At 69.9% G+C, this 229,422-nt stretch carries 202 protein-coding genes, 1 tRNA gene and 5 pseudogenes (2 of these 208 only partly in view); 57 read left to right on the top strand and 151 right to left on the bottom strand.

The annotated features are described in order from the left end of the window. Positions 1–425, top strand: partial view of a septation protein SepH gene (gene sepH, locus DY157_RS03230; protein ID WP_115727200.1) — the final stretch only. The gene continues 781 nt to the left of window position 1, outside the view; only the last 425 of its 1,206 coding nucleotides appear in the window; its start codon lies beyond the left edge, outside the window; it ends in the stop codon at positions 423–425. Positions 426–476: 51 nt separating this feature from the next. Here sepH and DY157_RS03225 read toward each other — a convergent pair whose 3' ends face one another. Then, positions 477–1,610, bottom strand: a complete 1,134-nt coding sequence (locus tag DY157_RS03225; RefSeq protein WP_235827051.1) for an alkaline phosphatase family protein — start codon at positions 1,608–1,610, stop codon at positions 477–479. Beyond that, entirely contained in the window at positions 1,603–2,139 is a 537-nt protein-coding gene (locus tag DY157_RS03220) for a DUF5998 family protein (protein ID WP_115727199.1), read from the bottom strand. The genes DY157_RS03225 and DY157_RS03220 overlap by 8 nt, the downstream gene beginning before the upstream one ends. A gap of 69 nt (positions 2,140–2,208) precedes the next feature. Between DY157_RS03220 and DY157_RS03215 the strand changes: the two genes are divergently transcribed. Further along, the gene (locus tag DY157_RS03215; RefSeq protein ID WP_115727904.1) at positions 2,209–4,680 is read left to right on the top strand and encodes a DNA gyrase/topoisomerase IV subunit A; all 2,472 of its coding nucleotides are present in this window, start codon (positions 2,209–2,211) and stop codon (positions 4,678–4,680) included. Positions 4,681–4,693: 13 nt separating this feature from the next. Here the strand turns inward: DY157_RS03215 and DY157_RS03210 are convergent, their stop codons facing one another. The 5 genes from DY157_RS03210 to DY157_RS11305 form a co-directional block, all read right to left on the bottom strand. Further along, positions 4,694–5,740, bottom strand: a complete 1,047-nt coding sequence (locus DY157_RS03210) for an N-acetyltransferase (RefSeq protein ID WP_115727198.1) — start codon at positions 5,738–5,740, stop codon at positions 4,694–4,696. A 36-nt stretch (positions 5,741–5,776) separates the two neighbouring features. Continuing rightward, positions 5,777–6,715, bottom strand: coding sequence for a GNAT family N-acetyltransferase (locus DY157_RS03205; protein WP_235827109.1), 939 nt, complete (start codon positions 6,713–6,715; stop codon positions 5,777–5,779). 226 nt (positions 6,716–6,941) lie between these two features. Beyond that, positions 6,942–9,053, bottom strand: a complete 2,112-nt coding sequence (locus DY157_RS03200) for a DNA gyrase/topoisomerase IV subunit B (protein ID WP_115727196.1) — start codon at positions 9,051–9,053, stop codon at positions 6,942–6,944. A 244-nt stretch (positions 9,054–9,297) separates the two neighbouring features. Further along, positions 9,298–9,753, bottom strand: coding sequence for a hypothetical protein (locus DY157_RS03195; RefSeq protein ID WP_160159430.1), 456 nt, complete (start codon positions 9,751–9,753; stop codon positions 9,298–9,300). A 358-nt stretch (positions 9,754–10,111) separates the two neighbouring features. Next, a complete protein-coding gene (locus tag DY157_RS11305) occupies positions 10,112–10,765 on the bottom strand; it encodes a DUF6318 family protein (RefSeq protein WP_160159429.1) in 654 nt (217 codons plus the stop codon). Between the two features lie 463 nt (positions 10,766–11,228). Between DY157_RS11305 and DY157_RS03190 the strand changes: the two genes are divergently transcribed. Next, on the top strand, positions 11,229–11,450 hold the full coding sequence (locus DY157_RS03190; RefSeq protein WP_115727194.1) for a DUF7455 domain-containing protein: 222 nt from the start codon (positions 11,229–11,231) through the stop codon (positions 11,448–11,450). Positions 11,451–11,552: 102 nt separating this feature from the next. On the opposite strand, the gene smc is transcribed toward DY157_RS03190, so the two are convergent. The 6 genes from smc to DY157_RS03160 form a co-directional block, all read right to left on the bottom strand. After that, positions 11,553–15,089, bottom strand: coding sequence for a chromosome segregation protein SMC (gene smc, locus DY157_RS03185; protein ID WP_115727193.1), 3,537 nt, complete (start codon positions 15,087–15,089; stop codon positions 11,553–11,555). 93 nt (positions 15,090–15,182) lie between these two features. After that, positions 15,183–15,641, bottom strand: a complete 459-nt coding sequence (gene ndk, locus DY157_RS03180) for a nucleoside-diphosphate kinase (protein WP_115727192.1) — start codon at positions 15,639–15,641, stop codon at positions 15,183–15,185. A gap of 129 nt (positions 15,642–15,770) precedes the next feature. Beyond that, complete coding sequence (dhaM, locus tag DY157_RS03175; RefSeq protein WP_407923451.1) at positions 15,771–16,475, bottom strand: dihydroxyacetone kinase phosphoryl donor subunit DhaM; 705 nt, start codon at positions 16,473–16,475, stop codon at positions 15,771–15,773. Further along, positions 16,475–17,107 (bottom strand): dihydroxyacetone kinase subunit DhaL, encoded by a 633-nt coding sequence (gene dhaL / locus DY157_RS03170; RefSeq protein WP_115727191.1) that lies wholly within the window; start codon positions 17,105–17,107, stop codon positions 16,475–16,477. Before dhaL ends, dhaM begins: the two co-directional genes overlap by 1 nt. Positions 17,108–17,115: 8 nt before the next feature. Beyond that, positions 17,116–18,108 carry a dihydroxyacetone kinase subunit DhaK gene (gene dhaK / locus DY157_RS03165; protein WP_115727190.1) on the bottom strand — a complete coding sequence of 331 codons (993 nt, stop codon included), beginning with the start codon at positions 18,106–18,108 and terminating at the stop codon, positions 17,116–17,118. A gap of 93 nt (positions 18,109–18,201) precedes the next feature. After that, a complete protein-coding gene (locus DY157_RS03160; RefSeq protein WP_115727189.1) occupies positions 18,202–19,893 on the bottom strand; it encodes a bifunctional folylpolyglutamate synthase/dihydrofolate synthase in 1,692 nt (563 codons plus the stop codon). A gap of 212 nt (positions 19,894–20,105) precedes the next feature. Here DY157_RS03160 and DY157_RS03155 point away from each other — a divergent pair, with 212 nt between their 5' ends. Next, entirely contained in the window at positions 20,106–21,128 is a 1,023-nt protein-coding gene (locus DY157_RS03155; RefSeq protein WP_115727188.1) for a Fic family protein, read from the top strand. A gap of 190 nt (positions 21,129–21,318) precedes the next feature. On the opposite strand, the gene ileS is transcribed toward DY157_RS03155, so the two are convergent. Continuing rightward, positions 21,319–24,600, bottom strand: coding sequence for an isoleucine--tRNA ligase (gene ileS / locus DY157_RS03150; RefSeq protein ID WP_115727187.1), 3,282 nt, complete (start codon positions 24,598–24,600; stop codon positions 21,319–21,321). A 383-nt stretch (positions 24,601–24,983) separates the two neighbouring features. Here ileS and DY157_RS03145 point away from each other — a divergent pair, with 383 nt between their 5' ends. Continuing rightward, positions 24,984–25,907: an MFS transporter gene (locus DY157_RS03145; RefSeq protein ID WP_235827050.1), complete on the top strand. Its 924-nt coding sequence runs from the start codon at positions 24,984–24,986 to the stop codon at positions 25,905–25,907. Between the two features lies 1 nt (position 25,908). On the opposite strand, the gene DY157_RS03140 is transcribed toward DY157_RS03145, so the two are convergent. Beyond that, positions 25,909–26,796: a CPBP family intramembrane glutamic endopeptidase gene (locus tag DY157_RS03140; protein WP_115727185.1), complete on the bottom strand. Its 888-nt coding sequence runs from the start codon at positions 26,794–26,796 to the stop codon at positions 25,909–25,911. A 172-nt stretch (positions 26,797–26,968) separates the two neighbouring features. On the opposite strand from DY157_RS03140, the gene DY157_RS03135 reads away from it, so the two are divergent. From DY157_RS03135 to arfB, 6 genes are all read left to right on the top strand, one after another. After that, positions 26,969–27,961 (top strand): ABC transporter ATP-binding protein, encoded by a 993-nt coding sequence (locus tag DY157_RS03135; protein ID WP_115727184.1) that lies wholly within the window; start codon positions 26,969–26,971, stop codon positions 27,959–27,961. 27 nt (positions 27,962–27,988) lie between these two features. Further along, entirely contained in the window at positions 27,989–28,780 is a 792-nt protein-coding gene (locus tag DY157_RS03130; RefSeq protein WP_115727183.1) for an ABC transporter permease, read from the top strand. A gap of 34 nt (positions 28,781–28,814) precedes the next feature. Then, positions 28,815–30,083 carry a sensor histidine kinase gene (locus tag DY157_RS03125; protein ID WP_160159428.1) on the top strand — a complete coding sequence of 423 codons (1,269 nt, stop codon included), beginning with the start codon at positions 28,815–28,817 and terminating at the stop codon, positions 30,081–30,083. Positions 30,084–30,136: 53 nt separating this feature from the next. After that, positions 30,137–30,742: a response regulator transcription factor gene (locus tag DY157_RS03120; RefSeq protein WP_235827049.1), complete on the top strand. Its 606-nt coding sequence runs from the start codon at positions 30,137–30,139 to the stop codon at positions 30,740–30,742. A 298-nt stretch (positions 30,743–31,040) separates the two neighbouring features. Further along, positions 31,041–32,333, top strand: a complete 1,293-nt coding sequence (trpB, locus tag DY157_RS03115; RefSeq protein WP_115727180.1) for a tryptophan synthase subunit beta — start codon at positions 31,041–31,043, stop codon at positions 32,331–32,333. Positions 32,334–32,390: 57 nt separating this feature from the next. Then, positions 32,391–32,831, top strand: a complete 441-nt coding sequence (gene arfB / locus DY157_RS03110; RefSeq protein WP_115727179.1) for an alternative ribosome rescue aminoacyl-tRNA hydrolase ArfB — start codon at positions 32,391–32,393, stop codon at positions 32,829–32,831. On the opposite strand, the gene DY157_RS03105 is transcribed toward arfB, so the two are convergent. The 4 genes and pseudogenes from DY157_RS03105 to DY157_RS03090 form a co-directional block, all read right to left on the bottom strand. Then, positions 32,828–33,121, bottom strand: a complete 294-nt coding sequence (locus tag DY157_RS03105; RefSeq protein WP_115727178.1) for a hypothetical protein — start codon at positions 33,119–33,121, stop codon at positions 32,828–32,830. The two genes, arfB and DY157_RS03105, sit on opposite strands and share 4 nt — an antisense overlap. Before the next feature lie 3 nt (positions 33,122–33,124). Next, positions 33,125–33,874, bottom strand: coding sequence for an SDR family oxidoreductase (locus DY157_RS03100; RefSeq protein WP_115727177.1), 750 nt, complete (start codon positions 33,872–33,874; stop codon positions 33,125–33,127). Continuing rightward, the gene (locus DY157_RS03095; RefSeq protein ID WP_115727176.1) at positions 33,871–34,995 is read right to left on the bottom strand and encodes a DUF4349 domain-containing protein; all 1,125 of its coding nucleotides are present in this window, start codon (positions 34,993–34,995) and stop codon (positions 33,871–33,873) included. The genes DY157_RS03100 and DY157_RS03095 overlap by 4 nt, the downstream gene beginning before the upstream one ends. Positions 34,996–35,179: 184 nt before the next feature. After that, positions 35,180–35,599, bottom strand: a pseudogene (locus tag DY157_RS03090) (heterodisulfide reductase-related iron-sulfur binding cluster); the annotation flags it as partial. Positions 35,600–36,232: 633 nt separating this feature from the next. Between DY157_RS03090 and DY157_RS03085 the strand changes: the two are divergent. Beyond that, positions 36,233–38,191: an SHIRT domain-containing protein gene (locus DY157_RS03085; protein WP_268876496.1), complete on the top strand. Its 1,959-nt coding sequence runs from the start codon at positions 36,233–36,235 to the stop codon at positions 38,189–38,191. A gap of 533 nt (positions 38,192–38,724) precedes the next feature. Here DY157_RS03085 and DY157_RS03080 read toward each other — a convergent pair. Together DY157_RS03080 and DY157_RS03075 are read right to left on the bottom strand one after the other, a co-directional pair. Further along, complete coding sequence (locus DY157_RS03080; RefSeq protein ID WP_160159426.1) at positions 38,725–39,855, bottom strand: sensor histidine kinase; 1,131 nt, start codon at positions 39,853–39,855, stop codon at positions 38,725–38,727. Positions 39,856–39,959: 104 nt separating this feature from the next. Continuing rightward, the gene (locus DY157_RS03075) at positions 39,960–40,619 is read right to left on the bottom strand and encodes a response regulator transcription factor (protein WP_115727173.1); all 660 of its coding nucleotides are present in this window, start codon (positions 40,617–40,619) and stop codon (positions 39,960–39,962) included. A gap of 212 nt (positions 40,620–40,831) precedes the next feature. On the opposite strand from DY157_RS03075, the gene DY157_RS03070 reads away from it, so the two are divergent. The 4 genes from DY157_RS03070 to DY157_RS03055 are packed head-to-tail and all read left to right on the top strand — an operon-like array spanning position 40,832 to position 44,350. After that, positions 40,832–41,323, top strand: a complete 492-nt coding sequence (locus DY157_RS03070) for a hypothetical protein (protein ID WP_115727172.1) — start codon at positions 40,832–40,834, stop codon at positions 41,321–41,323. After that, positions 41,320–42,456, top strand: coding sequence for an efflux RND transporter periplasmic adaptor subunit (locus tag DY157_RS03065; RefSeq protein WP_235827048.1), 1,137 nt, complete (start codon positions 41,320–41,322; stop codon positions 42,454–42,456). The genes DY157_RS03070 and DY157_RS03065 overlap by 4 nt, the downstream gene beginning before the upstream one ends. Next, positions 42,453–43,151, top strand: coding sequence for an ABC transporter ATP-binding protein (locus DY157_RS03060; protein ID WP_115727170.1), 699 nt, complete (start codon positions 42,453–42,455; stop codon positions 43,149–43,151). Before DY157_RS03065 ends, DY157_RS03060 begins: the two co-directional genes overlap by 4 nt. Beyond that, positions 43,151–44,350, top strand: coding sequence for an ABC transporter permease (locus DY157_RS03055; protein ID WP_115727169.1), 1,200 nt, complete (start codon positions 43,151–43,153; stop codon positions 44,348–44,350). Before DY157_RS03060 ends, DY157_RS03055 begins: the two co-directional genes overlap by 1 nt. Positions 44,351–44,464: 114 nt before the next feature. On the opposite strand, the gene DY157_RS03050 is transcribed toward DY157_RS03055, so the two are convergent. The 7 genes from DY157_RS03050 to glpA all read right to left on the bottom strand — a co-directional run bounded on the left by DY157_RS03050 (position 44,465) and on the right by glpA (position 51,584). After that, positions 44,465–45,442 (bottom strand): cation diffusion facilitator family transporter, encoded by a 978-nt coding sequence (locus DY157_RS03050; RefSeq protein WP_115727168.1) that lies wholly within the window; start codon positions 45,440–45,442, stop codon positions 44,465–44,467. A gap of 2 nt (positions 45,443–45,444) precedes the next feature. Further along, positions 45,445–45,810 (bottom strand): ArsR/SmtB family transcription factor, encoded by a 366-nt coding sequence (locus DY157_RS03045; protein WP_115727167.1) that lies wholly within the window; start codon positions 45,808–45,810, stop codon positions 45,445–45,447. Then, complete coding sequence (locus DY157_RS11300) at positions 45,807–45,959, bottom strand: hypothetical protein (protein WP_160159425.1); 153 nt, start codon at positions 45,957–45,959, stop codon at positions 45,807–45,809. Before DY157_RS11300 ends, DY157_RS03045 begins: the two co-directional genes overlap by 4 nt. Positions 45,960–45,967: 8 nt before the next feature. Continuing rightward, complete coding sequence (locus DY157_RS03040; protein WP_115727166.1) at positions 45,968–47,059, bottom strand: DUF4349 domain-containing protein; 1,092 nt, start codon at positions 47,057–47,059, stop codon at positions 45,968–45,970. Between the two features lie 186 nt (positions 47,060–47,245). Then, entirely contained in the window at positions 47,246–48,724 is a 1,479-nt protein-coding gene (locus DY157_RS03035; RefSeq protein ID WP_160159424.1) for an anaerobic glycerol-3-phosphate dehydrogenase subunit C, read from the bottom strand. Continuing rightward, positions 48,721–49,971, bottom strand: a complete 1,251-nt coding sequence (gene glpB / locus DY157_RS03030; RefSeq protein WP_115727165.1) for a glycerol-3-phosphate dehydrogenase subunit GlpB — start codon at positions 49,969–49,971, stop codon at positions 48,721–48,723. The genes DY157_RS03035 and glpB overlap by 4 nt, the downstream gene beginning before the upstream one ends. Then, positions 49,968–51,584, bottom strand: coding sequence for an anaerobic glycerol-3-phosphate dehydrogenase subunit GlpA (glpA, locus tag DY157_RS03025; protein ID WP_115727164.1), 1,617 nt, complete (start codon positions 51,582–51,584; stop codon positions 49,968–49,970). The genes glpB and glpA overlap by 4 nt, the downstream gene beginning before the upstream one ends. A gap of 258 nt (positions 51,585–51,842) precedes the next feature. On the opposite strand from glpA, the gene DY157_RS03020 reads away from it, so the two are divergent. Next, positions 51,843–53,846 carry a M13 family metallopeptidase gene (locus DY157_RS03020; protein ID WP_115727163.1) on the top strand — a complete coding sequence of 668 codons (2,004 nt, stop codon included), beginning with the start codon at positions 51,843–51,845 and terminating at the stop codon, positions 53,844–53,846. 144 nt (positions 53,847–53,990) lie between these two features. Beyond that, entirely contained in the window at positions 53,991–56,546 is a 2,556-nt protein-coding gene (gene pepN / locus DY157_RS03015; protein ID WP_115727162.1) for an aminopeptidase N, read from the top strand. Between the two features lie 247 nt (positions 56,547–56,793). Here pepN and DY157_RS03010 read toward each other — a convergent pair whose 3' ends face one another. Beyond that, positions 56,794–57,975 (bottom strand): IS30 family transposase, encoded by a 1,182-nt coding sequence (locus DY157_RS03010; protein WP_160159413.1) that lies wholly within the window; start codon positions 57,973–57,975, stop codon positions 56,794–56,796. Between the two features lie 239 nt (positions 57,976–58,214). Between DY157_RS03010 and DY157_RS11295 the strand changes: the two genes are divergently transcribed. Further along, the gene (locus DY157_RS11295; RefSeq protein WP_160159423.1) at positions 58,215–58,859 is read left to right on the top strand and encodes a DUF6318 family protein; all 645 of its coding nucleotides are present in this window, start codon (positions 58,215–58,217) and stop codon (positions 58,857–58,859) included. 85 nt (positions 58,860–58,944) lie between these two features. Then, positions 58,945–59,667 (top strand): hypothetical protein, encoded by a 723-nt coding sequence (locus DY157_RS03005; protein ID WP_160159422.1) that lies wholly within the window; start codon positions 58,945–58,947, stop codon positions 59,665–59,667. A gap of 237 nt (positions 59,668–59,904) precedes the next feature. Here DY157_RS03005 and DY157_RS03000 read toward each other — a convergent pair whose 3' ends face one another. The 3 genes from DY157_RS03000 to DY157_RS02990 form a co-directional block, all read right to left on the bottom strand. Continuing rightward, a complete protein-coding gene (locus DY157_RS03000; protein ID WP_115727160.1) occupies positions 59,905–60,171 on the bottom strand; it encodes an HPr family phosphocarrier protein in 267 nt (88 codons plus the stop codon). Between the two features lie 283 nt (positions 60,172–60,454). Next, positions 60,455–61,294 (bottom strand): PRD domain-containing protein, encoded by an 840-nt coding sequence (locus DY157_RS02995; protein WP_115727159.1) that lies wholly within the window; start codon positions 61,292–61,294, stop codon positions 60,455–60,457. Between the two features lie 123 nt (positions 61,295–61,417). Continuing rightward, entirely contained in the window at positions 61,418–63,448 is a 2,031-nt protein-coding gene (locus tag DY157_RS02990) for a glucose PTS transporter subunit IIA (RefSeq protein ID WP_115727158.1), read from the bottom strand. Positions 63,449–63,724: 276 nt separating this feature from the next. Between DY157_RS02990 and DY157_RS02985 the strand changes: the two genes are divergently transcribed. Together DY157_RS02985 and DY157_RS02980 are read left to right on the top strand one after the other, a co-directional pair. Further along, the gene (locus tag DY157_RS02985; RefSeq protein WP_160159421.1) at positions 63,725–64,027 is read left to right on the top strand and encodes a hypothetical protein; all 303 of its coding nucleotides are present in this window, start codon (positions 63,725–63,727) and stop codon (positions 64,025–64,027) included. After that, on the top strand, positions 64,024–64,443 hold the full coding sequence (locus DY157_RS02980) for a hypothetical protein (protein WP_115727156.1): 420 nt from the start codon (positions 64,024–64,026) through the stop codon (positions 64,441–64,443). Before DY157_RS02985 ends, DY157_RS02980 begins: the two co-directional genes overlap by 4 nt. A gap of 132 nt (positions 64,444–64,575) precedes the next feature. Here DY157_RS02980 and DY157_RS02975 read toward each other — a convergent pair whose 3' ends face one another. The 6 genes and pseudogenes from DY157_RS02975 to DY157_RS02950 form a co-directional block, all read right to left on the bottom strand. Next, positions 64,576–65,415, bottom strand: coding sequence for an SIR2 family NAD-dependent protein deacylase (locus DY157_RS02975; RefSeq protein WP_115727155.1), 840 nt, complete (start codon positions 65,413–65,415; stop codon positions 64,576–64,578). Between the two features lie 92 nt (positions 65,416–65,507). Then, complete coding sequence (locus tag DY157_RS02970; protein ID WP_115727154.1) at positions 65,508–66,746, bottom strand: MFS transporter; 1,239 nt, start codon at positions 66,744–66,746, stop codon at positions 65,508–65,510. A 154-nt stretch (positions 66,747–66,900) separates the two neighbouring features. Then, entirely contained in the window at positions 66,901–67,101 is a 201-nt protein-coding gene (locus tag DY157_RS11960) for an ATP-binding protein (RefSeq protein ID WP_235827106.1), read from the bottom strand. Continuing rightward, on the bottom strand, positions 67,035–68,126 hold the full coding sequence (locus tag DY157_RS02960; RefSeq protein ID WP_115727152.1) for a sensor histidine kinase: 1,092 nt from the start codon (positions 68,124–68,126) through the stop codon (positions 67,035–67,037). The genes DY157_RS11960 and DY157_RS02960 overlap by 67 nt, the downstream gene beginning before the upstream one ends. Beyond that, positions 68,123–68,781 (bottom strand): annotated as a pseudogene (locus DY157_RS02955) (response regulator transcription factor). Before DY157_RS02955 ends, DY157_RS02960 begins: the two are co-directional and overlap by 4 nt. Before the next feature lie 162 nt (positions 68,782–68,943). Then, positions 68,944–69,141 (bottom strand): hypothetical protein, encoded by a 198-nt coding sequence (locus tag DY157_RS02950; protein ID WP_115727151.1) that lies wholly within the window; start codon positions 69,139–69,141, stop codon positions 68,944–68,946. 33 nt (positions 69,142–69,174) lie between these two features. On the opposite strand from DY157_RS02950, the gene DY157_RS02945 reads away from it, so the two are divergent. The 4 genes from DY157_RS02945 to DY157_RS02930 are packed head-to-tail and all read left to right on the top strand — an operon-like array spanning position 69,175 to position 72,537. After that, positions 69,175–69,480: a hypothetical protein gene (locus DY157_RS02945; RefSeq protein ID WP_115727150.1), complete on the top strand. Its 306-nt coding sequence runs from the start codon at positions 69,175–69,177 to the stop codon at positions 69,478–69,480. Positions 69,481–69,488: 8 nt separating this feature from the next. Continuing rightward, positions 69,489–70,652 (top strand): peptidoglycan-binding protein, encoded by a 1,164-nt coding sequence (locus DY157_RS02940; protein ID WP_115727902.1) that lies wholly within the window; start codon positions 69,489–69,491, stop codon positions 70,650–70,652. Beyond that, positions 70,649–71,341, top strand: coding sequence for an ABC transporter ATP-binding protein (locus DY157_RS02935; protein ID WP_115727149.1), 693 nt, complete (start codon positions 70,649–70,651; stop codon positions 71,339–71,341). The genes DY157_RS02940 and DY157_RS02935 overlap by 4 nt, the downstream gene beginning before the upstream one ends. Beyond that, the gene (locus DY157_RS02930; protein WP_115727148.1) at positions 71,338–72,537 is read left to right on the top strand and encodes an ABC transporter permease; all 1,200 of its coding nucleotides are present in this window, start codon (positions 71,338–71,340) and stop codon (positions 72,535–72,537) included. Before DY157_RS02935 ends, DY157_RS02930 begins: the two co-directional genes overlap by 4 nt. A 240-nt stretch (positions 72,538–72,777) precedes the next feature. Here DY157_RS02930 and DY157_RS02925 read toward each other — a convergent pair whose 3' ends face one another. Then, the gene (locus DY157_RS02925; RefSeq protein WP_115727147.1) at positions 72,778–73,629 is read right to left on the bottom strand and encodes an aldo/keto reductase; all 852 of its coding nucleotides are present in this window, start codon (positions 73,627–73,629) and stop codon (positions 72,778–72,780) included. A 269-nt stretch (positions 73,630–73,898) separates the two neighbouring features. Here DY157_RS02925 and DY157_RS02920 point away from each other — a divergent pair, with 269 nt between their 5' ends. Beyond that, a complete protein-coding gene (locus DY157_RS02920) occupies positions 73,899–75,245 on the top strand; it encodes an alpha-amylase family protein (protein ID WP_115727146.1) in 1,347 nt (448 codons plus the stop codon). Between the two features lie 139 nt (positions 75,246–75,384). Here DY157_RS02920 and DY157_RS02915 read toward each other — a convergent pair whose 3' ends face one another. Further along, positions 75,385–76,179, bottom strand: coding sequence for an alpha/beta hydrolase (locus tag DY157_RS02915; RefSeq protein WP_115727145.1), 795 nt, complete (start codon positions 76,177–76,179; stop codon positions 75,385–75,387). Between the two features lie 200 nt (positions 76,180–76,379). Here DY157_RS02915 and DY157_RS02910 point away from each other — a divergent pair, with 200 nt between their 5' ends. Continuing rightward, positions 76,380–77,375: an asparaginase gene (locus DY157_RS02910; protein WP_115727144.1), complete on the top strand. Its 996-nt coding sequence runs from the start codon at positions 76,380–76,382 to the stop codon at positions 77,373–77,375. Positions 77,376–77,808: 433 nt separating this feature from the next. Here the strand turns inward: DY157_RS02910 and DY157_RS02905 are convergent, their stop codons facing one another. The 16 genes from DY157_RS02905 to DY157_RS02825 form a co-directional block, all read right to left on the bottom strand. Beyond that, the gene (locus tag DY157_RS02905) at positions 77,809–78,012 is read right to left on the bottom strand and encodes a hypothetical protein (RefSeq protein ID WP_218938045.1); all 204 of its coding nucleotides are present in this window, start codon (positions 78,010–78,012) and stop codon (positions 77,809–77,811) included. Continuing rightward, entirely contained in the window at positions 78,009–79,457 is a 1,449-nt protein-coding gene (locus DY157_RS02900) for a glycosyltransferase (protein ID WP_218938044.1), read from the bottom strand. The genes DY157_RS02905 and DY157_RS02900 overlap by 4 nt, the downstream gene beginning before the upstream one ends. Next, positions 79,454–80,935, bottom strand: coding sequence for a putative bifunctional diguanylate cyclase/phosphodiesterase (locus tag DY157_RS02895; protein WP_268876495.1), 1,482 nt, complete (start codon positions 80,933–80,935; stop codon positions 79,454–79,456). The genes DY157_RS02900 and DY157_RS02895 overlap by 4 nt, the downstream gene beginning before the upstream one ends. Before the next feature lie 62 nt (positions 80,936–80,997). Further along, entirely contained in the window at positions 80,998–82,227 is a 1,230-nt protein-coding gene (locus DY157_RS11670) for an MASE1 domain-containing protein (RefSeq protein WP_115727899.1), read from the bottom strand. Positions 82,228–82,520: 293 nt separating this feature from the next. Further along, entirely contained in the window at positions 82,521–83,753 is a 1,233-nt protein-coding gene (locus DY157_RS02880; RefSeq protein WP_235827047.1) for an ATP-binding protein, read from the bottom strand. A 489-nt stretch (positions 83,754–84,242) separates the two neighbouring features. Further along, a complete protein-coding gene (locus DY157_RS02875; protein WP_160159420.1) occupies positions 84,243–84,596 on the bottom strand; it encodes a hypothetical protein in 354 nt (117 codons plus the stop codon). A 273-nt stretch (positions 84,597–84,869) separates the two neighbouring features. Then, positions 84,870–84,942 (bottom strand) — tRNA-Ala (locus DY157_RS02870). A 110-nt stretch (positions 84,943–85,052) separates the two neighbouring features. After that, positions 85,053–85,778 carry a histidine phosphatase family protein gene (locus tag DY157_RS02865; protein ID WP_115727140.1) on the bottom strand — a complete coding sequence of 242 codons (726 nt, stop codon included), beginning with the start codon at positions 85,776–85,778 and terminating at the stop codon, positions 85,053–85,055. Further along, positions 85,775–86,149 carry a ribosome silencing factor gene (rsfS, locus tag DY157_RS02860; RefSeq protein WP_115727139.1) on the bottom strand — a complete coding sequence of 125 codons (375 nt, stop codon included), beginning with the start codon at positions 86,147–86,149 and terminating at the stop codon, positions 85,775–85,777. Before rsfS ends, DY157_RS02865 begins: the two co-directional genes overlap by 4 nt. 24 nt (positions 86,150–86,173) lie before the next feature. Continuing rightward, entirely contained in the window at positions 86,174–86,920 is a 747-nt protein-coding gene (gene nadD / locus DY157_RS02855; RefSeq protein ID WP_268876486.1) for a nicotinate-nucleotide adenylyltransferase, read from the bottom strand. Further along, positions 86,917–88,200: a glutamate-5-semialdehyde dehydrogenase gene (locus DY157_RS02850; RefSeq protein ID WP_115727138.1), complete on the bottom strand. Its 1,284-nt coding sequence runs from the start codon at positions 88,198–88,200 to the stop codon at positions 86,917–86,919. The genes nadD and DY157_RS02850 overlap by 4 nt, the downstream gene beginning before the upstream one ends. 583 nt (positions 88,201–88,783) lie before the next feature. After that, positions 88,784–89,899: a glutamate 5-kinase gene (gene proB / locus DY157_RS02845; RefSeq protein ID WP_115727137.1), complete on the bottom strand. Its 1,116-nt coding sequence runs from the start codon at positions 89,897–89,899 to the stop codon at positions 88,784–88,786. Continuing rightward, positions 89,896–91,431, bottom strand: coding sequence for a GTPase ObgE (gene obgE / locus DY157_RS02840; RefSeq protein ID WP_115727136.1), 1,536 nt, complete (start codon positions 91,429–91,431; stop codon positions 89,896–89,898). The genes proB and obgE overlap by 4 nt, the downstream gene beginning before the upstream one ends. A gap of 171 nt (positions 91,432–91,602) precedes the next feature. Then, on the bottom strand, positions 91,603–91,863 hold the full coding sequence (gene rpmA / locus DY157_RS02835; RefSeq protein ID WP_006681642.1) for a 50S ribosomal protein L27: 261 nt from the start codon (positions 91,861–91,863) through the stop codon (positions 91,603–91,605). Between the two features lie 32 nt (positions 91,864–91,895). Further along, positions 91,896–92,216 (bottom strand): 50S ribosomal protein L21, encoded by a 321-nt coding sequence (gene rplU, locus DY157_RS02830; RefSeq protein ID WP_083879432.1) that lies wholly within the window; start codon positions 92,214–92,216, stop codon positions 91,896–91,898. 204 nt (positions 92,217–92,420) lie between these two features. Further along, positions 92,421–95,174, bottom strand: coding sequence for an Rne/Rng family ribonuclease (locus tag DY157_RS02825; protein ID WP_235827046.1), 2,754 nt, complete (start codon positions 95,172–95,174; stop codon positions 92,421–92,423). A 526-nt stretch (positions 95,175–95,700) separates the two neighbouring features. On the opposite strand from DY157_RS02825, the gene DY157_RS02820 reads away from it, so the two are divergent. The 5 genes from DY157_RS02820 (at position 95,701) to DY157_RS02800 (ending at position 103,773) form a co-directional block, all read left to right on the top strand. Continuing rightward, the gene (locus DY157_RS02820) at positions 95,701–97,245 is read left to right on the top strand and encodes a cytochrome ubiquinol oxidase subunit I (RefSeq protein ID WP_115727134.1); all 1,545 of its coding nucleotides are present in this window, start codon (positions 95,701–95,703) and stop codon (positions 97,243–97,245) included. Between the two features lie 16 nt (positions 97,246–97,261). Next, on the top strand, positions 97,262–98,383 hold the full coding sequence (gene cydB, locus DY157_RS02815; RefSeq protein ID WP_115727133.1) for a cytochrome d ubiquinol oxidase subunit II: 1,122 nt from the start codon (positions 97,262–97,264) through the stop codon (positions 98,381–98,383). 190 nt (positions 98,384–98,573) lie between these two features. Next, entirely contained in the window at positions 98,574–100,388 is a 1,815-nt protein-coding gene (gene cydD / locus DY157_RS02810) for a thiol reductant ABC exporter subunit CydD (protein WP_115727132.1), read from the top strand. Beyond that, on the top strand, positions 100,385–102,139 hold the full coding sequence (gene cydC, locus DY157_RS02805; RefSeq protein ID WP_115727131.1) for a thiol reductant ABC exporter subunit CydC: 1,755 nt from the start codon (positions 100,385–100,387) through the stop codon (positions 102,137–102,139). The genes cydD and cydC overlap by 4 nt, the downstream gene beginning before the upstream one ends. Continuing rightward, a complete protein-coding gene (locus tag DY157_RS02800) occupies positions 102,136–103,773 on the top strand; it encodes a sensor histidine kinase (protein ID WP_115727130.1) in 1,638 nt (545 codons plus the stop codon). The genes cydC and DY157_RS02800 overlap by 4 nt, the downstream gene beginning before the upstream one ends. A gap of 181 nt (positions 103,774–103,954) precedes the next feature. On the opposite strand, the gene DY157_RS02795 is transcribed toward DY157_RS02800, so the two are convergent. The 8 genes from DY157_RS02795 to DY157_RS02760 form a co-directional block, all read right to left on the bottom strand. After that, positions 103,955–104,569, bottom strand: a complete 615-nt coding sequence (locus DY157_RS02795) for a response regulator (protein ID WP_115727896.1) — start codon at positions 104,567–104,569, stop codon at positions 103,955–103,957. 181 nt (positions 104,570–104,750) lie between these two features. Further along, positions 104,751–105,473, bottom strand: coding sequence for a ribonuclease III (gene rnc / locus DY157_RS02790; RefSeq protein ID WP_115727129.1), 723 nt, complete (start codon positions 105,471–105,473; stop codon positions 104,751–104,753). Positions 105,474–105,479: 6 nt separating this feature from the next. Further along, complete coding sequence (locus DY157_RS02785) at positions 105,480–106,043, bottom strand: YceD family protein (RefSeq protein WP_115727128.1); 564 nt, start codon at positions 106,041–106,043, stop codon at positions 105,480–105,482. Beyond that, positions 106,036–106,752: a hypothetical protein gene (locus DY157_RS02780; RefSeq protein ID WP_115727127.1), complete on the bottom strand. Its 717-nt coding sequence runs from the start codon at positions 106,750–106,752 to the stop codon at positions 106,036–106,038. The genes DY157_RS02785 and DY157_RS02780 overlap by 8 nt, the downstream gene beginning before the upstream one ends. Before the next feature lie 43 nt (positions 106,753–106,795). Continuing rightward, positions 106,796–107,266 carry a pantetheine-phosphate adenylyltransferase gene (gene coaD / locus DY157_RS02775; RefSeq protein WP_115727126.1) on the bottom strand — a complete coding sequence of 157 codons (471 nt, stop codon included), beginning with the start codon at positions 107,264–107,266 and terminating at the stop codon, positions 106,796–106,798. A 10-nt stretch (positions 107,267–107,276) separates the two neighbouring features. Further along, positions 107,277–107,846 carry a 16S rRNA (guanine(966)-N(2))-methyltransferase RsmD gene (rsmD, locus tag DY157_RS02770; RefSeq protein WP_115727125.1) on the bottom strand — a complete coding sequence of 190 codons (570 nt, stop codon included), beginning with the start codon at positions 107,844–107,846 and terminating at the stop codon, positions 107,277–107,279. 17 nt (positions 107,847–107,863) lie between these two features. Then, the gene (locus DY157_RS02765) at positions 107,864–110,020 is read right to left on the bottom strand and encodes an ATP-dependent DNA helicase RecG (RefSeq protein ID WP_115727124.1); all 2,157 of its coding nucleotides are present in this window, start codon (positions 110,018–110,020) and stop codon (positions 107,864–107,866) included. After that, a complete protein-coding gene (locus DY157_RS02760) occupies positions 110,017–111,615 on the bottom strand; it encodes a DAK2 domain-containing protein (RefSeq protein WP_235827045.1) in 1,599 nt (532 codons plus the stop codon). The genes DY157_RS02765 and DY157_RS02760 overlap by 4 nt, the downstream gene beginning before the upstream one ends. A 267-nt stretch (positions 111,616–111,882) precedes the next feature. Here DY157_RS02760 and rpmB point away from each other — a divergent pair, with 267 nt between their 5' ends. Next, positions 111,883–112,074, top strand: a complete 192-nt coding sequence (gene rpmB / locus DY157_RS02755) for a 50S ribosomal protein L28 (protein ID WP_115727122.1) — start codon at positions 111,883–111,885, stop codon at positions 112,072–112,074. A 253-nt stretch (positions 112,075–112,327) separates the two neighbouring features. Here the strand turns inward: rpmB and thiL are convergent, their stop codons facing one another. The 12 genes from thiL to hisD all read right to left on the bottom strand — a co-directional run bounded on the left by thiL (position 112,328) and on the right by hisD (position 122,520). Then, a complete protein-coding gene (gene thiL, locus DY157_RS02750; RefSeq protein WP_174232121.1) occupies positions 112,328–113,317 on the bottom strand; it encodes a thiamine-phosphate kinase in 990 nt (329 codons plus the stop codon). Between the two features lie 86 nt (positions 113,318–113,403). Beyond that, positions 113,404–114,261: a TrmH family RNA methyltransferase gene (locus DY157_RS02745; protein ID WP_174232120.1), complete on the bottom strand. Its 858-nt coding sequence runs from the start codon at positions 114,259–114,261 to the stop codon at positions 113,404–113,406. A 4-nt stretch (positions 114,262–114,265) separates the two neighbouring features. Then, on the bottom strand, positions 114,266–114,646 hold the full coding sequence (gene rplT, locus DY157_RS02740; RefSeq protein ID WP_115727121.1) for a 50S ribosomal protein L20: 381 nt from the start codon (positions 114,644–114,646) through the stop codon (positions 114,266–114,268). A gap of 26 nt (positions 114,647–114,672) precedes the next feature. Further along, positions 114,673–114,867, bottom strand: coding sequence for a 50S ribosomal protein L35 (rpmI, locus tag DY157_RS02735; RefSeq protein WP_115727120.1), 195 nt, complete (start codon positions 114,865–114,867; stop codon positions 114,673–114,675). 43 nt (positions 114,868–114,910) lie between these two features. Continuing rightward, a complete protein-coding gene (infC, locus tag DY157_RS02730; RefSeq protein WP_235827044.1) occupies positions 114,911–115,489 on the bottom strand; it encodes a translation initiation factor IF-3 in 579 nt (192 codons plus the stop codon). A gap of 875 nt (positions 115,490–116,364) precedes the next feature. Beyond that, a complete protein-coding gene (locus DY157_RS02725) occupies positions 116,365–117,147 on the bottom strand; it encodes an SseB family protein (protein ID WP_235827043.1) in 783 nt (260 codons plus the stop codon). Next, positions 117,144–117,881, bottom strand: coding sequence for a bifunctional 1-(5-phosphoribosyl)-5-((5-phosphoribosylamino)methylideneamino)imidazole-4-carboxamide isomerase/phosphoribosylanthranilate isomerase PriA (gene priA / locus DY157_RS02720; RefSeq protein ID WP_115727118.1), 738 nt, complete (start codon positions 117,879–117,881; stop codon positions 117,144–117,146). The genes DY157_RS02725 and priA overlap by 4 nt, the downstream gene beginning before the upstream one ends. Before the next feature lie 86 nt (positions 117,882–117,967). Then, positions 117,968–118,603 carry an imidazole glycerol phosphate synthase subunit HisH gene (gene hisH / locus DY157_RS02715; RefSeq protein WP_115727117.1) on the bottom strand — a complete coding sequence of 212 codons (636 nt, stop codon included), beginning with the start codon at positions 118,601–118,603 and terminating at the stop codon, positions 117,968–117,970. A 4-nt stretch (positions 118,604–118,607) separates the two neighbouring features. Beyond that, positions 118,608–119,399, bottom strand: coding sequence for a hypothetical protein (locus DY157_RS02710; protein ID WP_235827042.1), 792 nt, complete (start codon positions 119,397–119,399; stop codon positions 118,608–118,610). A gap of 69 nt (positions 119,400–119,468) precedes the next feature. Beyond that, entirely contained in the window at positions 119,469–120,077 is a 609-nt protein-coding gene (hisB, locus tag DY157_RS02705; protein ID WP_115727116.1) for an imidazoleglycerol-phosphate dehydratase HisB, read from the bottom strand. After that, positions 120,074–121,189 (bottom strand): histidinol-phosphate transaminase, encoded by a 1,116-nt coding sequence (locus DY157_RS02700; protein ID WP_115727115.1) that lies wholly within the window; start codon positions 121,187–121,189, stop codon positions 120,074–120,076. Before DY157_RS02700 ends, hisB begins: the two co-directional genes overlap by 4 nt. Then, positions 121,186–122,520, bottom strand: a complete 1,335-nt coding sequence (hisD, locus tag DY157_RS02695; RefSeq protein WP_115727114.1) for a histidinol dehydrogenase — start codon at positions 122,518–122,520, stop codon at positions 121,186–121,188. The genes DY157_RS02700 and hisD overlap by 4 nt, the downstream gene beginning before the upstream one ends. Positions 122,521–122,605: 85 nt before the next feature. On the opposite strand from hisD, the gene DY157_RS02690 reads away from it, so the two are divergent. From DY157_RS02690 to DY157_RS02680, 3 genes are all read left to right on the top strand, one after another. Next, entirely contained in the window at positions 122,606–122,839 is a 234-nt protein-coding gene (locus DY157_RS02690) for an RNA-binding S4 domain-containing protein (protein WP_115727113.1), read from the top strand. 191 nt (positions 122,840–123,030) lie between these two features. After that, entirely contained in the window at positions 123,031–124,212 is a 1,182-nt protein-coding gene (locus DY157_RS02685; protein ID WP_160159413.1) for an IS30 family transposase, read from the top strand. Between the two features lie 140 nt (positions 124,213–124,352). Beyond that, complete coding sequence (locus DY157_RS02680; protein ID WP_115727112.1) at positions 124,353–125,369, top strand: hypothetical protein; 1,017 nt, start codon at positions 124,353–124,355, stop codon at positions 125,367–125,369. A gap of 226 nt (positions 125,370–125,595) precedes the next feature. Here the strand turns inward: DY157_RS02680 and dnaE are convergent, their stop codons facing one another. The 22 genes from dnaE to dinB form a co-directional block, all read right to left on the bottom strand. Further along, complete coding sequence (dnaE, locus tag DY157_RS02675; protein ID WP_115727891.1) at positions 125,596–129,144, bottom strand: DNA polymerase III subunit alpha; 3,549 nt, start codon at positions 129,142–129,144, stop codon at positions 125,596–125,598. A 272-nt stretch (positions 129,145–129,416) separates the two neighbouring features. Continuing rightward, the gene (locus tag DY157_RS02670; protein ID WP_115727111.1) at positions 129,417–129,872 is read right to left on the bottom strand and encodes a GNAT family N-acetyltransferase; all 456 of its coding nucleotides are present in this window, start codon (positions 129,870–129,872) and stop codon (positions 129,417–129,419) included. Continuing rightward, entirely contained in the window at positions 129,869–130,786 is a 918-nt protein-coding gene (locus DY157_RS02665; RefSeq protein WP_115727110.1) for an RluA family pseudouridine synthase, read from the bottom strand. The genes DY157_RS02670 and DY157_RS02665 overlap by 4 nt, the downstream gene beginning before the upstream one ends. Beyond that, positions 130,783–131,313 (bottom strand): signal peptidase II, encoded by a 531-nt coding sequence (gene lspA, locus DY157_RS02660; RefSeq protein WP_115727109.1) that lies wholly within the window; start codon positions 131,311–131,313, stop codon positions 130,783–130,785. The genes DY157_RS02665 and lspA overlap by 4 nt, the downstream gene beginning before the upstream one ends. A gap of 71 nt (positions 131,314–131,384) precedes the next feature. Then, positions 131,385–132,050 carry a DivIVA domain-containing protein gene (locus DY157_RS02655; RefSeq protein ID WP_115727108.1) on the bottom strand — a complete coding sequence of 222 codons (666 nt, stop codon included), beginning with the start codon at positions 132,048–132,050 and terminating at the stop codon, positions 131,385–131,387. Between the two features lie 209 nt (positions 132,051–132,259). Beyond that, positions 132,260–132,562, bottom strand: a complete 303-nt coding sequence (locus DY157_RS02650) for a YggT family protein (RefSeq protein ID WP_115727107.1) — start codon at positions 132,560–132,562, stop codon at positions 132,260–132,262. A gap of 4 nt (positions 132,563–132,566) precedes the next feature. Beyond that, positions 132,567–133,049, bottom strand: coding sequence for a cell division protein SepF (locus tag DY157_RS02645; RefSeq protein WP_115727106.1), 483 nt, complete (start codon positions 133,047–133,049; stop codon positions 132,567–132,569). Between the two features lie 105 nt (positions 133,050–133,154). Beyond that, positions 133,155–133,916, bottom strand: coding sequence for a polyphenol oxidase family protein (locus DY157_RS02640; protein ID WP_115727105.1), 762 nt, complete (start codon positions 133,914–133,916; stop codon positions 133,155–133,157). A gap of 4 nt (positions 133,917–133,920) precedes the next feature. After that, the gene (gene ftsZ, locus DY157_RS02635; protein ID WP_115727104.1) at positions 133,921–135,186 is read right to left on the bottom strand and encodes a cell division protein FtsZ; all 1,266 of its coding nucleotides are present in this window, start codon (positions 135,184–135,186) and stop codon (positions 133,921–133,923) included. Positions 135,187–135,317: 131 nt separating this feature from the next. Beyond that, entirely contained in the window at positions 135,318–136,418 is a 1,101-nt protein-coding gene (locus DY157_RS02630; protein ID WP_160159419.1) for a cell division protein FtsQ/DivIB, read from the bottom strand. Continuing rightward, on the bottom strand, positions 136,415–137,755 hold the full coding sequence (gene murC, locus DY157_RS02625) for a UDP-N-acetylmuramate--L-alanine ligase (protein WP_235827103.1): 1,341 nt from the start codon (positions 137,753–137,755) through the stop codon (positions 136,415–136,417). Before murC ends, DY157_RS02630 begins: the two co-directional genes overlap by 4 nt. Before the next feature lie 62 nt (positions 137,756–137,817). Beyond that, positions 137,818–138,933: a UDP-N-acetylglucosamine--N-acetylmuramyl-(pentapeptide) pyrophosphoryl-undecaprenol N-acetylglucosamine transferase gene (locus DY157_RS02620; RefSeq protein WP_115727102.1), complete on the bottom strand. Its 1,116-nt coding sequence runs from the start codon at positions 138,931–138,933 to the stop codon at positions 137,818–137,820. Between the two features lie 7 nt (positions 138,934–138,940). Beyond that, positions 138,941–140,224 (bottom strand): FtsW/RodA/SpoVE family cell cycle protein, encoded by a 1,284-nt coding sequence (locus tag DY157_RS02615; RefSeq protein WP_115727101.1) that lies wholly within the window; start codon positions 140,222–140,224, stop codon positions 138,941–138,943. Beyond that, the gene (murD, locus tag DY157_RS02610; RefSeq protein WP_115727100.1) at positions 140,208–141,653 is read right to left on the bottom strand and encodes a UDP-N-acetylmuramoyl-L-alanine--D-glutamate ligase; all 1,446 of its coding nucleotides are present in this window, start codon (positions 141,651–141,653) and stop codon (positions 140,208–140,210) included. The genes DY157_RS02615 and murD overlap by 17 nt, the downstream gene beginning before the upstream one ends. Continuing rightward, positions 141,650–142,735 carry a phospho-N-acetylmuramoyl-pentapeptide-transferase gene (gene mraY, locus DY157_RS02605; protein WP_115727099.1) on the bottom strand — a complete coding sequence of 362 codons (1,086 nt, stop codon included), beginning with the start codon at positions 142,733–142,735 and terminating at the stop codon, positions 141,650–141,652. The genes murD and mraY overlap by 4 nt, the downstream gene beginning before the upstream one ends. Further along, positions 142,732–144,132, bottom strand: coding sequence for a UDP-N-acetylmuramoyl-tripeptide--D-alanyl-D-alanine ligase (locus DY157_RS02600; protein ID WP_115727098.1), 1,401 nt, complete (start codon positions 144,130–144,132; stop codon positions 142,732–142,734). Before DY157_RS02600 ends, mraY begins: the two co-directional genes overlap by 4 nt. A gap of 37 nt (positions 144,133–144,169) precedes the next feature. Continuing rightward, positions 144,170–145,930 (bottom strand): peptidoglycan D,D-transpeptidase FtsI family protein, encoded by a 1,761-nt coding sequence (locus DY157_RS02595; RefSeq protein ID WP_115727097.1) that lies wholly within the window; start codon positions 145,928–145,930, stop codon positions 144,170–144,172. A gap of 14 nt (positions 145,931–145,944) precedes the next feature. Further along, on the bottom strand, positions 145,945–146,337 hold the full coding sequence (locus DY157_RS02590; protein WP_115727096.1) for a hypothetical protein: 393 nt from the start codon (positions 146,335–146,337) through the stop codon (positions 145,945–145,947). Continuing rightward, on the bottom strand, positions 146,334–147,311 hold the full coding sequence (gene rsmH / locus DY157_RS02585; RefSeq protein WP_268876484.1) for a 16S rRNA (cytosine(1402)-N(4))-methyltransferase RsmH: 978 nt from the start codon (positions 147,309–147,311) through the stop codon (positions 146,334–146,336). Before rsmH ends, DY157_RS02590 begins: the two co-directional genes overlap by 4 nt. A 108-nt stretch (positions 147,312–147,419) precedes the next feature. Beyond that, positions 147,420–147,851, bottom strand: coding sequence for a division/cell wall cluster transcriptional repressor MraZ (mraZ, locus tag DY157_RS02580; protein WP_115727094.1), 432 nt, complete (start codon positions 147,849–147,851; stop codon positions 147,420–147,422). A 413-nt stretch (positions 147,852–148,264) separates the two neighbouring features. Beyond that, entirely contained in the window at positions 148,265–148,657 is a 393-nt protein-coding gene (locus DY157_RS02575; protein ID WP_115727093.1) for a DUF3040 domain-containing protein, read from the bottom strand. 45 nt (positions 148,658–148,702) lie between these two features. Continuing rightward, a complete protein-coding gene (dinB, locus tag DY157_RS02570) occupies positions 148,703–149,953 on the bottom strand; it encodes a DNA polymerase IV (RefSeq protein ID WP_115727092.1) in 1,251 nt (416 codons plus the stop codon). A 44-nt stretch (positions 149,954–149,997) separates the two neighbouring features. On the opposite strand from dinB, the pseudogene DY157_RS02565 reads away from it, so the two are divergent. Then, positions 149,998–150,858: pseudogene (locus DY157_RS02565) on the top strand (spermidine synthase); the annotation flags it as partial. 81 nt (positions 150,859–150,939) lie between these two features. Here DY157_RS02565 and DY157_RS02560 read toward each other — a convergent pair. After that, positions 150,940–152,223, bottom strand: a complete 1,284-nt coding sequence (locus DY157_RS02560; protein ID WP_115727090.1) for an MFS transporter — start codon at positions 152,221–152,223, stop codon at positions 150,940–150,942. Further along, positions 152,207–153,424 (bottom strand): PAC2 family protein, encoded by a 1,218-nt coding sequence (locus DY157_RS02555; RefSeq protein ID WP_115727089.1) that lies wholly within the window; start codon positions 153,422–153,424, stop codon positions 152,207–152,209. Before DY157_RS02555 ends, DY157_RS02560 begins: the two co-directional genes overlap by 17 nt. Before the next feature lie 189 nt (positions 153,425–153,613). Here DY157_RS02555 and DY157_RS02550 point away from each other — a divergent pair, with 189 nt between their 5' ends. From DY157_RS02550 to DY157_RS02540, 3 genes are all read left to right on the top strand, one after another. Next, positions 153,614–155,878: a HelD family protein gene (locus DY157_RS02550; protein ID WP_115727088.1), complete on the top strand. Its 2,265-nt coding sequence runs from the start codon at positions 153,614–153,616 to the stop codon at positions 155,876–155,878. Positions 155,879–155,936: 58 nt separating this feature from the next. Further along, on the top strand, positions 155,937–157,142 hold the full coding sequence (gene serA / locus DY157_RS02545) for a phosphoglycerate dehydrogenase (RefSeq protein ID WP_115727087.1): 1,206 nt from the start codon (positions 155,937–155,939) through the stop codon (positions 157,140–157,142). Positions 157,143–157,242: 100 nt separating this feature from the next. Next, entirely contained in the window at positions 157,243–158,985 is a 1,743-nt protein-coding gene (locus tag DY157_RS02540; protein ID WP_115727086.1) for an AMP-binding protein, read from the top strand. 148 nt (positions 158,986–159,133) lie between these two features. Here DY157_RS02540 and nrdR read toward each other — a convergent pair whose 3' ends face one another. Beyond that, the gene (gene nrdR / locus DY157_RS02535; RefSeq protein ID WP_115727085.1) at positions 159,134–159,658 is read right to left on the bottom strand and encodes a transcriptional regulator NrdR; all 525 of its coding nucleotides are present in this window, start codon (positions 159,656–159,658) and stop codon (positions 159,134–159,136) included. Between the two features lie 200 nt (positions 159,659–159,858). Further along, a complete protein-coding gene (locus DY157_RS02530) occupies positions 159,859–160,329 on the bottom strand; it encodes a LysM peptidoglycan-binding domain-containing protein (protein ID WP_115727084.1) in 471 nt (156 codons plus the stop codon). A gap of 188 nt (positions 160,330–160,517) precedes the next feature. Here DY157_RS02530 and lexA point away from each other — a divergent pair. Then, a pseudogene (gene lexA, locus DY157_RS02525) lies at positions 160,518–161,274 on the top strand (transcriptional repressor LexA). A gap of 107 nt (positions 161,275–161,381) precedes the next feature. On the opposite strand, the gene DY157_RS02520 reads toward lexA, so the two are convergent. The 3 genes from DY157_RS02520 to hflX all read right to left on the bottom strand — a co-directional run bounded on the left by DY157_RS02520 (position 161,382) and on the right by hflX (position 165,915). Continuing rightward, complete coding sequence (locus tag DY157_RS02520; protein ID WP_115727083.1) at positions 161,382–162,371, bottom strand: L-lactate dehydrogenase; 990 nt, start codon at positions 162,369–162,371, stop codon at positions 161,382–161,384. Positions 162,372–162,452: 81 nt separating this feature from the next. Continuing rightward, a complete protein-coding gene (locus tag DY157_RS02515) occupies positions 162,453–164,387 on the bottom strand; it encodes an ATP-dependent DNA helicase (RefSeq protein ID WP_115727082.1) in 1,935 nt (644 codons plus the stop codon). Beyond that, positions 164,380–165,915: a GTPase HflX gene (hflX, locus tag DY157_RS02510; RefSeq protein WP_115727081.1), complete on the bottom strand. Its 1,536-nt coding sequence runs from the start codon at positions 165,913–165,915 to the stop codon at positions 164,380–164,382. The genes DY157_RS02515 and hflX overlap by 8 nt, the downstream gene beginning before the upstream one ends. A 119-nt stretch (positions 165,916–166,034) precedes the next feature. Here hflX and DY157_RS02505 point away from each other — a divergent pair, with 119 nt between their 5' ends. After that, positions 166,035–166,652 (top strand): class I SAM-dependent methyltransferase, encoded by a 618-nt coding sequence (locus DY157_RS02505; RefSeq protein ID WP_115727080.1) that lies wholly within the window; start codon positions 166,035–166,037, stop codon positions 166,650–166,652. A 57-nt stretch (positions 166,653–166,709) separates the two neighbouring features. On the opposite strand, the gene dapF is transcribed toward DY157_RS02505, so the two are convergent. Further along, entirely contained in the window at positions 166,710–167,702 is a 993-nt protein-coding gene (gene dapF, locus DY157_RS02500; protein WP_115727079.1) for a diaminopimelate epimerase, read from the bottom strand. A 10-nt stretch (positions 167,703–167,712) separates the two neighbouring features. Beyond that, a complete protein-coding gene (miaA, locus tag DY157_RS02495) occupies positions 167,713–168,810 on the bottom strand; it encodes a tRNA (adenosine(37)-N6)-dimethylallyltransferase MiaA (RefSeq protein WP_115727889.1) in 1,098 nt (365 codons plus the stop codon). On the opposite strand from miaA, the gene DY157_RS02490 reads away from it, so the two are divergent. Next, positions 168,794–169,207, top strand: a complete 414-nt coding sequence (locus DY157_RS02490) for a type III secretion system chaperone family protein (RefSeq protein ID WP_115727078.1) — start codon at positions 168,794–168,796, stop codon at positions 169,205–169,207. The two genes, miaA and DY157_RS02490, sit on opposite strands and share 17 nt — an antisense overlap. A gap of 305 nt (positions 169,208–169,512) precedes the next feature. On the opposite strand, the gene miaB is transcribed toward DY157_RS02490, so the two are convergent. From miaB to DY157_RS02360, 28 genes and pseudogenes are all read right to left on the bottom strand, one after another. Further along, a complete protein-coding gene (miaB, locus tag DY157_RS02485) occupies positions 169,513–171,042 on the bottom strand; it encodes a tRNA (N6-isopentenyl adenosine(37)-C2)-methylthiotransferase MiaB (protein WP_115727077.1) in 1,530 nt (509 codons plus the stop codon). 10 nt (positions 171,043–171,052) lie between these two features. After that, a complete protein-coding gene (locus DY157_RS02480; protein ID WP_115727076.1) occupies positions 171,053–171,547 on the bottom strand; it encodes a CinA family protein in 495 nt (164 codons plus the stop codon). 4 nt (positions 171,548–171,551) lie between these two features. Beyond that, entirely contained in the window at positions 171,552–172,151 is a 600-nt protein-coding gene (locus tag DY157_RS02475) for a regulatory protein RecX (protein ID WP_115727075.1), read from the bottom strand. A 7-nt stretch (positions 172,152–172,158) separates the two neighbouring features. Further along, positions 172,159–173,259 (bottom strand): recombinase RecA, encoded by a 1,101-nt coding sequence (gene recA / locus DY157_RS02470; protein ID WP_115727074.1) that lies wholly within the window; start codon positions 173,257–173,259, stop codon positions 172,159–172,161. A gap of 265 nt (positions 173,260–173,524) precedes the next feature. Next, a complete protein-coding gene (locus DY157_RS02465; protein ID WP_115727073.1) occupies positions 173,525–173,758 on the bottom strand; it encodes a DUF3046 domain-containing protein in 234 nt (77 codons plus the stop codon). 3 nt (positions 173,759–173,761) lie between these two features. After that, positions 173,762–174,103, bottom strand: a complete 342-nt coding sequence (locus DY157_RS02460) for a helix-turn-helix domain-containing protein (protein WP_115727072.1) — start codon at positions 174,101–174,103, stop codon at positions 173,762–173,764. A 168-nt stretch (positions 174,104–174,271) separates the two neighbouring features. Beyond that, on the bottom strand, positions 174,272–174,901 hold the full coding sequence (gene pgsA / locus DY157_RS02455) for a CDP-diacylglycerol--glycerol-3-phosphate 3-phosphatidyltransferase (RefSeq protein ID WP_115727071.1): 630 nt from the start codon (positions 174,899–174,901) through the stop codon (positions 174,272–174,274). A gap of 23 nt (positions 174,902–174,924) precedes the next feature. Then, positions 174,925–177,708 carry an FtsK/SpoIIIE family DNA translocase gene (locus DY157_RS02450; RefSeq protein WP_115727070.1) on the bottom strand — a complete coding sequence of 928 codons (2,784 nt, stop codon included), beginning with the start codon at positions 177,706–177,708 and terminating at the stop codon, positions 174,925–174,927. Positions 177,709–177,813: 105 nt separating this feature from the next. Continuing rightward, complete coding sequence (locus tag DY157_RS02445) at positions 177,814–178,767, bottom strand: PfkB family carbohydrate kinase (RefSeq protein ID WP_174232118.1); 954 nt, start codon at positions 178,765–178,767, stop codon at positions 177,814–177,816. 25 nt (positions 178,768–178,792) lie between these two features. Beyond that, a complete protein-coding gene (locus DY157_RS02440) occupies positions 178,793–180,484 on the bottom strand; it encodes a ribonuclease J (protein WP_115727069.1) in 1,692 nt (563 codons plus the stop codon). 52 nt (positions 180,485–180,536) lie between these two features. Beyond that, positions 180,537–181,433 (bottom strand): 4-hydroxy-tetrahydrodipicolinate synthase, encoded by an 897-nt coding sequence (gene dapA / locus DY157_RS02435; protein ID WP_115727887.1) that lies wholly within the window; start codon positions 181,431–181,433, stop codon positions 180,537–180,539. 335 nt (positions 181,434–181,768) lie between these two features. Next, entirely contained in the window at positions 181,769–182,479 is a 711-nt protein-coding gene (locus DY157_RS02430) for a GNAT family N-acetyltransferase (protein ID WP_235827041.1), read from the bottom strand. A 3-nt stretch (positions 182,480–182,482) separates the two neighbouring features. Then, positions 182,483–183,223: a 4-hydroxy-tetrahydrodipicolinate reductase gene (gene dapB, locus DY157_RS02425; RefSeq protein ID WP_115727068.1), complete on the bottom strand. Its 741-nt coding sequence runs from the start codon at positions 183,221–183,223 to the stop codon at positions 182,483–182,485. 67 nt (positions 183,224–183,290) lie between these two features. Beyond that, positions 183,291–184,610, bottom strand: coding sequence for a M16 family metallopeptidase (locus DY157_RS02420; RefSeq protein WP_115727067.1), 1,320 nt, complete (start codon positions 184,608–184,610; stop codon positions 183,291–183,293). 95 nt (positions 184,611–184,705) lie between these two features. Further along, positions 184,706–185,062: a hypothetical protein gene (locus tag DY157_RS02415; protein ID WP_160159418.1), complete on the bottom strand. Its 357-nt coding sequence runs from the start codon at positions 185,060–185,062 to the stop codon at positions 184,706–184,708. A 48-nt stretch (positions 185,063–185,110) separates the two neighbouring features. After that, positions 185,111–185,788: a hypothetical protein gene (locus DY157_RS11290; protein WP_160159417.1), complete on the bottom strand. Its 678-nt coding sequence runs from the start codon at positions 185,786–185,788 to the stop codon at positions 185,111–185,113. A gap of 231 nt (positions 185,789–186,019) precedes the next feature. Then, positions 186,020–186,691, bottom strand: coding sequence for a response regulator (locus DY157_RS02410; RefSeq protein WP_218938043.1), 672 nt, complete (start codon positions 186,689–186,691; stop codon positions 186,020–186,022). 17 nt (positions 186,692–186,708) lie between these two features. Continuing rightward, on the bottom strand, positions 186,709–187,776 hold the full coding sequence (locus DY157_RS02405) for a sensor histidine kinase (RefSeq protein ID WP_160159415.1): 1,068 nt from the start codon (positions 187,774–187,776) through the stop codon (positions 186,709–186,711). A 652-nt stretch (positions 187,777–188,428) separates the two neighbouring features. Continuing rightward, complete coding sequence (locus DY157_RS02400) at positions 188,429–190,789, bottom strand: polyribonucleotide nucleotidyltransferase (RefSeq protein ID WP_115727063.1); 2,361 nt, start codon at positions 190,787–190,789, stop codon at positions 188,429–188,431. 243 nt (positions 190,790–191,032) lie between these two features. After that, positions 191,033–191,302, bottom strand: coding sequence for a 30S ribosomal protein S15 (gene rpsO / locus DY157_RS02395; protein WP_115727062.1), 270 nt, complete (start codon positions 191,300–191,302; stop codon positions 191,033–191,035). A gap of 277 nt (positions 191,303–191,579) precedes the next feature. Beyond that, positions 191,580–192,569 carry a bifunctional riboflavin kinase/FAD synthetase gene (locus DY157_RS02390; RefSeq protein ID WP_115727061.1) on the bottom strand — a complete coding sequence of 330 codons (990 nt, stop codon included), beginning with the start codon at positions 192,567–192,569 and terminating at the stop codon, positions 191,580–191,582. A gap of 3 nt (positions 192,570–192,572) precedes the next feature. Beyond that, positions 192,573–193,616: a tRNA pseudouridine(55) synthase TruB gene (gene truB, locus DY157_RS02385; RefSeq protein ID WP_115727060.1), complete on the bottom strand. Its 1,044-nt coding sequence runs from the start codon at positions 193,614–193,616 to the stop codon at positions 192,573–192,575. A 2-nt stretch (positions 193,617–193,618) separates the two neighbouring features. Beyond that, on the bottom strand, positions 193,619–194,137 hold the full coding sequence (rbfA, locus tag DY157_RS02380; protein ID WP_115727059.1) for a 30S ribosome-binding factor RbfA: 519 nt from the start codon (positions 194,135–194,137) through the stop codon (positions 193,619–193,621). Positions 194,138–194,387: 250 nt separating this feature from the next. Further along, positions 194,388–196,502: a translation initiation factor IF-2 gene (gene infB, locus DY157_RS02375; protein ID WP_218938042.1), complete on the bottom strand. Its 2,115-nt coding sequence runs from the start codon at positions 196,500–196,502 to the stop codon at positions 194,388–194,390. A 433-nt stretch (positions 196,503–196,935) separates the two neighbouring features. Continuing rightward, a pseudogene (locus DY157_RS11665) lies at positions 196,936–197,028 on the bottom strand (translation initiation factor IF-2 N-terminal domain-containing protein); the annotation flags it as partial. A 107-nt stretch (positions 197,029–197,135) separates the two neighbouring features. After that, on the bottom strand, positions 197,136–197,462 hold the full coding sequence (locus DY157_RS02370; RefSeq protein ID WP_235827040.1) for a YlxR family protein: 327 nt from the start codon (positions 197,460–197,462) through the stop codon (positions 197,136–197,138). A 24-nt stretch (positions 197,463–197,486) separates the two neighbouring features. Then, a complete protein-coding gene (gene nusA, locus DY157_RS02365) occupies positions 197,487–198,533 on the bottom strand; it encodes a transcription termination factor NusA (protein ID WP_115727058.1) in 1,047 nt (348 codons plus the stop codon). A 5-nt stretch (positions 198,534–198,538) separates the two neighbouring features. Then, complete coding sequence (locus DY157_RS02360; RefSeq protein ID WP_235827039.1) at positions 198,539–199,006, bottom strand: ribosome maturation factor RimP; 468 nt, start codon at positions 199,004–199,006, stop codon at positions 198,539–198,541. A 72-nt stretch (positions 199,007–199,078) separates the two neighbouring features. On the opposite strand from DY157_RS02360, the gene DY157_RS02355 reads away from it, so the two are divergent. Then, positions 199,079–200,167 carry a hypothetical protein gene (locus DY157_RS02355; protein ID WP_115727056.1) on the top strand — a complete coding sequence of 363 codons (1,089 nt, stop codon included), beginning with the start codon at positions 199,079–199,081 and terminating at the stop codon, positions 200,165–200,167. A gap of 76 nt (positions 200,168–200,243) precedes the next feature. Further along, on the top strand, positions 200,244–200,729 hold the full coding sequence (locus DY157_RS02350) for a hypothetical protein (protein WP_115727055.1): 486 nt from the start codon (positions 200,244–200,246) through the stop codon (positions 200,727–200,729). Positions 200,730–200,857: 128 nt separating this feature from the next. On the opposite strand, the gene DY157_RS02345 is transcribed toward DY157_RS02350, so the two are convergent. Then, on the bottom strand, positions 200,858–201,337 hold the full coding sequence (locus DY157_RS02345; protein WP_115727054.1) for an S-ribosylhomocysteine lyase: 480 nt from the start codon (positions 201,335–201,337) through the stop codon (positions 200,858–200,860). 1,451 nt (positions 201,338–202,788) lie between these two features. Between DY157_RS02345 and DY157_RS02340 the strand changes: the two genes are divergently transcribed. Genes DY157_RS02340 through DY157_RS02330 form a run of 3 tightly spaced genes read left to right on the top strand, consistent with a single transcriptional unit; the run spans position 202,789 to position 205,669 of the window. After that, positions 202,789–203,907 carry a peptidoglycan-binding protein gene (locus DY157_RS02340; protein WP_160159414.1) on the top strand — a complete coding sequence of 373 codons (1,119 nt, stop codon included), beginning with the start codon at positions 202,789–202,791 and terminating at the stop codon, positions 203,905–203,907. A gap of 2 nt (positions 203,908–203,909) precedes the next feature. Beyond that, positions 203,910–204,563 carry an ABC transporter ATP-binding protein gene (locus DY157_RS02335; RefSeq protein WP_115727052.1) on the top strand — a complete coding sequence of 218 codons (654 nt, stop codon included), beginning with the start codon at positions 203,910–203,912 and terminating at the stop codon, positions 204,561–204,563. Beyond that, positions 204,560–205,669, top strand: a complete 1,110-nt coding sequence (locus DY157_RS02330; protein WP_115727051.1) for an FtsX-like permease family protein — start codon at positions 204,560–204,562, stop codon at positions 205,667–205,669. Before DY157_RS02335 ends, DY157_RS02330 begins: the two co-directional genes overlap by 4 nt. 39 nt (positions 205,670–205,708) lie before the next feature. Here the strand turns inward: DY157_RS02330 and dnaG are convergent, their stop codons facing one another. From dnaG to DY157_RS02315, 3 genes are all read right to left on the bottom strand, one after another. Continuing rightward, entirely contained in the window at positions 205,709–207,670 is a 1,962-nt protein-coding gene (gene dnaG / locus DY157_RS02325) for a DNA primase (protein ID WP_115727050.1), read from the bottom strand. 98 nt (positions 207,671–207,768) lie between these two features. Continuing rightward, the gene (locus tag DY157_RS02320; protein WP_160159413.1) at positions 207,769–208,950 is read right to left on the bottom strand and encodes an IS30 family transposase; all 1,182 of its coding nucleotides are present in this window, start codon (positions 208,948–208,950) and stop codon (positions 207,769–207,771) included. Between the two features lie 153 nt (positions 208,951–209,103). Beyond that, entirely contained in the window at positions 209,104–210,399 is a 1,296-nt protein-coding gene (locus tag DY157_RS02315) for a deoxyguanosinetriphosphate triphosphohydrolase (protein WP_174232116.1), read from the bottom strand. A gap of 63 nt (positions 210,400–210,462) precedes the next feature. Here DY157_RS02315 and DY157_RS02310 point away from each other — a divergent pair, with 63 nt between their 5' ends. Beyond that, positions 210,463–211,608: a hypothetical protein gene (locus tag DY157_RS02310; RefSeq protein WP_160159412.1), complete on the top strand. Its 1,146-nt coding sequence runs from the start codon at positions 210,463–210,465 to the stop codon at positions 211,606–211,608. 26 nt (positions 211,609–211,634) lie between these two features. On the opposite strand, the gene DY157_RS02305 is transcribed toward DY157_RS02310, so the two are convergent. The 6 genes from DY157_RS02305 to DY157_RS11285 all read right to left on the bottom strand — a co-directional run bounded on the left by DY157_RS02305 (position 211,635) and on the right by DY157_RS11285 (position 216,645). Next, the gene (locus DY157_RS02305) at positions 211,635–212,723 is read right to left on the bottom strand and encodes a hypothetical protein (protein ID WP_160159411.1); all 1,089 of its coding nucleotides are present in this window, start codon (positions 212,721–212,723) and stop codon (positions 211,635–211,637) included. Then, positions 212,716–213,426 carry an ABC transporter ATP-binding protein gene (locus DY157_RS02300; protein WP_115727047.1) on the bottom strand — a complete coding sequence of 237 codons (711 nt, stop codon included), beginning with the start codon at positions 213,424–213,426 and terminating at the stop codon, positions 212,716–212,718. The genes DY157_RS02305 and DY157_RS02300 overlap by 8 nt, the downstream gene beginning before the upstream one ends. Continuing rightward, entirely contained in the window at positions 213,417–214,448 is a 1,032-nt protein-coding gene (locus DY157_RS02295) for a peptidoglycan-binding domain-containing protein (RefSeq protein ID WP_115727046.1), read from the bottom strand. Before DY157_RS02295 ends, DY157_RS02300 begins: the two co-directional genes overlap by 10 nt. A 31-nt stretch (positions 214,449–214,479) precedes the next feature. Further along, positions 214,480–215,235 carry a hypothetical protein gene (locus DY157_RS02290; protein ID WP_115727045.1) on the bottom strand — a complete coding sequence of 252 codons (756 nt, stop codon included), beginning with the start codon at positions 215,233–215,235 and terminating at the stop codon, positions 214,480–214,482. A 20-nt stretch (positions 215,236–215,255) separates the two neighbouring features. Continuing rightward, the gene (locus DY157_RS02285; protein WP_115727044.1) at positions 215,256–215,882 is read right to left on the bottom strand and encodes a hypothetical protein; all 627 of its coding nucleotides are present in this window, start codon (positions 215,880–215,882) and stop codon (positions 215,256–215,258) included. A 130-nt stretch (positions 215,883–216,012) separates the two neighbouring features. Beyond that, a complete protein-coding gene (locus tag DY157_RS11285; RefSeq protein ID WP_160159410.1) occupies positions 216,013–216,645 on the bottom strand; it encodes a hypothetical protein in 633 nt (210 codons plus the stop codon). Positions 216,646–217,361: 716 nt separating this feature from the next. Between DY157_RS11285 and DY157_RS02275 the strand changes: the two genes are divergently transcribed. Both DY157_RS02275 and DY157_RS02270 read left to right on the top strand, forming a co-directional pair. Continuing rightward, a complete protein-coding gene (locus DY157_RS02275) occupies positions 217,362–218,495 on the top strand; it encodes a sensor histidine kinase (RefSeq protein ID WP_160159409.1) in 1,134 nt (377 codons plus the stop codon). After that, positions 218,492–219,151: a response regulator gene (locus DY157_RS02270; RefSeq protein WP_115727041.1), complete on the top strand. Its 660-nt coding sequence runs from the start codon at positions 218,492–218,494 to the stop codon at positions 219,149–219,151. Before DY157_RS02275 ends, DY157_RS02270 begins: the two co-directional genes overlap by 4 nt. A 448-nt stretch (positions 219,152–219,599) precedes the next feature. Here the strand turns inward: DY157_RS02270 and aroD are convergent, their stop codons facing one another. Genes aroD through DY157_RS02255 form a run of 3 tightly spaced genes read right to left on the bottom strand, consistent with a single transcriptional unit; the run spans position 219,600 to position 223,077 of the window. Further along, a complete protein-coding gene (gene aroD / locus DY157_RS02265; RefSeq protein ID WP_115727040.1) occupies positions 219,600–220,427 on the bottom strand; it encodes a type I 3-dehydroquinate dehydratase in 828 nt (275 codons plus the stop codon). Between the two features lies 1 nt (position 220,428). Further along, positions 220,429–221,643 carry a tRNA dihydrouridine synthase DusB gene (gene dusB / locus DY157_RS02260; protein ID WP_115727884.1) on the bottom strand — a complete coding sequence of 405 codons (1,215 nt, stop codon included), beginning with the start codon at positions 221,641–221,643 and terminating at the stop codon, positions 220,429–220,431. Between the two features lie 42 nt (positions 221,644–221,685). Then, positions 221,686–223,077, bottom strand: a complete 1,392-nt coding sequence (locus tag DY157_RS02255; RefSeq protein WP_115727039.1) for a glycine--tRNA ligase — start codon at positions 223,075–223,077, stop codon at positions 221,686–221,688. Positions 223,078–223,914: 837 nt separating this feature from the next. Between DY157_RS02255 and DY157_RS02250 the strand changes: the two genes are divergently transcribed. From DY157_RS02250 to DY157_RS02230, 5 genes are read left to right on the top strand one after another with little or no spacing between them, the layout of a single operon-like run. Continuing rightward, positions 223,915–224,913 (top strand): metal ABC transporter solute-binding protein, Zn/Mn family, encoded by a 999-nt coding sequence (locus DY157_RS02250; RefSeq protein WP_115727038.1) that lies wholly within the window; start codon positions 223,915–223,917, stop codon positions 224,911–224,913. Positions 224,914–224,972: 59 nt separating this feature from the next. After that, positions 224,973–225,740 (top strand): metal ABC transporter ATP-binding protein, encoded by a 768-nt coding sequence (locus tag DY157_RS02245; RefSeq protein ID WP_115727883.1) that lies wholly within the window; start codon positions 224,973–224,975, stop codon positions 225,738–225,740. Then, the gene (locus DY157_RS02240; protein ID WP_115727037.1) at positions 225,737–226,660 is read left to right on the top strand and encodes a metal ABC transporter permease; all 924 of its coding nucleotides are present in this window, start codon (positions 225,737–225,739) and stop codon (positions 226,658–226,660) included. Before DY157_RS02245 ends, DY157_RS02240 begins: the two co-directional genes overlap by 4 nt. 53 nt (positions 226,661–226,713) lie before the next feature. After that, positions 226,714–227,106 carry a Fur family transcriptional regulator gene (locus DY157_RS02235; RefSeq protein WP_115727036.1) on the top strand — a complete coding sequence of 131 codons (393 nt, stop codon included), beginning with the start codon at positions 226,714–226,716 and terminating at the stop codon, positions 227,104–227,106. Continuing rightward, complete coding sequence (locus tag DY157_RS02230) at positions 227,103–227,636, top strand: SNARE-associated domain-containing protein (RefSeq protein WP_115727882.1); 534 nt, start codon at positions 227,103–227,105, stop codon at positions 227,634–227,636. The genes DY157_RS02235 and DY157_RS02230 overlap by 4 nt, the downstream gene beginning before the upstream one ends. A gap of 48 nt (positions 227,637–227,684) precedes the next feature. Here DY157_RS02230 and DY157_RS02225 read toward each other — a convergent pair whose 3' ends face one another. The 3 genes in view from DY157_RS02225 to DY157_RS02215 are tightly spaced (each overlapping or abutting the next) and all read right to left on the bottom strand, a layout consistent with a single transcriptional unit that may run on beyond the window. Next, positions 227,685–228,011 (bottom strand): DUF4176 domain-containing protein, encoded by a 327-nt coding sequence (locus DY157_RS02225; RefSeq protein WP_115727035.1) that lies wholly within the window; start codon positions 228,009–228,011, stop codon positions 227,685–227,687. Further along, positions 227,998–228,645 (bottom strand): hypothetical protein, encoded by a 648-nt coding sequence (locus DY157_RS02220; RefSeq protein WP_115727034.1) that lies wholly within the window; start codon positions 228,643–228,645, stop codon positions 227,998–228,000. The genes DY157_RS02225 and DY157_RS02220 overlap by 14 nt, the downstream gene beginning before the upstream one ends. Next, on the bottom strand, positions 228,642–229,422 hold the 3' portion of the coding sequence (locus tag DY157_RS02215) for a hypothetical protein (protein ID WP_115727033.1). 206 nt of this gene lie beyond the right edge of the window; only the last 781 of its 987 coding nucleotides appear in the window; the start codon falls outside the window, past its right edge; it ends in the stop codon at positions 228,642–228,644. Before DY157_RS02215 ends, DY157_RS02220 begins: the two co-directional genes overlap by 4 nt.

The raw sequence follows: 229,422 nt of genomic DNA, 5'->3' as shown, positions 1-229,422 counted from the left end.
ACTCGCTCGCGCACGCGCGGACGAAGGAGGAGCCCGACTCCCCCTCGACGTCGTCGATCCCGCTCGCCCCCGCGGCGCCTCCCGCCGCGAACCACGATCCGGAGGCCGCGGCTGAGCCCGCAGAGCCGGACGCCGACTCCCCCGCCGAGACCGCGTCCCGAACGGCCCCCGCGACCCCGGAGCGACGGGGAGCCGATACGACGTCGAACTGGCTGACCTCGGCGATCTCCTCCCCGACGGCGCCCGCGAAGGCGTCGAAGTCATCGAAGGCGGAGCCCGCCCCGGAGGCGGTCTCCGAGGACGCGGAGTCGCTCCCCGGCCTCGAATCGCTGCCCGCGAAGCCCGCGGAGTCGAAGAAGTCGAAGTCGCGGCGCCGCTCCGTGCCGAGCTGGGACGAGATCGTCTTCGGCGCGAAGCCCCAGTAGTCCGCCTCGACTCCCCGTCGCGAGCCCCGCGCCGTTGCGCCCGGCTCGGATTCAGCTCAACTGAATGACGGGGATCCGCATCTCCTCCGGCGTCAACGATCCGTGGACGCCCGGCATGGAGATCATCTGATCGGATTGGACGCGCGAGTCGACGACTCCGCCGCGCCCGCTCATGAAGACGAGGGCGTCCCCGATCTCGTCGAGCCCGGGCCCGTCCCCGAGGATCGGCGCCGCCTCCTCGGGCGAGAGCACCCAGGCCCCGTCCCCGAGCGCCTCGCGCCAGCGCACGCGGACCTCGTCGCCCCGGCCCGGCTCGGCGTGGACGTGAAGTGCGCGGGTCTCCCCCGCGAGGAGCGCGACGCCCTCTGCGAGGACCGGATCGGAGGCGAGGTCCCGCAGGGCCGATCGGTCGACGTCGACCATTCCGTGGTCGGCGGTGAGGACGGTTCGCACGCCCGTGGGCAGGCGGCGGAGCAGTCGTCCGAGGCCCTCGTCGAAGAGCTCGAGCGCCGAGGTCCACGCCATTGAGTCGACGCCGTGCCCGTGACCGGCGTGGTCGATGTCGCTCCAGTAGAGGTAGACGATCTTCGTGCCCGCGCGCAGTTCGCGCAGCGCCGCCTCGCAGCGGTCGTCCCAGCCCAGCGCGCCGACGTGGCGGGCGCCGCGCAGCGCCGCCCGGGTGAGGCCCGATCGGGCGAAGGAATGGGGCGAGATGACGACGGACTCGACGCCGGAGGCGGCGAGTTCCTCGAAGAGCGTCGGGCGCTCCTGCCACGCCTCGGGCGCGGGCCCGCCCTCGAAGGCGAGGAGGTTCATCGCGCGGCCGGCGTGCGCGACCGAGTAGCCGACCATGCGAGTCGCGCCGGGGAGAGCGCCCGTGCCGAATGCGGTGATCGCCGCGGCGGTCGTCGAGGGCGCGATCGTGTGGATCGATCGGATCTCGGAGCGGAAGGAGCGCAGCGTCGGCGCGTAGCCGAGGTTCGCCATGAGCGGCGCGTACCCGAGTCCGTCGACGAGGATGACGAGGAGCGCGTCGGCGCCCGCCTCGAGGCCGAGCGCGTCGCGGGCGGACGGATCGGCGCAGGGCATCGCATCGACCGTCGCGAGCGCGCCCGAGAGGACGTCGGTGAGGCGCGGGTCGCCCTCGCCCGGGAGGTCCGCCCAGTCGGGAATCGGATCAGCCACGGCTCCTCCTCAGACGCTCCATGAGGACGGCGACGAACTCCTCGGCCTCGGCGAGCGCCTCTTCGCCGTCGGCCGCGGCCGAGACCCGGATGTTGAGGTCGTCGCGGAACGACGTGCCCGAGTAGCCGTGGTCAGCCTCGCAGCGCGGGTCCTCGCACTGGGCGGGCTCGAGCTCTGAGCGCGTGAGGCCTCCGAGGTCGAGCGAGAGCGTGAGCTCGGTCGTCGGCGAGGCGCCTTCGGGCTCGGCGACGACCTCGAGGAGGGAGACGGAGCCGAGGCGCGAGAGCGGGTGGATCGACGTCCCGACGGACGCGGCTCCGTCCTCGAGCTCGTCGACGTGCACCTGGACGAGGACGTCCTCGTCGACGGCGGCGAGCGTGAGGTGGCGGAACATCGCCCCGCGGTCGAAGGCGGCGTCGGTCTGGACGACGGAGGCGAGCGGCTCGGAGCCTCCGAGCGCGCGCCGCAGCGCGGCCTCGACGATCCGAGGGTAGAAGCCGGCGCGATCGATGCGTTCCCACGTGTTCACCCCCTCATTGTGCCCGCGGGCGGCGTGGGAGGCGAAAAGGCCGCGCGATGCCGGTGGATAATGCCGACCATGCCGAAGAAGGACCGCGCCGCACTCCTCCCCGACCAGGACGAGCACATCTCCGAGATCGACGTCTCGGACGAGATGCGGGGCTCCTTCCTCGAGTACGCGGTCTCCGTCATCTACGCGCGCGCCCTGCCGGACGCCCGCGACGGCCTCAAGCCGGTTCAGCGCCGCATCCTCTACCAGATGAACGAGATGGGCCTGCGCCCCGACCGGGGCCACGTGAAGTCCCAGCGCGTCGTCGGCGAGGTCATGGGCAAGCTCCACCCGCACGGCGACTCCGCGATCTACGAGGCCCTCGTCCGCCTCGCGCAGCCCTTCAATCTCCGGCTCCCCCTCGTCGACGGGCACGGCAACTTCGGCTCCCTCGACGACGGGCCCGCCGCGGCGCGCTACACCGAGGCCCGGATGGCGCCCGCCGCCCTCGACCTCGTCACCGGCCTCGACGAGGACACCGTCGACTTCGTCCCGAACTACGACAACCAGTTCATGCAGCCGGAGGTCCTCCCCGCGGCCTTCCCCCAACTCCTCGTCAACGGGGCGTCCGGCATCGCCGTCGGCATGGCGACGAACATCGCGCCCCACAACCTCGCCGAGACCATCGCCGCGTCGATCCACCTCCTCGAGCACCCCGAGGCGACCGTCGCCGACCTCATGCGCTTCGTCCCGGGCCCCGACCTTCCCGAGGGCGGGGTCATCGTCGGGCTCGACGGCGTGAAAGAGGCGTACGAGACCGGCCGCGGAGCCTTCAAGACCCGCGCGAAGGTCGCGGTCGAGCGGGTGACTGCCCGCAAGATGGGCCTCGTCGTCACCGAGCTCCCCTACATGGTCGGCCCGGAGAAGGTCATCGAGAAGATCAAGGAGAACGTCAACGCCGGACGTCTCAAGGGGATCTCCTCGGTCCAGAACCTCACCGACCGCATCCACGGCCTGCGCCTCGTCATCGAGGTGAAGAACGGCTTCAACCCGGAGGCCGTCCTCCAGCAGCTCTATGCGCGCACGCCACTCGAGGACTCCTTCTCCATCAACGCGGTCGCTCTCGTCGACGGCCAGCCGCGCACCCTCGGTCTCAAGGAGATGCTCGAGGTCTTCGTCGCGCACCGCCTCGACGTCACGACCCGGCGCTCGCGCTTCCGCCTCGGAAAGGCGCAGGATCGCCTCCACCTCGTCGAAGGACTCCTCATCGCGGTCCTCGACATCGACGACGTCATCGCGATCATCCGTTCCTCCGACGACGTCGACACGGCGCGCACGCGCCTCATGACCGCCTTCGACCTGTCCGAGATCCAGGCCAACCACATCCTCGAGCTGCGCCTGCGCCGCCTCACGAAGTTCTCCCGCCTCGAGCTCGAGTCCGAGCGCGACGAGCTGCGCGAGCGCATCGCCGAACTCGAGCGGATCCTCGAGGACCCGGTTCTCCTGCGCGGCGTCGTCGTCTCCGAGCTCCGCGAGGTCTCCGCGCGCCTCGGCACTCCGCGCCGCACGCTCCTCCTCTCCTCCGCCGGCGCGGAGGCCGTCTCCGACGCCGGGTCGGCGGCCCTCGCCGCCGCCCTTCCCGCCGTCTCCCGCTCCGGCAAGGGGATGGACCTCCAGATCCCCGACGACCCCTGCGTCGTCGTCCTCTCCGCGGCCGGTTCCCTCGCGCGCGTCGAGGGCGCCGATCCGCTCGAGCCGGGTCCGCGCGCCCAGCACGACGGCTGGATCGCCCAGCTGTCCTCGACGGCGCGCTCGCAGGTCGCGGTCGTCACCGCCGACGGCGTCGCCCACCGGCTCGAGGTCGTCGATCTGCCGGCGCTCCCCCGCTTCGACACGGGCCTCTCGCTCGCTGCGGCGATGCCCGCGACGCTCCTCCTCCACACGGACTCGCCCGCCGTCGGCCTCATGGATCCCGACTCCGAGACCGTCTACGCCATGGGCACCGCCGCCGGCACCGTCAAGCGCCTCAAGCCCGACGCGCTCGCCCGCGACTCCTGGGAGGTGATCTCCCTCGACGAGGGCGACCGCCTCGTCGGATTCGGCCCGTCGACCGAGTCCTCCGACCTCGTGTTCGTCTCCTCGGACGCCCAGCTCCTCCGCACGCCCGCCGACAAGGTCCGCCCCCAGGGCCGCACGGCCTCCGGCATGGCGGGGATGAAGCTCGCGGGCGGCGCCGAGGCGATCGGATTCTGGGTGATCGACGCCGTCGAGGACGCGGTCGTCGTCACCGTCGCCGCAGCGGAGGGCGCGCTCCCGGGCACGGGCCAGACGACCGCGAAGACGACGCCGCTCGGCCTCTACCCGACGAAGGGCCGCGGCGGGCAGGGCGTGCGCGCCCAGCGCTTCCTCCGCGGCGAGGACCGCCTCGATCGCGCGTGGGTGGGAACTCGCCCCGCTCGCGCGGCGTCCGCCGACGGCTCGCCCGTCGAGTTGCCCGCCGAGGACGAGCGCCGCGACGGATCCGGTTCGCCCCTCGTCTTCTCGATCGCCTCGCTCGGCTGACGAGGGCGGGGCCTCAGACCTCCATCGCGTAGAGCCGCGACTGCCCGACCGTGACGAATCCGAGGTAGTCGTAGACGGCGAGCGCCCCGGAGCGGTTCGCGGAGCCGAGGCCCGCGCCGATCCGGTCCATGCCGTCGGCGGCCATCGCGCTCATCGACGCGATGATGAGCGCATCGACCGCGTGGGTGTTGCGGGCGTCCTCGAGGACGCCCATCTGATCGATGTACCCCTCCCGCCAGCCGAGCGCCGCCCAGTCCTGGACGTACTTCGACGCGAGGAGGAACCCGACGACCTTCGGGCGGTCGCCCCGACGGTCAACGACGAGGAACGACCACTCGGGCGCGAAGGCGGTGCGCCCCATGAGCCACTGCTCCTGCGTGAGGGGCGGTCGTCCCCATTCGAGCTCGGAGAGGCGGTTCGACGCGCGCCGCGCCGGCTCCTCCCACTCCGGCCCCCACGGCTCGATCGTCAGGTAGCGCCCGAGGTCGGGGGCCTTCGGCACCTCCGAGAGATCGGCGCGCAACTCGTAGTACGTGCGCGCCCAGTGGAATCCGTGGAGCTGCAGCTGCTCCTCGAGGTCATCCTGCCCGGCCTCGACCTGCATGGCGATCTGCGCCGGCTCGTGGCCGGGAAGGGCGGCGAGCATCTGGCGCGCGGTCCCCTCCTGCCATTCGACGATCGCGCCGCCCAGGCCGATCCTGCGGAACGCCGGGTCGACGCCTCCCTGGCACATGCACTCGATGGAGCCCGGCTGCCGGAGCACGACCTGACCGAAGGCGACCATCCGCCCCTTCGCGATGCCGCGCGTCGCGAAGCCCGCGACGCCGCGCCACGGCCGGTCCTCGCGGAGCATTTCGGCGACCTCGTCGACGCTCGTCCGGTACGGCGGATTGTCCTGCGCCTCCATGCGCGCGATGAGCGTCGACAGCTTGTGGAGGTGCGCCTCCTCGAGCGCCTCCCACACGATCCCGTGGTGGCTCTCGGGAAGGGGCACGCTCACGGGCGCGGAGGCCCGGACGGAGAGGGGGATCTCGCCGGTCGGCGCGTCGAATTCCGCCATCGTCACTCCTTCCTCGCTCGCACTGCTCGAATGCTCTTACTGATCGATCGTGTAGTAGACCTCGGCGGGCCCGTCGACGAAACCCAGGTGCTCGTAGATCGAGTGCGCGTTCGAGGCGTTCGCCGTGTCGACGTCGAGGCCGATGCGGGAGATCCCGCTGGCCGCGGCCGCCGACACCGAGGCGCCGAGCAGAGCCGTCGAGAGCCCGTGGCCGCGATGAGCGGGATCGACGCCGAGAAGATAGACGTAGGCCTCCGTGCGGCCCGTCGCGATCCACCGCTCGACCGGGCGCCCGGTGAGGCAGTAGCCGACCGGCTCGCCCTCCGGCGAGAGGGCGACGAAGGACCACCTCGGGTCGAGGTTCGGCATCGCCTCGTCCCGCCACAGGCCGCGCATCGGCGAGCGGTAGTGCTCGATGAACGCGTCCATGTGGACGTCCCGGATCGCGTCGAGCGGAACCTCCCGCCACCGGACGACCGTGTAGCCGTGCCGCGGCGTCGGCGCCTTCTCCGCGCCCTCGAGCTCCCGGTACATGATCTGGAAGGTCCGCTTCGCGAAGAAGCCCGCCGCGATGTAGAGGCGCCGACGGTCGGTCATGTGGGCGTCGACGAAGTTGTGAATCGACGCGGGGATTTCGGAGGCGGCGCCGAAGGACTCGACGAGCATCTGACGCGCGCGGGCGTCCTGCCAGTAGAGGAGGGCGCGCCCGATGCCCCGCCCGCGCCAATGCGGGTGGATGTAGGCGTTGACGACCGCGTTCGCCGTATCGGGGATCGCGCGGATCACCTTGACGGTGGCGACGGCGCAGATCGTGCGGTCCGCGTCGAGGCCGATGATCGTGTCGACCCAGTGCCGTCCGCGGCGCCCCTCCACCATGTCGGAAACCTGCGCGGGCGTCACGCGATGATGCGTGTCGTCGGAGGCCTCGACCATCCGGATGAGGTCGAAGACGGCCGGCGCGTCGGAGGGGATGATCGAGCGCCACCGCAGACCGAGGTGAACGCCCGGATACGGAACTGAGGCCGGCGGCGCGAGTCGCTCAGCGAGTCCAGTCATGGAATTCATTGTAATTGCCGCCCGGGCCTTTGGTCGCATGCGCCCACTGCGTTCGCCTTCCTCCTCTCGAAGGTGCGCGGCCCCGGCCTCGTCCGCATTCCCCCGCGCGAACCCGCGGCGATGCGACGAGGGGCGCGGGCGCGACTCAGGCGTCGATCCGCTCGCGATCGAGGGCCGACGAGCCCTCGACGATGAAGTCGCGGCGCGGCCCGACGGTCGATCCCATGAGGAGTTCGAAGACCTCCTCGGCCTCGCGCAGGGCTTCCTCGTCGGCGAGCGTGATGCGGCGCAGGGACCGGTGGGCGCGATCCATCGTCGTCTCCGCGAGCTGGTCGGCGTCCATCTCTCCGAGTCCCTTGTACCGCTGGATCGGCTCCTTCCACGTCCGCCCCTGCTTGCGCAGTTGGGCGAGCGTCCTGTGGAGCTCGTCCTCGGAGTACGTGTAGAGGAGTTCGCGCGGCTTGCGCCCGCGCGCCGACACGTCGATGCGGTGAAGCGGGGGGACGGCCGCGTAGATGCGCCCGGCCGCGACCATCGGCCGCATGTACCGGAAGAACAGCGTGAGCAGCAGCGTGCGGATGTGGGCGCCGTCGACATCGGCGTCCGTCATGAGGATGACCTTCCCGTAGCGCGCCGACTCGAGGTCGAAGGTGCGCCCCGATCCGGCGCCGATCACCTGGATGATGTTCGCGCACTCGGCGTTCGCGAGCATGTCCGCGGTCGACGCCTTCTGGACGTTGAGGATCTTGCCGCGGATCGGGAACAGCGCCTGGTACTGGCTGTTGCGCGCCGCCTTCGCCGTGCCGAGCGCCGAATCGCCCTCGACGATGAAGAGCTCGGTCTGCTCGACGTCGTCGAGGCGGCAGTCCGCGAGCTTCGCCGGGAGCGACGAGGTCTCGAGCGCGTTCTTCTTCCGGGAGATCTCCTTGTGGATGCGCGCCGACACGCGCGCCTTCATCTCGCCGACGACCTTCTCCATGAGGAGCGAGGTCTGCTGCTTGTCGTCGCGCTTCGAGGAGGAGAACTTCTTCTGCAGCCAGTCGGAGACGACCCTTGCGACGACGGCGCGGACCTGCGGCGTTCCGAGGACCTCCTTCGTCTGCCCCTCGAACTGCGGCTCGGGGAAGCGGACCGTGACGACGGCGGTGAGGCCCGCCTGGACGTCGTCCTTCTCGGGGCGCCCGTCCTTCGCGCCGACCTTGAGCTTGCGGGAGTTCTTGTCGATCTGGGCGCGCAGGACCTTGAGCACCGCCTGCTCGAAACCGGCGACGTGCGTGCCGCCCTTCGGTGTCGCGATGATGTTGACGAAGGAGCGGACGTCGGTGTCGTAGCCGATCCCCCACCTCAGTGCGCAGTCGACCTCGCAGGTGCGCTCCACCTCGGTCGCGGCGAGGTGCCCGGTCGACGGATCGAGCGCCTGGACCGTCTCGGTGAAGGTATCCGAGCCAGTGATGTGCCACGTGTCGGTGACGGGGCCGTCCCCGGCCACCCAGTTGACGAAGTCGACGACGCCGCCGTCGAAGCGGAAGGACTCGTGGAGCTCCTCCTCGCCGCGCTCGTCCCAGCAGTTGATCGTGAGACCGGGGACGAGGAACGCCGTCTGCCGGGCGCGCGCGAGGAGGGACTCCCAGGAGAAGCCCTCGGTCGAGGGGAAGATCTGGAAGTCCGCCCAGAAGCGGACGCGCGTCCCCGTGACGTTCTTCCTCACCTTGCCGACGGTCTTGAGGCGCGAGGAGTCGGTGAAGGGCGTGAAGGGCGAGTTCGGGGTCCGCTGCTTCGTGTCGTCGAACTCGCCGGGCTCGCCGCGGCGGAAGCACATCTCCCAGGTCTTCGAGTTGCGATCGACCTGGACGTCAAGGCGCGCGGACAGCGCGTTGACGACGGAGGCTCCGACGCCGTGGAGGCCGCCGGACGACGCGTAGGAGCCGCCGCCGAACTTTCCGCCGGCGTGGAGCTTCGTGTAGACGACCTCGACGCCGGACAGGCCGACTCCGGGAACCTCGTCGACCGGGATGCCGCGCCCGTTGTCCGCGACCGAGGCGGAGTGGTCGGGATGGAGGCGCACGTCGATCGTGTCGCAGAACCCCTCGAGCGCCTCGTCGACCGCGTTGTCGATGATCTCCCACAAGCAGTGCATGAGTCCGCGGTGGTCCGTCGAACCGATGTACATGCCGGGGCGCTTGCGCACGGCCTCGAGACCCTCGAGGACCGAGAGGTGCCGCGCGGAGTAGTCGGAGGATGGAGGAGTCACCCGCACATCCTAGGGAAGACCAGGGCTGTTTCCACGCTGCCCCGCCGATGAGGGCCGACCCGCCGCGTGGTCGCGCGCCCGCGCCCTCCCCCTCCGCGTCGAGAGCATCACGTTGCTTCGTCGAGAGCATCACGTTGGTGCGTCGAGGGGATGCGCGCGGCCGGGCTCGTGCGGGCGTGGGGGGTGATTGACGAGGCCGGGACCCCCGGGGTGGTTCGGCGGGAAGACCGGTCCGGGCGGCGGGCGGTGGTCAGTCGGCGACCAAGTCGATGCGAGCCCGGCGCACGTTGAACGGCGCCGACGACTCACTCGTCGTCACCACCCCGTCAACAGTTGCGGTCTCCCCCGTGAAGGGACTGGTCACCGTCCCGGCCCACCTGGTCGTCAACACGACCACCACGCCCTCCTGCTCGGCCGTATACGTGTGAGCCAAGCGCGTGACCGGATACGGGGCCGACGGGTCCGACGTGACCAGCGGCGCGGTGCCGTCCCCGAAATCGTAGGAGAAGCCCGTCGCCTCCAAAGACACGACCACGCGCGTGCCGAACAGGCTCGTCTCCAAGGTCTGGGTGGGGGTGGCGGCGTGGACGAGGCTCGGGATCCCCACGAGCGCGTCTCCTGCGGGTTGGACGGTGAGTCCGGACCCGCCGGCGGTGACGGTGGCGACCGCGTACTCGATGATTTCCGCCGGTGTGGGGACGGGCATGGCGGCCCCGGGTTCTGGAGCACCCGGGGAGGGGTTCGCCATCAACTCCGGGCCATTGGGACCCGGCAACCAGAAGTAGGTCTCGCACTCGGGAACCAACGGATCCCCCACAGCCCACGACACCTCCAAACACCGCAACAACCCCACCTTCGGCGGAGGAGAAGGTTGCGACGAAGGTGCCAAAGAACCGCTCACTGGATTTCGGCCGACCGTCGGGGCATATACCTGTTGAGCCCAACTGCTTACATTGCTTCCGGATGCTACCGAGCCCCAGTCACTGGAATTCCTAGGATCGGCCGCTACAGGACCCGTCGCTGCGAGCCCAAGAAATGTCGCGAGAAGGATGGTACCGGTTGCTCTAGACATTGTTCGTGGCTAACGTGCTCGCACCGTCAATTAACCATGAAGTTCCATTCCAATTGACGAAGAATGCCAATCGAATCGGCACAGTTTCGTCTTCGGAGAGTTGTCTTGCTTCGTACCTGGTTCCACCGATTTGATCAAGAGTCATGGCGACTCCATATGTGTCGGGCTTGGCTAGACCATCTTCAACGAGTTCGATGTGATCGATGCTCTTGACTCGATACAACGTGCCCGACGTCCATCCCCCATTCGAATAGAGCGAATCGACATTCCTGGCCATATCAGCACAGGCTTCGCATTCTTCGGAACTGAAGTTCTTCATGGGTTGGGTGTCGCCGGTGGCCCAGGCGTACTCGGTGAGCGCAAGGAAATGACGTGCGGCGAGTTCGGCTCCTTCCGGGGTGAACTGGAGAGCCGCCGGATTCAACTTCGGCACCGTCGCATTCGTCTCGGGCTGTTGGAGAGTCCCGTCCTCGTTCATCACGTACCCGCCCGACATCCGCACCCGCGCCGACTGAGAGGAGCCGGTCGACGGCAAGGACTGGCCGGAGGCCAACGAAGCATCGGTCGAGCACGCGGCAACGCCGAAGACGGCAGCGGTACAGACCATGAGAAGCGTGGCGCGTCGTCGCGCGGGCCGGTGCGTCATGCCTCACACCGTACGAGACGAACCGGCGAACGCGCCAGGACCCCGGCATCACCTGTGGACACAACACCCACGCACACCGCGACAACACACCCACCCACAGCAACACGCCGAAACGGCGCACCCACATCCCCTCGACGCACCAACGTAATGCTCTCGACGCACCAACGTGATGCTCTCGACGNGGCATCACCTGTGGACACAACACCCACGCACACCGCGACAACACACCCACCCACAGCAACACGCCGAAACGGCGCACCCACATCCCCTCGACGCACCAACGTAATGCTCTCGACGCACCAACGTGATGCTCTCGACGGGGAGAGGGTAATGCCGTCGGCGGGGGTTCGGTAATGCTCTCGGCAAGAGAGAAGGGGGCTCGGGCGAGGAGGGAATTGCGCCAGCGGTGAACATCGGTGGACTCGGCGGGCGCGTGCGCCCGCCGATGGTGTCCAATGGAGCCATGACCGCGATGACTCTCGAACGACCCAGTTCCGTGAACGATGCCGAGCTGACGGCGGCGGACCGCTGCGACCAGTGCGGCGCCCGCGCCTGGGTGCGCGTCACCCTCGAGTCCGGCGGCCGTCTCTTCTTCTGCGCGCACCACGCCTCGGAGCACCTCGCGGCGATCGCGACGCGCGCGGCCGAGATCCTCGACGAACGAAGCCTCCTCCTCGAGGCCTGAGTCCCAAGACCGGCGAAGAACGGGCGGTACCGCGACAGCGGTACCGCCCGTTCCGCGTTCGCGTCCTCCCGCCGGCCCCTCCGACCCGCTGGCCGCTGACGGCTAGCGCGCGAGTCGCTGCGATACGACGCCGGTGACGCCGTCGCGCATGGTAACGCCGTAGAGCGCGTCGGCGATCTCCATCGTCCGCTTCTGGTGCGTGATGACGATGAGCTGCGACTCCTCGCGCAGCTCCGTGAAGATCGTGAGGAGCCTCGACAGGTTGACGTCGTCGAGCGCGGCCTCGACCTCGTCCATGACGTAGAAGGGCGATGGCCGGGCCTTGAAGATCGCGACGAGGAACGCGATCGCCGCGAGGGAGCGCTCGCCGCCGGAGAGGAGCGACATGCGCTTGACCTTCTTGCCGGCCGGGCGCGCCTCGATCTCGATGCCGGTGTCGAGCATCGAGTCGGGATCCGTGAGGACAAGATCCCCCTTGCCGCCGGGAAACAGGACGTCGAAAGTGTGGGCAAACTGCTCGCGCGTGTCGGCGAATGCGGAGGCGAAGGCCTCTTCGACGAGGCGGTCGACGTCGTCGATGATCCGGAGGAGATCGGCCTTCGATTCGCGCAGGTCCCGCACCTGGGAAACGAGGAACTCGTGGCGCTTCGCGAGGGCGTCATGCTCCTCGAGGGCGAGGGGGTTGACGCGGCCGAGCCGATCGAGCTCCTTCGATGCCTTTTCCAGCGCGCGCTCTTGCTCGGAGCGGATGAAGGGATCGGCGTTCGCCTCGATCTCCTCATCGGGTTCGGAGGGGAAGCGCGGAACAAGGGTGTGCGGCCCGAATTCCTCGACGAGGGCGTCAGGCTCGAGCGAGAGATCCTCGAGGGCGCGCCGTTCGAAGTCCTCGACGCGCAGCTGGAGCTGCGTGCGCGCGATCTCGTCGCGCTGGGCGGCACCGGTCGCCTCGGCGTACTCGGCGCGCGCCGTTTCGAGTCGTTTGCGCGCCCCTGAAAGAGCCTCGGCGATGTCGCGGCGCGCCTCCTCGTCGCCGGAGCGCGCGGAGACGGCCTCCTCGAGAGCCTTCGCCGCGGCTTCCACGCCGAGACGGGCATCGCGTTCGAGTTCCTTCGCGGCGTCGAGGGCGCGCAGCCGGCGGGCCTCTCGTTCGGCGTGGCGGCGCCGGTCGTCGCGCTCCTTCGCGGCGGTGGCCCGGAGGTTCCGGGCGCGGGACTGCGCCTGGCGGGAGCGCTCCTCGAGGGCGCGCAGCGCGAGGCGCCCGTTCGTCTCCGCTTCGCGGGCCGCGCGGGCTCCGGTCTGTGCCTTCTCCGCCCGGAGCTTCGCGGCGTCGAGGTCCTCGGACGGCCCGGTCCCGTTCGACTCCTCGAGGCGGGCGGCGGCCTCCGCGACGCGCTCGCGCGCCCATTCGACGTGGTCGACGGCCTTGCGGGCGGTCGACGCGGCGCGCTCGGCTTCGGCCTTCGCGGCCTGCACGGCGGAGTGGAGGCGGGCGGCTTCCTGGGCGGCCTTCGCCTTCTCGGCGTCCTCGGCGCGCAGGGCCCGCAGGGCGTCGTTCGCCCCGCGGATCGCCGCGTCGAGGACCGCGTTCGCTTCGGCGAGCTCGGCGTCGACCTTGAGCGCACGGGAGGCGGCGGCCTCGGCCCGCGCGGCGGCGTCGTCGTGCTGGGAGCGCAAGGCGAGGAGGGAGTCCGTCGGCGTGCCCGAGCCGACGACGGAGGCGCGACGGAGGACGGAACCGGAGCGCGTCGCGGCGACGACGACGCGCTCGTCGGCGAGGGCCTCGCGCGCCGCCTCGAGGTCATCGGCGACGACGGCGCCAGCGAGAAGCTGTGCGAGCGGCGCGGTCAGCGGAGCCTGCGCATCGACGAGGTCGAGGGCCCAGGCCGATCCGGCGGGAGCGGTTCCATCGGGGCGTCCGGCCCCGTCCTTGCCGACCGAGGAGGACACGGCGGACGACACGACCATGCGGATCTGGCCCGCGCCGGACTTCTCGGCGCGCGCGACCTCGCTGGAAGCCGTGTCGAGCGAGTCGACGAGCACGGCGTCCGCGAAGGGCGCGAGGAGGGCGGCGAGCGCGTTCTCGGCGCCCTTGTCCGCGCGGAGAAGGTCCTGCACCGCGCCGAGGACGCCGTCTCTCCCGATGAGGTGAGCGGTGTCATCGTCGCGGACGAGGGATTGAGCGAGGGCGTCGCGGCGCGCCTCCCAGTGGGCGCGGTCGGCGCGCGCCTCGCGCTCGGCGACGAGGAGCTCGTCCACCTTCGCACGAGCGGCGTCGCGCGCGGCGACGGCCCTCTGATGGGCCTCCCCCGCTCCCCCGATCGACTGCTCGGGTTCGGGCGCCTCGGCGAGTGCCGCTTCGGCGGCCTTCGCGCGCTCGTCGGCCTCGGCGGCGGCGCGGGCCGAGCGCTCGGCCTCGTTCTCGGCGGCCTCCAGGCGGGTTCTGGCGCTTCCGACGTCGCCGGTGAGTCGGGCGATCCGCTCGCGATGATCGGCGAGGACCCGGTTGACTCGGGCGAGTTCCAAGGCCGCCTTCTCGTCCTCGGCCTCGGCCTCGTCCTTCTCGCGCACGAGCGCGGTGAGGGCCATCTGCGCGCGGTCGACCTCCTCGAGCAGGCGTCCGTCCTCCTCACCGGCCTCTTTCGCGCGGGCGTCGAGGACGTCGGGATCTTCGCCCTCGGGCGCGGATTCGGCGCGCGAGTGGTGGCGGACGCGCTCCTCGGCGGTCCTCAGGGCGCCGCGCAGCCGCTCGTGGAGCGCGGTGATCTCCTGCCACTGGCGGTTCGCGCGCTCGAGGGCGGGGACGAGGGCGGATTCGCGCTCCTCGAGGGCGCGGATCTCGCCCTGGATCGACTCCATCGCCGTCTCGATCGCGGCGCGCCGCTCGGCGAGTCGCTGGTCGGAGGCCGACTGGGCGGCGAGGCGCTCGCGCGCATTCACGAGGTCGTCGGCGAGGAGGCGCGCCCTCGCGTCGCGCACGCGGGCCTGGATGAGCGAGGCCTTGCGGGCGGTGCGCGCCTGGCGGGCAAGCGGACCGAGTTGACGGTGGATCTCCTGGGTGAGGTCGAGGACGCGGACGAGGTTCGCGTCCATGTCGGCGAGCTTCCGCAGCGCCCGCTCCTTGCGGCGGCGGTGCTTGAGCACTCCGGCGGCCTCTTCGATGAAACCGCGCCGCTCCTCGGGCGTCGCCTGGAGGATCGAGTCGAGGCGGCCCTGCCCGACGATGACGTGCATCTGACGCCCCATGCCGGTGTCGGAGAGGAGCTCTTGGATGTCGAGAAGGCGGGCGGGCGTCCCGTTGATCGCGTACTCAGAGCCACCGCCCCGGAAGAGCGTCCGGGTGATCGTCACCTCGGTGTAGTCGATCGGCAGGACCCCGTCGGAGTTGTCGATCGTAAGGTCCACCTGGGCGCGACCGAGCGCCGGGCGGCCCGAGGTGCCCGCGAAGATGACGTCCGACATGTTCGAGCCGCGGAGCGACTTCGCGCCCTGCTCCCCCATTACCCAGGCGAGGGCGTCGACGACGTTCGACTTCCCCGAACCGTTCGGCCCGACGACGCACGTGATGCCCGGCTCGAGCCGGAGCGTCGTTGCGCTCGCGAACGACTTGAAGCCGCGGAGCGACAGGGTCTTGAGGTGCACGGGCCAAGAATACGTGGAAAGCGGCGCCCGCACGGTGCGGGCGCCGCTTCACGATCGGCCCGGATCGGGGGATTCGCCTCCCCCGGGGGTTCATCAGTCGTGGTAGACGAGCTCCGGGAACCACAAAGCGATCTCGCGCTCGGCCGAGGTCGGGGAATCGGATCCGTGGACGACGTTCTCCACGTGGTTCGAGCCCCAATCGCGCCCGAGGTCGCCGCGGATGGTTCCGGGGGCCGCGAGAGTCGGGTTGGTCGTGCCCATGAGGATCCGCATGCCCTCGATGACCCGGTCTCCTTCGACGACGACGGCGACGAGCGGACCCGAGGCCATGAACTCCACCATCGGCTTGAAGAAGTGCTGCTCGCGGTGCTCGGCGTAGTGCTCCTCGAGGAGCTCCTTCGATGCCTTCTTGATCTTGAGGCCCTTGAGGACGTAGCCCTTCGCCTCGATGCGGCGGAGGACCTCGCCGGTGAGTCCGCGGGCGAACCCGTCGGGCTTGACGAGGACGAGCGTGTGTTCCTTGTTCGAGTCGAGGAGGTCAGGGGTCGGCATCGTCCCACCTTCCAGTAGTAGTGATTTCTTCAGTTCGAATCGCGCCGATCATACGGGACGAAAGTCCGCGACGCGAGCCCGGGAAAGGGGCCCGCGTCCGGGCTGGACGCGGGCCCTTCCGTGGTGCAACTATTCGGCGGATTCGAGGGTGTCGACGACGGCCTTGAGGGCCTCCGCCGCCTCGGGTCCGGAGGCGCGGAGCGTCACGGTCTGCCCTTGCTTGACGCCGAGCGCCATGAGCTCGAGGACCGAGCCGGCGTCGGCGCCGTCGAGGAGGACCTCGGCGTCGAATCCGCCGGCGACCCTCGCGAGGAGGGCGGCCGGGCGGGCATGGAGGCCCGCAGGATCCGCGACGACGGCCGTGGCCACGACCTCGTCATCGCCCGTCGAGGCGGTCGGCTCGGGGTGGAGCGGCGCGGCCGCGGACGCCTCGGGCACCGGGGCGCAGACCCCGCGCGCGGCGGCGACGACCTGCCCGAGGGAGTCCCCGAGCTGGGCGCGCACCGACGCGGCGATCGTCCCCTCGACGACGGGGGCGTCGACGAACACGAGGTGGTCGGGATCGTCGGCGAAGTCGAGCACCGCTTCAACCGTCATGGTCGCCGACCCGAGGTCGGTGAGGATGACGACGCCCGCGCCCTCGTCGCGTCCGACCGACTCGAGCGCGGCCTCGACGGCCGCGTCGATCTTGTCGTAGGACGTGCCGATCCCGCCGTCGTCGGTGCCGCCGGCCGCCTCGAAGCGGACGTCCGGTGCCATCTGGGAGGCGAGTTCGACGACCCCTCGGGCGAGGAGGTCGGAGTGCGAGGCGATGACGAATGCGACGCGCGGCATCAGGCCTCCTCGGCCGCTTCGACGGCCTTGGCGAGGATGATCGACGAGGAGACGGCGCCCGGGTCGAGGTGGCCCTTCGAGCGCTCCCCGAGGTAGGACGCGCGCCCCTTCGTCGCCTGGAGCGGCTCGGTGGCGGCGGCGCCCTCGGAGGCGGCGAGAGCGGCGGCCCTCAGCACCTCGAGTGGCTCGGAGCCGGACTCCGCGGCCGCCTTCGCGGCGTCGGAGGCCGGGCCCCACGCGTCGACCATCGTCTTCTCGCCGCGCTCGGCCTTGCCACGCGCTTGGATGCCCTCGAGGGCGGCGGCGACGAGGGCGGAGGCGCCCACGGCGTCGACGGGCTCGGAGGCGGCGGCCTTCGCAGCGCGGAGGAACGCGGTGCCGTAGAGCGGCCCGGCGGCCCCGCCGACCGTCGACATCAGCGTCTTGGCGACGACCTTGAGGACATCCTGCACGCTCTCGGCGGGCTTCGCCTCAAGAGCGGCGACGACCTGCGTGAATCCTCTGTCGAGATTCTCCCCGTGGTCGCCGTCGCCGATCTGACGGTCGAGGTCGATGAGGTACTCGCGCTGCTCGGCGATCGCCTCGCGCGTGAGCGTCATCCAACGGTTCGCCCATGCGGCGTCCAGTGCCATAGGGGTCCTCACTTCCAGGCCGGTGTGGCCACCGGCGCGTCGAACAGGTCGAGGAGCTCGTCGTCGACGCGCAGGAGCGTCACCGACACGCCCGGCATCTCGAGGCTCGTCACGTAGTTGCCCACCATCGAGCGGGCGATCTCCACGCCGTCGGCCTCGAGCAGCTGCGCGAGGCGGCGGTGGCAGATGTAGAGCTCGGACGAGGGCGTGCCGCCCATGCCGTTGACGAGGGTGATGACGCGCTCGCCGGCCTTGAGGGCGAGGTCGTCGCGGACCTTCGTGTAGAGCTCCTCGATGAGCGCGTCGGCGGGCTCCATCGCGCCGCGGCGGTAGCCGGGCTCGCCGTGGATGCCGATGCCGAGCTCGATCTCGTCGTCGCCGAGCTCGAAGGAGGGCTTGCCGGCGTGCGGGACGGTGCAGGGGCCGAGGGCAAGGCCCATCGACCGCATCTCGGAGTTCACGCGCTCGGCGACGGCGGTGACGGCGTCGAGGTCGTCGCCGCGCTCGGCGGCGGCGCCCGCGAGCTTCTCGACGAAGATCGTGCCGGCGACGCCGCGACGGCCCGCGGTGTAGAGGGAGTCCTCGACGGCGACGTCGTCGTTGACGACGACGGAGCGGACCTCGATTTCCTCCATCTCGGCCATCTCGGCGGCCGTCTCGAAGTTGAGGACGTCACCGGTGTAGTTCTTCACGATGTGGAGGACGCCGGCGCCGTGGTCGGCGGCCTTCGTGGCCTCAAGGATCGGGTCGGGGGTCGGCGAGGTGAAGACGGCGCCGGGGACGGCGGCGTCGAGCATGCCGAGGCCGACAAATCCGGCGTGGAGGGGCTCGTGTCCGGAGCCGCCGCCGGAGATGATGCCGACCTTGCCCTCGGCCTTCGGGGTGGCGCGGGTGACGTAATCGGGGTCGAGGTGGACCTCGACGAGATCGGCGTGGGCGAGGGCGAAGCCCTCCAGGGTTTCCTTGACGACGTTGTGAACGTCGTTGACCAGCTTCTTCATGGTGCCTCCTTGCATCTGGCGAGTGGTCGACTCAGCGCCAATGGTGCCACCTCGACCGCCCGTCCACTACCGGAAACGGCAGATCATCGCGTTCTATGGACGAATGCCTGCAACTTCGAGCATGCGCCCTGCAAGAACGACCGACCCGAAGACGACGACTCCGGCGCGGTCCGCGGGGTCGGTCGTCGCCTCGGCGAGCTCGGCGGCCCGGTCGACGGCCTCGGCGAGGTCGTCGCGCGCCTCGACCCGGTCGGGCCCGAAGACGTCCCGGGCGATCTCCTCGAGCGTTTCGAGGGTCGCGGCCCGCTCCCCCGGCATCGAGGTGACGACGAGCGAGTCGAGCCGCGGCTCCATCTCGGCGAGCACGGATTCGATGTCCTTGTCGCCCATCGCCGAGTAGACGCCGACGACGTGCTTGAAGGGGAACGCGTCCTCGAGCGCGTCGGCGAGGACGCGGGCGCCCGCCGGGTTGTGGGCGGCGTCGACGAGGATCGTCGGAGAGGTGCGGACGACTTGGAGGCGCCCGGGCGAGGTCGCGGCCATCATGCCGCGCTCGACCGTCGCCCCGTCGAGCTCGCGCCCGCCCATGAACGCCTCGACGGCGACGAGGGCGGCGGCGGCGTTGTGGGCCTGGTGCTCGCCGAAGAGCGGGACGAAGACGTCGGCGTAGGTCGCGGCGGGCGTCCGAATCGTGACGAGTTGACCGCCGACCCCCATCTGCCGGTCGAGGACCTCGAAGTCGCGGCCCTCGAGCCGCACGATCGCGTCGACCTCGCGGGCCCGCTCGAGGAGCACGTCGAGTGCCTCTTCGGGCTGGGCGGCGATGACGCAGATCTGCCCGGGCTTGATGATCCCCGCCTTCTCGGTCGCGATCTCGCGGATCGAAGAGCCGAGCCACTTGGTGTGGTCGAGGTCGATCGGCATGATCACGGATACTCCGGCGTCCATCGTGTTCGTCGCGTCCCAGAGGCCGCCCATCCCGACCTCGACGACCGCGGCGTCGACGGGGTGGTCGGCGAAGGCAGCGAAGGCCATGACGGTGAAGACCTCGAAGAAGGAGAGGCGGGGACCGCCCTCGGCGAGCGACTTCTCGTCGATCATCTCGATGTAGGGGGCGACGTCCTCCCACGCCGCGACGAAGCCCTCGCGCGAGATCGGCGCGCCCTCGAGGGAGATCCGCTCGCGCACGTCGATGAGGTGGGGGCTCGTGAATCTGCCGGTGCGCACGCCGAAGGCGGTGAGCATCGCGTCGATCATCCGCGCGGACGAGGTCTTCCCGTTCGTCCCGGTGATGTGGACGGAGGGGTAGGAGTTCTGGGGATCGCCGAGGATGTCGAGGACCGCGCGGACGCGGTCGACGGTCGGGTCGAACTTGTGCTCGGGTGCGCGCGCGACGATCGCGTCGTAGATCGAGGCGACCCGCTCGTCGAGGGCGACGGAGTCGGCGGCGGCCTCGAGGGCCGCGTCGTGTGCGGCTCTCTCCCGCTCGGCGCGGGCCGCAGCGGCGTCCTCGGAGAATTCGTCGTCGACCTCGTCGTCCTCGATCTCGGCGAGAATCGAGGGGTCGGGCCCGAGGAGCAGGGACGACTCGACGAGCGCGCGCAGGGCCGCGGTCCGCTCGTCCTCGGCCTCATCCTCGTCGCTCTGCCCGGTGACGTCCGTCAGGGCGAGCTCGTCGGGAGCGTCAGCCGCCTCGAGGTACGGGAGGAGGTCGGCGGGGATGGCACCGGGCTCGTGGGCGGGCTCGGCGTCGTTCCCGAAGAACGCGGGGTGGTCATTCGCCATGGGGGCCTCCTGATCGACGAGGGCGGGGCGGCGCGTTTTCCCGGCGGGGAAACGGCAGTCGCCCAGTCTACTCGGGCGTGCCCGATCGGGCTCCGCGGGCCGGCGCCCTCCCCGGCGAAGGCGTGCGCTGACGGTCATGCAGTCATGCGCGCGATGATGTTCCATAGAGCATCCGTATGCGCATGTCGGAATACTGTCGGAATAATGTCGGTATGACCTATGAGCCGCCCTTGTCCCTCACCGATGCGATCGTCTCGCTCGTCGCCGAAATCGGCGAGCTCGCCGGCCGCGTCGATGCTCGCGGGCGCCTCGATCGCAGTCCCCGGTTGAGGCGCGAGAATCGCATCCGAACGATCCACTCCTCACTCGCCATCGAGGCGAACACCCTCTCGCTCGTCCAGGTGAGTGCGATTCTCGATGGGAGACGGGTCCTCGCGCCTCCGCGCGATCTTCTCGAGGTGCGCAACGCGATCAATACCTACGAGGCACTCGAGACCTTCGATCCGGTGGCGATCGACGATCTCCTTCGCGCGCACCGGATGCTCATGGGCGGCCTCGTCGACGAAGCGGGTCGCCTGCGGAGTACGAACGTCGGGGTCTTCGACTCCGACCGGCTGATCCACGCGGGCACGCCCGCGAAATACGTCGGTACAGCGATGGCTGACCTTCTCGAGTGGCTGGGCACGACGGCCGCGCACCCGCTCATCTCCTCGTGCGTCTTCCACTACGAATTCGAGTTCATCCACCCCTTCCGGGACGGGAACGGTCGAATGGGCCGGCTCTGGCAGACGGTCGTCCTCGCGCGATGGAATCCCCTCTTCGCCTGGCTTCCCGTCGAGTCGGTCGTGAAGGATCACCAGGAGGACTACTACGCTGCGCTGCGCCGAAGCGACGCCGCCGGGGAGGCGACGACCTTCGTCGAATTCATGCTCTCGATGCTCGCCGCCTCGTTGCGCGAGCTCGTCGACGTCGACGGGTCGGACGAGCCGAACCCAGGGGACGGTGACAGCGCGTCCCGTATCCTCCGTGAGCTTCGCGCGGACCCCTCGATGTCGATGGCGACCCTCGCGACGACAGTCGGCGTGAGCGCGCGCCAGGTCGAACGCGTCATCGCCCGACTGAAGAAGGAGGGTCGTATCCGGCGAATCGGAGCGCGACGCAACGGCCACTGGGTCGTCGAGCCGAACACTCCGGGCCGCCTCGGAAGCGGCGGCCAGTCGCCCCCGCGCGATTGAGCGTCGACTTCGGCGTGCCGTCGGACCCCGTTTGCATTGCGACCGAATTCTCGGGCACGCACGCGCGTCATCGAGGCAAACGAACACCGTATGAAACGGGGCCGGGGCAGTGGATACCGCCCCGGCCCCGGGTTCGACCCGATCCGCCGCTCCGCCCTCGTCGATCGAGGGCGGAGCGGCGGACGATCGCTCAGCGCTTCGCCACGGACACCTCGAGCGTCTCGGCCGGAACGACCGTCACCTCGAGGGCGAGGGTCTCGTGGGCGATCATCTCGCGGTGCGCCTCGACGGCCGCCACGCGCTCGGCGGGAACGCCGAGGGCGAGCGCGATGCGATCGGAGATGTGAAGGCCGGCGTTCTTGCGCTCGTCCTGGACGGCGCGGACGACGTCGCGGGCGTAGCCCTCGGCCTCGAGCTCGGGCGTGAGCGCCGTGTCGAGGACGACGACGGTGCCGTTCGCCATGACGTCGGCGACCTGGCCCTCGACCGCGTCGACGGAGGTCGAGACGGAGAACTGATCGCCGGTGAGGACGACCGGCGCACCGTCGACGAGGACGCCCGGGAACTCGCAGGACGCGCCGTCCTCGGACACGCTCCAGTCCCCCGCCTTCTGCGCCTTGAAGAGCGCGGAGGTGAGCTTGCGGATCGACGGTTCGAAGGCGCGCGGGTTGAGCGCGAGCTCCGTGTTCGCCGTGAGGCCGGACTCGTCGGGCGTGAGGAAGCGGACCTCCTTGACGTTGACCTCGGAGGCGACGAGCGCGCCGAAGGGCGCGAGCGCCGCTGCCTGCTCGGACACGACGGACATGCCGGCGAGGGGCTGGCGGACGCGCAGCTGGTTGACCTTGCGAAGCGCGTGCGCGGTCGAGACGACCTCGCGGACCTCGTCCATGGCGGCGACGAGCGCATCGTCAGCGACCGTGTCGGGCAGGGTCGGGAAATCGACGAGGTGCACGGACTCGCCGCCGGTGAGGCCCTTCCAGATCTCCTCGGCCAGGAGCGGGAGGAGCGGCGCGGCGGTCTCCATGAGGCGCACGAGCGCCGTGTAGAGCGTGTCGAACGCCGCCGCATCCTCGTCCCAGAAGCGCTGACGCTGCGTGCGGACGTACCAGTTCGTCAGGACGTCGAGGTAGTCGCGGACGAGCTCGCACGACTTCGCGATGTCGTAGCAGTCGAGCGCGGCGCGCACGTCGTTCGCCAGGCCCCGCGTATGGGCGAGGAGGTAGCGGTCCATCTCGGGCAGTCCCGCGACGACCGAGGCGTCGGCGAGGTCGAGTTCGTGGGCCTCGTACCCCGCGCCGCCCTTGGCCGCCCCCGCGTACAGGGTGAAGAAGTAGTACGCGTTCCAGATCGGGAGGAGGACCTGGCGGACGGTGTCCCGGATGCCCGCGTCGGTCACCATGAGGTTGCCGCCGCGCACGACGGGCGAGCTCATGAGGAACCAGCGCATCGCGTCCGACCCGTAGGTGTCGAACACGCCGTTGACGTCCGGGTAGTTGCGCAGCGACTTGCTCATCTTGCGGCCGTCGTCGCCGAGGACGATGCCGTGCGAAACGACGGACGTGAACGCGGGGCGGTCGAAGAGCGCCGTCGCGAGGACGTGGAGCGTGTAGAACCAGCCGCGCGTCTGCCCGATGTACTCGACGATGAAATCGCCCGGGTAGTGCGACTCGAACCACTCCTGGTTCTCGAAGGGGTAATGGACCTGCGCGTACGGCATCGAACCGGACTCGAACCAGCAGTCGAATACGTCGGGGATGCGGCGCATCATCGACTTGCCGGTCGGGTCGTCGGGGTTCGGGCGGACGAGCTCGTCGATGTAGGGGCGGTGGAGGTTGTCGACCTTCACGCCGAAGTCGCGCTCGAGCTCTTCGAAGGAGCCGTAGACGTCCTCGCGCGGGTAGCGCGGGTCGTCCGACCGCCACACGGGGATCGGCGAGCCCCAGAAGCGGTTGCGGGAAATCGACCAGTCGCGGGCGCCGGCGAGCCAGTTCCCGAAGATCCCGTCCTTCGTGTGCTCGGGGACCCAGGTGATCTGCTGGTTGAGCTCGACCATGCGGTCGCGGATCGCGGTGACCTTGACGAACCACGAGGACACGGCCTTGTACATGAGCGGCTTGCGGCAGCGCCAGCAGTGCGGGTACGAGTGGACGTACGACTTCTGCTGGACGAGAACGGCGCGGATCGACGGATCGCGGCGGGCCATCGGGCCGGTCTGGTCCCGCAGGTCGACGACGACGGGCTTGTTCGCGTCGAAGATCTGAAGGCCCTCGTAGTCGGAGACCTCGGAGGTGAAGACGCCGCCGTCGTCGACGGGGACGACGGTGCCGATCCCGTACTCCATGCACGTCCACATGTCGTCCTCGCCGAAGGCGGGGGCCTGGTGGACGAGGCCGGTGCCGTCGGTCGTCGTCACGTAGTCGGCGGCGATGATCTGCCAGGCGTTGGGGCCGGGGACGGCGCCCTCGGCGCGGTGCGCCTCATCGTCGAAGTAGTCGTAGATCGGGTGGTAGCGCTTGCCGACGAGGTCGGCGCCGACGTACTCGGCGAGGATCTCGGGGTTCTCGCCGAGTTCCTTCGCGTAGGAGCCGAGGAGGTCCTTCGCGAGGACGACGTTCTCCCCGGCGATCGGCGAGTCGAGGTCGGTGGCGACGCGCACGACGACGTACTCGACCTTCGGACCGACGGCGACGGCGGAGTTCGACGGGAGGGTCCACGGGGTCGTCGTCCAGATGAGGACGAGCTCGGGCTTGACGGCGCCGGGCAGGAGCGGCTCGGTGAGGCGCATGCCGACGGTCACCGTGTTGTCCTGGCGGTCCTGGTAGACCTCGTCGTCCATCTTGAGCTCGTGGTTGCTCAGGGGTGTGCGGTCGTGCCAGCAGTAGGGCAGGACGCGGTAGCCCTGGTAGGCGAGGCCCTTGTCGTAGAGCTGCTTGAACGCCCAGATCACCGACTCCATGTACGTGGGGTCGAGGGTCTTGTAGTCGTTGGAGAAGTCGACCCAGCGCGCCTGGCGCGTGACGTAGTCCTCCCACTCGTTCGTGTAGCGGAGGACCGACTCGCGGCACGCCTCGTTGAACTTCTCGATGCCGAGGCCGCCCTCGCGGGTGATCTCGGTGACGTCGTCGATGCCGAGGAGGCGCTGCGCCTCGAGCTCGGCGGGAAGGCCGTGGGTGTCCCAGCCGAAACGGCGCTCGACACGGTGGCCGAGCATCGTCTGGTAGCGGCCGACGATGTCCTTCACGTAGCCGGTGAGGAGGTGGCCGTAGTGCGGGAGGCCGTTCGCGAAGGGCGGTCCGTCGTAGAAGACGAACTCGTTCTGCCCTCCCTTGCCGGCGGGCCGGGCGTCGATGGACTTCCGGAAGGTGTCATCGGCGGCCCAAAAGGCCAGTGTCTCGCCTTCCATCTGCGGGAAGGACGGGCTCGCGTCCACCTCGGTGTCGCGGTGGCGCGGGTAGAAGCCGTGCTTCGTCATCGTGTCCTCGTCTGTTCGTCTCACAGGGACGAGGACCGGCGACGCCGGGACCCGCGGTACCACCCCGCTTGCCCCTCCCCCTCACGAGGGCGGGGCCGCTTCTTTCATGGGCTGTGTCGGGCCCTCCCGTCCGGTTCTACTGAGTCGCGGTCGCCCGCTCCCGTTCTTCCGGAGACTCCCCGGTGATGCCCTCGGAATCCTCGCCCGTGGGCGGGGAGTCGAGGCCGGATCTTCGTCGCGCCCCACTCTAGCCGACCGCGGCGCACGGGCGCGCACCGGGTCGCGTGCAACGCGACTCATCCGAGGCCCTCGTGCGGACGCCCGGCGCGAGGCGGCCCGCGAACGCGCACACTGGACCCACGCCCCGCGAGCCCCGTTCCCCCTTGACGCGCCTCGCCCTGCCCGTGTTCATCCCCTCGCTCGTGTGGTCGACGGGCTACGGGGCGCTCGATCCCGTGGTGGTCCTCGCGGCTCTCGCGCTCGGGATGTCGCAGTCCTCAGCCTCGGCGCTCGCCGTCTCCTCGAACCTCTGGTCGCTCGCCCGCCAGGCCTACGTCGCCGAGTCGGTGCCGCCGCACTGGCGCGCCCGCGGGATGTCGATGCTCGGCGGAATGCTCCGCCTCGGGAAGATGGTCGGCCCGGGAGCGGGCGCGGCGGCGCTCGACCCGGTGCTCGCGCAGGCGCGGCCCGTGAGGGAGCGCGCGGATCGTCGTTCCGTCCTCCTGCTCGCGACCTGCGTCCTCGTCCTCGCGCTCGTGCGGACGAATCGGCAGGTCGTCATCCCGCTCCTCGGCGCGCACCTCGGCGTGTCGAACGAGCTGATCTCCGCGACCTTCGCGATCTCCACGCTCCTCGACGTCGCGGTCTTCTACCCCTCGGGGCGGATCACCGACCGCTACGGGCGCAGGGCCGCGCTCATTCCGACGCTCCTCGCGATGGGCGTCGGCTTCTGCCTGCTCGCGACCGTCACCTCGACCGCGTGGTTCATCGCGGCCGCCTGCCTCGTCGGCTTCGGGAACGGCCTGGGCGCGGGGATCGTCATGACGATCGGCGCGGATCTCTCCCCCGACGTCGATCGGTCGAAGTTCCTCGGGGTCTGGCAGTCGCTCTCGACGATCGGTACGGTCGTCGGCCCTTTCCTCGTCTCCGCGATCGTCGCCGTGTCGGACGTCGAGTGGGCGACGGCGATCACGAGGATCCTCGGCCTCGCGGGCGCGGCGTGGTCGTGGTTCTGGGTGCCGGTCGCCTACCGGAGGATCGGCATCGACGAGCGGGGCCGGGGGCTGCGCCCTCAGGGGCTCTCCTGACTCAGGCCCGCGCGCGGGGCGTGAGGATGAGTCCGCGCCGCTTTGCGACGATGAGGAGGACGAGCGCGCATGCGAGGCAGACGAAAAGCGCTGTGAGAGATCCCTCGAAGCCCGTGGTTCCGCCGGTGAGCGCGGCAGGCCCGTTAATCGTTGCAGCGAGGAGTCCGTGGTTCTCCGAACCCGTCCCCGACACGTCTGAAGAGAAGATTCCGCCCTGGACGAAATTCCATGCGGCGTGGACGCCCATCACGAGCCACAGCCGCCGAGTGACGACGAAGCATGCTCCGAGAAGGAGCCCAGCCTCGAGACCGATCGCGAGCGCGCCACCGGGGGTCGCTTCCGGGTTCGTCAGGTGCAGGCCCCCAAAGAGCGCGGAGGTAAGGCCGAGCGCCCACCACGTGCCGACACGGTGCTCGAGGACGCGCAAGAGCAGTCCGCGGAAGAGGATCTCCTCAGCGACACCCGCCATGACCGAAATGCCCACGAGGCCGAGGATTGCCGGATTCGGGTTCAACCCGGTCGCTCGGTACGCGCCTGCGAGCGCGGCGACCCCGACGACGATGCCCATGAGGAGGGTGCCGAGTGTGAGGCCCGCGCCGAGCTCGCGCCACGCCCCCGGTGACCTGATCTCGACCGGCGACCGCTTCGCGATGCACCGCATGATGAGGAGATAGCCGCCGACGGCGAGAATCGCCGCGAGGATGCCGCCGACCCCGAGGCCGATATCCCCGCCGATCCTGACGCCGAGGATCCCTCCCAGGAATTCGGCGAGGATGAAACAGCAGAAGCCGACAAGCACTTGCAGGACGGGATGCGCCCCGACCTCGTCGATGGCGTTGAACGCCTCGCTGCTCGTTCGTCCGGGGTTGTGGGTCTCGGAAGTCAACATGGTTGAACCCTCCTACTCTTGCGCGCTTTCACGCGCATGACGTGTCGCAACACAGCCCATGATATTCGTCATCCCCGAGCGGTGAATTCCCTCATGAGGAGCGGTGACTCGGCGCACTACCGGCCGAATCGCACCGCCGGGAGCATGGAGTCATCGAGAGAAGGGAGACGATATGAGCGTCGTCGAAGCGACCGGCATCGAACGGACCTACGGACGGGGGCGCACCGCGTTCCGCGCCGTCGACGGGGTCTCACTGCGGATTGAAAAAGGGGAGCTCGTCGCGCTCCTCGGCGTCAACGGCGCGGGGAAGACCTCCCTCGTCGAGGTCCTCGAAGGACTCGCCGCCCCCTCGGCGGGCGAGGTCCGCGTCTTCGGGCTCGACCCCGTCCGCGACCGCCAGGGGGTCCGCGCCCGCACCGGGATCATGCTCCAGGAGGCGGGCTTCGCCTCCGACCTCACGGTCGCCGAAACCTTGAGGATGTGGGCGGGGACGCTGCCCGCCCCGCGCCCGATCGACGAGGCCCTCGCGCTCACCGACCTCGCCCATCGGGCCTCCGTCCGGGTCGGCGCCCTCTCGGGCGGCGAGCAGCGCCGCCTCGACCTCGCGATGGCGATCCTCGGGCGCCCCGAGCTCCTCTTCCTCGACGAGCCGACGACGGGCCTCGATCCGGCGTCGCGTCGTCGCACCTGGGACCTCGTCGCCGCGATGATCGACGAGGGCGTCTCCATCCTCCTCACGACCCACTACATGGAGGAGGCCGAGCGCCTCGCCGACCGCGTCCTCGTCATGCGCGACGGTCGGATCATCGCCGAGGGCGATGCCCGCTCGCTGGGCGCGGCCCGTCCCTCGCGCATCGAGTTCACCGAGAATCCGGCGCTCGACGACGCGCTCCTCGCTTCTCTTCCGGGCGTTCTCGGGGTCCCCGCGCGTGAGCGCGGCCGCGTCCTCGTCGATACCCGGGACCTCGATGCGACCCTCGCCGCTCTCTTCGCCGAGGCCGCCCGACGCGGCATCCGGATCGATGGGCTCGACGCGCGCGCCGCGGGACTCGAGGACGCCTTCCTCTCTCTCGCCGGCGCTGAAGCCGGCGGGCACAGCTCCCCCGCGGTTCGCCCCGGTTTCCCCATCGATGGTCCCGGCGCGGCCCCCGCGCCCCGAGCTTGATCCGAGCACATCCCCAAGGAGACTCCCATGCCCACCGCCGCCACCCGCATCCTCGCGATCTCGCGCGCCGAGTCGCTCCTCTACCTGCGCCGTCCCGTCCTCCTCGCCCCCGCCCTCGTCATGGGGTCGCTCATGGTCGTCCTCATCGGCCCGATGCTCGGCGACTCGTTGACGGGCCCGGCCTTCGCAGCGTTCCTCGTCGCGATGCTCGCCTCCTGGGCGCTCCTCATGGTCGTCTACCAGAACACGACGACGATCGGCGTCGCGAGGCGCGATGAGGGCGTCTTCCAACGCATGTCGACCGGCATGGCGACGCCCTGGGAGGCCTTCATCGCCGCCTGCGTCCCGTCCGCGTTCATCGCGATCGTCCAGATTCTTCTCGGCGCGCTCGCCGCGCACGTCGTCCTCTTCGAGCTCCCCCTCGTCAACCCGATCCTCCCTCTCCTCGCGATCGGACTCGGAACCGTTCTCCTCGCGGCGCTCGCAGCGTGGACGAGCTCGTGGACGAGCTCGGTCGGAGCCGCGCAGTTCACGACCGCGCCGGTCTTCCTCGGCTTGCTCTTCACCTCCGGGACTCTCTTCAGCTTCGCGTTCCTCCCGGGCCCAGCGCGCCTCGCCCTCGAGTCGACGCCGCTGCACGCGATGAGCGACCTCATCGTCCTCGGCCTCCTCGGCGGGAACGCCGCCGGCGACGTCTCCGGGCTCGGATTCCTCGACACCTGGACGCATGCCGCCCGCCCCCTCGCGATCCTCACGGCGTGGACGCTCGCTGCCGTTCTCCTCGCGCGCGCGACGATGCGCTTCGAGCGGCGCCGCTGACGAGGACGGGGCGGGACCTGCAATGATGGGGAGCATGAGGACCGTGCGCGCGACCGCGACCGCGCCGACGCGGATCGGCGCGGGCACGCGACGCCTGCGCGACTACTCGCTGTGGTCGTTCTACGCGCTCTACGCGCTCTGGCCCCTGGTCCTCGCCGGCGTAGTCGCCGGTCTCGAGCGGATCACGGCGTGGACTCTCGCGACCCTCGCAGTCCAGACGGTCCTCGCCTTCTGCTCCGCCCTCACGCTGCGCGACCTCGTCGACGCGGCGGTCGACGGGCGGCCCGCGCGCACCCGATTCCTTCTCTCCGATCTCGGGCTCTACGCGGCCTCCCTCGTCTTCGCGGTGCTCGGCTTCACCCCGTCCGAGCTCGCGATGTCGCCGGTGACGCTCGCCTTGATCCTGCCGACGCTCGGTCTTCTCTCAGCCTTCCCCGGATGGCGCTCCGCGGCCGCAGGTCTCGTGGGCACGGGACTCGTCGTCGGCGGCACGGGCCTCGCCCACTTCTTGCATCCCGTGCCCGGCGTGAACGTCGGAGCGGTCCTCATCGCGGCGGCGATGCCGACCGCGCTCCTCCTCCTGTTCCTCGTCCCGGCGATGCGCTGGTCGATCTCCGTCCTCGAGTCGGTCGGCTCGCAGGAGCGCCTCGACCTCATGCGCGCCGATCTCGCCGTCGCCGAGGAGCGCCTGCGCATCGCCCGCGATCTCCACGACCTCTTCGGCCGCACGCTCACGGCCGTCGCGCTGAAGTCGGACCTCGCCGCCGAGCTGGCCGAGGCGGAGGGCGCGCCGCGCGCCGCCGCGGAGGCCCGCGCCGTCCAGGAGCTCGCCGATTCGGCCCTCAGGGAGGTGCGCGCGACGCTCGCCGGATACCGCACCCCCGACCTCGGAGCCGAGGTCGCTGGCGCCGCCTCGCTCCTCGCCTCGGCCGGCGTCGGCGTCCGCATCGTCGGCGATCCCTCATCGGTCCCCGACCCGGCCGCGCCCCTCCTCGCCCTCGTCGTCCGCGAAGCCGCGACGAACATCGTGCGCCACTCGCGCGCGACGTCCGCGCTCCTCCGCTTCGAGGTCGTCGACGGGCTCGCCCGCGCGGAGATGACGAACGACGGCGCGCCCGATGCACTCGCGGACTCCGACGGCTCGGGGCTCGCGTCCCTGCGCGCCAGGCTCGAGGACGAGGGCGGGACCCTCGACTGGAGCGCGGGAGCCGGGGGCTTCAGGCTGACCGCGACGGCGCCCGCGGATTCGGGCTCCCACCCGGACGGCGCGGCCCCGGGCGCCGCGCGAGGATCCGCGCGATGATCGGAGCAGACCCCCGCCCCAGGGCCGGGACCGCACGAGGAGAGGAGCCCGCGGTGATCCGCATCGTCATCGCCGACGACGAGACGCTCCTGCGCGACGCCCTCGAGTCGCTCCTCGGGCTCCAACCCGACCTCGAGGTCGTCGGCGTTGCCGCCTCGGGCACCGAGGCGATCGCCCTCATCGAGGCGACTCGCCCCGAGGTCGCGCTCCTCGACCTCCAGATGCCCGGCGCGGACGGGATCGAGATCGTCGAGCGGGTCGCGGCGTCGAGCCCCGACACCCGCTGCCTCATCCTCACGAGCCATGCAAGGCCCGGCTACCTCAAGCGCGCCCTCGAGGCGGGCGCCCGCGGCTTCGTCCCGAAGACGACCTCGGCGAAGGAACTCTCCCGCATCATCCGCCGCCTCGCCGAGGGGCAGCGCTACGTCGACCCCGAGCTCTCCGCCGAGGCCATCGCGGCCGGCGACTCGCCCCTCACGCCCCGCGAGGCCGACGTCCTCGAACTCGCCGCCGAGGGCGCTCCCGTCGACGAGATCGCCGAGCGCGCCTGCCTCTCCCCCGGCACGGTCCGCAACTATCTTTCGAGCGCGATGACGAAGCTCGGCGTTCCGAACAGGCACGCGGCCGTCGAGGCCGCGCGCGAGAAGGGGTGGATCTGATCCCCTGCGCCCACGGGCGCATCCGCGCCGATCGGGAGGAGGCGCCGCCCCGACCTCGTCGATCGCCGAACGCCGAGGACCGGGACACCGCGACGGGACGACCACGATCCGGATGGAGGTGGCGGAGGTCACGCCCGCGCCGCTAGGGTGCGAGGCGTGACGACGATCAGTACCCGCTCCTGGTGGTGGCTCTCCTCTTTGGCGAGCCGCTGATCATCGTCCCCATTTCGCAGCCCGCCAACGTCGGCGGGCTTTTCTGTTGTCGCGCTCGCCGCCGCTCGAACACAAGGAGAACCCCATGACCGACACGACCGCGACGACCGAGCCCGCGGGCGCCGCCCCCACCGCCAACCGACTCCCCACCGGCCCCATCGAGGGTCTCCCCGACGCGACCGTCCGCGACACCTTGCTCCCCGCCTTCTTCGGGCGCTTCGGCGGGCAGGAGGTCCCCGACTTCTTCCTCCCCGCCCTCGACGAGCTCGAGGCCGCCTACGTCGAGGCGATGGCCGACCCGTCCTTCCACGAGGAGCTCGACGAACTGCGCCGGACCTACCTCGGGCGCGCGACCCCGATCTTCGAGTGCCGGAATCTCCCGATCGGCGGCGGCGCGCGCATCGTTCTCAAGCGCGAGGACCTCGCCCACGGCGGCGCCCACAAGGGCAACAACGTCCTCGGGCAGGCGCTCCTCGCCAAGCGCATGGGGAAGAAGCGCCTCATCGCCGAGACCGGCGCCGGCCAGCACGGCACCGCGACCGCGATGGTCGCCGCCCTCATGGGTCTCGAGTGCACGATCTACATGGGCGCCCACGACGTCGCCCGCCAGAAGCCGAACGTCGAGCGCATGGAGCTCATGGGCGCGACCGTCGTCCCCGTCACCCGCGGGTCGGCCGGCCTCAAGGACGCCATCGACGAGGCCCTCGAGGAGTGGTGCACGCGCCTCGCCGACACCTTCTACCTCCTCGGCTCGGCGACCGGCCCCCACCCCTTCCCGACGATCGTCCGCGAGTTCCAATCCGTGATCTCGAAGGAGTCGCGCGCCCAGATGCTCGCCGAGCACGGGCGTCTGCCCGACGCGGTGCTCGCCGCCGTCGGCGGCGGCTCGAACGCGATCGGCGCCTTCGCCCACTACCTCGACGATCCCGAGGTCGAACTCATCGGCGTCGAGCCCGCGGGCAAGGGCCTCGACACCCCCGAGCACGGCGCCCCGATCTGCGCGGGCCGCATCGGCTCGCTCCACGGGATGCGCTCCTTCGTCATGCTCTCCGACGAGGGCGAGGTCCTCCCGTCCCACTCGATCTCCGCCGGACTCGACTACCCCTCGGTCGGGCCCGAGCACGCGATGCTCGCCGAAACGGGCCGCGTCCACTACGTCGGCATCACCGACGAGGAGGCGCTCGACGCCTTCAAGGCGCTCTCCCGCTCCGAGGGGATCATCCCGGCGATGGAGTCCTCGCACGCCGTCGCCCAGGCGCTGAAGATCGCCCGCGAGTTCGTCGAGGCGAACGGCCCGGACGCCGAGGGGCCGCTGCTCCTCGTCAACCTCTCGGGCCGCGGCGACAAGGACATGGAGCAGGTCGCCGACCGTCTGTGAGCACCCGGGGCCGGGCGCCGCTTGTCGGCGCCCGGCCCCACGGCGCACACTGCCAGCATGGAGGATCTGCGCATCGAACCGGGACCGGGCTGCCCGAAGGGACTCGTCGTTCCCGCTTCCGAGCTCGATGAGCGCTTCACGCACTCCTCCGGCCCCGGCGGCCAGGGGGTCAACACCTCGGACTCGCGCGTCCAACTCGCCTTCGACGTCGCCGCGAGCTCTGCCCTCGACGAGCGGCAGCGCGAACGGGCCCTCGCCTCCCTCGCGGGACGGCTCACGGGGACGGTCCTCCTCGTCACCGCCTCCGAGCACCGCTCGCAGTTCGCGAATCGCAAGGCCGCGCGCGAGCGCCTCGCGGCCCTCCTGCGCGCCGCCCTCGCCCCCGAGATCCCCCGGCGCGCGACGAAGCCGACCCGCGCGTCGAAGTACCGGAGGCTCGCCGCCAAGCGGATGCGCTCCGACCTCAAGGCGCAGCGGCGCAGGCCGGGCCTCGACTAGTCGTCCTTCGTCGCCTCGGCGTCGAGATCGGGCATCGGGACGGAGATCGGCGGCGCGCCGGACTCGACCTCGATGGGGAGGATCTTCTCGCGCTCCTTCTCCTCGAGGAAGTACTCGTGGGCGGGGTTGTAGACCCGGTTGAGGGCGTCGAACGCCGCGGCCGCCGACTTCGACTGGCGCTTGCGCCAATAGATCCAGCCGCGTTCCTCGGCCCACAGGCCGATCCGGTCGAGTACGACGATCGCGAGGCCGACGAGGGCCAGGATCGCGAGGATCCTCCAACCGGACACGTCTCAGCCCTTGCGCGCGACCAGTGTGTTCGTCGCCTGCGCGACGGGCCGGACGATCATCGAGTCGATGTTGACGTGCGCGGGCCGCGTGAGCGTCCAGATGATCGCGTCGGCGATGTCCTCGGCGACGAGGGGCTCGGCGACGCCCTCGTACACCTTGTCCGCGGCCTCCTGGGAGCCGAGCCGGTTGAGGGAGAACTCGGGGGTCTTCACCATGCCGGGGGCGATCTCGATGATCCGGACGGGCTCGCCGACGAGCTCCTGGCGCAGCGTGTTCGCGATGATCCGCTCGGCGTGCTTCGCGGCGACGTACCCTCCGCCGCCCGGGTAGGTGTCGTGGCCCGCGGTCGAGGTGAGGAAGACGACGTCGCCCCCGCGCTCGCGCATTCCGGGAAGGAACGCGGTCGTGCAGCGCAGCGCCGTCATGACGTTGCGGTCGTACATCGCGGCCCAGCGCTCGGGGTCGGCGTCGGCGACCCTGTCGACGCCGATGGCGCCTCCGGCGTTGTTGACGAGGGCGTCGACGGGCCCGCCCTCGAGGACCGTCGCCGCCATATCGGCGACCTGGCGCTCGTCGGTGAGGTCGGCGGCGACGTAGGAGCATCCGGTCTCGGCGGCGAGGGCGGCGAGACGCTCCTCGCGCCTGGCGACCGCGACGACGTCCCATCCGAGGGCGCGCAGCCCCCGCACGGTCGCCTCCCCGATTCCGGTCGAGGCTCCGGTGACGACGGCGCGGCGGACGGTCTTGCTCATGGCGTCTCCTCGGGTTGCGGCGCGTCGCCTTCGGACGCGCCCTGCGACCTCAGGGTATGCCCCTGCGCCGCCGGCTCGCTCGGACCTTCCATCGACGAGGGCGGGGCGGCGTCCTCGTCGAGGGGAAGCGGACGGAGGCCGACGTCTTCGGAGGCCCCCGCACCCGCGTCGCCGTCCGCGGGCGCCCGCTTCGGCGTCTTCGGGCCGCGGGCCCGCCTGCCGATCCACCAGGCGAGCGCGACGAGCGGCGCGAAGAGGAGGAGCCACGGGGCGGCCATGATGAGCGCGTATGCGATGCCGGAGATCCCGGCGAGGAACACGCTCCACGAGCGTTCCCAGGCCGAGCCCGAGGCCGCGGGGACGACCGAGGTCGAGCGGAATTCGACGTCGAGCGCCGAATAGGAGACCCGATCCGCGTACCAGGCGCGCTGGGCGTTGAGTCCGTCGAGTTCGGCCTGGCGGTCGGTGAGCTCGCGCTCGGCCTCGATGAGGTCAGCAGTCGTCTCCGCCTTGTCGATGAGGGCCGTGAGGCGTTCGATCGAGGCCTTGAGGGCAGCGATCCGGGCGTCGAGGTCGGCGACCTCCGCGCCGACGTCGCTCGAGGACGTCGACTGCTCGCTCACCCGCCCGAGCGACGCGAGCTTCTCGCGCGTCGCCTCGAAGGTCTCGGCCGGGATCTTGAAGGTCGCCGAGGCGTAGGGCGCGCCCGAATCGGCGACGAGGTTCGTCGAGGCGACCGATCCGTCGGCATCCTCGACGATTCGGCCGGCCTCCTCCATCGTCTTCGCGGGATCGTCGACGTCGAGCCGCATGTACCCGGTGACGATGATCGCCGACGAGTCGTTCGACTGCGCCCGGTCGGCGGCGGCGCTCGTCGATCCTGAGTCCGGGGCTCCGACCGAGGAATCGGACGCGCAGCCCGGACCGACGACCGCGGCCGAGTCGGCGGAGGACTCGCCGACGGCGCTCGATGCGTTCGAGCCTCCCGCGGCGCCGCAGCCCGACAGCCCGAGGGCGAGCGAGAGGGCGAGGGCGGACGCGGCGAGCGCTCCGGCGCCGCGCGAGCGCCCGGACCGCGGGAGGCGAGCTCGGTCAGAATCACGGTGGGGACGGGCGTGCATGGCTCCTCCTCGAGTCGGTTTCCACCAGTGTCCCCGAGAGCGCGGGCGAGGGGAACCGCTTCTGCGCGAATGCTCCCGAATCGGTACGCACAGGAGCGGAACGCGACGGCGCCGGCGGGAGGATTCCCGCCGGCGCCGCGACCTCGTCCCCGTAAGGGGTGAAGAGGGACGAGGATTTCGCCTTTCAGTGCAGTCCGTAGGCCTTGTGAATGAGCCAGATCGGGTGGACGACGTTCGCGCCGGTATCGGTGCGCAGCTGCCAACGGCAGGTCTCCGTGTCACACGCCTCGAGCTCGACGTTCACCTGCTTGATGAAGTCGAAGACCGGCTTGCCGACCGCCTGGGCGATGTCGTACTTCTCCTTCTTCATGCCATAGGTGCCGGCGATGCCGCAGCACGGCTGGTTCGACTCCTTGACCGTGACGCCCGGGATGAGCTCCATGAGTTCGATGGCCGGGAGGCCGAGGCCCTGGGACTTCAGCTGGCAGGGGGCGTGATACGGGATGGTGACGTCGATCCGCTGGAAGTTGAGATCGAGCTCGCCCACCTCATGAAGGTGCATGAGGAACTCGCAGATGTCCCACATGCGCGAGCCGACGTCCGCGTGGGGTCTCCTACACCCGGAGAAAGCCCCTTGCTGAAACACAAGATCTCTGAGCATTCGCGTGGAGTTTCCGTCGCCTCCCTCATTCATCAGCGACGCCACCGCACGACAAGCCGCGTCATTCACGCCGTTGCGCGCGTGACGATGAGTACCAGCCCCGTCACGCCACCTACGCCTACGAGCAGGCGCGCCCGATGCGCAATCGGCAAGCTCAGCGACGTGCTCGAGGCTGAACTCGACGAACACTCCCGGTACATCCACCAGTTCCTCGAGCGCATCCAGCCCGGCGTCCACAATGTGGGCATTGCGGATCGCTTCACTGCGGGTGAACAGGCCCCCACCACGGGGCACCGGCCAGCGAATTTCCTGGTGGCGCAGCACTCCGGTAGCTCAAGGCACCCTGAGAGCTATACTTGTAGCACACCCACTCCCTCGGTTCTCTTCAGGAGCTTAAAACTATGACGCTATCCCCGCTCAAACGCAGGCTCGCCACACTGGCCACGGCGACACTCCTAACCATCAGTCTCGCCCCCACAGGAGTAGCACAAGCCATCGCCCCCCCCCGCAACTAGCCAACTAACAACCACAACTTCGCCCAACACGACCACACCGACGTGGGACAACAAAGGTTACATCGTCGCGGATAACGCGGATGATCTTCAGAACAAGATTGAGGAAGCCAAAGCTCTGGGCATCACTGTTAACGAGACAAACGCCGAGTTGAAAGCAGCGCCAAGCAGCGACGCCGCCACCGCGAAGAGCAAGCTTGAGAGCCTGAATGCCGAACAGATCGCCACACTCGACGATGCGATCGCGAAACAGAAAGAATACAATAAGAAATTTGAAGACGACGTCAATGCCACCATTGTGGCCATGTTCGGGGCAAAAACCGACTGGGACGTCAGCAAACTGAATCTTGGCGAAGATTTAACGAACCTGGCAGTAGTCACACCCGCAGCAGATCCCGAACACCCTTTCTCGCTCGATGAAGCCGGGATGGCTTTGAATGCGAAGGGAAAAATCCACGTCGGCGATAGCTGGACCTTCTACAACGTGCTTCAAGACCCCAAGTCTGGAAAGTGGATCGACCTCAAATTCAAACTGGTGAAGGCAGTTGCGACACCGGAGCCTTATGCGACCAGCAACCATTTCGAGGTCGACGAGATCACCCTTTCAAAGATTGGCCTATTGAACAACAAGGCAGCAGACCTTAGCCTGAATTACGGCGACTACGACATCACGATTCAAGTTGATTTCCTTGCACACGGAACCGTGGACCCCATCAAGATTACCCCCCTACTGGTCTTTGCCGACGTGGATGAGAACCAGGGTGTCCGCATCGAAGAAGAGAAGACCGTCGCAACTCTCCACGGCAATAGACTTGTCGAGGACACCGATCCGCAAAGCGAGTTCTTTGGTAGCGTGAGGAATACCCCTTACTCTCGCGACCTTAATGATGATGGGAAGGACCGCGAATACTGGGCGATCTTTAGGTTGACGGAGACCGATTCCTTCACCTACACGTACTTCGACGGCCCCGGTCGCAGCGTTATTCACAGCATCGGCCCAGGATCTTTAAACTACAAGCACCCACAAAATAAAGAACATGCGACTGCCTCGATCACTCTTTACAAGCAGCACGTGACCCATTCCGTGAATTACCGGATTGTCAATGACGCTCCGCCTGCCGACTCCGTCACGGCCGTGCCCGTAGGACAGGCAGGTCTCGAGCACAATTCTGAAGTGACCATTGCGGAACCTCTGATGACTACGTCGACGCTGAAAGGCGAAGTTGACGGAACCTGGGAATTCAAGGGCTGGTTCACAGATGAATCACTCAAGACCGTCGCAGATGATTTCAAGATCACTCAGGACACGACGATTTATGGGGCCTGGGATTTCACACCCAACGCATACAAGGTGACACACCGTTTCATCTCCGGCACCAAAGGCATCGACCTGCCAGAAGTCCTCACCAAACGGGCACCTGCCGACCAGACGGGCAAGACCAGCGGCACAATCGTTGAACCCGAAACGTTCGATGCCACCGATTACGAAGACGATGTCAACGACGGCATCTGGGTATTCACCGGCTGGGATGAGAATTCAAAGAAGATCAACAAGGGTGACGCGCATTTCATTGGCACGTGGACCTTCACAGCCAACACGTACACGGTGGCGCATGAGTTCATCTCGGGTACTGAGGGCATGAACCTGCCGAAGGATGTCACTGACCTGACTCCGGCTGACCGGGCTGGCGTTCTCAATAAGGCGACTGTCAAGCCTGGCGAGTTCAAGGCTGACCCGGTCAAGGACCCGACCCATGACGGATTCTGGAGCTTCCAGTCGTGGGACAACACGGAACTGACCATCGCCAAGGGTGACGCTAAGTTCACTGGTACCTGGGTGTATGCGGAAATTCCGAAACCCCTCACGCCTGAGGACCCTAAGAAGGTCAGCCTTGCTCGAACCGGTGCGCAGGTCGGTCTCCTTTCGGGTGCTGCCCTGGCTCTGCTTGGCTCCGGTGCTTTCTTGATCTCACAGCGTCGCCAAAGCCGGGCTACCCCTGGTGCACAACATGGCGCTAAGTAGTCCTGGCAACCCCTGACCAGTAGGCTGCTGGTCGCCATTGAGGGTGGTGTGCGCTGATTCAAGCGCACACCACCCTCGTGTTGTATTCGAGGTCAACGCGGCGCGGCTGGTGTGCCGATCGGGGAGCTTGGTTGAAGGGCTGCGGTTCGGGAGTGTGAATGTGAGGGAGGGTGTTGCTGCTTGGGCGGTGTGTGTGTAAAGGTTTCCGCTGTTGCGCCACACCCTGGACGAAGGATGGGCCTTCACGAAGCCCTATCCCTCACAGGTAAGCCACCTCGCGGCCCTGCCCGACTGGATGATCCACTTCCACAAACACCACAGGCCCCACACCACGACTGGAAAGCAACCACCAATCACGAAAACTGAACAACCTCCCCGAACATCGCGCCTAGCCGCGCTCACGCAGAGCTCGCCTTCCTCGCGCCAGGCGAGCATACGGGCGAGTTCAGCGGAGCCAAGTTTGGCGCATACCCGCCCTGCGTGCCAGATTGGAGCGGAGCCGCCATCGTCAGATTGAGGCGGGGCCGTCCTCATCAGGTTGGAGCAGGGCCGCCATCGTCAGATTGGGGCAAGTCCGAAGTCGCCGCCGACATGTCGAAGAATACGAGCATTCCACCCTCTACACGGGGGGTCAGAGTCAGCGTCGCATGATGCGCGTCGGCGATCGTCTGTGTGATGGCCAGTCCCAACCCATGCCCATTGTCGCGCGTCGATGAACGCCCGCTCGCTTTGACGAACGGCTCGACGAATTCGCTCACGCGCGCGGGATCTACGCGAGGGCCGTCATTGCTGACCGACACCCGCGCGGTGTCACCGTGGTGGCCGTAGGAACAGACCGTGATGTCGATCATCCCCCCGTCGACATTATGAACGATCGCATTTCGGACGAGGTTCGACAATGCCTGCCGCAACAGCACATGGTCACCTTCGACCATCATCGACGTCAGGTATGTGCTGACTCTCAAGTTCTTCGCAGCCATCTGCTGCTTCAGCGGAGACAGAGACTCGCGCATGATGCCCGCGAGATCAACAAGCTCACGATTGAGCGTCCCCATCTGTGCGTCTGACAGATCGAGCAAGGCATCAAGGGTCTCGGCGTTCGCCGAATTGACCTGCCGGATCTTGCCCAGAACGTCTCGGAAATCATCAGCGGTCACTTGAGGGTCGCTCAAAGTGACGTCGACGAGGGTTTGAATCGTCGCCAGCGGGGTGCGCAGTTCATGCGACGCATTGGCCGCGAAGCGCCGATGCGTTCCAATGGACGCCTTCACGGATTCCTGCATCGCATCGAAGGCATCCGACAGGTCTCGAATCTCGTCGTGTGGGCCGCCCAATGCAACCGGTTCGTCGAGGTTTCCCTGCGCGACGCGTCGTGCGGCGTCTGCCACGGTCGCCACGGGAGTCAGGACGCGCCCAGCGACGAACCAGCTCACAGCCGCCGACACAAGCGCAAGAATGAGAAGGGCGACGAGCGAGGACGCGAGCAGGGCGTCGAGGAACTCGTTGAAGAGAGTGAGCTGCAGACTGATGTCGAGGACTCCTCCATCACTCGGCGAGCCCAAGGACAGTTGAAATGGGACGAATCTCATGTACGCGTAGACGACCGCGATGAGGCATCCGCCCGACAGAGTCACCAGTCCCGTATAGGTCAAGGTCAGTGACATGCGCAGAGGGAGCCTTCGACTGTGCCGCGCGCCGTCACGCAAGCGCGTTTCATGATGTCCCATCAGCGTCCTTCTCACTCGCGAAGGGCGAATCGACATTCTGCTCATCGTCCGAAGCGATATCCGCGTCCGGGAACGGTTTGAATGACCCAGGGCTCGCCCAAGCGGCGCCTCAGATGCGAGATCGTCACGCGGATCGCATTCGTCAGCGGGTTGGCGTTCTCGTCCCAAGCCTTCTCCAAAAGGGTTTCTCCACTCAGCACTCCCCCGTCAGCCTCCATAAGTACTGCGAGCACGGCGAATTCCTTCGGGCTCAAACGCACGAAGCGACCATCGCGCGTCACTTCGTGCCGGAACGGGTCCAAGCTGACCCCATAGCCTTCGAGAACGGGTTGGCGCGCAGGGGCGATACGACGCTCAAGGGCACGAATTCGGGCGACGAGTTCTGGAAACTCGAAAGGTTTGACGAGGTAGTCGTCCGCCCCCATCTCCAGACCGCTCACCTTATCGTCGAGCGTTCGCGCAGCAGTGAGCATGAGCACACGTGTTCCCGGACACGTCAGGGCCAATTCCTTGCACACATCGTCGCCGTGTACGCCGGGAAGGTCACGGTCGAGGACAACGACGTCGTAGTCCGTCATCGAGATGCGGTCGAGAGCATCCTCGCCATCGTAAACGACATCCACCGCCATCGATTCATGCCTGAGGCCCCGCGCAACGGCGTCGGCGAGGAACACCTCGTCCTCGACCACCAGAACCCTCATACTCCCCCTCTGCGCGTCTCCGTCTCCGCGCCGTTGAACAACCACGCCTCTTCAGAGTATTCCCTCAGTGTTTCGAAAACATAAGCAAAAAGAGCAACACTCTCGCAACACCTCATCGTGTCAAATACTGCCATCGCCGGTTGCCCGGTACAGATTTCGCCTCAGCGATCAACAAGGAATCAACGAGGCATGAGAACAACAAGGAGAATCCGTTGAAGACTCGCAGCAAGCTCGCCACCTCTGCTTCCGCGCTCGCCCTGATGGTCGCATTGGCGGCCTGCTCGTCAGGCCCTCAGTCCTCGCAGCAGTCCTCCGGCTCATCCCCGTCCTCCTCTTCGTCGTCGTCCTCGGCGAGCGCCTCCGAGGACTACACCCTGGCCTTCCGCCAATGCTTGCGCGATTCCGGGATCGACATCCCTGATCCCAAGCCGGACCAGGACGATCAGATCCCCGCCGACATCGACCAGGCCGCTTTCGACAAGGCCCTTCAGAAGTGCACCGACAAGCTCGGTCCCGCACCGGTAACCGATGCGGACGGTTCTGCCGGGGCAGACCTCACGGAGATCGGCATCAAGACGGCAGAGTGCCTGCGCAAGAAGGGCTTCGACGTCCCCGATCCGAAGGCTGGCGAAGGCATCGTCTTCAACAATGTTCCCAAGGAAGAGGTTGAGAAGTGCTTGTCGACGGTTGAGGACATCAAGTGAGCAGTACCACTATGGCGCATGATCAGAAGAACTCCGCGACGCCAGTTGAGCCGCGTCGCTCGAAGAAGAAATGGGCTGTAGCCGCAACGATCGCCTTCCTCGTCCTCGCTGGCAGCGGAGCCGCAATAGGGACCCACTACTACGGGCAGACCCAGGCCGCCGACTCCGAGGCACAGAGCTTCACCGGTTCGACCGAGAAGATCGCCAAGGGCACCCTGTCGGGAGAGACCTCTCTGACCGCGACCCTTTGCTACTCGAATTCGCACGGCGTCGCCTCCGGATTCGACGGCGTCGTCACGTCTTTGCCGAAGCCCGGTGACATCATCGAACAGGGGCAGGAACTCGCAGAAGTCGGCGACGAGCCCTCCTACCTCATGCACGGTTCAACGCCAGCATGGCGCGAGCTGAACATCGACTCGACGAATGGTGAAGACATCCACCAGCTGGAGACAGCGTTGAAGGAGCTGGGGTTCTTCGAGGACGAACCGGATAATCGCTTTGACTGGGTGACCCGCAAGGCGGTCGTCGCTTGGCAGAAGGCGAACGGGCTCACGCAGACCGGCACCATCCCTCTGGGACGCATCGTCTTCGAGCCCCATGACCTGCGAGTCGGCCAGTTGAGCGTCCGTCCCGGTGATCGAACCTCAGTCGGCGCCGAACTGTACAAGGCGACGTCGACCACCCAGACCGTTGAGGCCGAAATCCCCCTCGCGAATCAGTCCCTGGCGACCATTGGTCGCGAGGCGAGCCTTCACCTGCCCGACGGGACGACGACGACCGGGAAGATCGCAACCGTCGGCACACCCACGGATAAGAAATCCTCGGAGTCTTCCGACCAGAAGACCCGCATCATCCCCGTGACGATCACGCCCGATGATCCGGAAAAGACCAGCGCTTTCCAAGAGGCCTCGATCACCATCGGACTGCCGTCCGAGTCGAAGGAGAACGTCCTGCACGTTCCGGTGAGTGCGCTCATCGCCCTGGACTCCAAGACCTTCGGCGTGGAGGTCGTCAATCCGGATGGAACAACGAAGAAGGTCCCCGTGACGACCGGCCTGTTCGCCGCAGGACGCGTCGAGATCAGCGGCGAGGGCATCGCCGAGGGTGATTCAGTGGTGGTGCCGAAGCAGTGAGCGCCATTATCGAATTGGATCAGGTGAAACGCTTGTACGGCGACCCTCCCGTGGCTGCCTGTGCGGGTGTGAACCTGCGCGTCGAGTCCGGCGAGTTCGTCGCGATCGTCGGGCCCTCCGGGTCGGGCAAGTCCACATTGCTCAACCTCATTGGGACTCTCGATCGTCCGTCCTCGGGAGTCGTCAGCATCAACGGCGTTGATGTCTCGACCCTGTCAGACGCCGAATTGTCGGCGCTGCGCGCGCACTCGATCGGCTTCGTGTTCCAGCAGTTCCACCTCGCCGAGGGTTCTTCCGCCCTCGACAATGTGGCCGACGGAATGCTCTACCTCGGGGTTCCTCGATCGGTCCGCCGCCAAAAGGCGCGCGAGGCATTGGAGCGCGTCGGTCTTGCGCACCGTCTCGATCACCGTCCCCACCAGATGTCGGGCGGCGAGCGCCAGCGCGTGGCAATCGCCCGCGCCGTCGTCTCGAACCCGCCTTTGCTCCTGGCAGATGAGCCGACGGGGAATCTTGACTCCCGCTCCGGTGAGTCCATCGTCGAGCTGCTCCACAGTCTGCACGCCGAGGGCACGAGCATCGTCGTCATCACGCACGACAATGATCTGGCGGCCCGCTTGCCGCGTCGTGTCATGATCCGCGACGGACGCATCGTGTCCGATTCGCAGAACGATTCGCTGGAGGAGAGCGCCTGATGTCACGATCCGACACTCGCCTTGCTTCGCACCTGCGCGGTTCCGATGTCGTGCGACTCGCCTCCACTGGAATTCGCGCGCGTCCGACTCGAGCGCTCCTGTCGGCGCTGGGCATCGCCATCGGCATCGCCGCGATGATCGCCGTCATCGGGATCTCTCTATCCTCACGCGCTCAACTCGCCAATCAACTCGATGCGCTGGGGACCAACATGCTGACGGCGACCGCAGGCTCCGACCTCGCCGGTAAGCAAACGAAGTTCTCCGAGGACGCCGTCGGGCGAACACTCCTCATTGACGGAGTCGAGGCGGCATCGTCAACGCAGAAGCTTCCCGCAAATGTCTACCGTTCGTCTCTTTCTAACAAGCAGGCGACCGGCGGCATTGAGGCGCTCGCCGCCGATGAACGCCTCCTCGACGTGGTCGCTGGCGAACTCGATAAGGGCACGTGGCTCAACAAAGCAACGGGTTCGTACCCGACGGCGGTCCTCGGTGCGACGGCCGCCGCGCGCCTTGGAGTGGTCTCCCCCGGATCGCAGATCTGGCTCGGCGACTCGCTCTACACCGTCATTGGCATTCTGAAGCCGGTGGTCCTTGCCCCCGAGCTCGACTCCTCGGCACTCATCGGTCAGGACAATGCTCATTCCGCATTCGGTCAAGACATGCGTCCGACGACCATTTATGAGCGATCCAGTGATGATGCGGTAGCGAAGGTCCGCGAACTCCTCGGACCGACGCTCAATCCACAGGCGCCCACCGCCGTCGAGGTGTCGCGACCCTCGGATGCGCTCGCCGCTAAGAATGCTGCGAATCAGGCGTTCACGACTCTTCTCGCGGGAGTCGGATCCATCGCCCTGCTCGTCGGTGGAATCGGAGTTGCCAACACGATGATCATCTCCGTGCTCGAACGGCGCCGTGAGATCGGTTTGAGGCGAGCACTGGGAGCCAAGCGCACTCACATCCTCATTCAGTTCATCGCCGAAGCCCTGCTCCTCTCGTTCCTCGGCGGAGCACTCGGCTGCGTCATCGGAGTGAGCGTCACCGGTGGAATGTCGTTGGTGAACTCATGGCCCTTCTCACTGCCCGCATGGGTGATCGGGGCCGGTCTCGGCGTGACGGTCGTCATCGGCGCGATTGCTGGCTTGTATCCGGCTATCCGCGCGTCGAAGACCTCCCCGACCGCCGCGCTCAACGCGCAGTAGCCCATAGCGAGCGAATCCCCCTGTGCACACCGCTTTCAACGGTGTGCACAGGGGGATTCGTCGTTCTCCACCGCGTTGTGGCCCAGAGTGCTCCGCCAGGCGCGGGTTTGTTCGTCAGGCGTCCACCGCGCAATGCGGTTCTGCCGCGTGGACGCTGGCGGTCTCCAGCTGGATCGTCGAATGCTCGAAGGCTACGGGAAAGTGTGTGGCCACGCATTCGCGCACTTCCTGGAGGATCGAAAGCGCGTGGGTGGTCTCGAAACAGTTCTCCCCCACGACGACGTGTGCGGAGATGATCGGCAGGCCCGTGCCGATGACGCTGGCGTGCAGGTCGTGGACGTCCTCGACGTGCTCGAGGGCGAGTATGTGTCCTCGCACCTCCTCAAGGTCGACACCGGAGGGAGCGAATTCCATGAGGATGGCCAGCGTCTGGCGGAGGATCGTCAAGGCTCTGGGCACGATGAGGGTGGCTATGAACAGGCCAGCGATCGCATCGGCCCGATCGAAGCCCGTATGACGGATGGCCAGGGCGGCAACGATGACGCCCAGAGATCCGAGGGCATCGTTGAGGACTTCCAGGAACGCAGCCCGCATATTGAGGCTGGCGTCCCGCCCGCCCGACAGCACGGCAACAGAGGCGACATTGGCGATCATCCCGATGACGCCGAAGACGAGCAGTTCCGTCCCCATAATCTCGGGCGGGTCGGCGAGTCGGGCAATACCTTCAACGGCCGTGTAGACGCCGACGACGATGAGCAGAATCGACTGGGCGAGGGCGGCGATCACCTCGATGCGTCTAAGGCCCCAGGTGCGCGCGCCGGTGGCGGGGCGCCGGGCGATGGTGGAGGCGGCCAGGGCGAGGGCCAATCCAGATGCGTCAACAATCGCGTGGGCGGTGTCGGTGAGCAGGGCGAGGGATCCGGTGATCCAGCTGCCCAGCAGCTGGGCGATGACGATGCCACAGGTGATGGCGAAGGCGACGATCAGGCGTGTATGCGAGGCTCCGGCACCGTGAGAATGACCCGCATGAGAGTGTCCGCCATGCGTATGTTCGCCAGAGAGCTTGTCGTGTCCATCGTATTCGTCAGACATGGTCAGTCTCCGTCCGCGTCGTAGTGGGTCTTCGAGTCGAGGACGGCTCCGGACGCTTCGAGTATCCGCTCGGCTACGCCCAAGAGTTCGGCAAGACGAGGCTCGTCGGCCAGGCAGAACCAGGAAGCGCGGCCTTCAGGACGAACGGTGACGAGGCCGCAGTCCTTGAGGCATGCGAGGTGCTTGCTGACGGTCGATTGAGCAAGATGCATGTGGTCGACGAGATCGCGAACCCGGTGTTCACCGGAAGAGAGGTGACGCAGTAGTGCGAGGCGTCCCGGATCCGATAGAGCATGGAAGAGCACGGCCTGAGATTCACTCACCTCGAAGGCGGGTCCACGTGTGGTTTCAAAGTCTTTAATCGTCATAACGCGATCATATCGCTGTTTAGCGATTGTAAGAAGGTCTCATCCTCGCCTACGCCAATCACCTCCCCCGCGATCAAGAAGCGATCGCGTTCCTCGGCGACGCGCACGTAGCTCAGGTCCAACGCAGTGACAATCGGATCGAGGATCAACGCTCAACCTACTCGTTATCCGACGCGGAGGCCGATTCAGAATCAGTCTGATCGCAGGACACACCATCGTCCACAGTCCCAGGATCGTCGAGAGGCGTCGGCGCGAGGCCGACGGCCTGCACGCTCACGGGCGCGGCATCGCCACCGGGTTTCGCAGCGGCGGGCGACACCAACGGGGGCGTAGGGGGAGCAACGGCACGGCGCATCTTACGGCGACGGCACCACCACACCAGGAGCAGGACGACGGGAACGATGACGATCAGCCACGGCAGCAACATGACGAGGAAGAAGAGCACGCCGCCGAGGCCCCTGACGAAGGTGTCCCAGGATTGCTCCCACACCGAGCCCGATGCGCCACCGGTGAGTATGGTGGGCGTGTCGATGTGCAGGTTCAGAGTCGAATAGGACACTTGATCGGCGTACCAGGCGCGCTGAGCATTGAGACCATCAAGCTGGCTCTGGCGCTCAGTGAGTTCGGATTCGGCTTCAATGAGGTCGCTGGTCGTCTCCGCATTCTTCATGAGGTCGGTGAGACGGGCAATTGAAGCCTCGAGCGCCTTGATCCGCGCATCAAGGTCAGCGACCTCTGCGCCGACGTCCTGAGCGTCCATCGTCTGCTTGGTGATCTCGCCGAGGTTTGCGATGTCGGCGACGACGGCGTCGTACCGGTCCGCTTGCACGCGCACCGTCATGACGCCGGATAGGTCGTACTCGTTGGAGTTCAGCGATGAGTACGAGACCTTACCCTTGGCGTCGACGACGATCTTCTTGACGTCGTCCACGGTCTTCTTGGGGTCATCAACCTTGAGGGTCATCTCGCCGGTGACGATGATCTGCTGGTCGATGGAGAGCTGCGAACCGGTACCCTCCGCATCGCTGGCAGTCGTATTGACGCCGGACGCTTTCCCCCAAGCGTCGCCAACAGCATCGCCCTCGGCTGTGACGTCCCCCGGGACAACGGTACTCGTCCCCACCGCAGGCTCAACGATGGAGGCGGAGCGTCCGCTGGCGCATCCGGACAGGACGAGGCCGAGGGCTGCCACACAGGCGAGGAGCCGGATCAATGTCTTCTTGCGGGTCGAGGAGTTCATCGAGTTCATCAGAGATCTCTTCTCTTCAGGACGTCTAATGTCTGCATGATGCCCACAAAGAGTGATCGATCACAAGCTTTGATGAACCTTCGACACCGAATCGGGATCCGATTCCGGCTCTTCTCCCAGAAAGCGACAGCTGGCACCCATCGATCGTCTTTAAGGCGGGATGGGCGTCGGGCGGGCACGGCCTGCTCAGTGCAGTCCGTAGGCCTTGTGGATGAGCCAGATCGGGTGGACGACGTTCGCGCCGGTAGCGGTGCGCAGCTGCCAACGGCAGGTCTCCGTGTCACACGCCGCGAGCTCGACGTTCACCTGCTTGATGAAGTCGAAGACGGGCTTGCCGACCGCCTGGGCAATGTCGTACTTCTCCTTCTTCATGCCATAGGTGCCGGCGATGCCGCAGCACGGCTGGTTCGACTCCTTGACCGTGACGCCCGGTATGAGCTCCATGAGTTCGATGGCCGGGAGGCCGAGCCCCTGGGACTTCAGCTGGCAGGGGGCGTGATACGGGATGGTGACGTCGATCCGCTGGAAGTTGAGATCGAGCTCGCCCACCTCATGAAGGTGCATGAGGAACTCGCAGATGTCCCACATGCGCGAGCCGACGTCCNAGGTGCCGGCGATGCCGCAGCACGGCTGGTTCGACTCCTTGACCGTGACGCCCGGTATGAGCTCCATGAGTTCGATGGCCGGGAGGCCGAGCCCCTGGGACTTCAGCTGGCAGGGGGCGTGATACGGGATGGTGACGTCGATCCGCTGGAAGTTGAGATCGAGCTCGCCCACCTCATGAAGGTGCATGAGGAACTCGCAGATGTCCCACATGCGCGAGCCGACGTCCTTGAGCTCGGGGGTGTCCATCTCGAGGATCTCGTTCGCCTCGTGGCGGAGCATGCCCGCGCAGGAGCCGGACGCCGAGATGATCGGCGCGTTACGGTTCGCCTTGCGCAGGTCCTCGGTGAGCTTCGAGACGTACTTGCGCGACTCGTCATAGAGGCCGTTCGACTGGAGGGCGAGGCCGCAGCAGCCGTGCGGCGGGACGAGGACTTCGTACCCGAGGTGCTCGAGGACCTGGACCGAGTGGATCGAGGTCTCGACCTCGAAGTACTGGCCGGCGCACCCGTGGAAGAAGATCACCTGCCCCTTGGTGCCCGACTGCGGGAGCGGCGTGTGCTTCTTGAACCAGCCCTCGAAGGTCCGGCCCGCGGCGCGCGGCATCGGGGCCGAGCGGTGGACGCCGATGACCTTCTCCATGGCGATGCGGATCGGCTTGACGTCGAGCGCCCAGTTCGCGATCGGGGCGACCGGCGTCATGACGGTGCCGATGAAGCCCGTGCGGCCGATGAGGTGGTCGCGGACCGGGATGCCCTTCTCCTTCTTCATGTCCGTGCGGGCGTGGTGGATCATCTCGGTGACCTTGACGCCCTGTGGGCAGACGAGAGAGCACGTGCCGCACGACGAGCAGTAGTCGATCGACGAGTCGACGATCTGGCCGGCCTTGCGGTAGCGCTCGGCCTGGGGTCCGGAGTACTTCGGGCCGGGGAACAGGTCCGTCACGCGCATGACCGGGCACTGGGTCTCGCAGATCGTGCACTTCACGCAGGCGTCGAGGGTCGAGCGGAGGCCGAAGTCCTCGTCCGTCAGGCTGAGGACGTTCATTTCTTCGATGGTCATGCGAGGCTCCCGAGGATCTGGTCGGCTGCGCGGAGCGCGGAGACGAGGGCGATGCCCTCTCCGGACTTCTCGCGCCAACGGGTGGCGCCGGCGAGGTTGCCGCCGGCGGCGTAGACGTTGGAGTAGACGGGCGCCTTGTCGGCGCCGAGCGGGCGCATCTCGTCGTCGACGTCGAGGCCGGCGAGGAAGACGGGCTGGTCGGATCCCCAGAAGTCGCCGTGGAGGAGCTGGCCCTCCGCGCCGAGGACGGGCAGGCCGAGGATCGCCTCGGTGACTGTCCCGTAGGAATCCATGTCGAGGGCGCCGGATTCGAATCCGCCGCCGGCGAGGACGACGGCCTTCGTCTCGATGCGGGTCGGGCGCCCGGCCGTCTTGATCGTCACGGCCTTGACGACGCCGTCCGCGGCCTCGACGCCGACGACGGGCGAGCCGAGGATGAAGCGCGCCTCGTGCTTGACGAGCTCGGTGAGCGCCTGGTTGAGGCGCATGCCGGGGACCGACGGCGGCTGCATCGGGATCTCGAAGACTTCGTGGCCAAGCCGCTCGGCGATGTCCTTCCAGGCACTCAGATCGTTGAGGCCGAGGACCGCAGGCAGGCCGACGATCTCTCCGTCGCGCAGGTGCGGTGCGATGGCGGCGGCGAACTTCTCGCGCATCGCGGCCCCGTCGAGGGCGCGCGCGTGGTTCGTGCCCGTGGTGTCGATCTCGCCGGGGCGGATCTCGACGTCGACGATGAGCGAGCGGGCCGCGATCGGTGTCCCGTCCGGGCCGTTCTGGCGGGCGAGGTTCTCGGCGATGAGCGTCGGGGAGAAGTCCTTGAGCCGGGAGAGGCCGACGATGCAGTAGGACTTCCCCGCGGCGGGGATCCCGGCGGCCATCGAGGGCTGGTAGAGGCTCGTCGGGCGCAGGGCCCCGACCGAGGTCGGGATGAGGACGTTCTCGGCGGGGTCGCCGACGAGGAGGTCAGGTCCGACGACGTCCTTCAGCCAGTTCGCGGCGGCGGCGACGTCCTCGGGCGCGAAGTGCGCGTAGGGGTGGGTCGGACGGGTCGCGACGTGCTCGGGGATCGCGGCGAGGGGCGCGTCGACGCGCGTCTCGGAGTAGCCGAGGAGGTCGACGGTGCCCTGGGAGAGCTGGAGCCCGCCGATGCCCTTGGTGACGAGCGTGACGCTCGCTCCCCCGCGGGCGAGGCGGAGTGCGGCGGCGAGGCCGGCGAGGCCGGCGCCGATGACGACGGCGTCTCTCATCGGACGTCCTCCTTCACGGATTCGGTGGCGGGTTCGGGTGCGGGCTCCGGTTCGGGGAGGTGCTCCACGTCGAGCGTCCCCTCGTGGATCCAGTTGTCGAGGGCCGTCTGGCGGAGCTGCTTGCCGTACATGATCGGCCACAGGCCGATCCACCTGTTCTTGAGGAAGGTCTTGAACAGGTCGTTCGCCTCGACGGAGTCGATGTGCCCGCGCTCATGGGCGATGCCGGTCGCACGCTGGGAGCAGAAGCCGCCCTGGCAGGGGCCCATGCCGAGTCGGACCTGGCGCCGGACGTCGTCGAGCTGGCCGCCCGGAAGGGCGTCCATCGTCTTCTCGAGCATCTTCCTCGTGACGAGCTCGCACTCGCAGATGATCTGGTCGTGGCTCGGCGAGACGTTGTTGTGCTCGACGCTCTCGAGGCGGTGCCCGATCGTGTAGAGCTTCTGGTCTGCGGCCGCGGGCACGGCCTCGCCTGCCGTTGTGCACTCGCGCTTCTCGCCCATCTCGTCGCACATGATGTCGACGATGCGCTCGGCCATGAGGCGGTAGGTCGTGAGCTTGCCGCCGGCGATGGTGAGCATGCCGGTGACGCCGTCGCGGGCGTTGTGGTCGATGACGCTCATGCCGCGCGCCATGTGGCGCGTGTCGGTGGCGGCGACGCGCGAGTCCTTGACGAGCGGGCGGGCGCCGGCCCAGGCGTGGAGGGCGCGGGACTTGCGGAACCCGGGGACCATGGCCTCGCCGGCGTCGAGCATCTGCTGGACCTGGTCGGCGGGGATCTGGAGCTTGTCGGGGTCGTCGACCTTGAGGTCGGTCGTACCGATGATGCAGACCGGATGGTCGGGGACGATGATGTCGCCGTCGGCGGGCCAGATGCAGCGGTTGAGGACCGTCTGCGTGAGGCGGAAGTTCATCGCGATCATGATGCCGGCGCCGGGGACGACGTCGACGCCGTGGCAGTCGGCGAGGGCCGCGATCTTGCCGGCCCAGGGGCCGCCGCAGTTGAGGACGAAGCGGCACTCGATGCGGGTGTCCTCGCCGGTGCGCAGGTCGTGGACGATGACGGCGCTGATGCGGTCGCCCTCGCGCTCGATCTTCGTCACCTTGTGGTAGGTGAGGATCTCGGCGCCGTAGGCCTCGGCGGAGCGGACGGCGCCCCACACCATCTGCCAGCCGTCGACGGAGCCGTCGAGGACCTCGAAGGCCCTCTTGAGCTTCGGGTCGAGGCGGGGTTCGCGCTTGAGCGCCTCCGCGACGGAGATCTCCTGAGCGGGGACCTTCGCGGCGGCCGCGCGCTCGAGGAATTTGTCCGCGTACTCCTCGTCGTCCTGCGAGGTGACGACGAACAGGCCGCCGGTCGCCTCGACGGCGTTGGAGTTGATGCGCTTGACGATTTCGTTCTCCTCGGCGCACTCGGTCGCCGATTCCGGGTCGGACGCGATGTAGCGCCCGCCGGAGTGGAGGAGCCCGTGGAAGCGCCCCGATGTGCCCTGGGCGATGTCGTATCGCTCGACGAGTACGGTCCTGAACCCGCGCATGGCGACGTCGCGTACGACGCCCGCGCCGGTGGATCCGCCGCCGATGACGACAACGTCGGTGTTGATCGTCTTCACCCTTCGGTCCCTTCGCGTTGCGTGCTGTGGGCGCGGTGATACCGGCCCCTTCGCCTCTCCCATAGTGCCCCGTCGATCCGTGTTTGAGCGTATCGTTCACGCCTTGCGCACATACGTGCAGCGCATCGTCCGAGACTTTCGCCGATTCGCACTCAGAAGCAGGACGAAGGCCCCGTGAGCTGCGTGAATTCCGCACGACTCACGTCACGGAATTCCATCGCGAGGGTGCGACGGTGCGCCTGCCCTAGGGTGGAGCGCATGACCGAACAGATCCGCGCCCGCGTCCTCGATCCCGCGACCGTCGACGAGGCCGTGCGCCCCCAGGACGACTTCTACCGCCACGTCAACGGCACGTGGATCGCCACCCACGAGATCCCCGCCGACCGCCCGATCGACGGCGCCTTCCACGCGCTGCGCGACCTCTCCGAGGAGCGCGGCCGCGCGATCGCCGAGGACGCCGCCGCCGGCCGCCTCGACGACGTCGACGCCGACCTCCTCGCGCGCCTGTGGACCGGCTTCATGGACGAGGAGGCGGTCGAGTCCGCCGGGATCACTCCCCTTTCCGCCGCCCTCGCGCGCATCGACGAGGCCGCGGCCGCCGGCCGCGGGGCCCTCGACCGGTTGAGCGGGGAGTTCATGGCCGCAGGAGTCGGCTCCTTCTTCGGCGTCTACGTCGGCACGCACCCCCACGACTCGAACCGTCGGATCCTCACCGTCGTCCAGTCCGGCATCGGCCTGCCCGACGAGTCCTACTACCGCGAGGACCAGTACGCGCCCATCCGACAGGCCTACGTCGCCCACCTCTCCCGACTCGTCGCCCTCTCCTCCCTCTCGTCCGACTCCGCCGCCGCGGCCTCGTCGCTCATGGCCCTGGAGACCGGCTTCGCAGCCCACCACCGCGACTCCGTGTCGAACCGCAACCCCCTGCTCTCCGACAATCAGGTCCCGTGGGCGGACTTCGTGGCCTCCAACCCCGGATTCGACTGGCGCGGCTGGGCCGAGGGCGTGGGCCTCGACCTCGCCGACGACGCGGTCGTCAACGTCGACCAGCCCGACTTCATCCACGAGGCCGCGGCCCTCTGGGGTGCGACCCCGATCGAGAACCTGGTCCTCTGGCTCAAGACCTCCCTCGTCGACGCGAACGCGGGACTCCTCTCGACGCCCTTCGTCGACGAGAACTTCGACTTCTTCGGCCGCACCCTCTCGGGCACCCAGGAGCTGCGGCCGCGCTGGAAGCGCGCGCTCGGCCTCATCGAATCGGTCGCCGGCGAGTCACTCGGCCGCGTGTGGGTCGCCCGGCACTTCCCGCCCGCCTCGAAGGAGCGGATGGACGCCCTCGTCGCCGGACTCCTGCGCGCCTACGGCGAGGCGATCCGCGCGTCGGAGTGGATGGGCGAGGAGACGAAGAAGCGGGCGCTCGACAAGCTCGCGACCTTCCGACCGAAGATCGGCTACCCGCCGAAGTGGCGCGACATGTCCGGGCTCGAGCTGCCCGAGGGGGCCTCCCTCGTCGACCTCGTGAGCGCCGCCCGCGCCTTCGAGGCCCGACGCGAGTTCGCGAAGCTCCCCGAGCCCGTCGACCGCGACGAGTGGCTGATGACGCCGCAGACCGTCAACGCCTACTACAACCCGCCGCTCAACGAGATCGTCTTCCCCGCGGCGATCCTCCAGCCGCCCTTCTTCGACCCCGAGGCCGACGACGCCGTGAACTTCGGAGCGATCGGCGCCGTCATCGGCCACGAGATCGGCCACGGCTTCGACGACCAGGGCTCGAGGTTCGACGCCGACGGGAACCTCGAGAACTGGTGGGAGGACGCCGACCGCGAGCGCTTCGAAGCGCTGACGAACCGCCTCATCGCCCAGTACGACGCCCTCACCCCGAAGGACCTCGAGGGCGAGGACGCCCCGCACGTCAACGGCGCCCTCACGGTCGGCGAGAACATCGGCGACCTCGGCGGCCTCTCGATCGCGTGGGCCGCATGGGCGAACGCCCTCGCGGAGAACGGCCTCACCCCCGAGACGGCGCCCGAGATCGACGGGCTCACCGGCCCGCAGCGCTTCTTCTCCTCGTGGGCGAGGGCCTGGCGGACCGCCTCGCGCACCGAGTTCGCGCGCCAGATGCTCGCCGTCGACCCGCACTCCCCCGCCGAGTTCCGCTGCAACCAGATCCTCCGGAACATCGACGCCTTCCACGCCGCCTACGGGGTGCACGAGGGCGACGCCATGTTCCTCCCGAAGGGCGAACGCGTCCGCATCTGGTGAGACGCCGCTCCTCGGACGTGTCCCCTTTCACCGTCATCGCGGCGCTTCCGGGCCCCTTCTCGCATGCGAAGGGGCCCGGCGAGTGCGAAAATGCGCAAGACGCTTACCCGCGATTCTCACGATCATCACAGTGAAAGGGGACCCATGCCGGGCCTCAACCTCACCCGCGAAGAGGCCTCCGCGCGCGCGGAGATCCTCGCGGTGCACCACTACGACATCGCCCTCGACCTCACGACGGGCTCCACCGACTTCGGCTCGCGCACGCGCATCGAGTTCGACGCGACCGAAAGATCCTCGACCTTCGCCGACCTCGTCTCGACGAACGTCCGCTCGATCCGCCTCAACGACGAGGAGCTCGGCTCCGGGGTCCATCAGGACCACCGCATCGCCCTCGCGAATCTGCGCGAGCACAACGTCCTCGAGGTCGACGCCGACTGCCAGTACATGCACACGGGCGAGGGCCTCCACCGTTTCACCGACCCGGCCGACTCGAAGGACTACTGCTACTCGCAGTTCGAGGTCCCCGATGCCCGCCGCGTCTACACGACCTTCGAGCAGCCCGACCTCAAGGCGACCTTCACCCTCACGGTGACCGCCCCCGCCGGCTGGAAGGTCTTCTCCAACGCCCCGATGCCCGAGCCCGAGGTCGTGGGCTCCTCGTGGATCTACCGCTTCGCCGAAACCGAGCGCATGTCCACCTACATCACCGCGATCGTCGCCGGCCCCTACGAGGGCGTGACGGACTCGCTCGTCTCGGCCGACGGCCGGACGATCGACCTCGGCGTGTGGTGCCGCTCCTCGCTCCTCGAGCATCTCGACGCCGACCGGATCGTCGACGTCACCCGCAAGGGCTTCGCCTTCTTCGAGAAGCAGTACGGCATCGCCTACCCCTTCACGAAGTACGACCAGATCTTCGTCCCCGAGTACAACGCGGGCGCCATGGAGAACGCGGGCTGCGTGACCTTCCGCGACGCCTACGTCTTCCGCACCCGCCCGACCTCGGCCCAGCTCGAGACGCGCGCGAACACGATCCTCCACGAGCTCGCCCACATGTGGTTCGGCGACCTCGTGACGATGAAGTGGTGGAACGACCTCTGGCTCAACGAATCCTTCGCCGAGTTCATGAGCCACCTCGCCCTCGCCGAGGGCACCGAGTACACCGACGCGTGGACCGGCTTCATGCTCCGCAAGGACTGGGGCCTCAAGCAGGACCAGCTCCCGACGACCCACCCGATCACTGCCGAGATCCGCGACCTCGCCGACGTCGAGGTGAACTTCGACGGCATCACCTACGCGAAGGGCGCCTCGGTCCTCCGCCAGCTCGTCTCCTACGTCGGGCGCGACGCCTTCTTCACGGGCCTCCACGAGTACCTCACCGCCCACTCCTACGCGAACGCCACCCTCGCCGACCTGCTCGGCGAGCTCGAGAAGGCGTCCGGCCGCGACCTCGACGCCTGGTCGAAGGTCTGGCTCGAGGAGGCCGGGGTCACCCTCCTGCGCCCCGAGATCTCGATGAACGAGGACGGGACCGTGCGCGAGCTCGCCGTCCTCCAGGAGGCGTTCTCGCAGGGCTCCTCGCTGCGCCCGCACCGCATGGCCGTCGCCGGATACTCGAAGTCCGAGTCCGGCGAGCTCGTCGCCGACTTCCGCGAGGAACTCGACGTCGACGGCGAGCGGACCGTCGTCCCGTCCGCCTCCGGTCTCAAGCGCTCCGACCTCGTCCTCGTCAACGACGGCGACCTCGCGTACGCGAAGGTCCGCATGGACGCCGAGTCGCTCGCGTTCGCGACGAAGAACATCGGCGCGATCACCGATTCGCTCACCCGCGGCGTCGTCATGGCGTCCGCGTGGGACATGACCCGCGACGGCGAGATGCCGGCGCGCGCCTACCTCGATCTCGCGCTCGCGTCGATCGCCGGCGAGTCGAACATGACGATGCTTCAGCTCGCGCTCCGTCACATCACCGAGGCGTCCCGCACGTTCGTCGCGCCCTCGGCCCGTCCCGCCGCCCTCGAGGAGACTGGGCGGACGCTGCTCCTCCTCGCGCGCGTCGCCGCCGCCGGTTCCGACGCGCAGACGATGCTCGTGCGCGCCGCGGCCTCCGCCGCCACCTCCGCCGACCAGTTCGAGGCGATCCGCCGCCTCTACACCGGCGAGGACACGCTCCAGGGCCTCGACCTCGACTTCGACTGCCGCTGGGCGCTCCTCACCGCGATCGTTCGCGGCGGGCTCGCCGGCGAGGCGGAGATCGCGGCCCTCGAGGCCGAGGACGGCACGATGACCGGCCGCCAGAACGCGGCCGCCGCCCGCGCAGCCGTCCCGTCCGACGAGGTCAAGCGCTCCGTGTTCGACGCCGTCCAGAACGACCAGTCGATCCCCAACGACACCCGCTGGGCGATGGTCTCGGGCTTCTGGGCGCAGGCGCGCACGACCCCCGAGATGTACGTCCCCTTCGTCGGCGAGTACTTCGACTCGCTCGAGCGCGTGTGGAAGGAGAACACCTTCCACACCGCCGAGGACATGGTCACCCTCATGTTCCCGTCGGACATCGCCGGGTACGCCGAGGGCGTCGACCTCGTCGCCGCCTCCGAGAAGTGGATCGCCGAGCACCCGGACGCCTCCGCGGCGCTCGTCCGCATCATCCGTGAGCGCTCGGACGTGGCGCGCCGCCAGCAGGCGGCCCAGGCCGCCGATGCCTGACCGGTCGCGTCAACCGGGTCGGTAGCGTCGATCTGACCGGTCGCGTCAACCGGGTCGGTAGCGTCGATCTGACCGGTAGCGTCGACCTGACCGGTAGCGTCGAGCTGATCGGTAGCTCTAGGGGGCTCGGGCGATTCCTCGCCCGAGCCCCCTTCTCTCTTGCCGAGAGCATTACCGAACCCCCGCCGACGGCATTACCCTCTCCCCGTCGAGAGCATCACGTTGGTGCGCCGAGAGCATGGCGGTTTCAGGCGGTGAGTGCAACGGCGTTGTCGTCGAGTAATTTTTGCATGAGTTCGGCGGGTGTTTTCCAGCCGTGGCGTTTGCGGGGTCGGGTGTTGAGTTGGCGTTCGGCCTCGGCGAATGCTTCTGGGGGATAGTCGTTCAGGTCGGTGCCTTTAGGGAAGTAGTCGCGCAACAGGCCGTTGGTGTTCTCGTTGGACCCGCGCTGCCAGGGCGAATGCGGGTCGGCGAAATACACCTTCGTTTTGGTCCGGCTGGTCAGGTCTTTCGCGTTCGCCATCTCCCCTCCCTGGTCCCACGTGATCGTCTCGCGAAGCGTGAGCGGGAAAGGGCTGATCATGTCGGCGAGCACGTCGATCACACTTGCCGTGTCGTGGCACGCTGGCAGGGGCCGGACGAGCAGGTAGCCCGTGGTGCGTTCCACCAGGGTGATCGCGGCGCTCTTGTTGTTCGCCCCCACGATCAGATCCCCCTCCCAATGGCCCGGAACCTGGCGTCCTTCCACCTCTTGGGGCCGGTCCACGATCCTGGCGCCCTCCACCCACGACTTCCCCTTCGAGCGCGCCAGAGCCAGCGGCGAACGCGCCAGGCGACGCGTGCGCCCCGACCGCAACGCCTTTTCCACCTTGAGCTCTTGACGCAACGCGCCGCGCCCATGCACATACAGGGCCTGATAGATCGTCTCCGGGCTGATCGTCACCCCCCTATTGTCCCCACACGCCCAGGCCCGCGAGATCTGCTCAGGCGACCAGTGCTCGTTAAGCTTGGCGACCACGAAGGCGCGCAGCCGAGGATCCTCCAGCTTGAACGGCTTGGGACGAGCCCGCCTCCCGGCAGCCTCCTCATGAGCGCGTACCGCCCGATACTGGCCGCCCCCACGATCCAACTCCCGCTTCACCGTCGAGGCCGCCACCCCAAGCTCGCGGGCGATCCCCCGCATGCTCATCCCCTGACCGTGCAAGTACTCGATGAGCTGGCGGCCCCCGATCGTCAACCGGGCCCCATGCCCGACCCCGCTGACCAGCCCCTCCACAGGGTCGGCGGGCGCACTGCCCACCCACCCGCCTCGCGAACCCACACGAAACGTCATGCCCCAATCTTTGGCCCACTTGCGGATCGTGCACACCGCGACACCCACCCGCAAATGCACCTGCCTAACCGGCACACCCTCAATCAGCAGATCCAACACCTGGCGGCGAACCGCCTCAGAACAACGAAAACCCACAGCAACCACCCCACACACTCAAGGCGTTGCACTCACCACCTGAAACCGCCCATCACCTTCGCGCGTCGAGGGGATGTGGGTGCGCCGTTTCGGCGTGTTGCTGTGGGTGGGTGTGTTGTCGCGGTGTGCGTGGGTGTTGTGTCCACAGGTGATGCCGGGGTCCTGGCGCGTTCGCCGGTTCGTCTCGTACGGTGTGAGGCATGACGCACCGGCCCGCGCGACGACGCGCCACGCTTCTCATGGTCTGTACCGCTGCCGTCTTCGGCGTTGCCGCGTGCTCGACCGATGCTTCGTTGGCCTCCGGCCAGTCCTTGCCGTCGACCGGCTCCTCTCAGTCGGCGCGGGTGCGGATGTCGGGCGGGTACGTGATGAACGAGGACGGGACTCTCCAACAGCCCGAGACGAATGCGACGGTGCCGAAGTTGAATCCGGCGGCTCTCCAGTTCACCCCGGAAGGAGCCGAACTCGCCGCACGACACTTCGTGTCGGTCCTTGAGTATTCGTGGCTCACCGGAGATACGAACGCCATTGCAACTATCTCAGATTCTTCGTACGAATTCTGCACGTCGACTATTTCACGAATCGACAATACGTACAGAAATCGTGGCTGGATTTCTGGCTTAGAGTACGAAGTCCAAGATGTGCTCAAAGCTGAAGACATCTCCGCTCAATTCCCCGACACATTCGCGGTCACTCTCAAGGTTCATGCATCCGAGTCCACAGGATATGAATCATCCCGATTGATGCAATATCCGGAGTCCAACGAAATACTCTCATTGTTTATTCACTGGAGAGAAGGTCAGTGGTTCGCATCCGGAGGATCGGCGGAAACCAGTGGCTCCTAGGCTTCATTCGTTCGCAGTGGGACTCGCACTCGCATCAATATTGCTCATCGGAAGTCCTCGCACTGCATTGGCCGAGGCGCCAACGATGGGCGGATCCGCCCATGACAGCGTCGTTTCACTCTGGGGTCAACAGTTCTCGACAGCGGACTCGACATCAGGACTGATCACTCCCGTGATTGGCAACATGCCTTCTCCTCCGCCGAAGGTGGGCTTGCTGCGGTGTTTGGAGGTGTCGTGGGCTGTGGGGGATCCGTTGGTTCCCGAGTGCGAGACCTACTTCTGGCTGCCGGGCCCCAATGGCCCGGAGTTGATGGCGAACCCCTCCCCGGGTGCTCCAGAACCCGGGGCCGCCATGCCCGTTCCCACACCGGCGGAAATCATCGAGTACGCGGTCGCTACCGTCACCGCCGGCGGGTCCGGACTCACCGTCCAACCCGCCGGGAACGCGCTCGTGGGGATCCCGAGCCTCGTCCACGCCGCCACCCCCGCCCAAACCTTGGAGACGAGCCTGTTCGGCACGCGCGTGGTCGTGTCTTTGGAGGCGACGGGCTTCTCCTACGATTTCGGGGACGGCACCGCGCCGCTGGTCACGTCGGACCCGTCGGCCCCGTATCCGGTCACGCGCTTGGCTCACACGTATACGGCCGAGCAGGAGGGCGTGGTGGTCGTGTTGACGACCAGGTGGGCGGGGACGGTGACTAGTCCCTTCACGGGGGAGACCGCGACCGTTGACGGGGTGGTGACGACGAGCGAGTCGTCGGCGCCGTTCGATGTGCGCCGGGCCCGCATCGACCTCGTCGCCGACTGAACACGCCCCGCCGCCCGGACAGGTCTTCCCGCCGAACCCACCCGGGGCCCCGGCCTCGTCACCCACCCGCACGCCCACACAACCACAGCCGCCCTCATCCCCTCGACGCACCAACGTGATGCTCTCGACGAAGACGAAGTAGGCGCATGACCTCCCGGGGAGGAGGAACAAGACGCAACGGAGGGCGGGCGAGACCTCGAGGATCCCGCCCGCCCTCTCAGACGCCCGAGAAGCCGTTCATTCCTCGTCGAGGTCGCGCGAGAGGAGCGCGACCAGCGAGTCGAGCAGCTCGCCGGCTCCGTCGTCCTCAGTCGAAAGGACGACCTCGTCCCCGTGCTTGACGCCGAGTGTCATGATCTCGAGGAGCGACGCGGCGTCGGCCTCGTCGTCTCCGAAGGAGATGGTGACGTCGACGCCGGAATCATCGACGGCCTCGGCGAGAATGGCGGCCGGACGCGCGTGCAGCCCGACGCGGGAGGCGATGGCGACGGTGCGAGTGATCATGCGATTTCCTTTCCTTCGAATACCGACGATCGGCATTCAATTCAATGTCCGCCCTCATTCTTCGAGCGGACCATTCTGATTTCTAGAGGTGAATGAGAATCATCGATCGATGATTCATTGACGAGGGCGCACCGGCGCGCCGAGCGAGCGGGAGACTATTGACCGGCGCACGCGGAAGAGATCCCCTCGACGCGAAGAAGTAATGCTTTCGACGGAGCAAGGTAATGCTCTCGGCGGAGGGGCGGGGAGAAGAAGCGGGAGGGGAAGACCGGAGGAGACGCGCCTACTTCGCGGGGGTCGGCTGGGCCAGTCGAGCCAGATGCAACGTGAGGTAGGCGATCTCGTCCTCATTGAGCGCGGTGCCGAGCCGGAGCTCGACGAGCCGCGCGATCGTGCGGGCGCAGTCGTTCTCGGCCGGGTAGGACTCGACGATCGAGCGGACGACGGCGAGCATGTGGTGCGCGAGCTGCTCGTCCTTGCGGATCCTCACGAAGAGGTATCGCAGGTGCGTGATGAAGCGTCCGACGGTGATCGAGGTCGGGTCGAGCTCGATCCCGAGTCCGTTCGCCGCGACGTCGAGGATCTGCTGGATGACGCCGGTCATCGTGTAGGTCCACGAGAGGTCGCCGGTCGCGAAGCCCGCGTTGACGAGGTGGAGTGTGAAGGCGGTGGCCTCGACGTCCGGGAGGGGCACGTCGGCGGAGGCGTTGATCGCGCGGACGAGGGCCCGCGCCTTCGCGTACTCGTCGGGATAGAGTCCGACGACCTCCGAGGTCAGCGGGTATTCGAGGACCTGTCCGACGCGCGCTCGCGCGAGGGCGAAGCCGAGGTGGTCGGCGAGGGCGACGACGAGCGCGGGCGATCCGATCCCCTCGATGCCGGCCGAGGCCATCGCGTCGAGGATCATCTGGACGTGCTCGGGCGGGATCTCGGCGAGGAGCTGGCCCATGTGGTCGGGGTCGCGCCCGTCGGCGGGCACGAAGACCTTGACGATCTTCGACTCGTCGACCCGGGACCCGGGCTTCGCCTGGAATCCGAGGCCGCGCCCGGTGAGGATGACGTCGACCCCGTCGTCGCGCTTGGCGAGCACGACGTTGTTGTTGAACACGCGGAGCAGTTCCATGTCATTCCTCCTTCCCGGGCGCGGCCCGTTCCGTTGTGGTGCGTCGTCGATCGACGAGGGCGCCCGGCTCCGGGCTCGATCGAGGCGAACGGCGCGGGCAGCGACGTCGCCCGCGCCGCGGCCTCAGCGCTGGACGTCGATGACGGGGTCGCCGGCCGCGACCTCGGCCCCGGTGAGGGGCGTGACCGCCGCGAGGGCCTTCGTGTTCGTCACCGTCATCAGGGTAGTCGTCGGGTATCCGGCCTGTTCGACCTTGGCGAGGTCGACCTCGACGAGGACGTCTCCGGCGGCGACCCGCTGCTTCTTCGCGACCCGGACGTCGAACCCGTCGCCGTCCATGGACACCGTGTCGATGCCGACGTGGACGAGGACCTCGACGCCGTCGTCGGTCTTGATGCCGAAGGCGTGACCGGTCTTCGCGACGGTGGCGAGGGTGCCGGCGACGGGCGCGACGATCGTGCCGGAGGTCGGGACGATGGCGACGCCCTTGCCGAGCGCGCCGGAGGCGAAGACCTTGTCGCCCGACTCGTCGAGCGGGAGGACGCGTCCGGGCACGGGGGCGCCGATCGCGGTCGTCGGCTCGCCGCTCTCCTGCTCCGGCGCCTGCGCCCCGGCCTCGTCGATCGAGGAGGAAGCGCCGGCGGCGGACGAGGTCGCGGCGGCGGCCCCTGAGACGGCGGCGAGTTCGGCCTTCTGCTCGGCGGTGCGGTAGTCGAAGATCGCGACGAGGGCGAAGGCGGTGACGAACGCGACGGCGACGGCGATCGCGTACACCCACATCGGCGTGAAGACCGGGATCGTGAGGAGCGAGGTGAAGGCGAAGGCGCCGGTGGTGACGCCGCCGGTCGGCAGGCCGAGGATCGCGATGGTGAGGCCGCCGGCGAAGCAGCCGACGAGCATGAGCGGGTAGATCCGCTTGAAGCGGAGGTGGATGCCGTAGAGGGAGGGCTCGGAGATGCCGCCGAGGAGGCCCGCGGCGAGGGCGCCGGTGGCGGTCTGGCGCATCTGGACGTCCTTTTCGCGCATCGAGAGGAAGAGGACGCCGGCGGTCGCGCCGAAGCAGGCGAAGTTCCACGCGCCCATGGGGCCCTGGATGAAGTCGTAGCCGAGGGTCTGGATGTTGACGAGCATGAGCGCGTTGAGCGGCCAGTGCAGACCGAGCGGCACGAGGAACGGGTAGACCATCGGGATGATGAGCGCGAAGACGAAGGGGGCGTGCGTGTTCATCCAGGCGAGGCCGACGCCGAGGCCGTTGCCGAGCCAGACGCCCATCGGGCCGATGAGGAACGCGGTGACGGGGATCATGACGGCCATCGAGATGAAGGGGACGAAGACCATCTGGAGGTTCGTCGGGATCGCCTTCTTGAGCCCGCGGTAGAGGAGGGCGAGGACGGCGACCATGATGAGCGGGACGAAGACGTTGCCGCCGTAGTCGTTGAGCTGGAGCGGCAGGCCGAAGATGTGGGCCGTGCAGTTCTGCGTCTCGAGGAGCTGGTTCGTCGTGCACGTGAGGTCGGGGAACCGGTCCTTGTTCGACAGGGAGAGGAACTCCGGGGTGAGGAGGGCGCCCATGACGGTCGCGCCGAGCCACGGGTCGACGTCGAGCTTCTTCGCCGCGTTGTAGGCGACCATGATCGGGAGGAAGTAGAAGACCGCGCGCCACAGAGCGTCGACGAACACCCAGGAGGCGGGCTTGTCGGCGGCGCGGAAGTCGACGACGCCGAGGGCGTCGAGGACGGCGGCGAACGCGATGATGAGCGAGGCGCCGAGGAGGACGCCGAGGATCGGGCGGAACGAGTCGGAGAGGTACTCGAAGAAGGAGTCGAGCCAGGCGACCTTGCCGCGCGCCTTCGAGCGGGCGGCGGCCTTGACCTCGGCGTCGGTCATGACGGCTCCGGCGCCCATTCCGGGCAGGGACTGCATGGCGGCGTAGACGCCGGCGACGGCGCCGCCGATGACGACCTGGTAGCGGTCGCCGGACTGCGGGACGGTGCCGAGGACGCCCTCGGTCGCGTCGAGCGCGGCGGCGTCGACCTTGGAGGCGTCGACGAGTTCGAAGCGGAGCCTCGTCGCGCAGTGCGTGAGGCTCGTGATGTTGGCCGGACCGCCGATCCCCTTGAGGACCGCTTCGGCGATCTGCTTGTCGGTGGACATCCCCGTCCATCCTCTCTTCCCGGCTCGTCCGTGAGCCGCTCGTTCCGGTTGGCCGCGGGGCGATCCGCGCAAAGGGCAACAAAAAAGACCCGGGATCACGCACGTGCGTGTTCCCAGGTCTTGCCTCTTCGCGAGTAACAACCCTGCGTCGCCGATCCGGGGACCGGCGTTGGGAATGACTCTACGGCGCGGCGCACGGGCGCGGCAACGACTTCGAGTGTGGGGCTCGTCACCGGAAACCGCTCGGGCGCCGAAGCCGGTCACTACGCTGAAGTCATGGAGGATACGAATCGCTCGGCGGAAACCGGGGCCACTCCGGAGGGTTCCAAGATCCCCGCCGATCCGCCGACGGAGCTCCCCGGCGACCCGCCGCCCGGAGAGGAGCGCGACGCCGGCGACGAGCGCGACAACGCCCGCAGTGGCGACGCTCCTCGCCCCGCACCCGAGGACCCGCACGCCGTCCGCCCCTTCACGCGAAAGTCCGTCCTGCTCCTCACCCTCTTCGGGCTCGGCGTCCCCGCCCTCCTCTTCGGGTTCCTCATGGTCCAATACCTTCTCATCTGGTGGGGGCCGCGATGAAGCGCGGCGAACTCCTCTGGCTCGGCGCACTGTTCTTCCTTCTCTTCGGCTATCAGTACGCCCTCTCCCACGTCGAGGGCCTGCCCCGGCTCATCGACGATGAGAAGGGACTGTCCGGGATCCTCCTCTGGTTCCCCTTCGGCTCCTACCTGTCGGGTCTCATCGGCGCGTATCGCTGGGGCTTCCGGATCTATCGCTGCGTCCTCGTCGGCCTCGTCGCGACGGCGGCCTTCCTCGCAGCGGTTCCGTCGGCCTTCGACCTCACGAGCCCGTCGGACTGGCCGGGCATCGCATTCTACGTCGCGCTCTACACGCTCCCCGCGCTCGTCGGGGAGGTCTTCGGCGCTGTCGTCCGGCACTGGTCGACGCCGTGCCGTCCGCTCATCGACGAGGGCGGGGTGGTACACCGGATCTGACCCGGCGACTGGGTCCGCTTCTTCCGTCTCTCCCCCGCTGCCTTCTCAGGACACGGCCGCGCGGCGCCCGTCCCCTGCGCGCGCCGCGCCGACTTGGCACCAGCTCCTGCACCAGGACTCCGACCCGCGGCGCTACTCCTCCGCGAGCGCGCCGGCGAGGGCGGACAGGGTCTCCGACGTGCCCGCCTCGATCCGGACATCGGCGTACCGGTCGACCTGCGTGCGCCCGCGGTTGACGACGGCGAGCGCCGCGCCGGCCCGCAGGGCCTCCTGGACGACCCACATGCCGGTCGAAACGATGAGGGACGTGCCCGCCACGAGGACGACGCGGGCGCGCGACGCCGCCTCGAGGGCCGGACCGAAGGCGTTCTCGGGCAGTCCTTCGCCGAACATGACGATGCCGGGCTTGAGCGGGCCGCCGCAGATCTCGCAGTGGGCGGGCTCGAAGCGGCAGGCCTGAGCGGCGGCGCGGTCCGCCTCCGGGGTGATCTCAACACGAGCGAGGTCGTCGACGTCCTCGACCCAGGGGTTGAGCGCGCGCAGGCGCGTCGAGAGTTCGGCGCGACTCGTCTCGCGCCCGCACTGGAGGCAGACGACGGTGTCGTAGCGGCCGTGGAGCGCCCAGAGGCGCTGCACTCCGGCGCGCGCGTCGAGTCGGTCGACGTTCTGGGTCGCCACGCCGAGGAGCAGCCCGGCCCGCTCGAGCGCGGCGAGGGCGAGATGCCCGGGAGTCGGCTCGAGGCCGTCGAGCATGCGGTAGGTGGCCTCGTTGCGGTACCAGAGCCAGCGGTACCACGCGGGGTCGGAGACGAACATGTCGAGGTCGATCGGGGGTTTGGGCGTCGACCCGGTCCCCCGGTAGTCGGGCAGGCCCGAGTCGGTCGACATCCCCGCGCCCGCGACGACGAGGACGCGCCCGTCCTTCACGAGTTCGGCGAGCGCGCCGATGTCACCGCCTGCGACGCCGTCCATGGCACTCCCCTCACGCTACGAGCGGGCGCTCCCGCCCGCCCTCTCATCGTCCCACTCGGCGCGCGGGATCGGGCGGAGTCGGAGGAGGGGGTTCAGGCGGAGGCGAGCTCGTCGTCGACGAAGATCGGGGCGGCCGCGCGGTAGCCGATGACGCCCATCGTGAGGGAGACCGCGATGAGGAATCCGAGGACCAGCGGCACGGACCCGGTCGCCTGGAGGACGATGCCGACGACGATCGGCCCCACCGCTGCGACGAGGTACGCGCCCGGCTGGACCATGCCGGAGAGGCGGGCGGTCGTGCCCGCGGTGCGCGAGCGCGCGGGAATCAGCGTGACGCCGAGCGGGAAGGCGAAGCCTCCGAAGCCGAGCAGACAGATCCACAGCCACGCCGCGCCCGGGGCGAGGAGGAGGCCCACGTAGCCCGTCGCGGTGATGATCCCGAAGGCGAGCGCGATGAGGCGCAGGTGCTTCGAGACGTCGACGACCTTCGGCATGACGAGTCCGCCGACGATCGCCCACACGTTGATCACCGCGACCATCGCGCCGGCGCTCGTCCGGTCGACCCCCAGCGAGTCGAGGATGACGGGGAGCTGCCCGAACTGGACGTAGGCGTTGAGGGACTGGAGTCCGAACATCGTCATGAGGGCGACCGCGGTGCGCGACCGGAAGAGAGAGCCCGTGGCGGCGCCGTCGGTCCTCGCGGCCGGAGGCGCGTCACGGCGGACGATGCGCTGAGCGACGCCCCAGGCGATGACGGCGAGGAGGGCGACCGGCGCCCATACGGCGAGGGCGGTCCGCCATCCCGACCCGTCCGGCCCGGCGATCGGAGCGCCGAGGGCGGAGCCGAGCGCCCCGCCGATGGGGAGAAGGGATCCGTAGACCGTGAGGAGGAGGACGGCGCGGCCGGCCTTGTGAAGCTTGATCCACGCGGGGACGATGACGTTCCCGAGGGCGGGGCCCGCGAGCGCGGCGATCGTGAGGAGGAGGAACGCCGCGAAGTTCGAGACGAAGGGGCGCGCCGCGAGGCCGATCGTCGAGACGAGCATGCCGACGGTGATGACCGGGGTGAGTCCGAAGCGGCGCGACGCCGGGACCGCGAGCGCGCCGACGCCGGCGAAGACGAGGCACGGGAGGGCCGAGAGGACGCCGGACGCGATGGCGCCGACCCCGAAGGCGGATTCGACCCCGTCGAGGACCGGCCCGAGCGAGGTCGCGCCCGAGCGCATCGACGGCGAGATCGCGAGCACGGCGACGAGCGCCATGAGCGTCGAGAGCGTGGTGATCGGACGCGCGATCTCCGCGACGGAATCCTCGGTGGTCTCCTCGTTCATTCCTCCACCGTCCCACGCGGTTTTGACATGAGGCAAACTCCGAAAAGACGAATTGCTCACATGGTGCCACAGGTCACCGCGCATTCTGCGCACCGCCCCGACCTCGTCGATCAGCCGCCCAGCGAGCGCGAGACCGGCCGCCGAGCGCGAGCCGCTACGCGAGGGGCGGGAAGCGCAGGCGCGCGACGATGCCGCCGACGGGCCGAGCCTCGAGCGAGAGGGAGCCGCCGTGCGCCTCCATGATCGCGCGCGTGATCGCGAGGCCGAGGCCGTGGCCGCGCCCGCGCGTCAGGGACCGGCCGCGCGCGCGGACGAAGGGCTCGACGAGTAGGGCGAGGCGCTCGGGCGCGACGATCTCCCCGTCGTTGACGACGACGACGCTCGGGCCGTCCCCCGGGTGATCGCGACGCGAATCGCGCCGCCGTGCGCGTTGTGGACGATCGCGTTGCGCAGGAGGTTGGAGATCGCCTGGCGGATGAGGACGGGATTGCCGAGGAGGCGGGCGGGCGTCTCCTCGACGGCGATCCTCAGGCTCTTCTCCTCGGCGAGGGGGCGCAGCGGCGCGAGCGCCTCGGACAGGGCGTCGACGAGGTCGACCTCCTCGTGGCGGATATTCCCGGTCTCCGCGTCGGCGAGGTCGAGGAGCGCGGTCGTCGTCTCGATGGATCCGACGTTCGCGGTGCGGATCTGGCCGAGGACCTCGCGGAAGTCGTCGGTCGTCATCCCGGGGTCCGCGAGCGACACGTCGATGAGGGTCTGGATCGTCGCGAGCGGGGTCCTCAGCTCGTGCGAGGCGTTCGCGGCGAAACGGCGGTGCGCGTCGATCGACGCGCGGACGGAGTCCTGCATCCGGTCGAAGGAGTCGGCGAGTTCGCGGATCTCGTCGTTCGGCCCTCCGAGTGCGACCGGCTCGTCGAGGTTGCCGGCGGAGACGCGCCTCGCGGCGCTCGCGACCGTCGACACCGGACGGAGCACCCGCGCGGCGACGAACCAGCCGAGCGCTGCGGCGATGAGGACGAGCACTACGAGAACCCCGGCGGAAATGGGGAAAAGCGCGTTCGCGAAGTCCTCGGCGATCTCGACGTTGAAGTCCACCTGCGTATCGGAGGAGCCGGCCGCCTGTTCCGAGGGGATCGTGAGGTTGAGGTGGAGCGGCACGAATCGCGTCACGAGATACACGATCGTGATGAGCGCGACCCCGACGACCGCGGTGAGCGCCGCGTAGCTGAGGGCGAGCGTCGCGCGAAGCGGCAGGCGCCGCCTCGGCGCGGGAACGGCAGCGGCGGGGGCGTCGATTTCGCCGCCGTCGTCCGCGGTCGTCCCGCGACCCGTCCGCCCCTCCTCGGGGCCGATCGACGAGGGCGCGGCCGGCGCGCTCATACGGCGATCCTGTAACCGCGGCCCTGGATCGTCTCGATGACGCGGGGCTCGCCGAGCCGCTTGCGCAGGTGGGAGATCGTCACGCGGATCGAGTTCGTCAGCGGATCGGCGTTCTCATCCCAGGCGCGCTCGAGGAGGTCCTCCGCGCTGATCACTCCCCCGCCCGCGGTCATGAGGACGTGAAGGACGGCGAACTCCTTCGGGGAGAGGCGGATGAATCGGCCGTCGCGCGTCACCTCGTGCCGGAACGGGTCGAGGCGGATGCCGGCGGCCTCGAGGACGGGCGGCGCGGCGGGAGTCGAGCGCCGCCGAGGGCCCGCAGGCGCGCGACGAGCTCGGGGAATTCGAAGGGCTTGACGAGGTAGTCGTCGGCGCCGAGCTCGAGCCCGCGCACCTTGTCGTCGAGGCTCGTCGCGGCCGTCAGCATGAGGACGCGCGTATCGGGAGCGTGCTCGGCGAGCTCGACGCACACGTCGTCGCCGTGGACGCCAGGGAGGTCGCGGTCGAGGACGACGACGTCGTAGTCGGTCATGGAGATCCTGTCGAGAGCCTCCTCGCCGTCGTAGGCGACGTCGACGGCCATGGATTCGCGGCGCAAACCCCTGGCGATCGCGTCGGCAAGAATCGTTTCGTCGTCGACGACGAGCACGCGCACGCGCCGCTCCTTCCCGATCGTCCTCAGCGCCGCGCGCCCGGTCGGCGCGCGCGGCCGGACCCCATGGGCCCGGTCCCGCCACTCTACCGAGGCGGGGCGTTGCGGACGCGTAAAGGAAAAGGCCAACGCCCTCGCAACAGGGAGTTCGCGTCACTGGATTCGTCAGTCGGGCCCAGCGCCCGTTCCTCGAACCAGGAGTTCCCCCTTGAAGGCTTCCACTCGCGGGCTCAGCGCCCTCGCCGCCCTCGTCCTCGCCGCATCGCTCGGCGCCTGCTCGCAGACGTCCCCGTCGAAGGCGTCCGGATCGGAGACCCAGTCGGCGTCCGGATCGTCGAGCTCGTCGACGGACTCGCTGGACAAGCAGGTGGACGACTACGCCCTCTCGATCACCCGATGCCTGCGCGGCGCCGGCTTCAACGTGCCCGACCCGGCCCCGGCAAGGACCAGCAGCTCCCCGAGGACGCCGATCCCGAAGCGCTCAAGTCCGTCCTCGACGACTGCATGAAGAAGCTCGGCCCCGGGCCGACCGTGGGCAACGAGCCGAGCGCCGAGGAGCTCACCGAGAGCGGTCTGAAGACCGCGAAGTGCCTGCGGGCCAAGGGATACGACGTCGCCGATCCGAAGGCCGGGCAGGGCGCCGCCTTCGAGGGCGTCCCGAACGAGGCGATCGCCCACTGCCTCGCCGAGACGGAGAAGTGAGGACCGCCATGACCGCTGAGAAGACCACGACCGCCATGGGCGCCGACTCCGCCGACACCGCCTCCTTCGAGGCCGAGCCCCACCACTCGCCGAATCGCCGCAAGCGCGGCTGGATCTTCGCGGCGGGCGCCGCGGGCCTCCTCGCCGTCGCCGGCGCCATCGGCGTCGGAGCGGGACTCGTCCCCTCGGCGCACGCCGAGGAGCCGAAGAGCTACACGGGCGCGACCGACGTCGTGAGCAAGGGCGAACTGTCAGGAGAGACCTCCTTCACGGCGACCCTCAAGTACGCGGACCCGCATCCGATCGCCTCCGGATTCGAGGGCGTCGCGACGGCCCTGCCGAAGCCCGGCGAGACGATCGGCCTCGGCGGCCACCTCAACACGGTCGGCGACGAGCCCTCCTACCTCATGCGCGGATCGGTCCCGGCGTGGCGCGAGCTCTCGCTCGAGTCGACCGATGGAGAGGACGTCCGTCAGCTCGAGCAGTCCCTCAAGGAACTCGGCTTCTTCAACGCCGAGCCGGACGCCCACTTCAACTGGACGACCCACTGGGCGGTCGTCAACTGGCAGAAGTCCGTCGGCCTCGTCCGCAACGGAGTCCTCCCCCTCGGCCGCCTCGTCTTCGAGAACGGCGATCTGCGCGTCGGCTCGTCGAGCGCGCGCGTCGGCAACCGCGTCTCCACCGGTCAGGCCCTCTACACGGCGACCTCGACCTCCCAGGTCGTCGACGCCCAGGTCGGCCTCTCGGATCAGGGGCTCGCCGCCGTCGGCGGCAAGGCGACGCTCCACCTGCCCGACGGCACGACGACGACCGGAACGATCGCGTCGGTCGGCGCGCCCGTCGACAAGACCTCGCAGGGCTCGGGCGACCAGGGGTCGACGACGCGCGTCATCCCGATCCAGGTGACCCCGGACGACGCGAACGCCGTCGCGAAGTGGCAGGAGGCGCAGATCACCCTCGGCCTCGCCTCCGAGAAGAAGGAGGACGTCCTCTCCGTCCCCGTCGGGGCCCTCCTCGCCCTCGACCCGAAGACCTTCGGCGTCGAGATCGTGAAGAAGGACGGGACGACGCAGCGCGTGCCCGTCACCCCGGGCCTCTTCGCCGCCGGCCGCGTCGAGGTGAGCGGCGACGGCGTTCACGAGGGCGACCGGGTGGCGGTGCCCGAGCAATGAGTGTGATCGTCCGCCTCCAGGGAGTGAAGCGCTTCTACGGGGAGCCGCCCGTCGCCGCGTGCCGCGGCGTCGAACTCCAGGTCGACGAGGGCGAGTTCGTCGCGATCGTCGGCCCCTCGGGCTCGGGCAAGTCGACGCTCCTCAACCTCATCGGCACCCTCGACCGCCTGAGCGAGGACACCGTCGAGATCGCCGGAGTCGACGTGTCGACCCTGTCCGACCGGGAGCTCGCGGCGCTCCGCGCCCACTGGATCGGCTTCGTCTTCCAGCAGTTCCACCTGGCCGAGGGCTCCTCCGCCCTCGACAACGTCGCCGACGGGATGCTCTACCTCGGCGTCCCGAGGTCGGAGCGGCGCGAGCGCGCCCGCGTCGCCCTCGAGAGGGTGGGGCTCGCCCACCGACTCGACCACCGGCCGCACCAGATGTCCGGCGGCGAGCGCCAGCGCGTCGCGATCGCGCGAGCGGTCGTTTCCGACCCGCCGCTGTTCCTCGCCGACGAGCCGACCGGCAACCTCGACTCCGCGTCGGGCGAGTCGATCGTCTCCCTCCTCCACGACCTCCACGCCGAAGGGACGAGCATCATCGTCATCACCCACGACAACGAGCTCGCGGCCCGACTCCCCCGCCGAGTGATGATTCGCGACGGCCGGATCGTCTCCGACTCGGCGGATGAGAGGGCGGCCTCGTGAGCTCCACCCGATTCCCCGAGCGCTCCAAGCTCCTCGCCCCCGACGTCGTCAGGCTCGCCTCGACCGGCATCCGCGCGAGGCCCACCCGCGCGCTCCTCTCCGTCCTCGGCATCGCGATCGGCATCGCCGCGATGATCTCCGTCATCGGCATCTCGCTCTCGTCGAAGGCCCAGCTCGCCAACCAGCTCGACGCGCTCGGCACGAACATGCTCACCGTCACCGCGGGCTCCGACCTCGCGGGTCGCGCCTCGAAGTTCCCCGCCGACGCGGTCGGGCGCGCCCGCCTCATCGAGGGCGTCGAGGCGGCGTCCTCGACCGAGGAGCTCAAGGCGAACGTCTACCGCTCGCGCCTCGTCGACAAGCAGGCGACCGGCGGCATCACGGCCCTCGCGGCGGACGAGAAGCTCCTCGACGTCGTCGCCGGAACGCTTCGCACGGGCGCGTGGCTCAACGCGGCCACCGGGAAGTACCCGACGACGGTCCTCGGGGCCACCGCCGCCGAGCGCCTCGGCGTCACCACTCCGGGCACTCAGATCTGGCTCGGCGAGAAGCTCTACACGGTCCTCGGGATCCTCAACCCGACGACGCTCGCGCCCGAGCTCGACTCCGCCGCGCTCATCGGCAAGGAGAACGCCGCGGCGAGCCTCGGCGCGACCGGAGCGCCGACGACCCTGTACGAGCGGAGCGCCGACGCGGCCGTCAACACCGTCCGCGACCTCCTCCCGCCGACGCTCAACCCCGCTTCGCCCTCGTCGGTCAAGGTGTCGCGCCCCTCGGACGCGCTCGCCGCGAAGAACGCGGCCGACAAGGCGTTCACGACGCTCCTCGCGGGCGTCGGCTCGATCGCCCTTCTCGTCGGCGGCATCGGCGTCGCGAACACGATGATCATCTCGGTGCTCGAGCGGCGCCGCGAGATCGGCCTGCGACGAGCGCTGGGCGCCGAGCAGTCCCACATCCTCGTCCAGTTCATCGCGGAGGCCCTCCTCCTCGCCTTCCTCGGCGGCCTGCTCGGCTGCGTCGTCGGGATCGGCGTGACGGGCGCCCTCGCCTGGGCGAACGCGTGGCCCTTCGCGCTCCCGGTCTGGGTGCCGGGCGCGGGCCTCGCAGTGACCGTCCTCATCGGCATGCTCGCCGGCCTCTACCCGGCGATCCGCGCGGCGAGGACTCCCCCGACCGAGGCGCTGAGCGCCCAGTAGTCGGGGCGGGCCGGATTCCACTAGGGGTGGTGGGATCCGGCCCGAAGTCGTCGAATCGCAGGGGTGGTAGCGGCCCGAAGATCCCGCATCGACGGAACAGCACTTTCACCCCATCACCCGCGAAAACGCACACAGTTTCCGATACCGCGAATCGAAGATCCGCGGAATTTCGCGGATCCGATGTCGGGTCCTGGCCGGGTTCAGCCGAAACTGTGTGCGTTTCTGCAGGAAGAAAGGGCTCTACTTGCCCGAGTAGACGGGGAAGATCGAGGAGGCGCCGTAGTCCTTGAGGTCGAGCGCCTTCAGGCGGTCCATGTCCGCGTCGGAGATCTCGAAGTCGAGGTCGAGGTTCGCGCGCATGTGCTCCGGGTTCTCCGTCTTCGGGAGCGGCTGGGTGCCGAGCTGGATCGCGTAGCGCAGGCACAGGCGAGCCGGGCTCACGTCGTACGAGGCCGCGACCTCGGCGAGCTCCGGACTCGAGAGGACTTCGCCGTGCCCGAAGGGCGAGTACGCCTGGACGACGATGCCGCGCCGCGCGCACTCGTCGAGCAGGTCGACGGGCGTGTTGCCCGCGTGGACGAGCAGCTGGTTGACGTGCGGGGTCACCCGCGCCCCCTCGGCGATGGCGTCGAGGTCGGGGACGAGGAAGTTCGAGACGCCGATCGCGCGGAGCTTGCCCGCCTCGAAGGCGTCTTCCAGGGCGCGCCACGCCTCGCGGTTCCCGTCGGAGTAGTCGCCGCCCCGGAAGTCCGACCACGGCTGGGGCGAGTGGATGAGCATGAGGTCGACGTAGTCGAGTCCGAGGCGCTCGAGCGATCCGTCGATGGACGCAACGGCGCCCTCGTAGGTCTTGATCTCGGCGGCGAGCTTCGTCGAGACGAACAGCTCCTCGCGCGGGACGGAGGCGGTGCGGACGCCCTCGCCGACGCCGCGCTCGTTGCCGTAGGCCTGAGCGGTGTCGATCGCGCGGTATCCCGCGTCGACGGCGGCGCGCACGGCGTCGGCGGCGCGATCGTCGTCGATGAACCAGGTGCCGAGCCCGATCGCGGGCATGAGCGCGCCGGTCGACAGGGTGAGCGGCTGAAGAGTCATGGGAGTCTCCTTACTCGTCGGCACGGTGTCGGCCGACGCGGCGAGCCTACGCCGCCCGTCCTGCCGATGCTCCTCGACGGTCGCACGCCGCAGCGCAGTCGAAGCCCGAGGACTTGCCCGGTGCCGCGCCCGTCCGGGCCCGCCCTCCCACCGCTTGGGGCGTCGATCGAGACGAGCGGCGGCCGTAAGTCCTCCCGGGTCGTGCCCGGAGTCGCTAGTGTTGTGGGGATCAGTTGTGCGAAGCAGTCGAGTACGCGAGGAAGAGACCCATGGAATCCTGCGAGCAGGCGATCTGGTGGCACGTCTACCCCCTCGGCGCGTGCGGCGCCCCGATCCGCCCCGGCGAAGGAGCCCCGGGCGAGGGCGCGCCCGGCGAACCCGAGACCGCCGAAGCCTCCCCCTCCGATGGGCCCGCCGCCCCGCCCTCGTCGATCGTCGACGAGACCGCGCCGACCACCGCTGAGCCGCGCCTGCGGCGCCTGCTCGCCTGGCTCGACTACGCGCGCGAGCTCGGCGCGACCGGGCTGCTGCTCGGGCCGGTCTTCCAGTCGACCTCGCACGGGTACGACACGACCGACTACTTCCGCATCGATGAGCGGCTCGGCTCCGAGGCGGACTTCGACGACCTCGTGAGCGCGTGCCGCGAGCGCGGACTGCGCCTGTTCCTCGACGGAGTGTTCTCCCACGTCGGATCGGCCCATCCCCTGCTCGCCCGCGCGCTGGCCGAGGGCCCGGACTCGCCTCAGGGGCGCCTCTTCCACATCGACTGGACGAGCGAGGGCGGCCCGTACCCGTGGTTCTTCGAGGGCCACCCCGACCTCGTCCGCTTCGACCATTCCCACGAGGAGGCCGCCGATTACGTCGCCGAGGTGATGCGCCATTGGCTCGCCCGCGGGATCGACGGGTGGCGGCTCGACGCCGCGTATTCGGTGCCCTCCGACTTCTGGGCGCGGGTCCTGCCGCGCGTGCGCGCCGAATTCCCCGGCGCCTTCTTCCTCGGCGAGGTCATCCACGGCGACTATCCCGCGATCGTCGCCGAAACCGGGATGGACACCGTCACCCAGTACGAGCTGTGGAAGGCGATCTGGTCCTCCCTCAAGGAGAAGAACTTCTTCGAACTCGACTGGACGCTTCAGCGGCACAACGCGTTCCTCGAGTCCTTCACGCCCCAGACCTTCGTCGGCAATCACGACGTCACGCGGATCGCGTCGACGCTCGGGCCCGAGGGCGCGGTTGCGGCGCTCGCGATCCTTCTGACTGTCGGCGGGACGCCGTCGATCTACTACGGGGACGAGCAGGGTTTCACGGGCGTCAAGGCCGATCGGGCGGGCGGCGACGACGAGGTGCGCCCGCCACTCCCCGCGGCTCCGTCTGCTCTCTCGGCTCTCGGCGCGCCCATGTTCGAGGTCCACCGCTCCCTCATCGCCCTGCGCCGCGCGCGCCCGTGGCTGACGACCGCGACCACCGAGGCGCTCGAGCTGACGAACACGACCTACCGGTACCGCGCCTCCGCCCGCGACGGCGCCGTGTCCCTCGAGGTCGTGCTCGACGTCTCCGGTTCCTCGCCGCGGATCGCGATTCACGAGGACGGGGCGGTGATCTGGTACAAGGGGTGATCGGGCGCCCTGCCCCTTCGCGCCGCCTCCCCAGAACACGCGTTTGGCGGCTTTCGTGGTGTTTGGCGGCGCAAAATCGGGCGATTTGGCCCGCCAAACGTCGGGAAACACGCCAAACGCGTGTTGAGTGGTCGGTGGGTCAGAGGGCCCGCAGCGCCTTCACGGTCGCGTCGACGATCTGCGCCTGGGCGTCGACTCGGCTGATCGACGGTGTTCCATCGCCCGGCTGGATCCCGTAGTCGCCGATGAAGGAGTGGATGCCGCCGTCGACGATCGTGACGACCGCGTCGGCGGGCAGGCGCGACGCGGTCTCCACCCGCTTGTCCGAAGTGGCGAGTCCATCGGCGCTCCCCCAGATCGACGCGACCCCGAGGTCGGTGCGGGTGAGCGCCGACGCCGGATACGACGCCCAGAGAACGAGCTCCTCGATGCGCGCATCCGCATCGTCCGTCTGCGAGGCGACGACTCCGCCGAGCGAGTGTCCGCCGATCGCCCACGAGGTCACCTCCGGGTGGGCCGCGATGATCTTTTCGGGCGCGCCCGAGGCGAGGAACCCGATTTCAAGCGGCTGCTTGACGATGACGACGCCGCAGTCGCAGCCCTTCGTGACCTTCGCGAGGAGCGGCACGTACGCGCGCGGATCGACCTTCGCGCCCGGCTGGAAGATGAGCGCCCGGACCTGCTCGCGGTCCAAGTTGAGCGCGATTGCCGTCGACGAGGTCCCCACGCCGATCCCGTCGACCCGCTCGAGCGCCGCGCCCTGCGCGGGAAGGGGCCGCAGCCACGCCGTCGCCGCCGCGAGAAGAAGGACGAGGACGGAGCCGAGCACCGCGAGAACGGGGTGGCGGCGACGCACGGCGGGGCGCGACGCTCGTCGACCGGCGGAGCACGAGTCCGTCGCCTTGGAGAGCGGGTGCGCCTCCGAGTCCGACACCTCGGTGGGCAACGACGCGTCGGCGGGCGACGGCGTCTCTCCCGCGCGGCTCCGGTCGAGCCCGCCGAGACCCGCATCCGGGCGCGCGTTCGCGCCCCTACGATGATCCCAGAATTCTCTCCGGCCCATCCGAGCTCGCCGCCGCGACCTCGTCGATCGACGCGGAGAGGAACGACGGACGCACGAGAAGGAGGCCCCGCATGACGCGCATCGCGGCGATCGGCACGACCGGCGGCACGATCACGATGACCTCGGCGGTGCCCGACGGGCCGGCGACTCCGGCGGTGTCCGGGGAGGACCTCGCGGCCCCGCTCGCGCAGTGGATCGACGACGTCGAGATCCGATCGACGACGCTGTTCACAGTCGGATCGCCGCAGCTCACGGTCGCGAACGTCCGCGAGGTCGTCGACTTCGCGCATCGTGCGGTCGACGAGGGCGCACACGGAGTCGTCATCGTCCAGGGCACCGACACGCTCGAGGAGGTCGCCTACCTGCTCGACCTCGTGTGGGACCGACCGGAGCCCCTCGTCGTCACGGGCGCGATGCGGGCGAGCGACGACGCGGGCGCGGAGGGCCTCGGCAATCTGCTCGCCGCTGTGCGCGTCGCGACGGACGAGCGCATCCGCGGCATGGGCGTCCTCGCGGTCCTCAACGACGAGGCGCACCTCGCCTCGCTCGTCACGAAGATCGACGCGAATTCGCTCGCCGCGTTCAAGTCGGCGTCGTGGGGGCCGGTCGCGAAGTTCGTCGAGGGCCGAGTTGTCTCCGCCTACCGCCCGGCGCGGCGCCTGCCGCCGCTCCCCCTGCCCGACGGGTCGGCGCCGAGGATCCCGATCATCACGGCCGGGCTCGACGACGACGGCGACCTGGTCCGCGCGGCGATCGCGACCCGGCCGCGCGGCATCGTCCTGTCCGCGATGGGGTCGGGGCACGTGCCCGTTCCGATGGCGGACGCCGCTCAGGAGGCGGTCCGCGCCGGCATCCCGGTCGTCTTCGCGTCGCGCACGGGCGGCGGTACGACGACGCGCAACTCCTACGGTTACCCGGGCTCGGAGGTGGATCTCCTCAACCGCGGGCTCATCGGCGCCGGCTGGCTCGATGCGCGCAAGTCGCGGCTCCTTCTGCACCTCCTTGTGGCGGCCGGCGTCTCGATCGACGAGGTCGCGGCCGAATTCTCACTCAGGGGGAGGTACTAGGGGCGCGGTCCGGGTTGGCGGACCCGGACGCCCTTTCTGGGCGCCTGCCCGTCGGGGCCGGAGGGCCTGTTTCGGGTAGTGACGGCACCCCATCTTCATTTGGGGTGCCGTTGGACCGATTGCGGTGGAGTCGGAGGGCGTGTTTCAGGTCGTAACGGCACCCCTTTCCCATTTGGGGCGCCGTTAGAGCAGTTGCGGTGGAGCCGGAGAGCGTGCTTCGGGTAGTAACGGCACCCCTTTCCCATTTGGGGCGCCGTTAGAGCAGTTGCGGTGGAGCCGGAGAGCGTGCTTCGGGTAGTAACGGCACCCCTTTCCCATTTGGGGCGCCATTAGAGCGGTTGCGGTGCCGATGAAGTTGCCCCGCAACGGCTCGATGAGCTCAGCGCGTGAAGAACGCGCCCGAACTGGTCGACGGCACCCCGCGACGAGCCGGCTACTCGACGGCGTCGGGGTGGATCGACCGCGTCTCGGAGCGCTTGTACGGCCGGCGGAACCATGCGCCCGGCCGGACGACCGGAAGGATCTTGAGGATCGCGAGCGTGAGGAAGACGATCGTATTGAGCGCGACGAAGGCGCTGAGCGCGGCGAACCACGGCGTCGTGAGGATCGACTCGGGGAACAGCAGTCCGTGATTCACGGCTTCTCCTCTCGGACGACGGAGCCGTCGGCGGCGACGTGGGTCCACTCGGCCTGCTTGGCGCGCAGGATGTCGAGACAGCCCTTGCAGAAGACGATGTTGAGGTAGGTGGCGTAGATGAGCTCGGGGATGACGAGGACCGCGAGGAATCTCGCCGCCCAGCCGCCCTTCCACGCGGTGACGACTCGTTCGAGGGCGAAGACTCCGCCGACGGCGAGCCAGAAGGGGAACCACACCCACTGGGCGAGCGAGAGCGCCATGATCGCCATCATGACGAAGTAGGCGAGGAGCGCGAGGACCCCGTAGCCGATGCCGAGCTGCTGGGACCAGTAGCGGGAGGTCTGAGGGGTGAGCCCGTAGGTGCCGAGGTTCTCGAGGGCGCCGCGCTGCCAGCGCAGCCGCTGATTCCACAGTGCCTTCCACGTCGTCATGACCTCGGTGACGACGCGGCAGTTCGACGGGGAGATCATGAGGGCGCCGAGCGACTTGAGGGCGATCGTCATCTCGTTGTCCTCGGTGAGCGCGGCGGTGTCGTAGACGTCGCCGGGTGTGCCGGGCAGCAGGCGGCCCCTCTCCTGCGCGACGGTCCGCAGCGCGCGGGCCCGGAAGACGGTGGCGGTGCCGGTGAGGACGAAGACCTTGCCCTGGCGGCGCTCGATGTCGCGGGAGTAACGGGTGTACTCGTTGCGCTGGCAGAGCCCGAGGAGCCCTCCCCCGTCCTCTCCGTAGAAGAGGCCGCCGACGGTCATGAGCGCCCGGTCGGCGGTGAGGCGGCGTCGCGCTTCGGCGAGGAATCCCTGGTCGAGGACGGTGTCGGCGTCCATCACCATGACGCAGTCGTTGTTCCCGAGCGTCGGCAGGAGGCCCGTCAGGCACTGGTTGAGTCCGCCGGCCTTCTTGTGAGTGTTGTCGATGGTCTCGAAGACGTCGACGCCGGCGGCGCGGGCGATCTCGACGGTGCGGTCGGTGCAGTTGTCGGTGACGACGATGATCCGTTCGGGGGCGCCGTCCTGGGCGCACAGCGAGTCGAGGGTCGCCTGGATGCGGTCGGCCTCGTTGTGCGCGGGGACGCAGACGGTGATCGTCACTTCCCCGTCGAAGCGCCCTGCGGTGTCGGCCATGACGACGCGCGGCGCGAGCGGGTTGTCGCCGCGGTCTTCGGCGCGGCGGGCGCGCGTGGCGACGATGTGCTCGACGCCGGTGACGAGTCCGGCGAGGGCGAGCGCGAGTCCGCTCGCTCCGATGAGGAGTCCCCAGCGCGGGACTTCGGGATCCCAGATGTAGTGGAGCGAGCCGGCGACTCCCTCGCGCAGGTCCGGAGTCATTCCCGATCCCGAGAGGACGATTCCGGCGACGAGGACGAGGGCGGCGCCTGCGGCCAGGAGGAGGACCATGACGCCCACGGCGCGGTCCATGCGCGTGCGCTGGTGGAGGGGACTCATCATGTCGTCTCCTGTCGGGCGGGATTGTCGGAACTGTCGGGAAGGTCGGAACTGTCGGAGCTGTCGGGAAGGTCGGAAGCGTCGGAAGCGCCGGACGCTTCGAGAAGAACGGGGCCGTCGGAAAGGTCGGCACGATCCGGGGCGTCTTCGCCGCCCGCGTACCTCCCGAGGAATTCCTCGACCGGCACCGGGTCTCCGACGGCGGCGCCCTGAACGTAGTCGACGCCGAGCTCCCGGGCGGCCCGCCACGCATCGTCGTTCTCGACGTACTCGCCGATCGTCGTCTTCCCGAGGTCGTGGGCGAGCGTCGCAATGGCGGAGACGATGGACCGGTCGGTCGGATCGAGCCCGGCCCGCCGCATGAAGGAGCCGTCGATCTTGACGACGTCGAATTCGAGTCTCTTGACGTAGGTGAAGGGCCCGAAGCCCGCGCCGAAGTCGTCGAGGGAGACGCCGAGCCCCCGCCCGCGCGCCCACCGCGTGAACGCGGCGGCGGCGTCCATGTCGGCGACGGCGGAGGTCTCGGTGACTTCGAGGACCACGGAGCGCGGCCGTAGCGCGGCTTCGGGACCCGCATGACCGAGCGCCTCGTCGAGCGCGGCGCGATAGGCGGGGTGCCCGACGGAGGGGCCGGAGACGTTGACGGAGAGGACGAGGTCGGGGGCGCTTTCGTCGAGCAGGCGACGCACGGCGAGCGCCTCGCGGAACACCCAGGCGTCGACTTCCGGGGCGAGGCCAACGCGTTCGACGACGGGCATGAACTCTCCCGGCGTGAGCGCGGGCCCGCCGTCGTCGAGGCGCAGGAGCGCCTCCGCGGCCCGAATCCGTCCGGTGCGGACGTCCGCGATCGGCTGGAGGTGAAGGACGAGTCCCCCGTCGGCGAGCGCGGATCGGATCCGATCGGCGGCGGCGAGGTCGCGGCCCATGCGCGGCAGCGTCGGGTTCTCCGGATCGACGGCCGCGAGGGAGTTGCGCCCTCCGGCCTTCGCCTCATAGACGAGCATGTCGGCGAGGGCCATGGGCGCGAGGCCCATCCGATCGGCGAGTGCGAGGGTCGCGGCGCCGACGCTTGCGGTGACGCGGCGCTGCTCGCCGGCCATGCGGCTGGTCATCCGGAGTATTTCATCGATGAGGCGCTCCCCGACGCGCTTGGCGAGCGCGAGCGTGACGCCCGGGAGGAGCACGGCGAATTCGTCGCCCCCGAGGCGGGCGGCGATGTCGCCGGGGCGCGTGATAGTGGTGATCGCGCGGGCGACCTCGACGAGGAGTTCGTCGCCGGCGGCGTGGCCGAGCGTGTCGTTGACGTTCTTGAAGTGATCGAGGTCGAGGACGAGGACACCCGCGTCCTCTCCGTCACCGCGTCGACGCTCCTCGAGGGCGGCGAGGGCGTCGGCGAAGCCGGCGCGGTTGCGCAGGCCGGTGAGCGAGTCGTGGCGGGCCCGGAAGGCGAGGTCCTCCTGCGCCCTCGTCCGTTCTTCGATGGCGAGGTGCCGCTCGGTCGCGTCCCCGAAGGAGAGGAGGACCGCGTCGCCGAACTCGGCGCTCAGTGGGTTGGAGCTGACGTCGAAGATCCGTCGCGTCCCGTCGGGGGCGTCGACGGCGACGGGGACGTCGCGGCTCGGGGATCCCGCGAGGGCGATCGCCGAGGGCGCTCCGCCCCGTCGAGGTCGGAGCCGTCGGCCGCCGAGATCCGGGTCGGCAACGACACGCGTCCATCGGCGTCTCGCTCGAGGAATCTGGGGCTCGAGTCGTTGAGCGGTTCGACGCGGCCGTCGCGGTGGACGATGGCGAGCCCGTCGGGGACGGTCCGCGTGACGGTCGCGAGCCGGTCGGCGTCTTGACGCGCGGCGCGCTCGGCCTCGGCGAGACTCTCGGCCTGGCGGCGCACGCGGCTCACGGCCGCGGAGATGACGAGGGACAGCGTCGCGCCGACGAAGACGAAGAGGTGGATGCGGGTCGCGAGACCCTGGCGGCTGAGCCCGACGTCGATCGGCGCGGCGTTCACGACGAGAGCGAGGACGAGGACGACCGCGTCGACGTAGACCGTGTGGAGCATCGCCGCCCACACGGGATAGCGGACCGCGGACCAGAAGAGCGGGATGAGCATCGCGGATAGGAGCGGGATCGTGAGGCGCGGGCTGAAGACGATCGCGCCGAGGACGATCGGGGCGGCGATGGCGGTCGCCGTGAACCATCGGGGCGCGCGGACGGGCTCGATGCGCGAGTCGAGGAGGGCGGCGCCTGTGCCCGCGATGAGGACGATCGCCGCCATGTTCCGGAAGAAGTGGGCGACGGCGTCGTCGGCGTCGAAGGGCTGGGGCGCTCCCCACAGGGCCATGTAGGCGAGGGGAACGGCGGCGGCGGAGGCGACGAAGGCTGCGGTGACGAAGAGGGCGGCCTGCCCGGCGGTTCGCACTGCCCACGGAGGTCGTTCGGGGACGAGGACGAAGGGGGTCCTCCGGTGGAGGAGGTCGAGAACGGCCCTCGACCCGAGGAACACCGTCGCGTTGGAGGCGGCGACCGCGCAGGAGGCGGCCGCGTCGAAGCCTGCACCGAAAGTACTGCTGACGAGGATCGCGGAGCCGAGCGCTTCACTCCGCGAGCGCAGGGTGAGCGCCCAGAGGACCCCGATGCCCGCGGCCGGCCACACGAGAGCGAGTTCCCTTCCGGGCACGGCGAAGAGCTGGGCGGCGAGGACCGCGACGGCGAAGGCGATCGCGAAGAGCGCGGTGCGCGCGAGCGCGCGTCCGTGGGTCTTCCGCCCTTCTGTCATGCGTGAAGCATAGAAGCCGAATCGGCCCCGCGCGCAGCGTCTCTCACCAGCGCATTTACCGGAAAATCACGCGGAAGTCGGCGCCTCTCCCCCCGCTGTCGCGCACGACCATCGCCCCGTAGCCGGGAAGCCGGGCCGTCCGCGGCGGTTCGGCTCCCCGGCCCGCGTCCGCCCGGTAGGCCGTCCGTCCATCGACATCGACGAGGTCGGGGCAGGATGTCGAGTACGGGATGCCGATACCCCCCGCCCTCATGAGCGGGCACACGACTCTCGTCTCTGTCGGCCTCACGGGATCAGCGAGTGAGGGCGGTCAGCGGGACGACGCGCACGCCGTCCGTCCTCGTGAATGCGTATCCACCACCGGTGATGACAAGGCGGATGACATCCGGATGCAGCTTCGGATCGATCTTGGCCGCGAAACGGGTGAGGCTGGCCGCCGCTGCGTCGAGGACCTCCTCGTGCCAGCCCAGCTTGATCTCAATGAGGAGCAGGGGGCCTCCCGGATACTCGATGACGGCATCCACTTCCGCACCCGCGGAGTCCCGGGCGTGACTGACGAGCTGGGCGGAGTACACCCGAAGATCATGGACCACCTGCGACTCGAACAGTTGGCCCGCGTAGCGCAGATCGCGCAATAGGCTCCGGGGGTCCGCTCGAAGAGCTGCGACGGCGAGCGACGGATCCGCGAGATGGCGCTTGCCTTCCTTACGCAGCGACGCTTTCGAACGGAGGTGACTTGACCATGCAGGCTGATCCTCGATGGCGAATACGCGCATGAGGGAGCTGAGATACGAGACCACCGTTTCGCGTGCCAGTCCTGTATCTGCGACCAGCGTCGCGATGGAGGTCTCCGTGGCGACACCGCGAGCGAGCGCGACGAGGAGACGCCGAACCCGCACTGGGTCGTGCCCGATCTCCATGCCCATCGGCAGGTCGACCTCGACGAGGGACGTGAGATAGTCGCGTACCCCCTCGAGGACGGCATCCGTCGATTCGTTGAGAAAGCCGGGCCACCCGCCGCACGTGAGTCGGTCGAGCAGCTCGGGCAAAGTGACCCCCGGATCGCCGGCGGAGACGTCGCTTCCGGCGACGATGTTCGCGAGGCTCACTGCTCCAGTCGAATGCCCCGTCTCGGCGAGGCTCATCGTCGACATTCGAACTCTCGCGAAGCGACCTGCCCCGCTGTGGCGCGCCAGGTCCGCGCTCGGCGCGGCCGACCCGGTGAGAATGAAGAGCCCCTTCGTCTTCTCCCTGTCGACGCGGCGTCGCACGAGGTTCCACAGGGCTGGCTGAAGATGCCATTCATCGAACAGTCTCGGATTCTCTCCATCGAGGATCAGCTCCGGTGCCGTCATCATGAGCTGCGCGACGTTGGGATCTGTATCGACTTCGACGACACTCTGCGCGCACTGAAGCGCGGTCTCCGTCTTCCCGCAGGCCTTGGGCCCCTCGATCACCACGGCACCCGCACGCGCCAGCGCGCGTCTCAGTTGATCATCAGCGATACGACTCCGGTAATCCGCCACATTGAGAGCCTAGAACTAGTTATTTTGGGAGTCAACAACTAGTCAATCTGCGAGTCGTCAGCTCTTGATTTTAGGATCCTGCGGAAGATCCAGTCCGCCTACTTCGCATCGGACAGCGTGACCTTGCCACGATCCAGTTCGAAACTTCGGTTCCAACAGATGTGGAACCTCAGCCGCGAAAGCTTCAGTCCATCAACGCTTGCCAACAATGTCTGTGGCCAGCCCGCCCCTACCATGCGGCGATCGCGGGAGGGCGCAAAGTCGTGGCGGACAAGGTACGGGACGATGAGCGCGACGAGGAGCCCCGCGGACGCGAAGTCGGCGCCGCGGATCGAGAGACTCTCGCCGAGAGAGCGTGCCGATGACGACCGCCAGCGTCCACTCGATCCCCATGAGCGCCGAGATCGTCCCGTACTGGGCGCGCGAGACCCGGTCCGGCGGGATCGGCTGGGAGACGTTCGTCGCGGCCGCAATCATCGTCTGGAAGACTCACCAGAGGGCGAAGAGCATCACGAAGCCGGAGGAGAAGGCCATCGCGGCGAGAGCTGCCTCGCACGTCAGAGCCGAGAGGATGATCCTCGGCGCGCGCGGGCCGAGCCGCGACTTCGTCCGATCGGACATGAAGCCCCACAGGGGGCTCGCGATGAGGCCGAGGACCCCGCCGACCGTCATGATCGAGGCGAGGAGCGCCTCCTTCTCGCCCGAGTTCCACTCGAGGATCTGATTCGCGATGAGCAGCTGCGCGGGCGCCGCCCACGCGATGTTGATCCCCAGGCACATGAGGCCGAAGGACGCGATCCAGCCTCGCGACACCAGTGGCCGGTCGTCAACCGTGCTGCTCATCGTTCCGCCTTCCTCGGCTCCCGTGCTCCTTCCCCTCATCGCGAAGAGGTTCCTTCGAGGGTAACAGGCGAGGTCGGGGCGGGTTGTTGAATAAGGGGAGACAAACAGACTCTTCAATTTGGAGGTCGGCGACTAGTCAATTTGAGAGTCGACTGCTAGTCATGCTGTTAGTCATGAACTCTTGCTTCTGAGTTCTCGGGCCTTCGCAGACCAATCGATACTCGACCGAGGCAACACAAAACCGCGGACCCATCGGATCCGCGGTTCGTTCGGTGGAGCTAGGGGGATTCGAACCCCCGACCTCTTCCATGCCATGGAAGCGCGCTACCAACTGCGCCATAGCCCCGTCTTCAGTTGTTGTCCCCGTTGCGGCGACCCGTTAACTATAGCGGGCACCGGCCCGAATCGCGAAATCGAGAGTCTGTGCCGGTCACCACACATTCGGGACGCCGACGCTCATGCGCCGAGGACATCCTCACGGTGCCCGATGTTGTGGGCCGCGAGCCTCCAGGACACGGGCCCGGAGGCGCCCGAGCCTCCCCCGCCCATGCGGACGAGCTCCGACCAATGGCAGTTGTCGAGGCCCCTCATCTGATCGAACTCCAGGGGGTTGAGCCCGATGAAGGTGAGGAGTCCTCGCGTGACGGCGGAGCCATGGGAGACGACGACGAGGGTCGCGCCCTCATCGGCGGCCTCGGCCGCCGCGATCGCCGCATCCCGCACGCGAATTCCGACGAGGTCGGACCGTTCGATGCCCGCGGCCACGCACTCCCCCGTCTGACGCCATTCTTCGACCTCGTCCTCGTATCGCGAGAGCGCCTCGGGGATCGTCAGCCCCTCGAAGTCGCCGTACGCACGCTCGATGAGGCGATCGTCGACGTTCGGCCCGACGACCTCGGCGCCGGCGGCGCGGAACTCCTCGACGATGATCTCGGCGGTCTCGAAAGCGCGCGACAGCGGCGAGCACACGAGGAACACGCGCCCGGCCGACACGGAGGCGACGTTGACGCCCACCTGCGCCGACGGCGAGAGGACGCGGGAGGCGAGTACCCGGCCCGCATTGCGCGCCTGCTCGCGCCCGTGATCGTTCAAGGGGTGATCGATGACCCCCTGGAAGCGCCGCTCGAGATTGAAGTCCGTCTGACCGTGCCGAACCAGGACGATCCTGCTCGCCCCGCTCATGCGCGCACCAGTTCGCGCGACGACGCGTCCTCGAGGCGCGTGATCGTCCCGTCCGCCCACAGGGACTCCAGACGGTAGTAGTCGCGCTCCTCGTCGATGAGGACATGGACGACGAGGTCCACGTAGTCGATGAGGATCCACCGGTTCCCCGTCCGCCCCTCGATGCGGGCGGGCTCCACCCCGAGCTCGGCGGCGACGCGGTCGAGGATCTCCTCAGCGATCGCGCGCACCTGACGCTCGGTCGGGGCAGAAAGGATGAGGAAGGACTCCGCGATCGCGAGCCTGCCCGCCACGTCCACGAGGACCGGATCGGTCGCCAGCTTGTCTGACGCCGCCTTCGCGGCTACTTCGACCAGATCACGCGTCTCCATGGGCACAGCGGCGACTCCTTAGGGCTAGTCCACGTCCTTGTAAAGATCATACTTGTTGATGTACTGCACCACCCCGTCGGGCACGAGGTACCACACGGGCTTGCCCTCCTCGACGCGCGTCCTGCAGTCCGTCGACGAGATCGCCATCGCGGGGACCTCCACCAGGGACACCGACTCGCGCGGAAGCCCCGACGCGTCGAGCACGTGCCCCGGCCTCGTCACCCCGATGAAGTGCGCCATCGCGAACAGCTTGTCCGAGTCCTTCCACTTGACGATCTGCGCGAGCGCGTCGGCGCCGGTGATGAAGTAGAAGTCCGTGTCCTCGTCGAACTCCTCGCGCAGATCCGTCAGGGTGTCGATCGTGTACGTCGTCCCGCCGCGGTCGATGTCGACGCGCGACACCGTAAACCGCGGGTTCGAAGCCGTTGCGACGACCGTCATGAGGTACCGGTGCTCCGCCGGCGTCACCCGGCGCCCCGCCTTGAAGGGCTGCATCGCCGTCGGCACGAAGATCACCTGGTCGAGATGGAAGACCTCCATCACCTCGGACGCGGCGACGAGGTGCCCGTGGTGGATGGGATCGAAGGTCCCGCCCATGATGCCGATCGATCGACGAGGGCGCCCGGCGGAGAACTCCTTCGCGGCGGAGGTCGTGAAAGCCTCGTCGTGATGGGCGTCCTCGGTGTTAGGCATGTCCGCGGTCGTATCCGCGGGCGTCGGCGCGGCGGCGCCCGCGGCCCCTGCCGATGCCGCGCTCGTCTGCTCCGTCACGGCCGGATCGTCCCTTCGCCCTCGATGATCCACGTCGACGTCGTGAGCTCCGTGAGCCCCATCGGGCCACGCGCGTGGAGCTTCTGGGTGGAGATGCCGATCTCCGCCCCCAGGCCCACCTGGCCGCCGTCCGTGAAGCGCGTCGACGCGTTGATCGCGATCGCCGCCGAATCGAGCTCGGTGCGGAAGCGGTTCGCCGACGCGATCGAGCGCGTGCAGATCGCCTCGGTGTGCCCGGTCGAGTAGCGGCGGATGTGGGCAATCGCCTCGTCGATCGAGGGGACGACGCGCACCGCGAGGTCCATCGACAAGTACTCGGTCTCCCAGTCCTCCTCGGTCGCGGCGACGACCATGTCCGCGTCGATCGACGGGTTCGCCTGCGCGATCGCCATCGACGCCTCGTCGAGGTGGAGCGTCACGCCCGCCGTCGCCAGGCGCGTGAGGGCGGAGGTGAGGAAAGCCTCGGCCTCGTCCTCGTGAACGAGGAGCGTCTCCGCGGCGTTGCACACGCCGACCCGCTGGGTCTTCGCGTTCATGATGATGTTCTCCGCGGCCGCGAGGTCCGCGCCGGCATCGACGTACACATGGCAGTTGCCCGTGCCCGTTTCGATCGTCGGGACGATCGAGTTCTCGACGACCGCGTTGATGAGCCCTGCGCCGCCGCGCGGGATGAGGACGTCGATACCGCCGCGCGCCCGCATCATCGCGGTCGCGCCCGGGCGCCCGAGGTGGTCGACCGTCTGAACGAGGTCGGCGGGGAGCCCCACGGAGACGAGCGCGTCGCGCATGATGCCGATGATCGCCCTATTCGACTCCTCGGCGGCGCTGCCGCCGCGCAGGATCACCGCGTTGCCGGACTTGAGGGCGAGGGTCGCCGCGTCGATCGTCACGTTCGGGCGGGCCTCGTAGATCATGCCGACGACGCCCATAGGGACGCGCACCTGCGTGATGCGCAGGCCGAGTTCGTTGCGGGTCCCGCGGATCACCTCCCCGACCGGGTCGGGCAGGGCCTCGACCTCGCGAACGGCGGAGGCGATCTGCTCGATGCGCGCCTTCGTCAGCGCGAGGCGGTCGAGCAGACCCTCGGACATGCCCTTGTCGCGGCCGCGCTCGCAGTCCTTCGCGTTGGCGGCGAGGATCTCGTCGGCCCGCTCGGTGATCGCCATCGCGATTGCCTCGAGGGCGGAGTTCTTCACGCCGGTCGTCGCCGTCGCGAGCGCGCGCGACGCCTCGCGCGCGGCATCGGTGAGGGCGGAGATATCGGGGATCTGGTCGTCCATTCCGCCATCATGGCACAGCGTTCGCCATTGGGAACGGGGAAGCTCCCATAGCGGCCACTCCCCCGCGCTCTCCGCCCAGCATCCCCGCCGGACCACGAAGTCATCCGCCTTCCCCTGCGAAGTCATCCGTCTTCCCCCACGAAGTCATGCGTCTTCAGCCGCGAAGTCATGCGCCCACGGTCGGGTTCCGACGCCGTCCCTGCAGAAACGCACACAGTTTCGGCTTCGTCGGACGCTCAGTCGGCTCCGCGCCGAAAGAATGGCCAGGTCAGAACCTTGCACCGCGCGGGCCCACGGAGAAACTGTGTGCGTTCTTGCGGGGCGGAGGCCAGTGCCATTGACGGCCTGGAGTCGCGCGCACGCATCCCCTCGACGCGCGAACGTGATGCTCTCGGCAGAATCGGGCACACACCACCGACAATGCGCCCGAAACCGACCCCAACCCCGGCCGTATCGGGCACACACGCCGGAATCGGGCACACACCGCCGACAACGTGCCCAAAACCGTCATCTCAGCGAATAGGAGATCCCCTCGACGGAGCAACGTGATGCTTTCGACAGAGAAAGGTGATGCTCTCGGTGGTTAGAGGAGGGGGGCGAGGTCGTCGCGGTGGACGACGGGGCGCGGGTGCTCCCACCCGGCGAGGCGCAGGTCGGCGGCCGAGGACCCGGCCATCTGCGCGATCGTGTCGGAGTCGTAGGAGACGATGCCGCGGCCGAGCAGGCCGGCGGGCCCCGCGATGTCGACGACCTCGCCGGAGTCGAAGTGCCCCATGACGGCGGTGATCCCGGCTGCGAGCAGCGACTTCTTCCCCTTGGTGATCGCGCGGCTCGCGCCCTCGTCGACGATGAGTTCGCCGCGCGAGGGGGCGGCGTGCGCGATCCACAGGCGTCGCGACGCGGGCCGGACGGAGGACGGCTCGAACCAGGTGCCCGCCTCGCGCCCCTCGAGGACGTCGCCGAGCCGCTCGGCGCTCGTGAGGACGACGCCGATGCCGGAGGACGCGGCCATCGTCGCGGCCTGCACCTTCGTCACCATGCCACCCGAACCGACCTTGGATCCCGCTCCCGTCACGAGGACGGCGTGCAGTTCGTCGGTGGAGGTGACCTCGCGGACGAGTTCGGCGCCGGGGTGCGAGGGCGGGGCCGTGTAGAGGCCGTCGACATCGGTGAGGAGGACGAGGGCGTCGGCCGCGACCATCTGCGCCATGTACGAGGCGAGCCGGTCATTATCGCCGAAGCGGACCTCGCGGGTCGTCACCGCGTCGTTCTCGTTGATGATGGGGACGACGCCGAGGCCGAGGAGCTTGTCGAGGCTCGCGCGCACGTTCGTGTAGTGCTCGCGGCGCATGACGTCCTCGGTCGTGAGGAGAAGCTGCGCGACGTCGAGGTGGTGCGCCTGGAAGGCGGCCTGCCAGCGGGCGACGAGGAGCCCCTGTCCCATGGCGGCGGCCGCCTGCACGCTCGCGAGGTCACGAGGCCGGGACGTGAAGCCGAGCGGGTCGAGCCCCGCGGCCACCGCGCCCGAGGAGACGATGAGGATCTCCTTGCCGGGCTTCCTCCACCGGGCGACGAGCCGGGCGACGGAGTCGATCCGGTTGAGGTCGAGCCCGCCGTCCTCGCGCGTGAGCGAGGACGAGCCGATCTTCACGACGATACGGTCCGCCCGATCCAGGCGGCCGCGCAGCGACTCGCTCACTTGCGACCCTTCGCGTCGGCGTCGGGATCCGTCCAGATCCCCTGCTGGCGCTCGGTCCACAGTTCCTCGCGGGCGGCGGACTTCGCGTCCATCACCTGGTGGTAGACCTCGCGCTTCTCCTTGCGGGTCGGCCTGCTCGACTGGTCGAGGCGCAGGTCGGTCCCTCGGGAGCCGAGGAGCTCGGGCCCGGTGGTGAGGGTCGGCTCCCAGTCGAAGACGATACCGCCGTCGAGGTCGCCGATGACGACCGTATCGCCGGCGAAGGCGCCCGCCTTCATGAGGGCGTCCTCGACGCCGGCGGCGGCGAGCCGGTCGGCGAGGTAGCCGACGGCCTCGTCGTTCGTGAAATCGGTCTGGCGGACCCAGCGCTCGGGCTTGTCGCCGCGGACCTGGTAGACCTCTTCGCCGTCCTTGCGGGTGAGGCGCACGGTGATCTCGTCGCGCGAGCCGACGGCCTTCGGGCGGATGACGGGGCGGGCGGCCTCGCGCTCGGGCAGGGAGGCGCGGTGCTCGAGGACGAGGCGCGCGAGTGTGAAGGAGAGCTCCTTGAGGCCCTCGTGGGTGACGGCGGAGACCTCGTGGATCGGCCAGCCGAACTCCTCGAGGTCGGGGCGGGTGATCTCGGCGAGGTCTCGCCCGTCGGGCACGTCCACCTTGTTGAGGACGATGACGCGGGGGCGCTCCATGAGCGGCACGTAGCCCTCGATCTCCCCGAGGTCGCCCTGGTAGGCGGCGAGCTCCGCCTCGATGGTCTCAAGGTCGGCGACGGGCTCGCGCTCGGACTCGTAGGCGGCGGTGTCGAGCACGTGGACGATGACGCCGCAGCGCTCGATGTGGCGGAGGAAGTCGAGGCCGAGGCCCTTGCCCGCCGAAGCGCCGGGGATGAGGCCGGGAACGTCGGCGATCGTGTAGCGGGTCTCCCCCGCCTGGACGACGCCGAGGTTCGGGATGAGCGTCGTGAAGGGGTAGTCGGCGATCTTCGGGCGCGCCGCCGACATCGCCGCGATGATCGAGGACTTGCCGGCCGAGGGGAAGCCGACGAGGGCGACGTCCGCGACGGACTTCAGCTCGAGGACGACGTCGCGCTCTTCGCCGGGCTCGCCGAGGAGGGCGAATCCGGGCGCCTTGCGGGTCTTCGACGCGAGCGCCGCGTTCCCCAGTCCCCCGCGTCCGCCCTCGGCGACGACGAAGCGCTCGCCGACGCCCGTGAGGTCGGCGAGGAGCTCCCCGGACTTCGTTTTGACGACGGTCCCGTCGGGGACCGGGAGGATGATGTCCGCGCCGTTCTTCCCCTGGCGGAAGTCGCCCATGCCGGCGGTGCCGGAGGCGGCGCGCTGATGGGGCGAGCGGTGGTACGTGAGGAGGGTCGTCACCTGCGGGTCGACCTCGAGGATGACGGATCCGCCGTTGCCGCCGTCGCCGCCGTCGGGGCCGGCGAGCGGCTTGAACTTCTCGCGCTTGATCGACGCGACGCCGTTGCCGCCGTCTCCTCCGGCGGCGTGGATCGTCACGCGGTCGACGAAGTCTGCCATGTCGGTCTCCTCAAGGGGGTGGGGGTGGTGCCGTTGCGCGGCACCGGTTCATCGACGAGGGCGCAGGGGGCGCTCGATCGGAGGGGCTCCGTTCATTCTTCCAGCGGAACGGGCCCGTGATGTGGAAAAGGGCGTCCGGCTAGTGCCGAACGCCCTTCCGCGAGGTCGGTCTCAGGCGGAGACCGGCTCGACGACGTTGACGACCTTGCGGTCGCGCTTCACGCCGAACTCGACCGCGCCCGCGCGGAGCGCGAACAGGGTGTCGTCCTTGCCGCGGCCGACGCCGTCGCCCGGGTGGAAGTGGGTGCCGCGCTGGCGGACGATGATCTCACCGGCGTTGACGAGCTGACCGCCGTAGCGCTTCACTCCGAGGCGCTGAGCGTTCGAGTCGCGGCCGTTGCGGGAGGAGCCGAGGCCCTTCTTGTGTGCCATCAGAAACTACTTTCTGCTCGAATATTCTCAGGTCAGGCGATCTCGGTGATCTTGACGACCGACATCTTCTGGCGGTGGCCCTGGCGCTTGCGGTAGCCCGACTTGTTCTTGTACTTGATGATGGAGATCTTCGGCCCCTTGGCGGAGTCGACGACCTCGGCCTTGACGGTGACCTTGCCCAGCTTGGCAGCGTCGACGGTGATGGCGTCGCCATCCACCAGCATCAGCGGCTGAAGCTCGATGCTGGAGCCGATTTCCTCGGCAAGCTTGTCGACGACGACGACGTCACCGACGGACACCTTTTCCTGCCGGCCGCCAGCCTTGACGATCGCGTAGACCACGTTGGAGCTCATCTCTTCTCGATTCGGAACGGGGACCATCACGTCGTCTCTATCGGACGTGGGAAACAGTCGTCCCGCTGGCGCTCGTTGCGCCGACGATCAAAGTTAGCCGATTCCGGCTCCTCCGGGCAACTCGCGCGGCCCTCGAACAGGCCGTTTCCGCTGTGCGATTCCACACCTCGCGGATTCGCGACACGCCGCCCGGAGGGGCGGCCCTCAGCCCGCGTCGACGACGCCGGTCGAGGCGACGCGGCGGCGCCGCTTCGGCTTCGCGGCGCTCGAGGCCTCGGGCAGGGAGATCTCGTCGGTCGAGTGGACCGGACGCAGCTCGCTCGGCTGCTCGACGCGCGCCGGAAGCTCGATCGTAACCGCGGGCGCGGCCTTCTCGGGCTCGGCCGAACCGCTCGTCGCGGCGCGACGACGGCGCTTGCGCGGGGCCTCCGCGGGGGCGGCAGACTCGGTCGAGGTGGGCGCCGCGGCAGGAGCCTCAGTCGACGCCGGAGCTTCGGTCGAAGCGGGAGTCGGAGCCGCGGCGGGCTCGACCGCCTCGGCCGTGACGGCGCGGCGGCGACCGACGGCCTTGCGCGCGGGCGCCTTCTCGAGGGCGACGACGGGCTCGGGCGCACTGATCGCCTCTCGCCCGGCGGGAGCCTCGATCGCGACGGGCGTGCTCTCCACCGGCTCGACGACCGCGGACGTGGCGGCGCGGCGGCGACGCCGCGGGCGCGGCTCGCGCGCCGGGGCCTCGGAAGCCGAGGCCGACGGCTCAGCAGGCGCCTCCATCTCGGCGGGAGCCTCAGCGGACTCCGCCGCGGGCTCCACCGAAGAGGCCGTCGCCGCGCGGCGGCGGCGCGACGCGGACTTCGGGGCCCGCTCCTCGGAGCCCTTGGTGGGCGCGCTCGCCGACGCATCGGACTCGGCGCCAGAGGTCCCCGACTCCGCCGAAGCCTGGGCGGCCTCGTCCTCGGCCTTGCGCGAAGCGGCGGCGATCGCCGAGAGCGCCTGCTTCGCCTTCTCGTGGTCGGCATCGTCCTCGACGCGGCGCGGCTCGGACTTCCGCTTCTTCGCCGACTTCGGGGACTGGCCCGTGTGGTCCTGCGCGCCGGTCGTCTCGACCGGGTGCTCGTGGACGATGAAGCCGCGACCCTCGCAGGCCTCGCAGGTCGTCGAGAAGGCCTCGACGAGCCCCTCGCCGACGCGCTTGCGCGTCATCTGGACGAGGCCGAGCGAGGTGATCTCGGTGACCTGGTGGCGGGTGCGGTCCCGGCCGAGGCACTCGACGAGCCTGCGGAGCACGAGGTCGCGGTTCGACTCGAGGACCATGTCGACGAAGTCGACGATGATGATGCCGCCGATGTCGCGCAGGCGCAGCTGGCGGACGATCTCCTCGGCGGCCTCGAGGTTGTTCTTCGTCACCGTCTCCTCCAGCGTCCCGCCGGCGCCGATGAACTTGCCGGTGTTGACGTCGATGACGGTCATCGCCTCAGTGCGGTCGATGATGAGCGTGCCGCCGCTCGGCAGCCAGACCTTGCGGTCCATGCCCTTGGCGAGCTGCTCGTCGACGCGGTGGGCATGGAAGACGTCGTCGGTGCCGACCCACTGCTCGACGCGGTCGGAGAGCTCGGGCGAGAGCTCGTCGACGTACTCCTTGACGGTCGCGTAGGTGTCGCGGCCCTCGATCGTGAGCTTCGAGAAGTCCTCGTTGAAGATGTCGCGGACGACGCGGACCGCGAGCTCCGGCTCGCCGCGCAGGAGCACCGGCGCCGACTTCGTCTGCGTCTGCTTCGCCTCGATGTCCGCCCACTGCTTGGTGAGGCGCGCGACGTCGTCGCGGATCTGCTCCTCGGTGGCGCCCTCGGCGGCGGTGCGGACGATGACGCCCGAGCCCGCGGGGACGACCTGCTTGAGGATTTTCTTCAGGCGCGTGCGCTCGCGATCGGGGAGCTTGCGGGAGATGCCCATCATCGACCCGTTGGGGATGAGGACGAGGTAGCGGCCGGCGAGCGTGATCTGGCTCGTGAGGCGGGCGCCCTTGTGCCCGATGGGGTCCTTCGTCACCTGGACGAGGACGGGGTCTCCGGACTTCAGCGCCGACTCGATGCGGCGCGGCTTGCCCTCGAGACCGACGGCGTCCCAGTTGACCTCGCCGGCGTAGAGGACGGCGTTGCGCCCGCGGCCGATGTCGACGAACGCGGCCTCCATCGAGGGGAGGACGTTCTGGACTCGGCCGAGGTAGATGTTCCCGACCATCGACTTCTGCGTGCGCCGCGCGACGTAGTGCTCGACGAGGAGCCCGTCCTCGAGGATCGCGATCTGATCGAGGCCGTCCTGATCACGGATCACCATCTCGCGATTGACGGACTCGCGGCGGGCGAGGAACTCCGACTCGGTGATGCCGTGGCGGCGGCGACCCTCGCGGCGGCCCTCCTTGCGACGCTGCTTCTTCGCCTCGAGGCGAGTCGAGCCCTTGAGCGCCTTCACCTGGTCGGCGGGGTCCCCCTCCTCGATCGACGAGGACGAGGCCGAGCGCGTGCGACGACGGCGACGACGACGGCTCGAAGTCTCCTCGGCATCCTCCCCCGCCTGCTCGTCCGACTCCGACGCCTCGTCGTCATTCGACTCGGCGGGAGCCTCTTCGGGGGCCTCCTGTTCGGCGGCCTCCGCGGTCTCCTTCGGCTTGCGGGTGCGGCGCTTGCGCTTGGGGGCCTCGTCGGCCGACTCCTCGGACGCCGACTCTGCGGGCGCGGACTCCTGCTCGGGGGCCTCCTCGACGGGGACGTCCTTCGGCTTGCGGCGCGAACGGGTGCGCTTCTCGCGCGGGGCGTCCTCGGCGGGAGCGGCGTCGCGCTCGGGAGCGCGCTCCTCGCGCGCGGGGGTCTGATGGAAGACGGGGGCCTGGAAGGTCGGCGCCTGGAAGAGCAGGGACGCCGCGGGCGTCTCCGGAGCCGACTGGGTGGTCTCGGTGGTCACGATTCTCCAATTGTCGGGGTCGGTCCCGCACCGGGCCTCGCCCTCGTACTCGCCCGCTGGGGGCGGAAATCCTGACGGTCCGCGCCGCTGCGCGGAGGCCGACGTCGGCGCCAGGGGCGTCCTCGACATCGCACTCGCCGCAGGGGTGCGCCCACGGCGTCCGAATCGGCCCCATTGTCTCACACACACCCCCGATCGGCGCACAGGACCGCGTCGCCGTCCGATCCGCGTACCCCTCCGCGCCCGCCCCGCAGGCGTCGATCACGAGCGCCCGATCGCGTCCGCCGACCCGTCGCCAGGGCTCCGCGAGCGCCCACCCCGGCCTCGTGAGCACCCCGGAACCCCTGGAAATGCGGAAGTTCATGGCGGTTCTTACGGATGTGTCAGAAAAGGGTCCCGACGCGGCCCGGGGGCGAGATAAATGCCGACGTCCTCGCTACTCTGAACAGGAGCATATGACGATGGTCCTAGATCATCGCCGTAGCGACTATCACCATCGACCACTTCTTGAGGGAAGGCGAGCACTATGACCCTCGCGCAGGCAGCGCTCGACTCTGTCATGATCGGACGGTGGCAGTTCGGCATCACGACCGTCTACCACTTCATCCTCGTCCCGCTGACCATCGGCCTTTCGCTGCTGGTCGCGATCATGCAGACGTTCTGGCATAAGACCGGCAAGGAGCACTGGCTCCAGGCCACACGATTCTTCGGGAAACTCTTCCTCATCAACTTCGCCCTCGGCGTCGCCACCGGCATCGTCCAGGAGTTCCAGTTCGGCATGAACTGGTCGGAGTACTCCCGCTACGTCGGAGACATCTTCGGCGCCCCGCTCGCGGTCGAGGCCCTCCTCGCCTTCTTCCTCGAGTCGACCTTCCTCGGTCTCTGGATCTTCGGCTGGGGCCGACTCTCCAAGACCCTCCACCTCGTCACCATCTGGTGCGTCGCCATCGGCACGGCCCTCTCGGCCCTGTGGATCCTCGGCGCGAACTCCTGGATGCAGCACCCGGTCGGCGCCACTTTCAACGCCGAGACCGGGCGCGCCGAGCTCGACGGCGTCGGCGGCTTCTTCCAGGTCGTCGCCAACCCCGTCCTCGTGTGGGAGTACACGCACGTCATCACCTCCGCCTGGCTCGTCGCCGGCACCTTCGTCGCCGGCATCGCCCTCTGGTGGATGGTCCGCGCGCAGGCCTCGAACACCCCCGAGGGCGAGGCGCAGGCGCGCGACATCTGGCGTCCGATCGCCCGCTTCGGCCTCGTCGTCGTCCTCATCGGCGGCCTCGGCACCGCCGGCACCGGCCACTTCCAGGGCCAGGAGATGGTTGAGCTCCAGCCGATGAAGATGGCCGCCGCCGAGGGCATCTGCATGGACACCGAGGGCGCCTCCTTCACGGTCGCGCAGTTCGGCTCCTGCCCTCTCGACGACTCCTCCGAGCCGACGAAGTTCATCGAGGTCCCCGGCGTCGCCGCCTTCATGTCGCACAACTCCTTCACCGCCGAGGTCCAGGGCGTCTCCGACATCCAGAAGCGGATGGTCGACCTCCTCAACGCGAACGCCGACTTCACCGCGAAGTACGGCGACGCCGCCCAGTACGACTTCCGCCCGCCGCAGATGGTGACCTTCTGGTCCTTCCGCTTCATGATCGGGCTCGGCCAGGTGGCGCTCCTCCTCGCCCTGTGGGGCCTGTGGACGACGCGCAAGGGCGCGGTCTCGGGGAACAAGTGGCTCGGCCTCTTCGCCCTCGTCAACATCCCGCTCCCCTTCATCGCCGCCACCTTCGGCTGGATCTTCACCGAGATCGGCCGCCAGCCCTGGATCGTCGTCCCGAACCTCAAGGGCCTCGAGAACGGCGACCCCGTCGGATCCGTCATGCTCATGACCGAGTCCGCGATCTCGCCGAACGTCCCCGCCGGACAGGTGCTCGCGACCCTCATCGGCTTCACGGTCCTCTACGCCGTTCTCGGCGTCATCTGGTTCCTCCTCATCAAGCGCTACGCGCAGGAGGGCATTCACACGACGACGGCGAAGAAGAGCGCGGACGAGACCGCCGGCGCCCTCTCCTTCGGCTACTGAGAAAGAGGACACTCCCATGACACTGTCGATCCTCTGGTTCATCCTCATCGCCGTCCTGTGGACGGTCTACCTCGTCACCGAGGGCTTCGACTTCGGCGTCGGCGCTCTCCTCCCGATCGTCGCGAAGAACGACGAAGAGCGCACCCAGACGGTCCGGACCATCGGCCCTCACTGGGACGGCAACGAGGTCTGGCTCCTCACCGCCGGCGGCGCCACCTTCGCCGCGTTCCCCGAGTGGTACGCGACGATGTTCTCCGGCATGTACCTCGCCCTCTTCCTCATCCTCTTCGCGCTCATCATCCGCATCTCCGCGCTCGAATGGCGCTCGAAGCTCGCGACCGAGAAGTGGCGCCACACCTGGGACGTCCTCCACTCGATCACCGCGTGGCTCGTTCCGATCCTCCTCGGCGTCGCCTTCGCGAACTTCGTCCAGGGCATGAAGATCGAGGTCGTCGACGCCGCCACCGGCGAGGTCATCGCCCCCGACATGGTGGACTCCTCCCTCGCGACGGCCACCCACCAGCTGACCGGTGGATTCTTCTCGCTCCTCACCCCGTACACGATCCTCGGCGGCCTCGCCGTCCTCCTCGTGTGCCTCGCCCACGGCGCCCAGTTCCTCTCCCTCAAGACCGAGGGCGAGGTCCGCGAGCGCGCCAACGGGCTCGCCGCGCCGCTCACCGTCGGCGCGACGGTCGTCGCCGCGGTGTTCCTCCTCTGGGGCCAGTTCGCCTACGCGGGCTCGGTCCTCGCGTGGATCCCGCTGCTCGTCGCCGCCCTCGCGATCATCGCGTCCGCGGCCTTCGCCCAGAAGTCGCTGCGCCGCGAGGGACTCTCGTTCCTCTTCTCGGCCGTCGCGATCGCCGGCACCGTCGCGTGGGTCTTCTCCGCGATGGCCCCGGCCGTCCAGAAGTCCTCGATCGACCGGGCCTACTCGCTCACCATCGAGCAGGCCTCTTCGTCCGGTTCGACTCTCCAGGTGATGACGGTCGTCGCGGTCTGCCTCGTGCCGATCGTTCTCGCGTACACCGTCTGGTCGTACTGGGTGTTCCGCAAGCGCGTCTCCGTCAACGACGTCGACACGAACGCGGGGCTCCTCCCCAAGCAGATCCGCCTCGGGGAGAACTTCCTCGCCGGCTGATCGACATCCCTCATCGGCAGGTCGATGAGCGAGCGGCCCGACGCCCCGCGGCGCCGGGCCGCTCCGCATTCCGGGGGCGTCCTCCCCTCCCCCTCTCGCGAGGCCCGCCCCGGCCTCGTCGGTCCTGCGGAGCGGCGCCGCGGGACGGCGGGATCTGCGGGAGAGGGCCCGATTACGGCACAATGGCCGGGTGCGTCCTTTCGATCCCCGGCTCCTGAGATACGCCCGCTCCGCGAGGCGGCCGATCCTCCTCACCGCACTGTTCGGGACGCTCATCGCCGTCATCGTCATCGCCCAGGCGCTCCTCGTCTCGCGCGCTCTCTCCCCCGTCATCGAGGGCTCCGCGACGCTGCCGGATGTCCTCCCGCTCATCGTGGTCCTCGCGCTGGTCGTCACCGCCCGCGGGCTCCTCGTCGCCGCCCGCGAATCGGTCGCCCAGCACGGCGCGGACAACGCGATCCGCGACCTGCGCGCCGAGGTCCACGACGCCGCCGAGGCGCTCGGCCCGCGTTGGCGCGCCGTCCACGGCGCCGAAGTGACGACCCTGCTCACGCGAGGACTCGACGACCTCGGCCCCTACTTCGTGAAGTTCCTCCCCCAGCTCGTCCTCACATGCACGGCGACACCGCTCGCGCTCGCCGTCATGCTGTGGCTCGACCCCTGGTCGGGCGTCATCGCCCTCTTCGTCATCCCGCTCATCCCGATCTTCATGATCCTTATCGGGCAGTTCACCGAGGAGTCCTCGAAGGCGAAGCTCGCCTCGATGGAGCGCCTCGGCGCCCAGCTCCTCGACCTCATGGCCGGCCTGCCGACCCTGCGGGGACTCGGCCGCGAGGACGGTCCGCGCGCGCACCTCGACGCCCTCGGGAAGGAGAACACGCGCACGACGATGTCGACCCTGCGCGTCGCCTTCCTCTCCGGCGCGGTCCTCGAGTTCCTCTCGACCCTCTCCGTCGCGCTCGTCGCCGTCGAGGTCGGCATGCGCCTCGTGTCCGGGCGGATCGATCTGGCGACCGGGCTCGCCGTCATCATGCTCGCCCCCGAGGTCTTCGAACCGCTGCGCCAGGTCGGAGCCCAGTTCCACGCGAGCGCCAATGGCGTCGCCGCCGCCCAGTCCGCCTTCGCGATCATCGAGGAGGAGCGCCCCGCCGCCCACGCGGGCTCCCTGCCCGCCCCCCCGACCCGGTCGACCGCCATCGTCCTCGAGGATCTCTCCGTCGCCGCGCGCGGCGCCTGGGCCCCCGCCGACCTGTCGGCCCGCATCGAGCCGGGCCGGTTGACGGTGCTCGCCGGGCGCTCGGGCGCGGGAAAGACCACAACGGTCCTTACGATCCTCGGGCTCCTGCCCGCGACGAAGGGGCGGGTGCTCCTCGAGCCCGTGGCGTCGGTGGGCTCTTTCGATCTCGCCGAGGTCGACCCCGCCTCCTGGTGGAGCTTCATCACGTGGGTCCCCCAGGCCCCGACGATCGTGCCCGGCACCCTTCTCGAGAACTTCTCACGGGATGAGGCCGACGAGGCGCTCGTCCGGGCCGCCCGGTCGACCGGCTTCCTCGACGTCGTCGAGTCGCTTCCCGACGGGTGGGCGTCCCGCGTCGGCGTCGGCGGCGTCGGCCTCTCGGTCGGGCAGCGCCAGCGCCTCGCCCTCACGCGCGCCCTCATCGACGAGGCTCCGCTCGTCGTCCTCGACGAGCCGACCGCGCACCTCGACGCCGTGAGCGAGGACGAGATCACGCGCGCGCTCCTCGCCCTCAAGGAGCAGGGGAAGACCGTTCTCGTCATCGCCCATCGCCGCGCCCTCATCGCGCTCGCCGACGCGGTCATCGAGATCGAGGCGCGGCTGGCAACCGCCGACGACGTCGAGGCCTACCCCGTCCTCGCCGAGATCCCCGAAGGGCCCGAGGACGTCGAGGTCGAGATGCCCGGAATCCTCGCCGGCGCTCCCTCCGGCGGCGGGCGCGCGGCCGGCGAGGCGGCCTTCCACGACGAGAAGGAGGCCACCCGATGATCGGCCCCATCACCCGTGAGGAGCGCCGCGCCCTGCGCCGCGTCCTCCCCCTCGTCGGACTCGACAAGGGCGGCTTCGCCCTCTCCGTGCTCCTCGGCTCCGGCGCCCTCGGCGCCGCCATCGCCCTCGGCGCCACCGCCGCCTGGCTCATCGCCCGCGCCTCCCAGCACCCGCCGGTCCTCTACCTCACGGTCGCGGCAGTCGCCGTGCGGACCTTCGGCGTCTCGCGCGCGGTCCTCCGCTACCTCGGTCGCCTCGCGAGCCACCGCGTCGCCCTCGACGGCATGGACGCGCTGCGCCAGAACCTCTACCGGATCCTCGCGAAGCGCCGTGTCGACGCCGTCGCCTCGATCCGGCGCGGGGACCTTCTCGCGCGCACCGGCGCGGACGTCGACGACGTCGGCGACCTCGTCGTCAAGACGATCCTCCCCGCCTGCGTCGCCCTCGTCGTCGGCATCGGGACGGTGACGGGCCTCGTCCTCGTCTCCCCCGCCGCCGGGCTCCTCGTCGGCGTCTGCCTCCTCGTCTCCGGCGTCGGCGCGCCGCTCCTCTCGATGCGCGCCGCCCGCATCGCGCAGATCGACACGCTGCGCGCCCGCACCGACCTCGCCTCCCAGACCCTCTCCCTCATGGAGGGCGCCTCCGAGCTCCAGGTCTCCGGGCGCATCTCCGCCCTGCGCGCCTCGATCGCCCGCACCGAGTCCGAACTCACCGACGCCGCCCACCGCTCCGCGCGCATGGCCGCGCTCGCCGCCGGCATCGACCGAGCGGCCATGGGCGCCGCCGTCATCGCGGCCCTCCTCATCGGCATCCCCGGGACGACCGGCGGGATGATCGCGCCCGTCATGCTCGCGGTCCTCGTCCTCACCCCGCTCTCCTCCTTCGAGGGCACCGCCGAACTCGCCCCCGCCGCCGTCCAGCTCGTGAAGTCCGCGACCGCCGCCGTGCGCATCGCCGACCTCCTCGGCGAGGACGAGGCCGCCCCGACCCATCGGATCGCAGTGTCCGAATCGCCGACCCTCGAGGCGCACGGCCTCGCCATCGGGTGGCCCGGCGGACCAGTCCTCGTCGAGGGGATCGACCTCGAGCTCTCGAAGGGCCGTTCCCTCGGGATCGTCGGCCCGTCGGGCATCGGGAAGACGACGCTCGCGCTCGCGCTCGCCGGACTCCTCCCGCCGCGCGCCGGCTCCGTCCTCGTCGATGGGCAGGAGGCCTGGGGGGCCGACCGCGCCGACCTCACGCGGGCCGTCACCGTGACGACCGAGGACGCGCACGTCTTCGCGGCGTCGGTCCTCGAGAACCTCCGCGTCGCGAACGGGCGCCTCACCCCCGAGGAGGCGACCGCCCTGCTCGTGAGGGTCGGGCTCGCCGAGTGGCTCGACGCCTTGCCCGCCGGGCTCGACACCCCCATCGGATCCGGCGGGACGACCGTGTCCGGCGGCGAGCGGCGCCGCCTCCTCATCGCCCGGGCGCTCGCCGCGCCCGCGCCCCTGCTCCTCCTCGACGAGGCCGGGGAGCACCTCGACGCCGCGACCGCCGACGCGCTCGTCTCCGGGGTCCTCGCCGACCGCGACCGCGGGGTCCTCCTCATCTCGCACCGGCTCTCCGCCCTCGACGCCGCCGACGAGATCCTCGTCCTCGGCCCGACGCCCGACGGACCCGCCCGCGTCGTCGACCGCGGACCCCACGCCGACCTGCTCGCCCGATCCGACGCCTACCGCTGGGCCCTCGCCCAGGAGGAGGACTCATGACCGATCGCTTCGACCACGCCCTGCTCGAGGCCGCGCTCGACTTCACGAGCACCCTCGACCTCAAGTCGGCGCTCCGCAGCTTCGTCGACCAGGCGTGCCGCCTCACCCGCTCGCCCTACGGGGCGCTCTCCGTCCTCGACACCTGGGGCGCGACCTCGATGCTCATCGAGCACCGCGACGGCTCCGAATCCCCGCACGTCCCCGCCGTCCTCGTCGCCCAGATCCCCCCGCGCGGACACCTGCGCGTCGACGACACCGCCGAGCTCGAGGACATCAGCGCCCCCGGCATCGAGAACTTCCTCGGCGTCTCGATCCTCGTCCACGAGCAGGTCTACGGACGTCTCTACCTCACCGGCAAGCCCGGCGGCTTCACCGACTCCGACGTCGACGTCCTCACGGCCCTCGCCCCGGCCGCGGGCATCGCCGTCGAGAACGCGCACCTCTACGCGGACGCGCGCCGCACTGAGCGGTGGATCTCCGCCTCCCAGTCGCTGACGACGACGATGCTCGAGGGCGCCGACGAGGAGGAGGCCCTCGAGCTCATCGCCCGCACCGTCCGCGAGGTCTCGCGCGCCGACACGGCGATCATCGTCCTCCCGTCCGTCGGCGACACTTGGGCTGCCGAGATCATCGACGGCTATCTCGCCGACTCGCTCCTCGGCGTCGTCTTCCCGCCCGAGGGTCGTGCGATGTCCGCCCTCCACGAGGGCACCGGCATGATCGTCGACTCGATGGCCCGCGCGCAGACGCTCCGCGTCCCCCAGCTCGGCGCCTTCGGACCGGCCCTCTACGCGCCGCTGCGCACGCGCGGCAACTCCGTCGGCGTCCTCATCCTCCTGCGCCGCATCGGCGCCCCCGAGTTCGATGACTCCGAGCTCTCGCTCGCCGAGTCCCTCGCCTCGCAGGCCGCCCTCGCGCTCGAACTCGCGTCGGCCCGCCACGCCGAGGACGTCGCCGCGCTCCTCGACGAGCGCGACCGCATCGGCCGGGACCTCCACGACTTCGCGATCCAGCAGCTCTTCGCGACCGGCATGCAGCTGGACGCCGCGAAGCAGGAGGTCGCCGCCGGCACCTTCGACCCCGCCGCCGCGACCGCGACCCTCGATCGGGCGCTCGCCTCCATCGACGAGGCCGTCCGCCAGATCCGCGCGATCGTCCACAACCTCCGCGAGCCCGACCAGACCGTCGGCCTCGTCGAGCGGATCCGCCGCGAATCCTCGCTCACCCGCTCCTACCTCGGTTTCGCGCCCTCGCTCCTCATCACCCTCGACGGGACGGCGATCAACGAGGTCGAGGACGCAGAAGCCGGCAAGATGGACGAGATCGACGCCCGCATCGACCTCGACCTCGCGGACGACGTCGTCGCCGTCGTCCGCGAGGGGCTGTCGAACATCGCCCGCCACGCGCACGCGACCGCAGGAGCGGTGACCGTCGACGTCGCGGGGCAGGGCGCGTCCGGCTCGGTGACCGTGACGATCGCCGACGACGGGCGCGGGATCGCCCCGGCCCGCACACGCAATTCGGGCCTCGCGAACATGAAGGAGCGGGCCCGCCGGCACGGCGGAACCTTCGCACTCGGCCCGGGCATCGGCGGGCTCGGCGCGACGCTCAACTGGAGCGCCCCGCTCGACTGACGGCGGGCTCCGCCCGTCAACACGCGTTTGGCGGCTTTCTCGACGTTCGGCGGGTCACACCCGGTGGTGCGCCGCCACACACGCACGAAGCCGCCGCGCACTGACAAGATCGCCAAGATGGTCCACGCACGACGAAGCGGGCCGCCCCGAGGGACGGCCCGCTCTCGAGCAGAAATGGAGGTCAGTTCCTCCAGGCGGCGGCGCGCTGGCCGGCGACCCACGCCGCGACCTGCGTGCGCCGCTGAAGGCCCATCTTCGACAGGAGCGAGGTGATGTGGTTCTTTACGGTCTTCTCCGCGACGCCGAGCTTCTCCCCGATCTCGCGGTTCGAGAGGCCATCGCCGATGAGCTCGAGGACCTTGCGCTCCGAGGGCGTGAGATCCGCCGTCGGATCGTCGTGGTCGGCGCGGCGGCGCGTGAGCGTGCGCTCGTCGAGGAGGACGCGCCCGCCGGCGACCGCCTTGACGACGTCGGTGATCTCAGCGCCGCGCACGGTCTTTAGCACGTAGGCGCGGGCGCCGACCTTGAGGGACTCGGCGAGGGCCTCGTCGTCGTCGAAGGAGGTGAGGACGATGGGGAGGATCGCCGGGTGCGTCTCGGCGAGCGACTTCATGATGTCGATGCCGGTCCCGTCGGGCAGCTGGAGGTCGACGAGGATGACGTCCGGGCGCACGAGGTCCGCGCGGCGCAGCGCGTCCTCGACGGTGCCGGCCTCGGCGACGACCTCGAGCTCGTCGGCGCGGTCGACGATCTCCGCGATACCGCGTCGGACGATCTCGTGATCGTCGACGATCATCACGCGGATGGGGGACGTGGTATGGGCGTTCTCACTCACCCGGCCATCCTAGCGGGTCGAAGGTCCGTGTTCGTCCGCGTCCGCCCCGGTGTCACCGCATGTCACCGAAGTGCGCGGATCCTCCTCGGGCACCTCCGCGCACGCGGCCGGGGCGGGGCGCCGGCAGAAGCGGGCCGACGGGTCAGCGACCCGATTCGAGGGCGCGGACCGCGGCCTCGGCGGCCGCGGTCTCGGCGTGCTTCTTCGACGAGGCCGTCCCCGTCGCGATCGGCCCCTCGCGCCCCTCGACGAAGGCGGTGGCCGTGAAGACGCGCTGATGATCGGGGCCTTCGCCCTCGACCTCGTAGGAGACGTCGCCCAGCCCGAGCGCGGCCGCGGTCTCGACGAAGAGGGTCTTCCAGTCGTGGTGGGAGCCGCGCGACTCGGCCTGCGCGAGGAGGAAATCGAGGTTCGCGAGGACGACGCGGCGCGCCTCCTCGAGGCCGCTCGTGAGGTAGGTGGCGCCGATCATCGCCTCGAAGGTGTCGGAGAGGATCGAGTCCTTGTCGCGCCCGCCCGATCCGGACTCTCCCTTGCCGAGGGAGATGTAGTCGCCGAGACCGATCCTGCGGGCCGCCTGCGCGAGGGGCTCCTGGGAGACGGTGGCCGCGCGCATCCGCGAGAGGTCGGACTCGTCGACGTCGGGATGATCGCGGAAGAGGCGGTCGGCGACGATGACGGAGAGGACCGCGTCGCCGAGGAACTCGAGGCGCTCGTTGTTCGGGATGCCGCCCGCCTCATTCGCGTAGGAGCGGTGGACGAGGGCGAGTTCGAGGAGCTCGGGGTCGATGGCCGCCCCCCACGCCTCGACGAGGCTCTCGGTGTCGGTTCTCGGGGGGACGGGCAGGTGCTTCGCGCGTGACATTCGGCTTCAGTCGGCTTCGTTCGGTCGTTCGGGCGCGTCCTCGAGGAGCGCCTGGAGGGAGGCGAGCCTCGGGTCGACGACGAAGTGGGAGTGATCCTCGGGCAGGTCGTCGAGCTTCTCTCCGCAGACGTCGCACAGGCCCGAGCAGTCGGGGCGGCACAGGGGCCGGTCGTCGACGAGGGTGATGATCGCGTCGCGGAGGAGCGGCTCGAGGTCGATCGTGTCGTGTCGGCCGATGAGGAGGACTTCGTCGGCCTCAGGGTCCTCCTCGTCGATCGCCGGGGCGGTCTCGAAGTAGACGTCGGAGGCGTCGATCTCGTGGTGGGCGACGACGGGGTCGAGGCAACGGACGCACTCGCCCTCGAGGTCGACGGAGGTCGTCGCGCGAACGAGGACGCCCTCGTCGACGCTCGTGAGATCGATCGACAGGGGGACCTCGGAGCCCGGGGCGACGCGCATCGAGGGCGTGCCGAGATCCACGGGCGCGATCCAGGTCCGCTCCTCGTGGCGCGTCGACCCGATCTGACGGGACAGGGCGACCAGGGAGAGGACGAGCGGCGATTCACTCATGGTCGAGGCCGATGTCGGTGACGTCGACGCCGTGGCGCTCGGCGATGGTCCGGCGCCCCGCGTCGGTACGGCGCTGGAGGTCGGAGAGGAGCCCGGCGAGCTCGCCGAGGGACTTCGCGACGTAGTCGTCGGCGCCCTCGCGCAGCGCCGCCTCCTGCTTGCGGGCCTCGGAGACGATCTCGCGGCCGCGGTCCTCGGCCATGCGGGTGATGTTCTCGGTGGAGACGAGGCGCTTCGCCTGGGCGTTCGCGTCGACGAGGATCGATTCGGCCTCGGAGCGCGCCTGGTTGACGGTCGCCTCGGCCTCCTCGTTCGCCTGGGCGACGGTGCGCTCGGCCTTCTCGTTCGCGGTCTTCACGATGTGGGCGGCCTTCTCCTCGGCCTGGTCGAGGGTCGACTGCGCGCGCGAGTTCGCCTCGGCGATCGTCGACTCGGCGGCCGAATCGGCGCGTCCGAGGACGGCGTCGGCGTCGGCGACGACCGCGTCGGCGGCGACGAGGTCCTCGGGGAGGGCCTCGCGGGCCTGATCGAGGAGGTCGAGGATCTCCGCACGATTGAGCATGATCGACGCCGAGAGCGGGACCGCGCGGGCCGCCTCGACGAGCGCCTCGATCTGGTCGAGGGCCGCGATGACGGTCGAGGGGCCGTACACCGTGTTCTCGTCCCAGGTCTCGTCTCCGCCGCTCACCGGCGCGTCCGGATTCGCCATCGTGTCCTCCTGCTCGGGGTGGCCGCGGTCTCCGCGACTTCTCTCACCGGTCATTGTCCCGCATGAGCGGGAGAATCGCGGCGGGAACATACCGGGAGGCGTCCAATCCGAGGGAGAGGAGCTCGCGGACGACAGACGAGGAGACGACGGAGAGCTCGGGCCGGGCGGGCAGGAGCAGGGTCTCGACTCCTCCGAGGTCGCGGTTGATGACGGACTGCGTGAGCTCCCATTCGAGATCGGCGGCCGTCCGCACCCCCTTGACGACGACGTCGGCCCCGACCTCGTCCGCGCATTCGAGGAGCGTCCCGTCCATGCGGACGATCCGCGCGTCCCTCCCCACGAGCGCGGTCTCGACCATCGCGACGCGTGCGTCCTGGTCGAATCGGTAGGACTTCGCGGAGTTGACGCCGACGGCGACGACGACGGAGTCGGCGAAGCGCAGCGTCCGGTCGACGAGGTCGACGTGGCCGAGGGTGATGGGGTCGAAGGACCCGGCGATGAGGGCGGTGGTCATGCCGACCAGCCTAGGCGTCCGCGACCGGCGGGCCCGCGAACCAGGCGCGGGTCTCGCCCCATTTGCGCTCGTCCTCGAGGACGAGGAAGTCCGGCCACGTCGGCTCGGGGCTGCGGGTCGACCGCTCGACGACGACGAGGGCGTCGGGCGCGAGCCACGGTCCGAGGAGCGCGAGGACGGCCGCGAGGTCCTCCTCCGGCACGTCGTAGGGGGGATCGACGAGGACGAGGTCGACGTCCCCGGTGAGAGGGTCGCCCGTCCGGGTCTGGAGGTAGGACGCGACCGAGGCGGCGCGCGCCCGGGCGGGCAGTCCGGTCGCGCGGATGTTCTCGGCGAGGATCCTCGCCGCCTGGGGCGCCTTCTCGACGAGGTCGACGGAGGCGGCGCCGCGTGAGGCGGCCTCGAGGCCGAGCGCCCCGGAACCGGCGTAGAGGTCGAGGACGCGCGCACCCTCGAGGACGCCGATGTGGTCGAGGCGCGAGAAGAGCGCCTCGCGGACGCGCTCCGACGTGGGCCGCGTCCCCTTGGGCGGGACCTTGAGGACGCGCCCCTTCGCGGAGCCGGCGACGATTCTGGTCATGGCCGCACAATAGGGCGCTACGAGCGCGAGATCCACGCGAGGTCGGCGCCGGCGGTCCGCGCGAGCTCGGCCGCGAGCGCCGGCTGGGTCGCGAGCGTCGGGTCGGCCTCGACGAGGCGGATCGCCTCCTCGCGGGCCGCGGCGATGATGCGGGCGTCCCGGCGGACCGAGAGGAAGCGGAGGTGGCTCCCCCGCCCCGACTGGTCGGAGCCGAGGACGTCGCCCTCTTTGCGCAGCTCGAGGTCCTTCTCGGCGAGCTCGAAGCCGTTCGTCGTCGCGGCGAAGGCGCCGAGGCGCTCCATCGTCCCCTCGCCGAGGTCGTGGCGGTGGACGGCCATGCAGACGCTCGGCGTCGAGGAGCGACCGACGCGGCCGCGGAGCTGGTGGAGTTGGGAGACGCCGAACTGCTGGGAGTCGAGGATCGCCATCATCGTCGCCGCGGACACGTCCACCCCGACCTCGATGACGGTCGTCGCGACGAGGATCCCGGTCTCCCCGGAGGCGAAGCCCTCCATGATCCGCGCCTTCTCGGCGGCGGGCGTGCGCCCGGTGAGCTCGGCGACGCCGATGCCCGCGAGCTCGGGCAGGCCGCGCAGCGTCTGGGCGACGGCGGCGACCGAGGCGAGCGGGGGCCTCGTCGATCCCGATGCGTCGGGGTCGGCGTCCTCGACCTCGTCGCCCTCGTCGATCCGCGGGCAGACGACGTACACGCGGCCGCCCTTGCGGACCTCCTCGCCCGCCCTCGCCCACAGCCGCTCCATCCACACGGGGTTCTCGGCATCGACGAGGAAGGTCGCGACGGGAGTACGACCGGCGGGCAGGCCGTCCATGCGGGCCTCGGCGAGGTCCCCGAAGACCGTCATCGCGACGGTGCGCGGGATCGGGGTCGCGGTCATGACGAGCTGGTGGGCGGCGCGCCCGTCCCCGCTCGTGCGCAGGCGGTCGCGCTGCTCGACGCCGAAGCGGTGCTGCTCGTCGACGACGACGAGGCCGAGGTCGGCGAACTCGACCGAGTCGGTGAGGAGGGCGTGCGTGCCGACGACGATCATCGGCGCGCCCTCGGCCATGCGGGCGGTGATTTCGCGACGGGCGGCCGGCGGCGTCGATCCGGTGAGGAGACGGATGTCGACGGGCATGCCGCCCGGCGTGAGTCCCGCGGCGAGCGCGGTCATCGACTCGAGGTGCTGGCCGGCGAGGACCTCCGTCGGGGCGACGAGGGCGCCCTGGTGCCCGGCTCCGACGGCGGCGAGAAGGGCCGCGAGCGCGACGACCGTCTTGCCCGATCCGACGTCGCCCTGGAGGAGGCGCTGCATCGGGCGGGTCTGGTCGAGGTCGGCGAGGATCTCGGCGAGGGCCGCCTCCTGCGCGCCGGTGAGCGCGAAGGGCAGGGCCGCGAGGAAGTCGTCGACGAGCTCGCCCTTGGGGCAGGCGGGCGCGACGAGGGATTCGGCGCCGATGCGCCGCTCGGCGAGCACGCACTCGAGGACGAGCGCCTCCTCCCAGGCGAGGGCCCGACGCGCCTCCTTCGAGTCCTCGTCGTTCGCCGGCCGGTGGAGCATCCGCAGGGCCTCGAGGCGCCCGGGCAGGCGGCGGCGCGCCCGGATCGGCCCGGGGACGAGGTCGGGGACGTCATCGGTCGTGAGGACGTCGAGGAGCATCCCGATCGCGCGGGACACGACCCACGAGGTGAGCCCCTTCGTCTGGGGGTAGATGGGGATCGGCCGCTCGGTCCGCTCGCGAGCCGCGTCCTCGTCCCCCTCCATCCCCTCGAAGGACGGGTGGACGAGGCTGAGCGCCCCCCGATAGGAGCCGACCTTGCCGGCGAAGAGGAAGGAGGCGCCGGGAGTGAGCAGACGGACGTGCGGGGCGAGCGTGTACTCGCTGTGCCCGAAGAAGGTCGCGTTCATCCGCGAGATCCCGTCGGTGAGGCGGACCTCGAGGCGGACGCCGGCGCGCGAGCGGTTGGGGATGAGGCGGGCGTACTCGACCTCGGCGAGGATCGTCGCGTCCTCGCCCTCGCGCAGGAGGGACATCGGGGTGAGCGCGCCCCAGTGATAGTAGCGGCGAGGCGCGGTGAGGAGGAGATCCTCGACCGTCTCGATCCCCGCCTTCGCGAGCTTGCGCGCCGTGGCGGCGGGCAGGCGGAGGTCGAGGGGCGCCTCGAGGCCGTTCACGCGCCGACCGCCTGGAGGAGGCTCGGGCCCGCCTGTCCCCCGTCGACGACCTCGACGTCGGCGGCCCAGGGGGATTCGTGCGCGACGATCTGGCGGACGAGGGCGACGAGGTCGGGGCCGTCGCCCGCGGCGACGAGGAGCCTCCAGGATCCGGGCGCCCTGCGGGCGAGCTCGGCGACGACTCCGGCGGCGCGCTCGTCGTCGGGGAGCGGCTGGGCGAGGCTCGCCTGGAGGGCGGAGGCCGCGCCCTCGGCGAGGAGGTGGGCGAGGGTGTCGGCGACGGCCCGTCCCCCCGGCTGGGGGACGAAGAGTCCGGCGCAGGCGTGGGCGACGGCGAGGGCCGCGAGGTCGTCGGTCGAATCGGCGAGGAGGATCGTGGTCGACTCCGGGCGGGCCTCGCCGGCGCGCGCGAGGGCGGCGCCGAGGTTCGCGGAGGCCTCGTCGCAGGGGGCGAGGAGGCACACGCCGGTCGGGGTCGCCGAGGCGATCGCGAGGATCCCGGCGGCGTCCTCGGGGTTGGGGTCGAGGAGGACGACGGCGCCCGTGCGCGCGAGGTCCTCGACGAGTCCCGGCGCGCGCGTGCACGCGAGGACGCGGGCCCGCTCGACGCGGCGCAGCGGGCGGCGCTCGAGGAGACGCACGCCGCGGTGGGTGACGACGCCCTCGTCGAGCTCGTCGACGCCGAGCTCCTCGTCGGGCCGCGCGTCGGCGATCGCGAAGCGGATGAGGCGGCCCGTGCGCGGCCGGGCGGCGAGCGGCGCCGAGGTGTCGACGTGGAGGCGCCACAGTCCGACGCCGAAGGGGTCGACGGCGCCCGCGCAGCTGAGCCGCGCGCCCATCGCCTCGATCGCGTCGAAGAGCGCGAGCGCGTCGGGTTCGGTTCCCTGCCAGACGGCGTCGACGGTGAAGGCGCGCTCCGGCGAGGGCGAGTGCTGCCGGACCGCGCGCCCGCCCGAATCGGCGAGCTCGGACAGCATACGGGCGAGCGATTCGAGAACCGAGGGGTCGCCGCCGACGGCCGCGTCGAAGCAGGCGAAGACGATCGTCAGCACCGAGGCGCCCGCGTCGATCCTCCCGGTCCGCTCGTTCGTCGCGGCGACGAGGCCCTCCTGGGCGGCGAGCGAGTACCAGGACACGAGGTAGGCGTCCGTCGGGAGCGTGTCTCCGAGGTCGTCGGCCGCCTTCGATGCCGTCTCGAGGACGTGGACGACCGCGTCGGAGAGCGGGGAGCGTTGGAGCGGCGTGCGCGGATCGGTCTTCAGCATCCGCCGGATGACGACCGGCGTGAGCGCCGTCGCCCCGTCGAGGCCGCGCGACCAGCCGGCGAAGAGGGCGGTGAGGATGACGCCGATGTGGCCGCGGCCCTCCCCGATCCCGGCCTCGACGACCGCGTCGAGCGCCTCGAAGAAGGGGGACTCCCCGTCGAGGCGGTCCGCGGCCCGATGCATTGCGGCGAGCGTTCGGGCGGCGTTCGTCCCCGTGTCGCAGTCGAAGCCGTCCCATCCGTCGAGGTCGTCGAGGAATCGGGCGAGGTTCTTCGCCTCCGCGGCGGCGTCGCCGAGGGCGCGCGCGAGAGTGCGGGCGGTGAGGGGCACGGGACCTCCCGGGTCGAAATCGGTCTCCCCCATTATCGCCGCCCAGCGCTCCGGCGCGCCCTCTCCCCCGCCGGGCGACGGCCCGGACGACGTGCGGGGTCCGATGCGCCGCCGTGTGGGCGATCCGACAGATCGGGGCGGCCGCGGGACTTGGAGGAGTCCTCGCCGATCCGGTACTCTGTCACAGTTGCCTGCGGTGGCCCCCACCGCGAAGACTGTTCCGCCCCCGGGCGGGATCGAAGAAATCTGGAAACCGAGGAGATCATCGTGGCTGCCGTTTGTGACGTGTGCGGTAAGGGACCCGGCTTCGGCAAGAGCGTGTCGCACTCGCACGTTCGCACCAACCGCCGCTGGAATCCGAACATTCAGCGCGTTCGCGCCCTTATCAATGGGACGCCGAAGCGACTCAACGTGTGCACCAAGTGCCTGAAGTCCGACAAGGTGCAGCGCGCCATCTGAGCGCCCGCCGTCGGATCGGTCGAGGCTCTCGGCCCTCTGGACGCTAGGGTTCGGCCCGCAGGATCACTCCTGCGGGCCGAACCCTTTTCCGTCGTCATCCGGTGGCCGTCTACGTCGCCGACCCGCAATTACGCACACAGTTTCTCGACACAGCGCCCGAGAGAGTCTCCGCGACCTGCGCAAATGCGCAGCGAAGCCCGTAGGCGCCCCCGCGAAAGGGCGAAACTGTGTGCGTTCTTGCAATGGGTTCGGTTCAGGAGTTCTTGAAGTGGTCCCAACCGCCCGTCACCTCGACGCCGTCGAGGAGCTGGGCGCAGGCCTCCCCCTCGCGCGGCGCGCGGATCGAGCCGATGACGCGGAATCCCTCGGGGAGCACCGCGTCCGGCCCGAAGGCGGCGAGCATCCCGTGGTCCTCTCCCCCGCCGAGGACCCAGTTCAGCGGATCGACCTCGCAGATCGCGGCGAATTCCGCGAGCGGCGCGGCCTCCTTCTCGAGGGCCCTGCGATCGAGGTCGATGACGACGCGGCTCGCCCGGGCCATGCGCCCGCCGTCCTTCGCGATCCCGTCGGACAGGTCCATCATCGCGTGGGCGCCCGCGCGCGCGGCCGCCGGCCCGGTCTCGAGCGGCGGATTCGGCGCCCGGTAGATCGTCAGCGGCTCGTAGAGGTCGCCGAGCTCGGCGCGAGTCCGCAGCGCGGGGTCGACCTTCTCGCGCAGGAGCAGATCGAGGCCGGCGTTGGAGACGCCGACCTTCCCGGAGATCGCGAGCACATCACCCGGCCTCGCGCCCGAGCGCGTCACGGGATCGCCCTCGCACCAGCCCATCGCGGTGATCGAGAGGACCATCTTCTCCCCCCGCGAAAGATCGCCGCCGACGACTCCGGCGCCAGCCTCGCGCGCGCGGTCGCCGATCCCCTTGACGAGGGCGATCAGCCAGTCGAGTTCGGTGTCCGGCGTGAGCGCGAGCGTGACGACGAGGGCGGAGGTCCGCCCGCCCATGCCGGCGATGTCGGCGAGGTTCTGCGCGGCGATGCGCTGCCCGATCTGCTCGGGGTCGGACCACGAGCGGTGGAAGTGCTGATCCTCGACGATGATGTCGGTCGTCACGATGAACGACCCCTCGGGCGCGGCCACCTGCGCGCAGTCGTCGCCGATGCCGAGGATCGTCCGGTCGCCGACCGGGAGGACCTCCTCGAAGCGGGAGATGAGTTCGCCTTCGTCCAATTCCCTGATGAGCGTCATGGTCCCAGGGTAGCGAAGCAGTCGGACCATCCGGCACGGCAGGCGCCGGTTTCAGGCGGCGCGGCTCGGGCTCGGCGCGCCGGGCGTCAGCGCCCGGCCGCGAGGCGCGTGCGCGCCGTCTGGGAGGCGAAGAGGCACATGGCCGCGGCGGAGGCGACGTTGAGAGATTCCGCGCCTCCCGTCATGGGGATCGACACGAGGGCGTCGCAGGCGTCGAGCTCGGCCGCGGACAGGCCCTTCGCCTCGTTGCCGAGCGCCCACGCGTGCGTTCCGACGAGCGGCCCGGCGCCGGCCCGCGACTCCTCGAGCAGATCGACGAGGTCGAGGGTGCCGAGCCCACCCGAGGTGCCGAGGACGAGTCCCCCGGCCTCGTGGATCGTCGCCGCTGCGTCCTCGTACGTCGGAAGCGGGACGATCGGGAGGTGGAAGACGGAGCCGGCGGTCGAGCGGATGACTTTGGGGCTCGCGACGTCGACGGTGCCCGAGACCGTGAGGACCGCGGCGGCGCCCATCGCGTCGGCGGTCCGGATGATCGTCCCGACATTGCCCGGATCGCGCCCCTGGGCGAGGAGGACGAGCGTCGAGCCGACCGGAATCGCGCCGAGCTCGCGGACGATCGCGGTGTCCTCGGCCACGGCCACGATGCCCTGGGAGTCCGGACTCAGCGCCTCGGCAACCTCGGTCGTCGTGAGGTGGACGAAGCGCGTCGCCTTGCGGGCGAGCGCGAGGACGTCCGGGTGGGCGTCGGCCGCCGCCTCGGAGACGTAGACGTCCTCGACGGCGGAGGCGCGGTGCGCGAGGAGCTCGCGGACGGCCTGCGGCCCCTCGACGAGGATGCGACCGGCCCGTGAACGCGCCGAGCGCCCGGACAGCGCCGCCGTCCTCCGCACGCGATCCGCGCGGGGATTGGCGAGCACGTCCGGGCGCTCGAAGCGATGCGACAAAGCGTCAGGCCTTGGGGGCGTTGACGTCCTCGGGGAGGGCGTCCTTCGCGACCTTGACGAGCGCGTTGAACGCGGCGATGTCGTTGACGGCGAGGTCGGCGAGCATGCGACGGTCGACCTCGACACCCGCGAGGCCGAGGCCCTGGATGAAGCGGTTGTAGGTCATGCCCTGCGCGCGCGAGGCCGCGTTGATGCGCTGGATCCACAGGCGGCGGAAGTCGCCCTTACGCGCCTTGCGGTCGCGGTAGGAGTAGACGAAGGAGTGAGTGACCTGCTCCTTGGCCTTGCGGTACATGCGCGAGCGCTGGCCGCGGTAGCCGGAGGCCTGCTCGAGGACGGTGCGACGCTTCTTCTTGGCGTTCACAGAACGCTTGACACGTGCCATGTTTCAGTTCTCCTTTACGGGTCCGGTCACTTGCCGAGGAGTCGCTTGACGCGCTTGACGTCAGCGGTCTCCAGGACCTGATCGGTGGCGAGACGGCGGGTCTTGCGGGAGGACTTGTGCTCCAGCAGGTGGCGGGCGCCGGCCTGCTCGCGCATGAGCTTGCCCGAGCCGGTCACGCGGAAGCGCTTCTTGGCACCGGAGTGCGTCTTGTTCTTCGGCATTCTCTTTTTCCTTCTCTGTCACGTCGTCGACGGATCGACGGCGTCAGTTCTTCTCCGTGGAGGCGGCGCGCGCCTGATCCTTGATGGCGCGCTCCTGGCGCTTCCCGCGCCGCTCCTCGCGCTCGGCCTCGCGGCGCTTGCGCTGCTCGTTGATCGCGTCGGACTTCCGCTTCGTCGGGGCGAGCACCATCGTCATGTTGCGCCCGTCCTGACGGGGCATCGACTCGACGGTGGCGAGCTCCCCGACCTCCTCCGCGAGACGCTGGAGCAGACGGACGCCCGCCTCGGGGCGGGACTGCTCGCGACCGCGGAACATGATCATGACCTTGACCTTGTCGCCCTGGGCGAGGAAGCGCTCGACGTGGCCCTTCTTCACGGCAAAGTCGTGGTCGTCGATCTTCAGGCGGAAGCGGATCTCCTTGAGCTGGGTGTTCGCCTGGTTGCGGCGAGCATCGCGAGCCTTCTGAGCGGCCTCGTACTTGAACTTCCCGTAGTCCATGAGCTTGGCGACCGGCGGCTTGGCGTCGGGCGCCACCTCGACGAGGTCGAGTCCGGCCTCCTCGGCAAGGCGCAGCGCGTCCTCGACTCGGACGACGCCGACCTGTTCCCCTCCGGGTCCCACGAGGCGGACCTCGGGAACTCGGATCCGCTCGTTAATGCGGGTCTCGCTGATGGGTGACTCCTTCCACGGTTCTTCGCGAAGCGCAACGAAGAAGGCCTCCGTCGCACTTCATGCGCACGGAGGCCCGACCCGACGAGGAAACGCGCGAGGCGTTCGCCGTTCGACCCGATCCCCTTTAACATCGCGCCTCAGCGCGGACCCCGATTCGCATCGGGGCGGGCATCCAGGTGGGAGGAGTCTCCGCTTGCATTCCGGGCATGCGCCCGGACGGTTGACTCCAACGGTACCAGTGTGGGCCGACGAGGGCGAATCACCGAAGCTCGCAGGCGGTATGGAATCGCCCACAGGACCGGGGCCCCGCCCTCGTCGATCCTCGAGTCGCGACTACTCGACGGCGCCCCGTCCCGCCCTCGTCGATCCGCCGAGAGCATGACCGGTTCTTCGCAGTTGGGGGTGGAGTCGGTTGCCGATGCCCCGCACGACCTTCATCGCCGTCTCGGCGCACTCGACCGACGGGGAACGTCGTCGAGTGTGCGATCCAGGTCGCCTCGCGCGCGGAATCGGCGCCCCGCTTGACCTGCATCGCCGCCTCGACGTGCTCTAGCGGATGTCTGTCGGAGTGTTCGGCGTTTCACGCCGTTCGACGGCGGAATCCCGATACCCCCTCCCTGCCGAACATGAGGAATGCCGCTGCAGGCACGTGGAACGGGCATGCACCGGGAGCCGTGAGGCCGTGCGCCGCATCCCCTCGACGAGGAAAGGTGATGCTCTCGACGAGGTTCGGGTAATGCTATCGAGGAGGAAAGGTGATGCTCTCGATGAAAGGAGCGGGGGCGGTGGTTCTTCGGACGGTGGCCCTGCGGGCGGGAAGGGGTCTAGGAGAGGCGGACGAGCCGTGGGGCGATCTCGATCCGGTCGGCGGACGCGATGAGCCGGGCCGAGGACCCGATCCGCCGCGCGGCCTCGGCGACGGCGGCGCGCAGCGCCCGCTCCTCGACCGAGGCGTCCGCGAGAATCTCGACCCGGACGAGCCCGTCGCCCGCGTACGCGAGGCGCACATCGACGATCCCCGTCGAGCCCGCGCCGACACCGGCGAGAGTCCGCAGCTCCTCGAGGAGCTCCGCGTCCCTCCACGCCGGGAGCCATTCGTCCCCCTGGGCGAGGGCCGCGACGGCCGGCCGCGGGAGGAGCACCGACGCGGTTCCGGGGTCCATGACGACGCGCCCGCCCGTCTCGACGAGGGCGGTGAGCCCGATCCTTCGGAAGTCGAGCGCCATCGGCCGGTCCCCCGATCGGTGCGCGGCGAGTGCGGCGGCGGAGGAGTAGACGGCGAGCGCCTCGCCCGCCGACGTGGTCGCACGGACGAAGTCGATCGCCGGATGCCCGTCGCCCGACAGGCCCGCGTGGACGCCGGTCTCGCGAGGATCGGGCTCGACCTCGATGGGAACGATGACCCGTTCGGTCGCGAGCGCGGCGACGAGCGCCTCGAGGCGGGCCGCTCCCCCGTCGTCGGCCGCCGAGGCCGACAGGGCCGCCGCGGTCAGGGGCAGCGCCTGCCCGACGTCGGCGCGATCGTGGCGCATCATCGCGAGGCGCTGGGAGAGGCGGTTCTTCTGGTCCTCGGTGAGTTCGGGGACGCGGCGCGATTCCTCGCTCACTCGGCGGACCCGCCTGCCGCGACCTCGAGCGCGCGCTCGAGCGTGAAGGCGCCCGCGTAGAGGGCCTTGCCGACGATGGCGCCCTCGACGCCCGCGTCGACGAGGCCGCGCAGCGCCTCGATGTCCGCGAGGCTCGACACGCCGCCGGAGGCGACGACGGCGGCGTCGGTCGCCTCGCACACGCGGGCGAGCAGCTCAAGGTTCGGGCCGGAGAGCATGCCGTCGCGGGCGACGTCGGTGACGACGTAGCGGGCGCACCCGGCCGCGTTGAGACGCTCGATCGTCTCCCAGAGGTTCCCGCCGTCGCGGGTCCAGCCGCGCGCCGACAGGGTCTCCCCGCGCACGTCGAGCCCGACGGCGACGCGGTCGCCGAATTCGCGGATGACGCGCTCGGTCCACTCGGAGTTCTCGAGCGCGGCGGTCCCGAGGTTGACGCGGCGGGCGCCCGCGTCGAGCGCCCGGCGCAGCGACTCGTCGTCGCGGATGCCGCCGGACAGCTCGACGTCGATGGGGAGCTCGCGCGTGATCTCGGTGAGGAGCGGCGCGTTCGACCCGCGGCCGAAGGCGGCGTCGAGGTCGACGAGGTGCAGCCACTGCGCGCCCGCCTCGACGAAGGACCGGGCGGCCTCGAGCGGGTGCCCGTAGTTCGTCTCGGTCCCGGCCTCGCCCTGGGTGAGTCGGACGGCCTTGCCGTCGACGACGTCGACGGCGGGCAGGAGGATGAGGGTCGACATGGGAGTCCTTCCGGTGGGTCGGGGGCTATTCGGGATCGACGAGGGCGGGGCGGGCGCCCGTGGGAGCCGGGCCAACGGGCCCGAGGTCAGAACGAGCGCAGCCAGTTCCGCAGCAGCGTCATGCCGGCGTCGCCGGACTTCTCGGGGTGGAACTGGGTACCGCACAGCGGTCCGTTCTCGACGGCCGCGACGAATCGGGAGTCGCCGTGCCGGGTCCACGAGACGAGCGGCGGCGCGGTCGGCCCGTCGGCGAGGGCCTCCGCGGGATCGTCGAGGACGCCGTAGGAGTGGACGAAGTAGAAGCGCTGGTCCTCGACTCCCTCGAGAAGGCGGGAGCCGGCCGCGACCTCGACCGTCGACCAGCCCATGTGAGGAACGACGGGGGCGTCGAGGCGGCGGACGACGCCTGGCCACTGGGCGAGACCGGCGGTGTCGCCCTTCTCCTCGGAGGACTCGAACATCACCTGAAGGCCGACGCACACGCCGAGAACCGGGCGCCCCCCGGCGAGGCGCATGTCGATGATGCTCTCCCCGTCGGCGGCGCGCAGCTGGTCCATGACGGCGGCGAAGGCGCCGACGCCCGGAACGAGCAGGCCGTCGGCCTCGAGGGCCTTTTGGCGATCGGAGGTGAGCTCGACCTCGGCGCCGACGTGCTCGAGGGCGCGGCAGGCCGAGCGGACGTTCCCTGATCCGTAGTCGAAGACGACGACGCGAGGGGTCATTGGTTCACTTCCTCCTGAACCAGCCGAAGGGGCCGGGTCGATGCTTCGAACCGCCGTCGGCGGAGACGGAGTCGTCGTAGTCCGCGGGGGTCGTCCTCCCGAGGAGAAGGTCCTCCGTCGCCTGCGGCATCGCGCCGAGGAGGAGCCCCGCGGGGATCGCGTCCTCCGGCTCGCCGCCGACGTAGCGCTGGGCGGTGATCCTCCCGGACACGCCGGGCTCGACGCCATCGCCCTCGACGAGCCACGACATCATCGCGACCGCCCCGTACTTCGAGAGGCGCGAGACGGTACGGGCGACCGCGTCGACCGTGTCGGGCATCGGCCGGGTCTCGGCGAGGAGGGCCTCGAGCTCGTCCTCGTCGGTCGGCGTCGTCTCGACGCGCAGCCACACGGCCGTCCACGGCTTGAGGCGGACGACGGCCTCGGCGATGCCGGTGAGGCCGAGCAGCGAGTGGAGGGCCTCGGGCGAGGGGATCGGCGCGAGGACGAGAGCGACCGAGAGCTTGCCCCCGGCGAGGTGGAGGGACTCGTCGACCGGGGTGTCGTCCGGGTTGCGCAGGGCCGCCTCGAGGGCGGCGATGTCGGCGGCGTCCGGATCGAAGGAGTCGCTGGACGGCGGGTCCCCCGCCACATCGCGGCGCGGCTCGAGCGGCGCGGAGGACATCGAGTCGGCCGCGGCCCCATCCGCCGGGTCGGAACCGGCGCCGGCCCCGCCCTCGTCGATGGGAAAACCGTCCCCGAGCCCCGCGACGAGATCGCGGAACTCGGCGTCGATGTCGTCGTCGCGATGCGACATGGCCCCTCGATTCCTCCCAGCGACCGGACCTCCCGGCCCGCCGATCCTATCGCCCCTGCGGGCCGATCCTCAGAGCGCGCCCTTCGTCGAGGGGATCCCCTCAACGCGCGGGTCGGGCTCGACGGCGACGCGCAGCGCCCTCGCGAGCGCCTTGAACTGCGCTTCGACGATGTGGTGGGGGTCGCGGCCGTGGAGGACCGTCATGTGGAGGCAGATCCCGGAGTTGAAGGTGAGGGATTCGAGGACGTGGCGGGTCATCGACCCGGTGAAGTGCCCGCCGATGAGGTGGTACTCCTGGCCGGCCGGCTCGCCCTCGTGAACGATGTACGGGCGGCCCGCGACGTCGACGACCGCGCGCGCGAGGGCCTCGTCGAGCGGGACCGTCGCATCGCCGAAGCGCTTGATGCCGCGCTTGTCGCCAAGGGCCTCCTTGAGGGCGAGGCCGATGCAGATCGCCGTGTCCTCGACCGTGTGGTGGACGTCGACGTCCGTGTCGCCGGACGCGCGCACCGTGAGGTCGATGAGCGAGTGCTTCCCGAGGGCGGTGAGCATGTGGTCGTAGAAGGGGACGGACGTCGAGATGTCGGTCCTCCCGGTCCCGTCGAGGTCGATCTCGACGTGGATCGTCGACTCGGAGGTCGTGCGGTCGATCGTGGCGGTCCTGTGCGCGGTGGTCATCGGATGATCTCCTGGAGTGCGGCGACGAATGCGGCGGTCTCGTCCGGGGTGCCGACGCTCACGCGCAGCCAGCCGTCGGGGCCGACGACGCGGATGAGGATCCCCCGGTCGAGGAGGGCGCCAAAGACCGCGTCGCGGTCCTCGAAGCGCCCGAAGAGGACGAAGTTCGAATCGGAGTCGACGGCCTCGAGGCCCATGCCCCGCAGCGCGTCGACGAGGCGGTCGCGCTCGTCCCGCAGGGAGGCCACCTGCGCCATGAGCTCATCCTTGTGGCGCAGGGCCGCGAGCGCCGCCGCCTGGGTGACCGCCGAGAGGTGGTACGGGAGGCGCACGAGCATCACCTGGTCGATGATCTCGCGGCACGCCGTCATGTAGCCGAGGCGCAGGCCCGCCATGCCGAAGGCCTTCGACATCGTCCGCGACACGACGAGGTGCGGATGGTCGGCGAGGAGCTCGAGGGCCGAGGGCGTCCCGCTCCGGCGGAACTCCCCATAGGCCTCGTCGATGACGACGATGGTCGCAGTGTCCGCGCCGTCGACCTCGGGCCCGGTCGTCGCGGCGATCTGAAGGATCCGCTTCTGCTCGTCGAGCGGGAGGGCCGTGCCGGTCGGGTTGTTCGGACTCGCGAGGAGGAGGAGCGCGGGGCGCTCGCGGAGAAGGGTCGCTTCGACGGCGTCGAGGTCGAGGGAGAAGTCGGCGAAGCGCTCCCCCTGGACCCAGCGGGTGTTCGTGTCGCGCGCGTACTCGTGGTACATCGAGTAGGTCGGCGCGAAGGAGACGACCGTGCGCCCCGGGCCGCCGAAGGCCTGGAGGAGCTGGGTCATCACCTCGTTCGACCCGTTCGCCGCCCACACGAGCTCCGGGTCGCGGCGCACGCCCGACTCCTCGGCGAGGTAGTCGGCGAGTGCCGCGCGCAGCTCGGGGAAGTCTCGGTCCGGGTAGCGGTTGAGGGTCGCCGCCGCCTGCGCGACCGATTCGGCGATGTCGGTGATGACGGCCTGCGAGGGCGCGTAGGGGTTCTCGTTGACGTTGAGCCGCACGGGCACGTCGAGCTGCGGCGCGCCGTAGGGCGACAGGCCCGCGAGGTCCTCGCGGAAGGGCAGGGCGGTCACGAGGCGCTCCCCTTCCCCTCGCGGACGAGGGCGGCCGCGCCGTGCGCGGGGAGGTTCTCCGCGTTCGCGAGGACGTCGAGGGCGGCCGACTGCGAGGCGAGCGCCTCGGCCGAGTACTCGACGACCTGCTGGGAGCGCAGGTACTGGGTGACGTTGAGGCCCGAGGCGAAGCGGGCGGTCCCGCCCGTCGGGAGCACGTGGTTCGACCCGGCGATGTAATCGCCGAGCGGCACCGGAGTGTACGGGCCGACGAAGATCGCGCCGGCGTTCCGCACGCGCGCGGCGAGGGCGGCGGCGTCGGCCGTCTGCACCTCGAGGTGCTCGGCGCCGTACGCGTCGACGACTCCGAGCCCGGCCTCGAGGTCGTCGACGAGGACGATCCCGGACTGCGGACCCGACAGGGCGGTGAGGATCCGCTCGGTGTGCGTCGTCGCCTCCGCCTGAGCGGGGATGAGTGCCTCGACCTCGTCGGCGAGCGCGGGGCTGTCGGTGACGAGCACGGACGCGGCGGCCGGGTCGTGCTCGGCCTGGCTGATGAGGTCGGCGGCGACGAAACGCGGGTCCGCGGTGGCGTCGGCGAGGACGGCGATCTCGGTCGTGCCCGCCTCCGCGTCGATGCCGACCGTCCCCTGGACGAGGCGCTTGGCGGCGGCGACGAAGATGTTGCCCGGTCCCGTGACGACGTCGACCGGTTCGAGGACGTCGTCCCCGTCCTCGACGCCGTAGGCGAAGGCGGCGATCGCCTGAGCGCCGCCGATCGCCCACACCTCGTCGACTCCGAGGAGGGCGCAGGCCGCGAGGATCGTCGGGTGCGGAAGTCCGCCGAAGGCCTCCTGCGGCGGGGAGGCGAGCGCGATCGAGGGGACGCCCGCGACCTGCGCGCACACGACGTTCATGACGACGGACGAGGGGTAGACGGCGAGCCCGCCGGGCACGTACAGCCCGACGCGCGAGACCGGGAGCCAGCGCTGGGAGACGACGCCGCCGGGGACGATCTCGACCTGCGCGGGGCTCGGCAGTTGCTGGGCGTGGCCGAGGCGGTTGTGCGCGATCGAGGTCTCGAGGGCCGCGCGGATCGCCGGGTCGAGCTCCTCGAGCGCCTTCGCGATCGCCTCGGCGGGAACGCGCAGACGCTCGGGGCGCACGCGGTCGAAGCGCTCGGCGAGCTCGTAGAGGACGGGGGCGCCCTCGGCGCGCACGCGCTCGACGAGGGGGGCGACCTGGGCGGCCGCCTTCGCCGTGTCGAGAGCCGCGCGCGGGAGCACATGGCGGAGGTCGGCCTGAGTGGGTCGTTCGCCTCTAAGATCGATGCGTCGCATGATGCCGGTCATGCCCCAACAATAGGCGAAACGGCGCCCCGCACCGCGGTCCGCCCACGCCCTGAGCACTGCGGCGGCGCCGCGGGAAGGTCGATCGATGAGCAGCGCTCCCGCCCTCGAGGTCTCGGGCGTCATCCGCCTCGGGCAGTTCCTCAAGCTCGCCGGCCTCGCCGAGGACGGGGCGCTCGCGCGCGAGCTCATCCAAGGCGGCGATGTCACGGTGAACGGGGAGGTCGAGACGCGCCGGGGTCGTCAGCTCGCCGACGGCGACCTCGTCGAGGTGGACTCCCCCGCCGGCCGCTTCGCCGCGACCGTCCGCCGCACCGACTGACCGCCGCGACGACTGACCGCCGCGACGACCGTCCGCCTGACCGCCGGGTCGCCTGACCGCCTCCCCCTCACCGAGAGCATCACGTTCCCTCGTCGAAAGCATGGCGGTTTCAGGTGGTGAGTGCAACGCCTTGAGTGTGTGGGGTGGTTGCTGTGGGTTTTCGTTGTTCTGAGGCGGTTCGCCGCCAGGTGTTGGATCTGCTGATTGAGGGTGTGCCGGTTAGGCAGGTGCATTTGCGGGTGGGTGTCGCGGTGTGCACGATCCGCAAGTGGGCCAAAGATTGGGGCATGACGTTTCGTGTGGGTTCGCGAGGCGGGTGGGTGGGCAGTGCGCCCGCCGACCCTGTGGAGGGGCTGGTCAGCGGGGTCGGGCATGGGGCCCGGTTGACGATCGGGGGCCGCCAGCTCATCGAGTACTTGCACGGTCAGGGGATGAGCATGCGGGGGATCGCCCGCGAGCTTGGGGTGGCGGCCTCGACGGTGAAGCGGGAGTTGGATCGTGGGGGCGGCCAGTATCGGGCGGTACGCGCTCATGAGGAGGCTGCCGGGAGGCGGGCTCGTCCCAAGCCGTTCAAGCTGGAGGATCCTCGGCTGCGCGCCTTCGTGGTCGCCAAGCTTAACGAGCACTGGTCGCCTGAGCAGATCTCGCGGGCCTGGGCGTGTGGGGACAATAGGGGGGTGACGATCAGCCCGGAGACGATCTATCAGGCCCTGTATGTGCATGGGCGCGGCGCGTTGCGTCAAGAGCTCAAGGTGGAAAAGGCGTTGCGGTCGGGGCGCACGCGTCGCCTGGCGCGTTCGCCGCTGGCTCTGGCGCGCTCGAAGGGGAAGTCGTGGGTGGAGGGCGCCAGGATCGTGGACCGGCCCCAAGAGGTGGAAGGACGCCAGGTTCCGGGCCATTGGGAGGGGGATCTGATCGTGGGGGCGAACAACAAGAGCGCCGCGATCACCCTGGTGGAACGCACCACGGGCTACCTGCTCGTCCGGCCCCTGCCAGCGTGCCACGACACGGCAAGTGTGATCGACGTGCTCGCCGACATGATCAGCCCTTTCCCGCTCACGCTTCGCGAGACGATCACGTGGGACCAGGGAGGGGAGATGGCGAACGCGAAAGACCTGACCAGCCGGACCAAAACGAAGGTGTATTTCGCCGACCCGCATTCGCCCTGGCAGCGCGGGTCCAACGAGAACACCAACGGCCTGTTGCGCGACTACTTCCCTAAAGGCACCGACCTGAACGACTATCCCCCAGAAGCATTCGCCGAGGCCGAACGCCAACTCAACACCCGACCCCGCAAACGCCACGGCTGGAAAACACCCGCCGAACTCATGCAAAAATTACTCGACGACAACGCCGTTGCACTCACCGCCTGAAACCGCCCATCACCTTGCTCCATCGAGGGGATCTCCGTGGGGGTGATGCGCCATCCACAGCCCCGCCTTAGAGTCCGACTTTTCAACAGGCGGACGAGGCGCACAGAACAGGAGAACGACGGGCAGCGGATGCTCCTCGCATGGACATCACCAACGAACTCATTGAATCGCCCGCCCCAGAGTCACGCGTCCGGTACCGCAAGGGCCGATATCTCGAGATTCCCACCGATTCCACATGGTGGGAGAAGACCCGCCTCATCCATACGGCCCGGCTCGCCGACGCCTGCAACCGCAGCGGGCAGGCGATCGCCGTCCTCCATTCTGCCGTCTTCCTTCACGGCGGCGCGCTGCGGCGTCCTCCCGCGCAGGCGCACGTCCGCACGACCTGGCACCGGAAACCCCTGAAAACGCCGGGACCGGCCTTCCTCTCTTTGAGCGCTCGGGAGCGGCGCGAGCGCCTGTCGCGCCGACCGGTCGTCAATCATCGAATGGAGCTCGACGAGGACCGACTCACCGTCATCGACGGAATCGTCACGACCGATCTGCTCCAAACGATGGAGATGGCGGCGCGCTTCCTCCCTCCCGACGAGGCGCTCATCGCCCTCGACTCCCTACTCGCCATCGCGGCGGATCGAAACGAATACTGGCGCAACGAGCGGCAGCAACTGGAGACGCGCGCGCAAAGGGTGCTCTCGACCGTGGCGCTGAATCTCGAGCACCACAAGGGCGAGCGCGGCTACCGGCAGGCGCGCCAACTCCTGGAGGTCGCCACTCCCCTGTCGGAATCGCCCTTGGAGTCGGAGGTTCGACGCGTCGCTCTCGCAGCGGGGTACTCGGCGATCGAGCCTCAGGTCGAGGTCAACACGCGAGCGGGCACCAAATGGGTCGACCTCGGGATCCCCGGAGTCGCCCGCGGTCTCGAAGCCAACGGCGAGATCAAGTACGAGGGCGAGGAGGGCGATTCGCGGAGATCGAAGGAAGCGGCGAGGCGCGAAGCTCTCGCCGACGTCGGATTCCGCGTACGCGACCTCGACGCCCGAACGATCATGGACACTCCCCGTCTGCTATCGATCCTGGATGAGACTTTTCCCGAGCACCGGGAACTCCACGGCCGCAGCGCCTTGTGGACGCCTCAGGAGCGACGCCGTTTCCCGTGAAGGCGGCGAACGATTCTCCGACGGCTGTAGGAATGATGTTTCCGCATCCCCTCGACGGCGCAAGGTGATGCTTTCGGCGAAGCAAAGTAATGCTCTCGGTGGAGAGACGGGAGGGCGGGCGCGGGCGCGGACGGGCGCGTCGGCCCGGGATCGACGAGGCCGGGGCCGTGCGCCCATCCGATGGGAGACGACGGATCCGCGAACTCGGCGAGGACGCCCCGGGGGCTCAGTGCGAGGTCAGCACCCCTGAGATCCCGACGACCGCCTTCACCTGGGAGAAGAAGGCGCTCGTCTGGGAGACGCGCAGCCGGGGATCGAGCTCGACGACCGTCGTCCGCCCGGTCTCTCTCACGTGGAGGCGCACCGGCGACCCGCCGGGGAAGGACTCGAGGACGTCCTTGAGCTCGGTGAGGAGCTCGGGCGTGCACCGCGACACCGGGAGCTCGAGGTCGAGCGGGACGTCCCCGTCCTCGCGCAGATCGAGGAGCGTCATCGACTGGCCGTAGACCGCCATGCCCTCGTCGCGGACGTTGACGCGGCCCTCGACCTGGACGATGACGTCCTGGGCGAGGTGGGTCTGGATCGTCTCGTAGGCGCGGGGGAAGAAGAGGACCTCGACGGAGCCGGAAAGGTCCTCGATGGTCGCGATCGCCCACATCGACCCCTGCTTCGTCACCTTCGTCTGGACGGAGGAGACGAGGCCCGCGATCTTCACGACGCGGTCGGCCATCGAGTCCTCGGAGCCGACGACCTGGGCGATCTCGTAGTCCTGGTAGCGGGTGAGCGACGCCTCGAGGCCGCGGAGCGGGTGGTCCGAAACGTAGAGGCCGAGCATCTCCCGTTCCTGGGCGAGCTTCGACTTGCGGTCGAATTCGGGGATGTCGGGGATGTCGATGGCCAATCCGGCGCCGGCCCCGCCCTCGTCCATCGCGAGTCCGCCGAAGAGGTCGAACTGCCCGACGGCCTCGTTCCTCTTGACGTCGATGACGGCGTCGACGGCCTCGTCGCAGCGGGCGAGGAGGGCGCGACGGGTGTGCCCCATCGAGTCGAACGCGCCGGCGCGGATGAGCGACTGGACGGTCCGCTTGTTGCAGACGACCTGCGGGACCTTGTCGAGGAAGTCCTGGAAGGAGGTGAACTTCCCCTTCTCCTCGCGGGCCTCGACGATCGCGTCGACGACGTTCGCGCCGACGTTCTGGATCGAGGACAGGCCGAAGCGGATCTGCTCGCCGTCAGGGGCGAAGTTGCCGCGCGACGCGTTGACGTCGGGCGGGAGGACGGTGATGTTCATGTGGCGCGTCTCGGCGAGGTAGAGGGCGCGCTTGTCCTTGTTGTCCTTCGTCGAGGTGAGGAGGGCCGCCATGTACTCCGTCGGGAAGTTCGCCTTGAGGAACGCCGTCCAGTAGGAGACGAGGCCGTAAGCGGCCGAGTGCGCCTTGTTGAAGGCGTACGCGGAGAAGGGGACGACGATGTCCCAGAGGGCCTGGATCGACTCCTTCGAGTAGCCGTTGTTCAGCATGCCCGCCTGGAAGGCCTCGAACTGCTTGGCGAGGACCTCCGGCTTCTTCTTGCCCATCGCCTTGCGGAGGATGTCCGCCTGCCCGAGCGTGTAGCCCGCGAGTTTCTGGGCGATCTGCATGACCTGCTCCTGATAGACGATCAGGCCGTAGGTCGTGCCGAGGATCGATTCGAGGGGCTCGGCGAGCTCGGGGTGGATCGGGGTGATCTCCTGGCGCCCGTTCTTGCGCAGCGCGTAGTTCGTGTGGGAGTTCGCGCCCATCGGACCCGGACGGTAGAGGGCGCCGACGGCGGAGATGTCCTCGAAGTTGTCGGGCTTCATGAGCTTGAGGAGGTCGCGCATGCCGCCGCCGTCGAGCTGGAAGACGCCGAGCGTGTCGCCGCGCGAGAGGAGCTCGTAGGTCGGCCGGTCGTCGAAGGAGAGGTGCTCGAGGTCGGGGTCGGGCTTCCCGTTGAGGGCGATGTTCTCGAGGGCGTCGGAGAGGACGGTGAGGTTGCGCAGGCCGAGGAAGTCCATCTTCAGCAGGCCGAGCGTCTCGCAGGTCGGGTAGTCGAACTGCGTGATGATCGCGCCGTCCTGGGGGCGCTTCATAATGGGGATGATGTCGGTGAGCGTGTGGCTGCTCATGATGACGGCGCACGCGTGGACGCCCCACTGGCGCGTAAGTCCCTCAAGGCCGAGGGCGTAGTCGACGGTCTCGTGGAGCTCGGGGTGCTCGTCGTAGAACTTGCGGAACTCCGTCGCCTCCGCGTAGCGGGGGTGACTCTGGTCGAAGATGCCGTGAACGGGGATGTCCTTGCCTTGGACGCCCGGCGGGAGGGCTTTGGTGAGCTGCTCGCCGACCTTGAAGTCCTGTCCGAGGATGCGCGCGGAGTCCTTGAGGGCCTGCTTCGTCTTGATGGTGCCGTAGGTGACGACCTGGGAGATCCGGTCCTCGCCGTACTTGCGCTTGACGTAGGCGATGACCTCGTCGCGCCTGCGCTCGTCGAAGTCGACGTCGAAGTCGGGCATCGAGATGCGCTCGGGGTTGAGGAAACGCTCGAAGATGAGGCCGTGCTCGAGGGGGTTGAGCTCGGTGATCCGCATGGCGTAGGCGACCATGGAGCCGGCGCCGGAGCCGCGGCCCGGACCGACGCGGATGCCCTGGCCCTTCGCCCACTGGATGTAGTCGGCGACGGTGAGGAAGTAGCCGGGGAAGCCCATCTTGATGATGACGTCCTCCTCGTACTCCGCCTGCTTGCGGACGTCGTCGGGGATGCCCGCGGGGAATCGGTAGTTGAGGCCGCGCTCGACTTCCTTGAGGAACCAGGAGGTCTTGTCCTCGCCCTCGGGGACGGGGAAATCGGGCATGTAGTTCGCGCCCTCGGCGGTCGTCGTGAAGTGGACCTCGCAGCGCTCGGCGATCTCGAGGGTGGAGTCGCAGGCCTGCGGGAGCTCCGCCCAGATGGAGCGCATTTCCTCGCTCGGACGGATGTAGTAGCCGTCGCCGTCGAACTTGAACCGGTCGGTGTCGGTGATGCGCGAACCGGAGTTGATGCACAGGAGGGCGTCCTGGATCTTCCGGTCCTCCTTCTTCACGTAATGCGCGTCGTTGGTCGCGACGAGGGGCGCGTTCATGAGCTTCGCGAGCTCGAGGAGTTGCTTGCTCGTCCGGCGCTCGAACTCGATCCCGTGGTCCATGACCTCGACGTAGAAGTTCTCGGGTCCGAAGATCTCGCGCAGTTCCCCGGCCTCGCGGACGGCCTCGTCCCACTGGCCGAGGCGCAGGCGGGTCTGGACGGCGCCCGAGGGACAGCCGGTGAAGACGATGAGTCCCTTGTGGTAGCGGGAGAGGAGTTCCTTGTCGGCGCGCGGCCATTTGCCGAACTGCCCCTCGGTCGAGGCGTAGGAGCCGAGGCGGAAGAGGTTGTGCATCCCCTCGGTCGAGTAGGCGATGAGGGTGAGGTGGTTGTAGGAGCCGGACGCGGAGACGTCGTCGCTCTTCTGCCAGGGCTCGCCCCAGGTGACCTTCTGGCGGTCGAAGCGGCTCGTCCCCGGAGTCACGTAGGCCTCGAGCCCGATGATCGGCTTGACGCCCGCCTTCTGGCAGTTCATGTAGAAGTCGTAGGCGCCGAAGAGGTAGCCATGATCGGTGAGTCCGATCGCGGGCTGTCCGAGGCGCGCGGCCTCCTCGGCCATCGCCTTCGTCTTCGCGGCGCCGTCGAGCATGGAGTACTCGGAGTGGTTGTGCAGGTGGACGAAGGAGTCTGAGGCCATGCGCTCGATCCTAGTCGGCGCCGCGCCCGCGGGCGATCCGCGGATCGTCCTCTCGTCGGCCTCCTCGATCGACGAGGCCGGGGCCGTGCGCCCGTGGAGGGGAGCCACTCGATCCCGTCGCTCGCGGGCGCCCGAGCGCCGTGGGCGCAGCGCCTCCCGACCGCGGGGAGATCCCCTCGAAGAGGCAAGGTGATGCTTTCGGCGAAGCAACGTGATGCTCTCGGCGGGGCCGCCGAGAGCATTACTTTCGTGCGTCGAGGGGATCTCGGCGATCAGTCGGCCGTGCCCTCGACCTCACGGGACATCTCGACGTGCGGGATTCCGGCGTCGACAAGGGCGGCGCCGACCCGGAGTCCGCGCGCCTCGCGGCGCACCGCGAGGCGCGCGAGGTGCCAATGCCCACCGCCATCGGGGATGATCCGGACGGTGCCGAGCGCCTCGCCGGACGCGCCGTCCGCGCCGCTCCCCTCCCCCGGATCCCCGGGCGCGGAGCGCACGGCCCCGGCCTCGTCGATCCTGCGCGCGAGGAGGTGAACGACGGCGGGATCCTGGTCGCGCGCATCGATCTCGAGGACGACGGGGACGCCCTGCTCGCGGACGAAGACCTCGTGGCGGATCGCGATGCCCTCGAGACGGTCGGCGTCGGACGCCGCGAGATCGACCCGAACGGGCCCGGAGACGAGCAGCGGCGCGGAGGCGGGCCCCGCCGGCGCGGACGGGACGCTCATGCAGGGTCGCGGAGGATGTCGAGGGCGCGCTGGAGGTCGGCCGGGTACGGCGAGCGGACCGTCGTCGGCATTCCGGTGCGCGGGTGCGCGAAGGAGAGCTCGACGGCGTGGAGCCACTGGCGCTCGAGGCCGAGGCGCTTCGCGACCGTCCGGTCGGCGCCGTAGAAGACGTCGCCGACGCACGGGTGGCCGACTGCGGCCATGTGAACGCGGATCTGGTGGGTGCGGCCCGTTTCGAGATGGACCTCGAGGAGGGAGGCGCCCGCCATGAGTTCGAGCTCGTCGTAGTGGGTGACCGCCCGCTTGCCGCCGTCGATGACGGCCATGCGCCACTCGCGCGAGGGGTGACGGCCGATCGGCGCGTCGATCGTGCCCGAAGGAGGATCCATGTGCCCGGCGACGACGGCGTGGTAGATCTTCGTCACCGTGCGCTCCTTGAAGGCGCGCTTCATCACCGAGTAGGCGAGCTCGGACTTCGCGACCATCATCGCGCCGGAGGTGCCGACGTCGAGCCGGTGGACGATCCCCTGGCGTTCGGGCGGACCGTAGGTCGTGATCCGGTATCCGGCTGCTTCGAGGTTCCCGAGGACGGTCGGCCCGCTCCAGCCGGGCCCCGTGTGAGCGGCGACGCCGACGGGCTTGTCGACGACGACGATGTCCTCGTCGTCGTAGAGGATGTCCATCCCCGTGACGGGGGGCGGGGCGTCGTCCGGCTCGGGGATCGTCGCCTCGATGAGGTCCATCGCGGTCAGTCGCGTCGACTTCGAGGGGGCGACGCCGTTGACGAGGACGAGCCCGTCCTCGACGAGGGAGGCGCACTGGGCGCGCGAGAGTCCGAGCATCCGCGCGAGAGCGGCGTCGACCCGCTCGCCGACGAGGGCGTCGGGTACCGGGAGGAGACGAGAGCCTTTCATCGGTCCGCCCGAGCGCCGGCCGACTCCTCGGAGTCCGGGATCTCGCGGGTCATTGCGAAGGCGAGCCAGATCGCCGCAACGACGATCCAGATGTCGGCGACATTGCCGACGAAGAAGCCGTTGTAGTTGAGGAAGTCAACGACGTGGCCGTGGCCAAAGGCTGGCGGCTGAACGAGTCGATCGATGAGGTTGCCAAGAGCCCCGCCAATGAGGAGGCCCATCGCTGCGGCGGTCCCGGCCGACGAGATCCTCCAGAGCCCGTAGACGAGGGCGGCGACGATGACGACGGCGAGGACGGTGAAGATCCACGTCGAGGAGGCTCCGAGCGAGAACGCCGCACCGGAGTTGCGGGTGAGTTGAAGGGTGAGGAGCGATCCGATGAGCGTGATCGGCCTGCCCTCCTCGAGCGAGGCGAGAGCCCATAGCTTCGTCGCCTGGTCGGTGGCGACCCCGGCGAGGGCGACTGCGCCCGCGACGAGGAGTCGGGTCCTGAGGGCGGATCCGCCGCGCGTCGTCGTGCTCCCCATGAATGTCCTTCCGGCATGGCGATGGCGGCGGCGCCAGGGGCGCCGCCGCCATCAGCGATGAATAAGGGCCGTCACTCCTCGGCGCCGGCGTTGACCTCGGAGAGGAGGTTCTCGAGGTGGCCGCGGAGGTTCGAGCGGTACTCGGACTCGAAGGTGCGGAGCTCGTTGATCTTCGTCTCGAGGAAGCCGCGCTGCTGATCGAGCTGCGCGAGGATCGTCTCGTGCTGGTTCTGCGCGTCGGCGACGATCTCGTCGCCCTTGGCGCGGGCCTCGGCGATGATCCGCTCGGACTCCTCCTTGCCGTCGCGGACGTACTCGTCGTGGACCCGCTGGGCGAGGGCGAGCATCGAGGTCGCGGACTGGGCGGGCTCGGGAACGACCTGGGCGGCGGGCGCGGCGACGGCGGCCACGGGGGCCTCCTCGGCGGGGGCCTCGACGACGGGCTCTTCGGCGGGCGCCTCCTCGACGACGGGCTCCTCGGCCGGAGCCTCCTCGACGACCGGTTCCTCGGCCGGAGCCGCTTCGACGGGGGCCTCGGCGCCGCTCGAGAGCTCGGCGATGCGGCGCTCGGCGGCCTCGAGCTTCTCCTTGAGGTCCTGGTTCTCGACGTTGAGGGAGTAGATCGTCGAGACGACCTCGTCGAGGAACTCGTCGACCTCGACCTGGTCGTATCCCTCGCGGAACTTGACGTACTGGAACTTCTTGTTCAGGACGTCCTCAGTGGTGAGCAGGGCCATGTTCTCGCCTCTCGGTATGGGGATCGATGCGGGTCCTCCCCATGAGGTCGGTCGCGCATCCGAGCGGCCGCGAACGACCGTTCATTGACACATCGAGGTCATCATAACCGACCCGATTGTCACAAGCACACCAATGACCACAGGAAATCCACGCCGTCGTCGCCATCCGATCACGGGAAACGCACTGCGCGCGAAGGAGATGAACGGATTCACCCGATCGCGTGGAGGAGGATCCCGATCCTCTGGAGAATGATCACCGCGATGAAGACGATCATGAAGCCGACGTCGAGCGCCACTCCCCCGCCGATGCGCAGCGGCGGGATCCTCCGCCGCAGCGCCTTGATCGGCGGATCGGTGAGCGCGTAGACGACGTTCGCGATGACGACCACGACGCCCTTCGGGGCGAAGCCGGGGATGAGGAATCGAATCCAGTCGAGGATCATCCGCACGAACATCACGAGCAGGTAGAGGCTCGCGAGCGTGTAGATCGCCCAGCCGAGGAATCCGAGCACGTCGTCAGCCCTGGTTGAAGAGCGAGCCGCGGCGCGAGCCGGCGATGTCGCCGGTGACCTCGACGGTGCGCGGCGAAAGGAGGAAGACGCGGTTCGTCACGCGCTCGATGACCCCGTGGAGGCCGAAGGTGAGGCCGGCGGCGAAGTCGACGAGGCGACGGGCGTCGTCCTCGGCCATGTCGGAGAGGTTGATGATGACGGGGGTGCCGGAGCGGAAGGCCTCGCCGATCGTCACGGCGTCGGAGTACGCGGACGGGTGGACGGTGACGATGCGTGAGAGGTCGGCGGCGTGCTCGACCTCGCGGACCTCGCGCGTCTCGCGGACCTCGCGGTGGAGCGGCGCGGTGAAGGGGCGCTCGACGGGGGCGATCTCGGTCACGGGAGCGATCTCCTCGAACTCCTCGAACTGCTCCTGGTCCTCGACGGCGTCCTCCGCCGAGTACCAGCCCATGAACTTGCGCGCCCTCGCGCCGAACGTCTCGCCCATTGTCTCCACTCCTCCACCCGGGATCGGCTTCGCCCAAGGTAGTGCGGGCCGCGGGCGCTGACGCGCAGGCGCGTCGGCATGTCGCGAGTCGATCCTCCGCGATCGTCAGCGCGGCGCGATGATCGCCGCGTTCCTCCCGCAGTGGGGGTCGCGACGGTAGGAGTGGAGCGCGGCGTCCTCGAGCGTGCAGCGGCCGTCGAGGCGCACGGCGGAGCAGCCGGCGCCCAGCAGTTCCGCCTCCGCGGCCCTCACGAGGTCGAGGGCGGGCGTTCCCCAGGAGGTCGTCGACGGGGACTCCGGGCGCGCCGCGCCGCACTCGTCGCGCATGGAGCCGGGCACCTCGTAGCAGCGCCCGCAGATCGCGGGTCCGATGTAGGCCTCGATCGGCGAGGCGGCGTCGAGGGCGCGGATCCGCTCGACGGCGGCCGTGAGGATCGAGTCGAAGAGCCCCCGGCGCCCGGCGTGGACGGCGGCGACGATCCGCCCGTCCGCTCCCGCGAGCAGGACCGGCAGGCAGTCGGCCGTCATCACGGCGACGGCCGGCGCCCCCTCCCAGTCGCGCGCGTCGACGACGAGGCCGTCGGCGTCGACGTGCGCGAGGGGATCGACGAGGTCGAGGGCGCGAGGGACCCCGTCGACGTCGGCGATCGGGCCGCTCGGCCCCTTCGAGGCGAGGGCGACGACCGACGAGTGGGTCTGGTTCATCCAGAGGATCGGCCGCCCGAGTGCGGACGCGAGGGAGCGGCGGCGCTCGAGGACCGCCGCGGGGTCGTCGCCGACGTGGTGGGCGATGTTGCCCCGCAAGGGGTCGGCGCCCCGGCCCGCCTCGACGAGGCGGATCGGGGCGCCGAGGAGTCCGGTGCTCACAGAATCAGCGGAGGAAGTCCGGGATGTCGAGGTCGGACGGCTTCTCCGACTCCTCGTCGAAGATCCGCGGGACCTCGAGCGACTGGTCCTCGTTGCGCTCGGGCTCGCGGACCGGGCGCTGGGTCGCGAGCGGGATCGCGCCGGTGCGGGTCGGGACGTCGACGACGGCGCGGTGCTGCGGGCGGACCGAGGGGACCTCGCCGAGCGTGCGCTGCGCGGGCGCGGCCGGAGCCGGAGCGGGCGCCGCGGCCGGAGCCGGAGCGGGCGCCTGGGCGGACGGGGCCTGGGCGGTGTTCTGCCAGGCGGCCATCGCGGCCTCCTCGGCGGCCTCGTCGAAGCCGGCGGCGATAATCGTCACGCGGATCTCGTCGCCGAGCGCGTCGTCGATGACGTTGCCGAAGATGATGTTCGCCTCCGGGTGCGCCGCCTCGCGGACGAGCTGCGAGGACTGGAAGATCTCCTGGAGCCCGAGGTTCGAGCCGCCCTGGAAGAACATGAGGACGCCGTGGGCGCCGTCGATCGAGGCCTCGAGCAGCGGCGAGGAGATCGCCGTCTCGACGGCGCGGAGCGCGCGGTCCTCGCCGGTGGCGGCGCCGATGCCCATGAGGGCCGAGCCCGCGTCCTTCATCACGGACTTCACGTCGTTGAAGTCGACGTTGATGAGGCCGGGGGTGGTGATGAGCTCGGTGATGCCCTGGACGCCGGAGAGGAGAACCTGGTCGGCGGCGCGGAACGCGTCGAGGACCGAGATGTTCGCGTCCGAGATCTCGAGGAGGCGGTCGTTGGGGATGACGATGAGGGTATCGACCTCGTCGCGGAGGTTCTCGACGCCGGTCTCGGCCTGGGCGGCGCGGCGGTTGCCCTCGAAGGAGAAGGGGCGTGTGACGACGCCGACCGTGAGGGCCCCGCCCTCGCGGGCGATGCGCGCGACGACGGGAGCGGCGCCCGTGCCGGTGCCGCCGCCCTCGCCGGCGGTGACGAAGACCATGTCGGCGCCCTCGAGGGACTCGGTGATCTCGTCGACGTGGTCCTCTGCGGCCTGGCGGCCGACGTTCGGGTCGGCGCCCGCTCCGAGCCCGTGGGTGAGGTCGCGGCCGATGTCGAGCTTCGTCTCGGCGTCGGACATGAGGAGCGCCTGGGCGTCAGTGTTGACGGCGATGAACTCGACGCCCTTGAGGCCGACTTCGATCATCCGGTTGACGGCGTTGACGCCGCCGCCGCCGACGCCGACGACCTTGATCACTGCGAGGTGGTTCTGCGGTGCCGCCATTGATTCGTCTCCCTTGCGAAAAGATCCTTCACCCTCAGGTTGAAGGTTGACCTTCTCCCTGCTCGTGTCCGGGAGAAAGGTAGGGAGGGTCCGGCCCTCCTTCAAGGGGACACGCGGGCGTGTCGCGCGCGTCAGGACGTCACGGGGTGCGCTGGCGCGGACACGTCGTAGACGGAGGCGCCGCGCTGGGCGACGAGCACCTCGAGGACCTTCGCCTTGAGGGCGGAGTCCTCGTTCGTCCCCCACTTGACGGTCGCGCCGTTCGTCAACGAGAGCGTGAGGGTCTTCCCGTCCGCGCTCACGAGCGCGACCTGCGGCTGGAGGACCTTGCCGAGCGCGTTCCAGACCGCGAGGGCGTCGGCCGCGGCTTCGGCCCTCCCCTCCTCCGCGGGGAGGGAGACGACGGGCAGCCCGTCGGGCAGTTCGGCGACGGTCCGGAACGCGACGCCGCCGGAGTCGACGAGTCGGTAGGCGCCCTGGGAGCCCTCCACCATCGCCGCCTCCCGCAGCGTGAGCGCGATTCCGAGGCCCGCGGGCCAGCGTCGCGTCACCGCCGCGCCGGCGACCACGGGATTCTTCTCGATCGCGGCCGCGATCGACGAGGTCGGGACGCGTGGGAGCGGGGTTCCCACGTAGGGCGTCGCCGCGGCGGTCGCTTCGGAGGCCGAGATGACGCCGTCCTGCGCGCCCGTCACCGTGATCCGGTTCGCGTCGAGCGCGAGGAGCGGCGAGAAGAGGAGCGCCCAGACGATCGCGGCGACGAGGGCGATGCCCGCGACGACGATGAATCCGGTGCGCGCGTAGAAGGCGCGCTTCGCGCGGTCCCTCTCGGCGCGGCGGGCGGCGAAGTCCGTCGCGGGCGCGGCGTCGCGCGACCCGAGGATCGACGCGGCGTCCGCCTGGCCGACGGGTCGGGAGAGCTCTGCGCGCGCGCCGCGGCCGGGCCGGACGGGGGACGGCGGGCGCAGAGGGCCGGTCCGTCGTCCCCGGCCGTTCGGCGCGGGCTCTCCGGCCAGCGGGGTCTCGGGCGACGAGGACGCGGCTCGGGCGCCTCGGGTGCCTGCGACCGGGGTTTCGGACTCGGAATTCGCGGCGCGGGCGACGGATCCGCCGGATCCGCGAGAAGACCCCGCCGACCCGGCGCCCGAGTTCCCCGCCGTGTCGGCGCGCGCGCTCCGCCCTCGTCGATCGGGTTCGGGGGCGGAGGGGCGCCGCGGGGCGGGCGGCTTCACGCGCGCCCCTGGGCGGACCGCCATTCGTCGAGGACGTCGTCGGCGCAGACGGTGATCGACCCGGCGCCCATCGTGAGGACGATGCCGTTCGGGCCGCACTCGCGGGCCGCCGTCCGGGCGGCCTCGTGCATGTCGGGGATGTAAAGGGCCCCCTCGACGCGGTCCGCGATGAGGGCGGAGGTGACGCCGGGCTCGGGGTCCTCTCGCGCCGCGTAGATGTCGGCGAGGACGACGCGGTCGGCGGCGGACAGGGCCTGCGCGAACCGGTCGGCGAAGAAGCGGGTGCGCGAGAAGAGGTGCGGCTGGAAGACGACGACGACCGGGGCTCCCTCGGCCGCGATCCGGGCCTCGGCGATCGCGGCGGCGACCTCGGTCGGGTGGTGGGCGTAGTCGTCGATGACGCGTTTGCCGTCGACCTCGCCGCGCAGTTCGAAGCGGCGGGCGGTGCCCGTGAAGGCGGAGAGGGCCTCGGCCATGGCGGTCGGCTCGACGCCGAGCTCGACGCCCGTCGTCCACGCGGCCGCGGCGTTGAGGATGTTGTGGAGGCCCGGCAGTCCGAGGGAGATGCGCGCGGACCGCTCGCCGAGGCGGACGGTCGCGGCGGTCGACGAGGGGCCGGCCTCGACCTCGTCGATGACGAGGTCCGGCGAGACGACCGACTCGGCGGGCCGGCCGTAGGCGACGACCCGCGTCCCGAGGGCGCGCGCGGACTGGGCGAGCCGCGCCGCGCCCGCGTCCTCGGCGCAGCAGACGAGCAGCCCGCCGTACTCGAGGCGCTTCGCGTACTCGACGAAGATCGCCTCGAAAGCCTCGGCGGTGCCGTAGCGGTCGAGGTGATCGGGCTCGACGTTCGTCACGACCTCGATGCGCGGCGAATAGTTGAGGAAGGAGCCGTCGGACTCGTCGGCCTCGGCGACGAAGACGTCGCCCGAGCCGAGGTGGGCGCCCGACCCGAATTGGGGGACGATCCCGCCGACCGCGACCGAGGGGTCGAGGCCCGCGGTCCTCAGGGCGACGGCGATCATGCCGGAGGTCGTCGTCTTCCCGTGCGCGCCGGCCACGCCGACGAAGCGCATGCCGGCGGCGGCGAGGGCGAGCGCCTGGGAGCGGTGGAGGACCTCCTGGCCGCGCTCGCGGGCGACGGCGAGCTCGGGGTTCGTCTCGCGGATCGCCGTCGAGACGACGACGGTCGCGTCCTCGGGGACGTTCGCGGCGTCGTGGCCGACGGCAGTCGCGATCCCGAGGGAGGCGAGCCGGGCGAGGACCTCGGAGTCGGCGCGGTCCGATCCGGAGACGCGGGCGCCGCGGGCGGCGAGGAGCTCGGCGACGACGGACATGCCGGCGCCCCCGATGCCGATGAAGTGGAAGGCGCCGTCGATGCGGGCGCGGGAGTTGTCGGTCACTTGTCGATCACCGTTTCGATGAGGTCGCAGAAGTCGGAGGCGGCGTCGACGCGCCCGAGGCCGGCCGAGGCGGCGGCCATCGTTTCGAGGTCGGTCGAGCCGAGGAGCGGGAACACGGTCCCCGCGACGTAGTCGGCGTCGAGGTCGGCGTCGTCGACGAGGAGGGCGCCCCCGGCCGCGACGTGGTCGTGGGCGTTGAGGCGCTGCTCGCCGTTGCCGATGGGGAGGGGGACGTAGACGCACGGGAGGCCGAGCGCCGTCATCTCGGCGACCGTTCCCGCTCCGGAGCGGCAGACGACGAGGTCGGCGACCGCGAGGGCGTCCTCCATCGTCGTGAGGTAGTCGAGGACGAGCCAGCGGTCGGTCAGCCCCGCCGTCTCGATCGCCTCGCGGACCGGGGCGTCCTTCCCGCGGCCGGTGAGGTGGACGACGCGCGCCTCCTCGGGGAGGCGGGTGGCCGCGGCGGTCATCGCCTCGTTGAGGTGGAGGGCGCCGAGCGAGCCGCCGGTGACGAGGAGGGTCGGGGCGTCGGGGTCGACGCCGAGCCGGGCGGCGGCCTCCTCTCGGGCCGGCCGCCTCGAGGCAGGGTCCTGGCGCTTGCGGGCGAGGTCGGCGATCGCGGGGCGCAGCGGCAGCCCCGTCACCTCGGTCCGTCCGCGAGCGGCCGTGAGGGGCGTGTTCGTGAAGGTGAGCGCGACGAGCGCGGCCGTCCGGGCGCCGACGCGATTGGCGAGGCCGGGGCGGGCGTTCTGCTCGTGGATGACGATCGGGACGCCGAGCCTCTTCGCGGCCCGGTACGCCGGGGTCGAGACGTAGCCGCCGAATCCGACGACGCAGTCCGCGCCGCGGACGACGTCCTCGCAGGCGGCGACGGCCCTGCGCCACTTGCGCGGGAACGCGAGGGCGGAGGGGGTGGGCCTGCGCGGGAAGGGGACCTTGTCGATGACGGAGAGCGCGAATCCGGCCGCCGGGACGAGGTCCGCCTCGAGCCCCTCCTTCGTGCCGAGGACGTCGACGTCGACGCCTCGGCGCCTCAGTTCGACGGCGGTCGAGAGGAGGGGGTTGACGTGTCCGGCGGTGCCACCGCCCGCGACGACGATCCTGCGAGTCACGATTCTCCTACCTTCCGCCGGTGGCCCGGTCGGCGCGCCTGCGCCGGGGCGCGATCCGCGGATCGCGCCCGCGGGTCGAGGGATCAGAATGCCCCCACATTGTCATACCAGCTTCCGCCCTCGCGAACGAGGCGACGACGCCGATGGCGACGGCGGTGAAGAGGAAGGAGGAGCCGCCGTACGAGACGAGCGGGAGCGGAACGCCGATGACGGGGCCGATCCCCGTCACCGAGAAGATGTTGACGACCGCCTGCACGCCGATCCACGAGGCGACGCCGCCGGCGACGATCGAGACGAAGGGGTCCTTCGCCGCGGCGGAGACCCGGATCATGCCCCACACGAGGAGGCCGAGCGCGATGAGGACGGAGAGCGTGCCGAGAAGCCCGAACTCCTCCCCGACGATCGCGAAGATGAAGTCCGTGTGGGCGGCCTGGAGATAGTTCCACTTCTCGCGCGAGGCGCCCGGCCCGAGGCCGGAGAGCCCGCCGGATCCGAAGGCCCACAGGGAGTGGTCGATCTGCTCGGGCGCGGAGACCGAGCGCGTCGATCCGCCCGGGAGGATCGCGAGGATGCGGCGGAGCCTCGTCGGGTTCGAGAAGACGAGGAAGGCGAGGACGGGCACGGCCGCGGCGAAGAGGGCGAGGAACCACTTCTTCGGCAGGCCCGCGACCCACAGCGCTCCGAAGGCGGCGGCCGCGACGATGAGCGAGGTGCCCATGTCGCCGCCGAGGAGGACGAAGACGATCGAGATCCCCGTGAGCCCGCCGGCCTTGACGAGCATCTGCCTCCAGTCCCCGAGCCTCGCGCCCGGGTGCGTGAGCGACTTCGCGAGCGCGAGGACGAGGGCGAGCTTGAGGAACTCGGACGGCTGGAGGAGGAAGGGCAGGCCGGGGATGTACACCCAGTTCGCATTGCCGCCCTCGGCGCGCCCGAGGGGCGTCCTCACGAGCGCCTGGAGGAAGAGCGCGATGCCGAAGAGCGACCACACGACGGGCTTCAGCGCGCCGATCGGCACGCGGTGGACGATGAAGGCGACGACCACGGCCACGAGGATGATGACGACCGGCCGCAGATAGGCGGTGTACGGATTCTCCCCCGCCGCGATCGCCGTGACCGACTGGGCGGAGAATCCCATGAGGAGCCCGAAGACCGTGAGGACGAGCGCCGGCACGATGACGAGGTAGTAGGTCGCCACCGGGGACGCGGGCTTCTCGGACGCGTCGCCCGAGCCGAGGACGATCCTCGGGATCGAGTTCCTCAGCCGGGCGAGCCGCTCACGCGCCGTCGCCATCGGCGCTCCCCCACCCGTCGGCGAGGCGCTGGACGGCGGCGGCGAAGACGTCGCCGCGCTGGCCGTAGTTGTCGAACTGGTCCCAGGACGCGCACGCGGGCGCGAGGACGACGACGTCGCCCGGTCGCGACAGGGCGACGGCCTCGTTGACGACGGAGAACATCCAGTCCTCGTGACCGTCGACCTCGACGACGGGCACGCCCGGCGCGCCCTCGGCGAGGGCGGCGAGCAGCGGCGCGCGGTCTTCGCCGATGACGACGACGCCGCGCAGGGTCGGGGCGACCGCCCCGATGAGCTCGGTGAAGTCCTGGCCCTTCGCGTCTCCTCCGAAGATCCAGATCGCGCGACCGGCGGGGATGCCCGCGAGCGACGCCTTCGCGGCGTGCGCGTTCGTCGCCTTGGAGTCGTCGATCCACGTGAGGTCGGCGGCGGTCCCGACGAGGGCGCGGCGGTGGCCGGCCGGGCGGAAGGCGCGAAGGCCCTCGGCGACCGCTTCGGGGGCGACGCCGTGGGCGCGCGCGAGGGCGGCCGCGGCGAGCGCGTCGGAGACCACCGCGGGGCTCGGATGCGGCCCGTAGGCGCCGGCGAGATCGGTGAGGTCGGCGAGGTGGAGCGCGCGCGTGCGCCGCTCCTCGAGGAAGGCCCGGTCGACGAGGGCGCCCTCGACGAGGCCCACCTGGGAGACGGCGGGCGTCCCGAGGGTCGTCCCGATCGCACGGGCTCCCTCGACGACGTCCGCGTTCTCCACCATCTCCTCGACGACGCGATCCGCCGCCGGGTAGACGCAGGCGACGCGCGTGCGCTCGTAGACGCGCGCCTTGTCGGCGGCGTAGGCCTCGGCGCTCCCGTGCCAGTCGAGGTGGTCGGCGTCGACGTTGAGGCAGATCGACGCCTCGGGCGAGACGGTGCGGACCGTGTGGAGCTGGAAGCTCGACATCTCGACGGCGAAGACCTCGGCGTCCGAGTCGATCGCCTCGGTGATCGGGGTGCCGATGTTGCCGACCTCGAGGGCGTTCTCGCCGTTCGCGCGCAGGATCGCGCCGAGCATGCCGACGGTCGTCGTCTTGCCGTTCGTCCCGGTGACGGCGAGCCAGGGGCGGCCGGCGCGGGGCCCCTCCTCCTGGAGGCGCCACGCGAGTTCGACCTCGCCCCACACGGACACTCCGGCCGTCTCGGCGCGCGCGAAGATCGGCGCGTGGGCGGGGATCCCCGGGGACACGACGACGAGGTCGGGGCCCCAGTCGAGCACGGCTCCCGCGAGTCGTTCCGGATCGGCCTGCGCCTCGACCTCGACGGCCTCCAGGCCGTCCGCCGGCACCTCCGGGGCGGAGCGGTCGAAGGCGCGGACCTCGCGCCCTCGTGAGACGAGGGCGCGCGCGGCGGCCCGACCGGACTTCCCCCAGCCGACGACGGCGACCTTCTCGCTCACAGGGAGGCCACCCACTCGGCGTAGAAGAGGCCCGCGCCGGCGATCGCGAAGAGCGCGGCGATGAGCCAGAAGCGGATGACGATCGTCACTTCCTTCCAGCCCTTGAGCTCGAAGTGGTGATGGAGCGGCGCCATTCGGAATACGCGCTTGCGGGTCGCTTTGAAGACGGAGATCTGGATGACGTCGGACATCGTGATGACGACGAAGAGGCCGCCGACGATGATCGCGAGGAACTCTGTGTTCGTGAGGATCGAGAGGCCGGCGACGGCGCCTCCGAGCGCGAGCGCGCCGGTATCGCCCATGAAGATCTGCGCGGGCGAGGCGTTCCACCAGAGGAAGCCGGCGAGCGCGCCGATGAGGGCGGTGCAGAAGATCGCGAGATCGAGCGGATCGCGGGTCGAGTAGCAGGCGAGGACGTTGTCGTTGCGCGAGTAGCACGACTCGATCCGCTGGAAGTAGGCGATGAAGGTGTAGGCGCCGAAGACGAAGATCGAGCAGCCGGTCGCGAGGCCGTCGAGGCCGTCGGTGAGGTTCACGGCGTTCGACCAGGCGGCGACGATGAAGTTCGTCCATATGAAGTAGAGGACGACGCCGACCGCCGTGCCCGCGAAGGCCAGCGTGAGGGCGGAGGGGCGGGCGAAGGAGATCGCCATCGATCCGGGCGTGATCCCGTGGACGTTCGGTCGTGAGAGCGACATCCACGCGAAGAGGACGGCGACCGCGATCTGACCGATGATCTTCCCGCCCGGATGGAGTCCGAGGGACCGCTGGCGCATGATCTTGATGCCGTCGTCGAGCAGGCCGATGAGCCCGAGGCCCGCGAAGAGGACGAGGAGGCAGAGGCCCGACCACGAGGGCCCCGCGCCCGACATCGCCGAGCCGACGAGCCAGGCGACGATCGTCGCGACGATGATGACGAGGCCGCCCATCGTCGGCGTGCCGCGCTTCGTGAGGTGCTGGGTGGGTCCGTCCTGTCGGATGAACTGGCCGTACTGGTGGGTGATGAGGAACCGGATGAGAACGGGCGTGCCGAGGATCGACAGCGCCATCGCGAGGATGAACGCCGTGATGAGACCGATCATCGCTGGGCTCCCTTCTCGCGGAGGAGATCCGCGACCTTCCACGACTCCGACCCGTAGGACCCCTTGACGAGGACGACGGAGCGGGGCTCCAGTCTCGCACAGAGGGCGTCGGCCGCTGCCTCGACATCGCCGACGGCCTCGCCCTCGACTCCGCGGGCCCCCTCGAGGTAGTGGGGGGCGTCGGCGCCGAGGACGACGAGCGACTTCGCTCCGGCGAGCGCGGCCATCGCCCCGACCTCGCGGTGGAGGGCGGCGGACTCCTCGCCGAGTTCGAGCATCTCGGAGAGGACCGCGAACTTCGGGCGCCCCTCCCCGATCGTCTCGAGGGCGGCGAGCCCGGCGCGCATCGAGTCGAGGTTCGCGTTGTACGCGTCGTCGATGAGCGTGAAGGGGACTCCGCCGATCTCGAGGTCGACGACGTCCATCCGGTGGGGGGACAGAGCGCCCTGGCCGTTGACCGCCGCGAGGACCGCGTCGAGGTCGAGGCCGAGGACGAGAGCGCCGCTGATCGCGGCGAGCGCGTTGTTGACGTGGTGGGCGCCGACGACTCCGAGGCGGACGGCGCCGGTCCCCTCGGGCGCCTCGAGGACGAACCGGGCGCGCCCGTGGTCGTCGATCGCGATGTCGCGGGCGCGCACGTCGGCGTTCGGATCCCCCTTCGCCGAGAAGGTGCGGACCGGGCCCTTCGCGAGGGGCACCATCGCGAGGACGCGCGGGTCGTCGGCGTTGAGGATCGCGCTCGCGCCCTCGACCGATCCGGTGAGGAGCTCCGCCTTCGCGTTCGCGATGCCCTCGACGGAGCCGAAGCCGCCGAGGTGCGCGTGGCCGACCATGAGTTCGATTGCGACGTCGGGCGGGGCGATCCGCGTGAGGTAGGCGATGTGGCCCGGCCCGGACGCACCCATCTCGAGAACCATCCAGCGCGTGTCCTCGTCGGCGGTGAGCACGGTGAGCGGGAGGCCGACCTCGTTGTTGAAGGAGAGCTTCGGGGCGACGGTCGGCGCGTCGGCGCGCAGGATCGAGTAGAGGAGGTCCTTCGTCGTCGTCTTCCCGGCCGAGCCGGTCATCGCGATCACCCGGAGGGGACCGCGGGACCGGAGGTCGGCGAGGTGCGCGCGAGCGAGCGCGCCGAGCGCCTCGGTCGACTCCGCGACTTCGATCTGGGCGACGGCGGGGTCGAGGTCGAGGACTCGCTCGACGAGGACCGCGACGGCCCCCCGTTCGAGCGCGGAGGCCGCGTAGGCGTGGCCGTCGGAGGTCTCCCCGCGACGGGCGATGTAGAGCGACCCGGCGCCGGCCTCTCGCGAATCGGTGACGATCGGGCCCGTGACGGCGACGTCGGGGCCGACGAGTCGTCCCCCGACCGCGTCGGCGATCCACTGAGCTGAGCGTTCCATGATTCTCCCTTCGGGGCTTCCCGCCATTATCCGCGTTTCACTGCTGCGGGGTCGCCGGGTAGAGATCCGCGGCGGTCTGGGACGCCGGGATCCCGAGGTTCCGGACGGCCGCCTCGGCGACGTCCCCGAAGAGGGGCGCGGACGAATCGGACGAGATGTAGCCGACCTTCGGATTGTAGAGGACGACCGAGATCGCGAGGCGGGGCGAGTCCGCGGGGACGATGCCCGCGGTCGTCGAGACGATGCCGTGCGCGCCGTCGACGACGATGTCCGCGGTGCCGGTCTTGACGGCGACCCGGTATCCGTCGACCTTCGCCGTCGAGCCGGTGCCGAGCGGGTCGTCGACGACGGACTCCATCATCCTGAGGAGCGTCTTCGCGGTGTCGGCGGACATCGCCTGCGTCGGCGAGGGCTGTTCGGGAGTCTCGACGGTGCCGTCGGCGTGCGTCCACGACTTGACGATCCTCGGGGCGATCCGCACTCCCCCGTTGGCAATCGTCGCCATGAAGGAGGCCTCCTGGAGGGGCGAGATCGAGTACGACTGGCCGAACATGTTGACGTACCGGTCGCGACCGGCCCACTCGGAGGCGGGACGGAGGATGCCGGGGGTTTCGCCGGCGAGCTCGATGCCGGTCGCCTCGCCGAAGCTGAGGGCCTTCATCATGTCGTAGCGCTGCTGATCGGTGACGGTCTGCCCGACGAGGACGGTGCCGGTGTTCGAGGACTCGGCGAGGATGCCCGTCGCGGTGAGGGTCTCGGTGTCGTGCTCGTGGAAGTCCGTGATCGGCCCGCCGGCGTCCTCGTAATCGAGCTGGTAGGGCACCTGGAAGGAGGTCGTCGGGGTGATCGTCCCGTGCTCGAGGGCGGTCGCGAAGGTGACGAGCTTGCCGACGGATCCGGGTTCGACGGCGTACTGCACGGCCGCGACGGGTTGCGGATTCGCGTTGTCCGGCGCGGTCGAATTCGAGTCGGCGAGGACGAGGATCTGGCCGGTCGAGACGTCCTCGACGACGATCGAGCCCCATTCGGCCTCGTGCTGCTGCACCCTCGCGTCGAGGAGCTCCTGAACGAGGTGCTGGAGGTCGGCGTGGAGGGTGACCGTGAGCGATCCGCCGTCGACGGGTTCCTCCGTCGTCTTCTTCCCGCCGGGGATGATCGCGCCGTCCGGGGCGATCTCGAAGGCCTCGGCGCCGGGCGTGCCCTCGAGGAGCTTCTCGAACTGCGACTCGAGGCCCGAGGAGCCGACGCCCTCGGCGTTGACGGTGCCGACGACGGGCGCGGCGACGTTCCCGTTCGGGTAGGTCCGCTCGTAGACGGCCTCCCACTCGATGCCGTAGATGTCGAGGGCGCGGATCTTCCGGTAGGTGACGGCGTCGACGTTCCGCTTGACGTAGACGTAGGTCGAGTTCCCGAGGAACTTGCCGCCGAGTTCGGCCGCGGACATCCCGAGGAGGTCGGCGAGCTGTCGCGCGGCCTCGGCAGGGCCGCGACCGACGGCGACGGTCGTCTTCTGGGCTTTGACGGTCTTCGTCTCGTAGTGGACGTAGTTGCGGATGTTCACCTGGTTGACGGCGATGTCGTAGGTGAGGATCGAGTCGGCGAGGACGACGCCCGTCGCGTCCGAGATCGTGCCCCGCTTCGCGGCGATGTCGGACTTCGCGGTGCGGACGAGCTCGCCCTCCGCGGCGAGGTCGGGACCCTGGATGATCTGCAGGTCCACGAGCCTCAGCGCGCAGAGGCACAGGAGGGCGACGACGAGGACGAGGATCGTCCGGGACCGTCGAACCGCGGTGGTCATTCGATCCCTCTCCTTCAATTGGCGGGCGTCCCGCCTTCAACGGTTCCGGTCTTCAGGGTGATGAATCCGGTGGTGCCGGCGGGCACCATCCCCTGGGCGCGGGCCGCGGCCTCGAGGGACGAGGGCGAGGCGGCCTGCTCGAGCGTCGCCTGCATCGACCAGGCCTGCGCGTCGAGCTCGTTGAGCTGGATCTGCTGCTCGCGGATCTCGAACGCCGTCTCGGCCATGCGCGTGTGGAGGACCATCGAGGAGAGCGCGGCGACGAGGATCACGGCGATCGTCGCGACGGCGAGCGCGAGGAGGGAGCGGACGGGGCGGCGTCCCTCGACGACGCGGAGTTCCGCGACGTCGGCGCGCAGCCTGTCGGGCCTCGACGCGGGGCGCGTCTGTGCGGCGGCGGTGCTCATGCGAGCTCCTTCCATTCGCGGACGAGCCGCGCGCCGCGGAGGCGCACGGATGCGGAGCGGGGGTTCTTCTCCCGTTCGGCCTCGTCGGCGAGGCGCGCTCCGCGGGTGAGGAGTTCGAGGCTCGGGGCCATCGACTCGGGGATGACGGGGAGGCCGGGCGGCGCGTCGACGGTCGAGCCGGCGCGCAGGACGTCCTTGACGATGCGGTCCTCGAGGGACTGGTAGGACTCGACGACGAGGCGCCCGCCGATCCGCAGGCTCCTCAGGGCCGCGGGCAGGGCGCGCTCGAGGATCGTGAGCTCGTCGTTGACGGCGACGCGCAGCGCCTGGAACGTGCGCTTGGCGGGATTGCCGCCGGTGCGACGCGCGGGCGCGGGGATCGCGGCGCGGACGATGTCGACGAGCTGCGAGGTCCGGGTGAGCGGCTCCTTCTCGCGCCGCTCGGCGATGAGCCGGGCGATCCGCGGGGCGAAGCGCTCCTCGCCGTAGACGCGGAGGATGCGGGCGATCTCCTTCTCGGGGGCGGTCGCGAGGAGCTCGGCCGCGGAGATTCCCGAGGTCGGGTCCATGCGCATGTCGAGCGGCGCGTCGGCCGCATAGGAGAAGCCCCGGTCGGCCTCGTCGAGCTGCAGGCTCGAGACGCCGAGGTCCATGAGGATCGCGTCCGCCCTCCCGCTCGGCGAGTGCTCGGCGACGACCTCGTCGACGTGGTCGTAGGTCGTGCGGACGGCGGTGAAGCGGTCGGCGAAGGGCGCGAGGCGCTCGGACGCGAGCGCGATCGCCTGGGGGTCGCGATCGATGCCGATGAGGCGGATGTTCGGGAAGCGCCGCAGCGCCCCCTCGGAGTGGCCGCCCATGCCGAGCGTGCAGTCGACGAGGACGGCGCCCTCGGAGTCGAGGGCGGGGGCGAGCATGTCGAGGCACTCGTCGAGGAGTACGGGCGTATGGCGCTGCGAGGTATCGGACTGCCCCACGTCCGCTCCTTCCTGAGTCGGGGTTCGGTCCGTACCGCCAGGTCCCCCACCGGGCTCCGCCATCGGGGAAGTGATGTCGGAACCTGGATGGAGACCTCGCGGTGCGGGTCAGAACATGCCGGGGATGATCTCCTCGGCGGTCTGCGAGAACACCTCCTCCTGGACGGCGAGGTACTCGCGCCAGGAGTCGGAGTTCCAGATCTCGGCCCTCGAGCCCGCGCCGATGACGGTGAGCTCGCGGCCGAGGCCGGCGTAGGTCCGCAGATCGGCGGGGACGGAGATCCGCCCCTGCTTGTCCGGGACCTCTTTGTAGGCGCCCGAGAGCATCACTCGGATCCAGTCGCGCGCCTGCTTGGAGGACAGGGGCGCGGTGAGCAGATCCTTCGTCATCTCGTCGAACTGGGAGGCCGGGAACGCGTAGATGCAGTGCTCCTGGCCCCTCGTGAGGACGATGCCGCCCTCCATGTCCTCGCGGAACTTGGCGGGGAGGAACACGCGCCCCTTGTCGTCGAGCTTGGGCTCGTACGTACCGAGGAACATGTCTCACCGCCTTCCCCTGCGGAACACTTTCCCCCACTTTACCCCACGCACTCCCCCACAAGTGCGATCAATACACTGAAACTTCATGCACTTTCGATCAGAATCCGCATGAATACTGGGCAAAATCCCGGTGGGGAGAAGTGGGGAGGAATTCTCATCCGGAGCGTCGCGCGCCCCCGCGAGAGCATCAGCTTCGCGCGCCGAGAGCATCACCTTCGCGCGCCGAGAGCATCACCTTGCCGCGTCGAGGGGATCTCCGCCGGAGCCCGTCCCTCGGGGAGGGCGGGCGGAACGCCCGGTGGTGAGAGGTGGGGACGGCGGGCGGTGCGGCGCGCGGGCATGAAGAAGCGCCCTCGGGATTCCCGAGGGCGCGTCGAGGCGTCCGATCGACGGGGGCCGTTCAGGCGGGAGGCTCAGTCGTCCTCGCGGCGCTCCTGCCAGCGGCGCTCCTGATCCTCGATGAATCGGCGCCAGGTCCCGCCCTCGCCCTTCGAACGGGAGCGCGACCGGCGCGCGGCGCCCTTCGGCGCGGAGATCGCGCACCACACGCCGCCGACCATGAGGATGAAGCCGACGACTCCGAGGAGGATCGACCAGATCGAATAGCCGAGCGACACGGCGCCGATGAGAACACCGAGACCGACGACGGCGACGACGGCGCCGATCGCGATGCGGCGCGGGGAGAGCGGGCCGGAGGGGGCGTCCTCGACCGGCCGCGACATCTCGGAGGCGAGCTCCGGGTCGGCGCGGCGGAATTCCGCCTCCATCTGCTCGAGAACCTTCTTCTCGTACTCCGACAGAGCCATGACGCCTCCTTCCCTCGCGCGCGATGCGTCCTTGTGATGGAAAGTCTAGTGCGTCGCGGGCCCCTCGGGCGATTCCGGTCCACGCGGACGATCGAGGAGCGTGGCCGGCCGCAGCGCGCCGCGCCCGAACTTCGTCCGCACCGAGTCCATCGCCCGCTCGGAGGCGAGCGGGCGCTCATCGGAGTCGAGTTCGACGGCCACTCCCCCGTCGCGCGCCTGCAGGCCCTCGCAGCGCACGCCGGCGAGGCGCACCCCGCCGGCGGGCATCGTCTCCCGGTCGAAAAGCGCCTTGGCGGCGGCGAAGACGACCCGGCCGACGTCGGTCGGGGCGTGGAGTGTCGTGGAGCGGGTGAGCGTCGTGAAGGAGGGGTCTCTGAGCTTGAGGACGATCGTCCAGGCGACGGCGTCCTGCTCGCGCAGACGGCGCGCGCAGTCGTGGGAGGCGGCGAGGAGGAACGCCTCGACCTCGGAGCGCGAGCGCAGGTCGTCCTCGAATGTCCGCTCGGTGCCGACCGACTTCTCTTCGCGCCCGCCCCGGACGCGACGCCGGTCGATCCCCCAGGCGAGGTCGTGGAGATGGTGGGCGCCCGCGACCCCGGCGAGTCGGGCGAGCCGCGACATCTCGAGATGCGCGAGGTCGCCCACCGTGTCGATCCCGGCCCTCTCGAGCTTCTCGGCGGTCACCGAGCCGATGCCCCAGAGGGCGCCGACGGGCAGGCCGTGGAGGAAGTCGACGGTCGCGGATTCGGGGATGAGGAGGAGCCCGTCGGGCTTCGCATTCGAGGAGGCGATCTTCGCCACGGACTTCGTCGCGGCGATGCCGACGGAGGCGGGCAGACCGACCTCCTGGCGGATGCGCGTCCGGATCAGCCGTCCGATGCGGAGCGGCGGGCCGAGTCGGCGACGGGCGCCCGCGACGTCGAGGAAGGCCTCGTCGATGCTCACCTGCTCGAGGTCGGGGGTGATCTCGGAGAGGATCCCCATGACGCGCCGCGAGTAGGTCGAGTAGGCGCCGCGCCGCGCGGGGACGACGATCGCGTCGGGGGCGAGGGCGCGCGCCCGGGCCATCGGCATGCCGGCGCGGACGCCGCGCGCCCGCGCCTCGTAGGTCGCCGAGGTGACGACCCCGCGGTTCGAGGTCCCGCCGACGATCACCTCGCGTCCGCGCAGGGAGGGGTCCTCGAGGAGCTCGACCTGCGCGAAGAAGGAGTCCATGTCGACGTGGAGGATCGGCGCGGCGGAGTCGTCGTCGCCCCAGTCCCTCCGTCCCCGGGCGTCGCGCGGCGCGTTCGACACGGTCGGCCCTCCTCGTCGCTCCGGGCGGCCCCGCGGCCGCCACGGCTACAGTGTCCCCCATGGCCCGGGCATCAGCGCGCAGGAGCGAGTTCCACGAGGTCGACACCGGGAGGGTGGAGATCCGTTGGGACGGGCCCTTCGCCACCCTCCTCCTCGACGGGGTCGAGTCCTCGTGCCTGGACACGGCCGATCCGACGGTTCTCGAGTTCGAGTACATGCAGCACGCGACCTGCGCCCTCGACGCCGTGATCCCCGAGGGCGCGCCCGTCCGCGCGGTTCACCTCGGGGCGGCGGGGTGCGCGCTTCCGCTCGCCTGGTCGCGCCTGCGCCCCGAGTCGCGGCAGACGGCCGTCGAGGTCGACGCCGCGCTCGCCGCCGGAGTCCGCGAGTGGTTCGATCTGCCGCGCGCCCCGCGCCTCGCGATCCGGGTCGGCGACGGGCGCGCCGTCCTCGAGTCCCTGCGCGACGGCTCTGCGGACGTCGTCGTGCGCGACGCCTTCGCCTCGGGCGTCGTCCCCTCTCATATGGCCACCCGCGAGTTCGCCGAGGTCGCCCGCGCCAAGCTCAAGCCCTGCGGTCTGCTCCTCCTCAATAGCGCGCACGGCGGCGGTGCGGACGCGCGCGCCGAGATCGCGACGATCTCGAGCGTCTTCGAGGACGTCTGCTCGATCCAGGACCCGAAGGTCGGCCGCTCCGGCAGGCGCGGCAACGTCCTCGTGGTCGCGCACGACGGCCCGCGAGGCTCCTACCCGGTCAACGAGCTCGATCGGCGACTGCGGCGTCTCCCCCTGCCAGCGCGAACGACGTCCGGAGACGCGCTGCGCCGGTGGTGCGCGGGCGCGCCGGTCCTCCGCGATCCGCGGATCGACGAGGGCGAGGCCGCCGCCCCGGACGGGGCGGAATGAGGAGCGCGGAGCCGGAGGGGCGCCGCACGCGGAATAGGCGGGTCGGCGGGCGGGCCGCGGGACCGGGTCGGCCGGAGGCGCTCAGACCCTGAGGTAGGCGGGCCGGCGCCATTCGGGCGTCCGACGGGCCGCGAGCGCGCAGACGACGATCCCGATGCCGCCGACGAGGAGGAGGGGCGCCTGGAGCCAGAGGGCGAGTCGGAAGTCGTTCCACCCGTAGGAGCCGTCGTCGGCGAGGCGATCGAGGGCGAAGCCGATGAGCTCGACGGAGACCAGCGTCCCGATGAATCCCCCGGTGTTCGCGGCCGCCGTCGCGGTGCCGAGGCGTTCGGGTCCCACGCCCTGCCGGACGAAGTCGAAGGCGACCGTCGAGGAGACCTGAGACCCCGCGAGGATGATCGCGAGGAGGGCGACCATCCACAGCGGCGTCGGCGCATCGCGCAGGAGCACCATCGCCCAGGAGACGAGCACGAGGACGAGGATCCCGAGGGCGAAGGGGATCCGCAGGCGAGGGCGCCGCGTGGTGAGGCGCCCGGCGAGCGGACCGAAGGCCATGTTCGCGCCGGTGAAGAGGACGAGGACGTTCGCCGCCTCGTGCGGGGACGCGCCCAGGCCGAGCGTCATGAAGGGGACGCCCCACAGGAGAGTGAACGTCATCGCGGCCACGCCGCCCGACAGATGGGTGAAGAACCCGAGCCACGTCCAGGGCGTCGCGAGCGCTGCGGACAGCGGCGCGCTCGGAGTGTCCGGCACGGCGCGCGCCGGGGCGAAGCCCCCGGGCATGTCGACTCTCGCGAGGACGACGAGGGCGGCCGCGAGGCCGAGGCCGGACATCGCGAGGAACGCCTGCGACCAGCCGACGCCGTGGAGCAGGCGGAGGAAGGGCCAGGAGGAGATGATCTGCCCGATCATCCCGAGGATCGACGTGAGCTGGGAGAACAGCGGGACGGATCGCGGCGGGAACCAGGCGATGACGAGGCGGAGGACGGAGACGAAGGCTGTGGCGTCCCCGATGCCGAGGAGCACCCGCGCCGCCATCGCGCCCGAGAACGAGGGGACGAAGGCCATCGCCGTCTGCGCGAGGGCGACGAGGACGGCGCCGACGGCGAGGAGGCGCTTGGGCCCGAAGCGGTCGAGGGCCGAGCCGACAGGGATCTGGGCGAGCCCGTAGACGCCGACCTGGAGGGAGGAGAAGAGGGCGAGGCCCCTCGCGTCGATGCCGAAACGGTCCATCGCCTCGACGCCGGTGACGCCGAGGGACGTCCTCGCCGCGACGGCGAGGACGTACACGCACATCGCGCACGCCCAGACGAGGATCGGCGTGCGCGAGCGCTCGGGGACCGCGGGCTCAGTCGGAGGCGTCACGCGACGCCTCGGACCCGCCCTCGTGATCCTTCCGCGTCCCGTCCGCGACGTCCCGATCGTCGCCGGGGGCGCCGTCCTCGCCGGGCGCGTCCTCCGCGGGCCCGTCGGGGTTCGCCGCCCCGGCCTCGTCGATCCCGTCGCCGGGGGCGCGGTGGAGGGGCGCGCGCAGGCGGGCGGCCGCCTCGGGGTCCTTGCGGCGCAGCTCGACGCGGCGCAGGGCGGCGGCGAGCGGATCCTCGTCGGCGGGCCCGCTCTCGGGCTCCGCCTCCTCGGGTTCGGGCTCCGCCTCGGCCTCGAGGTTCGCGAGGTACGCCTCGATGACGTCGCCGATGTCCTTCGACTCCTTGCGGGTCTTCTCGAGGTTCTCCCTCTGGCCGAGGGCGCCGAGCGGCACGCCGCTCCCCTCGCCCGTCCACGCGTCGTAGTGCTCCTCGAGGGCGGACACGGTCTGAAGGATCTCCGGGTTCTGCTCGATGAGCTGGGCGATCGTCCCCTGATCCTCGTGGGCGCCCTGCTCGAGCTCGCCGACGGGCAGCGAGAGGTCGGCGAAGTCGGAGAGGGACGAGAGGAGGGCGGAGGCGCCGGCCGGATACCCGGTGTCCGACATGTAGAACGGGACGGCCGCGAGGAGCGCGATGCCGTTGACGCCGCTCTCCGCGAGGCGGTTCTGGAGGAAGGTCGTCGCAGGCGCCGGGAACTGCATCGTCGTCGCCATCTTCGGCTGAGCGGGGACGAGCGAAGCGTCGGTCGCCTGGACGTGGACGGGCGTCGGGCGCGTGTGCGGGACGCCCGAGGGGACGCCGTGGAAGGAGACGGTGATCTCGACGCCGGCCTCCGCGACGAACTCGCCGATGATCCGCGCGAAGGTCTCCCACTTCGCGTCGGGTTCGGGGCCGTGGAGGACGAGGATCGGGTTCCCGAGGTCGTCCTTCACCCTGTCGAGGACGAGTTCGGGGGTCTCCATCGACTCGGTCGTCCAGTCCTTCACCGTGACGATCGGACGATGAGAGCGGTAGTCGATGAACTGGTCCGCGTCGAAGGTCGCGACGCGCTCGAAGGGGAGGGAGCGGAGCATCTCGCCGACGGCGAGGCGCCCGGCGGCCCCCGCGTCCATCGCCCCGTAGAAGTGGGCGACGAGGATCCGGGAGCGAATGTCCTCCGCGGGTCCTCTTTCGAACATCTGCTCGTCGGTCGATCGCATGGCGGCCCCCTTCCCCGGTCTTCTCCGCTGGTCCCTCCACGCTACCCGGATGCGGGGCCGAGGGCGCGGCCGCGACGGCGTTTTGCGCCGACGGCGAATCCCCCGGTTCCCGCGAGCGCGCCGATGAGCCCCCGAGTGTCGGATGGGGCACAATGGATGGCCGCAGAACCCGACCAGTGAGGCACGCGCATGGCCGACCAGCCCCCGACGCCCGAGGCGCCCGAGGTCCTCCCCGAGCAGGACTTCGTCGACGCCGCCTACTCGCGTCTCGACGCCCTGCGCGCCTCATACCGCGAGAGTCAGCGCAAGGCGCACGCGACCCACGGCGTCGGCAACGCGCAGGCGTGGACGGAGCGCGACGCCCTGTCCTCGCACCTCGGCGACATGGCGGCCCGCCTCGAGGGCGTCGAGGAGCGCCTCGTCTTCGGCCGCCTCGATCTGGACGGCGGCGCGGTGCGCCGGATCGGCCGTGTCTCCCTCTCCGAGGAGTCGGGCGCGCCCCTCCTCATCGATTGGCGCGCGCCCGCGGCGATGCCCTTCTACCAGGCGACCGCCGTCGCCCCGCTCGGCGTCGTCCGCCGCCGCCATATCCAGACGAAGCGCCGCCGCGTCACCTCGATCGAGGACGAGCTCCTCGAGGCGGGCAGCGCCTCAGCCCTCGATCTCCAGGGCGAGGGCGCCCTCATGAGCGCGCTCGGCCAGGCGCGCGACGGGCGCATGGGCGATATCGTCGCGACGATCCAGGCCGAGCAGGACCGGATCATCCGCGCCGTCGAGCAGGGGCTCGTCGTCGTTCAGGGCGGCCCTGGCACCGGCAAGACCGCCGTGGCCCTCCACCGGATCGCCTACCTCCTCTACGCCGAACGCGAGCGCCTCGAGCGCTCCGGCGTCCTCCTCGTCGGCCCTTCGCGGATCTTCCTCCGCTACATCGAGCAGGTCCTCCCCTCGCTCGGCGAGACGGGCGTCGTCTCGACGACGATCGGCGACCTCCTCCCCGGCACGACCGCGGCCGGCGCGGAGCCCCACGGGGTCGCCGAGGCCAAGGGCCGGTCGGGCTGGTCGCGCCTCCTCGCCGAGGCCGTCCGCGCGCTCCCCCGCGCCCTCGAAGCGCCGGTCCGCCTCTCCGTGTGGAACCGCGAGGTCGACCTCCTCCCCGACGACGTCGCCGCCGCGCAGCGCCACGCGCGACGCGCCCGCAAGACCCACAACGAGGCGCGCGAGGGATTCGCCCTCGAGCTCATGAAGAAGCTCGCCAAGCGCCTCGCGACCGAGGCCGGCGACGTCGACTCCGCGGGCAGGGTGAGCGACGAGGACCTCGCGTCGTGGACCTCGGAGATCCGCGACTCGATCGACGCTCGCCGCGCCATCAACCTCGCGTGGATGCCGACCTCCGCGCACACCCTCCTCGCGCGCCTCTACGCGCGCCCCGCGCTCCTCGCGCGGATCAACGAGGCCGCGGGCCGTCCCCTCACGGCGAGTGACCTCGCCCTCGTCGCCCGATCGACCGGTCCGTGGACTCCGGCGGACGTGCCCCTCCTCGACGAGCTCGAGGAGCTCCTCGGCCCGCTGCCCGGGGCGCGCCGCCAGGCGGGCGACGCCGCGGACGCCGAGGAGGTCGAGAGGGCCCGCGCCGCGATCGAGGGCCAGGGCCTCGGAGGCGGGATCGTCTCCGCCGAGGCGCTCGCCGCCTCGACGCGCGCGGAGGTCGAGTGGACGCCGCTCGCGGAGAAGGCGGCCGCCGACCGGCAGTGGGCCTACGGGCACATCGTCGTCGACGAGGCGCAGGACCTCTCCCCCATGGCGTGGCGCGCCCTTCTGCGCCGCTGCCCCTCGCGCTCGATGACGATCGTCGGCGACCTCGACCAGCGCCGCGGCTCGCACCGCCCGCAGACGTGGATCGAGGCCCTCGGACCGGCCTCTCGCGCCTACGAGGCCGAGTACGTCCTCACCGTCTCCTACCGGACGCCCCGCACCCTGACGACTCTCGCCGAAGGCGTGATGGCCCGCATCGGCGAGCCGGTCGCCCACCCGATGACCGCGGTCCGCGACGTCCCCGATTGCTACCGCGTCGACTTCGTCCCCGGCGACGGCTCGCCGACCGCGCGGGAGGAGGATCCGCTGTGGGCGGCCGCGAGCGCGCGGATGGGCGACGCCCTCTCCCGTCTCGACGCCGAGTCCGGCGCCGGCTCGGGCCGCATCGCCGTCCTCGTCGGCGCCGAGCGCGCCGCCGCCTGGGACGCCGACCTCACGGGGGCCCGCGGCCTCGATTCGCGCGTCTCGGTCCTGTCGGCCGCGGCGTCGAAGGGCCTCGAGTTCGATTCGGTCGTCCTCGTCGAGCCCGCCGAGATCCTCGCCGACGGGCCGGGCGACCTCTTCGTCGCGCTCACGCGCTCGACCCACGATCTCGCCGTCGTCCACTCCGCGCCGCTTCCGCCCGGCATGGAGGAGTGGTAGGCCTTCCGCCTGGCGGGCGCCCGGCTCGACGCCGCGCCGTTTCTGGCACTATGGCGCCATGACGCGCGCACTCCTGCTCGAGAATCCCCACAAGGTCGCCGACGAGGTCTTCGCGAAGCACGGGATCGAGGTCGTTCGCAATCCCGGGGCGCTCGACGAGCCCGAACTCCTCCGCGCCCTCGAGGGCGTCGACTACCTCGGCATCCGCTCGAAGACGACCGTCACGCGGAAGGTCCTCGAGGCCCACCCGCAGCTCCAGGCGATCGGCGCCTTCTGCATCGGGACGAACCAGATCGACCTCGCGGCCGCGACGGAGCTCGGGATCTCCGTCTTCAACGCGCCCTACTCGAACACGCGCTCGGTCGTCGAGCTCGCGATCGGCGAGATCATCGACCTCTCCCGCCGCGTCACCGTGAAGAACTCGCGCCTCCACCGCGGCATCTGGGACAAGTCGGCCGACGGCGCCCACGAGGTCCGCGGCCACACCCTCGGCATCATCGGGTACGGGAACATCGGCACGCAGCTCTCCGTCCTCGCCGAGGCGATGGGCCTCAACGTCATCTTCTACGACACCGCGGAGCGCCTCGCCCTCGGCAATGCGACCCAGATGCCGACGATGGAGTCCGTCCTGCGCGAGGCGGACATCGTCTCGATCCACGTCGACGGGCAGAAGTCGAACGCCAACCTCTTCGGCGCCCGCGAGTTCGCGATGATGAAGCCGGGCGCCCTCTTCATCAACCTGTCGCGCGGCTTCATCGTCGACATCGACGCGCTTCACGCCTCGCTCGTCGACGGCCACCTCGCCGGCGCCGCGGTCGACGTCTTCCCCGAGGAGCCGAAGAAGAACGGCGACCCCTTCGCCTCGCCGCTCGCCAAGCTCGACAACGTCATCCTCACGCCGCACATCGGCGGGTCGACGGAAGAGGCCCAGTACGACATCGGCCGCTTCGTCGCGAACAAGATCTCCGACTACGAGGCGACGGGCTCGACCGACATGTCGGTCAATCTCCCGAATCTCCAGCTCCCGGTCTCCGAGGAGTCGCGCTACCGGATCCGCCTCATCCACACGAACACTCCCGGCGTTCTCGCGCGCGTCAACCATACCTTCGCCGAGACCGGGGCGAACATCGGCGCCCAGATCCTCGCGACGGCCGGCCAGACGGGCTACGTGCTGACGGACATCAACTCCGAGCTGCCCGTCGATGCGCTCGAGACCATTCGTTCGATGAAGGACACGATCCGTTTGAGGACGACGCGCCTGTGACGTCCCTTTGAGATCGACGAGGGCGGGGCGGCGAGCTCCGCGAGAGGGTAACCTACGGTAGCGTAGGAACGTTCTCCCGCACCCCCATTCGGAGGCACCAGTGGCCCTCACGGACGACCTCCGCCGCGGCTACGCGCCCGGCGTCGCCCCCATCGTCGAGATCCCCGATCAGACGCTCCCGCAGATGGTCGAGGAGGTGGCCGCCCGCTATCCCGAGCGCGTCGCCCTCGACTTCTTCTCCCGCCCGATCACGTACGCCCAGCTCGTCGACCGGATCCGGCGGGCCGCCTCCGTCCTCGCGCGCGCGGGCGTCCGGCCCGGCGACCGGGTCGGCCTCATCATGCCGAACTGCCCGCAGCACGTCGTCGCGATCCTCGCGACGATGACCCTCGGAGCGATCGCCGTCGAGCACAACCCGCTCTCCCCCGACCACGAGCTCGAAGAGGAGTTCGCGCGCCACGGCGCCCGCGTCGTCGTCGCCTGGGAGAAGTCGCTGTCCAAGCTCTCCTTCCTCGATCGCGGGACGACGGTCTTCTCCGCCGACCTCACGCGCGCCCTGCCCGGGCCCTCGCAGGTCCTCCTCCGCCTCCCCGTGAAGTCGGCGCGCGAGAAGCGCGACGCCCTCTCGACTCGCCCGCCGTCGTGGGCCCGCTCCTGGGACCACGCGGTCGCCCAGTCGCCGCGCTGGCTGCGCGACTGCCCCGTCGGCCCCGACGACGCGGCCCTCCTCATCCACACGGGCGGGACGACGGGCGTGCCGAAGGCCGCGCGCCTCACCCACCGGAACCTCCTCGCGAACGTCGTCCAGTCGATCGCGTGGGTTCCCGTCCTCCACGAGGGCGCCGAGGTCTTCTACTGCGTCCTCCCCCTCTTCCACGCCTTCGGCTTCACGATCGGACTCTTCGCGGGATTGCGCCTCGGCGCGACCGTCGCGCTCTTCCCGAAGTTCGACACGACGATGATCCTCACGAGCCAGAAGCGCCTCCCCTGCACCTTCTTCCTCGGCGTCCCCCCGATGTACGAGCGCCTGCTCGCGACGGCCGCGACGATGGACGTCGATCTCTCCTCGATGACCTTCTCCCTCTCGGGGGCGATGCCCCTGTCGAGCGAGCTCGCGAGCCGCTGGGAGGAGGCGACCGGGGGTCTCATGATCGAGGGCTACGGCATGACGGAGGCCTCGCCGATCATCCTCGGCTCGCCCCTGTCGAAGGATCGGCGTCCCGGAGCCCTCGGCATCCCCTTCCCCTCGACCGAGATCCGCATCGTCGATCCGGAGGACCCGTCGCGCGACGTCGCCCCCGGCGAGGTCGGCGAGCTCCTCGCCCGTGGCCCTCAGGTGTTCTCCGGCTACTGGGAGCGCCCGGAGGAAACCGAAGAGGCCCTCTTCGAGGGCTGGCTGCGCACCGGAGATCTCGTCCAGGTCCACGACGGATTCGTCCACATGGCCGACCGCCGCAAGGAGATGATCAACTCCTCCGGCTTCAACGTCTACCCCTCGCAGGTCGAGGAGGCGGTCCGCTCGATGCCCGGCGTCCGCGACGTCGCCGTCATCGGGATCCCCGCGGGAACGTCCGGCGAGGACGTCGTCGCCGCGATCGTCCTCGAGGCCGGCGCCTCGATCACGCTCGCCGACGTGCGCGAATGGGCGGAGAAGTCGATCGCCCACTACGCCCTGCCCCGCCAGCTCGTCGTCATGACCGAGCTGCCGCGCTCCCAGCTCGGCAAGGTCATGCGCAAGAAGGTTCGCGAGCAGGTGCTCGGCGCCGCCGATTCGGCCGCCCAGGCCATCGACACCGCGGCCGCGGCGATCCGCAAGTTCTCCGATCGGAGGAAGGAGGACTAACCGCCCCTCCCCAACACGCGTTTGGCGTGTTTCCTGACGTTTGGCGGCGATATTCGGGCCGATCCTCCCCGCCAAACACTCCAAAAGCCGCCAAACGCGTGTTGGGGCGCGAGTCGGGGGCGGACGCGCCGCGATTCAGTACGACCGTTCAGTCGTCGAGGAGCGTCGGCGCGGTCTCGTGCGCATTCGCTCGCTTGCGCGGCGCCCGCTTCTTCGGCGCGGGCGCGGCCTCGCGTCCGCGGAGGTTCGCGATCGCGTCCTCGAAGTCCTCGAGCGTGTTGAAGGCGCGATAGACGGAGGCGAAGCGGAGGTACGCGATGACGTCGAGGTCGCGGAGGAACGGGAGGATCGCCTTGCCGACCTCGTCGGAGGAGACGTTGGAGACGCCCGTCGAGCGGAGCTGCTCCTCCACCTGCTGGGCGAGGATCGCCAGCTGATCATCGGAGACGGGGCGCCCCTGGCACGCCTTCTTCACGCCCGCGACGACCTTGTTGCGGGAGAAGGGCTCGACGACGCCGGAGCGCTTGACGACCTGGAAGGACGAGGTTTCGAGCGTCGTGAAGCGCTTCTTGCAGGCGGTGCACTCGCGCCTGCGACGAATCGACGCGCCGTCGTCGGCGATGCGCGTGTCGACGACGCGGGAGTCGGGGTTGTGGCAGAAGGGGCAGTGCACCCCCTCACGCTACACGCTCGGAAGGTCACAGGGGAAACAGGTGCCACAACTCCCCCACCTGTTTCTCACCCGCTCCCCGGGGCGCGCGACGAGCCCCGAGGCGCAGCACCTCTCCCCGGACGCTCGACCCGGAAGGAGGCTCAGGCGGTCGCCTCCCTCAACGCCGGATCGACGACGGACGCCTCGCCCGCGAAGGGCGTTCAGCGGACGGGCACCTCGAGGAGCTGGCCGACGATGAGGGCGCCGTCGACGCCATTGAGGGACTCGATGTCGGTGACGACGTCTTCGAGGGGACGATCCGTCGCGACGGTCTGGGCGATCGACCAGACCGACTCCCCCGCCGTGACGGCGTGGAGCGTCGTCGGGCCGTCGTAGGCGCCCGGCGAGACGAGGAGTCCGGCCCCCGCGCCGACGATGCCGAGGGCGAGGGTCGCGAGCGAACCGACGAGGACGCGGCGCAGAGACATCGACGACTCGGCGGCCGAGCGGACGCGCAGCGCGGGACGGCGGCGGCACGACGGCGGGTCGAGACGGAGGGCCTCGCGCCGACGACGGGCGGAGGGAGCCGACTCAAGCGGAAGGACGTCGGCGCCCGGAAAATCGGGAACCGAAGCGAGACGCGCGCGCCCGACCGGACGGGCCTGAAGGCGGATCGCCGAGGACGTGCTCATGAGGTGCTCCTTCTCGCGAATCGTACACATGTTCGTCGAACACCTGTACGATATCAGGTAGCGGAGGCGAAGTCGAGACCCTCTCGAACAAATGTTTCATCTCCGCGCCGGGCTCGGATACCCTGGCCCTGCAAGTGGAACAGGCGCCATAGGCATTTGCGTCCGGCGCCTCGAATCCGGGAGGACCCATGACACGCTCGGACGGACTTTCAGCCAGGCAGCGCGAGATCCTCCTCGTCGTCCACGAGGAGGTGCGCTCCCACGGCTTCCCGCCCTCGGTGCGCGAGATCGCCGAGAGGGTCGGCCTCGCCTCGCCCTCGACCGTCAAGCACCACCTCGACGCCCTCGAACGCTGCGGCTACCTCCAGCGCGTGCCGGGCCTGCCGCGCGCCCTCGAGCTCTCCGAGGCCGCGCGCGCCGAGCTCGGCGTCGACTCCCCCGCCGCCCCCCCCGCCCCTTATTCCACTCCGACCCCGCCCACGANCCCCCGCCGCCCCCATTCCCGAGGCGGAGGCCCCCGCCGCCCGCGTCGTCACCATCGATCTGCCGGCCGCGCACGTCGACGAGGAGCGCTCGTCGATCCCGCTCGTCGGACGCATCGCCGCAGGCGCCCCGATCACCGCGGAGCAGTACGTCGAGGACGTCTTCGACTTGCCGACGCGCCTGACTGGACACGGCTCCCTCTTCATGCTCGAGGTCCACGGCGAGTCGATGATCGAGGCGGGGATCCTCGACGGCGACTTCGTCGTCGTCCGATCGCAGTCCTCGGCGACGCCCGGCGAGATCGTGGCCGCGATGATCGACGGCGAAGCGACCGTGAAGGTCCTCTCGAAGAAGGACGGCCACGTCTGGCTCCTCCCCTGCAACGAGGACTACGCGCCGATCCCCGGCGACGAGGCGACGATCCTCGGCAAAGTCGTGACGGTTCTCCGCTCGCTCGCCTAGCCGTACTTCGTCGCGCCGCTCGCGACGTCGAACGCCCGTGGGGGCCGCCGTCCGGCGGCCCCCACGGGCGTTGCGCGCGATACGATGCGGGCCTCGCGGCCGGGCGATCAGAACCCGAGGTCGCGAGCGACCTTGCGGAGCCTCTCGGCCGAGGCGGTGAGGCCGTCGCGCTCGTTGAGCGTCAGGGGCGGGTTGAGCACCCTGCCAGCGCCCGAGCGGCCGACGATCGTCGGGGCCGCCATGCAGACGTCGGAGATGCCCTCCCAGTCCTCGAGGAAGGTCGAGACCGTGAGGACCCGGTTCTCGTCGCGCAGGACCGCGCCGGCGATGTTCGACGCGGCGAGGCCGATCGCGTAGTTCGTCGCGCCCTTGCCGTCGATGATCCGGTAGGCGGACTGGACGACCTCATCCGCGATCCGCTTGCGGAGGGCCAGGTCGAAGTGCCCGCCGTCGAGGGTCGGACCCCAGTGCTCGAGCGGGACGTTCCCGATCTCCGCGGAGGACCACAGGGCGACCTCGGAGTCGCCGTGCTCGCCGGCGATGTACGCGTGGATGTTCTGCGTGGCGACGCCCGTCTCGAGGGAGACGAGGTAGCGCAGGCGCGAGGTGTCGAGGACCGTGCCCGAGCCGAACACCTGGTTGCGCGGCAGGCCCGTGAGCTTGAGGGCCGCGTAAGTGACGACGTCGACGGGGTTCGTGATGAACATGAAGAGCGCGTCGGGCGCGACGTTCTGAAGATTGGGGACGATCTTCCTCATGAGGCCGACCGTCGACTCGGCGAGTTCGAGGCGCGACTGGCCCGGCTTCTGCTTCGCTCCCGCGGTGATGATGACGAGGTCGGAGCCGCGGACGATCTCGACGTCGTCGGAGCCCTCGACCGAGCCGCAGGGCGTGAACTGAATGCCGTGCGCGATGTCGAGCGCCTCGGCCTCGACCTTCGCCTTGTTGATGTCCTGAAGGACGATCGATCGCGCGTCGCCCCTCATCGCGCAGGCGTAGGCGACGGCCGTGCCGACCGCTCCCGCGCCGATGATCGCGATCTTCGACGGACGACCCGCCGACTTCGCGGGGTAGAGACTCTTCGCCTGGACAGGCATCACCGCTCCTTCCTCGAGGTTGCTCCCCATCTTCTCAGATCCTCCCCGCGCTTCAACGGCCGTCCGGGTGTGGTCATCCGTTCATTTCCGCGCCTTCAGACGCTCGAGGGCGCCGCGCACGAGGTCGGGGTCCCAGGTCGGCCACATCCGCGGCATCGAAGCCCGGATGAACGCCCCGTAGCTCTTCGTGAGGAGGCGCCGATCGAGGACGGCGACGACGCCGCGGTCGGACGGCGAGCGCAGAAGGCGCCCCGCGCCCTGCGCCATGAGGAGGGCCGCGCGCGTGAGGGAAACGGTCTGGAATCCGGAGAACCCGTGACGCTCGGCGTCGATCGAGCGGGCCTTCGTCACGGGATCCTCCTTGTGGGGGAAGGGGATCCGGTCGATGACGACGAGTCGGCAGGACGAGCCGACGACGTCGACGCCCTGCCAGAGCGAGAGGGTCCCGACGAGGCAGGCGTCCTCGTCCTCGCGGAAGCGGTCGACGAGCGCGGAGAGGGTCTCGTCGCCCTGCATGAGCACCTCGAGGTCGGTCCGCTCCCGCAGCGCGGCCGCCCCGGCCTCGGCTGCCCGCCAGGAGGAGAAGAGCGCGAGGACGCCGCCGCCCGCAGCCTGTGCGAGGCCGACGAGCTCGTCGAGCGCGGCGTCGGTGGCGCCGCCGGGACCGGGGTCCGGGAGATGCCGGGCGATGTAGAGGATCGCCTGGGCCGCCGGGTCGAAGGGGGTGCCGACGTCGATGCCTCGCCACGGCGTCTCCGACATCATGAATCCCGCGTCGTGCGCCATCGCGTCGAAGGAGCCGCCGAGCGCGAGTGTCGCGGAGGTGAGGACGACGGGGCGTTCGGCGAAGCCCTTGAGCCCGAGCGCCGGGGCGACGTCGAGCGGCCCGATCGAGAGGATCTCGGACGAGCGGTCCTCGGACCGCGAGAGGGAGGCGATCATCGTCGCCGGATCCTGAGACCACGCCGCGACGAAGCCGCGGATCTCGTCGAGGGCGGCGCGTGCGAGGATCTTCGCCGCCGGATCCGCCCCGGAGTCCTGGACGCCGCTCGCGGCCCTGCGCGACGCGTCGTCGAGGAGGCGGATCGCCTCGTCCAGCGCCTCGGGGCGCGAGAGGATCAATCCGGCCTCGAGGGGCGCGAGCGAGGCGCCGAGCTCGGCGCCCGCGGTCTCGAGGTCCGAGCACTCGACCTTCGCCTGCGAGCGGACGGTTCGCGCGACCCGCAGCACGAGGCCCTGGGAGAGCGCCTGGGACGCCTGGTCGCGGACGCGGTCGGCGAGCTCGTGGGCCTCGTCGACGACGACCGGCCCGAACTCCCCGAAGAGGTCGGACTCCGAGGTGCAGTGGATACCGAAGAGGGAGTGGTTCGTGACGACGAGGTCGGCCTCCATCGCCCGGTCGCGCGCCGCCTGGGCGAAGCACTCGTCGACGAGCGGGCACGACTTCCCCAGGCACTCGCGCTTGGAGACGGAGACCTGGCGCCACGCCCGATCGGACACGCCGGGGACGAGGTCGTCGCGGTCGCCCGTGTCCGTCGAGGCCGCCCATTCGCGCAGCCTCACGACCTGCTCGCCGAGTTCGCTCACCCGCGACTTCGACGAGGTCTCGAAGCCCTCGAAGAGCGTCCCCTCGCTCGGGTAGCCGCCGTCGACCCGGTGGAGGCACAGGTAGTTCGACCAGCCCTTGAGGACCGCGACCTCCGGGCGCACCGAGGTCTCGGCCGCGACCGCGTCGACGACTGCGGGGGCGTCCTTCGTGAGGATCTGGCGCTGCAGCGCGAGCGTCGCGGTCGACACGAGCGCCCTCTCCCCCGTCGCCGCCGCGTGCGCGAGAAGCGGCACGAGGTACCCGATCGACTTGCCGGTTCCGGTGCCCGCCTGGACGAGGAGGTGCGACTTCGCGTCGATGGCCTCGCCGATCGCGCGGACCATCTCGTGCTGGCCGTCGCGTCGGCTCCCGCCCATCGCGGAGACGACGCGGTCGAGGATCTCCTCGTCCCGGGTCGGCTCACTCATCGGCGTTCCCGGCTCCCGCCCCGTCCTCGTCGATCGGAAGGCCGACCTCGGCGATGCGCGCGGCGAGCTGCTCGTCGACGCGGGCGCGGATCCGCGTCCCCTCGGCGACGTACTCCTCGCGCTCGACCTCGCCGTCCTCGTGGACGGCGTGGACGAGGTCGCCGCGCGAGTACGGGACGACGACGTCGACGAGGACGCGCGGGCGCGGCAGGGCATCCTCGATCCGATGGCGCAGCTCGTCCATGCCGAAGCCCGTCATCGCGGAAACCGCGACGGCGTCGGGGAAGTACGTGCGGACGAGGGCGAGGCGCTCCGGACTCGCGAGGTCCGCCTTGTTGAGGACGATGATCTCGGGGATGTCGGCGGCGCCCTCGATGTCGGCGAGAACCGCGCGGACCGCCTCGACCTGGCCGATCGGGTCGGGGTGGGCGGCGTCGACGACGTGGACGAGGAGGTCCGCCTCGCCGACCTCCTCGAGGGTCGAGCGGAACGCCTCGACGAGCTGCGTCGGGAGGTTGCGGACGAATCCGACGGTGTCGGTGAGCGTGTACGCGCGCCCGTCCGAGGTCTCGGCGCGCCGGACCGTCGGGTCGAGGGTCGCGAAGAGCGCGTCCTCGACGAGGACGCCCGCGCCCGTCAGCCGGTTGAGGAGCGTCGACTTGCCGGCGTTCGTGTACCCGGCGATCGCGACGGAGGGAACGCCGCCGCGGCGGCGCGAGAGGCGCTGCGTCCGGCGGGCTGGCTCCATCCTGCGGATCTCCTCGCGCAGCTTCGCCATGCGCGTGCGGATCCGGCGACGGTCAAGCTCGATCTTCGTCTCGCCCGGGCCCCTCGAGCCGATGCCGGCGCCCGCGGCGACGCGGCCGCCCGCCTGGCGGGACATCGATTGGCCCCAGCCGCGGAGCCTCGGGAGGAGGTACTCGAGCTGGGCGAGTTCGACCTGCGCCTTGCCCTCGCGGGACTTCGCGTGCTGGGCGAAGATGTCGAGGATGAGCGCCGTTCGGTCGACGACCTTCGCGTCGACGACGTCCTCGAGTCCGCGGCGCTGCGAGGGCGCGAGCTCCTCGTCGACGATCACCGTGTCGGCCCCGACCGCCCGGACGATGTCGGCGAGCTCCTTCGCCTTGCCGGAGCCGAGGTAGGTCGCGGGATCGGGCTTCACGCGCTTCTGGACGACCGCGTCGAGGACCTCCGAACCGGCCGTCTCCGCGAGCGCCGCAAGCTCGCGCAAAGAGGTGTCGACCTCCTCCTCGGTCTGGGTCGTCCGCAGTCCGACGAGGACGACGCGCTCGAGGCGGACCTGGCGGTACTCGACCTCGGAGATCTCCTCCCGGTCGTTCGCGAGCCCCTGGACGCGCCGCGTGCCGGCGCGGGCCTCGCGCTCGAGGGCGCCCGCGTCCGTCGAATGGTCCTGCCCCTCCGTCGACTCGAGCGCCGTCCCTCGCCGCGCGAGGATGCGGGCGACGACGTCGCGAGCGCGCTCCTCGGCGTCGTCGATCGGGGCGGACGGGGCGTCGGACTGGTCCATCGAGTTCCTCTCCACGGGGTCCCCCCAGTCTCCCACGCCCCGACTCGTCGCGGCGCGGGCGCACCGGTCGTTGCGCTGAGAGCGGAGAAGCTCCCCGGGCGCCCGCTACCCTTGGGGGCGTGGACGAACAGTACTTCTCCGACCAGTCGCCGGCCGCCGACTCCGATCTGCGCACTCTGCGCATCGAAGCGCGCGGCCACGACCTCGTCATGCGCGTCTCCTCGAAGGTCTTCTCCGCGTCGCGCCTCGACCTCGGGACCCGTCAGCTCCTCGCCGAGGCGCCCGCCCTCCCCGCCTCCGGCCGCTTCCTCGACATCGGCTGCGGCTGGGGCCCGATCGCCGTGGCGATGGCGAAGGAGGCGCCCGACGCCGAGGTGTGGGCCGTCGACGTCAACTCTCGCGCCGTCGACCTCACGCGGCGCAACGCCGGCCTCAACGGCTGCCCGAACGTCCGCGCCCTCACGTCACCCGACGCGCTCGACGCCGTCGCCGCCGAGGACGCCCATTTCGACGTCATCTGGTCGAACCCGCCGATCCGCATCGGCAAGGACTCCCTCCACGCGCTGCTGACGACGTGGCTCGACCGGCTCGCCCCGACGGGCGCCGCCTATCTCGTCGTCCAGCGCAACCTCGGCGCCGATTCCCTCATCGAGTGGCTCAACGCCCAGGGCTACGCGGCCGCGAAGATCGCGTCGAAGAAGGGCTACCGGATCATCGAGGTCCGCCCCGGCGCCTGAATCCGCTGCCCTCCCGTTCGCCGCCCCGTCCTCGTTCACGAGGGCGGGGCGCGGCGTCTACCGGGCGGGGGCCGCGAGCGCCCCGTCGAGGACGAGGGTCGCGACGCGCGTCGCGGGCCCGGTGAGGAGGACGGACGCGCCGGTGACGCGCGGCTCGACGTCGGCCCAGTCGAGGACGCCGTCGAGGTCGACGCGGACCTCGCCCCCGGGGATGAGGACGCGCCAGCGGCGCGGGGCCGACGGGCCGCGGCGGATCGCCGTCGCGAGAGCCGCGGCGCAGCACCCGGTGCCGCAGGAGAGGGTCTCCCCGACTCCGCGTTCGAGGACCCGCATCCGGCAGACCCCGGTCGCGCCCTCGTCGATCGTGCCGGGCGCGATCGCGGGATCGTCGCCGAGGTCGACGACGAGTTCGAGGTTCGTCCCGCGCGGATTCGCCGGCGCGAAGGAGGGCCGCATCGGCTCGGGGGCGAGGGCCGCGTCGACGCTCGGGAGGATCGCCGCGTCGAGCTCGTCGGCGCTCACGGCGATAACGGTGTGCGGGTTCGGCATGTCGATGAAGATCCCGGGGCGCTCGCCCGCCAGGCCGGGCACGCGCACGGCGACGGATTCGGCGCAGTCGGAGCGCGCCGGGCCCATGTCGACGCGGTAGTCGGCGGCCTCGTCGCCCCCCGCGCCGCTCCCGCGGCCGGCCTTCCCTGCGGCCGCCGGGAGGACCTCGACGGTCCGCACTCCCCCGCGGGTCCCGACCTCGATGCGATCGGAGTCGAGGAGGCCCTCGCGGCGCAGGTGATCGACGAAGACGCGGATGCCGTTGCCGCACATCTCCGCGAGCGACCCGTCGGCGTTGCGGTAGTCCATGAACCAGCGGCCGTCGGCTCGCACGGCGCGCATGAGGCCGTCCGCGCCGATCCCGAAGGCGGGCGAGCAGATCCGCGCGACCGCTTCGGCGTCGAGATCGCGCGTCCCCTCGGCGTCGACGTAGACGACGAAGGAGTTCCCGGTCCCGTGGGCCTTGGCCGCGGAGATCCCGGCCGCGCTCTGCTCGTTCATGGCGCCCACGCTAGTGCGCGGCGGCCCCGAGTTCGTCGTCGACCGTCTGACGGACGAGGTCGAGGGTGCGGTCGAGGAGCGGCGCGTCCCCCTCCGCGTCGAGCCAGTGGACCCGGGCGTCGGGGCGCAGCCATTTGATCTGGCGGCGGGCGAGTTGGCGCGTCGCGATGGAGATCGACTCGGCGGCCTCATCGGTCGTCATCTCGCCGTCGATGACGGCGATCGCCTCGGCGTAGCCGGTCGCCTTGCGGGCGGTCCTCGCCTCGCGCAGGCCGAGATCGAGGAGGGCTCGGGTCTCCTCGAGGAGCCCGTCGGCGAACATCTTCTCCGTCCGCATCCGGATCCGCTCGTCGAGGACGTCGAGGTCGCGGCGGATCGCGATCATCACCGAGGGCGCGGCGAAGACCTTCTCGGGCATCCGGCTCGAATAGGGCTCGCCGGTCAGGGCGATGACCTCGAGGGCGCGGATGATCCGGCGGGCGTTGTGCGGGTCGATGCGCTCCGCCGACAGCGGGTCGAGGGCGGCGAGGCGCGCGTGGAGCCCACGCGACCCGAGCGGGCCCTCGGCCTCGGCCTCGAGCTCGGCGCGCACCCGCGGGTCCGTGCCCGGGAAGTCGAGGCGGTCGAGGAGCGCGCGCTGATAGAGGCCGGATCCGCCGGCGACGACGCCGACCCCGCCGCGCGCGTGGATCGCGGCGACGTCGGCGCGCGACTCCTTCTGGTAGCGGGCGACCGACGCCTCCTCGAGGAGGTCGAGGACGTCGATCTGGTGGTGCGGGCTACCGCGGCGCTCGGCGACCGGCGTCTTCGCCGTGCCGATGTCCATGCCGCGGTAGAGCTGCAGGGCGTCGGCCGACACGATCTCGCCCGGGCCCGCGCCGAGGACCGCGGGCAGCGACTCGGCGAGGTCGAGGCCGAGGTCGGACTTGCCGGAGGCCGTCGGGCCGACGACCGCGACGAGGAGGTCCCCGGGGCGCTCGAGGCGCGCGGCGTCGCTCGAGGGCGCGCCGCGGGCCGGGGCACGGGTCGCGGGCGCAGCAGCCTCGGACGCGGCGGCCTCGGACGCGAAGTGGGGCGTCGAGGTCGAGCCCGTGTCGATCGAGCGCATCGAGCGCATCGTCGAGGGCGACGGCCTCCCCCACGGCTCGACCGAGTTCGTCGTCCTCACGGAGGTCAACGGCCGCCGCATGCAGTTCCACCGAGAGCCGGCCGACGCGCCCTGGCTCCAGGTGGAGACGCGCATCGAGCTCTCGGACGAGGACACCGCGTCCCTCTCCGCCTACGACCTCGCGCGCATCGCGAACCAATGGAACACCGACCACCTCCAGCCGACGGTCTTCCCGATGCGTTCGGAGCAGGGGTGGGCCTTCGTCCTCGCGACCCGCTTCTTCGTCGGCGAGGGGCTTTCGGATCGTCAGATCCACACGCTCGTCCGCCGGGGCGTCGGGGTGACCCACCAGGCCGCTGAGGAGCTCCCCGGTCTCGTCACTCCCGGAGCGGAATGATCGGGCGCCTCTGAACGACCGGTGCCCCCGCGCGACGCGCGGGGGCACCGCCGTCTTGCGGACAGAGGTAGCTCGTCATCCCCGCGCGAAGTCGTGCTCCCGCATCCCCTCAGCGAAGAGAAGTGATGCTTTCGACGCGTGAAGGTGATGCTCTCGGTGGGGCTCGTGCGAGCGGACGCGGCCGTCACGCCGTTGTGACAACCGCTCCGGGACAACGGTAGACGTCCGCAGAGCCCCTGAGAACGCCACACGGATTCGTCGCCGAATCGAGACCTCAGAGGATTGCCCGTCCTCGTCGATCGGCCCTAGCGGCCGACCCGGATCGTCGGGATCCCGAGGGAGACGCGCTCGTCCTCCTCATGAGCGCGGCGGCGCTCCCAGGCGTCGCCCGCGCGCGTACGGCGCAGGCGCCACAGGCCCCCGTCGAGGGCGGAGTCGGCGATGAGGTGGTGGGGCGCGCCGTGCGTGACGCGCGCCGTCACCATGTCGCCGGGCCGGGGCCGATCGGCCTCGGCGAGGCCCGTCGGAAGCGCGACGTGAACGAGCCGATTGTCGCGTGCGCGCCCGGTGACGCGGTGAGTCGCGCCGTCCTTGCGGCCGTCGCCCTCGGAGATGAGGACCTCGACCTCGGTGCCCGCGAGCTTCGCGTTGTCCTCGGCGCAGATCCTCTCCTGGAGGGCGATAAGACGCTGGTAGCGCTCGAGCGCCACGTCGTCGACCACCTGGTCCTCGCGGTCCGCGGCGGGCGTGCCCGGACGCGGCGAGTAGAGGAAGGTGAAGGCGGAGGAGAAGCGCGCCTCCTCGACGACCTCGAGGGTCTGGAGGAAGTCCTCCTCGGTCTCGCCGGGGAATCCGACGATGATGTCCGTCGTGATCGCCGCCTCGGGAATGCGGTCGCGGACGCGCTCGAGGATGCCCATGAACTTCTCGCGCCGGTACGAGCGGCGCATCTGGCGCAGGACCGCGTCCGAGCCGGATTGCAGCGGCATGTGGAGGCTCGGCATGACGGTCGGAGTCTCGGCCATCGCGGCGATGACGTCGTCGGTGAAGGCGGCCGGGTGGGGGCTCGTGAAGCGGACGCGCTCCAGCCCCTCGACGGCCCCGACCGAGCGGAGCAGGGAGGCGAAGGCGCCGCGCTCGCCGAATCCGACGCCGTAGGAGTTGACGTTCTGGCCGAGCAGGGTGACCTCGATGGCGCCCTGGGCGACGACCGCGCCGACCTCCTCGAGGATCTCGCCGGGACGGCGGTCGCGCTCCTTGCCGCGAAGATGCGGGACGATGCAGAAGGTGCAGGTGTTGTTGCACCCGACCGAGATCGACACCCAGGCCGCGTAGGCGGACTCGCGGTGGGTCGGCAGGGTCGAGGGGAAGACCTTGAGGGACTCCTCGATCTCGACGGCCGCCTCGCGGTTGTGCTCGGCGCGGCGCAGCAGCGCCGGGAGGACGTCGATGTTGTGGGTGCCGAAGACCGCGTCGACCCAAGGGGCCTTCTCGACGATGCCGTCGCGCATCTGCTGGGCGAGGCATCCGCCGACGGCGATCTGCATGCCGGGCCGCTCGCGCTTGACGGCCGCGAGCTGTCCGAGGTTGCCGAAGAGCCGAGTGGCCGCGTTCTCGCGGACGGAGCACGTGTTGATGACGACGACGTCGGCGCCCATGTCGCCCGCATCGGTCGCGCGGGCGGAGGCCTCGGGGACGCGGTCGACGGGCACGAGACCCGCCTGCTCGAGGAGTCCGGCCATGCGCTCGGAGTCGTGCTCGTTCATCTGGCAGCCGAGGGTGCGGATCGCGTAGGTCCTCGGCGCATCGGTGCGGGGTGCGGGTGCGGCGTTCATCGCGTGCAGTCTACTGGCCCGCGGGGATCTCCCTCGCGTCGAGGACCTCGCGGACGAGGGCGAGGGCGGCGTCCACCGCGCCGGAGCGAATCGTCTCCCGGTCGCCGTCGAGCGCGAGCAGGCGGTGCGCGTCCCCTCCCTCCCAGGCCACCGCGACATGAACGGTGCCGACGGAGGCCTCCCCCTGCGGTTCGGGCCCGGCGACGCCGGTCGTCGAGACGCCGATCGAAGCGCCCGTGAGACACCGCACTCCCCTCGCCATCTCGAGGGAGACGACCTCGTCGACGGGGCCGAAGCGTTCGAGGCGCTCCTGATCGACGCCGAGGATCTCGTGCTTGAGGCGGGTCGCGTAGGTGCAGACTCCCCCGAGGACGACGCGCGAGGCGCCTGGCACATCGACGAGTCGGGCGCACACGCGCCCGCCGGTGAGGGACTCCGCGGTCGCGAGCGTGAGGCCCGCGTCCGCGAGGTCGTCGAGGAGGGCGGCGATATCGGCGTCGTTCACGGTGTCAGACTAGGTCGTCACCGCGCGCGTCGAGCGCCTCGGCGACGACGGACGCGCACAAGGAGGGCGCGTACCCCTTGCGGGCGAGCATCCCGGCGAGCCTGCGATAGGCGGCGTCGCGGGGAACGCCGCGCATCGAGCGGAGCTTGCGGTCGACGAGCTCGCGGGCCCGAACGCGCAGCGCCTCCGCATCGATATCGGCCATCGCATCCTCGATCGTCTCGGAGTCGAGCCCCTTGCGGCGCATCTCCTCGATGAGGGCGCGCCCCGCCTTCCCGGTCCCACGGAAGCGATCGGAGACGAGGGCGCGGGCGAAGGCCGCGTCATCGACGAGGCCCACGCGCTCGAGGCGCGCGATCACTTCCTCGGCGATCTCGGGCGCGAAACCCTTCTGCTCGATGGCGCTTCTCAACTCCCCCGTCGAGCGCGAGCGCGAATCGAGGAGTCGGAGCGCGACCTCTCGGGCCGCCTCGAGCGCGGCCGTTCCCGTGAGGGCCGCGTTGCGCTCGCGCAGCCGCGCGAGCCGCTCGGCCGGGGAGGTGCGGCCCTTCGACCGCTCCTCGCCGAGCTCGGGGTGATCCTCCGGATCGATGTAGCGGACCATCGGCGGATCAGAAGCCCGCGTCCTCGAGCGGGTCGATCGCCTCGCGGACGTCGGCGGCCTCGGGGGCCTCCTCCGCGGGGGCCTCCCCGATGCCGAGCTGAGCGAGGATCTTGTTCTCGATCTCGGTCGCGAGCTCGGGGTTGTCGGCGAGGAACTGGCGGACGTTCTCCTTGCCCTGGCCGAGCTGGTCGTCCCCGTAGGTGAACCAGGAGCCGGACTTGCGGATGATCCCCGCGTCGACGCCCATGTCGATGATCGAGCCCTCGCGCGAGATGCCCTTGCCGTAGACGATGTCGAACTCGGCCTGCTTGAAGGGCGGGGCCATCTTGTTCTTCACGACCTTCGCGCGGGTGCGGTTGCCGACGGGAGCGCCCGCCTCCTTCAGCGTCTCGATGCGGCGGACGTCGATGCGGACGGAGGCGTAGAACTTCAGGGCCTTGCCGCCCGTCGTCGTCTCCGGCGACCCGAAGAAGACGCCGATCTTCTCGCGCAGCTGGTTGATGAAGATCGCGGTCGTGCCGGTGGCGGAGAGCGCGCCGGTGATCTTGCGGAGCGCCTGGCTCATGAGGCGGGCCTGGAGGCCGACGTGCGAGTCGCCCATCTCGCCCTCGATCTCCGCCTTCGGGACGAGGGCGGCGACCGAGTCGATGACGATGATGTCGATGCCGCCGGAGCGGATGAGCATGTCGGCGATCTCGAGCGCCTGCTCGCCGGTGTCCGGCTGGGAGACGAGGAGGTTGTCGATGTCGACGCCGAGGGCCTTCGCGTAGACCGGGTCGAGCGCGTGCTCGGCGTCGATGAAGGCGGCGTTTCCGCCGGCCTTCTGGGCGTTGGCGACCGCGTGGAGGGCGACCGTCGTCTTACCGGAGGACTCGGGGCCGTAGATCTCGATGACGCGGCCGCGCGGAAGGCCTCCGATGCCGAGCGCGACGTCGAGGGCGAGGGAGCCCGTGGGGATCACCTGGACCGGCGGACGGGTGTCGTCGCCGAGGCGCATCACCGACCCCTTGCCGAACTGCTTGTCGATCTGGGAGAGCGCGAGTTCGAGCGCCTTGTTCCTGTCGTCGCCCTTGGTGGCGGGGGCGCTCTTGCGCGGTGCAGCGGCCATGATGTCCTCTCAGCGGTCCGAGCCTCTCCGGCTCACGGGTGGATCTGGTCTGGGGGCGCCGGCCCCTCTCCGGGGCGACGCGACGACGGTACGCCCGACCATCGACGTTTGCGTACGCCCCCTGTCGAACCTGTGGATTCGCGAGGGCGCCGCCGTCATCGGTGGAGATCATACATGGAACACGTGTTCGATGCGCACGACGCGCCGCGCGCACGATTCCGCTTGACCTCCACCAACCGGAGCGCGACCCCGCGGACCGCGAAGCTCAGCGCAGCGCGCGCCGCGCCTTCGCATCGAGGCGGTGGTACCACTTGACGGCGTCGCCGGCGCCGGTCTCATCGACGAGGGCGCTCCACACGGCCTGCGGCGAGTCGCCGCGATCGAGGGCCTCGACGCAGGTGCCGCGCAGGGCGGGCAGGTAGAGGTCGGCCGCGTAGGAGCGTCCGAGGGCGGGGCCGAAGACGGAATCGACGGCCTCCCAGAACTCCGAGGACTTCACGGATCAGGAGATGAGGGTGACGGGGACGAGGTCGTCCGGGACCGTGTCCGGGACGAGGTCGTCCGGGACCGTGTCCGGGACAACGACGCCGTCAATGACCGCCATGCGGTCGGAGATCTCGCGGAGAACGAACCAGAGCGGCACGCCGAGGGCCGAGCAGATCGCCTCGAGGAGTTCGGAGGAGGCCTCCTTCTGACCGCGCTCGACCTCGGACAGGTAGCCGAGGGAGACGCGGGCTTCGGAGGACACTTCGCGCAGGGTCCGGCCCTGGCGCCTGCGCAGGCCGCGCAGGACGTCGCCGAGTTCCGTGCGCAGGAGCGGCGAGGGGGCGGGTGTCGCGTTCATGCAGCGACTCTATCGCTCAGCGCTCGCCCGCCGCACGTCGAATTCACCGTTCGGGATCGCGCAGAATGGCGCCCGCGAGAGCCGAAGGCGGGGGTTTCGGCGGGATTCCGCCGAAAACCCCGCCACGGGGAGTTCCTATGACGCGCCTGTGAGTTGCGTCGCCGAGACTCAACTCTGCGATTCGGTCGCCTTCCACAGCCTCCAGCCCTCCGAGAGGTAGACCCACCCGGACCACAGGGTGACGAGCAGCGCGAGGCCCGCGATCATCCAGCCGAGGATGAGGAAGCCGCTCGCGACGGCGCCCGCAGCCCCGCCCGCCGCGCCGATGTGGCGCCACGGCACGAGGAGGATCGTGATCGCGAGGATCTGGAGGACGGTCTTGAGCTTCCCGCCCTTGTTCGCCGCGACGACGATCCCCCGCTTGAGGAGGACCGCGCGCAGCCATGTGATACCGAGCTCGCGGATCGCGATGAGGACCGTCACCCACCAGGGCAGGAGTCCCGCGATCGACAGCATGATGAACGCGCCGAGCGTCAGGGCCTTGTCGGCGATCGGGTCGGCGATCTTCCCGAAGTCGGTGATGAGGTTGCGCGAGCGCGCGATCCGCCCGTCGAGGTGATCGGTGATCGCCGCGACGACGAAGACGACGAGCGCCCACCAGCGCGCCCCGACGGACGACTGGAGCATGAGGACGATGAACACGGGCACGAGGACGAGCCTCAGGACCGTGAGGGCGTTCGGGAGGTTGTACGGGGAGACCGAGTGCTCCCGATCGATCGTCGAGACGTTGTCGTCCATTGCCGTGCCCTTCTCCTTCACGCTCAGCGGCCCGTGAGCTGCCAGGCGTCCTCGTCCTCTTCGGGTTCTTCGTCGACCCACTGCGGCGCGGACCCACCGAAATCATGCCCGGCGTAGGGGTCGGCCGCCGACTCCGCGCGCGCTGTGGCGTTGATTCGCCCATCCTCCCCCGTCGCCCCGGACGCATGCGCATCCGCCGCCGGCGACTCGGCCGTCCCCGACGCGTCCGACGCCCCGGCCCCGGCCTCGAGCCCCTCGGACTCCCCGCGGAGCATCGCGAGGACCTCGGGGAGCTGCTCGGGCTGGACGAGGACCTGGCGGGCCTTCGACCCCTCCGAGGGGCCGACGATCCCGCGCGACTCGAGGAGGTCCATAAGGCGGCCGGCGCGCGCGAAGCCGACGCGGAGCTTGCGCTGAAGCATCGACGTCGATCCGAGCTGCGTCGAGACGACGAGTTCGGCCGCCTGCAGGAGGTCGTCGAGATCGTCTCCGATGTCCTCGGCGACCTTCGCCGCCGCCTTCTCCTCGACGATGACGTCGTCGCGGTAGTGCGGCTGCATCTGCGCCTTGACGTGGGAGACGACCTTGTGGATCTCCGACTCGGAAACCCACGCGCCCTGGACGCGCATCGGCTTCGAGGCGCCCGCCGGCAGGTAGAGCGCGTCGCCCTGGCCGATGAGCTTCTCGGCGCCCGGCTGGTCGAGGATCGTCCGCGAATCAGTGAGCGAGGAGGTCGCGAAGGCGAGGCGCGAAGGGATGTTCGCCTTGATGAGGCCGGTGACGACGTCGACGGAGGGCCGCTGCGTCGCGAGGACGAGGTGGATGCCGGCCGCGCGCGCGAGCTGCGTGATGCGCTGGATCGACGCCTCGACGTCGCGGGGGGCGACCATCATCATGTCGGCGAGCTCGTCGACGACGACGAGGAGGTACGGGTACGGGTGGAGCGTCCGCTCGAGCCCGGGCTTCGCCTGGACCTGCCCGGAGGCGACCGCCTTGTTGAAGTCGTCGATGTGCTTGAAGCCGTAGTCGGAGAGGTCGTTGTACCGCGCGTCCATCTCGCGCACGACCCATTCGAGGGCCTCGGCGGCCTTCTTCGGGTCGGTGATGATCGGCGAGATGAGGTGCGGGATCCCCTCGTAGATCGTGAGCTCGACGCGCTTGGGGTCGACGAGGATCATCCGGACCTGCTGCGGGGTCGCGCGCATCATGATCGAGGTGATCATCGAGTTGATGAAGCTCGACTTGCCGGATCCGGTCTGGCCGGCGACGAGGAGGTGCGGCGTCTTCGCGAGGTTGGTGACGACGTACCCGCCCTCGACGTCCTTGCCGACGCCGACGACGAGCGGGTGCTGATTGCGCATGGCCGCGCCGCTGCGCAGGACGTCGCCGAGCGCGACGTTCTCGCGGTCGGTGTTGGGGATCTCGATGCCGATCGCGGACTTGCCGGGGATCGGCGCGAGGATGCGGACGTCGGCCGAGGCGACGGCGTAGGCGATGTTCTTCGAGAGGTTGGTGAGCTTGTCGACCTTGACGCCCGACCCGAGGACGACCTCGTAGCGGGTGACCGTCGGGCCTCGCGAGAAGCCGGTGACCTGCGCGTCGATCTTGAAGTCGGCGAAGACCTGCCCGAGGGCGCGCACGACCTGGTCGTTGACGGCCGAGCGCGTCTTGTGCGGGGGGCCGGCGACGAGGAGCGTGTCCTCGGGGAGCGTGTAGGAGATCGCCTCGGCGAGCTGGGGCTGGAAGCCCTCCTCCTTCGGCGCCTCCCCGATGGGCGGCGCGGCGGGTTCGGCGGACGCGGCGGGCTCCTCGGCGGGTGCTGCGACTACCGGCGCGACGACGGGAACCGCCGCCGGGGTCTGCGGCCCGCTCGGGATCGAGAGCGCCTCCGTGGGCGCGTCGCGGTCGTCGATCGACGAGGACGGGGCGGGCGCCGGTCGAGGGACCGACTGGGACGGGGAGCCGCCGAGGACGGTCGTCGGCTCGTCCGCGATGTTCGGCGAGCGGAAGGACTCATCGCCGTCGTACTGGTCGAGGAAGGGGTCGTCGCCGGCGGCGAGGTCGGCGCGCGAGCGGCGGCGCGCGATCGCGGCCGGGTCCTCCGCGTCGGTGTCGGGGTCGCGCGGGGCCGTGCGGCGCCCGAGCTGCTCCGCGAGTTCGCGCAGACGCGCGGGGACCTCCTGCACGCGCGTGCGCGTCGCGAGGAGGATCGAGTAGACGCCGAGGAGGACGAGGACGGCGGCCGCGCCCCAGGGCGAGAGGAGGTTCGCGAGCGGGCGCGCGATGAACCAGCCGGCGAGGCCGCCCGCGCTCTCGATCGCGGTGAAATCGTCGAGCGAGGGGTTCCCCTGGCTGACGTGGACGAGGCCGCACACGGAGGCGACGAGTCCGAGGGCGCCGGCGACGTGGTGCGGGAGGGCGTGCTCGCCCGAACGCGCGCGGAAGAGCTCGATCGCGAAGGCGATGAGCGCGATGGGGACGACGACGGAGAAGAGGCCGACGGCGCCCGCGGCGCCGTGATGGAGGAAGTCGCCGGCCTGACCGGAGATGCGGAACCACTCGCGCAGGGCGACGAGGACGCCGCCGGCGAGGCTGAGGAAGGCGAGCGCGTCGCGCTTGACCTGCGGATCCGCCGCGCGCCAGGCGCGCACCGCCGAGGCGATGCCCCGTCCGATCGCGGAGAACATCCGGGCGAGGAGTCCGGGTTCGACGGAGCCCGAGGAGGATCCGCGGGTGGAGGAGGATCGCTGCGGGGAGGCGGCCCTGCCGCTCCCCTTCTTCCCTGCCGATGGGGTACGAGGTGCCATGATGCCTCGACGCTACCGCGCGCGGGCCGGGGCGGGCCCGTGGGCGCGCCGGAATCGGCCCATCGCGCCCCGTCGACGGGGCGCCGGCCCGGCCGGTCGGGCCGGTCAGCCGTGCTTGCGGTCGGTGCGCGCGACGCCGGTCTCGAGGACCTCGGCGATCTGCGCCGGGGTCGGAACCGGGAGTGCGGACTCGTGGGAGATCGCGATCGCCGAGGCGGCGTTCGCGGTCCGGCAGGCCTCCTCGATGTCCTTGCCCTTGAGGAGCTCGGCGCACATCGTCGCGATGTGCGTGTCGCCGACGCCCGCTGTGTCCGCGACCGTCGTCTCGAAGGCGGGGATCTGGATGCGCTCGGCGCCGCGGGACCTCTGGAGCTCGCAGCCCATGATCCCCGTCCGTCGGACGAGGGCTGCATCGGGGCGCATGAGGTGGCGAATGCCGACGCCCGGTTCGTGGGTCGCGAGGATCGAGGTGAGGGCCGCGGCCTCGCGAACGTTCATCGTCACGATGTCGGCGCGCCCGAGGAGCTGGCGCCACGACTCGACGGGGACCTGCTCGACCGCCGGGGAGACGGCGACGACGAGCGTCACCGAGGACGGAAGGGCGGCGCCCCAGCCGGCGAGGACCATCGCCGAGTGCGGATTCGTGAGATCGGAGGCGGCGATGTGGATGAGATCGCCGGGCTTGAGGACGAGGCGGTCGAGGGCGACGCGCGAGGGCTCGGACTCGACGCCCGCGGTGACGATCGACGTCATCGAGCCGTCGCGCTCGATGAGCTGGATCGCGACGCCGATGTCGCCGACGAGCTCCTGGGTGAGGACCTCGACGCCGGCCTCGACGAGCTGCTGGCGGACGGTGAAGGAGTTCGGGCCGGTGCCGAGCGGCGACGCCATCGCGGCGGGGACGCCCTGCGCGGCGACCGCCGACAGGGTCGTGAAGCCGCCTCCGGGGCGCGAGCTCGCCGCGTCCGCGTGAACCGAGCCGCCGCGCACGGGAGTGTGCGAGATGTGCATCGGGAGCACGAGGACGACGGAGTGCGTCGAGATGAAGCGTCCGGTCATGCGATCTCCTCCTTCGCCCGCGCCGTCACTGCTCGACGACGACGGGGACGATCATCGGGCGGCGGCGGAGCCTGCGGGCGACCCACCGGCCGATGACGCGGCGCATCGCCTGCTGGAGGACGTAGGGGTCCTTCCCGCCGGGCGCAGCCGCGTCCTTGAGGGCGGCGTCGACGTCGGGGAGGATCTCCTCGAAGACGGCGTCGTCCTCGGCCATGCCGATCGCCTTGATCGTCGGGCCGGACAGGACCATGCCGGAGTCGTGCTCGACGACCGCGTAGACGGAGATGAAGCCCTCGGAGCCGAGGACGCGGCGGATCTCGAGCTCCTCCTCGGAGATCTCGCCGATCGACTTGCCGTCGACGAAGACGAGCTCGCAGGGGACCTGGCCGGAGACCGCGGCGCGCCCGTCGGCGAGGTCGACCGTCGTGCCGCCGTCGGCGAGGACGACGCGGTCGGCGCCGACGCCCGTCGAGACGGCGAGCTGGCCGTTGGCGACGAGGTGGCGGAGCTCGCCGTGGATCGGCATGACGTTCCGCGGCTGGACGAGGTTGTAGAAGGTGAGGATCTCGCCCTGGCAGGCGTGGCCCGACACGTGGACCTTCGCGTTGCCGCGGTGGAAGACCTTCGCGCCGAGACGCGTGAGGTCGTTGATGACGCGGTTGACATCCGAGTCGTTGCCCGGAATGACGGACGCGGAGATGACCACGGTGTCGCCGGCCTCGAGGGTGACGGACTTGTGGGAGCCGGAGCTCATGCGCGCGAGAGCGGCCATCGGCTCGCCCTGGGAGCCGGTCGCCATGTAGACGCGCTTCGAGGGCGGGAGCTCGGCGAGCTCGTTCGTGTCGACGATGAGCCCCTCGGGCACGACGAGGTAGCCCTTCTCGACGGCGATCCGCATGTTCCGCTCCATCGAGCGGCCCACGAGGGCGACGCGGCGCCCCGCCTTCGCGGCGGCGTTCATCACCTGCTGGACGCGGTGGACGTGGGAGGCGAAGGTCGCGACGACGACCTGACCGGTCGCCTCGTCGACGATCTGGTCGAGGACCGGGCCGATCTCCCGCTCGGAGGGGATGAAGCCGGGGACCTCGGCGTTCGTCGAGTCGATCATGAAGAGGTCGACGCCCTCGGACCCGATGCGGCCGAGCGCGGCGAGGTCGGTCTTGCGGCCGTCGAGAGGCTGATGGTCGATCTTGAAGTCGCCGGTGATGAGGACCGTGCCCGCGCTCGTGCGGACGCAGACCGCGAGGGCGTCGGGGATCGAGTGGGTGACCTGGACGAACTCGAGGTCGAAGGGGCCGACCTGGACGCGGTCGCCGCTCTTCACGACGTGCATGTCGCCGGCGGGGAGGCGGTGCTCGCGGAGCTTCGGCTCGGTGAAGGCGAGCGTGAGGTCGGAGCCGTAGGTGGGGATGTCGTCGCGGAGCTTCGCGAGGTAGGGGACGGCGCCGATGTGGTCCTCGTGCCCGTGGGTGAGGACGAGGCCGACGACGTCGTCGAGACGGTCGGCGATCCACGAGAAGTCGGGGAGGATGAGGTCGACGCCCGGCTGGTAGACCTCGGGGAAGAGGACGCCGCAGTCGACGATGAGGAGCTTGCCCTCGTGCTCGAGGACGTTCATATTGCGGCCGACTTCTCCCAGGCCGCCGAGGGGGATGACGCGCAGGGCGCCGTCCGCGAGGGGCGCGGGTTCGGACAGGTTCTCGTACAGGGGCTTCATGCCCCTAAGTGTGCCACGAACCGTGGGACTCCCGGCCCGACGAGCGCCCCGTTCAGAGGAGCTCGAGGTCCTCCATCGCCCTCTTCAGGCGGGCGATCTCGTCCTCGTCGGCCCCCACGAGCGGAAGGCGGAGCGCCGGGGTCTCGATGAGGCCCTGGAGGTGGACGGCGTGCTTCGCCATGACCGCGCCCTGACCGCCGCCCATGATCGCCGCGACGAGCGGGCGGAGGCGGTAGGAGAGCTCGCGCGCCTCCCACACCTTGTCCGCGTCGAGGAGGTCGATCATCTCGCGGTAGAAGCGGGCCGCGACGTGCGCGACGACGGAGATGAAGCCCGAGGCTCCCCCGGTCATCCACGCGAAGTTGAGGCCGTCGTCCCCCGAGTAGTACTCGAGGCCGGTGCGGTGCATCCGCTCGACGCCCTGCTCGACGTTGCCGGTCGCGTCCTTGACCGCCTTGATGCGCGGGTGGGCGGCGAGGACGTCGAGGGTCGCGTCGGAGAACGCGAGGCCGGTGCGACCGGGGATGTCGTAGAGCATGACGGGCAGGTCGGTCGCGTCGGCGATCGCGGTGACGTGCGCGATGAGGCCCGCCTGCGAGGGACGGTTGTAGTAGGGCGAGACGACGAGGAGGCCGTCGGCGCCGGACGCCTGGGCGCCCTCGGCGATGCGGACGGCGTGGGCGGTGTCGTTCGAGCAGGCGCCGCACAGGAGGAACGCGCGGTCCCCCACCGCCTCCTTCACCGCGACGGTGAGGTCGTTCTTCTCCGGCTGGTGGGTCGTCGGCGACTCGCCCGTCGTCCCCGACAGGAGGACGGTATCGCAGCCGTCGTCGACGAGCTTCGTCGCGAGGCGCGTCGCCGAGTCGAGGTCGAGGGACCCGTCGGCGTGGAAGGGCGTCACGAGCGCGGGAGCGAGGGAACCGAAGAGGCGCGTCGGGGTGTGGCTCATGCCTCGCAGCATAGGGCGGCACCGCCCGCTCGGCCACGCGCGTTCGCCCCTCGGGCGCTGTCTCTCCCGGGCGCGCGCTCACCCCGGGCCGTTCCCGAGGAGGATCCCCCACGGGTAATGCCCTCAGCGCACCACGGGTCATGCTCTCGGCGCACCCCACCGAGAGCATCACCTTTCCTCGCCGAAAGCATTACCTTCGGCCATCGAGGGGATCTCCCCCGGCGGATTCCCTCCTAAGAGTCGCCATGACGAGCAGGGCCAAAGTCGGCAGTCGGTCTCGCCGAGGGCCCACGTTCTCCCGCGGGCGCGGTCTCCCCCGCACGGCGCGGGTCCGGTCAGGCGATGGCGGCCCACCAGAGGTGCTCGACGATCGGGTCGCCGCCCTCGACGGCGAGGGAGCGTCGAAGCCCGGCAGGCCCGAATCCGGCCGACTCGAGGAGGCGGATCCGCGGCTCGTCGGACGCGCGCACCCAGATCCTCAGCGTCGCCGCCCCGGAGGTGTCGGCGATCGCCTGGAGGAGGCGCGAGGCGTGCCCGCTGCGCTGGAAGTCGGGGTCGATGAGGAGCTCGGCGATCTCGGCGCCCGCCGCGAGAAGGCCTCCGCGCGCCTCCAGAGCGGGCGCGGGCACGACGACCGCGAAGCCTGCGACGGCGGAGGCGTGAAGGGCGACGAGCGTCGCGCACCCGGCGGGCGCCGGGAACGACAGGGTCGCCTCCCAGCGGTCGGCGAGGGCGACGCCGTCGACGACGCCGAGGTCGGTAGCGCTCCACGCGTCAACGCCCGCACCGGATCCCGCAGACGCATCTGGAGCCCCGGCGACCGCCGCTCCGCCGAGCAGCTCGCGCAGCGCCCGCGCCTGAATCCGCGAGATCGCGACCGCGTCGGCGGGCACGGCCAGCCGCACCGACCGATCCGCTCCCGCTCGCGGACGCCCCGCCCCGCCCTCGTCGATCGGATGGACGTGAGCGCGACCGCGGCCGTCGGCAAGGGGACCGTCGGCGGAGGACGCGTCGGCGAAGGAGGCGCCGGCAAGTTCGATCGACACCTGTCAGATCCCCAGGAGCGCGTCGAGGCCGATGGTGAGGCCCGGGCGGCCCGAGACCTCGCGGACCGCGAGGAGCACGCCCGGCATGAACGAGACCCGGTCGAAGGAGTCGGTGCGGATGACGAGCTGCTCGCCGGGGTTGCCGAGGAGGATCTCCTCGGACGCGGTGAGGCCGCGCAGGCGCACCGCGTGGACAGGCACGCCCTCGATGCGCCCGCCGCGCGTCCCCTCCGGGTCGGTCTGCGTCGCGTCCGGCATCGGCGCGCACCCGGCCTTCGCGCGAGCGGCGGCGATCCCGCGAGCTGTGGCAGCGGCGGTTCCCGAGGGCGCGTCGACCTTGTTCGGGTGGTGGAGTTCGATGACCTCGGCGGACTCGAAGTAGGGGGCGGCAAGGGCCGCGAACTTCATCGCGAGGACAGCACCCATCGCGAAGTTCGGGGCGATGAGGACGGCACGGCTCGCCTCCTCGGCGTGCGCACGGACGCGGTCGTAGGCATCGATGCTCCAGCCGGTCGTCCCGACGACGACGTCGACGCCGGCGTCGAGGAGCGCGTGAACGTTCGACTCGGTGACGCTGGGGACGGAGAAGTCGACGGCGACCTGCGCGCCGTTGACGGTCTCGGCGGTGATCGCGTCTCCCGCGTCGAGGCGCGCGACGACCTCCATGTCCTCGGCCGCGGTGACGGCCTCGACGACGGTCGAGCCCATCCGGCCCTTCGCTCCGGTGACGGCGACGCGGATCATGGCGTTCTCCTTCGCTCCGCCTGTCCGGCGGTTTCAGTTGGCTGTTTCGATGATCGCCGCTGCGCGCTCACGCGTCCAGCGGGAGGACGAGGGCGCGGGCGACCGGCTGGGAGGCGAGCGACGCGGCGAGGCGCCGCACGTCGTCCGCGGTCACGGCGTCGATGGCGGCGAGCGACTCCTCGACCGTCTTGTAGAGGCCGGCAACCTCCGAGCGCCCGAGGCGCATCATCCGCGACCAGTTGTCCTCGAGCCCGAGCGCCACTCCCCCGCGGACCTGCCCGCGGACGCGGACGAGTTCGGCCTCGGTCGGCCCGTTCGCCGCGAGATCTTCGAGCTGCCCGCGCATGATCGCCTCGACCTCGCCGATCTTCGCGGGCGAGGTCCCGGCGTACATGCCGAAACTGCCCGTGTCCGTGTACGCGGACTCGAAGGCGTAGGTCGTGTAGGCGAGGCCGCGCTTCTCGCGGACCTCCTGGAAGAGCCGGGACGACATCGATCCGCCGAGCACCGCGAGCAGCACGGACATCGTCGGCCCGTCGGCGTCGAGCGCCCGGCGCCCGCGCGTTCCGACGACGAGGTGCGCCTGCTCGACGTCGCGCCGGCGGACGACCTCGTCATCGTGGTCCGGGACCTCGGGCGCTTCCGTCGATCGACGAGGGCGGGGCGCGACGTCCGACGAGGGGGATGCGGCCCAGCCGGAGCGCGCGATCGCCGCCTCGACGAGTTCGACGAGGCGCTCGTGGTCGACGTCGCCGGCGGCCGCGACGACGAGCGAGTCGGGCGCGTAATGCGAACGGTAGTGGGAGACGACCGAGTCCCGGGCGACGGCGCGGATCGCCTCGGGCGTGCCGCCGACGGGGCGGCCGAGCGGCGTGTCGCCGTGGACGGCGAGCTGGAAGGCGTCGTGGACGATCTCGGTCGGCGAGTCGTCGGCCATGGCGAGCTCGTCGAGGATGACGCCGCGCTCCATGTCGAAGTCGGCCGGGGCGATTCGTGAATCGGCGAGCATGTCGGCGAGGACCTCGACCGCCATCGGGAGGTCGTCGGACAGGATGCGCGCCCAATAGTTCGTGTGCTCGCGGGCGGTCTCCGCGTTCGATTCGCCGCCGACCCTGTCGAAAGCCTCGGCGATGTCGAAGGCGGAGCGCGAGGCCGTCCCCTTGAAGAGGAGGTGCTCGAGGAAGTGGGTCGACCCGGCCTCGGCGGGGGTCTCGTCGCGCGAGCCGACGGGCACCCACAGGGAGAGCCCGACCGAGCGGGTCGCGGGGACCTTCTGCGTGAGGATGCGCGTGCCGGCCGGGGTGACCGTGCGGCGGACCTCGCCCTCGGCGGTGTCGAGGAGCGCGGCGTCGACGCGCGCGAGCGGGAGGTCGATGGGGGGAGTCATGGGCGCCTTTCAGCGGCCGGCCCGTGTTCGGGCGACCGCGCTGTGGAACGACGCGATTCTAGTCGTCCGCCGCTCCCCCGCTCGTCGGCGTCCGCTCAGGCATCGCCTTCCGCACTCTGCGCGCCGACGCCGAATCCCACTCCCCTCTTCATCATGACGAAGGCGAACACGGCGACCGCCGGAATCGCATAGAGCGCCACGACTGATCCCGTCGCCGCCATGCCGTAGCAGCAGGCGATCAACAGGCCGTCGCGAGCCGCCCGGCCAAGCGGCACCACTTCCTTGCGCACGAGCACGATCACCCATGCGACCGCGAGAAGCACGAAGAGCCCGTGGATGGAGTAGAAGACCGCCGGGACTTGCTCATGGAATCGCTCGCGGACCTCGAGGGCCGCGGCGAAGGAGAATCCGCCGACGAGGCAATGAAACACTCCTGATCGATAAACGCGCATGCACCCTACCTTAGGTGATTCCCTCACAGAATCACACCAATTCAATTCTCACTCAATCCTCGCTACAATCGGCGGGAATCCCCACTTCGTATAGAACGCTACCCCCTTTCCCTGCACAAGAGCCCCCGTGATCTTGACTGCGAGATCCGCGAAGAATCCAATACCCAAGAGCGACACACCCGCCGCCAGAGCACTTCCAATGGGACCCCCGATCATTGATGACACCGCAACGAACGCGGCTGCCAATGCTTCTGGACTCGTACTTGCCGCGGTTGCAATGATGGCGAATGCCCCAGCTTTCAAGTTCTGGTTCGAAATATAGAATCGCGCACCGCTTGATGCGCGAGTACTCACACTATCGAGTCCACGAACATCAAATGGCTGAACATAAGTTCCGGATAGAATCGCGCGAAAATCGCGAACCTGGGTCTTAGTGAATCCGTACTCTTCAACGAGCTCACGATCCGAAAGCGTTGTTCGAATGGTCCTGCCATCTTCTGACGTTGAAAGGCTTTGTCCGATCTCAACGATCTTGCATGCCAGCTGCACGTCAACACCCCGCATACCAGCCTCTTGCGAAGCACACAGCATCGCGTTCGCTGAACGAATTCCATCATTGGCAATGGGCTTGGCTGATGCGATTCCAGCGCCGGAGCAGGCGAGCGCAATGCTCAGTGCCGAGCTAGTGATCAGCATTGTTTGCACATTCATTTCGAACTCCTTCAAGGCTGCTCTTGGCAATGCCGAGATTCTCTCAATCGATGGGGCTACGTGAAACTTACCGTTCGGTCTCCGCAATATATGTTTCAGGACCTGTGCGGAACTCACATATCTCAGCGTCTATCGAACTAGTAGATCCCATTACGAGAAGAGTATGGATGAGACGGCAACACGGGAATCGACATTTGTTGAGAGTTCGCCTCCTCAGTAGATCCTCCCCCTTTCCTTCAGTCACCCCTAAAGGGGCGTTGAGGCCCGGAGAGCGCGGGTGGCGAGTTCGGTGCGCGTTGCACAGTCGAAGGATTCGAGGAGGAAGGAGACGTATGTCCGCACTGTCGTCTCCGAGTACCCCGTCCTCGCAGCGATCTCCTTGTTCGTCGCACCTGTGATGAGGTGCTCGTACACTTTTCTCGGCCCCTCGGAGAGGGCCTTCTCTTCTGCCCGCCACCGATCTCCAGCGTGGCGTTTCTCGCCAAGGTCGTGGAGGATGCCGATCGCCGACGCGAGCGCGCGCGGAGCTAATGCCTGCCGCCCCGTAACCGCGTCTGCGAGCGCATCCGCGATTTCTTGCGGCTCCATGTCCTTTGTCAGGAAGGAAATGGCCCCCGCCGAGAATGCCTCCGCAAGTCGCGACTCGACCTCGAACGCCGTGAACATGACGATCTTCACCTCGGGATAGCGCTCCGAGATGATTCTCACTGTCTCCACACCGTCGAGATCAGGCATTTCCACATCGAGGAGGACGACGTCTGCCCGGTGGAGTTCGAGCAGGTGAAGGACGCCCCTGCCACCCGTCGCCGTTCCGACGATCCGAATGCGGGAATCAGGGGCGATCAATCCGGATATCCCCTCCAATAGGGCGGGATCATCATCCGCGTAGATCACTCGGATCGCATCATCGTCCATCATTTTCGGCGATTCTCTACTCATCGAATTCTCCCCCGTTCGCGAATACGGGGGAGTTGAAGGGAGATCATCCAATACCCCGGTATTTTGCCCGCGCTGACGTCGCCTCCGAGCGCTCGAGCGCGCGTGCGAATCCCAGCGATACCCAACCCGGAGGAGTTCGCCTCATCATGCACTCCGCCGGAATCTTCCTCAGCGACGGATCTGACGAATACTTCAATATCTGAGTCTCGTTCTTCCGATGAGACGACAATCGTTGTCCCTTCGTCTGCGTACTTCAGACAGTTGATGAGAGCCTCTTTGAGAAAGAGCTGCACGAATCGGTAGCCGGCGTCGTCCAGCATCCGATTGAGGGTCGCGTCATCGGCGCATGAGGTCTGCACGACGAGGCGACGGATCTTCAGACGGTTCGACATCTCGTGAACAACGTCGCGAACGGAGGACGTGTCGTCCTTGGCAGCGGACGACACCATCTTGGCAGTCTGTCGCAGTCTTCGGAGTGCAGTCGCGATCGACTCCTCAACCGCTGCGATGTCGGACTTTCGGGGTTCATTCGCCCGGCTCCGTAGTGTGCGCGTGACGACGAGCGCTCGTGTCAGATCCGTGATTGCGGTGTCGTGCAGGGCGAGCGCGAGTTGAGTTCGCGCCCGTTGGGCGACCTCGGCGGTTTCCCGTTCAAGTGCCTCGACCTGCCGGTCGTGCAGGACCATTGCCAGTCCCAGCGGAAGCGCGATCAGCAACTGGAACAGGATCGCCATGAGGAGCGCCCACGCGGAGCGCACTGTCGGATCGAGCCAGTAGGCGATGACCAGCGAGAGGGCTGCGATCATCGCGAGGCAGAATCGTCGCCGAGAGATCTGCTCGGCGATCGCGAGGACTGCGAGGAATGGTGTGAAGATCGATCCGAATTGCCCTTGTGGCGACACGACGACCAGGCAACTGACGAGGATGACGCCCGTGCTGCCGATGACTGAGCGCCAGGCAGTGACGATCGTCATCGCCACGATGACCGCAGAGGCGGCGAAATCTGCCGACGTGACGAAGCCATCGTTGAGCCAGGCTAGGGCATCGAATCCTAAGAAGGTCATCGCCACGAGTGGATACATGATGCGTCGGGTGTTCGCCGACGATGCCGTCCATCGACACGGAGGTCGACACTTGGGGCCGATGCTCACGGCGTGTCGCGGCATCCCGGGAAGTTTGGGAACATCTGGCAGAACCGCTGGAGGGGCGAGTAGTCGACGACCAACGGAGACCAGGCATTCATGGACGCCGACATCGTGCCGCATACCAGGGAGACTACCGCCATCGATCCCATCACGAAACGCCTCAACTACTTCCCTTTCAGTCGGGTGACGATGAATCGCGCCTACTGAACATCAATGATCGCGCGAGGTCAATCGACGAATGGTGATTCCGCTACTCCCGGTCGCATCGTTGCGGATCGACGAGGCCGGGGCAGGCGCGCACCGGTCCGGAAATACGAAGCGCATCGGTCTCCGGAGATCCCCTCGACGAAGGAACGTGATGCTTTCGGCGCGCGAAAGTGATGCTCTCGGTGGGGGTCGGGTCATGCCGTCGGCGGGGGTGCGGTAATGCTTTCGCGAGGTCGGGCGGTGGCGGCCGGGAGATCCGGCGCTGGCCAGTCGAAGAAGAGACGACACAAGCCGGGGGCCGGCGGCATCGCCGCCGGCCCCCCGGACCCGTGTGAGAGGATCGCTCCCCGATCGGAGGCGAGGATCACTCCTCGGTCGAGGCCTCCTCGGAGCCCTCGGACTCGTCCTCGCGCTTGCGGCGCGTACGGGTGCGCGGACGGCGCTCGCGACGCTCGCCGCGGTCGCGACGCTCGCGGCGCTCCGGGCGCTCGGCGGGCTCGGAGCCCTCGGCCTCGGCGGCCGCGGCCTCGTCGTCGAGGACGGCGTGCAGGCTGAGCTTGCCGCGATCGCCGATCTCGGCGATCTCGACCTCGACCTGCTGGCCGACCTGGAGGACGTCGTCGACCGACTCGACGCGCTTGCCGCCGACGAGGCGACGGACCTGCGAGATGTGGAGCAGGCCGTCCTTGCCGGGGGTGAGGGAGACGAAGGCGCCGAAGGACGTCGTCTTGACGACGGTGCCGATGAAGCGCTCGCCGACCTCGGGCATCTGCGGGTTCGCGATCTGGTTGATCATCTGGCGCGCGGCCTCGGCGGACTCGCCGTTCGCGGACGCGATGTAGACCGTGCCGTCGTCCTCGATGGTGACGTCGGCGCCCGTGTCCTCCTGGATCTGGTTGATCATCTTGCCCTTCGGGCCGATGACCTCGCCGATCTTGTCGACGGGGACCTGGACGGTGATGATGCGCGGCGCGTACTGGCTCATCTCGTCCGGGCCGTCGATCGCCTGGTTGATGAGGTCGAGGATCGCGAGGCGGGCGTCGCGGGCCTGCGCGAGCGCGCCGCGGAGGACCTGCGAGTCGATGCCGTCGAGCTTGGTGTCGAGCTGAAGGGCGGTGATGAAGTCCTTCGTGCCGGCGACCTTGAAGTCCATGTCGCCGAAGCCGTCCTCGGCGCCGAGGATGTCGGTGAGGGTGACGGCCTTCTGGACGCCGTCGACCTCGCCGGTCATGAGGCCCATCGCGATGCCCGCGACGGGGGCGCGCAGCGGCACGCCCGCCTGGAGGAGCGAGAGCGTGGAGGCGCAGACGGAGCCCATGGAGGACGAGCCGTTCGAGCCCATGGTCTCGGAGACCTGGCGGATCGCGTAGGGGAACTCCTCGCGGGTCGGCAGGACCGGGATGAGGGCGCGCTCGGCGAGGTCGCCGTGGCCGATCTCGCGGCGCTTCGGGGCGCCGACGCGGCCGGTCTCGCCGGTGGAGAACGGCGGGAAGTTGTACTGGTGCATGTACCGCTTCGCGGTGACCGGCGAGAGGTTGTCGAGCTGCTGCTCCATGCGGAGCATCGCGAGGGTCGTGACGCCGAGGATCTGCGTCTCGCCGCGCTGGAAGAGGGCCGAGCCGTGGACGCGCGGGAGGACCTCGACCTCGGCGGAGAGGGAGCGGATCTGACGCGGGGTGCGGCCGTCCATGCGGATCTCCTCGCGGAGCGTGCGCTGGCGGATCGTGTACTTCTCGAGCGAGCGGAAGGCGGCCTTGAGGTCCTTCTCCTGCTCGGGGTACTTCTCGGCGAGCCCGGCGAGCATCTCGGCCTTGACGGCGTCGACGGCCTCGTCGCGGGCGAGCTTGCCCTCGGTGAGGAGCGCGGTGGCGAGCTTGTCGCCGACGAACTCCTCGACGGCCGCGTACTGCTCGTCGGTGTAGTCGATGAAGAGCGGGAACTCCGCGGTCTCCTTGGAGGCGGACTTCGCGACCTCGATCTGGGCCTCGCAGAGGGCCTTGATGAAGGGCTTGGCGGCCTCGAGGCCGTCGGCGACGACGTCCTCGGTGGGGGCGGTCGCGCCGTTCTGGATGAGCTCCCACTCGTTCTTGCCGCCGCCGGCCTCGACCATCATGATCGCAACGTCCTCGGAGCCGTCGGCCTTCGTGACGATGCGGCCCGCGACGACGATGTTGAAGACGGAGCGCTCGAGCTCGGACCAGCGCGGGAAGGCGACCCACTGGTCGTCGATGAGGGCGAGGCGGGTGCCGCCGATCGGGCCGGTGAAGGGGAGGCCGGCGATCTGGGTGGACATCGACGCGGCGTTGATCGCGAGGACGTCGTAGGCGTCGTCGGGGTTGACGGCGAGGACCGTCTCGACGACCTGGACCTCGTTGCGCAGGCCCTTGACGAAGCCGGGGCGCAGCGGGCGGTCGATGAGGCGCGCGGCGAGGATGGCCTCGGTGCCGGCGCGGCCCTCGCGGCGGAAGAAGGAGCCGGGGATGCGGCCGGCGGCGTAGGCGCGCTCCTCGACGTCGACGGTGAGGGGGAAGAAGTCGAACTGGTCCTTGGGGGACTTGCCGACGGTGGTGGCCGAGAGGACGGTGGTCTCGTCGTCGAGGTAGGCGAGGGCGGAGCCCGCGGCCTGCTTCGCGAGACGGCCGGTCTCGAAGCGGACGGTGCGCGTGCCGAAGCGGCCGTTGTCGATGATCGCCTCGGCGGCGGTGATGTCGGAGCCTTCCATCATGGGGGCGTTTCTCCTTGTCATCAGGGGGAAAGGGGATGCGCGCCGGGCTTCGGCCTTCGATCGAAGTCCACGGCGTCGATCCTGCCGACCCTGAGTCGGGGAGGTCCGTGAACCACTGTCGAAAACCGGCGGCGCGTGCGCGCGGTGGCGAGCGGGGATCGGGAAGCTCGGGGCGCTCCGCTCAGTGCGCCCCGCGCGAAGAGGTCCGGCCCGGTCCCGGTGAGGGGATCGGGCCGGAACGGCTCAGCGGCGCAGGCCCAGACGCTCGACGAGGGCGCGGTAGCGCTCGATGTCGATCGAGGCGAGGTAGCCGAGGAGGCGACGACGACGACCGACGAGCAGCAGGAGGCCGCGGCGCGAGTGGTGGTCGTGCGTGTGGTACTTGAAGTGCTCGGTGAGGTCCTTGATGCGCTGGGTGAGCAGCGCGATCTGCACCTCGGGGGAGCCGGTGTCGCCCTCGTGGGTGCCGTACTCGGCGATGATCTGATCCTTGACGTCCTTGCTCAGGGGCACGGGCTTCTCCTTGTGTCTCGTTGCGCGGAGCGGCGGGGCTTGCCCCCGTCGCATACGATCCGCGGCCGTTCTGACGGCCTTTCAAGGCTAGCACGGGGCGCCTCCGACTCCCCGGCCGGGTGGGCGGGCTCACGCGCTCCGACCTGTGCGATCGGACACGGGTCGGCGCCCCGCCGCGCCCTCGTCGATCCGCGAGACGATCGCCGCGGGGCGATGCGCACGAGGCCGGGGCTGCGCGCCGGAGGAGGGAGGCGAGGTGCCGGCCGCCGGACGGGCCTCAGTTCGCGGTGACGGTGTCGGGGTCGACGCGCCCGGCGACGGCGATGCCGAGGACGTAGGCGGTGCGCCGCAGGTCGTCGTCCATCGCGGTGAGGAGCTCGTCGAGGGAGTCGAAGCTTTTCATCGGGCGGATCCGCGAGACGAAGGTGATGGCGATCCTCTCCCCGTAGAGGTTGAGGTCGGAGCGCCCGAGGACGTGCGCCTCGACGGTCCGCTCGACCCCGTCGAACTGCGGGTTCGTCCCGACGGAGATCGCGGCGGGGAGGAACTCGGCGGACTCGGTGCCGGGGACGGTGCGGACGACCCAGCCGGCGTAGACGCCGTCGGCGGGGACGACGCCCTCGATGCCGCCCTGGAGGTTCGCGGTCGGGAATCCGAGGGCGCGCCCGCGCTTGAAGCCGTGCTCGACGGTGCCGCGGACCCGGTGGAGGTGCCCGAGGACGCGCGCGGCGCCCGCGACGTCGCCGTCGGCGAGGAGCTGGCGGACCCAGGAGGAGGACCAGCGCCGCCCCTCGGGGGCCTGGATGTCGGTGACCATCGTGACGTCGAAGCCGTAGCGGCGCCCGAGCTCGCGCAGGGTGTCGACGGTGCCGGTGTTGAGGCGACCGAAGCGGAAGTCCTCCCCGACGACGACCTCGATGGCGCCGAGCCGGTCGACGAGGAATTCGACGACGAACTCCTCGGGCTCGAGCCGGTAGACGCTCGCGTCGTAGTGGACGACGAGGGTCGCGTCGAGCCCGGAGGCGGCCATCGCATCGAGGCGGTCGCGCAGGGGCGAAATGAGCTGGAGGCCGACCTCGGGCCGGTGGACCTGCGTGGGGTGCGGGTCGAAGGTGATGGCGACGGCGTCGACGCCGCGCTTGCGGGCGCGCTCGACGCAGGAGGAGACGACGCGACGATGCCCGTTGTGCATGCCGTCGAAGTTGCCGATCGTCACGACGCACTTCTCGTCGCCGGGCACGTCGGCCAGGGAGGTCCAGGTCTTCATCGGTCAGCTCCTCAGGACGCAGACGGTGGTGAGTCGGGGGCCGGACGCGTCGAGCAGTCCGAGCGCGTGCCCCGCCCGGTCGAGGGCGCCGAGGGTCGCGGAGCCGGCGGCGAGCGCGGCGATCTCGGCGGGCTCGCGCCTCGGCGGGTTGCCGTGGAGGAAGCGCGCGGCTTCGTCCTCGTCGAGCTCGAGGGTCGGGAACATCGCGGCGACGACGGCGTCGAGGCCGATGAGCCCGGGGGCGGGCGCCGGTTCGTCGATCGACGAGGCCGGGGCGGCGGAGTCGTCTGATTCGGAGGCCGCGGGCGCCCCGGTCGGGCGGGACAGCGCGACGCGCGCCTCGCCCTCGGCCTCGAGGTCGGCGAGCGCATGGGCGTCGTCGAGTGTGAAGGTTCCGACGCGGGTGCGGCGCAGGCGCGTGAGGTGGGCGCCGACGCCGAGCGCCACGCCGAGGTCGCGGGCGAGCGCGCGGATGTACGTGCCGGACGAGCAGTCGACCTCGACGTCGAGGTCGACGACGCGAACCTCTCCCCCGTCGGTCGGCAGGATCGCCTCCCGGGGTTCGGAGACGCTCTCGAAGCGGGCGATCGTCACGGGCACGGGCACGAGTTCGACCTCGACGCCCTCACGGGCGAGCGCGTAGGCGCGCTTCCCGTCGATCTTCTTCGCCGACACGGTCGAGGGGACCTGGAGGATGTCGCCGCGCAGGGCCGCCATCGCGGTCTCGAGGGCCTCGGGGTCGAGCGCGGGGCAGCCGGGGGCGGAGACGATTTCTCCCTCGGCGTCGTCGGTCGAGGTCGTCGCGCCGAAGCGGATGGTCGCGCAATAGGTCTTGTCGTGCCCGGTGATCCACGTGAGGAGGCGCGTCGCCTTGCCGACGCCGACGACGAGGACGCCGGTCGCCATCGGGTCGAGCGTGCCGCCGTGGCCGACCTTGCGGGTGCGGGCGAGTCGGCGGACGCGCGCGACGACGTCGTGGCTCGTGAGGCCGGCGGGCTTGTCGACGACGACGATTCCGGGGACGGAGACGTCAGGTCGCTTCGCCATCGTCAGCGGGCGTCCTCGTCGTCGTCCGTCTCGGAGTCCTCGTCGGAGTCGTCGTCGTCGAGATCGTCCTCGTCGGAGTCGTCGTCCTCGTCCTCGTCGAACTCCTCGTCCTTGCGGTAGGGGTCGGCCTCGCCGGCGTAGGAGGCGCCCTCGGCGAGCTTCGCGATCTCCTCGTCGCGGGCCTTCGCGGCGGCGAGCGCGCCCTCGATGGCGGCGGCCGACTCGGGGAGCGCGTCGAGGATGAATTCGATCGACGGGGTGAGTCGGATGCCGAGCGCCTTGCCGATCTCCGAGCGGATGATGCCCTTCGCGGACTCGAAGGCGCGGGCCGTGCCCTTGCGGTCCTCCTCGTCGCCGAGGACGGTGTAGAAGATCGAAGCGTGCTGGAGGTCGCCCGTGACGCGCACGTCCGTGATCGTCACGAACCCGAGGCGCGGATCCTTGATCCGGCGCCCGAGCAGCCGCGCGACCGTCTGCTGGATCCGGTCCTGCACCTTGCGCTGGCGCGCCTCGTCCGCCATGGGGGTCTCCTTCGCTGAGCCGTTGTCGCCGGGCCGCTGCGGCGTCCGCATCGGGCCGGCACCGGTGATCCATGGTACGGGGTCCGGCGGCGGGGCACCGCGCCGGGTGAGGGATCACTCCCCCGCCGCGCCTTCTCGAACGGCCCCGCGTGGAACGAGCCGAGGCGTCGATGAACTGCCGCGCGCAACGGGCGGGGGCCCGGGGCGGCGCTCTCGCGCCTCCCCGGACCCCGGATGCCGATCGATGGGATCAGTCGCGCGGCTTCTCGCGCATCTCCCAGGTCTCGATGATGTCGCCCTCGGTGATGTCCTTGAACCCGAGCGTGATACCGCACTCGTAGCCCTCGCGGACCTCGGTGACGTCGTCCTTCTCGCGGCGCAGGGACGCGATCTCGAGGTTGTCGGCGAGCACGACGCCGTCGCGGACGAGGCGCGCCTTCGTCCCGCGCTTGATCGTGCCGGAGCGGACGATCGAGCCGGCGATGTTGCCGAACTTGCCCGAGTGGAAGACCTGGCGGATCTCCGCCGTGCCGAGCGAGACCTCCTCGTAGATCGGCTTCAGCATGCCCTTGAGGGCGGCCTCGATGTCATCGATCGCCGAGTAGATGACGTTGTAGTACTTGATCTCCACGCCCTCGGCGTCGGCGAGTTCGGCGACTCGCTCGGCCGGACGGACGTTGAAGCCGATGATGACCGCGTTATCGACCGTGGCGAGATTGACGTCGTTCTGCGTGATCGCGCCGACGCCGCGGTGGATGATGCGGAGCTGGACCTCGTCGCCGACGTCGATGCCGAGGAGCGAATCCTCGAGCGCTTCGACGGCGCCGGACACGTCGCCCTTGATGATGAGGTTGAGCGTGTCGACCTGGCCCTCCTTGAGGACCTTGTCGAAGTCCTCGAGGGAGACGCGCTTGCGGCGCTTCGCGAGCATCGCCTGACGCTCGGCCGCCTCGCGCTTGTCCGCGATCTGGCGGGCCGTGCGGTCGTCGGGCGCGACGAGGAACGAGTCGCCGGCGCGCGGGACCGAGGTGAGGCCGAGGACGGCGACCGGGGTCGACGGGCCGGCCTCGGCGATGTCCTCGCCGGAGTCGTCGAACATCGCGCGGACGCGGCCGTGGGCCGAGCCGACGACGATCGCGTCGCCGACGCGGAGGGTGCCGCGCTCGACGAGCATCGTCGCGACGGCGCCGCGTCCCTTGTCGAGCTTCGCCTCGATGGCGACGCCGCGGGCGTCGGTGTCGGGGTTCGCCTCGAGCGTGAGGGCGGCGTCCGCCGTGAGGAGGACGGCCTCGAGGAGTTCGCGGATGCCCTGACGCTGCTTCGCGGAGATGTCGACGAACATGACGTCGCCGCCGTAGTCCTCGGCGACGAGGCCGTACTCGGTGAGCTGACCGCGGATCTTGTCCGGGTTCGCGCCCTCCTTGTCGATCTTGTTCACCGCGACGACGATCGGGACGCCGGCCGCCTGCGCGTGGTTGATCGCCTCGACCGTCTGCGGCATGACGCCGTCATCGGCCGCGACGACGAGGATCGCGATGTCGGTGACCTGCGCGCCGCGGGCGCGCATGGCGGTGAAGGCCTCGTGGCCGGGGGTGTCGATGAAGGTGATCGGACGCGTCCGGCCCTCGTGCTCGACGTTCACCTGGTAGGCGCCGATGTGCTGCGTGATGCCGCCGTGCTCGGTGTCGACGACGTCCGTGTGGCGGATCGCGTCGAGGAGCTTCGTCTTGCCGTGGTCGACGTGGCCCATGACCGTGACGACCGGCGGACGCGGCTGCATGTTCTCCGCGTCGTCGAGCTCTTCGGCCTCGAGGTCGATGTCGAAGGATTCGAGGAGCTCGCGGTCCTCGTCCTCCGGGGAGACGACCTTGACGTCGTAGCCGAGCTCGGCGCCGAGGGCCTCGAAGGTGTCCTGGTCGAGCGACTGGGTCGCCGTCGCCATCTCGCCGAGGTGGAAGAGGACGGTGACGAGCGCTGCGGGATTGACGTCGATCTTCTCGGCGAAGTCCGCGAGGGACGCTCCCTGGCGGATGCGGACGATCTGCCCGTTGCCGCGCGGGATCGAGACGCCGCCGATGACCGGCGCGTTCTGCTGCTCGTACTCTTGACGCTTCGCGCGCTTCGACTTGCGTCCGCGCTGGTTGCGACCGCCTCCGCGGCCGAACGCGCCCGGGGTGGAGCCGCGACCGCCGCGACCGCCGCCGCGCGCGGGACCGAAACCGGCGCCCGCGGGGGCTCCCGCACCTGCGCCGGGGCCTCCTGCCGCACCCGGACGGGGGCCGCGACCGCGGCCGGCGCCGCGCGCCGGACGATCGGAGGCGCCGACCGCCGCGTTGCGGGCGAAGTTCGCCTGGCCGGGCATCATGCCCGGGTTCGGGCGGGGACCGCCGGCGCGGCCCGCGGGACGCGGAGCGCCGGGACGGGGACCGCCGGTGCCGCCCGGACGGGGGGCGCCGGGACGCGCGGGGCGCTCGCCCTGACCGCCCTGACCCGGACGGCCGCCGGGACGGGGACCGGGGCGCGGGCCGCCGGTGCCTCCCGGACGGGGCATGCCCTGGGCTTGCCCCCGTCGCATACGATCCGCGGCCGTTCTGACGGCCTTTCAAGGCTAGCACGGGGCGCCTCCGACTCCCCGGCCGGGTGGGCGGGCTCACGCGCTCCGACCTGTGCGATCGGACACGGGNCCTGGGGGCCGGGGTCTTCTTCGCGGGGGCCGGGGCCTCCGACTGGCCGGCGGAGCCGTAGTGCTCGCGCACCGTCCGCACGACCGGGGGTTCGAGGCCGGAAGAGGCCCCCTTCACGTACTCGCCGCTCTCCTTGAGGTGGGCGAGCAGTTCCTTGCTCGTGATTCCGAGCTCCTTGGCGAGCTCGCTAACACGCAACTTTGCCACTGTTCTCCTGTCCGGAAGCGCCTCCGGACGGAGACGCGTTACTGATGATGCTGGCAGCTCATCGCTGGGTACTCATCGGGTGCCCATCGGCTTCCAACCCGCTTCCATTACTCGAGTACGGACGTCGGGGACGTCCTGGACGACACCGCCGCGTCGAGCTCCGACCACAGCGACTCGGGAGGTTCCTCCTGAAGTCGCAGGGCGCGCTTGAGAGCCCGGCGCTTCCTGGCGCGCTCGACGCACGCGGGATCCGGGTGGACCCACGCGCCCCGACCGGGCCGGACGGCCTGGGGATCCACGGTGAGGACCCCCTCGCGCGACGCGGCGATCCGGAAGAGCTCCGAACGCGGCGCGCGCTTCCCGCAGCCCGTGCACGTACGAACCGGAACCGCTTCGAAAGAGGCGGCGACCTGGTTCAGCGCGGACTGCGACACGCGGTCAGTCTAGTCGAGGCCCCGTCAGTCCAGCGGATCGGAGTATGAGCGACTGGTCACGTCGTCGGGCATCGAGGAGCGCGAGGCGAGGGGCTCGTCGCCGGTCTCGGTGTCGGCGTGGATGTCGATGTGGTACTCCGTGAGGCGCGCGGCGAGTCGGGCGTTCTGCCCCTCCTTGCCGATCGCGAGGGAGAGCTGGAAGTCGGGGACGACGGCGGTCGCGGTCTTGTTGTCGACCGAGTGGACGACGACGCGCGAGACGCGGGCGGGCGACAGGGCGTTCGCGACGAAGCGGCCGGGGTCGGCCGACCAGTCGACGATGTCGATCTTCTCGCCGCCGAGCTCGGTCATGACGGCGCGGACGCGCGAGCCCATCGGGCCGATGCACGCGCCCTTCGCGTTGACGCCGTCGCGGGCGGCGACGACCGCGATCTTCGTGCGGTGACCGGCTTCGCGGGCGATCGCCTTGATCTTCACGAGGCCCTGCTGGATCTCGGGGACCTCGCGCTCGAAGAGCCCGGCGACGAGGCCGGGGTGCGTGCGCGAGAGGGTGATGCGGGCGCCCTTCTCGGTGCGCTCGACGTTGACGACGAAGGCGCGGATGCGGTCGCCGTGGCGGTAGGACTCGCCGGGGACCTTCTCCGAATCCGGGAGGACGGCCTCGAAGTCGTCGCCGACCTTGACGATCGTGATGCGCCCGTCGCGCGACTGGTCGACGACGCCGGTGACGACGCGGCCCTTCTGGTTGGCGAAGTCGCCGAGGACCTTCTGGTCATCGGCGTCGCGGAGCCGCTGCATGATGATCGAGCGCGCGGTCGACTGGGCGATGCGCCCGAAGTTCTTCGGGGTGTCGTCGAACTCCCCGATGGGGTTGCCGTCCTCGTCCTCGTCCGTCGCGATGACGGCGACGCGGCCGGTCTTCTTGTCGATCTCGATGCGGGCCTTGGAGATGGCGCCGGGGATGTTGTGATACGCCTTGAGGAGGGCCTCTTCGATGGCGTCGACGAGCCGGTCGAGGGAGACCCCCTTCTCCTGCTCGACCATCCGCAGCGCGGTCATGTCGATTTCCATGCGTCTCATTCCTCCGTGCCGAATTCGACGCGAGCCCGCGCCTTCTTCATCTGTGCGTAGTCGATCCTAGTCGCAGCGCCGTCGACGCTCAGTGAGGCGCCGGTCTCGTCGGCGGCCTCGACGCGCCCGAGGACCCTCGAGCCGTCGCGGAGCTTGACGGACGCGAGCCGTCCGATCTGCTTGATCCAGTGGCGCGGCTCGGTGAGCTCGCGCTCGGCGCCGGGAGTCGAGACCTCGAGGAAGTACTCGGTCTCGACGGGGTCGGCCTCGTCGACGATCGGCGAGGCGGCGCGCGACAGGTCCGCGAGCCCGTCGGAGTCGACGGAGGCGCCCGCGGGGGCCTCGACGACGACGCGGACGATCCGCATCCCGGATTCCCTGACGTCGAGGACGGCGTCGAGCTCGAGCCCGAATCCCTCGACGAGGGGGCGGAGTCGTTCCTCGAGTTCGACGAAGCGCTGGGGCTGGGCCACAAATCCTCCTGTGTGTCCGACACGGCACCGGCCCCCCATCGTACCCGCGTCCGGTCATGGGATGATGCCCCCGTGACCGCCTCCCTTCCGACTTCAGGCCCGAACCGCGCGCTCCCCCACCGGCGCTCCCGAGCGCTCGGCGCGTTCGCGCTGCTCGCGGCCTCGGCGGTCGCGCTCTCCTCGTGCGAGGCGCCTCACGTCCGCCTGGAGACGGACGTGCCGACGCTCCCCTCGCTCACGCGCATCGACGCGATCCGCGACACCGCCGCCCGGACGGAGTCGGCGGCCGCCGATCGCGCGGCCGATCTCGCGACGGACGCGACCTCGTGCCCGGCGTGCGCGGAGGTCCTCACCTCGATCGCGTCGAACTCCCGGTCGCGCCTCGAGGCGCTCGGCGGCGTGTGGGATCCGTGGAATGGGAATCCGCCGAAGGGCGCGCAGACCGTTCCGGCGGTCGCGAGCGCACCCGTGACGGTCGACGAGTTCGCCTCCTGGCTCTTGCAGACCGCCCGCCGCGACCTGGCCGCGGCCGCGGATCCGGAGGAGACCGCCTCGTCCGACGCTCTCGCCCTCGCGACGGCGGCGCTCGGCCGCTACCGCTCCGCCCAGGCCCTCGCCTCCGTCTACGGCCTCTCGATCGACGAGGGCGGGGCCGCGGTGTCGGATCTCAACGAGAGGCTGCAGTCGATCGCCGGTTCGGACTCGCTCTCGCTCCTCGGGACCTGGGGGCTCGATCCCGACGCGCTCGCCTCGGGCGCGCTCCTCGCCGCCCCCGACCTTTCGAAGGACACGGCCCTCGGCGATTCGACCGAGCTTTCCGAGTCGATCGCCTCCTGGGACTGCGCGGCCCAGTCGCTCCCGAAGGCCCAGCTCGTCGCCCAGTCCGTCTCCGACGCCTCGACGCGCCAGGACGTCCTCTTCTCCCGGGTCGACGCCCTCTTGTCGGCCGGCGCGACCGATGAGCGGACGCTGCGCTGCTCGCTCGACGACCTCGACGCGACCTCGCTCGCGAACGCCCTCATCGCCGCCGACCTCCACCTCCTCGACTCCGACGACGCGACCGTGCGGACGATCGGCGCGCGCGCCGCCCTCGAGGACCTCGGGAACTGGACGATCGGGGCGGACGCGAGCGCCCCGGCGCTCATCGGCGCCCGGTCCTGAACTCCCCCGTCGTCGGCGCACCGCCCCGGCCTCGTCGATCGGGAAGCGGCGCGGCGCCCTGCGTAGAATCGGGCGCATGACCGCACCCCTGCCCGACGCCGCACGCGCGCTCCTGCCCGATTCCGACCGCAAGGCCCCCGCCGAGGAGCTCGCCGACGGCACGTGGATCGTCGCCGGTCAGCACGCGATCATCCGGGTCGGGGCCGACCGCGTCCTCGATTCGGGCATGTGGTACGAGGTCGCGACGGCGAAGTGGAACGCGGAGGATCGCGTCCTCTCGGTCGATTGGATGGACCCGTCGCGCGCGTCGATCCGCGTCGAGACCGTGTCGCGCGACCCGCACGTCCTCATGCGGACGATCGCCGACCGCGTCAATCACTCGATCGTCGTCCACAAGTCGACGAAGGTCTCGAACGGGACCGCGATCTCGGCGTGGATCCGCAGGCGCGATGACGACGCGCTCTTCTCCGTCCTCACCGCCCAGGGGCCGCTCGACGCGGCGTCGCGCGCCGAGGCCGAGCGCTTCGAGCGAATGCTCCGCGAGGGCGTCGGGCTCGACTGAGCCTGCCCCAACTCGCGTTTGGCGGCTTTGTTGGTGTTCGGCGGCGCAAATCGGCCCGATGATCGCCGCCAAACGCAGTGAAAGCCGCCAAACGCCGTGAAAGCCGCCAAACGCTCGGACGGGCGCCCTCAGACCTCGAGCGGCGTGCGGACGAAGGGGTCGGTGGAGAAGCCCTGCTCGACGATGGCGGCCGCCCACTCCTTCGCGCTGAAGAGCGAGTGGTCGCGGTAGTTGCCGCAGGAGAAGACGTCCGTGCCCGGCACGTCCTCCCAGGTCACCTCGGCCGCGATGGCGCGCAGCGAGGAATCGAGAGCGCGGGCGACCTCCTCGACGCTCGGCGTCCCCCAGCAGATGAGGTGGAAGCCGGTCCGGCACCCGAAGGGCGAGCAGTCGATGACGCCGTCCATGCGGTCGCGCAGGAGCGACGCGAGGAGGTGCTCGATCGTGTGGAGGCCACCGGTCGGGATCGCGGTCTCGTTCGGCTGGACGAGGCGCAGGTCGAAGTTCGAGATCTCATCGCCCTTCGGGCCGGTCTCGATCGAGATGAGGCGGACGTAGGGGGCGAGGACTGCGGTGTGGTCGAGCGTGAAGCTCTCGACTTCGGCCATGGGGGACTCCTGTTGACGAGGGCGGGGCGGCGCCCGTTCGAGCGGGGCGCCGCGGCGCCGCGACGGGGTGGACGGGCCCCACGGTAGTCGACGCCGGTCCTCAACACGCGTTTGGCGGCTTTCCTGACGTTTGGCGGGTCGGAACGCCGAAGTTATCGGGCTTTTCGCATTCGGGGGTGTCGTCGCGTGCCGACGAACGTCATCCCTCGGATCGCTGTCTCGGCGCACACGGCGGGTGGGCAGAGGCGTCGAGTGTGCGTGATGCGTCTCGGGCGTCTCCGGCGTCCCTCCTGCACATCCGCATACAGTTTCGGCCCTCGCGGAGGCTCGCCCGAAAGACGGCCGGAAGAAGGTGCAGATCAGGGCTCTGCTCCGCCTTGGTCGACGGAGAAACTGTGTGCGTATTTGCGGGTAGGACGTCCAGGCGCATCCCCTCGGCGGGGGACGGGTACTACGGTTCTTCATGGTCGGGTGCTGCGGCTCCTCATGACAGGGGTGCAGTCGGGCGCAGCGGCAACCCTGCGGCTCTCAGCACCCAGGATCCTCACCGACTACACCCCCAACTGTGAAGAGCCGGTTAGGCTCTTCACAGTTGGGGGTGTAGTCGGTTGCCGATGCCCCGCATGACCTACATCGCCGTCTCGGCGGGCTTCGCGGGCGGGGCGGGTCGTCGAGTGTGCGATCAAGGTTGTTCCGTGCCCGGAATCAGGGGCCCGCATGACCTGGATCGCCGCCTCGGCGAGTTTGGCGGGTGGGATGGGTCGTCGAGTGTGCGATCAAGGTTGTTCCGTGCCCGGAATCAGGGGCCCGCGTGACCTGGATCGCCGCCTCGGCGGGCTTCGCGGGCGGGAAAGGTCGTCGAGTGTGCGATCCAAGTCGCCCCACGCCCGGAATCAGCGGCCCGCGTCACCTGGATCGCCGCCTCGGCGGGCTTCGCGGGTGGGAAAGGTCGTCGAGTGTGCGATCCAGGTGGCCTGACACCCGGAATCAGCCTCTCGCATGACCTACATCGCCGTCTCGGCGGGATTCGCGGGCGGGAAGGGCCGTCGAGTGTGCGATCCAAGTCGCCCCACGCCCGGAATCAGCGGCCCGCGTCACCTGGATCGCCGTCTCGGCGTGCTTGGCGGGTGGGGAAGGTCGTCGAGTGTGCGATCCGGGTGACTCGCACGTGGAAGGAACGGAGTGCCGGGAGCCTGGAGGCCGACGCCTCACCCGCAGAAACGCACACAGTTTCTCCGTCGGCTCCGATGCTGCAGGGCTCTGATCTGCGCTTTCCTACGAGGATCTCTAGAGGGACCCTCCCAACGGGCCGAAACTGTGTGCGGATTCGCGGTGGGGACGTCGGAGACGCCCCCGGCCCACGACTCCGCAATCGGCGGCCGGCCGGGATCCGCCGACTACACCCTCAATTGCGAAGCGCCACTTTACGAACTCTGCCCCTGGGAGTAGGTATGGCCGCACGTCGTCTTCCCCGGCTCCTCGCCGCAGCCTTCGCGATCCTCGTCGTCGGCGCCCTCGCGGGCTGGTCGCTCCGCGTCCTCCTCGCTCCCCCGAGCCCGACAGAGACGGCGTCCCCATACGCCCTCGTGACGGCGCAGTCCGGCCAGTTGGGTCGCGCGATCACCCTCAACTCATCGGCGACCCGACAGGCGACGACCACCCTCGTCTCTCAACTCGACGGAACACTCACGTCCCTCGACGTCCAAGAGGGCGAATCGAACGGTGTGGGATCCCTCCTTTACACCGTCGACATGCTGCCCGTCGTCCTCGCCGAAGGGACCGTCCCCGCGTACAGGACGCTCACCGAGGGGATGAAGGGCCCCGACGTCGTCCAACTCCAACGTTTCCTCAACGCCGTCGGCGGCTACGGCCTCGCGGAGGACGGCGAGTTCGCGGGCCGGACGACGCGCGCGGTCCTCGAGTGGAACCGCTCTCTCGGGATCCCCGATGACCCCACCGTGCCGCTGGGGCGAATCGTCTTCGCCGCTCGCACCCCGCTCTCACTCACGTGGGCCGATGACGTCGAGCTCGGAACACCCGTACACGTCGGCGATCCGATCGGAAAGGTCCTCGCCGACGAGCCGACGTTCACGATGACGATCCCCTCCGGTCAGCTCGCTCTGGTCTCGGAGGGCATGCCCGCATCGATCTCCACGAGCACGAGGACGTGGGATGCCCGGATTGGTCCGATCACGATCGATCCGGAGACGAATGAGGCGACGACGATCCTGCAGCCGGCCGAGGGCGCGACGTCCATCTGCGGCGACGAGTGCGCGCTCATTCCAGCGCAGGGCGCCAAGGGGATGCGCACGACGATCACGGTCGTCCCCGAGCGCTCCGGCGTCGTCGTCCCGACCAGCGCGCTGAGGGTCGACGCCAACGGGGCGACCGTTCTCATCGACGAGGGCGGAGCGCTTCTCCCCGTCGAGGTGCTCGTCAGCGTCTCGGGCCGGTCGATCGTCACCGGCGTCGACGAGGGGACGCGCCTCCGCGTGCTGTCGACATCCGAGGGCTCGGCCGCGGATTCCGACGGCGAGCGTACACCGGACTCCCCCTCCTCAGCGGGGTGAGCATGACGGTCCTCGCCGCGCGCAGCACGACCTTCGCCTATCCGCGAGCGCGCTCCCCGATCGTCGTCGATTGGTCCGAGTCCTTCGAGGCTGGAGCGCTCACCGCCATCACCGGAGGATCAGGATCCGGCAAATCGACGAGGCTCTTCCTCCTCGCGACACTCCTGCGTCCCGACTCGGGGGAGATCCTCTTCAACGGCACCAGGATCGACGCTCTCCCCGACGCCGTGCGCTCGCGATTCCGCGCCGAGCACTGCGGCTTCATCTTCCAGGACGCCGCGCTCGATGGGACGCGGTCGATCATCGACAACATCACCGAGTCCGCCCTCTATCGCGGACGATCCCGGCGAGAGGCGGAGCCCCTCGCCCTCGATCTTCTCGAGGCGGTCGCCCTTGATCTACCGCCGGCTCGCCGACCCGGCGAGATCTCGGGCGGTCAGGCCCAACGAATCGCCCTGTGCCGGGCATTGATCGGGAATCCGGACATCATCTTCGCCGACGAGCCGACGGGGAACCTCGACGCACAGACGGGCAGCCTCGTCATGGATGTCCTCGCGAAGCGAGCGCACGCCGGTGCGATCGTCATCGTCGTCACGCACGACGCCGAGGTCGCGGCCGTCGCCGACCGGCGCATCGCGATCGGAGGCGACGCATGACGCGCCTGCTCCTTCTCCTCTCCGAGATCAGGGCGAGTGCCCTCGCGCAGCGCCTCACCTCCCTCATCGTCGCCCTCATCATGGCAGTGGCGACGGCGTCGGTCATCGCGACTGCCGGATACGCCGCCGGACGTCAGCAGCAGATCCTCTCGACGGTCGACGACATGGGCACGCGCACGCTATCGATCCACACCGCTCACGTCGATTCGCCCCTCACCGCGGGTCTCGCCCGGTCCATCGCCGCCTACGACCTCGTCGACCATGTGGCGGCCTTCTCCGATGCCTTCGACGTTTCCGCGTACGACGCCAGTGGCGCGACCCGAGTCAGCGCCCGGCGCGTGTACGGCGCGTGGGCGGACGAGCGTCTTTCGGGGCTCGATGAGCGCATCCCTGCGCAGATCGACCGGGCGATCGCCTCTCCGGGTGTGCTCGACCTCCTCGGGCTGCCCGCCTCGGGAGGGACGGTTCGCGCCGTCGGCGACGGCCCCGAGTACCAGGTCGTCGCGGAAGAACCGCTCCCCGAGTTCCTCCGGGATCTCGAGCCGGTCCTCCTCATTCCAACGTCGGAGACGCCCACGACGCCAGTCGCGTCGATCCTCGTCGTCGCCGACTCCTCCGCCGACCTTCCCTTCGTTGAGCGACTCGCCCTCGACCACCTGTCCGGAATCCCCTCCTCGGAGTACACCGTCGCGTCCTCGCAGCAGTACGCCGCCTTGCGCACGGCCCTCGACGGCTCGCTCACCGCCTCGAATCGGGTCCTCATCCTCGCGACCCTCGCGATCGCCGCGCTCCTCGTGATGATCGTGGTCTGGGTGACCGTGCTCATGCGGCGCCGCGACTTCGGCCGGCGTCGAGCTCTCGGCGCGACGCGGTCGATCATCGTCGCCCTCACTATCGGACAGGTCGCTCTCGTCTCCATCCTCGGCGCCCTCGTCGGCACCGGTGCGGGGCTCTTCCTACTCGCGCTCCGCTCTGCGCCGCTACCGGGCGCCTCCTTCGTCCTCGCGAGCGCGATCGCCCTCGTCCTCGTCTCCGGCTCGCTCGCGGTCCTCCCCGCGCTCTGGGCGTCCTCGCGAGACCCGCTCCACGAGCTCCGCGTCCCCTGACCAGTCGAGGTTTCGGTCGGAGCATCGCCGGGGCGGGTGTCAGTTCCTCTCGGAGAAGGTCTGGCGGCGCTGCTCGAGGCGCATGAGATCGCGGAATGCCTCGGCGTAGTCGGGATCGTCCTCGTCGAGACGCTGGAGGCGCGAGCGGGCCTCGCCCATCTTGCGGGTGAGATCCATGCGGACGAGCGCGGCGACGACTCCGCGACAGTACGAGCGCATCTCGTCCTCGCGGTCCTGCGGCAGCGGCGCGACGGCGAGCTCGGAGACGGCGACGCCCACGATCTCCCCGGCCTCCTCGCGGACCTGATCGACGAAGCGGCGGGTCGCGGCGTCGCGGGCGCGCTCCCCCTCGCCGAAGTGCGACTCGGCCGAGCGCAGGAGCGCGGCGAAAGCGTCGAGCCCGCCGAGCGCGCGGATCGCGTCGTGGACGGCGCGATGGGTCGGGACGGAGAAGGACGAGCCGTCGAGGTCGTCGAAGCCGGATCCGATGAGGTACATCGGGTGTTGAAGGGCCGCTTCGAGGACCTGGCGCTCGAGCTTCGCGATGGGGTCCTCGGGGCCGCGACGCGGCGCGGGCGCAGGGATGCCGGCGCCCGCCATGTCGCTGGCCTCCCCGTAGCGGGGCTCGGCGGTGGGCCGTTGGGCGTGGCGGACCGCGTCGGAGACCGTGCGGATGTCCATCCCGAGCCAGCCGGCGAGCGAGCGCGTGTACTCCATGCGCAGCGCCCGGTCCTTGATGCTCGAGACGATCGGGGCGGAGGCGCCGAGGGCGCGGACGCGCCCCTCCGCGGTCTTGAGATCGACCTGGCGCAGGACCGAGCGGATGACGAACTCGAAGAGCGGGGTCCGCGAATTCACGAGGTCGAGCACGGCCTGATTGCCGCGGGCCATGCGGACCTCGCACGGGTCCATGCCCTCCGCGTCGACCGCGACGAAGGTCTGCGAGGCGAAGTTCTGGTCCTCGTGGAAGGCACGCAGCGCCGCCTTCTGGCCCGCCGCGTCGCCGTCGAAGGTGAAGATCACCTCGGACCCGCGGGCGCGCCCGTCGGACAGGAGGACGCCGGCGGCCGGATCGGCGGCGTCGCCGAGGAGGCGCCGCACGATCTTCACGTGCTCGGAGCCGAAGGCGGTGCCGCAGGTCGCGACCGCGCACCCGGCCCCCGCGACGTGGGCGGCCATGACGTCCGTGTAGCCCTCGACGATGACAACGCGGCGCTCGGTCGCGATCCGCTTCTTCGCGAGGTCGAGGCCGTAGAGCAGCTGGGATTTCTTGTAGATCGGCGTCTCGGGCGTGTTGAGGTACTTCGGGGATTCCTGGTCCTCGTCGTTCAGGCGCCGGGCGCCGAATCCGACGGTCGCGCCCGTGATGTCCCGGATCGGCCACATGAGCCGCCCCCGGAACCGGTCGTAGAGCCCGCGATTGCCGCGGGTTCCCAGTCCCGCGATCTCGATCTCCTGGTCGGTGAAGCCCTTCGAGCGCAGGTGGCGAAGGAGCGCGTCCCACGAGTCCGGCGAGTAGCCGACGCCGAAGTGGGCGCACATCGACTGGTCGAATCCTCGGTTCGCGAGGAAGGCGCGGCCCTTGGCGGCCTCGGGCGAGCCGAGCTGGGCGATGTAGAACTCCTCGGCGACCTGATGCGCCTCGAGAAGGCGCTTGCGCTTGCCCGGCTCCTCGGTGCGGACCTGGCGGCCTCCCTCCTCGTAGTGGAGGGTGACGCCGGAGCGCTGGGCGAGGAACTCGACGGCCTCGGCGAAGGGGAGGTGGTCGATCTTCTGGACGAAGGAGATGACGTCCCCGCCCTCGCCGCAGCCGAAGCAGTGCCACATGCCGAGGTGGGGGCGGACGTGGAAGCTCGGAGTGCGCTCGTCGTGGAAGGGGCACAGTCCTTTGAGGGAGCCGACGCCCGCGGGCCGCAGGGCGACGTGCTCGCCGACGATCTCCTCGATCCGGGCGGCCTCGCGCACTGCGGCGATGTCCTCTTTGCGAATGAGACCGGGCATGGGCGTCAGTCTACCGACGCCCGTCGCCGCCTGCGTCCGGTCCCCACGCGCCCGTCCCGCCGAAAGCATCACCTTTCCCCGCCGAAAGCATGGCGGTTTCAGGCGGTGAGTGCAACGGCGTTGTCGTCGAGTAATTTTTGCATGAGTTCGGCGGGTGTTTTCCAGCCGTGGCGTTTGCGGGGTCGGGTGTTGAGTTGGCGTTCGGCCTCGGCGAATGCTTCTGGGGGATAGTCGTTCAGGTCGGTGCCTTTAGGGAAGTAGTCGCGCAACAGGCCGTTGGTGTTCTCGTTGGACCCGCGCTGCCAGGGCGAATGCGGGTCGGCGAAATACACCTTCGTTTTGGTCCGGCTGGTCAGGTCTTTCGCGTTCGCCATCTCCCCTCCCTGGTCCCACGTGATCGTCTCGCGAAGCGTGAGCGGGAAAGGGCTGATCATGTCGGCGAGCACGTCGATCACACTTGCCGTGTCGTGGCACGCTGGCAGGGGCCGGACGAGCAGGTAGCCCGTGGTGCGTTCCACCAGGGTGATCGCGGCGCTCTTGTTGTTCGCCCCCACGATCAGATCCCCCTCCCAATGGCCCGGAACCTGGCGTCCTTCCACCTCTTGGGGCCGGTCCACGATCCTGGCGCCCTCCACCCACGACTTCCCCTTCGAGCGCGCCAGAGCCAGCGGCGAACGCGCCAGGCGACGCGTGCGCCCCGACCGCAACGCCTTTTCCACCTTGAGCTCTTGACGCAACGCGCCGCGCCCATGCACATACAGGGCCTGATAGATCGTCTCCGGGCTGATCGTCACCCCCCTATTGTCCCCACACGCCCAGGCCCGCGAGATCTGCTCAGGCGACCAGTGCTCGTTAAGCTTGGCGACCACGAAGGCGCGCAGCCGAGGATCCTCCAGCTTGAACGGCTTGGGACGAGCCCGCCTCCCGGCAGCCTCCTCATGAGCGCGTACCGCCCGATACTGGCCGCCCCCACGATCCAACTCCCGCTTCACCGTCGAGGCCGCCACCCCAAGCTCGCGGGCGATCCCCCGCATGCTCATCCCCTGACCGTGCAAGTACTCGATGAGCTGGCGGCCCCCGATCGTCAACCGGGCCCCATGCCCGACCCCGCTGACCAGCCCCTCCACAGGGTCGGCGGGCGCACTGCCCACCCACCCGCCTCGCGAACCCACACGAAACGTCATGCCCCAATCTTTGGCCCACTTGCGGATCGTGCACACCGCGACACCCACCCGCAAATGCACCTGCCTAACCGGCACACCCTCAATCAGCAGATCCAACACCTGGCGGCGAACCGCCTCAGAACAACGAAAACCCACAGCAACCACCCCACACACTCAAGGCGTTGCACTCACCACCTGAAACCGCCCATCACCTTTCCCCGCTGAAAGCATCACCTTGCCGCGTCGAGGAGATCTCCCCCGCCATTCAGCTCACAGCTGCGTCGAGAGCATCCCGCACAGGCGGGCGTGCCACTTCGATGCGGAGGCGTCCGTCAGGGAGGCCACCTGGTCGACGACCGCGCGCACGCGCCCAGCCTCGTCCTCGGCGATCCGCCACGCGGCGGCGAACATCGGCTCGAGCGCCGCGGGTCCGGCGTCGAGGAGCGCATCGACGAGGTCGGCGAGGAGCGTGCGCTGCTGGTAGTAGACGGGCTCGTTCTCGCGCGGGCTCATGACGAAGTGGACGGCGAGGCCCTTGAGGACCTGGATCTCGGCGCGGGTCGACGGCGGGACGACGAGGTCGGCGCGGTACCTCCCGAGCGCGCCCGCCCCGAATTCGACGCGGGTCGCCGTGACGGCGGCGCCGCAGAAGCGGCCGATGAGTTCGCTCGTGAGGTCCTTGAGACGCGCGAGCGACGCGTAGGACCCGTCGAATCCGCCGATCGACACGTCGAGGGCGAGGAGTCGTTCGAGCGCGTTCTCGAGGTCCGCGCGCGCGACGCCGCGCCCGTACCAGTCGATCGTCGAATCGATGACGGCGGAGGCGACCGCGTCATCGCCGAGCGATTCGACGCGGCACTTCCCGGTCGCGATCGCGTCCTCGACGTCGTGGACGGAGTAGGCGATGTCGTCGGACAGGTCCATGATCTGCGCCTCGAGGCAGCGCCTGCCCGCGGGCGCGCCCTCGCGCATCCATGCGAAGACCGGGAGGTCGTCGGCGTAGACGGAGTACTTGCGCGCCGACTTCACCGGGTCGGGCCCGGCCCCCTTCGCCCACGGGTACTTGCAGATCGCGTCGAGGGTGGCGCGCGTGAGGTTGAGGCCCGCGGGATCGCCGTCGGGAGCAAGGACCTTCGGCTCGAGGCGGGAGACGAGGCGCAGGGGCTGCGCGTTCCCCTCGAATCCCCCGCAGTCGGCGGCGAGCTCGTCGAGGACGCGCTCGCCGTTGTGCCCGAAAGGCGGGGGGCCGAGGGCGTGGCTGAGGCACGCGGCGTCGACGACGTCGGGGTTCGCGCCGAGCTCCTTGCCGAGCTCGCGACCGACCTGGGCGACCTCGAGGGAGTGGGTGAGGCGCGTGCGGACGAAGTCGTTCGACGCGGGCCCGAGGACCTGCGTCTTCTCCCCGAGGCGCCGCAGCGCCGAGGAGTGGAGGATCCGCGCCCGGTCCCTCTCGAACGCGGTCCTCATCGCGGACTTCGCGGATTCGGGGGTACGTCGGGCCTGGTCGGCCTCCGAGTAGACGGGGACCAGGCTCGTTTCGACGAGGGGTCTCGAAGCTGCGCTCACGCCCCCAGACTAACGAACGAGCGCCCCGACGCATCGGGCCCGATTGTGTGTCACCATGGAGAAATGGTGGAACGACGAGGTCTCCAGGAGAACGTGCGCACGGTTCTCGTGCATCGGGCGACGCGGGGTCCCGCGCCCTGGTGGCACTCGTCCGCGATCTTCGACCCCGACCGCCCGCTCGACTCCTCCGACCCGGAGCGCCTCCTCGAGTTCGCCTCCCTCGCCCGCGCCGCGGGCTTCGACGCCCTGGTCCTCAGTCCCTCGCCCGAGGATGTCGACTCGGCGGGCACGCCCGTCCCGGGCCTCGTCGCCCGTCTCCACGAGCTCGGGCTGCGCGTCGTCGTCGCCCTTCCCGCCGATGCCTTCGCCGACCTCGACGATCCGGACGTCGACGCGGTCGACCGTGAGTCCCTCGTCCTCGCGCGCACGCGCCTCATTCTCGAGGCCGGCGCCGACGGCATCGACCTCGGCGAATGCGGGGAGTATCGCTCCTCCCGCGACCCCGACCGCTCCACCGCCCGCGCGCGCGAGCGCTTCGCCGCCCTCGTGCGCCTCGTCGAGTCGGAGGCGATGGCCGCCGACTCCCAGCCGATCGTCATCGGGCGGATCACCGGCGCGGACGCGTCGCACGTGCGCGCCCACCTCGAGGAGGACTGGTTCCACCAGCTGCGTGACGACGCGCTGCGCCGGGTCGCCTGGGACGCCAGGTCGATCGAGAACGCGGTCGTCTCCTCCCTCGAGTCGCGCGACCGCCTCGGCGCGATCACCCCGTGGTCCGTCGACGTCGCCTGCGCGGAGCCGGGCGGCGGCCTCGCCCTCGCGCTCTACGCGCTCTCGCTGCCGGGCGCCGCGCACGTCCTCTTCGGGCCCGACGCGCTCGCCTCCGACATCGGCGCACTCCCGATCGACGAGGTCGTCCCCCTCGCGCTCTCCGTCCGCTCGTCGAAGGGCCTCGGCACGGGCAGCCTCGGGATCGTTCACGGGCTCGCCTGGGCGGCCCCGGGCGTCGTCGTCCACCTCAACGGCCCCGTGATGGTCGTCCTCAACACGTCGGAGCAGCCGGTGTCCGTGCCCGGTCGAGCGCCGCGCCTATGCTCCTCGCACGCGCTCGGCACGGCGGCCGACGGGTCGACGATCGTGCCGGCGGGCGCCTGCGCGTGGTTCGAGACGCCGCGCATCCGCCCCGCTGCGGCCGCCTACTGGGACTGACCCTTTGACATGGGCACCGCGCGGGGCTACCGCGCCTTGAAGTAGTCGAAGAGCTTCGTCTCTCGAACGAGGAGTCCTGCCGCCAGTGCGCCGAGCACGAGCCCGGCGAATCCGACCGCGCCGAGCAGCCCGGCATGCGCCCACAAGTCCCCTCTGTCCCCCGCAGGGGCGCGGAGGATCGCCCAGGAGAGCGCGGGAAGGACGAGGACGGAGCTGGCGACCCCGATGACGACGGCGTGCGCGAGGAGTTTGGCAAGCAGGTCCGCCCTTCCGACGCCCGCGTGCAGATCCGAGGCGAGTTCGAGGCGGCGCCTGCGGACGGACAGTGCTCCGACGACGAGCGAGCCCGCCCCGAGCGCCCACATGATCGGGGCGGTGATCCGTCCGAAGTAGCGGGCCTGCCCGTCGAACGAAGATCCGAGACTCGCGTTCACCGAATAGGTCTCGACCTGTTGGTTCTCCCCGGAGGGGATGACCGAGGTCCGCATGAGCGAATCGACCTCGGGCTTGAGGGGCCAGAGTCGAACCCAGCAGGCGTCGAAGACGCCGCCGGCGGGCACGGGCACGAGCGCCGAGTAGGCGAAGCCGGTGCGACGCCCGTCGGTCTCGTCCCAGCGGTAGACGCCCTGGACGCGCGCGGAAGAACCGTCGGCGAGCGCGAGTTCGCCTCCCGCCGCGAGGCCGAGGGCGTCCCCGACTTGTTCGGCGAGGACGACACCGACACCCGGTGAAAGGGAGGCCATGTCGAACACTCCGCCGATGTCGCCGGCGTACTCCCAGGTCTGAAGCGATGAGGACGGCATCGCCGCCGGCGTGAGTGACTGGTCCGCCTTCCTCATCGCGACGGCACCTGCGACGCCCTCGACGCGGGCGAGGGCGCGGCACCCGGCACCGTCGATCGCTCGGGTCGATTCGACGACGCGGACGGACGCCATCGCTCGCTGGTAGTTCTGGGCCGCTTGCGCCTCCCGCGCGATCACGCGAAGGTCGAGGGCGATGCCTCCGCCGATGAGGAGGGAAACGACGAGACTCCACACGCCGATCCACGCGGTGCCGCTCGTCATGTCGCGCCACGCTTCGCGCGCGAGGGCGCGCCGCGTCATCCGTTCACGCATCGGGCCTCGCCTCCCGCGTCGCGGCCCCGGCGCCGGTCGAGCCGTCGTCGGCGGAATCGACGTCCGCGTAGGCGGCGAGGTCGATGACGCGTGTACACCTGTCGCGCACGTGCGGATCGTGGGTGGCGATGAGGACGACGAGGCCCCGATCCCGCAGCGCCGTGAGCGTGTCGGCGACGTGCGCGGCGGTGCGCTGGTCGAGTTGGGCGGTTGGTTCGTCGACGAGGAGCACGTCCGGCTCGGAGGCGAGTGCGCGGGCGAGGAGCATGCGCTGCGCCTCTCCGCCCGACAGGGTCTTGAAGAGGCGTTCGGCGACCTGGTCGAGCCGGAAGTCGTCGAGCAGGGCTCGCGCCCGATCGTCCGCGTCCGCGGGGGCGAGCCCTTGCGCGAGGAGCGGCAGGGCGACGTGATCGAGGACGGTTCGGCCGGGCACGCCGTGCGGGTTCTGAAAGACCCAGGCGATTCGCGGTTCGTCACGTCGGGCGTCGGCCCCGGCCTCGTCCCCCGTGGGCGCGCCGACGTCGATGCTCCCCTCGGCGGGGGCCAGCCACCCGGAGATCATCGACAGGAGCGTCGACTTGCCGGAGCCGGAGGGGCCGATGAGCGCGACGACCTCGCCCTCCCGAATCGTCTCGTCGAGCCCGCGGAAGAGCCAGGGACCATCGCTGAAGCGGTGCCCGAGCATTCGCAGGCTCACCGGCATTCGAGGCCCTCGGTGTCCAGGTCGACGTCGGTGAGGGGATCGTCGGAGGTGATGTAGGACTGACCGAGCTGCGAGCCGACGATCCGGACCTTGTGGACGCTGCCGTCGTGGGCGACGCACGCGTCCGCGCCGATGATTCCGAAAAGCGACGAGGGCGGGACGACGAGCGCGCTCACGGGAGTGGCGAGCGACCATGGGACGGAGAAGACGCCCTCGCCGTCGCCGAGGGCCGTGGTGAACGCGGCGTACTGGTCGGATTCCTTGATCGCGCGAATCGTGTCGGGGTCGGTGATGACGCCGTCCGCGGGCACGGGCAGGGCGCCCGTCGACAGGGTGATGACGCGGTCGCCGGGCATCGCCTCCTTCGGGAGGGTGAGGACGCCGCGCTCGACGGAGTCGGTGACGTCGAGGAGGGCCGCAGTCGGATCGACGGTCGCCCCGAGGCCGACCTCGATGCCCGAGACGGTGACGGAGGCCGCGGGGATCCACGCGAATCCGGTGGTCGGCACTTCGGCGGGCACTCCTCCGGCACCGTCGTCGATGCCGAGGAGGTCGGCGGCGGCGCGCCGCGTGTTCCAATCGGCGATGCCTGTGGCGTCGACGGCGTAGCCAAGGCGCGCGAGTTCGGTCTGCAGCGCGCGAACGTCATCGCCTTCGAGAGCGTTGACGATCGGGCGGTAGAGGGGCGTCGTCGTGGCAAGGGCGATGAGGGACGTCCCGTCGATGCGGGCGATTTCCTCTCCCGATTCGAGCGTGTCTCCGACGGAGATGGGAAGGGCTGTCATCTTGCCGGAGAGCGGCGCCGGTATCGAGGTCGTGTCGCCTCTGACGAAGGCGAGGGGGATCGTGCGGGCGTCGTCGATGACGCGTGTTTCAACGGGGGCGCTGTCGAGTGCGGGAGCGGCGTCGAGCGAGGCGGGGACGGGGGGGGGGAGGACGAGGGCGCCGAGGGCTGCTCCGCCGCAGCCGACGAGGGCGCACGCGAAGGCGCCGATCGCGAGGGGGCGGAGAGGGATCCTCATCGTCGAGTCCTTGTCTGTCGGGCAGCCGATTTCAGAATAGGGGCGAGGAGGCGGCGCTCGTGTCTCCATCGGCGTTGACATTCATCAACTCCCTGTCGGTGAGAACTCGAAAATGGGCCTTACGAGGTCGGGGTTCGGAGCTCTGACCGCTCGTCGGGTCGTAGGCGCACTCCATGTACACCTGAATTCCGTCCTCCCGATCCCCGATGTAGGTGAACGCCTCACCCGGGCTTCCGATGATCACCTCGCCCCTCATCGTATGGGGCTGCTCGATCCAGGTAGAGAGTTCCTTCTCAAAACGCTCGACCGTATAGGACGGATCCAAGACCCCTCGACGCACCATGCAATCAATCACCACCTGATCGGGGTCAAGCTTCATGGGATTGTGGTGAAGTCGCCCATACAGGTAGGTGAGTTCCCTGTAGTGGATCCGTTCGTCGCATTGCTCGAGCACGTCTTGAGCCTCGCGCCCCTGCTGGTCCACCTCGACATGACTCCCCGCCGGCACCCACAGATCCTCTTCGAAGATCGCTCCAGAGAAGCCCTCGTTCTTCATGCACTGATCCAGCACCTGCTGCGCCTCGAGCATTTCAGACTCGGACAACTGATGGTCACTGAGAATCGAGGCCGCAGGCTCGTCTGTTCCGACCGAGGCGATGAGCTCATCAAATTCCGGCTGATACCGATCCCCAGGGCTCGACGCCTTCGGCGACGAGCACGCGGTCGCGGCGAAGAACACCACGACGACCGTAAGAAGCCGCGCCGCTGCGTTCATCACCTTCATCATCGCTCCGTCTTCGTTCAGTCCTACCGAGCCCCGTCGACAAACTCGTCATCCGGGGTGATTGAAGGGTCGATTTCGCACTCGAGGAACAGCTCGAGTCCCCGTTCCCGGTCCGTGTATGTGTGCGCCTCGTTCGGGCCACCTTGAATCACGCCATCGATCGTCGGTGCTGACTCCATCCAGGCGTCCTCCTCACGACTGAACTGCTCGACGGAATAATCCGGATCGATGACATCGAACCGCTTGAGGCAGGCGAGGATCGCCTCATCCTGGGTAAGGTGTTCCGGATTCGTCCTCATCGCCCAGAACACGCTGTGAATATCGCTGAAGAGCGTCGAGGTTGAACACTCGGAAAATGCGGCCGAAGAGTCCCGGCTATCAGCGGGAATCGGAATTCCAACGTTCCCAGCAAGGTCATCAACCGTCGCACCGGGGAAGCCCGCATCTTCGACGCAGGAGATGAAGGCCTTGTCGATCTCTGCGATCTCCGCTTCGGTGATCAGACGATCCTCCACAATCGATGCGGCCGGCTCAATGCCGGCCGAGCGCGCGACGAGGTCATCAAGCTCGGCCTTGTAGGCCTCCGCCGCCCCTCCCGCTTGCGACGAGCACGCCGACAAAGCGAGGAGGGAGGCGGCGAAGGACAGCACAATCGATCCTCGGAATCCCCGATCGCCCCACCGCTTCATTCGAGATATCACCCATTTCATCCTATACCTCTATCGCGCATTCTCATCGACCCGGTCGCTCACACGTGGTCCGAACTGTCCGTGGACATCGCTAATCCGCCAGCCCAAGAATCTCGTCAGCACTCATTTCTATGCACGCATTATGCGCCGCAGGACCTCGTTCCTTATCGATAAATTGCGGAAATGTCAACACATCCACTCTCTGACCCTCTGGAAGCGCAAAATACCGTTCCATATCCGCTACGTATTGATCGCCCCCGTAGGCAGGATCGACAACCCCCTTCTTCACAAGACAGAAAGCGATGAGCGCATTCGAATCAATATTCTCAGGGTTATTGCGAATTCTCATCGCAAGCATTGTAATCGTGTCTGCAGAGGTCTGTTGGTTGCACGCATCGATGATCGTCCGATAGTCCCCCTCATCGAGCGCGATTCCCGTATATTCAAATCCGCCATCTGCAAGACTGGCTGCTTCAAGTCGCCCCGATCCCGCTACGCACTCCACGAAACGACTTCGCGCCTCAACGACTTCTGCTTCAGTGATCTCATCATCCTCGAGAACTTCAATAAGGAAGTCTGAATTCGACGACGAGCGGAGTGCTTCAAATTCAGACGAATAGCCCGGCCCATGCAGCAACGGTTCGACTGAGTTCTCTGCACACCCCGAAAGACCCAACACGAGCAGGACGCCCAGCCCCAATTGGATGGGCGTCCTGCAAAGCAATATCCTCCTCACGGTACAACAACTGGCCAAGGTCCGGAGGAAATGTATCCGCCATTAAAGGTTCCGGACACACTCCAGGACCCCATTGGAGCCTTCGGCGACTGACGAAACGCTGAATATCCAGAGAATTGGATTCTCGCCTCCGCGTAGTGGCCATTTCCAGGGGTTCCAGTCAGGCACAGCGACTTCATCGAATTTGACGCGATCTTCATGGCTTCACACGTCACGGGAGCCGCATGAGCCGGGGCGATCGACGCACCTGTGATCGCCATGCTCACCGCGCACGCACCAAGGAGTACTGTCATTCGAGACTTCATCGTCCCACCCCTTCTCTCACTGTGGGGAATCCTCTTCCCACACGTTCCAGACTAGAGAGACACCACCATGGGCGACAGGCCGACCGGTATCGCAGAATGTCAACACTTTCCGCACCCGAAGTCGATCAAGCCCGAACAACACGGGTAGCCGATACTATCGATTCACCGTCTCTGTGCGGGATGGACCACCGCATTGGCGAGCGCCAAGCGCATTCGATCAGGGAGGCATCCGTGCTCACCGCCTTCATCTCCACACTTCTCTTCCTCCATGCTGATGCGGACCTCGACCCAGCACCTGTCGACTTTCCGCAGTTCGTAGCCCAGTCCGTTGACGATCGCGGGCTCTGCTTGATCGCCCCGTGGCTTCCTTGGTGCAAGTGAACCGCTGAAACGGCACATATGAATCCGGGACGATCCCTGGCTGGAATAGGCGGTGCTTCCGCCTTTGCGGTCCTTTCCATCATCCTCGGTGGTGCCGACATCGTCGCCTATGGGCATGCGAGCGTCGTCTCGATACCGCTCCTCGTCTTTGCAGGAGTAGCCTTCGCACTGACGGGATTGTTCCCACGCGCGGGCGCCAGCGCCTTCCTCATCCTCCTCGCCACCTTGATCCTCGTTCCCGGAACAGTTGCGTCAGTTGGTCTCCTATGCTTCGGCATCTACGCCGTTGCCGCACTATGGATCTACAAGGGCTGGTACATCTCCGCCTTGCTCGCCATCGTCGGCTACGGGGCAATTCATATTCCCGGCCCCTATGTGCGTGCGGGCTTCCTCGAACTCGCCATCGGAACCTTTCTCAGCGTCCTCGTCGGGTTCGGCGGCAGACGATTCGCCGCTCGCCTGCGCACCGCCGATGTCGCGCTCGCACTCGAACAGGAGCGCTCGCACTCAATGATCGTCGATGCCCGGCAGGCGACCGCCCAGATCCTCCACGACACCGCCGTTGCAAACCTCGTGAAGGCGATCGCTGCGCAGGAACAGGCCCTCTCCATCGCCAGCGACCCACACCTCGCCGGACAGCTCCGCGACGCACTCGACGCCACCCGTGCCGCGATGGCGGACCTCCGCTTCGTCATCGACACCACGCACGCCCCCATCCTCTCTCCCTCCCCCGAATCACTCGACGATGTGGTGCGCGACAGCGAACGGACACTCGCAATCCACGGGATCGTCCTTGAGACGGACATCGACGACACTCTCGTGCGCCAGCTCGACGCCGAAGAACGAGCTCTCCTCCTGACGCTTGTTCGGGAGGGGTGCATCAACATCTTCAAGTACGCCCCGAGAGGCTCCACCGCGTCGCTCATCGTCGAAAGAGCCAGCGACGACGGCCCCGCGAGCATCGAAGTCACCCTCGTCAACGAAAGCGGGCCCAGCGGGTCCGCCGACGCGTCGAACGGGCTCGGCTTGTCAGGTCTCGCCCGCCGAGCGTCCGCCCTCGGAGCGAATGTCGGAGCCCACGTCATCGCAGGTCGGTGGGTCCTCTCTGCTCGAATCCCCCTTGCCCACGTGGAAGCCGAGGACGCACGATGACCGCTCCGCTCACACTCCTCATCGCCGAGGACGACACCGACCTGCGCGGCAGGCTCATCGACCTTCTCTCTCAGCACTCCGAACTCGAGATCATCGCGGCGGTCGACGACGGCGCAGAAGCCCTAATCATCGCGCAGCAGATCCAACCCGACATCGCCCTGCTCGACGTCCGCATGCCCGTCCTCGACGGAATCTCCACCGCCGAGCGGCTGCGCGACCTCGCTCCGGACATCGTTGTCGTCCTCTACACCGCATTCGCTCTTCCGGATCTGCGGAACCGGGCACTTGCAGCCGGTGTTCGCGGCATCATCTTGAAGGATCTGCCTCCCGATCGCCTTGTCGCCAACCTCCTCGCAGCATATTCGGGGACCCGAGTCATCTCCCCAGAACTCGACGCACCGCCCTCCCTCGTCCCCACCTCGACCGTCGACGACAATTCCGCGTTCGCCGCCGCCGTCGCCCATCTGCCCGATCGTCTCCGCCCAGTCCTCATCGAAGTCGCCCAGGCGAAGTCGAATCGGGAGATCGCGCGGGCGCTCAACCTCTCCGAAGGATCGGCCCGCACCTACGTCAGCCGACTCATCATGCTCCTCGGCTGCTCATCACGGACTGAAGTCGCGATCCGCGCGCAACGGTGCGGGATCGGCGAACCCTGAAGCGCGCGTAGTCCAGGAAGAGCGAGGACCCCTCGCGCGGAGAGGCGCGCGCACTCCTCGCAGGCGTTCGTCCCCGCAACGGCATCTGAATAGTCGAGGAACTCACCAGGTCCACTCCTCACGAATTCGGGGAGAGCGAAGTGGCGTTCCAGGTCGAATCCGGAGCGGTTCCCCGAGTACGAGGGATCCATGACCTTCTTCCGTACCAAGCAGAGGGCCATCAGGTCATAGGGATCAACAGTGTCCGGATTGCCCTTAGCAGGGCACCAAGCGCGAGGGCGAGGTGCTTCTTCATCGTTGTCCCCTTGAGAGTCAACGGTCTCTTCCGACCGCTTGCTCACGACGCTAGCGCCGCCATGCGGATACGAGGCATGATTTCGGGATCGCACAATGTCAGCACTTCGCGCCGGCTCGGCCCGATCCGGGGCGTCGGTGCGCCAGCGGATGCCTACTGGGACTGAGCGCCCCCGCGCTCGACGAGGTCGAGGACCGCGCGCGTCTGCGCGGCGGTGAACTGGCCGGGAGCCGACGCGGTTCCGACGCTCGCGAAGGTCGCGGCCGACCCCATGAGGGATCCGGCCAGGCGCGTGAGGGCCCCGGCGCCGCCCATGCCAATCGCGATGATCGGACGGGAGAACTCGGCGCGCGCCCGGACCTGCGCGCCGAGCAGGCGGAGCGCATCGTCGGGCCCGTTCGCCCGGCACGCGATCTTGAGGACGTCGGCGCCCGCCGCGTCCATGCGCGCGAAGACCTCGAGGATCCCCTCCGTCGAGGGCGTCTCCGAGAAGTCGTGATGGGACGCGACGACGACCGCGCCGAAGGCGCGCGCATCGGCGATGAGCTCGTTTGCCCCCGCCCGGTCGATCTCGACATCGACCGCGTCGGCGAGGCCCGCGAGTAGGCGCACGAGGCTCGAGTACTCCGACGCGGAAAGGTTCGCCGCCCCGCCCTCGTCGATCGTGCGGATGGAGGCGAGGACGGGCCGGGGGGCCGTGCTCACCGCCGCGGACCACGCCGCCTCGAGCACGGCGTCGGCGTCGGCGCCCTTGGGAAGCGCGGCGAGCAGCGGATCGACCCGCCACTCGACGAGGTCCACCGGCTCGCCCGCCACCCCGCGCAGAACCGCGATCTCGGAGGCGAGGGCGCGCGCGTCCGCCCCGACGATCGGCGCGATGATCCGCGTCGGCCCGCCGAGCGCGCACGCGCCGCGCCCGGGCGCCCCGAGCGGCCCGGGCCTGCCGACCACAACCGTCGCCGAACCTTCCGCAGCGCTCATCTCAGCCTCCGTTCGCGCCGTCCTCGGCGAGGTGCAGGTGGGCGCGCTCGGCCTCGGTGAGGAACGGCGAATCCAACCACCCGTCGGGCAGGTGCGGGGTCTTCTCCCCGCCGGCCCGTCCGCGCGGCCCCTCGGCCGCCGCCGGGAACTCCTGATCGAGGTCGAGGCCCATGAGCATCTCGTGGAGCTCCTCCAGGCTCGACACCATGCCGAGGGCGTGCCGCGTCGGCCCGCCCACCGCGAAACCGCGCAGGTACCAGCCGATGTGCTTGCGCATCTCGCGCATCGCCCGCGCCTCGTCGCCCTGATCCTCGACGACCCAGCGGGCGTGCCGCTCGATGAGCGCCGCGATCTCCCGCAGATTCGGATCGCCGACCGCGGGCCCACCCATGAGCGTCGACACGATGTCGGCGAACAGCCACGGCCGCCCCTGGCAGCCGCGCCCGACGACCATCGCGTCGCAGCCCGTCTCCTCCATCATCCGAGCCGCGTCCGCACCGGAGAACACGTCGCCGTTGCCGAGCACCGGCACGTCGACCGCCTCCTTGAGGCGCGCGATCCGCGTCCAGTCCGCCCGGCCCGAATAGTGCTGCGTCTGCGTGCGCGCGTGCAGGGCGATCGCGGCGACCCCGCGATTGACCGCCGTCCGCGCCGCGTCGAGGTACGTGATGTGATCGTCGTCGATCCCGACCCTCATCTTCACCGTCACCGGGACGCACCGCCCCGCCCTCGTCCCCGCGTGATCGGCGGCGTCGACGACCGCGCGCACGAGGTCGTCGAAGAGGTCCTTCTTCCACGGAAGCGCCGCTCCCCCGCCCTTGCGCGTCACCTTCGGCACCGGGCACCCGAAGTTGAGATCGATGTGATCGACGAGGTCGCAGTCGATGAGGATCTGCGCCGCCTTCGCCATCGTCTCCGGATCGACGCCGTAGAGCTGGATCGAACGGACGCGCTCGGCGGGATCGGGGCGCACCATCTCGAGCGTGCGCCGATTCCCCTCGACGAGGGCGCGCGAGGTCACCATCTCCATGACGTACAGGCCCGCGAGCGCGTCGACGCCGCGCACCGGCTCGACCTCGCACGCCGGATCACCGGGGGCGAGGAACGAGGGCAGCCCACGCTCCCCCTGCTCGCGGCAGAGCCTGCGGAAGGGCGCGTCCGTAACGCCCGCCATCGGCGCGAGGACGACGGGCGACCACACGCGCAGCGGCCCGATCTCCAGCGGGGAGACCGGGCCGTGCGCGAGCGACGAGGACACTCAGCAGGCTCCGAGCTTCTCGACGAGCCAGGACTTCACGTTCTCGAGCGGGATGCGCTCCTGCGCCATCGTGTCGCGGTCGCGCACCGTCACGGCGTGGTCCTCGACCGAGTCGAAGTCGTAGGTCACGCAGTACGGGGTGCCGATCTCGTCCTGGCGGCGGTAGCGGCGTCCCACCGCGCCCGCGTCGTCGTACTCGACGTTCCAGATCTTCCGCAGGTCGGCGGCGAGCTCCTTCGCCGGGCCCGTGAGCTGCTCCTTGCGGGAGAGCGGGAGGACGGCGACCTTCACCGGCGACAGGCGCGGATCGAGCTTGAGGACCGTGCGCTTGTCGACGCCGCCCTTCGTGTTGGGGGCCTCGTCCTCGTGGTACGCCTCGATGAGGAACGCCATGAGCGAGCGGGTGAGGCCCGCCGACGGCTCGATGACGTAGGGGGTCCAGCGCTCGCCGGTCTCCTGGTCGTAGTAGTCGAGCTTCGCGCCCGAGTGCTCCGAGTGCGTCGACAGGTCGAAGTCCGTGCGGTTCGCGATACCCTCGAGTTCGCCCCACTCGCCGCCCTGGAAGCCGAAGCGGTACTCAATGTCGACGGTGCGCTTCGAGTAGTGGGAGAGCTTCTCCTTCGGGTGCTCGTAGAAGCGGAGGTTCTCCGGGTCGATGCCGAGGCCCGTGTACCACGCCTTGCGGTAGTCGATCCAGTACTGGTGCCACTCCTCGTCCGTGCCGGGGGCGCAGAAGAACTCGAGCTCCATCTGCTCGAACTCGCGGGTGCGGAAGATGAAGTTGCCGGGCGTGATCTCGTTGCGGAAGGACTTGCCGATCTGGCCGATGCCGAAGGGCGGCTTCTTGCGGGCGGCGGCCGCGACGTTCGCGTAGTTGATGAAGATGCCCTGGGCGGTCTCCGGGCGCAGGTAGTGGAGGCCGGCCTCGTCGTCGACCGGGCCGAGGTAGGTCTTCAGCAGGCCGGAGAAGGCGCGGGGCTCGGTCCAGGCGCCGGGCTGGCCGGTCACCGGGTCGGGCACCTGGTCGAGGGTGACGGTGTCGGGGTCAAGATTCTTGCGTTCGGCGTACTCCTCGATGAGCTGATCCACACGATAGCGCTTGTGCGTGTGGAGCGATTCAACGAGCGGGTCGGTGAAGGCGTTGACGTGGCCGGAGGCTACCCAGGTCTCACGCGGGAGGATCACGGAGGAGTCGAGGCCGACGACGTCCTCGCGCCCTCGGACCATGTACTGCCACCACTGCTTCTTGATGTTCTCCTTGAGCTCGACGCCGAGCGGGCCGTAATCCCACGCCGAGCGGGTGCCGCCGTAGATCTCCCCGCAGGGGAAGACGAAGCCGCGGCGCTTCGCCAGAGAGATGACGGAATCGAGACGGGAGGGGGCCTGTGCCACAGCTGCTCCTAGGTTCTGTCGCCGCACCTGGCCGGCGCGGACACGGTAGGGCGAGTCTAGCCGACGAGGGCGCGGCACCGGCCCCCCGGGCCGGAGGCCGATCCGACCGGAAGCCGATCGATCCCGGGCCGGTCGCCCTTGAGGAGATCAGTCCCGAGGCCCGTCTGTCCCGAGGCGGAGAAGGACCAGCAACCGAACGCGCCAACAGCCGAACGCGCCAACAGCCGAACGCGCCAACAGCCGAACGCGCCAACAGCCGAACGCCGACATGGCGAATGGTCTCACCGCCCCGCCGAGAGCATCACCTTTCCCCATCGAAAGCATCACCTTCCTTCGTCGAGGGGATCTCCCTCCCTTCACTGCCTCGCCAGGCACGCCGAGACGGCGATCCGGGTCGCGGGGAGCGCGGATTCAGGGAATGAGCCTCGTCGACGACCGACGACACCTCTAAGCGTGAAGAGGTGCACTCCCCCCTCTCCGCCGAAAGCATGACGTTCGCGCGTCGAGAGTGTGCGCACCGACCTCGCACCCGCAAGAACGCACACAGTTTCCCCATTGGCTCCGATGAACCAGGGCTCTGATCTGCGCATTCTCCCAAGGGTCGTTCTGAAGACCCTCCACCAGCACCGAAACTGTGTGCGGAATTGCAGAAGGAACGCCGGAGAAGCGGCGGCGCACGCGAGGTTTCGCAGCGTCAGTCGCATGACCTCGCCGTCGAAGGCGCACGAATTCGCGGGCAAAGGCGCATGACCTCGCGTGGGGACCGGGGCGCGATGTGAGAGGGATCGCGACCTTTATGTTTTGACAATGGTTCCCATTACGCGGGATGATGACGCCATGACCATCTCCCGTCCTCTTGCCCTGGCCACCGCGCTGCTCGCCGCCGGTTCGCTCGCCGCCTGCTCGACCGGATCGGCGACCTCGTCGACCTCCTCCCAGTCGGGTGCGACCACCTCGTCCACCCTCAAGGTCGAGGCCGCGTTCTATCCGCTCAAGTACCTCACCGAGCAGATCGGCGGCGACCTCGTCGACGTCGAGTCCCTCACGCCGGACGGCGCCGAGCCGCACGACCTCGAGCTCTCCCCCGCCGCCGTCGACACCCTGTCGAAGGCCGACGCGGTCGTCTACCTCAAGGGCTTCCAGGGCGCCGTCGACGACGCGGTCGAGCAGGCCGCGCCGAAGACCGTCGTCGACGTGTCGACCGCCGTCCAGCTCGTCGACGCGACCGAGTCCGGCAATCACGCAGGCGAGGAGGAGGACGCCGACGAGGCCGAGTCCGGCCACGACCACGACGCTGAAGAGGGTCACCACCACGACATGACGGCCGACCCGCACTTCTGGCTCGACCCGGAGCGCATGGGCATGGCCGCCACCGCGATCGGTCAGGCGCTCGCGACCGCCGACCCCGACAACGCCCAGACCTACACGGCGAACGCCGCGTCGGTGACGAAGGCGATGAAGGACCTCGGCGCCGAACTCGTCGACGGCACCGCGACCTGCGAGCACAAGACGTTCGTCACCGCGCACACCGCGTTCGGCTACCTCGCCGACCGGACGGGCCTCACCCAGGTCGGCATCTCCGGCCTCGACCCGGAGTCCTCGCCGTCGCCGGCTCGCCTCCAGGAGATCTCGAAGCTTGTCAAGGCCGAGGGCGTCTCGACGATCTTCACCGAGGCCCTCATCGATCCGAAGGTCGCCGAGACCCTCGCGAACGACCTCGGCATCCAGACCGCGGTCCTCGATCCGATCGAGAGCCAGGTCGATCCGCAGAAGGATTACTCTGCCGTCATGCGCGACAACATCACCGCATTGCAGAAGGCGCTCACCTGCAAGTGACGCGCGATCTCGAGAACTCGGCAGCGGGTGCCCCTGGGGTGGGGGCGCCCGCTGCCGTCGTGAGCCTGGATAACCTCCACGTCGCCTGGGACGCGAACCTCGTCCTCCACGGCATCGGGTTCGACATCGCCCCCGGTCAGACCGTCGCCCTCACCGGTTCGAACGGCTCCGGAAAGTCGACCCTCCTCCACGCGATCCTCGGGACCGCGCCGATCACGCGCGGATCCGCCCGGCTCTTCGGCGTCGACAACCAGGACCGCCGACGCGTCCCCTGGGACCGGATCGGCTACGTCCCCCAACGGATCAGCGTCGGCGGCGCCGTGTCCTCGTCCGCCCGCGAGATCGTTCTGTCGGGACTTCTCGGCCGCCGGAAGTGGTGGTCGGCGCCCGGCGACACCGCGAAGGCGATGGCCGCCCTCAAGCGCGTGGGTCTCGCCCACCGCGCGAAGGAGCCGATGGCGATTCTCTCGGGGGGCCAGCAGCAGCGCGTCCTCATCGCCCGCGCCCTCGTCCGGGATCCGGATCTCCTTCTCATGGACGAGCCGATGGCCGGCATCGACCGGGCCTCGCGGGAGCGACTCGCCGACATCGTCGCCGAGTCGAAGGCCGCGGGGACGACGATCCTCGTCGTCCTCCACGAGCTCGGCGAGCTCGGCCCCCTTCTCGACCGCGAGCTCCACATCGGCTCGGGCCACATCTCCTACAACGGGGCGCCGCACATCGCCGACGACCACGAGCAGCACGCGGACGGCGGCGGCCACCATCACGCCCATCCGACGGGCGCCGGCCCCGCCCTCGTCGACGACATCCTCAAGGGGGCCCGATGACCGCGCTCCTCGCGGGGCTCGCCTCGCTCCTGTCCTCGTCCCTCATGCAGCGCTCGCTCATCGCGGCGCTCCTCGTCGGGCTCGCCGGCCCCGTCGTCGGCACGTACCTCGTCCACCGGCGCCTCGCGATGCTCGGCGACGGCATCGGTCATATCTCCCTCACCGGCGTCGCCCTCGGCTGGCTCGCCGGGACCTTCGCGAACGTCTCCCCGCAGGACTCGTGGGCACTACCGGGCGCGATGCTCGTCTCCCTCCTCGGCGCGGTGACGATCGAGCTCGTCCGCCAGTCGGGGCGCACCTCCGGCGACGTCGCGCTCGCGATGCTCTTCTACGGGGGCATCGCCGGGGGCATCCTCCTCATCGGGCTCGCGGGCGGCACGTCCGCCCAGCTCAACAGCTACCTCTTCGGGTCGATCGCGACGGTGACGTGGACGGACATCGTGATCATCGCGATCCTCGGCGCCGTCATCCTCGCGATCGGCGTCGGGATCGCGCCCGCGCTCTTCTCGGTGACGAACGACGAGGACTTCGCGCGCTCGACGGGCCTGCCCGTTCGCGGGCTCTCGATGGTCGTCGCGGTCCTGTCCGCTCTCACGGTCGCGGTCGCGATGCGGGTCGTCGGTTCGCTCCTCGTCTCCGCGCTCATGGTGATCCCCGTGGCGATCGCCCAGCTCGGCGCGAAGTCCTTCCGGTCGACGATGGCGTGGGCGATGGGGATCGGCGTCGTCATCTGCGTGACGGGCCTGTCGTTCACCTACTTCATCGATCTCTCCCCCGGCGCCGCGATCGTCGTCTTCGCGATCGCGCTCTACGCCCTCGGCTTCCTCATTCGCACCGCGCTCGACGCGAAGCGGAGGGCGTCGCGCATGCGCGAGGTGACCGCCACGGTCGAGCATCCCGAGCACGAGGGGCGCGCATGAGCGCTCACGGGTATGCTGCGGAGGTCGGCGGATCGAAGCGGGAGGGCTCGAGAATGCAGCGGATGACGAAGCAGCGGCAGGCGGTCTTCACCGAACTGCATCGCGTTCCCGATTTCCGCTCCGCGCAGCAGATCTTCGAGGACCTCCACTCCCAGGGCGAGAAGGTCGGTCTCGCGACCGTCTATCGGAACCTCCAGGCACTCGCCGAGGAGGACCGCGTCGACGTCCTGCGCTCCGCGGAGGGCGAGTCGCTCTTCCGGCTTTGCGAGACGACCGGCCATCACCACCACCTCGTGTGCCGCGAGTGCGGGCACGCCGAGGAGATCGAGCAGAACGAGATCGAGACCTGGGTGAACGAGGTCGCCGCCTCCCACGGATTCACCGAGGTCGCCCATTCGATGGAGTTGTTCGGCCTGTGCGCCTCGTGCGCGCGGGCGAAGGGGTGACCCCGGACTGGGCGGCCTCTGGACCGCCCCTCTTCGTCTTCCTCTTCTGCGTCGTCCTCGTGCGCGCGCAGTCGACCTACTGGCTGGGGCGCGCCGCCGCGCGCGGCGCACTCGCAGCGTCCGGTCGCGCGGGCGTCCTCGGCGCGATTGCCCGCTGGTTCGAGGGCCCGGTCCCCCGCCGCGGCGCCGCCCTTCTCGACAAGTGGGGCCTCCTCCTCATCCCCCTCTGCTTCCTCACCGTCGGCGTCCAGACCGCCGTCAACGCGGGTGCGGGCCTCGTCCGCATGAAGTGGCGGACCTACACGCTCGCGATGCTCCCCGGGTGCGTCGCCTGGGCCCTCCTCTACGGTCTCGGGATGCTCGCCGTGTGGGCGGCCGTCCTCTCCGCGGTCGCCGGTTCGACCGCGGGCCGGGTCGTTCTCGGCTTCGTCGCGCTGACGGTCCTCGGCCTCGTCGTCCGCCGCCGCCTCGCGCGTTCGGGCGTCCGTCCGATCGACGAGGGCGGGGCCCTCGAGCCGATTCGCGACTGAGGGAACGGGCCCTCAGGCGAGCCGATTCGCGACTGAGGGAACCGGCCCTCAGGCCCGGGCGTCGCCGATGCTGAGGCGCTCATACCCGATCGAGCCCGACGCGAGGGCGTTGGCGTAGGCGTTCTGAATCGCGTCGTCGTCGGAATCGGCGAAGCCCTCGAAGAGGACCTCGGCGATGTCTTCGGCGTTGAAGTAGGCGATCGCCTCCTCCGTGAGGCCGACGGGATACTTCACGGCCATGTAGTCGAAGTAGCCGAAGCGGCTCTCATCGCGGTAGAGGGGCACGCGTCCGACGACCATCAGCTTGATCTCGCCGTTGCGGAGGATGACGACGGAGCCGAGCGGGAGCAGGGGGCGCTCGTCAGGGGAGGTCATGTCGGTTCCTTTCGGTGGTGGAGCGCGGCCCGGAGGTCGAGGCGCGCCATCGACGGGCCCATCGGCGCCGTGCGAGCGCGGCGCGCAGGGCGTAGAGGGACATCGGCGCGAGACCGAGTGCGAGGGCGGAGGCGATGAGATGCTCCGCCCTGGCGGTCGAGGCGGTGAGTCCGAAGAGGACGAGGAGGACGAGGAGGTGACAGGGGGCGAGCAGCAGGAGGACGCGTCGCTGGGAGCTCGAGCGCTCGTCGAGGTCGAGGAGGGTTCCGGCGTCGAGTGGCGCGGCCTCGAGCTCGAGGCGCTGGCGAACCGCTCCGAACTCGAGGAGCGCCGCGACCGGCGCGGCGGCGAGGACGACGGCGAGGAGAACCGCGGCGGGCGAGGGGCTCGCGCCGAGCGTCGCCGAGGCGAGGAGCGAGAGGACGGGACCGAGGATGAGCGCCCCCGCCCACGCGCCGATCGAGACGGCCCTCGACGTCGCGTCGGAGTCCCCTGAGCGCAGGATCCAGGGCGCGCCGTCGTCGGCGCTCACGAGGACGGGGCGCCCGCCGTACTCGCCGAGGGGGAAGAGGCCGGAGCGCCTGAGGCGCGCGCTCCCGCGCCCGGTCGCGCGCAGGTCCTCGGGGCGACTCATGTGAACCACCCGACGATCGCGTCGCCGGCGCCCTCCCAGCCCCCGACGGCGTCATAGGCCGCGTCGAAGAGCCCTGAGCCCGCGATCGAGAGGACGGACCCGATGACCGCCCCGCCGACCGCTCCGACGACCGTTCCCACGCCCGGGAAGACCGAGCCCATGATCGCGCCGGCCGCGACGGCCGAACCGATGCCGATGCCGGTGTGGGCGGCGGTCTTGATGACCGCATCGCCGACGTTCTGCTTCCCGGCCGCAACCTCCTGCATCTGACCGGTGAAGTCGATCGCCGCGCCGATGGCCGCCGCGCCGTACTTGAGGACGCCGCCGACGGCCTTGACGGCGGCGGGATCCGGAATGGGCACGGTCATGACGCCGCCTCCGACGAGGGCGGCGGCCCCGCCCCACATGGGCACGGCGGCCGCGAGGGCCTTGGCGACGCCCTCGGCGACCTTCTCGGCGACGTGGTCCTGGACGAGCGCCTTGCCGAGCTCGAAGAGGAAGCTCCGAATGCCCTGGGAGACCTGGACGAAGGTCGGCGATGCGAGGAATTCGTTGGCGGCGTCGATCGCTCGTTGGACCCTTCGGGCGCATTCGCGCAGGTCGATATCGAGGAGCGCAGTGTTCGCCGTCATGGGAGGGGCGACGACCGTCCCTTCTGCGGTGATCGTCAGCCCGTGGGCGGCGGCGTAGTCGAGGGCCGCGCCGACGTTCGACTTCGTGTCGGCGACGCGCGTCGCATCGGCGTCGAGGTTCTTCGCGAACGCGTCGATCCGGTCG

The sequence above is a fragment of the Actinomyces culturomici genome, assembly GCF_900499005.1.
GTDB lineage: Bacteria > Actinomycetota > Actinomycetes > Actinomycetales > Actinomycetaceae > Pauljensenia > Pauljensenia culturomici.
The sequence above is the reverse complement of the archived record's forward strand: the minus strand, read 5'-3'. Positions and strand labels throughout refer to the sequence as shown.

Excerpts from the sequence above, each read along its gene's own strand:
- DY157_RS03215 (WP_115727904.1), top strand. The coding sequence starts at position 2,209 with ATGCCGAAGAAGGACCGCGCCGCACTCCTCCCCGACCAGGACGAGCAC.
- DY157_RS03210 (WP_115727198.1), bottom strand. The coding sequence starts at position 5,740 with ATGGCGGAATTCGACGCGCCGACCGGCGAGATCCCCCTCTCCGTCCGG.
- DY157_RS03195 (WP_160159430.1), bottom strand. The coding sequence starts at position 9,753 with ATGCCCGTCCCCACACCGGCGGAAATCATCGAGTACGCGGTCGCCACC.
- DY157_RS11305 (WP_160159429.1), bottom strand. The coding sequence starts at position 10,765 with ATGACGCACCGGCCCGCGCGACGACGCGCCACGCTTCTCATGGTCTGT.
- DY157_RS03190 (WP_115727194.1), top strand. The coding sequence starts at position 11,229 with ATGACCGCGATGACTCTCGAACGACCCAGTTCCGTGAACGATGCCGAG.
- ndk (WP_115727192.1), bottom strand. The coding sequence starts at position 15,641 with ATGCCGACCCCTGACCTCCTCGACTCGAACAAGGAACACACGCTCGTC.
- dhaM (WP_407923451.1), bottom strand. The coding sequence starts at position 16,475 with ATGCCGCGCGTCGCATTCGTCATCGCCTCGCACTCCGACCTCCTCGCC.
- dhaL (WP_115727191.1), bottom strand. The coding sequence starts at position 17,107 with ATGGCACTGGACGCCGCATGGGCGAACCGTTGGATGACGCTCACGCGC.
- dhaK (WP_115727190.1), bottom strand. The coding sequence starts at position 18,108 with ATGAAGAAGCTGGTCAACGACGTTCACAACGTCGTCAAGGAAACCCTG.
- DY157_RS03160 (WP_115727189.1), bottom strand. The coding sequence starts at position 19,893 with ATGGCGAATGACCACCCCGCGTTCTTCGGGAACGACGCCGAGCCCGCC.
- DY157_RS03155 (WP_115727188.1), top strand. The coding sequence starts at position 20,106 with ATGACCTATGAGCCGCCCTTGTCCCTCACCGATGCGATCGTCTCGCTC.
- ileS (WP_115727187.1), bottom strand. The coding sequence starts at position 24,600 with ATGACGAAGCACGGCTTCTACCCGCGCCACCGCGACACCGAGGTGGAC.
- DY157_RS03140 (WP_115727185.1), bottom strand. The coding sequence starts at position 26,796 with ATGTTGACTTCCGAGACCCACAACCCCGGACGAACGAGCAGCGAGGCG.
- DY157_RS03135 (WP_115727184.1), top strand. The coding sequence starts at position 26,969 with ATGAGCGTCGTCGAAGCGACCGGCATCGAACGGACCTACGGACGGGGG.
- DY157_RS03130 (WP_115727183.1), top strand. The coding sequence starts at position 27,989 with ATGCCCACCGCCGCCACCCGCATCCTCGCGATCTCGCGCGCCGAGTCG.
- DY157_RS03125 (WP_160159428.1), top strand. The coding sequence starts at position 28,815 with ATGAGGACCGTGCGCGCGACCGCGACCGCGCCGACGCGGATCGGCGCG.
- trpB (WP_115727180.1), top strand. The coding sequence starts at position 31,041 with ATGACCGACACGACCGCGACGACCGAGCCCGCGGGCGCCGCCCCCACC.
- arfB (WP_115727179.1), top strand. The coding sequence starts at position 32,391 with ATGGAGGATCTGCGCATCGAACCGGGACCGGGCTGCCCGAAGGGACTC.
- DY157_RS03100 (WP_115727177.1), bottom strand. The coding sequence starts at position 33,874 with ATGAGCAAGACCGTCCGCCGCGCCGTCGTCACCGGAGCCTCGACCGGA.
- DY157_RS03095 (WP_115727176.1), bottom strand. The coding sequence starts at position 34,995 with ATGCACGCCCGTCCCCACCGTGATTCTGACCGAGCTCGCCTCCCGCGG.
- DY157_RS03080 (WP_160159426.1), bottom strand. The coding sequence starts at position 39,855 with ATGTCACTGACCTTGACCTATACGGGACTGGTGACTCTGTCGGGCGGA.
- DY157_RS03075 (WP_115727173.1), bottom strand. The coding sequence starts at position 40,619 with ATGAGGGTTCTGGTGGTCGAGGACGAGGTGTTCCTCGCCGACGCCGTT.
- DY157_RS03055 (WP_115727169.1), top strand. The coding sequence starts at position 43,151 with ATGTCACGATCCGACACTCGCCTTGCTTCGCACCTGCGCGGTTCCGAT.
- DY157_RS03050 (WP_115727168.1), bottom strand. The coding sequence starts at position 45,442 with ATGTCTGACGAATACGATGGACACGACAAGCTCTCTGGCGAACATACG.
- DY157_RS03045 (WP_115727167.1), bottom strand. The coding sequence starts at position 45,810 with ATGACGATTAAAGACTTTGAAACCACACGTGGACCCGCCTTCGAGGTG.
- DY157_RS03040 (WP_115727166.1), bottom strand. The coding sequence starts at position 47,059 with ATGAACTCGATGAACTCCTCGACCCGCAAGAAGACATTGATCCGGCTC.
- glpB (WP_115727165.1), bottom strand. The coding sequence starts at position 49,971 with ATGAGAGACGCCGTCGTCATCGGCGCCGGCCTCGCCGGCCTCGCCGCC.
- DY157_RS03020 (WP_115727163.1), top strand. The coding sequence starts at position 51,843 with ATGACCGAACAGATCCGCGCCCGCGTCCTCGATCCCGCGACCGTCGAC.
- pepN (WP_115727162.1), top strand. The coding sequence starts at position 53,991 with ATGCCGGGCCTCAACCTCACCCGCGAAGAGGCCTCCGCGCGCGCGGAG.
- DY157_RS11295 (WP_160159423.1), top strand. The coding sequence starts at position 58,215 with ATGACGCACCGGCCCGCGCGACGACGCGCCACGCTTCTCATGGTCTGT.
- DY157_RS03005 (WP_160159422.1), top strand. The coding sequence starts at position 58,945 with ATGGGCGGATCCGCCCATGACAGCGTCGTTTCACTCTGGGGTCAACAG.
- DY157_RS03000 (WP_115727160.1), bottom strand. The coding sequence starts at position 60,171 with ATGATCACTCGCACCGTCGCCATCGCCTCCCGCGTCGGGCTGCACGCG.
- DY157_RS02995 (WP_115727159.1), bottom strand. The coding sequence starts at position 61,294 with ATGGAACTGCTCCGCGTGTTCAACAACAACGTCGTGCTCGCCAAGCGC.
- DY157_RS02990 (WP_115727158.1), bottom strand. The coding sequence starts at position 63,448 with ATGTCCACCGACAAGCAGATCGCCGAAGCGGTCCTCAAGGGGATCGGC.
- DY157_RS02985 (WP_160159421.1), top strand. The coding sequence starts at position 63,725 with ATGGAGGATACGAATCGCTCGGCGGAAACCGGGGCCACTCCGGAGGGT.
- DY157_RS02980 (WP_115727156.1), top strand. The coding sequence starts at position 64,024 with ATGAAGCGCGGCGAACTCCTCTGGCTCGGCGCACTGTTCTTCCTTCTC.
- DY157_RS02975 (WP_115727155.1), bottom strand. The coding sequence starts at position 65,415 with ATGGACGGCGTCGCAGGCGGTGACATCGGCGCGCTCGCCGAACTCGTG.
- DY157_RS02970 (WP_115727154.1), bottom strand. The coding sequence starts at position 66,746 with ATGAACGAGGAGACCACCGAGGATTCCGTCGCGGAGATCGCGCGTCCG.
- DY157_RS02960 (WP_115727152.1), bottom strand. The coding sequence starts at position 68,126 with ATGAGCGCGCCGGCCGCGCCCTCGTCGATCGGCCCCGAGGAGGGGCGG.
- DY157_RS02945 (WP_115727150.1), top strand. The coding sequence starts at position 69,175 with ATGCCTGCGCGGCGCCGGCTTCAACGTGCCCGACCCGGCCCCGGCAAG.
- DY157_RS02940 (WP_115727902.1), top strand. The coding sequence starts at position 69,489 with ATGACCGCTGAGAAGACCACGACCGCCATGGGCGCCGACTCCGCCGAC.
- DY157_RS02935 (WP_115727149.1), top strand. The coding sequence starts at position 70,649 with ATGAGTGTGATCGTCCGCCTCCAGGGAGTGAAGCGCTTCTACGGGGAG.
- DY157_RS02925 (WP_115727147.1), bottom strand. The coding sequence starts at position 73,629 with ATGACTCTTCAGCCGCTCACCCTGTCGACCGGCGCGCTCATGCCCGCG.
- DY157_RS02920 (WP_115727146.1), top strand. The coding sequence starts at position 73,899 with ATGGAATCCTGCGAGCAGGCGATCTGGTGGCACGTCTACCCCCTCGGC.
- DY157_RS02910 (WP_115727144.1), top strand. The coding sequence starts at position 76,380 with ATGACGCGCATCGCGGCGATCGGCACGACCGGCGGCACGATCACGATG.
- DY157_RS02900 (WP_218938044.1), bottom strand. The coding sequence starts at position 79,457 with ATGATGAGTCCCCTCCACCAGCGCACGCGCATGGACCGCGCCGTGGGC.
- DY157_RS11670 (WP_115727899.1), bottom strand. The coding sequence starts at position 82,227 with ATGACAGAAGGGCGGAAGACCCACGGACGCGCGCTCGCGCGCACCGCG.
- DY157_RS02875 (WP_160159420.1), bottom strand. The coding sequence starts at position 84,596 with ATGAGCAGCACGGTTGACGACCGGCCACTGGTGTCGCGAGGCTGGATC.
- DY157_RS02865 (WP_115727140.1), bottom strand. The coding sequence starts at position 85,778 with ATGAGCGGGGCGAGCAGGATCGTCCTGGTTCGGCACGGTCAGACGGAC.
- rsfS (WP_115727139.1), bottom strand. The coding sequence starts at position 86,149 with ATGGAGACGCGTGATCTGGTCGAAGTAGCCGCGAAGGCGGCGTCAGAC.
- DY157_RS02850 (WP_115727138.1), bottom strand. The coding sequence starts at position 88,200 with ATGGACGACCAGATCCCCGATATCTCCGCCCTCACCGATGCCGCGCGC.
- obgE (WP_115727136.1), bottom strand. The coding sequence starts at position 91,431 with ATGGCAGACTTCGTCGACCGCGTGACGATCCACGCCGCCGGAGGAGAC.
- rpmA (WP_006681642.1), bottom strand. The coding sequence starts at position 91,863 with ATGGCACACAAGAAGGGCCTCGGCTCCTCCCGCAACGGCCGCGACTCG.
- rplU (WP_083879432.1), bottom strand. The coding sequence starts at position 92,216 with ATGAGCTCCAACGTGGTCTACGCGATCGTCAAGGCTGGCGGCCGGCAG.
- DY157_RS02820 (WP_115727134.1), top strand. The coding sequence starts at position 95,701 with ATGACCCTCGCGCAGGCAGCGCTCGACTCTGTCATGATCGGACGGTGG.
- cydB (WP_115727133.1), top strand. The coding sequence starts at position 97,262 with ATGACACTGTCGATCCTCTGGTTCATCCTCATCGCCGTCCTGTGGACG.
- cydC (WP_115727131.1), top strand. The coding sequence starts at position 100,385 with ATGATCGGCCCCATCACCCGTGAGGAGCGCCGCGCCCTGCGCCGCGTC.
- DY157_RS02800 (WP_115727130.1), top strand. The coding sequence starts at position 102,136 with ATGACCGATCGCTTCGACCACGCCCTGCTCGAGGCCGCGCTCGACTTC.
- DY157_RS02795 (WP_115727896.1), bottom strand. The coding sequence starts at position 104,569 with ATGATCGTCGACGATCACGAGATCGTCCGACGCGGTATCGCGGAGATC.
- rnc (WP_115727129.1), bottom strand. The coding sequence starts at position 105,473 with ATGTCACGCGCGAAGCACCTGCCCGTCCCCCCGAGAACCGACACCGAG.
- DY157_RS02785 (WP_115727128.1), bottom strand. The coding sequence starts at position 106,043 with ATGAGTGAATCGCCGCTCGTCCTCTCCCTGGTCGCCCTGTCCCGTCAG.
- DY157_RS02780 (WP_115727127.1), bottom strand. The coding sequence starts at position 106,752 with ATGGCGAATCCGGACGCGCCGGTGAGCGGCGGAGACGAGACCTGGGAC.
- coaD (WP_115727126.1), bottom strand. The coding sequence starts at position 107,266 with ATGACCACCGCCCTCATCGCCGGGTCCTTCGACCCCATCACCCTCGGC.
- rsmD (WP_115727125.1), bottom strand. The coding sequence starts at position 107,846 with ATGACCAGAATCGTCGCCGGCTCCGCGAAGGGGCGCGTCCTCAAGGTC.
- thiL (WP_174232121.1), bottom strand. The coding sequence starts at position 113,317 with ATGACGCTCATCAGGGAATTGGACGAAGGCGAACTCATCTCCCGCTTC.
- rplT (WP_115727121.1), bottom strand. The coding sequence starts at position 114,646 with ATGGCACGTGTCAAGCGTTCTGTGAACGCCAAGAAGAAGCGTCGCACC.
- rpmI (WP_115727120.1), bottom strand. The coding sequence starts at position 114,867 with ATGCCGAAGAACAAGACGCACTCCGGTGCCAAGAAGCGCTTCCGCGTG.
- priA (WP_115727118.1), bottom strand. The coding sequence starts at position 117,881 with ATGTCGACCCTCATCCTCCTGCCCGCCGTCGACGTCGTCGACGGCAAG.
- hisH (WP_115727117.1), bottom strand. The coding sequence starts at position 118,603 with ATGACCCCTCGCGTCGTCGTCTTCGACTACGGATCAGGGAACGTCCGC.
- DY157_RS02710 (WP_235827042.1), bottom strand. The coding sequence starts at position 119,399 with ATGTCGCATCGCGACGACGACATCGACGCCGAGTTCCGCGATCTCGTC.
- hisB (WP_115727116.1), bottom strand. The coding sequence starts at position 120,077 with ATGACCACCGCGCACAGGACCGCCACGATCGACCGCACGACCTCCGAG.
- hisD (WP_115727114.1), bottom strand. The coding sequence starts at position 122,520 with ATGACCGGCATCATGCGACGCATCGATCTTAGAGGCGAACGACCCACT.
- DY157_RS02690 (WP_115727113.1), top strand. The coding sequence starts at position 122,606 with ATGAGCAGCGCTCCCGCCCTCGAGGTCTCGGGCGTCATCCGCCTCGGG.
- DY157_RS02680 (WP_115727112.1), top strand. The coding sequence starts at position 124,353 with ATGGACATCACCAACGAACTCATTGAATCGCCCGCCCCAGAGTCACGC.
- dnaE (WP_115727891.1), bottom strand. The coding sequence starts at position 129,144 with ATGGCCTCAGACTCCTTCGTCCACCTGCACAACCACTCCGAGTACTCC.
- DY157_RS02670 (WP_115727111.1), bottom strand. The coding sequence starts at position 129,872 with ATGAGCGTCCCGTCCGCGCCGGCGGGGCCCGCCTCCGCGCCGCTGCTC.
- DY157_RS02665 (WP_115727110.1), bottom strand. The coding sequence starts at position 130,786 with ATGAAAGGCTCTCGTCTCCTCCCGGTACCCGACGCCCTCGTCGGCGAG.
- lspA (WP_115727109.1), bottom strand. The coding sequence starts at position 131,313 with ATGGGGAGCACGACGACGCGCGGCGGATCCGCCCTCAGGACCCGACTC.
- DY157_RS02655 (WP_115727108.1), bottom strand. The coding sequence starts at position 132,050 with ATGGCCCTGCTCACCACTGAGGACGTCCTGAACAAGAAGTTCCAGTAC.
- DY157_RS02645 (WP_115727106.1), bottom strand. The coding sequence starts at position 133,049 with ATGGGCGAGACGTTCGGCGCGAGGGCGCGCAAGTTCATGGGCTGGTAC.
- ftsZ (WP_115727104.1), bottom strand. The coding sequence starts at position 135,186 with ATGGCGGCACCGCAGAACCACCTCGCAGTGATCAAGGTCGTCGGCGTC.
- murC (WP_235827103.1), bottom strand. The coding sequence starts at position 137,755 with ATGTCCGTCGTCGCCGAGCTCCTCGCCGCCCGCGGCGCCCGCGTCTCC.
- DY157_RS02615 (WP_115727101.1), bottom strand. The coding sequence starts at position 140,224 with ATGGCGACGGCGCGTGAGCGGCTCGCCCGGCTGAGGAACTCGATCCCG.
- mraY (WP_115727099.1), bottom strand. The coding sequence starts at position 142,735 with ATGATCGGTCTCATCACGGCGTTCATCCTCGCGATGGCGCTGTCGATC.
- DY157_RS02600 (WP_115727098.1), bottom strand. The coding sequence starts at position 144,132 with ATGGAACGCTCAGCTCAGTGGATCGCCGACGCGGTCGGGGGACGACTC.
- DY157_RS02595 (WP_115727097.1), bottom strand. The coding sequence starts at position 145,930 with ATGACCACCGCGGTTCGACGGTCCCGGACGATCCTCGTCCTCGTCGTC.
- DY157_RS02590 (WP_115727096.1), bottom strand. The coding sequence starts at position 146,337 with ATGAGCACCGCCGCCGCACAGACGCGCCCCGCGTCGAGGCCCGACAGG.
- mraZ (WP_115727094.1), bottom strand. The coding sequence starts at position 147,851 with ATGTTCCTCGGTACGTACGAGCCCAAGCTCGACGACAAGGGGCGCGTG.
- DY157_RS02575 (WP_115727093.1), bottom strand. The coding sequence starts at position 148,657 with ATGGCTCTGTCGGAGTACGAGAAGAAGGTTCTCGAGCAGATGGAGGCG.
- DY157_RS02555 (WP_115727089.1), bottom strand. The coding sequence starts at position 153,424 with ATGCGATCGACCGACGAGCAGATGTTCGAAAGAGGACCCGCGGAGGAC.
- DY157_RS02550 (WP_115727088.1), top strand. The coding sequence starts at position 153,614 with ATGGCCGACCAGCCCCCGACGCCCGAGGCGCCCGAGGTCCTCCCCGAG.
- serA (WP_115727087.1), top strand. The coding sequence starts at position 155,937 with ATGACGCGCGCACTCCTGCTCGAGAATCCCCACAAGGTCGCCGACGAG.
- DY157_RS02530 (WP_115727084.1), bottom strand. The coding sequence starts at position 160,329 with ATGAGCACGTCCTCGGCGATCCGCCTTCAGGCCCGTCCGGTCGGGCGC.
- DY157_RS02520 (WP_115727083.1), bottom strand. The coding sequence starts at position 162,371 with ATGCCTGTCCAGGCGAAGAGTCTCTACCCCGCGAAGTCGGCGGGTCGT.
- DY157_RS02515 (WP_115727082.1), bottom strand. The coding sequence starts at position 164,387 with ATGAGTGAGCCGACCCGGGACGAGGAGATCCTCGACCGCGTCGTCTCC.
- hflX (WP_115727081.1), bottom strand. The coding sequence starts at position 165,915 with ATGGACCAGTCCGACGCCCCGTCCGCCCCGATCGACGACGCCGAGGAG.
- dapF (WP_115727079.1), bottom strand. The coding sequence starts at position 167,702 with ATGAACGAGCAGAGCGCGGCCGGGATCTCCGCGGCCAAGGCCCACGGG.
- miaA (WP_115727889.1), bottom strand. The coding sequence starts at position 168,810 with ATGCGCTCGATCGACACGGGCTCGACCTCGACGCCCCACTTCGCGTCC.
- miaB (WP_115727077.1), bottom strand. The coding sequence starts at position 171,042 with ATGAACGCCGCACCCGCACCCCGCACCGATGCGCCGAGGACCTACGCG.
- DY157_RS02475 (WP_115727075.1), bottom strand. The coding sequence starts at position 172,151 with ATGGTCCGCTACATCGATCCGGAGGATCACCCCGAGCTCGGCGAGGAG.
- recA (WP_115727074.1), bottom strand. The coding sequence starts at position 173,259 with ATGGCCGCTGCACCGCGCAAGAGCGCCCCCGCCACCAAGGGCGACGAC.
- DY157_RS02460 (WP_115727072.1), bottom strand. The coding sequence starts at position 174,103 with ATGAACGCGACACCCGCCCCCTCGCCGCTCCTGCGCACGGAACTCGGC.
- pgsA (WP_115727071.1), bottom strand. The coding sequence starts at position 174,901 with ATGGACGACAACGTCTCGACGATCGATCGGGAGCACTCGGTCTCCCCG.
- DY157_RS02450 (WP_115727070.1), bottom strand. The coding sequence starts at position 177,708 with ATGGCACCTCGTACCCCATCGGCAGGGAAGAAGGGGAGCGGCAGGGCC.
- DY157_RS02445 (WP_174232118.1), bottom strand. The coding sequence starts at position 178,767 with ATGACCGGACGCTTCATCTCGACGCACTCCGTCGTCCTCGTGCTCCCG.
- DY157_RS02440 (WP_115727069.1), bottom strand. The coding sequence starts at position 180,484 with ATGAAGCCCCTGTACGAGAACCTGTCCGAACCCGCGCCCCTCGCGGAC.
- dapA (WP_115727887.1), bottom strand. The coding sequence starts at position 181,433 with ATGAGCCACACCCCGACGCGCCTCTTCGGTTCCCTCGCTCCCGCGCTC.
- dapB (WP_115727068.1), bottom strand. The coding sequence starts at position 183,223 with ATGATCCGCGTCGCCGTCACCGGAGCGAAGGGCCGGATGGGCTCGACC.
- DY157_RS02420 (WP_115727067.1), bottom strand. The coding sequence starts at position 184,610 with ATGACTCCCCCCATCGACCTCCCGCTCGCGCGCGTCGACGCCGCGCTC.
- DY157_RS02415 (WP_160159418.1), bottom strand. The coding sequence starts at position 185,062 with ATGCGCGTTTATCGATCAGGAGTGTTTCATTGCCTCGTCGGCGGATTC.
- DY157_RS02410 (WP_218938043.1), bottom strand. The coding sequence starts at position 186,691 with ATGATGGACGATGATGCGATCCGAGTGATCTACGCGGATGATGATCCC.
- DY157_RS02405 (WP_160159415.1), bottom strand. The coding sequence starts at position 187,776 with ATGACCTTCTTAGGATTCGATGCCCTAGCCTGGCTCAACGATGGCTTC.
- DY157_RS02400 (WP_115727063.1), bottom strand. The coding sequence starts at position 190,789 with ATGATGGAAGGCTCCGACATCACCGCCGCCGAGGCGATCATCGACAAC.
- DY157_RS02390 (WP_115727061.1), bottom strand. The coding sequence starts at position 192,569 with ATGAAGACCTGGACCTCCCTGGCCGACGTGCCCGGCGACGAGAAGTGC.
- truB (WP_115727060.1), bottom strand. The coding sequence starts at position 193,616 with ATGGCGAAGCGACCTGACGTCTCCGTCCCCGGAATCGTCGTCGTCGAC.
- rbfA (WP_115727059.1), bottom strand. The coding sequence starts at position 194,137 with ATGGCGGACGAGGCGCGCCAGCGCAAGGTGCAGGACCGGATCCAGCAG.
- infB (WP_218938042.1), bottom strand. The coding sequence starts at position 196,502 with ATGATGCCCGGCCAGGCGAACTTCGCCCGCAACGCGGCGGTCGGCGCC.
- nusA (WP_115727058.1), bottom strand. The coding sequence starts at position 198,533 with ATGGAAATCGACATGACCGCGCTGCGGATGGTCGAGCAGGAGAAGGGG.
- DY157_RS02350 (WP_115727055.1), top strand. The coding sequence starts at position 200,244 with ATGACCGCACCCCTGCCCGACGCCGCACGCGCGCTCCTGCCCGATTCC.
- DY157_RS02345 (WP_115727054.1), bottom strand. The coding sequence starts at position 201,337 with ATGGCCGAAGTCGAGAGCTTCACGCTCGACCACACCGCAGTCCTCGCC.
- DY157_RS02340 (WP_160159414.1), top strand. The coding sequence starts at position 202,789 with ATGGCCGCACGTCGTCTTCCCCGGCTCCTCGCCGCAGCCTTCGCGATC.
- DY157_RS02335 (WP_115727052.1), top strand. The coding sequence starts at position 203,910 with ATGACGGTCCTCGCCGCGCGCAGCACGACCTTCGCCTATCCGCGAGCG.
- DY157_RS02330 (WP_115727051.1), top strand. The coding sequence starts at position 204,560 with ATGACGCGCCTGCTCCTTCTCCTCTCCGAGATCAGGGCGAGTGCCCTC.
- dnaG (WP_115727050.1), bottom strand. The coding sequence starts at position 207,670 with ATGCCCGGTCTCATTCGCAAAGAGGACATCGCCGCAGTGCGCGAGGCC.
- DY157_RS02310 (WP_160159412.1), top strand. The coding sequence starts at position 210,463 with ATGGTGGAACGACGAGGTCTCCAGGAGAACGTGCGCACGGTTCTCGTG.
- DY157_RS02305 (WP_160159411.1), bottom strand. The coding sequence starts at position 212,723 with ATGCGTGAACGGATGACGCGGCGCGCCCTCGCGCGCGAAGCGTGGCGC.
- DY157_RS02300 (WP_115727047.1), bottom strand. The coding sequence starts at position 213,426 with ATGCCGGTGAGCCTGCGAATGCTCGGGCACCGCTTCAGCGATGGTCCC.
- DY157_RS02295 (WP_115727046.1), bottom strand. The coding sequence starts at position 214,448 with ATGAGGATCCCTCTCCGCCCCCTCGCGATCGGCGCCTTCGCGTGCGCC.
- DY157_RS02290 (WP_115727045.1), bottom strand. The coding sequence starts at position 215,235 with ATGATGAAGGTGATGAACGCAGCGGCGCGGCTTCTTACGGTCGTCGTG.
- DY157_RS02275 (WP_160159409.1), top strand. The coding sequence starts at position 217,362 with ATGAATCCGGGACGATCCCTGGCTGGAATAGGCGGTGCTTCCGCCTTT.
- DY157_RS02270 (WP_115727041.1), top strand. The coding sequence starts at position 218,492 with ATGACCGCTCCGCTCACACTCCTCATCGCCGAGGACGACACCGACCTG.
- aroD (WP_115727040.1), bottom strand. The coding sequence starts at position 220,427 with ATGAGCGCTGCGGAAGGTTCGGCGACGGTTGTGGTCGGCAGGCCCGGG.
- DY157_RS02250 (WP_115727038.1), top strand. The coding sequence starts at position 223,915 with ATGACCATCTCCCGTCCTCTTGCCCTGGCCACCGCGCTGCTCGCCGCC.
- DY157_RS02240 (WP_115727037.1), top strand. The coding sequence starts at position 225,737 with ATGACCGCGCTCCTCGCGGGGCTCGCCTCGCTCCTGTCCTCGTCCCTC.
- DY157_RS02235 (WP_115727036.1), top strand. The coding sequence starts at position 226,714 with ATGCAGCGGATGACGAAGCAGCGGCAGGCGGTCTTCACCGAACTGCAT.
- DY157_RS02225 (WP_115727035.1), bottom strand. The coding sequence starts at position 228,011 with ATGACCTCCCCTGACGAGCGCCCCCTGCTCCCGCTCGGCTCCGTCGTC.
- DY157_RS02220 (WP_115727034.1), bottom strand. The coding sequence starts at position 228,645 with ATGAGTCGCCCCGAGGACCTGCGCGCGACCGGGCGCGGGAGCGCGCGC.